146 protein-coding genes and 8 pseudogenes (1 of these 154 cut by a window edge) are annotated in these 162,360 nt (G+C 60.9%); 53 read left to right on the top strand and 101 right to left on the bottom strand.

Features of this window, described 5'->3' with window-relative positions:
• Positions 1-75 precede the first annotated feature (75 nt).
• Together M0D64_RS13005 and M0D64_RS13000 are read right to left on the bottom strand one after the other, a co-directional pair.
• Positions 76-435, bottom strand: coding sequence for a DUF4148 domain-containing protein (locus tag M0D64_RS13005; RefSeq protein WP_266257976.1), 360 nt, complete (start codon positions 433-435; stop codon positions 76-78).
• A 420-nt stretch (positions 436-855) separates the two neighbouring features.
• Complete coding sequence (locus tag M0D64_RS13000; RefSeq protein WP_266257975.1) at positions 856-1,395, bottom strand: hypothetical protein; 540 nt, start codon at positions 1,393-1,395, stop codon at positions 856-858.
• An 857-nt stretch (positions 1,396-2,252) separates the two neighbouring features.
• Here M0D64_RS13000 and M0D64_RS12995 point away from each other — a divergent pair.
• The 5 genes from M0D64_RS12995 to M0D64_RS12975 all read left to right on the top strand — a co-directional run bounded on the left by M0D64_RS12995 (position 2,253) and on the right by M0D64_RS12975 (position 6,749).
• On the top strand, positions 2,253-2,741 hold the full coding sequence (locus M0D64_RS12995) for a DUF305 domain-containing protein (protein WP_266257974.1): 489 nt from the start codon (positions 2,253-2,255) through the stop codon (positions 2,739-2,741).
• Positions 2,741-4,219 (top strand): YncE family protein, encoded by a 1,479-nt coding sequence (locus tag M0D64_RS12990; RefSeq protein WP_266257984.1) that lies wholly within the window; start codon positions 2,741-2,743, stop codon positions 4,217-4,219. The genes M0D64_RS12995 and M0D64_RS12990 overlap by 1 nt, the downstream gene beginning before the upstream one ends.
• A gap of 316 nt (positions 4,220-4,535) precedes the next feature.
• Positions 4,536-5,627 (top strand): hypothetical protein, encoded by a 1,092-nt coding sequence (locus M0D64_RS12985; protein WP_266257973.1) that lies wholly within the window; start codon positions 4,536-4,538, stop codon positions 5,625-5,627.
• On the top strand, positions 5,518-5,838 hold the full coding sequence (locus M0D64_RS12980; protein WP_266257972.1) for a copper resistance protein CopC: 321 nt from the start codon (positions 5,518-5,520) through the stop codon (positions 5,836-5,838). Before M0D64_RS12985 ends, M0D64_RS12980 begins: the two co-directional genes overlap by 110 nt.
• 2 nt (positions 5,839-5,840) lie before the next feature.
• Positions 5,841-6,749 (top strand): CopD family protein, encoded by a 909-nt coding sequence (locus tag M0D64_RS12975; protein ID WP_266257971.1) that lies wholly within the window; start codon positions 5,841-5,843, stop codon positions 6,747-6,749.
• Positions 6,750-7,377: 628 nt separating this feature from the next.
• On the opposite strand, the gene M0D64_RS12970 is transcribed toward M0D64_RS12975, so the two are convergent.
• The 5 genes from M0D64_RS12970 to M0D64_RS12950 all read right to left on the bottom strand — a co-directional run bounded on the left by M0D64_RS12970 (position 7,378) and on the right by M0D64_RS12950 (position 11,823).
• A complete protein-coding gene (locus tag M0D64_RS12970) occupies positions 7,378-8,391 on the bottom strand; it encodes a substrate-binding domain-containing protein (protein ID WP_266257970.1) in 1,014 nt (337 codons plus the stop codon).
• A gap of 629 nt (positions 8,392-9,020) precedes the next feature.
• Positions 9,021-9,287: a DUF4148 domain-containing protein gene (locus M0D64_RS12965; protein ID WP_266257983.1), complete on the bottom strand. Its 267-nt coding sequence runs from the start codon at positions 9,285-9,287 to the stop codon at positions 9,021-9,023.
• 321 nt (positions 9,288-9,608) lie between these two features.
• Positions 9,609-10,436 (bottom strand): anti-sigma factor, encoded by an 828-nt coding sequence (locus M0D64_RS12960; RefSeq protein ID WP_266257969.1) that lies wholly within the window; start codon positions 10,434-10,436, stop codon positions 9,609-9,611.
• Complete coding sequence (locus M0D64_RS12955; protein WP_266257968.1) at positions 10,433-10,951, bottom strand: sigma-70 family RNA polymerase sigma factor; 519 nt, start codon at positions 10,949-10,951, stop codon at positions 10,433-10,435. Before M0D64_RS12955 ends, M0D64_RS12960 begins: the two co-directional genes overlap by 4 nt.
• A 140-nt stretch (positions 10,952-11,091) precedes the next feature.
• Positions 11,092-11,823, bottom strand: coding sequence for an anti-sigma factor (locus tag M0D64_RS12950; RefSeq protein ID WP_266257967.1), 732 nt, complete (start codon positions 11,821-11,823; stop codon positions 11,092-11,094).
• A 258-nt stretch (positions 11,824-12,081) separates the two neighbouring features.
• Between M0D64_RS12950 and M0D64_RS12945 the strand changes: the two genes are divergently transcribed.
• On the top strand, positions 12,082-12,351 hold the full coding sequence (locus M0D64_RS12945) for a DUF4148 domain-containing protein (RefSeq protein ID WP_266257966.1): 270 nt from the start codon (positions 12,082-12,084) through the stop codon (positions 12,349-12,351).
• Between the two features lie 232 nt (positions 12,352-12,583).
• Here M0D64_RS12945 and M0D64_RS12940 read toward each other — a convergent pair.
• From M0D64_RS12940 to M0D64_RS12920, 5 genes and pseudogenes are all read right to left on the bottom strand, one after another.
• Positions 12,584-12,829, bottom strand: a pseudogene (locus M0D64_RS12940) (transposase); the annotation flags it as partial.
• 125 nt (positions 12,830-12,954) lie between these two features.
• On the bottom strand, positions 12,955-13,419 hold the full coding sequence (locus M0D64_RS12935; RefSeq protein WP_266257965.1) for a RidA family protein: 465 nt from the start codon (positions 13,417-13,419) through the stop codon (positions 12,955-12,957).
• A gap of 44 nt (positions 13,420-13,463) precedes the next feature.
• Positions 13,464-15,017, bottom strand: a complete 1,554-nt coding sequence (locus M0D64_RS12930) for a M81 family metallopeptidase (RefSeq protein WP_266257964.1) — start codon at positions 15,015-15,017, stop codon at positions 13,464-13,466.
• Between the two features lie 193 nt (positions 15,018-15,210).
• Positions 15,211-15,960, bottom strand: coding sequence for a creatininase family protein (locus M0D64_RS12925; protein ID WP_266257963.1), 750 nt, complete (start codon positions 15,958-15,960; stop codon positions 15,211-15,213).
• A gap of 127 nt (positions 15,961-16,087) precedes the next feature.
• The gene (locus M0D64_RS12920; RefSeq protein WP_266257962.1) at positions 16,088-17,374 is read right to left on the bottom strand and encodes an MFS transporter; all 1,287 of its coding nucleotides are present in this window, start codon (positions 17,372-17,374) and stop codon (positions 16,088-16,090) included.
• 137 nt (positions 17,375-17,511) lie between these two features.
• Here M0D64_RS12920 and M0D64_RS12915 point away from each other — a divergent pair, with 137 nt between their 5' ends.
• Positions 17,512-18,462, top strand: coding sequence for a LysR family transcriptional regulator (locus M0D64_RS12915; RefSeq protein WP_266257982.1), 951 nt, complete (start codon positions 17,512-17,514; stop codon positions 18,460-18,462).
• 77 nt (positions 18,463-18,539) lie between these two features.
• Here the strand turns inward: M0D64_RS12915 and M0D64_RS12910 are convergent, their stop codons facing one another.
• Together M0D64_RS12910 and M0D64_RS12905 are read right to left on the bottom strand one after the other, a co-directional pair.
• Positions 18,540-19,526, bottom strand: coding sequence for a LysR family transcriptional regulator (locus M0D64_RS12910; protein WP_266257961.1), 987 nt, complete (start codon positions 19,524-19,526; stop codon positions 18,540-18,542).
• Between the two features lie 154 nt (positions 19,527-19,680).
• A pseudogene (locus tag M0D64_RS12905) lies at positions 19,681-19,860 on the bottom strand (peptide-methionine (S)-S-oxide reductase); the annotation flags it as partial.
• A 71-nt stretch (positions 19,861-19,931) separates the two neighbouring features.
• Here M0D64_RS12905 and M0D64_RS12900 point away from each other — a divergent pair.
• Together M0D64_RS12900 and M0D64_RS12895 are read left to right on the top strand one after the other, a co-directional pair.
• Positions 19,932-20,076: pseudogene (locus tag M0D64_RS12900) on the top strand (IS5/IS1182 family transposase); the annotation flags it as partial.
• A pseudogene (locus M0D64_RS12895) lies at positions 20,077-20,229 on the top strand (IS5/IS1182 family transposase); the annotation flags it as partial.
• Between the two features lie 126 nt (positions 20,230-20,355).
• Here the strand turns inward: M0D64_RS12895 and M0D64_RS12890 are convergent.
• The 6 genes and pseudogenes from M0D64_RS12890 to M0D64_RS12865 form a co-directional block, all read right to left on the bottom strand.
• A complete protein-coding gene (locus M0D64_RS12890) occupies positions 20,356-20,715 on the bottom strand; it encodes a hypothetical protein (RefSeq protein WP_266257960.1) in 360 nt (119 codons plus the stop codon).
• Positions 20,716-20,858: 143 nt separating this feature from the next.
• Positions 20,859-21,347 (bottom strand): hypothetical protein, encoded by a 489-nt coding sequence (locus tag M0D64_RS12885; protein WP_266257959.1) that lies wholly within the window; start codon positions 21,345-21,347, stop codon positions 20,859-20,861.
• Between the two features lie 242 nt (positions 21,348-21,589).
• A pseudogene (locus tag M0D64_RS12880) lies at positions 21,590-21,868 on the bottom strand (transposase); the annotation flags it as partial.
• Positions 21,869-21,871: 3 nt separating this feature from the next.
• Complete coding sequence (locus tag M0D64_RS12875) at positions 21,872-23,335, bottom strand: amidase (RefSeq protein WP_266257958.1); 1,464 nt, start codon at positions 23,333-23,335, stop codon at positions 21,872-21,874.
• Between the two features lie 88 nt (positions 23,336-23,423).
• On the bottom strand, positions 23,424-24,749 hold the full coding sequence (locus M0D64_RS12870) for an MFS transporter (RefSeq protein ID WP_266257957.1): 1,326 nt from the start codon (positions 24,747-24,749) through the stop codon (positions 23,424-23,426).
• Positions 24,750-24,960: 211 nt separating this feature from the next.
• Positions 24,961-26,226 carry a M20 family metallo-hydrolase gene (locus M0D64_RS12865; protein WP_266257956.1) on the bottom strand — a complete coding sequence of 422 codons (1,266 nt, stop codon included), beginning with the start codon at positions 26,224-26,226 and terminating at the stop codon, positions 24,961-24,963.
• Between the two features lie 643 nt (positions 26,227-26,869).
• On the opposite strand from M0D64_RS12865, the gene M0D64_RS12860 reads away from it, so the two are divergent.
• Positions 26,870-27,442: a cupin domain-containing protein gene (locus tag M0D64_RS12860; RefSeq protein ID WP_266257955.1), complete on the top strand. Its 573-nt coding sequence runs from the start codon at positions 26,870-26,872 to the stop codon at positions 27,440-27,442.
• Positions 27,443-28,091: 649 nt separating this feature from the next.
• Here the strand turns inward: M0D64_RS12860 and M0D64_RS12855 are convergent.
• Entirely contained in the window at positions 28,092-28,301 is a 210-nt protein-coding gene (locus tag M0D64_RS12855; RefSeq protein ID WP_172164202.1) for a hypothetical protein, read from the bottom strand.
• A gap of 70 nt (positions 28,302-28,371) precedes the next feature.
• Between M0D64_RS12855 and M0D64_RS12850 the strand changes: the two genes are divergently transcribed.
• The 3 genes from M0D64_RS12850 to M0D64_RS12840 all read left to right on the top strand — a co-directional run bounded on the left by M0D64_RS12850 (position 28,372) and on the right by M0D64_RS12840 (position 29,462).
• Positions 28,372-28,716: a DUF4148 domain-containing protein gene (locus tag M0D64_RS12850; RefSeq protein ID WP_266257954.1), complete on the top strand. Its 345-nt coding sequence runs from the start codon at positions 28,372-28,374 to the stop codon at positions 28,714-28,716.
• Positions 28,717-28,779: 63 nt separating this feature from the next.
• On the top strand, positions 28,780-29,100 hold the full coding sequence (locus tag M0D64_RS12845; protein WP_266257981.1) for a DUF4148 domain-containing protein: 321 nt from the start codon (positions 28,780-28,782) through the stop codon (positions 29,098-29,100).
• A 164-nt stretch (positions 29,101-29,264) separates the two neighbouring features.
• Positions 29,265-29,462 (top strand): hypothetical protein, encoded by a 198-nt coding sequence (locus M0D64_RS12840; protein WP_172164246.1) that lies wholly within the window; start codon positions 29,265-29,267, stop codon positions 29,460-29,462.
• 148 nt (positions 29,463-29,610) lie between these two features.
• On the opposite strand, the gene M0D64_RS12835 is transcribed toward M0D64_RS12840, so the two are convergent.
• Complete coding sequence (locus M0D64_RS12835; RefSeq protein ID WP_216674815.1) at positions 29,611-29,772, bottom strand: hypothetical protein; 162 nt, start codon at positions 29,770-29,772, stop codon at positions 29,611-29,613.
• A 402-nt stretch (positions 29,773-30,174) separates the two neighbouring features.
• Between M0D64_RS12835 and tatA the strand changes: the two genes are divergently transcribed.
• The 3 genes from tatA to tatC all read left to right on the top strand — a co-directional run bounded on the left by tatA (position 30,175) and on the right by tatC (position 31,868).
• Positions 30,175-30,402, top strand: a complete 228-nt coding sequence (gene tatA, locus M0D64_RS12830) for a Sec-independent protein translocase subunit TatA (RefSeq protein WP_266257953.1) — start codon at positions 30,175-30,177, stop codon at positions 30,400-30,402.
• Between the two features lie 82 nt (positions 30,403-30,484).
• Complete coding sequence (tatB, locus tag M0D64_RS12825; RefSeq protein WP_266257952.1) at positions 30,485-31,021, top strand: Sec-independent protein translocase protein TatB; 537 nt, start codon at positions 30,485-30,487, stop codon at positions 31,019-31,021.
• Between the two features lie 70 nt (positions 31,022-31,091).
• Positions 31,092-31,868: a twin-arginine translocase subunit TatC gene (gene tatC, locus M0D64_RS12820; RefSeq protein ID WP_266257951.1), complete on the top strand. Its 777-nt coding sequence runs from the start codon at positions 31,092-31,094 to the stop codon at positions 31,866-31,868.
• A gap of 598 nt (positions 31,869-32,466) precedes the next feature.
• Here tatC and M0D64_RS12815 read toward each other — a convergent pair.
• The gene (locus M0D64_RS12815) at positions 32,467-32,619 is read right to left on the bottom strand and encodes a hypothetical protein (RefSeq protein WP_266257950.1); all 153 of its coding nucleotides are present in this window, start codon (positions 32,617-32,619) and stop codon (positions 32,467-32,469) included.
• A gap of 154 nt (positions 32,620-32,773) precedes the next feature.
• On the opposite strand from M0D64_RS12815, the gene M0D64_RS12810 reads away from it, so the two are divergent.
• Positions 32,774-33,874: an NADH:flavin oxidoreductase/NADH oxidase gene (locus tag M0D64_RS12810; RefSeq protein ID WP_266257949.1), complete on the top strand. Its 1,101-nt coding sequence runs from the start codon at positions 32,774-32,776 to the stop codon at positions 33,872-33,874.
• Positions 33,875-33,924: 50 nt separating this feature from the next.
• Here the strand turns inward: M0D64_RS12810 and maiA are convergent, their stop codons facing one another.
• The 7 genes from maiA to M0D64_RS12775 all read right to left on the bottom strand — a co-directional run bounded on the left by maiA (position 33,925) and on the right by M0D64_RS12775 (position 39,682).
• Positions 33,925-34,566: a maleylacetoacetate isomerase gene (maiA, locus tag M0D64_RS12805; RefSeq protein WP_266257980.1), complete on the bottom strand. Its 642-nt coding sequence runs from the start codon at positions 34,564-34,566 to the stop codon at positions 33,925-33,927.
• A gap of 33 nt (positions 34,567-34,599) precedes the next feature.
• Positions 34,600-35,298 carry a fumarylacetoacetate hydrolase family protein gene (locus M0D64_RS12800; RefSeq protein WP_154566260.1) on the bottom strand — a complete coding sequence of 233 codons (699 nt, stop codon included), beginning with the start codon at positions 35,296-35,298 and terminating at the stop codon, positions 34,600-34,602.
• 75 nt (positions 35,299-35,373) lie between these two features.
• Positions 35,374-36,420 carry a gentisate 1,2-dioxygenase gene (gene gtdA, locus M0D64_RS12795; RefSeq protein ID WP_266257948.1) on the bottom strand — a complete coding sequence of 349 codons (1,047 nt, stop codon included), beginning with the start codon at positions 36,418-36,420 and terminating at the stop codon, positions 35,374-35,376.
• Between the two features lie 34 nt (positions 36,421-36,454).
• Positions 36,455-37,297 carry a pirin family protein gene (locus M0D64_RS12790; protein WP_154566258.1) on the bottom strand — a complete coding sequence of 281 codons (843 nt, stop codon included), beginning with the start codon at positions 37,295-37,297 and terminating at the stop codon, positions 36,455-36,457.
• A gap of 99 nt (positions 37,298-37,396) precedes the next feature.
• Complete coding sequence (locus tag M0D64_RS12785) at positions 37,397-38,278, bottom strand: alpha/beta fold hydrolase (protein WP_266257947.1); 882 nt, start codon at positions 38,276-38,278, stop codon at positions 37,397-37,399.
• The gene (locus M0D64_RS12780) at positions 38,275-38,613 is read right to left on the bottom strand and encodes a metal-sulfur cluster assembly factor (RefSeq protein ID WP_266257946.1); all 339 of its coding nucleotides are present in this window, start codon (positions 38,611-38,613) and stop codon (positions 38,275-38,277) included. The genes M0D64_RS12785 and M0D64_RS12780 overlap by 4 nt, the downstream gene beginning before the upstream one ends.
• Complete coding sequence (locus tag M0D64_RS12775) at positions 38,606-39,682, bottom strand: amidohydrolase family protein (RefSeq protein WP_266257945.1); 1,077 nt, start codon at positions 39,680-39,682, stop codon at positions 38,606-38,608. Before M0D64_RS12775 ends, M0D64_RS12780 begins: the two co-directional genes overlap by 8 nt.
• 425 nt (positions 39,683-40,107) lie before the next feature.
• Here M0D64_RS12775 and M0D64_RS12770 point away from each other — a divergent pair, with 425 nt between their 5' ends.
• Entirely contained in the window at positions 40,108-41,493 is a 1,386-nt protein-coding gene (locus tag M0D64_RS12770; protein WP_266257944.1) for an LLM class flavin-dependent oxidoreductase, read from the top strand.
• A 127-nt stretch (positions 41,494-41,620) separates the two neighbouring features.
• Here M0D64_RS12770 and M0D64_RS12765 read toward each other — a convergent pair whose 3' ends face one another.
• From M0D64_RS12765 to M0D64_RS12730, 8 genes are all read right to left on the bottom strand, one after another.
• On the bottom strand, positions 41,621-42,265 hold the full coding sequence (locus M0D64_RS12765) for an NADPH-dependent F420 reductase (protein WP_266257943.1): 645 nt from the start codon (positions 42,263-42,265) through the stop codon (positions 41,621-41,623).
• Between the two features lie 167 nt (positions 42,266-42,432).
• The gene (locus M0D64_RS12760; protein ID WP_154566253.1) at positions 42,433-42,876 is read right to left on the bottom strand and encodes an Rrf2 family transcriptional regulator; all 444 of its coding nucleotides are present in this window, start codon (positions 42,874-42,876) and stop codon (positions 42,433-42,435) included.
• A 21-nt stretch (positions 42,877-42,897) separates the two neighbouring features.
• Positions 42,898-43,332, bottom strand: coding sequence for a DoxX family protein (locus tag M0D64_RS12755; RefSeq protein WP_154566252.1), 435 nt, complete (start codon positions 43,330-43,332; stop codon positions 42,898-42,900).
• A gap of 231 nt (positions 43,333-43,563) precedes the next feature.
• A complete protein-coding gene (locus M0D64_RS12750) occupies positions 43,564-44,325 on the bottom strand; it encodes an SDR family NAD(P)-dependent oxidoreductase (RefSeq protein ID WP_266257942.1) in 762 nt (253 codons plus the stop codon).
• 41 nt (positions 44,326-44,366) lie between these two features.
• Positions 44,367-45,101 (bottom strand): SDR family NAD(P)-dependent oxidoreductase, encoded by a 735-nt coding sequence (locus tag M0D64_RS12745; RefSeq protein ID WP_266257941.1) that lies wholly within the window; start codon positions 45,099-45,101, stop codon positions 44,367-44,369.
• An 84-nt stretch (positions 45,102-45,185) separates the two neighbouring features.
• Positions 45,186-45,503 (bottom strand): SMR family transporter, encoded by a 318-nt coding sequence (locus M0D64_RS12740; protein ID WP_154566249.1) that lies wholly within the window; start codon positions 45,501-45,503, stop codon positions 45,186-45,188.
• A 312-nt stretch (positions 45,504-45,815) separates the two neighbouring features.
• Positions 45,816-47,378, bottom strand: coding sequence for a carboxylesterase/lipase family protein (locus M0D64_RS12735; protein WP_266257940.1), 1,563 nt, complete (start codon positions 47,376-47,378; stop codon positions 45,816-45,818).
• 28 nt (positions 47,379-47,406) lie between these two features.
• Positions 47,407-48,519, bottom strand: a complete 1,113-nt coding sequence (locus M0D64_RS12730) for an LLM class flavin-dependent oxidoreductase (RefSeq protein WP_266257939.1) — start codon at positions 48,517-48,519, stop codon at positions 47,407-47,409.
• Positions 48,520-48,895: 376 nt separating this feature from the next.
• On the opposite strand from M0D64_RS12730, the gene M0D64_RS12725 reads away from it, so the two are divergent.
• The 4 genes from M0D64_RS12725 (at position 48,896) to M0D64_RS12710 (ending at position 52,235) form a co-directional block, all read left to right on the top strand.
• Positions 48,896-49,402 (top strand): hypothetical protein, encoded by a 507-nt coding sequence (locus M0D64_RS12725; RefSeq protein ID WP_154566246.1) that lies wholly within the window; start codon positions 48,896-48,898, stop codon positions 49,400-49,402.
• Between the two features lie 81 nt (positions 49,403-49,483).
• Complete coding sequence (locus M0D64_RS12720; protein ID WP_154566272.1) at positions 49,484-50,476, top strand: amidohydrolase family protein; 993 nt, start codon at positions 49,484-49,486, stop codon at positions 50,474-50,476.
• A 261-nt stretch (positions 50,477-50,737) separates the two neighbouring features.
• On the top strand, positions 50,738-51,802 hold the full coding sequence (locus M0D64_RS12715; RefSeq protein ID WP_266257938.1) for a porin: 1,065 nt from the start codon (positions 50,738-50,740) through the stop codon (positions 51,800-51,802).
• Positions 51,803-51,896: 94 nt separating this feature from the next.
• On the top strand, positions 51,897-52,235 hold the full coding sequence (locus M0D64_RS12710) for a BON domain-containing protein (protein WP_266257937.1): 339 nt from the start codon (positions 51,897-51,899) through the stop codon (positions 52,233-52,235).
• 156 nt (positions 52,236-52,391) lie between these two features.
• Here the strand turns inward: M0D64_RS12710 and M0D64_RS12705 are convergent, their stop codons facing one another.
• The 5 genes from M0D64_RS12705 to M0D64_RS12685 form a co-directional block, all read right to left on the bottom strand.
• Positions 52,392-53,339 carry a LysR substrate-binding domain-containing protein gene (locus M0D64_RS12705; protein WP_266257936.1) on the bottom strand — a complete coding sequence of 316 codons (948 nt, stop codon included), beginning with the start codon at positions 53,337-53,339 and terminating at the stop codon, positions 52,392-52,394.
• Between the two features lie 245 nt (positions 53,340-53,584).
• A complete protein-coding gene (locus tag M0D64_RS12700; protein WP_266257935.1) occupies positions 53,585-54,784 on the bottom strand; it encodes a bifunctional 3,4-dihydroxy-2-butanone-4-phosphate synthase/GTP cyclohydrolase II in 1,200 nt (399 codons plus the stop codon).
• 192 nt (positions 54,785-54,976) lie between these two features.
• Positions 54,977-55,207, bottom strand: a complete 231-nt coding sequence (locus tag M0D64_RS12695) for a hypothetical protein (RefSeq protein ID WP_266257934.1) — start codon at positions 55,205-55,207, stop codon at positions 54,977-54,979.
• A 652-nt stretch (positions 55,208-55,859) separates the two neighbouring features.
• Positions 55,860-56,495: an NADPH-dependent FMN reductase gene (locus tag M0D64_RS12690; protein WP_154559326.1), complete on the bottom strand. Its 636-nt coding sequence runs from the start codon at positions 56,493-56,495 to the stop codon at positions 55,860-55,862.
• A 344-nt stretch (positions 56,496-56,839) separates the two neighbouring features.
• Positions 56,840-57,487, bottom strand: a complete 648-nt coding sequence (locus tag M0D64_RS12685; protein ID WP_266257933.1) for a TetR/AcrR family transcriptional regulator — start codon at positions 57,485-57,487, stop codon at positions 56,840-56,842.
• A gap of 260 nt (positions 57,488-57,747) precedes the next feature.
• On the opposite strand from M0D64_RS12685, the pseudogene M0D64_RS12680 reads away from it, so the two are divergent.
• The 3 genes and pseudogenes from M0D64_RS12680 to M0D64_RS12670 all read left to right on the top strand — a co-directional run.
• Positions 57,748-58,245 (top strand): annotated as a pseudogene (locus M0D64_RS12680) (transposase); the annotation flags it as partial.
• 403 nt (positions 58,246-58,648) lie between these two features.
• Complete coding sequence (locus M0D64_RS12675; RefSeq protein ID WP_266257932.1) at positions 58,649-59,917, top strand: threonine/serine exporter ThrE family protein; 1,269 nt, start codon at positions 58,649-58,651, stop codon at positions 59,915-59,917.
• Between the two features lie 228 nt (positions 59,918-60,145).
• Positions 60,146-61,081 (top strand): hypothetical protein, encoded by a 936-nt coding sequence (locus M0D64_RS12670; protein ID WP_266257931.1) that lies wholly within the window; start codon positions 60,146-60,148, stop codon positions 61,079-61,081.
• Between the two features lie 25 nt (positions 61,082-61,106).
• Here M0D64_RS12670 and M0D64_RS12665 read toward each other — a convergent pair.
• Positions 61,107-61,211: pseudogene (locus M0D64_RS12665) on the bottom strand (oxidoreductase); the annotation flags it as partial.
• A gap of 131 nt (positions 61,212-61,342) precedes the next feature.
• On the opposite strand from M0D64_RS12665, the gene M0D64_RS12660 reads away from it, so the two are divergent.
• Together M0D64_RS12660 and M0D64_RS12655 are read left to right on the top strand one after the other, a co-directional pair.
• Positions 61,343-61,780: a carboxymuconolactone decarboxylase family protein gene (locus tag M0D64_RS12660; protein ID WP_154559323.1), complete on the top strand. Its 438-nt coding sequence runs from the start codon at positions 61,343-61,345 to the stop codon at positions 61,778-61,780.
• A 58-nt stretch (positions 61,781-61,838) separates the two neighbouring features.
• Positions 61,839-62,531 (top strand): FMN-dependent NADH-azoreductase, encoded by a 693-nt coding sequence (locus tag M0D64_RS12655; RefSeq protein ID WP_266257930.1) that lies wholly within the window; start codon positions 61,839-61,841, stop codon positions 62,529-62,531.
• Positions 62,532-62,582: 51 nt separating this feature from the next.
• Here M0D64_RS12655 and M0D64_RS12650 read toward each other — a convergent pair whose 3' ends face one another.
• On the bottom strand, positions 62,583-62,954 hold the full coding sequence (locus M0D64_RS12650) for a hypothetical protein (RefSeq protein WP_266257929.1): 372 nt from the start codon (positions 62,952-62,954) through the stop codon (positions 62,583-62,585).
• Positions 62,955-63,353: 399 nt separating this feature from the next.
• On the opposite strand from M0D64_RS12650, the gene M0D64_RS12645 reads away from it, so the two are divergent.
• Positions 63,354-64,472 carry a porin gene (locus M0D64_RS12645; RefSeq protein ID WP_266257928.1) on the top strand — a complete coding sequence of 373 codons (1,119 nt, stop codon included), beginning with the start codon at positions 63,354-63,356 and terminating at the stop codon, positions 64,470-64,472.
• A gap of 40 nt (positions 64,473-64,512) precedes the next feature.
• Here M0D64_RS12645 and M0D64_RS12640 read toward each other — a convergent pair whose 3' ends face one another.
• Positions 64,513-67,047, bottom strand: a complete 2,535-nt coding sequence (locus tag M0D64_RS12640; RefSeq protein ID WP_266257927.1) for a penicillin-binding protein 1A — start codon at positions 67,045-67,047, stop codon at positions 64,513-64,515.
• A gap of 150 nt (positions 67,048-67,197) precedes the next feature.
• On the opposite strand from M0D64_RS12640, the gene fabV reads away from it, so the two are divergent.
• A complete protein-coding gene (gene fabV, locus M0D64_RS12635) occupies positions 67,198-68,394 on the top strand; it encodes an enoyl-ACP reductase FabV (protein ID WP_266257926.1) in 1,197 nt (398 codons plus the stop codon).
• Positions 68,395-68,494: 100 nt separating this feature from the next.
• On the opposite strand, the gene M0D64_RS12630 is transcribed toward fabV, so the two are convergent.
• From M0D64_RS12630 to M0D64_RS12610, 5 genes are all read right to left on the bottom strand, one after another.
• Entirely contained in the window at positions 68,495-69,034 is a 540-nt protein-coding gene (locus M0D64_RS12630) for a hypothetical protein (protein WP_266257925.1), read from the bottom strand.
• 4 nt (positions 69,035-69,038) lie between these two features.
• Positions 69,039-69,662, bottom strand: a complete 624-nt coding sequence (locus M0D64_RS12625) for a glutathione S-transferase family protein (protein ID WP_266257924.1) — start codon at positions 69,660-69,662, stop codon at positions 69,039-69,041.
• 145 nt (positions 69,663-69,807) lie between these two features.
• On the bottom strand, positions 69,808-70,839 hold the full coding sequence (locus M0D64_RS12620) for a histone deacetylase family protein (protein ID WP_266257923.1): 1,032 nt from the start codon (positions 70,837-70,839) through the stop codon (positions 69,808-69,810).
• Positions 70,840-70,918: 79 nt separating this feature from the next.
• A complete protein-coding gene (gene aguB, locus M0D64_RS12615; RefSeq protein WP_266257922.1) occupies positions 70,919-71,812 on the bottom strand; it encodes an N-carbamoylputrescine amidase in 894 nt (297 codons plus the stop codon).
• 197 nt (positions 71,813-72,009) lie between these two features.
• Positions 72,010-73,047, bottom strand: a complete 1,038-nt coding sequence (locus M0D64_RS12610; RefSeq protein ID WP_266257921.1) for an AraC family transcriptional regulator — start codon at positions 73,045-73,047, stop codon at positions 72,010-72,012.
• A 184-nt stretch (positions 73,048-73,231) separates the two neighbouring features.
• On the opposite strand from M0D64_RS12610, the gene M0D64_RS12605 reads away from it, so the two are divergent.
• The 3 genes from M0D64_RS12605 to M0D64_RS12595 all read left to right on the top strand — a co-directional run bounded on the left by M0D64_RS12605 (position 73,232) and on the right by M0D64_RS12595 (position 76,735).
• The gene (locus M0D64_RS12605; RefSeq protein WP_266257920.1) at positions 73,232-74,581 is read left to right on the top strand and encodes a glutamine synthetase family protein; all 1,350 of its coding nucleotides are present in this window, start codon (positions 73,232-73,234) and stop codon (positions 74,579-74,581) included.
• 40 nt (positions 74,582-74,621) lie between these two features.
• A complete protein-coding gene (locus tag M0D64_RS12600; protein ID WP_266257919.1) occupies positions 74,622-75,980 on the top strand; it encodes an aspartate aminotransferase family protein in 1,359 nt (452 codons plus the stop codon).
• Positions 75,981-76,087: 107 nt separating this feature from the next.
• Positions 76,088-76,735, top strand: coding sequence for a GntR family transcriptional regulator (locus M0D64_RS12595; protein WP_154559311.1), 648 nt, complete (start codon positions 76,088-76,090; stop codon positions 76,733-76,735).
• A gap of 94 nt (positions 76,736-76,829) precedes the next feature.
• On the opposite strand, the gene M0D64_RS12590 is transcribed toward M0D64_RS12595, so the two are convergent.
• On the bottom strand, positions 76,830-77,726 hold the full coding sequence (locus tag M0D64_RS12590) for a LysR family transcriptional regulator (protein ID WP_266257918.1): 897 nt from the start codon (positions 77,724-77,726) through the stop codon (positions 76,830-76,832).
• A gap of 167 nt (positions 77,727-77,893) precedes the next feature.
• Between M0D64_RS12590 and tam the strand changes: the two genes are divergently transcribed.
• Both tam and M0D64_RS12580 read left to right on the top strand, forming a co-directional pair.
• Positions 77,894-78,670, top strand: coding sequence for a trans-aconitate 2-methyltransferase (gene tam, locus M0D64_RS12585; protein WP_266257917.1), 777 nt, complete (start codon positions 77,894-77,896; stop codon positions 78,668-78,670).
• 163 nt (positions 78,671-78,833) lie between these two features.
• Positions 78,834-79,199 (top strand): hypothetical protein, encoded by a 366-nt coding sequence (locus M0D64_RS12580; protein WP_054037539.1) that lies wholly within the window; start codon positions 78,834-78,836, stop codon positions 79,197-79,199.
• An 82-nt stretch (positions 79,200-79,281) separates the two neighbouring features.
• Here the strand turns inward: M0D64_RS12580 and M0D64_RS12575 are convergent, their stop codons facing one another.
• The 3 genes from M0D64_RS12575 to M0D64_RS12565 form a co-directional block, all read right to left on the bottom strand.
• Entirely contained in the window at positions 79,282-80,496 is a 1,215-nt protein-coding gene (locus M0D64_RS12575; protein WP_266257916.1) for a porin, read from the bottom strand.
• Between the two features lie 179 nt (positions 80,497-80,675).
• Entirely contained in the window at positions 80,676-82,127 is a 1,452-nt protein-coding gene (locus tag M0D64_RS12570) for an APC family permease (RefSeq protein WP_171925673.1), read from the bottom strand.
• Between the two features lie 289 nt (positions 82,128-82,416).
• A complete protein-coding gene (locus tag M0D64_RS12565; RefSeq protein WP_154559307.1) occupies positions 82,417-83,415 on the bottom strand; it encodes an AraC family transcriptional regulator in 999 nt (332 codons plus the stop codon).
• Positions 83,416-83,611: 196 nt separating this feature from the next.
• Between M0D64_RS12565 and M0D64_RS12560 the strand changes: the two genes are divergently transcribed.
• The 4 genes from M0D64_RS12560 (at position 83,612) to M0D64_RS12545 (ending at position 89,687) form a co-directional block, all read left to right on the top strand.
• On the top strand, positions 83,612-85,597 hold the full coding sequence (locus M0D64_RS12560) for a primary-amine oxidase (RefSeq protein ID WP_266257915.1): 1,986 nt from the start codon (positions 83,612-83,614) through the stop codon (positions 85,595-85,597).
• A 268-nt stretch (positions 85,598-85,865) separates the two neighbouring features.
• Positions 85,866-86,951, top strand: coding sequence for a hypothetical protein (locus tag M0D64_RS12555; RefSeq protein WP_266257914.1), 1,086 nt, complete (start codon positions 85,866-85,868; stop codon positions 86,949-86,951).
• Positions 86,952-87,164: 213 nt separating this feature from the next.
• Positions 87,165-88,604, top strand: a complete 1,440-nt coding sequence (styD, locus tag M0D64_RS12550; RefSeq protein WP_266257979.1) for a phenylacetaldehyde dehydrogenase StyD — start codon at positions 87,165-87,167, stop codon at positions 88,602-88,604.
• 147 nt (positions 88,605-88,751) lie between these two features.
• Entirely contained in the window at positions 88,752-89,687 is a 936-nt protein-coding gene (locus M0D64_RS12545; RefSeq protein ID WP_154559302.1) for a LysR substrate-binding domain-containing protein, read from the top strand.
• 11 nt (positions 89,688-89,698) lie between these two features.
• On the opposite strand, the gene M0D64_RS12540 is transcribed toward M0D64_RS12545, so the two are convergent.
• The 4 genes from M0D64_RS12540 to aldA form a co-directional block, all read right to left on the bottom strand.
• A complete protein-coding gene (locus tag M0D64_RS12540) occupies positions 89,699-91,360 on the bottom strand; it encodes a GMC family oxidoreductase (protein ID WP_266257913.1) in 1,662 nt (553 codons plus the stop codon).
• A 103-nt stretch (positions 91,361-91,463) separates the two neighbouring features.
• Entirely contained in the window at positions 91,464-92,681 is a 1,218-nt protein-coding gene (locus tag M0D64_RS12535; protein WP_266257912.1) for a mandelate racemase/muconate lactonizing enzyme family protein, read from the bottom strand.
• Positions 92,682-94,004: a nitrate/nitrite transporter gene (locus M0D64_RS12530; protein ID WP_266257911.1), complete on the bottom strand. Its 1,323-nt coding sequence runs from the start codon at positions 94,002-94,004 to the stop codon at positions 92,682-92,684.
• 159 nt (positions 94,005-94,163) lie between these two features.
• Entirely contained in the window at positions 94,164-95,588 is a 1,425-nt protein-coding gene (aldA, locus tag M0D64_RS12525; protein ID WP_266257910.1) for an aldehyde dehydrogenase, read from the bottom strand.
• A 283-nt stretch (positions 95,589-95,871) separates the two neighbouring features.
• Here aldA and M0D64_RS12520 point away from each other — a divergent pair, with 283 nt between their 5' ends.
• Entirely contained in the window at positions 95,872-97,029 is a 1,158-nt protein-coding gene (locus tag M0D64_RS12520; protein ID WP_266257909.1) for a porin, read from the top strand.
• A gap of 126 nt (positions 97,030-97,155) precedes the next feature.
• On the opposite strand, the gene M0D64_RS12515 is transcribed toward M0D64_RS12520, so the two are convergent.
• From M0D64_RS12515 to M0D64_RS12480, 8 genes are all read right to left on the bottom strand, one after another.
• On the bottom strand, positions 97,156-97,473 hold the full coding sequence (locus tag M0D64_RS12515; protein WP_266257908.1) for a helix-turn-helix transcriptional regulator: 318 nt from the start codon (positions 97,471-97,473) through the stop codon (positions 97,156-97,158).
• A gap of 34 nt (positions 97,474-97,507) precedes the next feature.
• Entirely contained in the window at positions 97,508-97,993 is a 486-nt protein-coding gene (locus tag M0D64_RS12510; protein WP_266257907.1) for an SRPBCC family protein, read from the bottom strand.
• 125 nt (positions 97,994-98,118) lie between these two features.
• Entirely contained in the window at positions 98,119-98,793 is a 675-nt protein-coding gene (locus M0D64_RS12505) for a type IV pili methyl-accepting chemotaxis transducer N-terminal domain-containing protein (RefSeq protein ID WP_266257906.1), read from the bottom strand.
• A 100-nt stretch (positions 98,794-98,893) separates the two neighbouring features.
• Complete coding sequence (locus M0D64_RS12500) at positions 98,894-100,261, bottom strand: MFS transporter (RefSeq protein ID WP_266257905.1); 1,368 nt, start codon at positions 100,259-100,261, stop codon at positions 98,894-98,896.
• 204 nt (positions 100,262-100,465) lie between these two features.
• On the bottom strand, positions 100,466-104,668 hold the full coding sequence (locus M0D64_RS12495) for a bifunctional nitrate reductase/sulfite reductase flavoprotein subunit alpha (RefSeq protein ID WP_266257904.1): 4,203 nt from the start codon (positions 104,666-104,668) through the stop codon (positions 100,466-100,468).
• Between the two features lie 43 nt (positions 104,669-104,711).
• On the bottom strand, positions 104,712-105,065 hold the full coding sequence (nirD, locus tag M0D64_RS12490) for a nitrite reductase small subunit NirD (RefSeq protein WP_266257903.1): 354 nt from the start codon (positions 105,063-105,065) through the stop codon (positions 104,712-104,714).
• A gap of 36 nt (positions 105,066-105,101) precedes the next feature.
• Positions 105,102-107,642 carry a nitrite reductase large subunit NirB gene (nirB, locus tag M0D64_RS12485; RefSeq protein ID WP_266257902.1) on the bottom strand — a complete coding sequence of 847 codons (2,541 nt, stop codon included), beginning with the start codon at positions 107,640-107,642 and terminating at the stop codon, positions 105,102-105,104.
• A 786-nt stretch (positions 107,643-108,428) separates the two neighbouring features.
• Positions 108,429-109,304: an MOSC domain-containing protein gene (locus tag M0D64_RS12480; protein WP_266257901.1), complete on the bottom strand. Its 876-nt coding sequence runs from the start codon at positions 109,302-109,304 to the stop codon at positions 108,429-108,431.
• A gap of 63 nt (positions 109,305-109,367) precedes the next feature.
• Between M0D64_RS12480 and M0D64_RS12475 the strand changes: the two genes are divergently transcribed.
• From M0D64_RS12475 to M0D64_RS12465, 3 genes are all read left to right on the top strand, one after another.
• Positions 109,368-109,643, top strand: coding sequence for a hypothetical protein (locus tag M0D64_RS12475; RefSeq protein ID WP_266257900.1), 276 nt, complete (start codon positions 109,368-109,370; stop codon positions 109,641-109,643).
• 36 nt (positions 109,644-109,679) lie between these two features.
• Entirely contained in the window at positions 109,680-110,084 is a 405-nt protein-coding gene (locus tag M0D64_RS12470) for a heme-binding protein (RefSeq protein ID WP_054037573.1), read from the top strand.
• A gap of 102 nt (positions 110,085-110,186) precedes the next feature.
• Positions 110,187-112,361: a malate synthase G gene (locus M0D64_RS12465; protein WP_266257899.1), complete on the top strand. Its 2,175-nt coding sequence runs from the start codon at positions 110,187-110,189 to the stop codon at positions 112,359-112,361.
• 186 nt (positions 112,362-112,547) lie between these two features.
• Here M0D64_RS12465 and galU read toward each other — a convergent pair whose 3' ends face one another.
• Entirely contained in the window at positions 112,548-113,465 is a 918-nt protein-coding gene (gene galU, locus M0D64_RS12460) for a UTP--glucose-1-phosphate uridylyltransferase GalU (protein ID WP_154559287.1), read from the bottom strand.
• 306 nt (positions 113,466-113,771) lie between these two features.
• Positions 113,772-113,915, bottom strand: a complete 144-nt coding sequence (locus M0D64_RS12455; protein WP_165923841.1) for a hypothetical protein — start codon at positions 113,913-113,915, stop codon at positions 113,772-113,774.
• 243 nt (positions 113,916-114,158) lie between these two features.
• Here M0D64_RS12455 and M0D64_RS12450 point away from each other — a divergent pair, with 243 nt between their 5' ends.
• Complete coding sequence (locus tag M0D64_RS12450; protein ID WP_266257898.1) at positions 114,159-115,361, top strand: acyltransferase; 1,203 nt, start codon at positions 114,159-114,161, stop codon at positions 115,359-115,361.
• Between the two features lie 264 nt (positions 115,362-115,625).
• On the opposite strand, the gene M0D64_RS12445 is transcribed toward M0D64_RS12450, so the two are convergent.
• The 3 genes from M0D64_RS12445 to M0D64_RS12435 form a co-directional block, all read right to left on the bottom strand.
• A complete protein-coding gene (locus tag M0D64_RS12445; RefSeq protein ID WP_266257897.1) occupies positions 115,626-118,073 on the bottom strand; it encodes a glycosyltransferase family 4 protein in 2,448 nt (815 codons plus the stop codon).
• Complete coding sequence (locus M0D64_RS12440; RefSeq protein WP_154559284.1) at positions 118,070-119,536, bottom strand: flippase; 1,467 nt, start codon at positions 119,534-119,536, stop codon at positions 118,070-118,072. Before M0D64_RS12440 ends, M0D64_RS12445 begins: the two co-directional genes overlap by 4 nt.
• Positions 119,537-119,602: 66 nt before the next feature.
• Entirely contained in the window at positions 119,603-121,804 is a 2,202-nt protein-coding gene (locus tag M0D64_RS12435) for a hypothetical protein (protein ID WP_266257896.1), read from the bottom strand.
• 687 nt (positions 121,805-122,491) lie between these two features.
• On the opposite strand from M0D64_RS12435, the gene M0D64_RS12430 reads away from it, so the two are divergent.
• From M0D64_RS12430 to gmd, 3 genes are read left to right on the top strand one after another with little or no spacing between them, the layout of a single operon-like run.
• Positions 122,492-123,580 (top strand): acyltransferase, encoded by a 1,089-nt coding sequence (locus tag M0D64_RS12430; RefSeq protein WP_266257895.1) that lies wholly within the window; start codon positions 122,492-122,494, stop codon positions 123,578-123,580.
• The gene (locus M0D64_RS12425) at positions 123,577-124,308 is read left to right on the top strand and encodes an SGNH/GDSL hydrolase family protein (protein WP_266257894.1); all 732 of its coding nucleotides are present in this window, start codon (positions 123,577-123,579) and stop codon (positions 124,306-124,308) included. Before M0D64_RS12430 ends, M0D64_RS12425 begins: the two co-directional genes overlap by 4 nt.
• 55 nt (positions 124,309-124,363) lie before the next feature.
• Entirely contained in the window at positions 124,364-125,407 is a 1,044-nt protein-coding gene (gene gmd, locus M0D64_RS12420; RefSeq protein ID WP_154559280.1) for a GDP-mannose 4,6-dehydratase, read from the top strand.
• A gap of 92 nt (positions 125,408-125,499) precedes the next feature.
• Here gmd and M0D64_RS12415 read toward each other — a convergent pair whose 3' ends face one another.
• The 10 genes from M0D64_RS12415 to M0D64_RS12370 form a co-directional block, all read right to left on the bottom strand.
• Positions 125,500-126,666 (bottom strand): glycosyltransferase family 4 protein, encoded by a 1,167-nt coding sequence (locus M0D64_RS12415; protein ID WP_266257893.1) that lies wholly within the window; start codon positions 126,664-126,666, stop codon positions 125,500-125,502.
• Positions 126,663-127,922 carry a glycosyltransferase family 4 protein gene (locus M0D64_RS12410; RefSeq protein ID WP_266257892.1) on the bottom strand — a complete coding sequence of 420 codons (1,260 nt, stop codon included), beginning with the start codon at positions 127,920-127,922 and terminating at the stop codon, positions 126,663-126,665. The genes M0D64_RS12415 and M0D64_RS12410 overlap by 4 nt, the downstream gene beginning before the upstream one ends.
• Positions 127,919-129,379 (bottom strand): glucose-6-phosphate isomerase, encoded by a 1,461-nt coding sequence (locus M0D64_RS12405; protein ID WP_154559277.1) that lies wholly within the window; start codon positions 129,377-129,379, stop codon positions 127,919-127,921. Before M0D64_RS12405 ends, M0D64_RS12410 begins: the two co-directional genes overlap by 4 nt.
• Positions 129,380-129,382: 3 nt before the next feature.
• On the bottom strand, positions 129,383-130,633 hold the full coding sequence (locus tag M0D64_RS12400; RefSeq protein ID WP_266257891.1) for a glycosyltransferase: 1,251 nt from the start codon (positions 130,631-130,633) through the stop codon (positions 129,383-129,385).
• 109 nt (positions 130,634-130,742) lie between these two features.
• Positions 130,743-131,675: a glycosyltransferase family 2 protein gene (locus M0D64_RS12395; protein ID WP_154559276.1), complete on the bottom strand. Its 933-nt coding sequence runs from the start codon at positions 131,673-131,675 to the stop codon at positions 130,743-130,745.
• Between the two features lie 61 nt (positions 131,676-131,736).
• Complete coding sequence (locus M0D64_RS12390) at positions 131,737-133,935, bottom strand: polysaccharide biosynthesis tyrosine autokinase (protein ID WP_266257978.1); 2,199 nt, start codon at positions 133,933-133,935, stop codon at positions 131,737-131,739.
• Between the two features lie 158 nt (positions 133,936-134,093).
• Complete coding sequence (locus M0D64_RS12385) at positions 134,094-135,314, bottom strand: polysaccharide biosynthesis/export family protein (protein ID WP_154559275.1); 1,221 nt, start codon at positions 135,312-135,314, stop codon at positions 134,094-134,096.
• Entirely contained in the window at positions 135,308-135,763 is a 456-nt protein-coding gene (locus M0D64_RS12380) for a low molecular weight phosphotyrosine protein phosphatase (protein WP_154559274.1), read from the bottom strand. The genes M0D64_RS12385 and M0D64_RS12380 overlap by 7 nt, the downstream gene beginning before the upstream one ends.
• A gap of 49 nt (positions 135,764-135,812) precedes the next feature.
• On the bottom strand, positions 135,813-137,258 hold the full coding sequence (locus tag M0D64_RS12375) for a UDP-glucose/GDP-mannose dehydrogenase family protein (protein WP_266257890.1): 1,446 nt from the start codon (positions 137,256-137,258) through the stop codon (positions 135,813-135,815).
• 62 nt (positions 137,259-137,320) lie between these two features.
• Positions 137,321-138,718: an undecaprenyl-phosphate glucose phosphotransferase gene (locus tag M0D64_RS12370; RefSeq protein WP_154559272.1), complete on the bottom strand. Its 1,398-nt coding sequence runs from the start codon at positions 138,716-138,718 to the stop codon at positions 137,321-137,323.
• Between the two features lie 212 nt (positions 138,719-138,930).
• On the opposite strand from M0D64_RS12370, the gene M0D64_RS12365 reads away from it, so the two are divergent.
• The gene (locus tag M0D64_RS12365; protein WP_266257889.1) at positions 138,931-139,227 is read left to right on the top strand and encodes a hypothetical protein; all 297 of its coding nucleotides are present in this window, start codon (positions 138,931-138,933) and stop codon (positions 139,225-139,227) included.
• Between the two features lie 138 nt (positions 139,228-139,365).
• Positions 139,366-140,919: a mannose-1-phosphate guanylyltransferase/mannose-6-phosphate isomerase gene (locus M0D64_RS12360; protein WP_154559270.1), complete on the top strand. Its 1,554-nt coding sequence runs from the start codon at positions 139,366-139,368 to the stop codon at positions 140,917-140,919.
• 79 nt (positions 140,920-140,998) lie between these two features.
• Here M0D64_RS12360 and M0D64_RS12355 read toward each other — a convergent pair whose 3' ends face one another.
• Positions 140,999-142,183, bottom strand: a complete 1,185-nt coding sequence (locus M0D64_RS12355) for a transposase (protein WP_266257888.1) — start codon at positions 142,181-142,183, stop codon at positions 140,999-141,001.
• A gap of 583 nt (positions 142,184-142,766) precedes the next feature.
• The gene (locus M0D64_RS12350) at positions 142,767-143,063 is read right to left on the bottom strand and encodes a YciI-like protein (protein ID WP_266257887.1); all 297 of its coding nucleotides are present in this window, start codon (positions 143,061-143,063) and stop codon (positions 142,767-142,769) included.
• Between the two features lie 448 nt (positions 143,064-143,511).
• Here M0D64_RS12350 and M0D64_RS12345 point away from each other — a divergent pair, with 448 nt between their 5' ends.
• The 3 genes from M0D64_RS12345 (at position 143,512) to M0D64_RS12335 (ending at position 145,496) form a co-directional block, all read left to right on the top strand.
• On the top strand, positions 143,512-143,808 hold the full coding sequence (locus tag M0D64_RS12345; protein WP_115783158.1) for a PsiF family protein: 297 nt from the start codon (positions 143,512-143,514) through the stop codon (positions 143,806-143,808).
• A gap of 292 nt (positions 143,809-144,100) precedes the next feature.
• Positions 144,101-144,547, top strand: a complete 447-nt coding sequence (locus tag M0D64_RS12340; protein WP_154559267.1) for a hypothetical protein — start codon at positions 144,101-144,103, stop codon at positions 144,545-144,547.
• A 361-nt stretch (positions 144,548-144,908) separates the two neighbouring features.
• Positions 144,909-145,496: a YSC84-related protein gene (locus M0D64_RS12335; protein WP_266257886.1), complete on the top strand. Its 588-nt coding sequence runs from the start codon at positions 144,909-144,911 to the stop codon at positions 145,494-145,496.
• A gap of 129 nt (positions 145,497-145,625) precedes the next feature.
• Here the strand turns inward: M0D64_RS12335 and M0D64_RS12330 are convergent, their stop codons facing one another.
• The 11 genes and pseudogenes from M0D64_RS12330 to mltG all read right to left on the bottom strand — a co-directional run bounded on the left by M0D64_RS12330 (position 145,626) and on the right by mltG (position 155,997).
• Positions 145,626-146,693, bottom strand: coding sequence for a glycosyltransferase family 4 protein (locus M0D64_RS12330; RefSeq protein ID WP_154559265.1), 1,068 nt, complete (start codon positions 146,691-146,693; stop codon positions 145,626-145,628).
• 301 nt (positions 146,694-146,994) lie between these two features.
• Positions 146,995-148,161, bottom strand: coding sequence for an AAA family ATPase (locus M0D64_RS12325; RefSeq protein ID WP_266257885.1), 1,167 nt, complete (start codon positions 148,159-148,161; stop codon positions 146,995-146,997).
• 67 nt (positions 148,162-148,228) lie between these two features.
• Positions 148,229-149,641 (bottom strand): alpha,alpha-trehalose-phosphate synthase (UDP-forming), encoded by a 1,413-nt coding sequence (gene otsA, locus M0D64_RS12320; protein WP_171925702.1) that lies wholly within the window; start codon positions 149,639-149,641, stop codon positions 148,229-148,231.
• A 193-nt stretch (positions 149,642-149,834) separates the two neighbouring features.
• Positions 149,835-150,026 (bottom strand): annotated as a pseudogene (locus M0D64_RS12315) (mechanosensitive ion channel family protein); the annotation flags it as partial.
• A gap of 369 nt (positions 150,027-150,395) precedes the next feature.
• The gene (locus M0D64_RS12310; protein WP_054042704.1) at positions 150,396-150,752 is read right to left on the bottom strand and encodes a Rap1a/Tai family immunity protein; all 357 of its coding nucleotides are present in this window, start codon (positions 150,750-150,752) and stop codon (positions 150,396-150,398) included.
• Positions 150,753-150,966: 214 nt separating this feature from the next.
• On the bottom strand, positions 150,967-151,707 hold the full coding sequence (locus M0D64_RS12305; protein WP_266257883.1) for an ankyrin repeat domain-containing protein: 741 nt from the start codon (positions 151,705-151,707) through the stop codon (positions 150,967-150,969).
• A 52-nt stretch (positions 151,708-151,759) separates the two neighbouring features.
• Positions 151,760-152,551, bottom strand: a complete 792-nt coding sequence (locus M0D64_RS12300) for a TatD family hydrolase (RefSeq protein ID WP_266238948.1) — start codon at positions 152,549-152,551, stop codon at positions 151,760-151,762.
• A 59-nt stretch (positions 152,552-152,610) separates the two neighbouring features.
• Positions 152,611-153,129: a GNAT family N-acetyltransferase gene (locus tag M0D64_RS12295; RefSeq protein ID WP_266257882.1), complete on the bottom strand. Its 519-nt coding sequence runs from the start codon at positions 153,127-153,129 to the stop codon at positions 152,611-152,613.
• A 108-nt stretch (positions 153,130-153,237) separates the two neighbouring features.
• A complete protein-coding gene (locus M0D64_RS12290; RefSeq protein ID WP_266257881.1) occupies positions 153,238-154,272 on the bottom strand; it encodes a DNA polymerase III subunit delta' in 1,035 nt (344 codons plus the stop codon).
• 94 nt (positions 154,273-154,366) lie between these two features.
• Positions 154,367-154,987 carry a dTMP kinase gene (tmk, locus tag M0D64_RS12285; protein WP_154559259.1) on the bottom strand — a complete coding sequence of 207 codons (621 nt, stop codon included), beginning with the start codon at positions 154,985-154,987 and terminating at the stop codon, positions 154,367-154,369.
• The gene (gene mltG, locus M0D64_RS12280; RefSeq protein WP_266257880.1) at positions 154,987-155,997 is read right to left on the bottom strand and encodes an endolytic transglycosylase MltG; all 1,011 of its coding nucleotides are present in this window, start codon (positions 155,995-155,997) and stop codon (positions 154,987-154,989) included. Before mltG ends, tmk begins: the two co-directional genes overlap by 1 nt.
• A 78-nt stretch (positions 155,998-156,075) precedes the next feature.
• Between mltG and M0D64_RS12275 the strand changes: the two genes are divergently transcribed.
• Together M0D64_RS12275 and M0D64_RS12270 are read left to right on the top strand one after the other, a co-directional pair.
• Positions 156,076-157,173, top strand: a complete 1,098-nt coding sequence (locus M0D64_RS12275) for a folate-binding protein YgfZ (RefSeq protein ID WP_266257879.1) — start codon at positions 156,076-156,078, stop codon at positions 157,171-157,173.
• 84 nt (positions 157,174-157,257) lie between these two features.
• Positions 157,258-158,103, top strand: coding sequence for an NRDE family protein (locus M0D64_RS12270; protein WP_266257878.1), 846 nt, complete (start codon positions 157,258-157,260; stop codon positions 158,101-158,103).
• 43 nt (positions 158,104-158,146) lie between these two features.
• Here the strand turns inward: M0D64_RS12270 and M0D64_RS12265 are convergent, their stop codons facing one another.
• From M0D64_RS12265 to M0D64_RS12240, 6 genes are all read right to left on the bottom strand, one after another.
• A complete protein-coding gene (locus M0D64_RS12265) occupies positions 158,147-159,106 on the bottom strand; it encodes an alpha/beta hydrolase (protein ID WP_171925710.1) in 960 nt (319 codons plus the stop codon).
• Positions 159,107-159,166: 60 nt separating this feature from the next.
• Positions 159,167-160,054 (bottom strand): SDR family oxidoreductase, encoded by an 888-nt coding sequence (locus M0D64_RS12260; protein WP_266257877.1) that lies wholly within the window; start codon positions 160,052-160,054, stop codon positions 159,167-159,169.
• A gap of 118 nt (positions 160,055-160,172) precedes the next feature.
• Positions 160,173-161,171 carry an NADP-dependent oxidoreductase gene (locus M0D64_RS12255; RefSeq protein ID WP_266257876.1) on the bottom strand — a complete coding sequence of 333 codons (999 nt, stop codon included), beginning with the start codon at positions 161,169-161,171 and terminating at the stop codon, positions 160,173-160,175.
• 114 nt (positions 161,172-161,285) lie between these two features.
• The gene (locus M0D64_RS12250) at positions 161,286-161,771 is read right to left on the bottom strand and encodes a PaaI family thioesterase (protein ID WP_266257875.1); all 486 of its coding nucleotides are present in this window, start codon (positions 161,769-161,771) and stop codon (positions 161,286-161,288) included.
• 8 nt (positions 161,772-161,779) lie between these two features.
• Positions 161,780-162,082 carry a Dabb family protein gene (locus tag M0D64_RS12245; RefSeq protein WP_266257874.1) on the bottom strand — a complete coding sequence of 101 codons (303 nt, stop codon included), beginning with the start codon at positions 162,080-162,082 and terminating at the stop codon, positions 161,780-161,782.
• Between the two features lie 63 nt (positions 162,083-162,145).
• Positions 162,146-162,360: the end of a PLP-dependent aminotransferase family protein gene (locus M0D64_RS12240; RefSeq protein ID WP_266257873.1), read on the bottom strand. 1,285 nt of this gene lie beyond the right edge of the window; 215 of the gene's 1,500 nt are visible here — the last part of the coding sequence; the start codon falls outside the window, past its right edge; it ends in the stop codon at positions 162,146-162,148.

The raw sequence follows: 162,360 nt of genomic DNA, 5'->3' as shown, positions 1-162,360 counted from the left end.
TACTTTGGTGTCTATCTCAGTCACCGCCTATAACGGCCGGCGCGAGCCGCTTACACACCATCGACATGGCCGTGCTTAGCTGCCAAAGTAAGACATGCAGAAACCGACCGGTCCGACACACGCCTCGGAATCCGAGCCGATCTTTGCCATGTCAGTGGTGGTTTGGGCTGCGCGCTGGGCCGGAGCGTTCGAAACAGCGTCACCTGCATTCGCGACGGTCGACGTTTTTTGCTTCATACGAGCGACCTGTTGCGCAAAAATCGGGTTGACTTCTGGGTATGACGTATCCGTAATAAAACGAAGCCCGTCGTTTTCGGCTTGAATGAGCTCCTGGCGGACTTCCTCGCGGGTCTTCTCCTGGGCAGATGCGTTCGTGCTTGCGGCAACTGTTGCGAGGAGCAACATCGAGGGGTTGACTGCGATCGATTTGTACATCTTCATACTCCTAAGTAGTATTAGATAAATAATTTTCGTATGCCACACTGATGTGAACAGGAAGTGGACGACTTTATTCCTGCATGTTTGTATTTCTAGAAACGTGACATCGGCCACGCCAGAAAGCGTCTTACATCGGCAGAATGTTTCGCAAGTTGGTCACATGCCGAGTCACAACGACAGGCATCACAATCATTCGGACGCTACAAGGCAATTCGCCCTTTCGACAACGCCAGGGTTCATCACATCTGCATGCGGAAAGTGAATTCTTTCTGGCACGCCCGGCGGACACGGTTTGCGGTCGGTGCAAATTTCGCCTAGGTCAGGCGTCGCTCTTTAGGAACTCGTCCCAGATTGACCTCACTTCGCACCTCGCAGAGCTTCGTCAGCGATGCCATCCAGTAGTCGGCGTATCCACGTTCATTCGAACCGGAGAGCGACGCACAACACTTCGTCTACCCATGCCAGAGAGAGAAAAAACAAAGTATGGGCCGCCCCAAACCAAGCTATGCCGAAGCAAGATAGGTCCCGGCTTCCGGCGAACCCTTCGCCAACTAACGGCAAAACAATCACTGCATTGATCAGCCAAACCGTGATTGCATAGATCGCGCCTTTCGCGGTGGCGGGGCCGGGCAAGCGTGCCTTCACACCCAGCACGTACAGCTGCGCCATTGCCATACCAATGACGGCATGAAATGACCACTGAAACAGCTGCGTATCTGGCGCCGGAAGTCCGAGCCTGCGCCATGTATCGGCTACGCCAGCGAGCGCTATAGGGATACCTCCAAGCTGCACAAGGAGGCGCAACAAGCCCCCATGAGCCGTGGACAATGGTACCCAGTCAGCTGCCTTTAGCGCGATGGAGTTCAGTGCAATCGCGACAACCCCAGCGATGCCACCGCGCAACAAACGTAAGTTAACGGAACCAGCTCGTGTCACTTCCGACATCATCTTCACCATTTACCTAACCCGCCACCTGAGTGCACGGCGTCTTGCGTAGCATTGCAGATGCGGAACGTGCCTCTTCAAGTCACCGATGGCCATCGGTATAGCCAGTCAGCTGTATTGCGTCGTACGTCGGATTGAGTGTGCGACGGCTTCCTGTAGCAAACACTGACGATGTCTCTTTATTCCGGTGTCTTTTGCGTGGTAAGTGCACTCATAGGGGGAGGCCAGTCAGTGCTATGACATCGCGACGATACCCCCGCATCGAGCTGTGTGTCCGCACACTGCCGGCCAGCAAGTCGCCGTGGCGCAGCCTGGCTCCGGTCGCTCGGACCCGCTACTGCGCTTCAGTGTTATGGACGGGCGCGCCACATCTGACCGCTCAGCCAACGGCGGAATACCGGCCGCCAGTCCTCTCTGGATCTATCGGCCGTACCGCTGTTCGCGTCGACATCTCGATTGGGCGTGACTCGGTCGCCCAGCAGCCTTGAGATGATCTGAGTGGAGCAAGCACTGCCGATGCTTTTCTGCACGCGCTGAACGCTCGATTCCTCGGTCAACAGGGGATCTGAACAGTCGTTTGAAGTCCGACTGGATGGTGCCTTCAGCGGTCGAATTGTCTACATCCAGCAGGCCGGCGGCTTGCCACGTGTAATACCGCCAGCCTATCCTTCACTCAGCGAGAGTCATCCGCAACCGTAGCCCGTACGATGCGTTTGCGGAACATTGACACGAAGTTTCGGAGCGTCGTAGTTCAAGGGACTAACAGGTTCATCAACAATGAAGAAATCGCAAGAGGTCCGGAATAAACGCTCGCCTGACCGCGTTTGCCTCGGTAATTCCATCCTGGTCAAGCAAAGGGGTTGCTCCTTATGTTCTCCGCTTTTTATACGATCAGACGCTGGTCGCTGACAACTTCGATCGTGATGACGATATTCGGCGCATTTAGCAATGCCTTTGCTGCCGGTCCTCCAGGCACGATTCCGGAAGAAACGTCTTTCCTGTCAGAGAACGACAAGGCCATGACAACCATGATGGATGACATGTCCATCAAGCCGACTGGTAACGTCGATCAGGACTTTGTCGCGATGATGGTGCCGCACCATCAGGGTGCGATCGACATGGCACAGGCCGAACTGCGGCATGGCCACAACGAGCAGTTACGGCGCATAGCGCAGGAGATCGTCGTCGAGCAGCAGCAGGAAATCGTTGCTATGCGCCTTGCACTTGGTCAGCCGCTACCGTCTTCGGCGCCTGCGGCTGATCAGCAAACAACGGGTTCAACCGCTAGTCCGACAAAATCGATGCCCCCTAACGGCATGGATATGACTATGCCTATGAGTATGCCTAAGGAACAATGATGAAACGTACCTCAATTCTTGCCACCGTACTGACCGTCACCGCTATGGCCGCCGCCCAATTGGCCGTGGCCGGCCAGGCTCCTGGTTCGCTTTCCGATCCCGACGTGCCTGTCAGTCATCACGACCGCGTCTACGCCGCCGAACAGTTTTCCAACACGGTATCAGTGATCGATCCCGCCGAAAACAAGCTCGTCGGTCTAATTCGCCTGGGCGACCCGTCGCCAGGGAATTTCAGCCCCCTGTATCATGGACAGGTACTCGTGCACGGAATGGGCTACTCACCGGACCATCGCACGATCGCGGTGGTATCAATCGGCTCCAACTCGGTGTCATTCATTGATACGCAAACCAATGCGGTCAAGCACGTCACCTACGTTGGCCGCTCGCCGCACGAAGCCTTCTTCACCCCAGATGGCAAGGAGGTATGGGTGACCGTGCGGGGCGAGAATTATATTTCGGTGCTTGACGGCACCACCTTCGAAGAGAAGACCCGGATTACCGTTCCTAACGGTCCTGGAATGCAGATTTTTTCGCCGGACGGCAAATACGGCTACGTGTGCTCGTCGTTTAATCCGGAGACCCAAGTCATTTCTGTTGCCGATCACAAGATCGTGGGCACAGTCAAGCAAGCTAGTCCGTTCTGTCCCGACCTGGCAGCTACCCCGGATGGAAAACAGGTTTGGTTTACGTTGAAGGATGTCGGCAAGACTCAGGTGTTTGACGCGCGTCCGCCGTTCGCTTTGCTCAAGACTATCGATACCGGCCCGATCACGAATCACGTGAACATCGTGCACAACGCCAATGGCATGTTTGCTTACGTTACCGTTGGCGGTCTGAATCAGGTGAAGGTGTTCCGCACCGACGACTTCTCGCAGGTTGCAACCATCCCCGTCGGGAATCTGCCGCATGGTATCTGGCCGTCGGGTGACGGCACACGCGTCTACGTTGGCCTCGAAAACGCCGACGCGATGGCCGCGATCGATACGCTGACCAACAAGGTCATCGCCAACGTACCCATCGGGCAGGCGCCACAGGCTGTGACTTACGTGCCGAACGCGGTCCCGGAGGGCGATGGCACGCAGAACACCGTGCCGCTCGGCATGGCAGGACAGACGACCCACCTTTCGCTTGTCGCAGCGGGCACGCCGAAATCGGCAGATGCTTCCGGAGCACCCACTAGCGTGTCACTTTTCAACCAGGGACTGGTGCAAGTACTTCAGGCTGCGGTGACTGGACTTCAGGCGAAGCAGCCCTACGTGCTTGGCCTGTCGAACAATCCCGATGGCAGCGGCGACGTGGACGTGCTAGCGAACTTTATGACTAACCCGGCCGGCGCCGCAATCGTCAATACGATTGGTCAGATCCGGCAGGTAGTGGCGGCAGGCGACACCAAAGCGCAGGATAAACGCCGTTACCTCGTAATCGCACCGCAGGTCGCAGGAAAGACGGGCGCGCCGGTGCAGGTGCAAGCGCTGTAACACCGTCTCAGGCATCACATCCGCCAGCCGATTCGCATTACCGGCGGCGGATGTATGTCTCGGCAACACTGAAAGATATTGCAGCCTGTTAATCGGCTAATGTTGCCAAAGGCCCAATGGCGACGATGAATGCAAGAGCGTCCCACGCAGCGACTTCTCCCTCTTTCACCGAGACGCCGGTGTCAATTGTCCCCGTCGACACGCGACAAGGAACTGGGCGGATACGACCCGAGGTACCGAAGTGCCGCTCAAAGGAGTTCAAATATTTTTTGCCCGTCTAGCGGCAGGAGCCTCCTCCAATCAAGGAACGACGAAAATGCATTCGCTTTTCAGGCGCCATGCGAAGCCTGCAAGCGCCGCCCTGATGACGGCGGCCCGCGCCGCCTGCTTCACCGGTTCGCCGACTGCTTCCCCCCACGCGGTCGTCGGCGACCGTGTATTTCCCGCCACCTTGAGAGTGGACGACCCCGGCGTCGGCGACGAAATAGACACCCAGTTCGGCCATATCAAGACCCCGAACGACAGCGGCGACAACATGAACGTCAATACGGTGTCGTACGAGTGGGACAAGCTGACCACCAGGAATCTCGTCTTCAGCGTGGCGAGCAACTACGTGCGCCAAAACGCGCCGAACGGTGGCTCAGCAAAGGGCTGGGACAACGTCACCGTGGGCGCCAAATACCTGATCTACGCGAATGCACGGCACGAATTCATGACGTCGATCGGGCTCAAGGCAGAAATCGGCGGCACGGGTGCAAAATCGGTCGGGAACTCCTTTTCGACGTTTACGCCGGACTTTTATTTCGGCAAGGGTTTTGGCGACCTGCCGGCCTCGCTCAGCTGCCTGCGGCCATTCGCGATTACCGGTGAACTCGGCCCCACCCTGACCATGGCATCCTCGGATAACGGCCCAGATTCTTTCGGCTGGGGTCTCACGCTGCAGTACAGCATTCCTTACCCGCAATCGCAGGTGAAGAACTTCGGGATCCCGCAACCATTCAACAACGTGGTGCTGGTCGTCGAAGATCCGATGAGCACCTGCACGGCGGGCGCGTGTGCCGGCCATACGACCGGGACCATCAACCCGGGCTTGCTCTGGCTTAACCGCTACGGCCAGTTCTGCATCGAAGCAGATCCCCGTCAATCGCGCGAGCGGCAACCACGTGGGTGTGCTGCTCGACGCACACCTGTACTTCGACGACATTTCCCCCCGCTCTCTCGGAAAGCCCCTTTGCAACTAAATGAAATCCCCTCTCCTGAACTCGACCACCGCGCGTGGCCTCGTCGCCCCGCTGACGTTGACCGTCGCGCAATTCGCGCATGCTCATGCGTATCCGACCCACCAGGCACCGGCCGCCGGCGCCGAAGTGAGTGCTTCGCAAAAGGACGTGGCGATCGATTTCGATGACGGTCTCGAACCAGCCTTCAGCTTAATCACGGTAACCGATGCGCGGGGCAAGCCAGTGACGAACGGCAAGGCTGTCGTCGATCCGTCGAACAAGAAGCACATGTCGGTGGCTCTCAATCCGCTGACGCCGGGCGACTACTCGGTCGCATGGGTGGCCGTCGCAGAGGACGGGCATCGCACGCAGGCCCACTACAGCTTCACGGTGAAGTAACGGTGGATCCGCTCGTCGTCGTAGAGATCGTCGTCGCGGCCGCGCAAGACATGCTGTTCGCTGTCGCTGTTGGGGCATTGGCTTGCGGTACGATGTTAAGGCTGCAAGAGGGGCCAACCCCGACATCGCTTGTGCGCTGGCAGTTAGGTGCGCTGAGCGGCCTGACGTTCACATGTGGCCTTTACTTGTGGTTGCAGGCAGCGGTAGTAAGTGGCTCGCCGCTCAGCGAAGCGGGCCCGCTGGTGACGGTTTTGCTGACGCAATCACATTTCGGAGTTGCCTCGGCGGTCAGTTGCGCCGGGGCAATACTTGGAATCATGGGCAGCATACGCGGCACCCGTTGCGCGGCGCTGGTTACGGCCACGGGGTTGATCGTCTACGCGGCTGGCAGAGTAGGATCCAGCCACGCCGCTGACGGTGGAGACTTCACGCTAGCGGAGGTAATCCACTTCGTGCATCTTTGCGGCATGGCATTGTGGTCCGGCAGCGTGATCGTTGCCGCTTTCGTGCTAAGCCGATGGGACGTCGCGTCGTCCAGGACGATAGAACAGCGCGCGGACTTCTGCGTACAGTTATCGCATCTCGCCACGGTCTCCCTCGGCGTGGTAGTCGTTTCCGGCATCTACAACGCGACTCAGGATACGGCACATCTAGCCGCACCGCTGCTCAGCGTGCAGTATGGTCGGGTGCTGACACTCAAGCTCGTTCTTGTCACGCTCGTCGTACTGCTGGGGGGCACAAACCGGATGCTCATTCTGCCACAGTTGCAGGCCGCGTCGACGAGCAGCGATCCCCTGTTTCACATTGCGCAGCGCCGCTTTGGTCGGCTACTCATACTCGAAGCTGTGGCAATGCTCGCCGTGTTGGCGACAGCAGCAATGTTGGGTCACACATCCCCTTCGGCAGGCTGACATAGCCGGCCGTTTGAGCCCCTCCCCGAGTGCATGATGTCGGGCATCGGAAGTAACGGCGCGAGGAGTAGGCCCCCTTGAGACTAATGTCGTCGAGTCGGCGACGGGGCGCTCAAGAACCCGAACGACCCGCGAGTAACCGTCCGGGGCTCGGGCGAACGAGCAGTGGCTATCACAGCTTCGAATTTATCCACTTGCTCGGACGCAAAGTGATTCTGAAACTGTCGCTGCTCTGCGTCGGGATACCATGATGAATCACGGCATAGAAGCGCATTTAAGTCCGGGTGAGTGATTGAGCCGACCAGTTCAACCGGGTCCCGTTGCGGTGCGCAAAGAGGACAAACTGGCGTGGACAATTCGGACTACCTCTACCACGTATTTTTTCCTCGGACGGCCAAGTCAAAATTGCGACCGATGTGCAAACGGCCTCGGCCCGAACTTGTTGTAGGCATAGTCGTTGTCGAATGAAAACTTTGGCGTCTTCGAGAGCACCTGCGCGCTCAATCGCGCGAGTGAATTCCGAATAGCAATTGATGCAAGTTCGCGGAACGGCCCCCGTGTGAAAGGTGGACAGATGGCGCCTTGCAGAGCGATGCCGACACAGGATCTAGTGTGGTTGTCCGCAAGTTCAGCCAGCAGGTGCCATGTAGGGCTTGAACCCATAGCGTTCGAAGATTGCGAGCCCGTGGGGTGAGTGGATGAAGTCCAGCCATCGACGTGCGGCCTGGGTATGGGATGCATGCTGTGCAACGGCGCCCGCATAGATTGCCGTGCTGTTGTCAGCCGGCGCGATATCCACATGACTGATGGGGTGACCAGCCTGTTCCTCGAACAACGCTTCAGATTGCCATGTAACGCCTGCTTGCACCCTAAACTGCATGATCCACAGTGGCGTCTGACGGTGATGGATGTGCGTCAGCACGGTCGTCCCGTCGGCAACTTTGACGCTATACACTTGGTCGACCAGCGTATTACCTCCCGCATGTTCGAGCGACGCCTTGATCTGCCGCGCGATACCTTCGAATTCGGGATTCGGCATTGCCAGTCGGACCCTGGGGCGGCCAAGATCGGCGAGTCCGGTTATGTGGGCGGGATTGCCCGCCGGCACCATGATTGTCAGCGTGTTCGTCACATACGGCACAGCCGGCGCCCGTAGAAGCCCCGCGTCGATCTGTTTCTGGACCGCCTCCAAATCCGCGAGATAAATGTCAGCCGGGACGGTCCAGGTCATGTTGCCGACCGTGACGGTGCCGCCGTTTTCCATCTGCTTCACCAGCAGGCCCGGTGGTATCGTCTCCCAGTATACGTGGCCCTTGTACTCCGGATAGCGGGTTTCGAACGCCTGCACGAGCGGCGCCATGGCAAAGAAGTAGTTTCCGCCAACATAGAGCACCAGCGATGGATGAATCGGGTTCCCGTGGAAATCGGCAAGATTGTCCGCATCCGGCTCGGTGAACGACAGGCCGCGTGTCGTACTGTCGTTGTTCGCACCGTGTTGCCACGGCGGGTAGGGATACTGGTTATGCTTGATCTCGGCGACGCCTGCGCTCGGCGCAGCCTCGGCATGGGCGAACCCGATGATGAGGGCGCCTAGGGCACTCACTACGCAGGCAGCGAGGGGATTTCGGCGAATGTTGAACATGCTTCAAACTCCGGATAATCGAAGGAGGTGCGCGCGCCGCGTGGCCATGTGCGCTACCGGCCGCGCAATGCGTCGGCGATTATGTTGGCGTTAGTGCGTAACGCCGATGCTCAAGCGTCGTGACCTTGTTCACGCTGGACAGCACGAGCTGTCACATCGCAATCGATCCAGTCACACTCGAATCGGTGCTCAGCCACCGCTTGCCCAAAAACCGCGCTAGTCACGCCGGTCTTCTTAAGTTCGGCGATCAGAGAAGAGATTGGGGCTAGGCTCGCCGTACGCGGCCAGGTAGTGTGCATCCGTCGACTGCGAGAGGCGTTGCGTTGCCGCCCAGTCGGCGACCGCAAAGAATACGTAGGCGTTCTTTCGATCTTGGCGTCGTGCGGGTTATTTCGGACGCCGTAGCAGCGGTGTTATGCAGACTTGCTTCGGGTCGGAACGACTCGCCCAGCGAATCATTTGCGTAGACGTTTCGGGGTTCAATCTTATTCATGGGTATCTCTTGTAGAGCAACATGCCGTCGCTCAGACGCGACAAGGAAAGGCGCGTACAGTTAGCCGGGTTCACGACCCGTTGAATTTCACCTGTGCCAAGCGGCAAGCCGCAAAACGCACCGACTATCGCTACGATTAGTTGGCGCTAGTGTTAGATCCAGCCACGCTTGCGAACTTTCCATTGGCCACGGAAACGGCCGCCGCCTGCTGTTTCATCCGGGCCACCTGCTGTGAAAATATTGGGTTCACTTCCGGATATGAGGTATCCGTTACGTAGTCGAGACCATTTTGCTGATCTTCAATCAGCTCCTGGTAAACCTGTGCCCGTGTCTTGCCCTCTGCGAAGGCACTAGACGATGCAACGATCGCTAAGGACAACACAACAAATGCGATTTTCTTCAGTGAGTTGGTGCGAGTTGTATGAGGGCGAACGCCGTTTCACCGACGTCTATTCCCGGTCGAAGAAAAAACCTATCCGACGCCCGAAGTCCATCCGCTGTAAGGTTCCCGCAGCATAGTCCGTGGGGAAAGGGGTACATTGCGCACACCGTCGCCTCCATGCACCAACGCCTTGCTCAGCCCCCATATGGCGCACCGGATGAACCGGTTGCTTGGGGTTACACCGCGTGAGCTGACCAGATCGCGCACCAATCCAGTCGATGCAGTGCGCGCGGCGTAGCTCGATCGCGGCCGCGGCGCCGGAAGCTGACACGCGGGAGCGTATCAACCCGGCGCCGCCCCCGTCAATTGCGAATACACGTCGTGCGACAGTTGCAACAGCACCTTGCGATCGATTCCGCCTGACACCGCGTAACCGAAATCGCCGTCGACCCAGTAGAACACGTTCACCGGTCCGTCCTGATACAGCTTGAATGCGGTGGTGTTCGCGTTCACCTGACGGTGGGAGATACATAACGTCACGCGCTCGCCGTTCGGCCCACGATACATGAACTGCGCGGTCGGTCCGTCGGCGCCGGGCAACAGACGCCCACCCGACAGACTAAAACCGCTCTTCGAAAGAATCGGCGGATGCACGTTGGTGCCGAGCCGGTTGGACAGCCACTGCACGAAATCCTGTTCGTGACCGGCATTCATGTCTGCTGGGCGGTCGATGGCGGGCATATAGACCACATGCGCCACGGCGGCTTGCCGTGCGAAACCCTCAGCGCTATCCGCGCTAACAGGGCGCGTATCCGAGTGACCGGCGAGCGGTGCCACGACGTCCTGCCCCATATGCGTGCCCACGCCGATGCCCACGCCCATCACCAGCGCCGCGGCCATCCCGGCGAACTGCGGCCAGTTGGCGGCAATGCGCCAACGGCGCCCACTGGCCGGAGGAGTCTGCAGGCGTTTGGGCACGGGCTCGCTCAGCACCCGGTCATAGCGTTCATGGAACATGTTGTTCAGCGAGAAATAATCGCTGACGCGCGTGGTCAACTCGGGGTTCTGTTCAAGCGCGCGCTCCACCTCGACGCGTCGTTCGTCGGACAGCGTTCCGTCCACGTACGCGTGGAGGTCTTCTTCGCCGATTGGCATATGTTGGTCGCTCATCGCACTACCTGTAATTTCGCGCCGGGCTGCGTGCCCGCCATCAATGCTCGTAGCCGCTCGCGTCCGCGTGAAAGCCGCGACATCACCGTGCCGATCGGAATGTCCAGCGCGAGCGCCACGTCGGCATAGCTCATTTCCTCGAGGCCGACCAGCAGCACGACTTCGCGCTGCTCCACCGGCAGACGCTGCAACGCATAGTCGAGGTCACGCATTTCGAGCGAACGGGTCTGGTCGGACGGCACGGCAAATTCGCTTTCGTGGACGCTGTCGTCGTCGACCGCCACGTGGACGGCGCGCGCTGAGGCTTTGCGCGCCTGATTGGCGAAGACGTTATGCATGATGGTAAACAGCCACGCGCGCAGATCGGTGCCCGGCTGGAACAACCCGGTACGGCCGAGCGCGCGTTCGAGCGTGTCCTGGACCAGATCGTCGGCGAGATCGCGGTTGTTGATCAATGCTCGTGCGTAGCGCCGCAAGCGCGGCACATGCTCAATCAGCTCGTCACGGACATCCATTTTTCATCCCAATCGATGGGCTTCGGGTGGAACGCCGGATCGGCGGCTGCCAGTCGGAGCACCACGCACATGTGAGATGCAAACACGCGTGGACGAATTTTACTCCCTTCCCTGCGTGGCCGTTGATGTGGCTCCAGCCATCAGTGCAGGGTCATGACGTCGGCTGCGCGCATCAGGCCGTGCGTGCGGGCGTCGCCGGCCACCACGAAGCGCTGGCGCTGTGCCGTCCAGGTCAGCAGACGGATCTCGCCGATGCGGCGCGCGGCCCATTGCGGCTGCGCCGGCGCCAAAAGCGCCGGTGCGGAAATCACTACGACGGGGCGGTTGTCGCCGTTCAGATAGAGAAACACATGGGTGCGCTGGAAAGGGCCGAGCGATTGGACCCTTTGATCCACCAAACGCAACCCGATCGCGGCGAGATCAGGGACCGACGGATCGATACGCGTCGGCGATGCAGCGGAAAACGGTGCGGCGACGGTTTCCGCCAGCGCCATCACGGCAGCGTTGTTGAGCGCCTGCGCGGACACCTGAGTGGCGGCGAACCAGTCGCCGACGGCCACTAGGATCAGAACGAGTATCGCCAGCGTCGTCGCAGGCCTGCCACGCGGCCTGGCTGATTTCAGCCGGAGCCGATCAAGCGTGCGACGCCAGCCCGCTGCGCGGACCTTCACCGGTTCGTCGATGGTCTGGAACGCCTGCTGGATCTGCACGTTCAGCCTGCCGTAGAAAGCTACGCGGCGCGCCTCCGTCGGATCGTTGCCCAGATAGTCTCTGAGGAAGACGGCGCGTTCGGGCGTCAATGTGCCGTCGGCGTAGGCCTGGATGTCCGCTTCGGAAAGCGGTGAATCGGCAGGGGTGTCATTTGGGGGCAAGGTGTGTGTATTCGTCGAAGGTCGGCTATCAAGTGGCAAACACCGCTACGCGACCGTTTATTCCGCGCGCGTGAGACGCAGCTTTCGACACCATCGCGACATCGCCGCCATCTTGCAGAGCGGTGAGCAAACCCATTCACGCCCCGCTTTATTCCGCATTCCAACCATATCTTTTAAAAGCAAAAAACGCAGGAATAAAAGCCGCGAAAGCAGGGTTCTCCTTCATGCGAACCTGCACAAAACTCACTGGAGTTCATCATGAAGAAGATCGCTTTTGCCGCATTGTCCATCGCCGTTCTCGCTGCTTCGTCGAGTGCTTTTGCGCAAGGCAAGACACGTGCTGAGGTCTATCAGGAACTGATCGAAGCACAACAGAACGGACTCAACTATGTCACCGATGCATCGTACCCCGATGTAAGTCCGGTGTTCGCACAGCAGGTCGAGCACCACAAGCTGGCGCTCGCCGCTGAAGCGGTTGCCGCCAGTCACGTCGCGAACAGCGACGCGCCGGCAGGTAGTGTTAATTGAAAAGATCTCAGATGGCCGGCGCGTGGCGTTGGTGCATGGAGGCGACGGTGTGCGCAATGTACCCCTTTCCCCACGGACTATGCTGCGGGAGCCTTACAGCGGACGGACTTCGGGCGTGCGGCGGCCAGCGGCGGTTGAGCACCGCCACGCCGATCGCTGCTTCGGTTTGCTGAGCATCGGGATGGCGATCGCGCTGCGTGGGCGGCCCCGTCTCGCAGCTGCGCACGCCGGTCAGCCCCATCAACTGGACCACCGAACCCAGCAGGCCTTCGGCCTGCAACAAACGCATCCGCAACGCACTGCCCAGCATCAGGGTGGTCTCGATCGCCAGGTCTGAATAGCGGGCCTGGCCGCCTGGCGCGGTGCGCCGCAGTGCTGGCCACGGCCCCAGCGCCTCGGGCGTGATCCACAACGTCAGGCTCCCCCGGCTGCGCTGGCCCGCCTCGTACTCCGGCCAGTTCGTCACACGGTGCGCCATCTATGCGATGTGATGCCGGCGATCGGCGTTGTCCTTGTGCGGCATGCGTCAGCTTCTGAATAGTGGGGCCGTCACTCTATTACCCCAACCTTTCAGCGACCTGGCCGCGCACTAATGCCACGTCGTTATTTTACTTCGACGTTCATCTCAAGTTCCAGACACGCGCCCAACGGAATCTGAGCCACGCCGACGGCCGAGCGCGCATGCTTGCCGCGCTCGCCAAATACTTCCGAGAGCAATTCCGACGCGCCGTTCGTCACCAGATGTTGCTCGACAAAATCCGGCGTCGAATTGACAAGGCTCATCAGCTTGACGATCCGCGTCACGCGGTTAAGGTCACCCACGTGTGCGTGCAGCGTAGCGAGCAGATCGATAACGACCGACCGTGCGGCGGCGCGTCCTTCTTCCGTTGTCAGGCTGCTGCCGAGCTTGCCGGCCCATACCTTGCCGTCCTTCTTCGCGATATGCCCGGCCAGGAAGATCATATTGCCGCTTTGCGCACTCATCACGTAAGCGGCCGCGGGCGCGCCGGCGATCGGCAAGTCGATCCCGAGTTCCTTGAGTTTGACGTAGACGTCCTGTTGGACCATGAAATGCTCCGTAAATGGTGGGTTGATCAATACGAACTGCTAGTTCATGCTATGAAACCGCTTTGATGCGACGACCAGACCGCGGTCAGGTCGAAGTCGATCGCGCGAAGCTCGCCGAGCGACTTCCCGGTTGGACGCACTCGAATCCGCGGATCGAGGTGCCGCCACGGCAGATCGGACGGATCGGCGGCCATAGGACCGGGTGCTTTGGCGACCAGGATGGTGTCGGCAATCGACTGAAAGTCTGCGCGGAAGTGCACGGAACTTTTGTTGACGAGAATCTTCATCTGTTCCGGTTCAATGCCCGCCACGCGGTACAGGTTACGCTCGAACATCTGCATCTTGATCGAGCTCACGGCGATCCTCACCCCATCTATGCGAAGACAGGCCACAGGACCGAGATCACCCGACATTCCGTTCATCATCGGTCCGTCAAAACGAAAATGTCCGTCCGAAACATGTTCAACGTGGAAGGGTCCTACCAGCGGTTCATCTCCGGGCACGCCCGAGCGGCCGCCCAGTGCGAGTTCGAGCGTCGCGCCCACCCCTGCCCGATGGGCCGCGGCCGCTGCCTGTGCATCCCAGATCATGCCGACCGCAGCGCCGACGGCGCCGTTACGCAACAGTGCGCGCACCATGAACATCGTGTTCGAATCGCCCCCAGCGCCAGGGTTATCCTGCGTATCGGCAATGATCACAGGCTGCTGTGCGCTTCGGCTGCGCAGCATTGCGTCGATCACGACCTCGTCGGGCGTCAGGAAGCGAACCGCCCACTGCGCCTCGAGCACGGTGATTTTGTCGAACAAGGTGTCGACAGCCGCCGTCAGCGCATCTTCGTCATGCCCATATCCCCAGATCGCCGGGCCGCATTCTGCAAAGTCGGCAGCTGGAAACCCCGGCGCGAAGGAAAGTGAAGTGACCGTGTCCCGTTCAAGCGATGCCATAAGTTCGTACACGCCGCGAGCGGGTTCAACGAGCGTGCACATGGCGTTGATGGGAATCAGGAAAGGGATGCGCCGCGCCACCCGCTTGAGCGACTGCCTAACGGCCATCAGATCGTCGAGGATGCGCGCGGCCCGTTCCCCCGTCTGTGCCATGTCGACGTGCGGGTACGTCCGATAGGCGACAAGGGCATCAGCGTATTTCAGCATCCGTTGCGTCACGTTTGCGTGCAGATCCAGCGTGGCAACGACCGGAATGGCGGCGCCGACGGCTAGCCGAATGCGCTCCAGCAGTTCGCCTTCGCCGTCATCGGTGTGCTCGGCGACCATGGCGCCATGCAGATCGAGATAAATGGCGTTAAACGTCTCCGTCTTGACGGCCTGAAGAATGCTGCCTGCGATGCGCTCGTAGGCGTCTTGCGTCACATGGGCCGACGGACTCGCGCCCGCCCAGATCACTGGAATCAGTTCGTGCCCGGCGGCTTCGGCGTGTCGGATGAAGCCGGCGACCGGGACGTTGATGTCGCGCAGATTCAGGACGTCGGCACCGCGCGCGAGCGAAGGAAAGCCCTCGCCTTGCAGAAAATTTTCCCAGCCGGCTCGGGTGGGCGCAAAGGTATTGGTCTCGTGCTGAAAGCCAGCAATCAGGATCCTCATGAGCGCACACCTCGGCCGACCGGCGCGTCGCAGCGCATCGTTTCAGCATGCATACCAGTCATGCGCACCCGGATAGGGTCGCTCGCAAGCGGGATTTGAATTGTTGACACTGCGTCTCCAGCATTGAAAGTCTCGTGCGGGTGCCCGCATCAGGCCGTCGTTGCGACGGCCCTGCAGCGGCCTACGCGAGCTGTTAGCCCGGCACGCTCTCGCTGCTGAACGCATCCATCTCGCGAATCAAACTCTGTGCAGCCAGCTTCACCAGCGCCCCACCCTTTTCCTGAGAAGCCTGGGCTGGATCCGAGCCCATCCGTCCATCGGGATAGCGTGCTCGAAACTCGAGCGCCTCGCGAATCGGCCCCGACGGCGCGATCTGCGGAGCGTAGCTGGCCGTCTTGATCGTCTCAGGTAGCGCCCATTGAGTGATGGCGATCTCGGAGGGCGTCGCATGCGCGCCGTGACCGGTAGGAAACTGCTCGCGCGCCAGCTCGCCGACACCCTCGAGATCCCACCAGTTGCACAGCTTCAGTGCGAACCCCGAGCGGCGTTTCGCGAAACTGGCCTCAGCATAAATCTCGGAGAAAGCGGCTTCGATCGACGCGACGTTGCCGCCGTGGCCGTTCAGAAACAGGATTTTCTCGAAGCCGTGACCCGCCAGCGAGCACGTCCAGTCGCCAATGGCGGCCATGAAGGTCGACGGCCGCAGCGAGATGGTTCCTGGGAAACCCAGGTGATGCTGTGCCATGCCGATATTAAAGGTCGGCCCGATCAGGATGTCCGCGCTCTTCTGGGCTTCGTACGCGATGATTTCCGGGCACAACCAGTCCGTGCCCAACAGGCCGGTGGGGCCGTGCTGCTCGTTCGAGCCGATAGGAACGACGATCGAACGGCTTCGTTCCAGGTATTGCCCAACTTCGGCCCATGTTGACAGGTGCAAAAGCATTTGAGGTCCTCTCTTTCGCCGCTTCCCGCTGGAACGCGGCAAATTGGGTTGACTTCGACCCCTCGACCGGCGCCAGCGGGCGACCGTCGAAGCGCTTACTGATCCAGATCTGCGCCTGCGCAGATCGCTATTCCTTCGGCAACCGGTTCGTGACCAGCAGCACTGCGCCGCATAACGCCAGACCGGCGACGATCAGCAGTCCGAGATGAAGGTTGCCGGTTGCCGTCTTGGCCCAGCCAATGATGGCGGGCCCCCAGAATCCGCCGGACAAGCCGATCGTGTTGATCAGGGCAATACCACCCGCTGCCGCATCGCCCTTTATGTATTCAGGGGGGATGGCCCAAAACACTGTGTATGCCATCCACAGCATCGTCGTGGCGAGCGTCAACAGGACGAGCGAGACGACGAGGTTGCCGTCGGTCAAAACCGACAGGGAGAGCAATACCGCGGCGAGAAGCGCCGGCACCGAGCTGTGATAACGCCTTTCGCGACGCGCATCCGACCTGCGGCCGATGAAGTACATGCCGAAGGCGGCCCCAACGTAGGGAATCGCCGCATACCAGCCAAGCCGGATCGTATCGTTGACGCCTTGCGACTTCACGATGGTCGGCAGCCAGAAGCTCATGGCGTAGATCGACGCGATGATGCAAAAGTACGCGCAAGCCAGCAGATAGACCTTGGGGTTACGCAAGACAGCCTTGAACGAGTGATCTCCAGCCGGGACCGCCGCGAGCTCGGACTCGAGTAGACGCTTCTCGTCATCGTTCAGCCAGCTGGCCTGCGCGGGCCGATCCGACAGGACGAACAGCGTGAGCACGCCCAGCACGATGCACGGCAAACCTTCCGCGAGGAACATCCACTGCCAGCCGGCGAGACCAGCCTTGCCGGCGAGGCTGGTCATCAGCCACGCAGAGAGCGGACCGCCGACAATGCCGCCGATTGGCCCGGCGAGAAACACGATCGCGATGGCCCGGGCCATACGTGAGGGACCGTACCAGCGCGAAAGATAAAAAATCATGCCGGGCGCAAAACCCGCTTCGAAGATGCCAAGCAGAAAGCGCATTCCGTAGAACATCTGCACGTTGCGCACAAACAGCATGCATGCCGAGGTAATGCCCCACAGCACCAGGATGCGGAAAAAGGTTTTCCGTGCGCCGATTCTCGGCAACATGAGGTTGCTCGGCAACTCGAACAGCACGTACCCCAGAAAGAAGATACCGGCTCCAACACCGTAGGCGGCATCGGAAAAGCCCAGGTCGCTTTGCATCTGCAGCTTGGCAAAGCCGACATTCACACGATCCAGATAAGCGAACAGATAACAGATCAGAAGAAACGGGAGTAGCCTCCAGTTGAGCCTGTCATAGAGAGCAGGAACGTCGTTCCCGCGAATTGCTGCGGTTTGAATTGTTGCCATACCAGTCTCCATGTCGAACGTTTTGTTCAGCCCATCCTGTATCGGAATGGTGGCAACTCCCAGCAGAACTAGCAACAGCAACTAAGTTCACGTATCGTTGCCTACAAGGCAACGACAGCGACGATGGGACGGCCGACATGCGAGAAATCAATCAGCAGCGCCTGCGCTATTTTTATGAAGTATTGACTCACGGTACGATTCGCGGGGCCGCGGATAGCCTCAATACGTCGCCTTCCGTCATTACAAGGCAGATCAAGCTACTGGAAGACGAACTCGGCGCGACGCTGTTTGAGCGTCAGGCCCGTGGCGTGAGGCCCACCGAGGCGGCGGCGCATCTTCTCGAGTTCTGGAGAGGGTATCGGTCGCAGCAGGAGAAGCTGGAAGACCAGCTTCACGCCATGAAGGGTCTCCAGCAAGGCCATGTTCAACTGGCCATCAGCGAAGGCTATGTCGACGCGCTGATCGACGAAGTGCTCATCCCCTTCTGTGCCCAATACCCCAAGCTGGATATTGGCGTGGAGATCCTGCCGGTTGACAATGTGCTGAATGAAGTGGCCGAAAGCCGCGCGCATATCGGTCTTGCTTACAATCCGCCGCCGCATGCGCGCATCGAATATCGCGCAAGTTCATCGCAACCCGTCGTTCTGCTGGTTCGACCGGAGCATCCGCTGGCGGTGCGAGGGGGGCCGGCAAGCGTCGAAGACATGCTCGCCTATCCACTGGCGTTGATGCCCGGTACCTTCGGAATCGGTCACGCAGCAAAGATGCTGGAGTTCGCCGAGAACATCGAGATTCGTCCGATCCTCACTACGAATTCGCTGACCGCGCTCAAGCGCTTCGTCGCTTCCGAAAACTTCGTAACGCTTATTGGAGAGTTTGCCGCGTATCGGGAGATCGCTGCAGGCGAACTGACCGTCGTGCCGATCGACCACCCCTTGTTTCGCGGTATCAAGGCGCGGCTGCTTGTCAAATCCGGCCGCCCGCTCGTGGCCGCCGCGCACGAGTTGCTCAACTGGATCCTGCACCGTATGACGATGTTCGCAGAGTCGGATGACGCCGATCGCGTCCAGACATTCACAGGCCGGTGACGCACGACGTGGCACGGCGCGCCAGCACGCACACGAATCGACGACACTCCCGGAGCCAGGAAAGAACATCTGCGCGGCTATGCCGCGAGTTCAATCCTGGCGCGAGGATTTGCGTTGTCGATAGAGCTGAAATGGGCAACGCATGCGTCGATGAAATTCCTCGTCCGGCGTGGTACCGTCCTGTTCCGGATGAATCCCACGCCCAGTTCCGTCGGCTCCCTGTCAACCTCGTAACCGGGTACTACCAACTGCAGCCGCCCTTCTTCGAGATACCTTGACACCAGAACCTCAGGGACAAGCGCCATGCCAAAGCCAGATAATGCGAGGCGAATCACGGAGGCCGCATCCACGACCATGGTCACTGCCGCACCTGCCATCCTGGCGACGCCTGCGTCCCGCTCAAAGCGAAGATCTGCTGTTGCAGCGGTATCGGTCCCGCACAACACGAGGACATGCTTTGTGAAATCCAACGGGGAGCGATGAGATCGATGTCGGTCGAGATAGGTTCTGCTAGCCACAAGTAAAACCGGCGAACGAAGTAAAGGACGGTAAACCGCACGTCCGTCCAAAATATGACCCGGCGGGCATACGGCGACATCGCAGGATCCGTGCTCCAGTTTTAGCGGCTCACTCGATGTACTTACGATCACACTGACGTCCGGCGCATCGTGTTGGTACTCGCTAATCACCTGTGTCAGGCCTGCTTCGATCGCGATTGGGTGAGCCACGACGCGCAGAACACCCTTAGGCTCGTTACGCTCGCTCAGGAGGCGCTGCTCACCATCACGCAGCCGCTCCAGAGTCTCGACACAAAGCGCGAGGTATTCGCGCGCGTCCTCCGCCAGCGCAACATGTCGCGTCGAGCGATGGAAGAGCGTGACCTGAGTATGCGCTTCAAGATTGCTGATTGCGCGTGACAAGGCTCCGGGCGAGATATTCAGATGGCTGGCTGCCTTTGTGAAGCTCTCGAAACGAGCCACGGCTACGAACGCTTCTATTAATGCTAAGTGATCCATAGATTTTCCATTTTGCTGATTTGCGTTTTTGCCGGTCGCATCAACCATGACATTTTCCAGATGTTTGATGCTTACCGGATGCACCGCTGTCGATCGGCTAGTCTTCATATAGATTAAACACAACATGCCCGACATTATTCCAACCGGAGTGAAGCATTTCCCCCGATCGGAGCGAACGATCTGCCTACGACGGCGTGGCTTTTTAGCAGACCGGGGCGCTGAGGTACGGATCAGGAAACGTCTTTTTCAGGTTGCCCAATTCGGGTAACTCGTTGAAGACAATTTACGGGTCGTCAGAATGGAGCGCGAGAAAATTCTGGTGGTAGGCTTCGGCCAGATAGAAACCCTTGAAGTTCTCCACGCGAGTGACGATCTGCGCGGCATTGGTGCGCGGCCATGTCGATGAAAGGTTGGGGTAATAGAGTAACGGCGGCACTATTCAGAAGCTGACGCATGCTGCACAAGCACAACGCCGATCGCCGGCATCACATCGCGAAGATGGCGCATCGTGTGACGAACTGGCCGGAGTACGAAGCGGGCCTGCGCAGCCGGGGGGAGCCTGACGTTGTGGATCACGCCCGAGGCGCTGGCGCAGTGGATGGGCCGCTACAAGGCGCTGATTGGCCCGCGTCTGCGGGCTCGCCATCCCGATGCTCAGCAAACCGAAGCAGCGATCGGCGTGGCGGTGCGCAACCGCATGCTGGCCGCCGCACGCCCGAAGTCCGTTCGCGGCCAAGTTCCCGCAGCATAGTCCGTGGGGAAAGAGGTACATTGCGCACACCGTCGCGTCCATGCAGCAACGCCACGCTCTCCCCATCGAACCGCTCGTCGCGGCACTCGTCGCGCAGGACCGGTCAAGTGCCGTCGCGTAGCACCTTCAGGGCTTCGCCATATGCCAAATGCCCTTGAAGCCATCGCCGTTCATCTGTCCCGGCTGAGTGTCCTTCGAGAAGCGATAGAGCGGGTGTCCCTTATAGGCCCACTGGTTCCCGCCGTCGGCCGTGGGCACGAAACTCCAGTCGCCGCTGGCCTTGTCGTCCGCACCGGCGTGCGTGGCCGGCCATAGCTTCGTGCAGTCTCCCGTGCAGGCGCTCTTCCCGGGGGTGGTGTCCTTGTCGAACGTGTAGAGCGTCATGCCGTTTTCGTCGACGAGCATGCCGTTAGAAACCTTGGGCGCCTCGGCGAACGAGGCAACGGGAACCGCGCAGGCAATGACGCAAAGCAAGGTCTTGATCATGATTTCAGTCCTTCTATAGACACATAAACAATGTCGCCCGATCGGCGGCATCGTCGGTCGGCCCGTTGGAAACATCTGTTCTAACGGATGAACGGCGACGCGACCGTAGCGACTCTATCTACGTTAACACTTCACGGTCAAAATTATTCAAATCTGTCGGCGAAAACATCGATATCCCGGAGAGGAAGCAAGCTTACCCCCACCCCATTTATTGACACCCCTGCCGAACAAAGCCTTGGTAAGAGGGCAATCGCTCGCCAATGAAGTGCGTCCCTTGAGGACTCGTTGCCTCTTGGTACGTGGGCAGCGTTGTTTTTTATCATCGCTCTGGCCCGTTCGGTCAATTGCCACCTCTCGCGCCCATCGCTCGATTTGATCTGTTTCAGGTAAGTTCGGATGTTGTTGTGCGGAACCGCAAGCTCAAAGGCGATACGACACAGGGAGAGCAACGCCGTCCTTGACTGGCCAAGCAGCACCTCCGTCTCGCGCAGCAATTCAGGCGTGATAGTCGCCTTCTGGCCGGCCAGCGCATCATAAGCGGCCTTGGTCCACTCGTATTCGCCCAACCGTTCCACAACGTAGCGACGGAGCACGGCGACGGGCAGTCGGCCATCGTCGCCGCCTGCAACCACCTCTCACGGTTCTGTCGCAACTCGTAGCATGCCCGGTCAAGTTGCTTTTTCAGCACCGGATCACCGGCCGAGTCGTCGGCAAGGGCTTTGTCCGCATGGAGGGCTTGCAAAGTGGCCGCGGGTTGTGTAAAAGCGCCACGTCATAAAGCCAGTGCAGATAACGCCATACAAAGCGAGACTCAAACAGGGGGCGTTGGTGCACGGAGGCGACGGTGTGCGCAATGTGCCCCTTTCCCCACGTACTATGCTGCGGGAACGTTACAGCGGACGGACTTCGGGCATGCGGCGGCCAGCATGCGCTTGAGCACCGTCACGCCGATCGCTGCTTCGGTTTGCTGAGCATCGGGATGGCGATCGCGCTGCGAGGGCCGCGCCGTCTCGCAGCTGCGCACGCCGGTCAGCCCCATCAACTGGACCACCGAACCCAGCAGGCCTTCGGCCTGCCGCAAACGCATCCGCAACGCACTGCCCAGCATCAGGGTGGTCTCGATCGCCAGATCTGAATAGCGGGCCTGGCCGCCTGGTTAGTCCGGGGAATTCGTCCCTGCCCATACTGGCGGGCGGCGTTCGGACCAAGGCATGGTGACCTCTAACTGGGCTGCTAGACGGAAGAGAATATCCTCTCGTCCAAAGCTCGCGCAAAAATGCGACCCAATTGGCAGTCCCGTCTCGTCGTCGAACGACAGCGGAACCGACATGGCCGGCAGTCCCGCAACGTTCGCCAATGCAGTGAACGGCGTCTGCCCAAGCACATGAGCAATCCAGCCAAGACCGTCGACAGAAGTCTCGACGCGGTTGTATTCACCAATGCGCGGCGCCAGATCGGGTAGCGTCGGCGTCAAGACGACGTCGTAGTGTTGGAAAAAGCGCCCTGCCGCACGCGCCACGGAATTTCGTGTCTGCAGCGCAGCCAGCAAATCCGTGCCGCTGACGCGACTGCCATACTCATAGACTGCATACGTTGCCGGTTCGAGGAACTCCGTCGTGACCAGCCTTCCGGTTGCCGCAGAGAGCATATCGAGCCTCAGGGCAGCGTTCGCAGTCCAGAATTGTGCATTCGCATGAACGAAAGCATCCCAGCTGACGCCGAGGTCCGGCGTGACTTCTTCGACTTCGTGGCCGAGCGATGCCAGACAGCGCGCGACAGCCAGCGTGGCGTTCGCCACCACGGCCGCGGTTCGGGCGCCGTTCGCGGGATTCAACATGAAGCCGATCTTGAGCTTGCCCGGGCTTCGCCGGAGCTCAGACAGATAGCTGTTGGTGGGCGGCGCAATATAGTACGGCTCGCCGATGCCTCCGCCGTTGACAGCGTCAAGGAGAGCGGCGCTATCACGCACCGAGCGACTCACCCCCATGTGCACCCCGAGTCCGTTCCATACCTCGTCCACAGCCGGGCCGTTCGAAACGCGCCCTCTTGTCGGCTTCATCCCAAACAAGCCATTGAAGGCCGCAGGTACGCGGATGGAACCGCCGCCGTCGGTAGCATGTGCGAGCGGGACGATACCGGCAGCGACAGCTGCACCGGCGCCACCGCTCGAGCCGCCTGCGCCGCGTTCGAGGTTCCACGGATTTCTGGTGGGACCGCACATGCGGCCCTCGGTGGTCGTGCTCACCGCCAGTTCGGGTATCGTCGTGCGACCGATCGTGACGAGGCCGGCTTTGCGGAAGCTGACCATCAGATTCGAGTCCTCCGCGGCGACAAGCCCTTCGGCGATCCGGCTCCCCATTTCGCAGCAACGCCCCTTGATCGTCACGCCCAGGTCCTTGACCAGGAACGGCACACCCGACACAGGGTGAGTTCCGGCGTCTTCCGATACAACCTGGGCCTCTTCCGCAGCCCAGGACTCGACCACGGCGTTGATCTTCGGGTTGATTTCATGGAGTGCGCGCAGCGCGGCCGATGCGACTTCCGATGCGCTGACTTCTCCGCGCGAAATCAGATGACTCAGACCCACGCCATCAAAGGAGGTGTATTCGGCTAGATTCATGACAACCATCCAAATGGATAGAACAAGAACAGTGCGCGATCAGGGAACGCTCGCGCAATTCGACGAAACGCGAGGCGGATCTACGCCTTCATGCCAAAGTCTCGGACACCGAAGTTACCGTCGCAGGATGCTTCGGCGACAGTCGCAGCAAGAAGATCAGAATCGCCGATACGAGCAGCATGGCCGCCATGACGAGAAAGCCAAGGTGCATATTGCCTGTGGCGGTCTTCGCCCATCCGATGATGGCCGGCCCCCAGAACCCGCCGGAAAGGCCAATTGTGTTGATGAATGCAATTGCTCCCGCGCTCGCATCGCCTTTAATGTACTCGGACGGAACGGCCCAGAACACGACATTCGCCATCCACGTCATTGCCGTTGCAAGCGTAAACAGGACGATCGCAGCAAGCAAACTGCCGTCGAAAAATACCCATGCGCAAATCGAGAGGAACGCGATGAATACCGGCACGGCAATGTGATAGCGCCGCTCACCATGCCGGTCGGAACTGCGACCACCGTAAAAAATGGCCAATGCAGCGGCCGCGTATGGAATAGCCGCGTACCAGCCCACCTCCACCGTACTTCCGGCGCCCGCCAATTTAAAAATCGTCGGAAGCCAGAAGCTCGTTGCATAGATCGGCGCGATGATACAGAGGTAGGCTATCGCAAGAACATAGACTTTCGGATCCTTCACAACGGCGCCGAACGAACCGTGTCGCCCTTTGGCGGTGCCCAATTCGGCGGCAAGCAGGCGCTTTTCCTCAGCATTGAGCCATGCGGCAGTATCCGGCCTATCGGGCAGCAGGAAAAAGGCGACGATGCCTAGCACTACGCAAGGCGCGCCTTCTAGCAGAAACATCCATTGCCAGCCAGACAGATTCCCGACGCCGACAAAGTCCGTCATCAACCAACCGGCAACAGGACCACCGAAGATGCCGCTGATCGGGCCGGCGAGCCAGACGATAGAGATCGCACCCGCCGCGCGCGAGGGTCCGTACCAGCGTGACAGATAGAACAATACGCCTGGCGCAAAACCCGCCTCGAAGACGCCCAACAGGAAGCGCACCGCATAAAACGCAGGTACGCTGTGCACAAACATCATGCATGCCGAGGTGATCCCCCACAGCACCATGATCCGGCTGAATGTCGCACGAGCGCCGATCTTCGGGAGCAACAGGTTGCTTGGCAGTTCAAAGAGCACATAGCCAACGAAGAAGATACCGGCACCCACGCCATACACTGCGTCGGAGAACTGCAGATCGCTCTGCATCTGCAGTTTGGCGAAACCGACGTTGACCCGGTCGAGGTACGCAAACACGAAACCGATCAGTAGAATCGGCAGCAAACGCCAATTGAGCTTACGATAGAGCGCTGACGCGCCGCTGTCGTCTCCGGAGATTTGATTTTTTTCCAGCAAGTTAGCCTCGATTCAGTCAGTATCCGTCGGGTCGTGCAATCACGATCTCGCTAAGCCCCGGGCAGACAGCGCCATTCCACGCAGCGCTTCGGTCCGGACAATTCGCATTGGCAGCCCGCTTTCCGCAGGCTGCGGCGAAAAGCGCCATGGAGAATCGATCTGCCTGCGTCAGAGCGTTGGCAACACCACCCTCGCCGTCGACGCTGCCCAATTACAGTTCCATGGTTACAGCGACCAGCAATGCATCGCACAAGATCTGAGTGCCTGCACACAGATCCTCGTCTTCGGTATGTTCCAACTCGTTGTGACTGATACCCTTCTCGCTTGGCACGAAGATCATTGCGGTCGGAGTGCGGTCGGCCATGTACTTGGCATCATGGGTTGCACCGGAGACCATGCTCATGTGCGCGAATCCCCGACTTTCCGCCGCGTTTCGAACCACCGACACGAGGCGCTCGTCGAACTGCACGGGACTCGATCGAAGCAACGCTTTTGCGGAGACGGAGCAATGCTCGATCTCGCCCGAACAGATCTCGAGAATCCGGTCGCCCGTACGCAATAGATGCTCGGGGTCCGGATGCCTGAGATCGATGCTAAATGTGACCTTGCCGGGTACGACGTGCGGCGATGTGGGCGTCACTTCGAACCGTCCGACCGTGAAGCGCAGGACGTCGAGAGGGTCGTCCACCTCGGAGCGGATCCGGGCGATCAGTGCATTCGCCGCGACCAATGCGTCCTTGCGATGTTTTGAAGGCGTCGTGCCGGCGTGCGCTTCGAACCCTCGAACCTCGACCTGATATAGATGAAGGCCTTGAATGGCGCCGACGACACCAATGTCGCAACGCGCCCCCTCGAGCACGGGTCCCTGTTCAATATGCGCCTCTATATAGGCGAACCCCAGCGCGCCAAGCGGCCTGCTTTCCAGGGGCGGCAATTGCGAAATTTGCTGCGCCAATGCCTCACTTACAGCCATGCCCTTGGCGTCGTGCATCGCCAGTGCGCGTTCGAGCGGAACTGAGCCTGCCGCAACTGCCGAGCCCATCGTGACCGGCGCGAATCGCGAGCCCTCCTCATTCATCCAGACCACAAGTTCAACTGGACGCGCCGTTGCCACATTGTGATCGTCTAGCGTTTCGAGCACCTCGAGCCCGGCCAATACCCCAAACACTCCATCGAACTTGCCGCCGGTGGGTTGCGAATCGAGGTGCGACCCGGTCATGACGGGACTGAGATCGGAGCGGACACCCGGCCTGCGGATAAACAAATTGCCGATGGGATCGATGCTTGCCGTATAGCCCCGTGCCGTCGCCCACTGCAGTAGGAGCCGCCGCCCCTCAGTGTCTTCGGGAGTCAGTGCTTGACGGTTCACACCACCGTTGGCGGTCGCGCCGATCTGGGCCATCGCACGATGGCGATCCAGGAGCCGGTGGCCATTGATGAGAGGTGGGCCTTCAGGTTGGGAGTTGTCAATTGCCATTGTGACTGGGACACCGTAGTTTTCATGGCGTTGAATCTACCTATCAGAGGACTTCTTGTCAAGTTACTTGACTACGAAGACTCACACTTGCCTTGCTTGCATCGACGGTGCAACCTTGCGTAACCAGTTGGAGGCCCAATCGCTGGTGCTCGCGAGATCCTCCGAGCCGGGGCACGGGCAAGATTCGACCGTCGAGCAGGAAACTTCCTGCGTGCTGGCAAAGGTGGCATAGTGGCCGCCGGACCAGAAACTGATCTTGTTCCAAAGGACAAATTCGCGTGCCGAGCGTTTACACTCGAGCAAGGAGGAGCGGACCGATGAGCAACGCGAAGCGGGCGCGCTGAATGCTCGCGTTTAAATTGGAAGCGGTCCGACTGGTTTCATCCGGGTGCGGCCTCGCGGCGACAGAAGCGACGCTGAGCCCACCGGCGCAGTCGATAGCGAACTTGCCAACAGGGTGACCAGGAGGGCAAGCTCAACCCCATCACGCTCGCGAAAAAAGTCGAGCTCCCCTCAGGCAGGAGAATGATGGATAACTCCGTCGGCTATGGGATCCGTGAAACAGGGAGCAAGATCAGTTCTGGCTGAGTCCTTTATCGGGTAGTAAGCGCTTGTAGCCCAGCTAATTTTTGAAAAGATGGAAATGGATAACGAAATCGCCGTTGGCGCACGACTTAAACACGCGAGACTAAATCTCAAATTAAATTTGCGCCAGTTAGCCGACAAAGTCGGATGCACCGAAAGCTATCTATCCAAGGTTGAGAACAACAAGGTCCGACCTTCGCTACCCATGCTTCACAAGATCGCTGTAACGTTAGGAATCAGTGTCGCCAAGCTCTTTATCGATGGCGACAACGCGGAAGGGCACGTGACGGTCATGCGAGATGGACAACGACAAGTATTGCGAACGGAGCATCATCGAGCGGGAGACGCTGTGTCTTTGGAGACATTGCTTCCCAGTCATCTATGCACTCTTTTAGAAGCCAATATTCATCATGTTCCCGCAGGCGCGTCGTCTCAGGGTTTTCTTGAGCACCAAGGCGAAGAAATGGGTTTCGTGCTCCAAGGCGAACTGGAGCTTACTGTTAGCGACCAAACTGTCCGGGTAAGCGCAGGCGACTCTTTCTTTTTCCTTTCGCATTTACCGCACGGCTATCGAAATATCGGAAGCGTTGACGCTAGAGTTCTATGGGTCAATACTCCACAGAGCTTCTAACCAACATTCATGGAGCAAACACGGCCGTAAGACCGATTAATCTACCCGCTGCAACTTTTTCCTGAAGCGAAGACGCGAATGCCAACTTTTGTGTTGCGCAAGCGAGCCGTTCGCAAGTCATCACGGATGTCGATTCTTCACACCAAACGGGTGGTTCATACCGCGCACACAGATCTACGGACGGCGCTAAACGCCCCAGGAAACCGACACTGATTCAGTCTAGTCCCTGCCTATGGATTCTGCCTGTGATCCGGATCTGAGCGGTCAACGGCAGAACGACTACAACGCGCGAGACGTGCCCGGCGCCCATCCCCGTTCAGCGCTGAAGGCCAACGCGCCAGACTGAATGGCGAATAAAAGGCACGCGTCATCGTTCTGTATCAGACAGCTGACGGGCCTGCACGGAGCAAACACAGACGCCGCGCTGATTCATCCGCGTGTTTCAACTCTTAAGTGTGCATCGGCGGCACGGTCATCCCGCGCAGACGTCCGACTGAAACGGCGGGGTCCGACAGATTCTGTTGAAGCTTGCCGCCCGCGGAATATCCACTCTCCGACCCGTGTTTGCGTAGGCATGAGCGGCCTCCAGCCTCCTGATCGTGCCGCGCCGCTCGCCTCGCAACGCACTACCAGGAGGAAATCGCCATGTTCAACCGACCGTGCGCCGGTATGCGTGCCTGGTCAGCCACGGCACGAATGTGTACTCGTCGTATGCGTTGCCGCGGATCAGGATCCGGTTGGAAAGAACGATCTGAGCCGAGTTTGCGTTCAATAGCCCAGCAGCGATGAGCGATGCCGACTGCGCAATGAACTGCTCCCCGGTCACGACAGCGTAATCGCGGCAGACAGAGTCAATCACGGAATAAGTTCAGGCTGCATGTGTTCACCCAGATATAACAACAACCCCCCCTTCTATTCAGGAGTTCGAAATGAAAACCACTGCTCTTATCGCACTTTCCGTCGCCCTCTTCGCCACCGCCGGCATCGCCACAAGCGCGTCGGCGCAGGAAAAGACCCGCGCCGAAGTCCGTCAGGAACTGATCCAGGCCGAAACCCATGGCCTGCGCTTCGTCACCGACACGTCGTACCCCGAGGTCAACCCGATCTTCGAACAGCAGGTCGCCCGCCTACAGCTGCAAGGCGGCGGTACCGGCGCCCCCATGGGAGGCTCGAGCGCTGCCGGCAAGCAGGCCATCACTGCTGTCGCCCGCACCGCCGCGCCGTCGTCCTGCGTCGGCCCATCCGGCTTCTGCACACTGTATTTCGGCAGTTGACCCACGACGTCACCGTGTACGCCGTATGACCGGCCATTGCCCCCTCGTCCGAAGGAGAAACGGATCATGAAAACGCTTGTTTGCCTTACTCTGGCTGCCTGTACCCTCGCTGGCCCGCTCACGGGTTTCGCACAGTCCTCACCCGCCCCGCTGACCCGCGCCCAGGTTCGAGCTGAACTGCTGCGGCTCGAGCAGGCCGGCTACAACCCCTCCGCGGGCGACGAGGGCGACTACCCTGCCGATATCCTCGCGGCCGAAGCGAAAGTCGCCGCAGAGGACGCGCAGCGACTGGCCGCCGGGTCTGTGGGCAGTACCGGGCAGATCCGGTCCTCGCAGGCCGGCGCATCGACCAGTCCGCTGGCAGGCAACTCGCCGGCACGATGAACGCGCATGGCCGTCCATGCTGGCGGCGGCCAGCCGCACTCGCCGGACGGATCCGGGGCACCGAAACACAGGATGCCTTCGTTCGTCGGCGCGCTGGCCGCATTCGCAGCGGAAGAAATCGGTCGTGGAGGAAGTCCGCGGCTGCACGATAGGGCGAGGGACACATGAAAGACCTGATCGACAGGATGATCTATCATCCGCTCGTCGCACTGCCGACGATGCACCTGACTGATCTCATATGTGGCGTCAATGGCGGCCTGGCAGCGACTGCATTCGCGCTGGCATGTACGTTGTCGCTCAAGCTGATCGGAGTACTGCGCGGGGGGAAGCCATCGAACGGGTTCGGCGCATGCCGATCTTGACCGAACGCGTCAAATCAATGCGACGCGTCCGGCCAAACCGGCGCACGTCCGAAAAGCCACCGTCGTGGTATGCGCGAGCGACTCTGCTCTGCTGGTGTCGAACAGTCACAATCAGTCGCATCCCAGCCGCGAAGCGATTAATGAAGTTTCAGATGATCGCCTGCTGCAATGCCGACGTGCCGCGCAGTCTCTCGGCGTCCTTGCCCGACGATGCGCCGAACATGCGGCGATATTCGCGGCTGAACTGTGAGGCGCTGTCATAGCCCACGCTCAAGCCGACGCTGACCACACTGCCGTCTCTGTATCTCAATGTATATGAACCGTCGGCGATTACATAACGTTTCACAGACGCCTTTGGCAGACACAAACCAGATATGTCCAAGTGCTCTAATGCTTCCCATGATGGAGGTGGAGATCACCAGACCGGCGAGGCAAAAAGTGTCTGAAATCCGCTCCTTCTTGGGGCGCGCCATGGCGAACTTCGCAGTAGCAACGTCTGAAACCTGTGGGCAGAGCAGCCCCTCCATGCAGAGACAACCCGCTCTTTCACGTGGGATTGGTTAATTTCCGGACGGTGCAACCGGCGACTTCCTTGATGGGGTGCAAACCGTCGGTTAAACAGCGGAGCGTCGATGCTCCGAATCGGGCCGCAAGGTCCACATTCTTCGTCGCGCGCGATGCGCGTGACGGGACCAGCGAGGGATTTTCAATTATGGGTTCATTGAGCATTTGGCATTGGATGATCGTTTTGCTGATAGTCGCACTCGTTTTCGGTACGAAGAAGCTGCGCAACATCGGCGGCGATCTGGGCAGCGCAGTGAAGGGATTTAAAGAAGGCATGGCGGAAAGTGAAATGCCCGAAGGGCAGCGTGAATTGCCGCGCACCGGTGCCATGGACGTGGAAGCAAAGGACGTGGCTCGTTCGAGCGACTACCGCTAGTTACCGGATCAGCTTCGTGGTCCATTTCCAATAAGCGCGGCCTCGACCGTACCCACTCCCAACCCTCAGGATATTTGATTCCATGCTCGACCTTGGGTTGACCAAAATGGCGTTGATCGGCGTCGTCGCGCTCGTAGTGCTCGGGCCGAAACGCTTGCCCGGTGTGGCACGGACGGCGGGGGCGCTGTTTGGCCGCGCGCAACGGTATATCGACGATGTGAGAGCGGAAGTGGCTCGCGAGATTGACCTGGACGGTTTGAAGAGGACGCGCTCCGGGTTTGAAACAGAGGCGTCGAACCTCGGCATCAAGATTCACGACACTGTGCGCCAACAGGAAAGCGAACTCAACGATGCCTGGAATCTGGACACCTCGAAGTCGGACCGCGCGACGGGCGTCGGCGATCCAGATCTGACGCAGGTCTCCGGTGGTGCCTCGGGTGTCCTGACGGCCATCAGCAACGCGTCACAGACGAAGCGCGGGAACTGGCGCATCAAGCAGAGTGCCATCCCGAACTGGTACAAGCACACGACTGTGCGCAGGACGCGACTGCAATCGTGCGCATCGCGGGCGGTGTGGCGTATGCCTGAGACGCTGCGTCGCCCTATGAAGTTCTTTTGACGTCTTTCCCTGTTTTCATTTTGCGCTTACCTCTTTTCCTTCCATCGATGATTCCTGGCAGAGGCCCGGCATGAGCGACCTGCAACAGATTAACGACGAGCCCGTCGAAGAGACGTTCATTTCACACCTGGTCGAACTACGTGACCGAATTATCCGCGCAGGCGCCGCAGTAGTCCTTGTGTTCATTGGATTGGTTTATTGGGCGCCCGAAATCTTCCGACTGCTTGCCCATCCGCTGATCCAGAACTCGCCAAAAGACGGCAAGTTGATTGTCACCGACGTTACCGGCTCGTTCTTCGTGCCGATGAAGGTCACCATGATGGTCGCGCTCGTCATCGCGCTGCCCGTCGTGCTTTATCAGATCTGGGCGTTTGTCGCGCCGGGACTCTACCAGCACGAGAGGAAACTCGTCGTGCCGCTGGTCGGCAGCAGTTACACGCTGTTTCTGTGCGGCATGGCATTCGCCTATTTCTTCGTGTTTCCCACCATTTTCCATGTGATGGCGCATTACAACGCGCCACTCGGGGTGGAAATGACGACGGATATTGATAAGTATGTGGGGTTTATCCTCACCATGTTTCTTGCGTTTGGTGCGACGTTTGAGGTGCCGATCATCGTGGTGATCCTCGTGCAAATGGGATTCGTGACGGTGAAGAAGTTGCACCAACTCCGGCCATATGTGATTGTCGGCGCGTTTGCGATTTCCGCCGTTGTGACGCCACCGGACGTGTTCTCCCAACTGATTCTCGCCGTTCCGTTGGGCATTCTTTACGAGGTTGGAATCATTGCAGCAGGGATAATCGTAGGCAAGGACACGATCAAGGCGCAGGAAGCGCAAGAACGTTGATTTTCATGTGACGGCCCCCGAGCGCGCGTTCTCACGTTCACGTCCCTGCACAACTGCCGTCAATTTCGCGGCCTCCTCGGCGGCACATATCATTCAGTTGACACCGGTCAGATGGGCTGCTGACAAAGGATCTGCTCGCAGTATCGAGAGACTCGATCATCGCGCGCTGCCGACGCGCTTCTGCGACAACGCGCACGATGCGCGTCCGGTAGCGCAACAGACGGGAAGGAAAAGTTTCATCGCGAGGGCAAGCCGACCTGCCACTTTCGGGAGCAGGCGGTTACGCTCTGATTTGCCCTTTGACAGATGCGCTCACGAAAACAGCGACGGAGATTCAACCACTATCTGGCGCCCAGGCCGCAGCAACACCGATCGACTGGTCCGTGCGGCCGCTACCTCGCTGGCCGAGCCGAGCCACCGGTTCAGATCAGACAGTGCTCTGCATAGAGACGTGCGAGGGGGCATCCCCGTCAATACCAGTTCAAGTCGGTCCAGCAATTCCGGCAGACTCACTTCACCCGCCCTCTTCCGTGCCAATTTCCGTTTCTCCATAAGATAGCCCCCTTGATTCTGCCGACGACGCGCGCTGGCGTCGACGTCACCACAAATCTTCGAGATCCAGCGACATCTGTTCCTTCGTGTGCGCGCAATGAACTGCGTCGGATGCCTGTTCCGTTGGCCGCGATGGCTTCAGCACATCGAGATGGAAAACCATCCCCCTCGCCTGTCCAGCAGCAATGTCGATCTGCATGATGTTCTCAAAGTGAGATCGGCTCATCTGCATTTGCTGTTGGACATGACATTGCAACGGGACAATTCTATGCGACATAAAGACGTGTCGACTAAGTCGAGCGTCACCTGCATCGATATCAACTGAAATCGCGATTTTTCAAGGAGCACGCCGGATGTCCGCCTTGTTCACTCCTTTCAACCTTAAGGACGTATCTCTGCGCAATCGCATTGCAATTCCGCCGATGTGCCAGTACAACGCGGTCGACGGACTGATCAACGATTGGCATCGCGTGCATCTTGCCGGACTCGCACGCGGCGGCGCAGGCCTCGTCATCGTCGAGGCGACTGCGGTGTCGCCGGAGGGTCGAATTACGCCGGGCTGCACCGGCCTCTGGAGCGACCAGCAGGCACAGGCTTTTGCGCCCATCGTCGCTTCAATCCGTGCGGCCGGGGCCGTGCCCGGTATCCAGCTCGCCCATGCAGGCCGCAAAGCCAGCGCGAACCGGCCATGGGAAGGTGGCAACCACATCGCTGCCGACGATCCTCGCGGCTGGCAGACCATCGCGCCGTCGGCCATCGCATTCGGCGATCATCTGCCGAGAGTACCCAAGGCAATGACGCTTCAGGACATCGCCCGGGTGCGCAAGGATTTCGTAGCGGCCGCGAAACGCGCGCGGGACGCCGGCTTCGAATGGCTCGAACTGCACTTTGCACACGGCTATCTCGGCCAGAGTTTTTTCTCGATGCACTCGAATCAACGGAACGACGTCTATGGCGGCAGCCTCGATAACCGCAGCCGTTTCCTGCTGGAGACTCTGGCGGCGGTGCGCGATGTATGGCCCGAACATCTGCCGCTGACCGCCCGTTTCGGCGTCATCGAATACGACGGGCGCGACGAGGAGACCCTCGCCGAATCCATCGAACTGGCAAGGAACTTCAAGCGTGCGGGTCTGGACATGCTGAGCGTTAGCGTAGGCTTCTCCACACCGACAGCTCAAATTCCGTGGGCACCTGCATTCCTCGTGCCCATTGCCGAACGCATACGCCGCGAAGCGCAACTACCTGTTGCATCGGCGTGGGGCATCGATACGCCAGAACTCGCAAATCGTTGTGTTGAAAATGGACAACTCGACCTCGTGATGGTTGGGCGCGCGCATCTTGCCGATCCTCATTGGCCGTATTCCGCAGCGCGCAAGCTCGGGATCGACCGTGCGTCATGGACACTTCCCGCACCCTATGCTCATTGGCTCGAGAGCTATGCCGTTGCTGACTGAGCAGTAGCGTCTCCGATGCAGTAGGAATCCTCTTCATTCAGGCCAGGAGATCAGGCGCTGTAATCGGGCTGATACAGCGGCTGGGCGGCCTCGAACGCTGCATGTTTCGACGCGTGTGCATAGACGGCAAGAGAGCGCGGATACGCCCGCAGATCGCACTCCATGCGCAGTGCGTTGGCGATCTGCGGCACAAGGCACACATCGGCGAGCGTAGGCTGCGCGCCGAAGCACCACGGACCTGCATCGCTGCGTTCGAGCAGTCGCTCGACGCCGCCCATCCCCTCTGCAATCCAGTGCTTGTACCACGTGGTCTTCTGTTGCGGCGTGACCTTCAGTTCCGTTTCCAGATAGCGCAGGATGCGCAGATTGTTGACGGGATGGATTTCACAGGCAATCAGCAACGAGAATTCGAGCACGCGGGCGCGCAGGTTCGGTTCGAGCGGGATCAAGCGCTGTTCAGGATACTGCCGGTCGAGGTAATCGATGATCGCCAGAGACTGACCGAGCCTGAAATCCCGGTCCATCAGCGTGGGCACCAAAGCGGACGGATTCACGCTCGCAACGTAATCGGCGGCACGATGCTCGCCTGTGCGAATGTTGACGGGCAGCGTTTCATAGGCAATCCCCTTGAGAGCGAGCGCGATGCGCACGCGATACGATGTCGAACTGTTGAAGAAGCTATGGAGTTGCACAGCGAGTTCTTCCATCAATTGCAACGCCTGACGTCAAACGACGCTCACGGCGATTTCACCCAGACGATCGACGCCGACCTTCATCGTGTCGCCCTTCTGCACGGCACCGACGCCTTCAGGCGTGCCCGTGAAGATCAGATCACCCGGTTCGAGGCGGAAGAACTTCGACAGATACGCCACTGTCTCCGCGACCGACCAGATGAGATATGACACGTCGCTCTGCTGTTTGGTCTCGCCGTTGACCGTCAGCCACAGGCCGGCGTTTTCGAAGTGGCCGACCTCGCTGGTCGGATGAATCGGTCCAATCGGCGCCGAGCGGTCAAACGCCTTGCCAACCTCCCATGGACGCCCCATTTCACGCATCTTCATTTGCAGATCGCGCCGCGTCATATCGAGGCCTACCGCGTAACCCCATACGTGCTCGAGCGCCTGCTCGACATCGATATCCGAGCCGCTCTTGCCGATCACCGCTACGAGTTCAGCTTCGTAGTGGTAGTTCCGCGTCTGCGACGGATAAGCCAGTTCGAGTGTTTCGCCATAAGCGACGGGCACGATGGCATCGGCAGGCTTGCAGAAGAAGAACGGCGGTGCGCGATCTGGATCGAAGCCCATTTCGCGCGCATGCGCCGCATAGTTCCGGCCTACACAATAGACGCGGCGCACCGCGAATTGAGCGTCGCCGCCGGCGACGGGAACAGCGATGGGCGCTTCGGGCGGGAAAACAAAAGCCATAATGTTTTAACTCGACAGGGTTAAGAAAGCAGCAGCGTGCCGCGAGCAGGGCGTGCAGAAGCGAAACGGCTGCGTCTAGCTGCGTTCTTCGCGCAGCAAATTCAGTGCGGCAAGCACAGGGCGATCCGAGTAGCTGAACAACACGCTTTCCACCGATGCCGAGAGCCGCACGGGTGCCCACGACGGTGCGATGAACACGTCATGCGGTTCGAACAGGAACTCATCGTCGCCGATCCTGACCGTGCCCTTGCCTTCTACGACGCAGTAAATCGTTGCGTCTGTGCTGCGATAGGCGCGCCCCTTGAAGCCTGCGGGCAGGTACTGCATGAACGTCGCGATGCCCGGCATGGGCCAGCCGCCAGTGGCCGGATTCACGTAGCGCAGCTTCACGCCGTCCCACTCGTCGAGTTCACCATTGCGGTACAACGCGTCGAGCGCTTCGCGGCTGCGCGCGTAGGGGTAGCTGAATATCGGCGAAGTGGGATCGGATACCCGGTGCCTCACAGGTCCCATGTTGTGGCCAAAGCGCGCAAAACTGTCGCCCTCGGGCCGCGAGATCGGCTGCGTAGCCTCGGAGTAGTTTTCGGCAAAACCAGCGTCCATGTGCGCGACAAGCGGGATATCCAGGCCATCGAGCCACACAACGGGTTCGCCCCCCTCTTTCAGGGAAGGATTACCGTGGTCATGCCATGTCCATGACGGCGTAATGATGAAATCACCCGGGTGCATCGTTGTGCGTTCGCCGTTGACGGCCGTCCAGGCGCCCTTGCCTTCTACAATGAAGCGCAGCGCCGACTGCGTATGCCGGTGGCTGGGGGCAATCTCGCCGGGCAGGATCAGCTGCAGTCCGGCGTACAGGTTCGGCGTCATACTCGACTTGCCTGGGAGACCCGGGTTTTCGAGCACCAACACGCGACGCACGGCTTCTTCGGCGCTGATCAGGGAACCGGCCCGCATCACGAGATCCCGCACCTGCGCATATTTCCAGATCGCAGGCAGCGTTTTCGGCCGAGGCGCTTTCGGAACGAGGCTATGTAGCGATTCCCAAAGCGGCGTCATACGCTGGCGGGCAATCTGCTCGTAGTAAGCGGTGCGCGATGCGTCCGGATTATCGTTAGTCATTGCGTCTCCTTTCGGTGCTGCGGGCAATGCGCGTTCAAAGGCGCCCTTGCTCAACGAGGCCACGACGGATGTGCTGGATCTGCGCCTCGCCAATCTGCAGAGCCTGCGCTGAAGTGTGGACAGAGTAATAGCCAAGCACCAGGTCATGGGGATGCGGGACGGCTGAGCCAATCACGTACTCGGCATCATCCAAGGCGAGGAAATCCACAGGTGTCTCCCCTGGTTCGAAGACAATGATCTCGCCATGCTCCAATACCTCCGGGATGGAGACTCGTCCTTTACCCATGGCCAGCCAGAGGACAGAGTGCCCCTGGGGCGGCTGATAACGCCAGCGCTCGCCCGCTTTGAGAGTAACTGCGAGATAGTTGATCGACATGGCTATTGCAGTCGAGCTTTTGGCACCCTCATGCTCCCCAAGCAGCACCCGGGCGGGCCCTATTTGCGGAATATCGGCTGCGGGCTGATAGACGCTTTCCGACGGACCGAGCTCCAAATCCGGCGGCAACGCGACCCAGAGCTGGAAACCACGTGTCAACCCCGGCTCGCCTGCTCCCCCCGCATGCCACACCCCCTTGCCGGCGCGCATCCATTCCACTCCTCCCGCACGCAGAATGCCGGTCGCGTTGTTCGTGTCTTCGTAGCTGACACTACCTTCGGCCACGTAGGTCAGCGTCGCGAGCCCCGAATGGGGATGCAGGCCGAAGGTCGGAAAGACGTCGCCACGATTGTCAAAGAGATCGAGGAAGACGAACGGCTTCAGGACCCGCCCCAGATCACCAGGACTCATCAGGCGCGTGATGTAGCCGTGGCTCTGGCCACGGGAACGATAAACGATCGCACGAGCCTGATCGGACTCGATAGCTGCGGTATTGGACATGGGACCTCTTGTAAGGCCGGAGCGAAACGGAAACGAAGATGCGTGTGATATCAATTTGCCAGGTCAGATCGGCGCCTTACGGCGCGTCAAACAGAAAGTTCAGGTGCCTTCCGTCAGAAACTCGATGATTAGCTTTCCTACCTCATCTGCCCTTTCGATGTTCGGGCAGTGGCCAGCGTTCGCGAGAACCGCCGCACGGGCGTCAGGAATGCGCGCAGCGAGTTCGTCAGCGAACCCCGAAAGCCGCAGCCTGTCCCGATCCCCTGCAACGATCAGCGTTCTGGCTGTTATGTTCCCGTACGGCGTGCGATCGGCGCCGCCGAACTCAGTACGAACGGGCGCCTGCGGCGAGCGAAAGCGTGCCGCTGCGATCGCCTCCCACGCCCCAGGTGCGACGCTAAGTGCATGACGGCGGCGGACGTACTCGCGATCCTGATACCAGACGGGATCTTCGAATATGGCAGCGAGTAGACCAGCCATAGCTTCCTCGCTGCCGTCATAGTCGAGCAGGCGGCGGCGTTCTTCGTTGTCGGGAATGAAACCGCCGCCGCTAATCGCGACCAGGCGATCTATCGGCAACCGGCACGGCCTTTCGGCAGCCATCTGGAGCAGAAAGGTTGCCCCCATCGAATTTCCGACGAAATGCGCTTTGTCCAGCGCCATCAGTTGAATGAAACGCACCATGTGCGACAGCATGCGATCTCGCTTGCTGTCGAAATCATGAATCTTTGCAGTCCTGCCGAATCCAAGCCAGTCTGGGGCAATCACCCGGAAATGGCGGGCGAGCGCGGGTATAAGATATTCCCAGCTCGTCTCGGCACCACCGCCAAACTCGCCGCTGTGAAACAGCACGACTGCAGGCCCTTCGCCAGCCTCGAGGTAATGGGTGCGCATCCCATCCACTTCCACATACCGGCTGCGATGCACCATCTCAACCGGCGGCACGCACCATGTCTGCTCGCCTGTGACTACCGTGTTCACGACAATGCTCCCATTGGCCGCAGGCGGCGCAGTTCGGCGCGGGGGCCCGCCGCCATCATGTCCGGAGTCCATTCCGACGCAGGATCGACTGTGCAGATAACCTTGCTGACGCCAGGCACGCGCGCCACCACCTGCTCCACCTGAGCAATGATATTGGCCGCTTGCCAGCAAACCGGACTGGTCAGGCGCAACCCAATGTGCGCCACACCGTCTTCGTTCAGCGTTACCTTCGTCACCATTCCCATGTCGATCAGGCTGATTGGAAGGCCTGTCGCAATCGAGCAGGGATCGACCACCTGATCGAGCATGGTTTGAATTCCGGTGGTGTCACGCATTGGAAACCTCCTGCACGGTTGAGAACGGTGCGAGCGGCCCGTCTGGCCGCCGGCGTGCGAATTCGTCGTCGCGCGTAGCTGAGAGGCGGCCTTCGAGATCGAGTCCCGTCATGCGGCCATAATTGTCAAACAGGATCGCGCGCTTGGCGGCAAGATCGAGTTGCGGAAGACCAGCGCCTTCGATCAGCGCCTCCGGAAAAGCGAATTCCCGTACGAACGTCTCCAGCAGCGGTTGTGGATGAAAGGCCATCGCTCCCGTGCCCCACAGGATCCGCTCCATAGCATGCTGCCCTCCTAGGCCGATCAGCGCAGCCATCGCATGAAGAAATGCCGCCGGGCGGCTTGCCGCCAGAGCGCTGGTGATCTCCAGATTGACATATACATTGTCGAACCGCGCGAGCTGCCACGCCGTCTCCTCGAGGAACGCCATGCCTCCGTGGACAACCTCGAAATTCAGCCCGGGGAAAGCCATGCATGCCCGGTCGATATCGTCGACCTTGTAATGCTCCATGGGCACAGGCCCAAGCGGAAGTGCCTTATGTACGGCAACGACCTTGATCCCCAGCTTCTCGGCCCGTTCGAACAATGGAAACGCGATCTCCGGATCGTCCATCTTCCATCCACGTATCTCGCTGCCAACCCAGCTGTTCGGATAGAGCTTGAGTCCGACCGGACGCAACAGTTCCACCTGCCGTTCCAGTTCATCCAGCGCGGCCTTACCGGTCATCGGATCAACGCCGCAGTAAGTGATAAACCGATTCGGCCATCGCGCCTGAGCCTCAATTGCCTTTTCCAGGCTGCACAACCCATCCTTGAACGAGAATATGGGTAGAACGTGATAGACGGCGAGATCGGTATCGCTTTCGAGGAACACCTGCTCAGCCGCCTCCTGGATAGACCAGTCCCGATAGAATTGCGCCCGCGTCGGTGCGTAGCCATGCCGCGCTGTCGCCACGACCGATCCATAAACAAGATCGCATAACGGGGCGGCAAAGCGATTGGCGAAGTTCGCCGCATCCATGTTGTAGGCGTGCACGACAGCATCTAAAACAGGCAGACCATCAATCATCGTTCGCCTCCTCAGTGATTTTTAGAAAGTATCTCCATCGACTTCACTAACGTCCAGAACAGAAAACTCACAGCGTGATCTGGTTTCAAGATCAGGTGACATGCTTTGATTAGAGGACTACTCAATCGGCGACTAACAAAGTCAATTAAAAACATCGCCGCTCTGCACCCTGTTCTCGAAGTGAGATTGCCCTATCAGGTTTTGCTGCTGGACATGCCGCGACAGCCAGATAATCTATGCAACATAAGGAAGACACGCTGACCGGATGAAGATCGGCATCTTTGCCATGGTGACCGGGAGTGGCGGACGGGATCTGGCGCATCACGCGGGACGTGCTTCCGCTTATGGCGCAGGCCGGCCTGCGTGTGCCATTCGCCAACTCTTTTCAATAACTTAATTAGCATAACTTTAAATTGGAGAGTCTCATGACATCCCAGCGCCACATCGCTATCAACGCTTTCTATATGCCTTCGCCTACGCAATCATGGGCAGGAATGTGGCCGCACCCGCAGTCAACCGGAGCTGACTACAACAAGCTCAAATTCTGGATCGATCTCGCCAAACAGGCGGAATCGGGATTGATCGACTGCGTGTTCCTTGCCGATGCACTTGGCGTGCCGGACACATATGGCGGCGCGCCCGATGCCGCAATCCGAAGCGGCGCGCACTTTCCCGCCAACGATCCAATGTTGCTAATTTCGGCCATGGCCTCCGTTACCCGACATATCACCTTCGGTGTGACCGGCAACACCACTTACGAACCGCCCTATCTCCTTGCCCGCCGTCTGTCGACGCTTGATCAACTCACGGAAGGCCGACTGGCATGGAACATCGTTACCGGCGTGATGCCATCAACCGCGAAAGCGATGGGGCAGAGCGAGATGGTTTCACATGATGCCCGCTACGATGTTGCAGATGAGTACATGGATCTTGTTTACAAGCTTTGGGAAGCCAGTTGGGAGGACGGCGCTGCGATTCGCGACCGTGCGCGCGGCATCTTTACCGATCCCTCCAAGGTGCATACGATTCATCATCGTTCCGAGCATTTCTCTTGCGACGGCATTCATTTGTGTGAACCGTCGCCCCAGCGGACACCATTGCTCTTTTCAGCTGGCGCCTCATCCCGAGGGATTGCCTTCGCGGGTCGACATGCGGAGTGCAGCTTCATGTCCACCAACAGCATCGACTTTGCCAGCAAAACAACTCAGCGATATCGCCAGGCCGCAGTAGCCGCCGGACGTACGCCAGATTCCATAAAAGTGTTCAATGCAACTACCGTCATCGTCGGTGCGACTGAAGACGAGGCGCGCGATCGGGTCCGGGAATATCAGCGCTATACAAGTGAGGAAGGCAATCTCGCGATCTTTTCCACCTGGCTCGGCGTGGATCTTTCGCGTTACGATCCTGATGGACCGATTGACGTGGTGGAAAGCAATGCTGTGCAGTCCATCGCCGATTCCATGCGCGCTAGCGGCGACATGGGCAAGGTGACGTTGCGCGAGCTCGCGCGCTTCGCCAATGTCGGTGGAAGAGAGGCGTTCATTGTGGGCTCGCCCGATCAGGTCTGCGATACGCTGTTGAAATGGCGTGACGAAGCCGATGTGGATGGATTCAATCTCGTGCGTACCGTCGAACCTGACAATCTCCAGAATTTCATCGATCTGGTCATCCCACGTCTTCAGGAAAGGGGGGCCTTCAAGACTGGCTATAAGGAAGGCACCATGCGCGAACAACTGTTTCCGGAAACCGGACCCAGGCTGCGAGCAGATCACTATGGAGCGCGCTTCCGCCCCTCGGTGAATCGCCCATAAGGACCTCCCCATTTCTGCGAGTATGAGCCGGCATCTGAGGCACCCACCGGCAAGGACAACGTTGCCCGCCGCTCACTCGGTGAGCCGCGGGCAGCGCTTGTCCAGAACACCGGAACCTCCCCTCGCCTCACACTTTGACGAAGCTGACTCCAGCCAGCGGGCCGAACGGCAACGACGCTAGCGGCCCGCCGACATCGAGCGCTCCAAGATCGACTGCGAAAAAGCCGGCCTTCGCGATAAGCGAGCGGACGGTCGCTTTGGCATCCAGGTCGTCACCGGAGTAAAACAGCACGCGATTTCCACCAGACACTTCCGGCTCGTGCAGAACGTTCACATCGAGGTGGTTGAATGCCTTGACGAGACGCGCGCCAGGAACGAGATCGCTAACCACGCTGCTCGAGTGCCGGCCGCCAAGATCGACTGGCTTGATACCGTAGGCAGCCAGCGGGTTGCCCGGGTCATTGGCGTCCGGTGAGTCCGGGTCGATCCATTCGACAGGATTGGTGCCGTCGACGACAATGCGCCCGTTCCATGCGGGCAGCCCCCCAAGCACTCGTTTCAGATCCACCCAGCGAATGGCGACGAAGACGATGTCCGCCTTGCCTGCTTCCTCCGTGGTACCGGCCTTGATCGCCGGACCGAGTTCCTGGACCAATCCCGCGAGGGATTCAGGGCCCCGACTGTTCGAAATGATGGCCGAAATGCCCACCTTGGCGAACGCCCGGGCCAGGTTCGATCCCAACGCGCCTGCGCCGATAATGCCAATGCTCATGCCTTAATCCTCCAACAGTTAATTCGGCTCAGGCCGCCGTGGCCACCACGGCCCAAAGACCGGGGCAAAAAATACCTGCGAAATACGCACCGGCCCCGCACGCCATGCACATGCGTTCGACCAGGTATATATGTCGACGACACACCGACACATAGACGAAAGAAAACTCAGGAATGCAGAATTCGAGACTTCCCGAGCCGCGCCACCTCGGCAACAATATCGGCGATCGTGTACCTGGAAAGTTCGGCTTCGAGTGCGTTTCTGGCTCGTTGCAGCGCCGGGTGCATGGCTTCCTGGATATTAGCGCCGACCGGACAGGCAATGCATGGCGGTGTCCGAGGCAGGCTGAAGAGCTCCGCATCCTCGACCGCGTTATAAACGTCCAGCAGACGGATCCTTTTAACCGGCTTTGCTAGCAATGCGCCCCCGCCGGCGCCCAATTGCGACTTCGTTAGACCTGCGTCGCTCAGCCGCGAAAGCAAGCCACGAATGACCACCGCACCGGTGTTCACCGAATTGGCCAGATCCTCCGAACGCAGCGGCTTGCCGCCGTTGACGGCAAGCGCAGCGAGTGTGTGGACAGCGACGGCAAAGCGAGTGCTGGTGGGCATAGACTGGATCGAGCAATACGACTAAAGCGCAGACGGAGCCACAATCGAAGCACGACGATTGATCCGACGGTCGATACTGAATGCACCCGCACCATGGGCTGAGAAGGCCAGAAGGCCGCCCGCCATGGCGACGTTCTTGAGGAAGTTGAACATTTGACTCTGGTCGCCAAATGCATGATGGAAGATGATCGCAGTCACAACGCAGTAAATCGCCAGTACCCACGCTACGACGCGAGTGCGGTACCCAAGAATCAGCGACGTCGCGCATACCAGTTCAAGTACCATTGAACCGATATACCCCAGCAGCGGTGCAGGCAACCCTAAGGATGCGATGTAGCCGATAGTAGGGCCCGGCGAAATGAGTTTTTCCACGCCACTGATAACAAAAATTATCGCCATGAGAAGACGCCCTGCCAAAAGGCCCACGTCGTTGTTCGAGTAACCCGAAGTGTTCATTTCAATTCTCCACGAGGGATTTCCAGCTTGATGATGGGGGTGACATAAATCTTCGTACGAGTTGGCTCCATTGCCCTATTCCATCCCCTAGTTATAGATAGACGTCAACTGACTGGCTCGTCACGAGCCTTCGCGTATATGCGTGCTGTCCATATCGCATAAGCTAGTGGCGTCGTGACATCGTGTCCAACGGCGAATTCAGATGGCATGATCGAAAGTGGTGATAGTGGATCACCAGGCAAGCATTCCACCATCCACGATCAAATCTGTGCCGGTGATATAAGAGCTCTCGTCCGAAGCCAGGAAGAGTGCCGCCTGCGCCACCTCTTCTGGTTTTGCGGCGCGGCCGAGCATAATCCGACCGAGCACGTGATCGGCCCATTCCTTATTATTAAGCTGCTCGCGGGTCTGGTTGGTCTCAGTCACTCCCGGGGAAATGGAATTGGCACGGATGCCAAATTCACGCCCCTCCATCGCCATCTGGCGCGTCATCGCGATGACACCGGCCTTCGATGTGCAATGCGCCAAAGATCCGAGCGTGCGTACTGTCGTGTACGCGTTCGCGGAGGCCGTATTGACAATCGTGCCACCGCTTTTCTTAAGGTAGGGCCAGGCAGTGCGAGTGAGGAAGAAAACGAGACTGACCTCCTCGTTCAGGCTGCGCGTCCATTCCTGATCCGAAATATCTTCAATCCAGTTGAAATAGGCCATCGCTGCATTGTTGTAGAGCACGTCGATCCGGCCAAAGCGCTCAATCGCGAGATCGACCAAGGCGCGGCACTCATCCGAATGAGCGAGATTGCAGGGATGCCGGGAGACCATTTCGCCGCCTGCAGCGAGCACCGCCTCTACCGTAGCCGCGGCAGCTGCTTCGTTTAAATCGCACCCTACGATACGCGCGCCTTCTCGTGCGAATAGCAGCGCTGCGGCGCGCCCCATGCTCCCACCCGTACCTGTGATAACGCAAACCTTATCCTGAAGCCTGCCTGTCATGGTTGTCCTCTCATATTGTTGATGAGGTTGGTCGGCTAACACTAGCTGACCTTATAGAGCCCACCGTCAACGACCAACGCCTGCCCTGTGATAAACCCGGCCTCCTCACTCGCAAGGAAGGCGACCGGACCGACAAGGTCCCGCGGCTCCGCTATTCGCTTGATTGCCTGTTGCTGCCAGACGGCTCGTTTCGCGTCCTCGGGCATGCCAGCCGTGGCAGGGGTATCGGTCAGGGACGGGAGTATCGCGTTACAGGTGATCCCGTCGGCGGCGACGTCATTGGCGAGACCTCGCATAAACCCGATCGCACCCATTTTCGTCGCTATGTAGGCACTGAGCGCCTGCTCCGCGATGCCGATCGAATTGGACGATATGGCAATGAATCGACCATAGCCATTCTTGCGCATGCGTGGCACGAAATGCTTCGCGCTATAGAATTGTGCGTCGAGATTGACTGCGAACCCCCTACGCCATGTGTCGAAGTCCAGTTCATCAATCAGGCCACGCGGAAAGGCCGCGGCATTGTTCACGACGATATCCAGACGGTTGAACCTTTCGTCTATGGCATGTCCGAGTTTTTCCCATGTCGCCTCGATTGACACATCCCCAGCGAAAGCCATTGCCGAATCTCCGGCTAATTGCGCCGATTCGGCCGGCGCTTCCAGATCGACCAAAACAACTTCTGCACCGCATTGCGCAAGCTTGACCGCAATAGCGCGGCCAATGCCTCGGCCCGCGCCGGTGACGATGGCCACCTTGCCTTTCAACGATGTCATGTGTCCCCTCCAGCAGAATTCAGTGCCTGGCACAAGCGTCCATCTCACTTGCCACCGAGCGGATAAAAAGCACGACTCGATCTCCTAAGCCAGGTTTCCAATGACAACGCCCGCGATGGCGATCACCCCACCAATTCCCTGAAAAACCGAGATCCGTTCGCCGAACGAGAGACCTATGAGGAACGAGCCGATCATTACGCCAACGGTCAACGCTGTCACTGCGGCACTAACCGGCGCTCCGGCAACCATCGCTCGCCCCAGGAACCAAAGCGTCAACATATTGGCGAGAATCATTCCAAGGGTGGGCCATGGCAGTGTCATGCCGGCGCAGAGCTTCATGAAATAGACGGCAATGAGATTGGCGGCGATGGCAATCGCGACCATGACGTAGCTAACAGACATTTTGTCTCCTCCAACGATAAGTATCAGCGGTGCCCTCCGCCGTAGGTCTCCGAGCACATTGTTTTGATCAGCAATTTCGTCAACCTACCTGGTTCAACGCGTCGAATTCATACCGCCAGGCACAGCGGCAGACGCAAAATCGAGAATCTATCCTCCTTATATCATTTGCATTCCTTATCATCATGTTTATAAAAAGATTGTTAAATGATCGCCTCAACCTGCGGCGAACTCCCGAAGCGCTTTTATCGAGCAAGAGAAACTCGCCGCTCCTAAAAGACTCTCACTGCCTGGACCAACCAAGTGCGTCTCCACCTAACCGGTGACATAGCTCGCAGCACGTCGTGCACCATAGTGCGCATCCCAATAGCGGAGATGCTCAAGCCAGGGCACATGGGTCAAGCCGATGTCATCGTTGAACGCCATGACACGCGGTGCGGCTGGATCGAAAACCGGCCAATCTGGAAGACCCTTCGCCGCCGGACGGCCGGTACGGGCGAATTCCACCCAGGCAGCGCGGATTGTCTTGCCCAAAGCATAGTCCCCGGGTTGCCATGGCCAATCTCGCAGACTAAAGCGATCGAAACTAAAGAAGATAGAGCTGCAGTGAAAAGCGCCCAGCGGCCTTGGGAAGGCCTGTTCGTCGTAACTATCAGCCGGCACCGGGGGAGCTTTCTGAAACTGGTAGTAGTAGACGTCGTGGCCACCTGCGGCATGAAGATGGGCCCATGTCCAATTCTGCCAGGTGAATACGCGGTGACTATTGGCCTTCAGGCTAGCGGCAAGCGCTTGCGCGTCTGTCGCGGCTGGGTAAAGCGCAAGGAAGCGCTCCGCGCTATCGCCATATTCAATTTGAACGTAGTCGCGATACGCTGCGAGACTGGGGGAGAAGCCGATCACGAGATCCTCATTCGCCACCGACCCAACGAGTAGCGGGACAGCAGCTTGCTGCCGGCTCTCAAAGATCTGATAGCTTCCCGCCGGCAGTACCGCCCCATCCACAATTGGCTGAGCCGCGTCAAAAATCCCCTGCATATTGGTGCCGTCGACACCGCTCGCTGCGCGGATCGTATCGACATCGAGCGTCCGGATGTCCAGGTTGGCACCGTCTGTGATACCGTCGGTCCAAGCTTTACCCGACCGTGTTGCTGCCGCAAGAGATTGCCAGCGATCAGCAACACCGCTATCTTCAGCCACGGTACCGAAACTTCCACCGCTCTCAGCGATCGCTCGATGGAACAGGCCGCGTGCGCGGGGCGATGCCATGAGCAGGCTGACGCTGGAGGCGCCCGCAGAAATGCCGAAGATAGTCACGCATCCGGGGTCGCCGCCGAACTCAGCAATGTTGTCCCGCACCCACTGGAGCGCCGCGATCTGGTCAAGCAGCCCGTAATTGCCGGAAATGCCCTCGTCATTTTCCAGAGAAAGCTGGGGGTGGGCGAGAAAACCAAGTTTCGCCAAACGGTAGTTAATGGTAACGAACACCACCCCGTCACGCGCCCATGCATCACCATCAAAGAAGGGCGCCGATCCTGATCCAAACTGGAAGCCACCGGGATGGATCCACAGTATCACCGGACGCTTCTCTGCGGCGCCCTTGGCCGCCGTCCATACGTTGAGATACAGACAATCCTCTGACTGGCTTTCAGCGCCGAAGGGGAGAAGCGAATTACCTAACATCGATTGCTGAATCGCAATAGACTTCGCGCGCGTGGCGTCTCTCACCCCGCTCCAGGCAGCCGGAGGCTGCGGAGCACGCCAGCGCAGATCGCCAACAGGCGGCGACGCGAACGGAATGCCGCGAAACGCAGTCACCTCGCCGTCCACGGACGGCTCTCCCCTCAACTGCCCCTGGCTTATCGTTACGATCTCGTTCATATTTAGCTCCTCACATGCCGACAAGCGATCAGGTCCGACTCATCTCGCTCTGACTCCGTGCGGTGAAAGGCGCACGCAGGCCAGTCTGCTCCATAAGCGGAAGCACGTCTCGGGTGAAGCGCCCGATCCCGTCCAGCGGATCAACCCAGGTCAGCAGAATGCCGTCGAGCCCGCAGTCCGCCAGCATCTCCAGGCGCTCCGCGATACGCGCTGTGGAGCCTATCAGCGGAAAACCGCCGCCGCTGCCGGCCATGCGCTGACGGAACGCCTTCAATGCCTCAGGCGACATGAGCTTTGCGTGCTCCTGCTGCATCTGCATCCACGCATCGACGCACGCCTTGTCTTCATACTCGACAATGCAGCGGTGGTAATACGCATCTGCCTCCGCCTGCGTATCACGCTGCATCACCATCGAATTGGTCCATACCTGGATCTCGCGGCCGAACTCCTCTCTCGCCAGGCGCTTATACTCGTCCACCTGGCGCCGGATTGCCGCAGGCGACTCAGACTGGATGATGAGGAAGCACATATCGGCGTTCTCGCACGCAAATTGCCGGCCCCGGTCCGATCCACCTGCATTCATGATCGGCGGATTCGACTTCTGCACTGGCTTGGGCATCGACGATCCACGCACGACATCGAAGAAGTCCCCCTGAAAGTCGAATTCCTCATGAGATTGCCAGAGCTGCCGGATAACGGCGAGCCATTCCGACAGATGGTCGTAGCGTCGATCATGTTCCTTGAAGGGCGCACCGAACATCTCGAGTTCGGGCTTGTTCCAGCCACCTACGACATTCAGCCCGAAGCGGCCGCCGGAAATGATATCGATCGTCGAGCTCTGCTTGGCCGCGAGGATAGGATGGATCGTGGGGGCATGCGAGGTTGCAAAGACGGCGGAATAGCGCGTCGCCTGCGCAATGCCCGCTGCCCACGTGAAAGGATCCATCGTGAGGCCGGTGGAATCGTCATTGCCACCTGTTACCCAGCCTTTCCAGCGGGCGTAGGAGACAATCGCCTCGAAACCGGCTGCGTCTGCCATCTGTGAAGTCTTCACCGACAGATCCCAGGTTGGCTCATAGGCTTCCGGTACCGTCGTCATGATCCCACCTCTGCCATTTATGGCAAAGATGCCGATCTTCATCCGGTTGGCGTTGAAGATCGGATTGGTCGAGCCAGGCATCAATGTCCCTCCTGCAGGTCTCTGCTTATGTAAACGTATGCGACGCTCGACACGGTCGGCGCGTCTTCCTTATGTCGCATAGATTATCCGGCTGCCACAGCATGTCCAACAGCAAATGCTGATTGGGCAATCTCACTTTGAGATCTCATTCGGCAGTCGCAGTGAACCAGTCTGAAGGCCCGAAGGACGTTCACAAGATTCGATCATGCCATCAGGATTTGCCGTTGGACACGCTATGAAGGCGGCATTAGCTTATGGGGTATGGGCTGGCACGCATAGACGCGAAGGCCGTGACGAGCCAGTCAGTTGAGCTCTATCTACAAGGAGAAGACAGAATATGGCAACCCCGCAGACCCGCACCAAAGCTCTGATGTGGCAAGGCAAACCCTTTTCAATCGAAAGCTACACAAACGGCCCCGTCTTTGTGGCGGACACTGACCTGAGCCGGGCAAACAAGGAAGTGTTTGAACGCCATCTCGTCGCGGAATGGTCGAGCGACATCGAAGAAACGATGGCGACGGTTCATCCGGTTGGCTCCTACCAAAGAATTCCGGCACTTGGCGTTGACGTAGACAGCTTTAACGGCATCCGCGAGTTCTATCTCGACCGTTTCGAAAAGTGGCCTGGTCCGGCGCTCAAGTCTTTTACGCGCGTGACCGTCGTGGACACTTACATCTACGTCGAGGGAGAGTTCGACGTGGAAGCCGCCGGGGACGACCTGCAAAGTCTCAACGTTTCCGGGAAGTCGGTCAAATCACCGTGCATGATCGTACTCGAGTGCCGGGACGGTCTGCTCGTTGGCGAGATCGTCTACATGGACAGCGGCGCGCTCAAGGTTTCCTGACATCTGAAAGCGCAATAATCCGGCCTCCGCGGTGAAAAATTGGATCGTCGCGACGAGCGGGTTATCTCAACAGGAGAGAAGATGAGGATCGTAGCTCTTGAGGAGCATTTCCTTGTTCCCCCGCTGGTCCACGCCCATTTTGATGCCAGCAGCAATCCCGGCTATTCCCCGGAGAGCGACATCGTACTAGGGGATCTCGATGTTGGCCGCCTTGCTGCCATGGACGAGCACGGTATCACTCAGCAAGTGATTTCCGCGAGTATGCCCGGGGCCGATCTTCTGGACGGTGGTGCCGGAATCCGCTTCGCCGAAGAGACGAACAATCGCCTGGGCGTTGCCGTGCGCCGGCATCCAAACCGGTTCGGCGGATTTGCTCATCTGCCGATGCGAGAACCTGACGCAGCCGCAGACGAGCTGGAACGCGCCGTCTCCGATCTCGGTTTTCGCGGTGCAATGGTGAACGGACTCACCGATGGCCGCTTCCTCGATGACGAACGTTTCACACCGGTGCTGGCTCGGGCTGTCGCGCTCGATGTGCCGATCTATATTCATCCCAATCTGCCACCGAAGGCGGTATATGACTGTTACTACGACGGGCTGCCAGGTCGAGCCGGGCCGTTGCTTGCGTCCGGAATATTCGGCTGGCATTCGGAGACCGCGATTCATGTCCTCAGGTTGGCACTAGCCGGAACATTCGAGAAATTTCCCGGCTTGACGGTGATTGTCGGGCATATGGGAGAAATGCTGCCTTTCATGCTCGGACGCGCCGATGACGTGCTTTTGAGCCGTGGCGCGAACCCGATCAGCCACACGATCGTGGATAACGTGTACATAACAACATCGGGTGTATTTCACCTGTCACCTTTCCTGAACGCACTGACTGCATTCGGTGCGGACAGGATCATGTTTAGCGTGGATTATCCGTACAGTGCCAACGCACCGGCGCGAAAATTCCTTGATGCTCTGCCGCTGTCCCCCGCGGATCGGATCAAGATCGCGCATGGCAACGCCGATCGGATTCTCAAATTGGACGCCTCCACCAAGTTTGACGCCCATGCTCAAACAGCAATGTAATTTATCTCGCACCACATCACATTAGGGGTCGCTGCATAGGTCAGTTCGGCTCCGCTCGTTCGGAGGCTCACGCGCAATATTTGTGGTTCGATCCGGCGCATCAATTTGGACTCCGATATAGATTATAGATGAATACACCTTGACGTTTCTTATTATAAAAGCGATTTTCTTACGCGCCGATGATGTGTTTTTTCTTTATCTGAAGGACTGACGTGCAGAATTGAATTAGACATATTAAATGACTACATTAGGAGACGAAATATGAAAAAAAATCTTGTTTGCGTGATGTTAACCTCGCTCGGTGTTTGTGCGGCGCACGCCCAAAGCTCTCTGACGCTTTACGGACGTGTGGCTGCTGATATTGATTTCGTGAACCACGTTGCGACTCCGAACGGCAGCAAAAACCTCTTTCGGTTTGGCAGCAATCAGTACGGGGCAAGCTTTCTTGGTCTTCTCGGCAAAGAGGATCTTGGCGGGGGGACGAAAGTAGTCTTCAACCTGGAAAATATGTTCCTTGCGGGAACCGGCCAGACAATCGGGGATGCTTACTGGAATCGTTATGCGTACGTCGGCCTGTCAAACGACACCTACGGCAGTTTGTGGGCTGGCCGTGCAATGGTGTTGTCGGACGCGACTGAGTGGTACCTCGATCCGTTTGTCGCACAGCAGACCAGCGTCCTCAACTTTTCCAGGTACCGCGGGACTGGACAGGCGGTGAACGCTTTGACCTACAATTCGCCGGAGATGCACGGTCTTTCGTTTCGCGTGCAAAACGGCTTCGGGAATACCGCTGGTAACTTCAAGGCATCGCGAACATTCAGTGCGAGCGTGCAATATTCTTTGGGCGGATTCACTGGCTACGGACTCTACGACGAGCGTCGGGACGCGAACGGAAACTTCTCGGGCCTGTACAGCAACTCGAGAGAGTATATGGCTGGTGCCACGTACCAGTTGCAGGCGTGGAAGTTCTACACGGGCTACCAGCAACTGGTTTCCTCGGGATCGGATACTGTCGTCGATTCGACCAACACCGTTGGTGCAACACGAGCGAGTCAGGAGTGGGTTGGCGTGTCTTATCAGTTCAATCCGGCACTTCAGCTACAGGCTGCGTGGTACCACACAAATGTCAACCACGGCGGCGGAACTGCCAACCTCGCTGCCCTGGGCGCGACGTACAACCTCTCGAAGCGCACATTTATCTACGTGGTGGTTGCCTCAATGTTCAACGGCGCAAATGCAGCGTTTCCTGTAGAGACGCAAGATTCGCCACCTGAGCAAGGACATAATCAGCAAGGTGGTTACATCGGCATCATGCACATGTTCTGATGTGCTTAGGAATGGCGCTAACACGCGATAACGTTATGAGGAAGTTGCGAAGCGGTGAAGTTTTGGCCTCTAATATCTATTAGGAGATATCTCGATGAAATGTAAGTTTGCGTTTTTGGTGTTTTGCCTTCTCACGTCAGCGTCAATCGGTGCTTATGCCCAGACAAGTGAGGCTTCTGCCCCAACGCCTCAATCAGCCAAGTCGACTAGAGCTGCCGATCGTGCGCTTTCGAAACAAGTTCGAGTGGCCCTGATCAAGGCGAAGATTGTCGACACACCGACCATCTTCGTGCGTGCGAAGAATGGATCGGTCACGCTCGCAGGCTCGGTCAGCGACCAGTCTCAAATCGAGCGTGCCGGCGAAGTCGCCCGAGGTGTAAGTGGAGTAAGCTCGGTCAACAACGCACTGACGATCCGTCAGCCCGGTCAATAGAATCAGACTGCTCTGGGTGTCATTCAATGGTCCGTGCCACCCAGACGGTCGTTTGCCCCCTAAACAATACAATTCATTGTAGGGATTGACGACCGCATCCAAAACACGCAGACCATCAGCCATCGTCTCTCTTTCCAGTGATTTTGATGAAGTATCTCAATCGACTTCACTAACTTCCAGAGCAGAAATCTGCTGGAACGGTCTGGCTTCAAGATCAGGTGACATACTCTGAACGACTCGTCTAAATTGATTGATCGCGACATTGGTGCTGGTCGCCGCCTTTCGCCACGCGATCCGCAGCTCATAATCGGGTAACGGATCGGTCAGGTATGCATAAGATGCGCCTGTAGAAAAGTTTTCAGCAACCCATTTCGGTGCGAGTGTCACACCGATCCCGGCGTTGACCAACGACATCAGGGTATGAAGCTGCTCAGCCTCCTGTGTCACCCTGGGCATGTATCCCGCCCCGGAACAGGCCGCGACAATCATCTCCAGCATCCGGGTCCGCTTACGCGTGGGGAACAGGACGAAAGGCTCAGTCGCCAGTTCTCGCAATGAGATGTCACGGCGACCGGCGAGGCGGTGTTGCTTAGGCAGTACAGCCACGAAGGGAGCAGCAGCGAAAGGTTCAGTACAGATATCCGCATCCAGTGGCGCAGGTGACGGAAAGATGGCGATATCGATCGCCGAGGTATTCAGCGCTTCGATCTGCGCGATGCGGTCAAGCTGCCGCAATTGCAGATCAATCGACGGAGCTTGACTGCGAAACTCACTCAAGATTGCCGGCAAAGTCGCCCAGAGCGCGACGTCAACGAAGCCGATCGTCAAGCGGCCGACCGTGCCGCGAGCGCAAGCGCGCACCCGTTCCAGCCCTTCGTCCGCCCGTTGAAGGATTGCATAGGCTTCTGGCAGAAAAATTTCGCCTGGCATGGTGAGACCTACCTTCTGGCCAATGCGTGTGAACAACGTGAAATCAAGCTCCTCCTCCAGGAGCTTGATTTGCCGGCTAACCGCCGACTGCACGACATTTACCTTTTCGGCCGCACGACCGAAGTGCAGCTCTTCGGCAACAGCCACAAAATATCGAATCCTGCGCAGATCCATGGGGATCACCTCAAGAGTCAAGTGCAACGTTTAGCAAGTCCAGCGTTTGGCAACTCACTGACCACGACGAACTCGGGCGCATCTCAACCAGCTAATAGACGATGCGCCGTGGCGTGCCAGTTCACGCAAAACTGTCGAGGCGCTTCGCCCAAACAGTCGTGCAATGGCCTATGTGGCGCCTCTCTAACGATGTTCGATCATGGTGACCGCGCGCTCTTCCGTGTTGAGCGTCTGTTTTGCAAACGTCAGTCCAGCATGTGTCCGAGCACGGCTTGTTTTGTTTTCAGATAGAAAGCGTTTTCGCTGTTTGGTGCCGTGACGAGGGGCACGCGTTCCTCGATGCTCAATCCGAACCCGGAGATGCCTTGATACTTGCGCGGGTTGTTTGTCATCAGCCTCATCTTTGTTACGCCCTGGTCATGGAGAATCTGGGCGCCAACCGCGTAATCTCGCGCATCCACCTGGAGACCCAACTGCAGATTTGCCTCAACGGTATCGAGGCCCTCATCCTGCAACGCATAGGCCCGAAGTTTCTCGGTCAGTCCGATGCCTCGCCCTTCGTGTCCCTTGAGATAAACAATAACGCCGCGGCCTTCTGCTGCAATCTGGCTCATCGCCAGATCAAGTTGTGCGCGGCAATCGCATCTGATCGACCCGAACACTTCTCCAGTGAGGCATTCCGAATGAACACGCACGAGAGGCGAGTCGTTTCCCGGCAATTCGCCCATTACCAACGCGGCGTGTTCCTGCCCAGTAATCGTTTCCTTATACCCATACACCGTAAACACACCATATCGGGTGGGCAGACGCGCGACCGACATGCGTTCTACGATGCATTCATGCTTGCGGCGATACGCAATCAAATCCTTGATCGTGATAATGGGCAGCGAATGTGTTCGCGCGAACGCCATCAATTGCGGCAACCTCGCCATCGTTCCATCGTCGTTGACGATCTCGGCCAGCAAGCCACCAGGCGCCATCCCTGCGAGTCGCGCGAGGTCAACCCCTGCTTCGGTGTGTCCGGGACGACGCAATACGCCGCCGCGCACCGCACGCAATGGGAAGACGTGTCCCGGCCGGTTAAACTCCGCAGCGTCGGCATTCTCGTCGACGAGTGCCCTGACAGTGATGGCACGATCGGCCGCCGAAATTCCCGTCGTCGTACCGATGCGATAGTCCGTACTCACGGTGAATGCAGTACCCATCGAATCGCTATTGTTCGCCACCATCAGCGGAAGCGATAGCGCGTCCAAACGCTCCCCCGGCAGCGATACGCAAAGCACTCCGCTCGTGTAGCGCACCATAAAGGCAATGTCGGCCTCAGTTGCGGCGTGCGCAGCCATAATCAGATCGCCTTCGTTCTCGCGGTTTTCGTCGTCCACTACGACGACCATCCGCCCGGCCGCAATCGCGCCAATTGCGGTATCGATCGAATCTGTCTTCACGTTCTGTCTCCTTCATTCCCAGATCAATATGGCACTGCGCCTGCGATCAGGCTGAAGCACCGTTCGTGAAACTACGAGATCTGCGGGCGGGAAAATCGCCGACAAAGTCCTGCCCGCCTGCGTCCGATAAAAAAACCCGCTCGCACCGCACATTGCCCCAGCCTGCGGCACGGGCCACAATTGCGTCAGGTTCTAGCAATCATTGCCGGCCTCGCGGCCTTGAGTGTTCGCCGGGTCGGCTCGGGCATCCGCTTCGGTCAGCACCTGATGCCTGGCAACCAATGGGACCGTGACCACCACTGCCTCAGCAAAGCGTCGCAATGCCTGCACCGAGCCATGCACGCTGCTGTATTCCTGCGTGCCGATGCGACCATCCAGCGTGATGTGCATCCCTGAAGCGATGGCCAGTTCGATAATGTCCATCAGTCGTCTCCTCCTACACATGGGTTCCCCGCTAATCCCGGCAAGCAATCGACCCATACGATGTGGTTCCAGGGTGCCAGTTTTGCCCCACACAACAGGTACATCTGCGTCGCGACGCAATTAATTCAGAGCGAACGTTGGCTTCTTCGAGGCAGGAGGAAAAACACTCCATGACCCATCGTCGTGACGGAAAAAGAATATTTTGATTGCAACACCGGCGCCAGTCGATTCGAAGCACACGCAGCGACCTACAGGCGAATGCACAGGCGATGATCGCGTAAGTCGATAGGTGCCGTCAGACGGGAAACCAAACCATTTCTCAATGAGCCACCGCAACGAATTTCCATCCGCATGCATTTTGGCCTCCTAATTTCCTTTACTGAATCACTCACCCCGCTTTGCCTTCTCGTCACTGACGACCGGATCCACTCGCGAGTCATCGGCGCGCGTACTGCCGCTCGCTTCGCACGTGGTGCGCTTCCTGAAGTGCCATGCTGGACGGCGTCGATGAGAATCATCGGCCTCGCCGCAATACTATCGGAGCGCCTGCGATATCCGTCTACGAGAACACAGCCGATTTTAAAATCATCAAATATCTATATTAATAATATTCAACAGCGTTTATTAATTGCGAATCAAGACGTCTCTTTCACTAACCAACACGATATTCGACGGGATCTGTATTCCATCTGTCCGAACTCTTCAGTGTGGCCAACTTCTTCATCCGAGCGAACTCCACGACTTGCCTGCCGACCGTTTCCAGAGAATCGGCTACTTTGGAATCGATACATTCATCGTTCACAAAGATTCCACCCGAGCTATTGATCGCGGCTCCAAACGGCGTAGGCCAGCCACGCAGGGCATGGGTAATTGTCCGCAATGTGACCAAGGTACTGCCAGTCGCCTGCCAGCCATAAGCCGTTGCTATCAGACCAACTGGAACACCCTCCAGATACGGGCGACTATCCTTGGCCGTCTCCTCAAGATAGTCAATGGCATTTTTCAGGAGTCCGGAAATCGTTCCATGGTACCCAGGGCTGGCAATGACCACTCCGTCGGCAGCCCTGATTGCTCTCAAAAGCAGGACCGCGCATGGGTTGTCGGCGGCATTCGACACAAGATAGTGGGGCAACGATGCAAGTACTTCGCCCCCAAACATCTGTACATCAGCCCCCGCACTCTCGGCCGCGGACATCGCAATCCTGAGCGATTTTTCAGTGGATGAACCCGGCGTAGACGTACCACCGAGGCCAACTATGAAGGGACGAAAGTTATCTTCGGACGACATCGTAAATCTCCAGAAATTGCTGAGGAAGCACGGACAGATAGCCCCTCGGATTCGCCATACTCGCCTTGATTACCGGGCATCATCCAGAAATGGGAGCGGCAAGTTCTTCAGGCCACATCACACTTCCATCGCGCCACGGATAGAACATAAGGAATCCATATCATTACATCATCACCGAACCAATCATTGTTCCCCGTGCGAGATCCCACGCGATCAACATACGGGGACTACATCAAAAATGCTTCCTCACATTGTCAGTTCAAACGGATCCGACCGTCATCCGAGTCACTGCGCAAAGTACTCGCCAACGATCAGTTCCAGCTGCTATTCAATGTCGACCGCGTTCAGTGACCCGCATCTTCTCGCCATCGAATTGCCCCAACTACCATTTTCGTTAGCGTTTCAACCAGCTCAGAGTCATCAATGTTTCGATTCAACAACTCCAGGTCACCATTTGCGACAACCCAGTTGTAGCAACTGAATTCAACCATCGAGCAAAGCACCGAGCTTGCAACTTCCGGATCAACGCCCTGGCAATAACCGCGACGCTGCGCGAGGCGAATTCGAAGGCTGGCGATGCGGATGCCCTGTGCACGAATCTGCCGCCACATGTCCGCGAACGACTCGTTCACCATCGCGGCCTGAAAGACCGCTACGGCAACCGCCCCGTGTTCGCGGTAAGCCCGCCAGAACGCACGCACCACCGCACGCAAATTGTCAAAGGGGTCCAGTTCGATCCCGCTGGGGGCGCCAATATTGTCTTGCACTGCGATCCGGAATTCCTCAGCAAGTGCCAGAAGCAGTTCCTCTTTGTTTCGGAAGTACTGGTAAAAGGAGCCGATTGCTTTACCCGCCTCTTCCGCGATATCACTAATCTTCGCGTTGTGATAGCCGTCTCGCGCCAACACGCGGCGGGCCGCAGCCTTGATTGCCGCTTCCGTCTTACTACGCTTCGTGTTTTCGCGAAAACGCCCCGCCTGTTCGATTGCCATGTCTGCGCTACCCACCTATCCGACTTCCATGCAGACAACTATAGCAGCCCGATATCTAAAATGAAAGTGAATTCACATTCATTTTTATATTGGGGCACGACCCTGACGCACCCCACCCTGATGCGCTTCAGTTCGAGCGGCTGGGCGTCCTGGTCAAAATCCGGAAAGACTGCACTTGTCGTGAGAACGCGGCCGGCTTACGGTCGCGGGTATATGTGTCCGACAAAGAATGGAGCTTCGCGGCACGCTATCTGACGCTGATGAACGTCACCGCGCCGCAGCGCAAATATGAGCTGCGCGAAATGTTTAATGCGTTACGCTGGATCGCGCGGGCCGGTGCGCCCTAGCGGATGCTACCCAATGACTTCCCGCCTTGGGAGTTGGTGTATCAGCAGACCCAACGCTGGGCTGTTTTGAGAACATGGTCTGCGATCTGCGCTCGATAATACGCGTGGCACAGGGACGGCGGAGGGCAACCCAGCGCCGTCATTCTGGATAGGCGCACGATGCAGTCAACCTGCGAGAGCGGCGCATGTGCGGGCTATGACGGTTATAAGCGCAAACGCGGCAGCAAGGTCCACATTGCGGTGGACACCTTGGGGCAATTGCTGGCCGTGCACGTAACCCCGGCCAATGAACAGGAGCGCGCACAGGTGGCAGAGCTTGCGCGTCAGGTCCAGCAGGTAACGGGACAAACCGTCAAGGTTGCATTTGCGGATCAGGGATACACGGGCGAAGAATCTGCACAGGCTGCACGCGATGAAGGATGAGGGACTGACGAGGCGCAGCGAAACGCGCAGCGCCGCGTAGACAATGGGCGTTGTCAGGTTGACGGAAAGCACGGGCTGCATTGCTTCGCGTTTCCGACGGCAGTGCTGTGCATGCTTCTCCGCAGCAGCGCACACTTCGGCGTCGCTCGCATCGAGCGCAAGCGGCGCCTGGTCCAGCTTCGTAATAGTCTGGAGAAGCCCCTGGTGCGCGCAGACGTGCTTCGCCCTCGCTTTACGACACCAGCGTTCCAGCTTTATGTAATAGCCACCCTGCGCCGCACTCACTATTATCAACGGATATTGAACAACGCTGACGCTAATGGTGACGCCGCGACGCGCATCCAATACCGCGATCCCGAACATCCGGACCGACATAATCCTTTGAGCCGGCATGAACAAAGACGCCATTCCTCGCCAAGGCCCCATAGACGAAGTGGACACCGTCTCATTGGCAGCCTCGCTCCTGTTCACGCACGGGCAGACCACGGAAAGGACGGTCGTCGCGGCGCAGCAACTCGGGCGCACCCTTGGCGTACCGGTCAGGGTGTTGCCGCACTGGGACGAACTCGTGGTCGAGCTTGACCACACCGCCTTCTCGGAAATTGTCCCGGCCGCGCCGCTAGGCGTAGACATGGGCAAGGTACTCGCCGTCCAGACAATCGTGCATCAAGTCTGCGACGGCGCCATATCGACCGCAGACGCGCGCCCGGCGCTCGTAGCGGCAGAGCGCATGCCACCCGTCGCGATATTCCGCTTCGCTCTGTTCGCGGCCATCGGCGCGGCGTCTCTCGGTGTGATCTACGGCGTGTACGATGCGGCGAGCCTGGCGCTGATCGCCCTGAGCGCCGGCGCGGGCGCCCTTATGCGTCGCTGGCAGGCGAAGCTTGGCAGCGACCCTTTTCTCGAACCGCTGACCGCGGCCACGCTCGCCGGCGTAATCGGTGCCGTCGCAGGTCGCCTCCACCTGTCAGACGCGCAATCGCTCGTCGCATTTTGCCCCTGCATGGTGCTGGTTCCCGGCCCGCATATCCTCAACGGTGCGATCGATCTTGCGCGCACCCGGATCACACTGGGCGTCGCACGACTGACCTATGCCGGTCTCATCGTGCTGATGATCTGTACGGGCCTGCTGATCGGGACGGCCGCTAGCGGCGGCGCCCTTCAGGCCGGTATGTCCGCGGCCGCGCCCGCGCCCTTCGCAGCCGATGTCCTCGCCGCAGGATGCGCCGTCGCGAGCTTCGGGACTTTCTTTTCGATGCCGTGGCGCCTGCTGCCCCTGCCAATCGTCATCGGTATGCTGGCGCACGCCGCGCGCTGGGCGCTCGTCTCGATCCTGAGCGCCAACGCTGCGATGGCGGCGTTCTTCGCCTGTCTTCTAGTGGGCCTCATCGTTGCGCCGCTCGTCGATCGCCTACGCCTGCCCTTCGCCGCCGTCGGCTTCTCTGCGGTCGTCTCGATGATGCCGGGCTTCTACCTGTTCCGCGCCGCAAGCACGCTGCTTGAGTTGGTCGCCGTCGGACCGCGCGCGTCAGCCGACCTTGTCCCGGCCCTCGTCGCGAATGGCGCCACGGCGTTCCTGATCATCCTGGCCATGACCGTGGGACTGGTTTTGCCTCGCATGCTGTTTGCGCGGTTCGCGACGGCGCGCCCGGCCTTCTGAATGACCTTCAAGCCCAAACCGCGGCGGATGGTTGTTGCCTGACCCGAAAAGCGGCCAGCTTCCGGGCGACAACCATGTGATTGTCCCTTTCGTTCGAAGCAACAAACGGTCACGAAGTTCTCGCACAACCTACGGTAGTCTGTCGGGATTGGTTCAGCAGCGGCGGGTCTGCGAATCGACTCCGCCAGTACGACAACGGTTATCGACACCTGATGGAGGGTACTTACTGTGGCTACGAACAATGGCGGTACGCTGTATGTCCTGCAGGCACGTCCACCGGCGATCATCGCTCTGTCGCCGGACGGTTCACACGAGGTCGTTCTCGGGAACCTCACGCGCACGCCCGACGGCATCAAGGTCGATTCTGAAAACCAGATGGTCTACTGGACCAACATGGGAACCGGCATCCATCTGGTCGACGGCGATCCGGCTTCCGGCGCCGTTCCCCCGAACGACGGCACGATCGAAAGCGCGAAGCTCGACGGCAGCGAGCATCGGGTGCTGGTGCCTTCCGGTATGGCCGGAACGCCCAAGGAAATCGTGCTGGATAAGGAAGGTGGTCACCTGTACTGGTGCGATCGCGAAGGCATGCGAGTCATGCGTGCGCGGCTGGACGGCACGGAGGTGACGGAACTCGTTCGCACCGGGAATTTCCCGGAGGATACGGCCGACGCGAAGCGCCATTGCGTAGGCATCGTCCTGGATAAGGCAAACGGGCATGTCTACTGGACGCAAAAGGGAGCGCCGGATGCCGGCGAGGGGCGCATCTTCAGGGCGGGCATCGAGCTGCCGCCTGGTGCGACACCCGATCGGCGCCCGGATATCGAATGTTTGCTGGCCGATCTGCCCGAGCCGATCGATCTCGATATCGATCACCGCGACACCATGCTTTACTGGACGGATCGCGGCGACGATACGCATGACGGAAACACACTGAATCGCGCAAGAATCACGGCGTCCGGACTGGTTGATCGCCAGGTGCTCGCCCGCGATCTGAAGGAAGGGATTGGCGTGTCTCTCGACTCACGGGGGCGCCGCGCATTTGTGACCGATCTGGGCGGCAACGTGCGCGAGTTGGACATCGATCTGAAGCAAGAAGCGCATTTCACCACCGTTGCTCATCTGGGTGTGCTGACCGGTATCGACTACGCGGAAGACATCTGAGTCGGATCCCTCAGAACCGCCCGGCTCAAGGCTCCTGACTAGTCGGCCTGAACAGGATTTCGTTCAGGCCGACGTCGCCCGGCGGGCTCATCGCGAAGGCCACCACGCAAGCGAACGATTCCGCGGGAATCATCACCCACGATACGTGGATAAAGTGGCTACCTAAAAATAGACAAAATCGGTCATTTAATAACACCAGTCGAACGCCTAATCTTCACTCACCGACGCCACGGCGTGGGTCCAACCCCCAAGGAGTGAATCATGGAACAACGTCTCGACTTCTACAAAGCCAACCCCGCTGCCATCAAGGCGATGCTCGGCGTCGAAGAACGCATCGGCAAATCGGCCCTCGAAAAATCGCTGACCGAACTGGTCCGTCTGCGCGCCTCGCAGATCAACGGCTGCGCGTTCTGCGTCGACATGCACGTCACCGACGCCCGCAAAGGCGGCGAATCCGAGCGACGTCTGGCCACCGTCGTAGTGTGGCGTGAAACGCCCTTCTTCACCGACCGTGAACGCGCGGCGCTCGAATGGACCGAAGCGCTCACGCTGGTGTCGCAAGAACACGTACCCGACGCCGTGTGGCAAGCCGTACGCCCGCATTTCAGCGACGAAGAACTGGTCGACCTGACGCTGCTGATCTCCGCCATCAACGCGTGGAATCGCTTTGCGATCGCGTTTCGCAAGATGCCGGCTTGAGCGCGCCGCCGCCACGCCCCTGCGAACCCTTTCTGCATAACCCTGAAGGAACGAAGTCATGAAAATCATGCACGTCGACGCGAGCGCCAAACGCGAGCGATCCAACTCGCGCGCGTTGAGCCAGCATTTTCTGGAGCGCCTGCGTGAAGAAGGTCTGGATATCGAGGTCGACTACCTCGACGTCACGGTCGATACGCCGCCGCATGTGAGCGAAGCATTCGCCATCGCGACCTACACGCCGTCGCATGAGCGCACGCCCGCCATGAAAGCGACGCTGGCGGCATCGGATGCGCTGTGCAAGCGCCTGCTCGACGCCGACGCGTTGGTCTTTGCCATGCCCATGTACAACTGGTCGATGCCCTCCGTGTTCAAGGCGTTTATCGACAGCATCACGCGCACCGGGCTGACCTACGTATTCACAGACGACGGGCGCATAGAAGGCCAGCTTGCGCGGCAAAAGGTGCTTTTCATCACAAGTCGGGGTGCTGACTTACGCGCCGAGCCCTACTCGTCGATGGATGCGCTGACGCCGGCGCTTAAGGCCGCATTCGGATTTCTGGGCGTCGCGGACCCGACCTTTGTCGACGCGCAGCCGTTACAGTTTTCGGATCAGGCCGCGCGGATCGAAGCACTCGAACGCGCGCGCACCGAACTCGCCGCGGTGGCGGCGCACTGGGCCAACCCGGCAAAGCCGGAGCCGGCCTCAGCATTGGCACTGAACAACGATGTCATGGCACTCAGCCAGGAGTAATCGCATGAAAATTCGTACGCTGACGGCGACGGTAGCGCTCGCCGGTCTCCCCTAGAACTTCGGATGACACTCGAAATTCACTGACGACGCATGCTCGGTCATCATCTGCACGCCGCTCACCGTTTCAGTCGTGACACTGCTCTGCATGCCGCGACGCTCGCAGTAGTCGCGCGCCTCGCTTATTGCGTGTTCATGCGCGCGCGCCCAGGCCATCTTCCCGCCGGTGGCGCTCGCCGCTACCGTGTATGTGCCGGGTTTGTCGGTCGCGACAACATCGGTCGTCGATGCGCATCCCACCAGGCTGGCGCACGCGACTACTGCCGCGATGAGCGCCCGCCCCCGCCTGGACAACGCGCTTCTGCGCTGCGGCACGACGGATGCCCGCTCCTGATCGAGCACGGAATCTGACACAGGGTTGAACATATTCGTCTACATTTTTTAACCGTTTACCAATCTCGAAATTATGCGCAATCAGGCGCGCGAGATCAGCTTCGTCACCTGAAAACACTGTTGCACACGCCTGAACAATCGCTGGCAGTCCACGCCAGGAAGGGGCTCCGCAAGTCCGCGGCACAACAGACGAACACCGCGTCCCCGCGGGCCTGAGCCCTGTTTCCGCGCCCCTTCTGTTTCATGCAATTTCTGCACTCTCCTCATACGAACAATGCACTGGCTTTATTCCTCTAGTTGACCGAAATTAGCACGGTCATTCCATTTTGCGGCGCGCAGGAGTCGGGTCGGAGAACCCCACCCGCGTTAACTCCGCAGCAAAGACTGTGCAATCGAGTCCGCAACCGGCGGATATAAAAAGAGGAGACATGCATGCGTTTTATCAACCATGGCGTTTGCGGAGCCACGCTGATTCTGGCCGCCGGTGGCGCCGCGGCCGCCGAGTCGAGCGTGACCTTGTACGGCGTCGTCGATGCGAACATCCAGTATCTGGACAACGGCGGCGTCCATTCGTATGCCGAAAAGAGCGGAGGCTCGACGGGCTCCCTGTTCGGCCTGAAGGGCACTGAAGACCTGGGCGGCGGCCTGAAGGCGCAGTTCACCGTCGAAACGGGCTTTAACGTGAACAACGGCGGCTTGTTCGCCGACACCTCGGCGCTCTTCTATCGTCAGGCATGGGTCGGCCTGAGCCACGACCAATACGGTTCGTTGACCATGGGACGCCAGTACGAGCCGAGTTTCCGGGTCATCTATCCGTCCGATCCGTTTCGCGCGAACGAAGTGTTGTCGCCGTTTTCGGCCAACGTCCTCGCAGTGGATCGGAACACGCTGTCGACGCAATACGATTCCGGCCGCGCCAGCAATTCGATCATGTATCAATTGCCGGATATGAAGGGCCTGAAGTTGTACGGCATGTATGCGTTCTCTGCCAGGGTGAGCCAGCCTGTGCCGGCCACGACCGGCAACATGCTGAACGTCGCGGCCACTTACTCGGGCTACGGTTTCTACGCGGGTCTTGCCTACGTGAACCAGCATCCGGGACAGGTGACCATCGCCGGCCTGCCCACGTCGCTGAGCCTGCTGGGCACTGAGCACTTCATCGGCGCGCTCGCTTACCGGATCGGTATCGTGAACTTCCAGTTCAACTATTCTTACAACCGCCCGCAAGACCCGGCGCATGGGTCGCTGGCCGCGCACCTTGGCACCGCCCATTCGCTAAGCATTGCGGAGTTGGGCGCGACGATTCAGGCAACCCCGGCCGATACGATCACGATTGCGGGCGTTCAGCGCAGCGTGCGCGGTGCGCATGACAATACGCCGAGCATCGAACTGGGCGTCGATCATTCGATCTCTCAACGTACGAGTTTGTACATGCGAGCGGGCTACATGAAGAACAACGGTACCGCCACGGTGAGCTGGCCGGGCGTGACCGTGACCGCACCCGGAACCAAGCAGATTCTTGCAACGGTGGGTATGACGCATCGGTTCTAAGGCAAATCGCCGCCGCTGGGTGGGGCGGCATGGTCGAACCTCAGGGCGATGCGCTCCCCGGCGCGCTGGCCGGCACGCTCGGGAGTAAGTTTGCCGCGCCGCCGCCTGCATCCGGCGGCAACACGTCGTCCGGAGTGGGAGTCGGCGCCAGGGCCGGCTCGCCGCTGCCATGCACCTCACCGTCGACGGCCCTGTTTGCAGGCGCAGCGGCTGATGCCGGTGCTTGAAGGAGCGGCGGCAGCGCGCGCGGTTCAACATCGGCGGCGGTTGCAGACACCGCGGTCGCCGATGCAGCGGATGCCGGTGCAGCGGCAGCCGTAGCTGTGGCAACAGCAGGCGCATGGCGCGTCGTATTGCGCGTGCCAACCGGCGCCTCCGTCTTCGCGGGCGACGCTGCAAACAGATGCTGGAACCACTCGTGCAGCCTGCCCGAGCGTTCCGCAAACCAGCCCGGCTCCTGATCGGTCGCGAATCTCACGCGACTGTCCACCAGCTTCGAGCGTTGCGCGCGCTGGAAAAAGTCTCCGACGATCGGCAACGCGCTGTGCGCCCCCTGGCCCCAATAGTCGCTGCGCAAGGTGACCCGGCTGTCGTTGAAGCCGACCCACGCCCCGGCCACGAGTTGCGGCTGGATCAGGATGAACCAGCCGTCCGCGTTGCCCTGCGTCGTACCCGTCTTGCCCGCGACATCGCCACGCACGCCGAAGCGGCTGCGAATGCTCGAACCGGTGCCCCTGCTCACCACGTCGCGCATCACATCGACGAGGGTACGGGCGGCGTCGGCCGGCAACTCCTGTTTGGGCGATGCCGGCTCGAACTCGGCCAGCACTTCGCCGTTGCGGTCTTCGATGCGGGTGACCATCACCGGCTCGACGTAACCGCCAAGGTTGGCGATCGTGCCGTAGGCCGAGACCATCTCTTTCAGCGTCACCGGGCTCGTGCCGAGCGCGAGCGACGGCACCGGATCGAGTTCGCTGTCGCGCACGCCCATGGCGCGTGCCAGTCTCGCGACCTTGTTGGGACCGACCGTTTCCATCAACTGGGCGGTGATCCGGTTGCGGGAATAAGCGAGGCCGTCGCGCAGACTGATAGCCCGCTCGCTCGGCTCATCCTCGTCGCTCGGACGCCAGACTTCGCCACCGGCCAGCGGAATTTCGACGGGCTTGTCGATAAACGTATCGCCGGGTTTGGCGCCATCTTCGAAGGCTGCGGCGTAGACGAACGGCTTAAAGGTCGAACCCGGCTGACGCCGCGCCTGCTGGACGTGATCGAACGGGTCCTGGCTGAAGTCGCGGCTGCCGACCCATGCCTTGATCTGGCCGTTGCGCGGGTCCATGGCGAGGAAATCCGCCTGCACCCGGGTCTTGGACTCGCACACGCTCTTCACCAGGTCGCGGTCGGACGAGACCCGCTTCATCGCGTCGTCATCCGTCAGGCCGGCGTCTTTTGCGGCGCGATAGTCGGGCGTTTCGCGCAGGAAAGTCTGCAGCAGGTCGCGGCCATTCGCACAACTCGCGCGCGTGCCCCACGCCGAATTCGCGATGCCCTGCAACTGGTTGCCCTGCAAGGTCACGGCCTGAGTGGCCATGGTCTGCAAACGTGAATCGATGGTGGTCCGCACCACCAGGCCATCGGAATAGATGTTGTAGTCGTTGCGATCGGCCCATGCCGCGAGCCACTTGCGCAGTTGCTGCGCGAAGTGCGGCGCGGGTCCGGGCGGCTCGGTTTGCCGCTCGAAATCGATGCGCAAGGAACGGCGCGAAAGCGTTGCGTAGGCCGCGGGCGTGAGCTTGCCGTACTTGACCATTTGCGCCAGCACCGTGTTGCGCCGTTGCAAGGCGCGTTCCGGGTTGAGCACCGGGTTGTAGTAGCTATTGCCCTTGAGCATGCCGGTGAGCGTCGCGCTTTCCAGCACATTCAGGTCACCGGCCGATTTGTCGAAATAGGTTCGCGCCGCCATCTCGATGCCATAGGCGTTGTAGAGGAACGGCACCGTGTTGAGGTAGGTCTCGAGGATCTCGTCCTTGGTGTAGAGCGCCTCGATCTTGAAGGCCGTAATCGCCTCCTTGATCTTGCGGGTCAGCGTGGGGGCGCGGCCGATCTCGTCGGGATAAAGATTGCGGGCGAGTTGCTGGGTGATGGTCGAACCACCCTGGCGATCGCCGGAAAACGTGTGCAGCGCGGCGGACGCCGTGCGGCGCCAATCCAGCCCGAAATGCTGATAGAAGCGGTGGTCTTCCGTGGCGATCAGCGCATTCACCACGTTCGGCGAGATGTCCTTGAGTTTCACCCACTCGCGGTTCGAGGGCTTGAATTCGGCCAGCAGTTTGCCGTCCGCCGAGAGAATCTGCGCCGGCTGCTCGATTTTCGCCTTGCGGATGTCGCCGATGCTGGGCGTGAACGGGATCAGGATCAGCACATACAGAAGCAGCAGCACCGGGATCGCGGCGCAGGCCCGTGCCACGCCGCGCAGCGTGGGATGGCGCAGGTGCCAGAAGCCCCGGACGATGGGCTGGTTCGCCAGGGTTAGCCCTTTTTCAAGGGTCTGTAGGAATGAGGTGATCAGGCGCTTCACACTTGCTACCGTCTGCTGGGAAAGGCTGAATCCTACCAAGATGCTGAGCGAAGGCCGATTTTTGCGCCGCAGATGGACAAACCCAGGCGCCGCGCACAGGCAGAAACCCAAGCCCACTATAATGTCGGCAATTCTGACAAGAGGTGCTTCATGATCATCAAACCGCGCGTGCGTGGCTTCATCTGTGTATCGACCCATCCGGTTGGCTGCGAAGCCAACGTCAAAGAACAGATCGAATACGTCAAGGCACGCGGCCCCATCGCCATTGGCCCGAAAAAAGTGCTCGTGATCGGCGCCTCCACGGGCTACGGCCTCGCCGCCCGCATCAGCGCCGCCTTCGGCTCGGACGCCGCCACGCTCGGCGTGTTCTTCGAGCGAGCCGGCAGCGAAACCAAAGCCGGCACCGCTGGCTGGTACAACACCGCCGCCTTCGAGAAATTCGCCACGGAAAAAGGCCTGTACGCGACCAGCATCAACGGCGACGCGTTCTCGGATGAAGTCAAGCAACGCACCATCGAAGTCATCAAGCGCGATCTCGGTCAGGTCGACCTGGTCGTCTACAGTCTCGCCGCGCCCAAGCGCACGCATCCGAAAACCGGTGAAGTGTTCACCTCGACCCTGAAGCCGGTCGGCAAGGCCGTCAACCTGCGCGGCATCGACACCGACAAGGAAGTCATCAAGGAAACGGTCCTCGAACCCGCCACGCAAGCCGAAATCGACAACACCGTCGCGGTGATGGGCGGCGAAGACTGGCAGATGTGGATCGACGCCCTCCTCGAGGCCAACGTGCTCGCCGATGGCGCGAAGACGACCGCGTTCACCTACCTCGGCGAAAAGATCACGCACGACATCTACTGGAACGGCTCAATCGGTGCGGCCAAGAAAGATCTCGACGAGAAGGTGCTTGGCATCCGCGAGAAACTCGCGGCCAAGGGCGGCGATGCACGCGTTTCGGTTCTCAAGGCGGTCGTGACGCAGGCGAGCTCCGCGATCCCGATGATGCCCCTGTACCTGTCGCTGCTCTTCAAGGTGATGAAGGCAAAAGGCACGCACGAAGGGTGCATCGAGCAGGTCTACGGACTCTACAAAGACAGCATGTACGGCACGACGCCGCACATCGACGAAGAAGGCCGTCTGCGCGCGGACTACAAGGAACTCGATCCCGAAGTGCAAGCGCGCGTTCAGGAACTCTGGACCCAGGTGACCAACGACAATATTTACGAGCTCACCGACTTCAGCGGCTACAAGACCGACTTCCTGCGTCTCTTCGGATTCGAGATCGCCGGCGTGGACTATGAAGCCGACGTCAATCCGGACGTGCAGATTCCCGGGCTCGTGCAGATGTGATGTTTGCTTGCGGGGTCTTTACGACCCCGCAAGCCGTGCGTTTTCAGTACGGGCAGCGGACGCGTTCCGAATGGCGTCGTAGCCCAATTCATCCTGCGTATCAGCAGGGAAACGCCGCCTGAAGCGTGCGCAGAATGGCAAGCCCGATCGGAAAGTCGTCCGAGATGCTCGGATGGTTGGTGAAAAACTGATCGAGCAACGGATAGACGTTCTGATTGCCGATAGCAAGGTTCTGCGGCGGGCAGAACAGCGGCGGACGCTTCTTCGACACCAGATCCCCGTTCGCCCACCCCAGCGCATTGATCGTGCCGGTGATATAAGCCGCGTACACCGAGTTGTTGTCGGTATGAGCCCAGAGCTTGTATTGCGCGGCCGTCATCTCGGCGCTTGCGTTGAGAGTAAAACAGGCCGTCAGCAAAGCCAGTGCAAATTTCGATACCCGCATCTTTAAACCTTCAATCTGTGTCGCAAAAACGGCCATTGTAGGCGACTCGGATCGTGGCGCGCAGAACCACTCGACACTTAGGTTTTTGTAAGCACTACGCAGGCATTTTTGTAAGCGTCCCGTGCGAATTGACCCCGTGATGCAAAAGCCGCCGCCATTACCTGATAGCGTCAAGGCAGATGCAGCACGAATCAACTGCTCATGGCGTGCCGTTGCGGCAGTACGCCAGGTAGCCCGGGCGCGTGGCAAGGCGTTCCATGTAAGCTGTCAGCGCGGGAAAATCGGCGTGCTGCAGTGGCGTTTCGAGCCAACGGTTGACCGAGAGCGCGATCGGAATATCCGCGAGCGAGAACGCCTGCCCGGCGATGAAAGCACCGGTTGTCTCCAGTTGCCTGTCGACGATCGCAATATGCCTCGCCCAGTTCGCGCACGAAAGGTCGATCTGCTGACGGTCCTGGTGAGTCGGTGAGTGCCGGACCAGCGCAAGAAACGCGTAGCTCCACGCCCGGTTCAGCTCGCTCGCCTGCCAGTCGATCCATTGATCGCACTTCGCGCGTTCGCAAGGATCGCCTGGGTAGAGCCAATCGCCGTCATAGCGGCCGGCCAGGTAACGGATGATCGAATTGGATTCCCACAGGACGAACTCCCCGTCCCGGATCACTGGAACCATGGCGTTAGGATTCAACGCGACGAATTCGGGCACGTCGGTCGCCCTGAATCCGGAACCCCAGTCCTCCCGTTCGAACGGCAGGCCGAGTTCGGCGCACGTCCACAATACTTTGCGGACGTTGATGGATGAAGCTTTGCCTAGTATCTGAAGCATAGGATCGGGGCCGCTCGTTCAGTCGCTATGGATAAATTCACCGGGAATCCGGCTCGAATCGTAGCGTATCGATAGCGCGATAAAGCGGACATGGACACTTTGCACGTTGCGCGCTGGGCCAGCCGTCGTCACGACGGACGGTCGGTTAAACCGACTCAAAACCCGTCAACACATTCACCGCGTTGACCCCGATCGCCGCGACCGCGTAACCGCCTTCCATCACGAACAGCGTCGGTTTCCCCAATCGTCCGATCGCCTCGCCGATGCGCAGATAGTCGGCGCTGCGCAGCTTGAACTGCGAAATCGGGTCTTCCTCGAAAGTATCGACACCGAGCGACACCACCAGCGCATCCGGCGCGTATTCAGCGACGCGCGCGCAAGCCGCGTCGAGCGCCACCGCATAGTCCGCCCATGCCGTACCTGGTTGCAGCGGGAAGTTCGCGTTGTAGCCGAGACCCGCACCCGCGCCGGTTTCGTCGGCATGCCCGAGAAAGAACGGATACTCGGTGCGCGGATCGCCATGCAGCGACGCGAACAAGACGTCCGAACGGTGATAGAAGATGCTCTGCGTGCCGTTGCCGTGGTGATAGTCGACGTCGAGAATCGCCACGCGTTTCGCGCCCGCGTCGAGAAATGACTGCGCCGCTACTGCCGCGTTGTTGATATAGCAGTAGCCACCCATATAGTCCGCCGCGGCGTGATGTCCGGGTGGCCGGCACAACGAGAACGCGCCGCGTGCGCCCTCCCTCACGTGGCGCGCGCCGGTCAGCGCGACATCCACCGCGTCGCTCACGGCAGCCCACGTGCCCGCGGTGATCGGCACACCCGCATCCATCGAGTAGTAGCCGAGCTTGCCGTCGATATCTTCCGGCACGCGGTCCTGGCGCATGCCGCGCACCGGCCAGATGAGCGGCAGCGCGTCGTGCTTACGGCCGAGCGCGCTCCATTCGTCCCATGCGCTGCCAAGAAACGCAATGAAGCCCTTGTCGTGAATACGGTGGACGGGATCGAGCCCGAACGATGCGGGCGCAATCACGTCGCCGAGCCTCGTTTCGCGCACCCGTTCCAGTATGAAATCAGCACGGCTCGGCATCTCGAAGCAAGGCTTCATTTCGCCGTCGATCAATTCAGCATGGCCATGGTGCAGCCGGTGTCGATCGCTATATACCGTCAACATGCAATGTCTCCTCTTGATGCTTGCTGCTCGAATCCGTGGCTTAACGCGTCGAGGTTGGTCACGCTCGTGAATACGACACTCAAGATACCTGCTCCTGAGTACGGTGTTCGCCATCGCTCGTCGCGAGGATGCCGTAGCAGGCTGGACGCCGGTCGCGGAACACGCCCCACGCATGACGCGTAGCTGCAACCACATCCAGATCGAAACGATGCAGCAGGATCGCGGGCTCGTCGCGCCCGGCTTTCTGCACCTGCTCGCCGTACTGATCGGCGATGAACGACGAGCCGTAATAACGCTGCGGAAAATCGCGGCCCTGCTCCCGGCCGGTGCGGTTCGCGGCGATCAGCGGCACGAGGTTCGCGCCTGCGTGGCCCTGCATCACGCGTTGCCAGTGCGCGCTGCTGTCGAGCGAGGCGTCTTGCGGTTCGCTGCCGATCGCAGTCGGATAGAACAGCAGTTCAGCGCCGAGGAGCGCCAACGCGCGCGCCGTTTCCGGAAACCACTGGTCCCAGCAGATGCCGACACCAAGCGTACCGTAACGCGTCGGCCAGACGCGAAAGCCCGTGTCGCCGGGTGTGAAGTAGTACTTCTCGCTGTAGCCTGGGCCGTCAGGGATATGGGTTTTGCGGTAGCGGCCGAGCACGCTGCCATCTGCATCGATCATTGCCACCGTGTTGTAGAAGACGTTGCCGGCCCGCTCGAAGAAGCTGATCGGCAGGACCACGTTCAACTCGGCCGCGACGCGGCTAAAGCGCGTGATGGCGGGATGACCATCGAACGGCAGCGCATGGCGGAAGTGCTTTGAATCCTGTTCGGTGCAGAAGTACGGCAGTTCGAAAAGCTCGGGCAGCAGGATCACCTGCGCGCCCTGCGTCGCCGCTTCGCGCACCAGGCGCTCGGCTTGTGCGAGATTCGCCTCGCGATCCCACCCCGGCACGGCCAACTGGATTGCCGCCACGTTGACTGCTCGCATCTCGTGTCTCCTCTGTGTTCGTCTGAGAAAATTCTGCCCGAGGAACGCGGCCGGGCGATAACGGGGAAACGGTCATCGAGGGGATAAATGTGGCCAATCTGGCTGCGGCGGCAAGACGTTGGGGCGTGACTCGACGACAGCACGTAGTCGCGCCGCTGACAGAGTGCGCACAAAAGGACTCAGGACAGAACTGCTGGCTACGCGCAGCGGTAGTCGCTCGGACAACGACCGGTCCAGCGGCGAAACGCGTGCCGGAAGCCGGCCGTTTCGCTATAGCCGAGCCGTTCGGCGATATCCGACATCGACAGGCGCGTACGCACAAGGTAGTCGAGCGCGAGATCGTGGCGCACGCGGTCGAGCAGCGCCTGGAAGGCGGAGCCGCTGCCCGCGAGACGCCGTCTGAGCGTGCGCTCCGACACGCACAGCGCATCGGCGAGCGAGCGCAGCGAGCCGTAGCGGCGTGGGTCGGAATACAGCAGGCGCAGGCTGCGCGCCGTGACGTCGTTGCCCGCCGCGGTGGCCCATTCGCGTTCGAGTTGCGCGCATTGCTGGCGCGACATCAGATAGCTCACCGGCTCAGCGAGAGGCAACGGTTCGTCGAGCCAACTGGCCGGAAAAATCAGCGCGTTTTCAGCAGCGTCGAAGGTAGCGTGGCGGCCTATCCGCTCTTCGTAGGCATCCGCATGGGCGGGTGCGCCGAACGCCACCTCAAGCGCGGATGGCGCGCGCCGCGCCGACAGCACGTCGCAGACCACCGCCCACATCGACGCGAGACACATGTCCGTATTGATCACGGCGAGATCCGGCCGGTAGCGATAATCGGCCGCGACGATCGCCGCGACGTCTGCGTTGCGGCGCAGCGAAACCTTGAAGTAGCTTCCGAGCAGTAAGGGAAAGTCCTGGGCACATTGCAGCGCGTCGCCAAGCGTGGGGCTCACCAGCATCGCGTATCCGAGGATGCCGTAGCTCGAGATATGCATCGCGCGGCCGATGTCGAGGCCGATGCGCGTATCGCCGCAAGCCTGCAACGCGTTGGAGAACACGATCAATTCCTGCGCGTGCGTGACGAGCCCGGACGGCTGACGCAAATCGCCCTCGCTGACGCCGCTTCCCGCCAGCAACACATCAGCGCCAATCCCCTGCCGCTCCAGCAAGGAGACGGCGGCGGCAATCGTATGCAAGGTCGCAACGCATTGGGCCGGCGACGGGCGTGGCGAACACGGTGCATCGGTCATGGGTGATTCTCAGGTTCCCTCGATCAACCGATGATATTTGATCAAATTTCCCAAAAGGGAAAATCCATGCGATGATTTGATCAAATCCCATGATGCAAAACGCCCAGCTTTTCCGAACAGGCTCGTCCGCGCAAAGTTTGCAGCCGCGCTTCGCGCCGTCTTCATCAACCGACTGGAGTCAACCTTGCAAAGCGACCTACGCGACGACCTGCGTGAATTCCTGGAACATCACCGCATCCATGAAGTGGAATGCGTGATACCGGACATGACGGGCGTCGCGCGCGGCAAGATCGTGCCGAAGAACCTGTTTCTCTCGGAAGGCAAGATGCATATGTCGAACGCGCTCCTGATGATTACCGTCAATGGCGAGTTCGCGGATTTCGAGCGCTTTGTCGGGCCGAGCGATCCCGACATGGTCTGCATTCCCGATCCGAACACGGTACGGCTCGTCCCATGGGCGATCGAACAGGTCGCGGTAGTGATCCACGATTGTGTCGGGCTCGACGGCAAGCCGATCGGCATTTCGCCGCGCGCGGTGTTGCGGCGTGTGCTGAAGCTCTATGAGGAAAAAGGCTGGCGCCCTGTGGTCGCGCCGGAGATGGAGTTCTACCTGATCGCGCAGAACAAGAATCCGCATGAACCGCTGCGCCCGCCGCTCGGCCGCGCGGGGCGCAGCGAAGCCGGCCGCCAGTCGTTCTCGATCGACGCCGTCAACGAATTCGATCCGTTCTTCCAGGACCTGTCGCGTTTCTGCGAGATGACGCATCTCGGCGTGGAAACGCTTGTGCATGAAGTCGGCGCGGGGCAGATGGAAATCAATTTTTCGCACGGCGACGCGCTCGATCTCGCCGACCGCGTGTTTCTGTTCAAGCGCGCGGTGCGCGAAACCGCCTACCGTCATGGCATTTTCGCGACGTTCATGGCCAAGCCGATGGAGCATGAGCCCGGCAGCGCGATGCATATTCATCAGAGCATCGTCGACGGTAAAACTGGCGAGAACATCTTTTCACTTCCCGATGGAACGGCGAGCCCGCTGTTTTTCAACTATATCGGCGGCTTGCAGAAGTACATGCCGCAAGCCATGCCGATGTTCGCGCCCTACGTAAACTCCTACCGGCGTCTGTCGCGCTTCACCGCCGCGCCGATCAACGTGCGCTGGGGTTACGACAACCGCACCTGCGGCATCCGCGTGCCGAACTCGGGACCGGACGGCCGGCGGCTCGAAAACCGCGTGCCGGGCGTCGACGTCAATCCGTATCTCGCGATGGCGGCCACCCTCGCCTGCGGCTATCTCGGCATGGTGGAGCAGCAGGAAGCGTCCGCGCCGATGATCGAAAGCGCCTACGACCTCGAATACGAGTTGCCGCGCGGTCTCGAAGATGCGCTCAAGGCGCTCCTGAAGTGCACCGAACTCGCGGACGTGCTCGGCGACAAGTTCGTGCAGGCCTATTGCGCGGTGAAGGAAAAGGAGTTCGAGACATTCTCGCAAGGCATTACCGCGTGGGAACGCGAGCATCTGCAACTGCTCGTCTGAACGCGGGCGGCTTATGGAAACGTCATCGGAGAAGCTGGATTTGAATACTCGCCAAGGCATCAACTGGGAGCGCGCGCAAGCGCTCGTCGAACGCGAACGCCGGGCGTTTGCCGAAGCCATGCCGAAATCTCGCGCGCTGTCCGAACGCGCTGCGCGCCACCTGTTGTTCGGCGTGCCACTGCACTGGATGAACGACTGGTCGACGCCCTTCTCGCTCTATGTCGAAGAAGCACGCGGCGCCGCGTTTACCGACGTGGACGGTCATCATTACGCGGACTTCTGCCTCGGCGACACGGGCGCGATGTTCGGCCACTCACCCGCTCCCGTGGCTCGCGCGCTGGCGGCACAGGCTGAGCGTGGTCTGACGACCATGTTGCCGGGCGAGGATGCCGCGTGGGTCGGCGAAGAACTCGCGCGCCGTTTCGGCCTGCCCTACTGGCAGTTCGCGATGACCGCGAGCGATGCCAACCGCTTTGCGTTGCGCTGGGCACGCGCGGCGACCGGTCGCAAACAGATCGTGATCTTCAACGGCTGCTATCACGGCACCGTGGACGACGTGTTCGTCGATCTCGTCGACGGCAAGCCGCAACAGCGCGACAGCCTGATCGGCCAGGTCCACGACCTGCTCGGCACCACGCGCGTGATCGAATTCAATGATCTGGCCGCGCTGGAAAACGCGCTGAAAGATCGCGAAGTGGCCTGCGTGCTGGCCGAACCCGCGATGACCAACATCGGCATGGTGCTGCCCGAGCCGGACTACTGGCGGCAAGCGCAAGCGCTCATGCACCGCTACGGCACGCTGCTCGCGATCGACGAAACCCACACCATCAGTTGCGGACCGGGCGGTTACACGAGAGCGTACGGCCTCGAACCCGATCTGTTCATCCTCGGCAAACCGGTGGGCGGCGGTTTTCCGTGCGCGGTGTACGGTTTCAGCGCGGAGCTGGCGGCCCGCGCGCAGCACGCCAAGCGCAGCGCACCGCCCGGCCACTCCGGCATCGGCACGACCCTCACGGCGAACATGCTGGCGATGAGCGCGATCCGCGCGACGCTCGCCGAGGTAATGACCGACGCCGCCTACGACCACATGTTCGCGCTTGCCGAGCGGATCGAGACCGGCCTGAAAAGTGCGATCGCGCGTCACGGCCTCGCGTGGTGCGTGACGCGCGTCGGCGCCCGCACCGAATTCCAGTTCACGCCGACGCCGCCGCGCAACGGTGACGAAGCCGGCCGCCAGCTCGACCCGGAACTGGAGCACATCGTGCACCTGTACCTGCTCAATCGCGGCGTGCTGATCACGCCGTTTCACAACATGATTCTGGTATGCCCCGACACGTCGGCGGCCGACGTCGACAGACTGGTTTCTACATTCGACGCCTGCCTTGCGGAACTGACCTGATCTGAGCGTTTTCAGATCGAGGTTGACCGAGCGCGGGCCGGCGCTAAACTCTCGGCCCGTTTTTCCGGCCTTTTTGCAGTCTTTTTTCGGCTCCCGAACCGAGCTTCATGAAAACTTCGCGCCATCACACGTTGCAGGACCAGACCTACGAAACGCTGCGGCAGTGGCTGACGATCGGGCGCTTCGTGCCGGGCGAGCGCATCAAGATCCGTCACGTCGCCGCCGAACTCGGCGTGGGCGAGATGCCCGTGCGCTCCGCCTTGCAGCGCCTTGCGGCCGAATCGGCGCTGGTGAACGTGCCCAATTGCGGCGTGACGGTGCCGCGCCTGTCGAAAGAGCAATTCGACGACGTGCTGCGCGTGCGTCTGATTCTCGAGGGCCAGGCCGCCGAACTGGGTGTGCCGCATCTGAGCGAGCACGATCTGGAAACGCTGGAAAAACTGAATGCGCAGATGGTGCAGGCCTTGCGGACCGCCGACGCCAAGGGCTATCTCGACGCCAACGAGGCGTTTCACCTGATTCTGTATCGCGCGGCCGGCTCGCCGCTTTTGCTCGAATTGATCGAAACGGTGTGGCTGCAGGTTGGGCCGATTTCGAATCTGTTGTTCGGCGACGCGCAGTTCGCCGCTACGCTCAACGACGCCCACGACGATTTGCTGAACGCCGCGAAGGCGCGTGATGCGGCTGGTGTGCGACGCGCGATTGAGCACGATCTGAGTCATGCGGCGAGTTGTTTGCGGGCGCAGTGTTTGTAGAAGCTGGACTTGCCCTGGGCGTTCGTACTCGGGATTCGCGTCACGTTTCAGGCTTCAGGTTTCGAGCCCGATACCCTGCGCCCGGCCGCCCTCGTCACGCTTTCAACGTCGCCTGCTCAAGAATCATGTCGTAGAGCGCCTGAGCCGCCGGCGACAACTTAGCGGTCTTACGCGCCACAAGGACGAGCGTGCGCGAAACCACCGGATGCGTGAGCTCGACGGTGCGAACTGTCGGATACGCGCCCTTCTGAATGGCGAGCGCCGGCACAACCGCCGCGCCCACACCCTGAGCGACCAACCCCACAGCAGTTGAACTACGCTGCACTTCATAAAACGAGCGCAGCGCCAGTTCGCTCTTTTCCAGCGCGACATCGAGCAATGCACGATTGCCGCTGACCTCGCCGGCAAAAATCAGCGGATACGATTGCAATTGCCGCCAGGCAATGCGCCGCCGTTTCGCCAACGGATGATCTTCATGGCAAATCAGCACGTAGCGGTCTTCCGTCAACGGCACGCTGGCAAGATCCGGATGATGCTCGCCGGCGATATTGATGCCGAATTCCACTTCCCGGCGCAGCACCGCCTCCTCCACCGCAGACGACGCGTGATCGAGAATCTTGATGCGGTTATGCGGATAGCGCGCGGCATACGCCTGCAGAATGCGCGGCAGATACTGCACGCCCACAGTCGGCACGCAGGCGATCGACACATCGCCGCGACGGGCCACGCCCGTCTCGCGAATTTCCACGAGCGCATCGGCAAGCTCGCCCAACAAACGGCGCGCCTGCGGCAGAAAACTGCGCCCTATTTCCGTCAGCGCCATGGAACGCGTGGTCCGCTCGATCAGCGTGACGCCGAGGTACGTTTCGAGCTTGCGCAGACGTTGCGTAATGGCCGTTTGCGTGACGTGCAGCGAATCGGCGGCACCTTGAAAGCTGCCGCGATCCGCAATTGCGACGAACGCCTGTACGCCGAGCGTGTCGATTTTCATTAGAAAAATGAAGGAATCGGAATGATAAATTCATTTTACTCCGTGTTCGCCGCCGCACAGAATGAGCGGATTGGATCGATTTGACACCACACACTGCGAGTGGATGTCAGCGAAAACGGTCCGGCAAACGGGTGCAATCGGGTGCAATCGGGACAAAGGAGCGCGAGATGACTTCATCGACGAATTGGCAGGCAAAACAGTACGTGTTGTTCGAAAACGAGCGCACGCGTCCGGTCAGGGATCTGCTGGCGGCGGTCCCGGCAACGGACGTGCGAGTGGCGGTAGACATCGGCTGCGGCCCCGGCAATTCCACCGAAGCGCTGGCGGCCCGCCTGCCCGGCGCGGCGGTCAGCGGTATGGACAGTTCCGCCGACATGATCGCGGCGGCCGCGAGGCGCCTACCGCAATTCCAGTTCGAGGTGAGCGACATTGAAACGTGGGATGCTCCCGGCCCTTACGACCTGATCCTCGCCAATGCCGTGCTGCAGTGGGTACCGAATCACGAGCAACTGTTTCCGTCGCTGGTGAAAAAACTTGCGCCGGGCGGCAACCTGGCCGTGCAGATGCCGGACAACCTCGACGAACCCGCGCACCGTCTGCTGCGCGAAATCGCGGCGGACGGCCCCTGGGCGAACAAGCTGAGGGGTGTGGAACGCACCATGCGCTACGGCGCCGACTGGTACTACGCGCTGCTCAAGCCACTGTGCGCACGGGTCGACGTGTGGCGCACCGTCTACCATCACCCCCTCGCGGGCGGCGCGGACGCGGTGGTCGAATGGTTCAAGGGCAGCGCGCTGAGGCCGTTCCTCGCCGAGCTCGACAACAGCGAGGAAGGCGTCTTCCTCTCGCGCTACCGGGATGCGATCGCGCGAGCCTATCCGGCCCAGGCTGACGGCACCGTGCTGCTGCCCTTCCCGCGGCTGTTTATCGTCGCTACGCGCTAGCGGAGTCAGCCGCCAGCCGGTTGCCGCGCGGCGTTTGTGGTGCCGGAGTCGCCAGGGTCAGTCAGGCATTGCCGCTCGTGAATTCTGCGTGATATTGTGTAACGTATGCGGGGGGCGGCTTGCCGTCCTCACCGGAACGCAAATTACAGCAGCGAGCGTCGCCATGAGTGATGTACGCCATCATCTGAGTCCGCGGGACCGTTTGGAGCTGTTGTGTTGGCTCACATGCGGCTGCCTGGGCGCCTATTACCTGAATGAGGACTGGCCTGACGCGGCGTTTCACGTGCAGGCCGCTCATAAGTGGCTCGACTATCGGTCCCGGGAAGCAGACTGGTTGAGCATCGCCAGATTGTCGGCAACCGCACTGGAGATTGCCCAGCGGCACGCGAAATTTGTCGAGGCCGATTGGGCGCGGGATGCGGTCGAGGAAATTCTCGATACAGACGAGCTCGACCCTCAGGCGAGGCTGGTGAAACAGGTGCTGGCGGATTGCCAGAACGCGCTTTCGGACAAGCGCCTCGCAGATTAATTTTTTCCCCGCGCGGCACTTTGAGTGAGTCGGGACGCGGCGTTGGCTCCGTTGATCTGTTTGCCAGCGCCGCGCAGGCAGACTAAAAATTGTGCCGCAAACCTACGATCACGGAGAGTTGTTTATCCGTGTCCGAATTGACGATATTCGGAATCTGCGCCAGATTCTCCGTCTGCCCCGTCGCCGGGTTGATCCCCAGCCCGGCGCCGGAAGACTTCTGCCCGATCGCCACCGCATAGACCGCCGTCCGCTTCGACAGGCTATACACCGCGCCGAGATTGATCTGATGCACGCGTGTCGAAGCGCTGCTGCTCGGTTTGGCATCGTTGAAGATATACGCCAGACCAAGCTGCAAATCCGGCGCGACCATATAGGTCGTATTCAACTCGGCAATGTCGAAAGAGATATTTTCCCCCGCCGGCCTCGCCGTAGTTGCGAAATACTGGCTCTGCGATAGGCGCGTATGCGTATAGGTGAGCGCCACGCCCGCCTTGCCGAACGCATACGAACCCCCTGCTCCGAAAATCCTCACCTTGCTTGCCTGCTGCAGCAGACAATACGACGCGTCGGCGTTCGCGCAACTGAAATCGCCGATATACCCAGCAGTGCCGCCCAAGGCCGCCTGCAACGGCTGGTTCAACTCGAGATACCCCGCGCTCAACGACAACGGCCCCTGCGCGTAATTCGCCGCCAATGCCCAGCCCTTGTTCTGCGAAAAATTCCCCGCCACGCCACCCAGGCTGAACAACCCGCCCACCGTCAAGCCACCGAAGCTCGGGCTGATGTATTTGATCGAGTTGTTGAAGTTGAACGCTTCGTTGAGGTTGTCGACGTCGCCGAAATGCGAGCCGTACAGCGTCGCCCAGTTATTGCTCGATGCGTACGCACCCATGTAGTCGGAGAACGGATCGTATTGACGGCCGAACGTCAGCGCGCCGTACGTGCCGTTGTTCAAACCGACCCATGCGTTGCGGTTGAACAGCGTATTCGATTGCAACATCGCGCCGTTGCCGATCAGAAAGCTGTTCTCCAACGTGAAGTTCACCGTGGTGCCGCCACCGATATCTTCAGCGCCCGTCAAGCCCCAACGCGACGGCACCAGATTGCCGCCCGCCAGTTGATAATTCGCGTGGCCGTTGGTGCTGCCGTCGGCGAGCGTCGTCTGCTGGTTGGTCGTGTACACGACGCCGGCGTCGACCGTGCCATAGAGCGTCACCGAAGATTGCGCATGTGCGCCCATCGCGAGGCCGCACGCGGCCAGCGCAAGCGCTGAGCGCTTGACGAATGTGTCTGCCATATTTTTTAGCCGGAAGTTGAGTGGTGAAATCAACAAGAACAAACAGGACACCCCGAGGACGCCTCGAGGACGCCCCGAACGAACGACACCATTCCGCCGCCGCTCAAAAATGAACGGCAACAGTCGATCGTTAGAACGTGGCGAGCTGGCGCGCGCTGAGTGTCTTGCGCGCTGTTCGATTACTGCCCGAAGCGCGCGTAGATATCCGGTCGCTTCTTACGCAAGATGAGACCGATCACGACGCCGAAGAGCGCCAACGCGAATACGATCCAGGGGAAAGACTTGACGATCGGGCTATCGGAGCCGCTGAGCGCATCGAGATTGCGCACCAGAATCACACCGATATACAGCAGGCCGATGCCACCGATGAGAGGCGCGACGAACGAGTGCCATACGCGCGTATCCTTGCGCGTCTTGCGGAAGAACGCGATGACGGAAAAACTCGTCACGGCCTGAAGCATCACGATCCCGATCGTGCCGAGCGCCGAACTCCAGCTGAATACGATGTTGAACGCATCGCTGCCCGCCGCGATGAAGAGCCCGAGCAGAACGCACACAGAGAGCGTTTGCAGATAGCTCGCCACATACGGTGAACGGTATTTTTCGTGCACGCGATTGAGCGCTTGCGGCAGGATGCCCTCCAGGCTGAGCGCGTGGATATAACGCACCAGCGTGTTATGAAACGACAGCAGGCTCGCGAAGATACTGCTGAGCAACAGGAAGCTCATCACCGTCGTCACTGCACCGCCCAGGTACTTGCCGGATTGAATGAACCAGAAGTCACCCGGCTGCTTCGTCGCGACTGTGACCACGTCGTTCAGTCCGTACGCGCAAACAATCGTCCACGTGACGAAAGCGAAGAACACGAGAATCAGCATCACCGATACATACGTCGCGCGTGGCACGGTCACCTTCGGATCGCGGCATTCCTTGCCGTAAATCGCCGTCGCTTCGAAACCGATAAACGACGCGAAGGCGAACATCACCGCAATGCCGAGGTGGCCGCTGAACACATGCTCCGGCGTGAACGGTGCAAGCGTGAGGCCGTTCGGGCCACCGCCATGCACGACGATCGCAATCGCAAGCAGCAACAGGATGCCCAGTTCGAGACACATCAGCACGCCGAGCAACCGGCTATTCAGATCGATACCGCGGATGCCCGTGAATTGCACCACGGCCACGCAGATCAGCGAATAGCCGTACCAGGGCATCGCCGTGTGCAGGAGTGGAGAAAGAATCACCGTACAGAAAAATCCAAACAGCCCATACAGCGCGATCTGGATGAAGGTGTACGACATCAACGCGACGAGTGCGCCGGCCATGCCCAACGGCCGCCCAAGTCCGGCGGTGATGTACGCGTAAAACGCACCGGCGCGCACCACGTGGCGGCTCATCGACGCGAAGCCCACGCTAAAGATCAGCAGCACGACGCCGGCAATCACGAACGCGCCCGGAATGCCGGCGCCATTGCCCAGGCTGATCGCGGGCGGCACCGCACCGAGCATGCCGGTCAGCGGCGCGGCCGCGGAAATCACGAGAAACACGATCTGCCACAGGCCCAACGTATTGCCCTTCAGTTCCACGGGATTCTCCGCGTCGACCAGACGGGTCGGAGAGTAGGGTTCATTCATCGCTGCCTCTATTTTGTTGGCTAGTCTGGAACTCGCCTAAACCCTGGAAATACTGGTCCAGACGCTCGCTTGACCGACGTTCGACGTTTCGGTGTGAGCGCATGGTAGGTAGCTAAAAAATAAAGCGACTTCGCGAACTGCGCCAAATTTTCGATAAATTGCGCCAATGCTCGCGAGCGTCTCAGGCAGTGCGGTTCGCAGCGAATAGTTAGGAAACGGAAGTTTTTTCGTGTGAGGAATGTGCCTTGACGTGCTTTCAGAATGAAAGCAACTGCAGCGCCATCACCATTTATTGTTTTTTCCAGTTGCGCGTGGCGCGCCACAACACAGTTGCGTCGGCATACCCCACAGCGCGGGCAATCGCCGCGTTGGTGAGCCCTTCACGCTCAAGCAGTCCTTCCACACTGCGCTGCCGTTCTTCGCGCACGATTTGCCGCACGGAAGTCCCCGCCTCGGCCAGGTGCCGCTGCAACGAGCGATGCGAGAGACCGAGATCTTTCGCAATGTCGGCAACGATCAGCTTTTCGTGCGCGAGCCGCCGCGTCACCAGATCGCGCACCTGGTCGGCGATGCTGTGAGGCACCGCATCGCGCGCAATCAGATCGGTGGCATGGCGCTCCATCATGCGCGCCATTTGCGTGTCGGCGCTTTTGAGCGGCGCATCGAGATCCGACGGACGCAGGATCACGCCATTGAAAGGCTGCTGAAAGCGCACTGGCACGCGGAAAATGCGTGCATACGGTTTGAGGTCAGCGGGCGCGGCATGCTCGAAATGCACTTCGGCCGGATTCCACGCCGCGCCGCGCACGGCCCGGATCATATGGCACATCGTCGAGAGGCTGTATTCCGCGTCCTGCCGGCGCGGCCAGATCTGCGGATTGGCGATCTGATAGGTCCATACCGGCCATTCGCCATCGCGCAGCAACTCGCAGGTCGTGGTGTTCTGCCACGACGCGAGCGCGAGCGAGAACTTGCGCACTGCCGCGTTCAAGGTCGGCGACGACAGAAACACGAGACCCGCCGGCCCGAGCTCCGTCACTTGCAATTCGCTGCCCAGACGCAAGCCGAGCAACGGTTCGCCGAGTACCTCGGCCGCGCGCTCGAATGCCGCCACGTAGCGCGTCAGCGGCAGGATTTCGTAGGGATTCGACAGGAGCTTGCGGCTCATGCCGAACGCTTCGAGCAACGCGTCGCAATTGGCGCCTGATGCATCGAGTGCGCGCACAACCGGCCCCATGACCGCGGCGCGGATCATCGGGAAGCTACCGTTGAGCGTGACTTTTTTCATGCTGAGCGTCTCCTCTCAAGTCTTCGCTGATGTGCTGCAGTGTTCTTCCTCGTGGCGCACTTTATCGTTCATTTGGCGCGATAAGCAAGCGCGAAAATATTATTGGGTTCCTACGATTTGCCATCGACTCAGCGTTCGACGCGTTTCACGCAGCCTCGCGCGCAGTCCGGTCCAGCAAACTCCTTCCGGGAATCTTATGAACACGAATGCCACGAAAACCGCACACGCCCCCGTTCATCCGCTCGATCCGCTGAGTCCGGACGAAATGCAGCTTGCCTGCGATCTCGTGAAGGCCGCCGAAAACCTCGACGGGCACGTGCGCTTTCCGATGGTCGAATTGCGCGAGCCGCCGAAGGCCGAAGTGATCGCATTCAAGGCCGGCGAATATTTTTCGCGCACGGCGTTCGTCCTGGCAATTGATCGTACGAATGGAACGACCACCGAATTCCATGTAGACCTGAGAGAGAAAAGAGTCGCCTCGCACAACGTGCTGCCGTTCGATCAGGCGCCATATGGCCAGCCGCCCATCATGATCGAAGACTTCATGAACGCCGAGCAAATCGTCAAGAGCGACGACGCATGGCGCGTTGCGGTGATGAAGCGCGGCCTCACCGAGAAGGATCTGGAGCGCGTCCAGGTCGATCCGTTTTCCGCCGGCTGCTTCGACCGCGAGAACGAGAATGGCCGCCGCCTCGTGCGTTGCGTGAGCTACTACCGCGAGACCGTGACAGATAACGGCTACGCGCATCCGATCGAGGGCGTGGTGGCGGTGGTCGATCTGCTCGAGAAGAAGGTGATCGAGCTGGTAGACGACGGCCGCATCATTCCGATTCCGCGCGCGAAGCACAACTACGACACGCCGAGCCTCGGCGAGCCGCGCAACACGCTCAAACCCCTGTCGATCAGCCAGCCCCAGGGCCCGAGCTTCAAGATCGACGGCTGGCATGTGAGCTGGCAGAACTGGAACTTCCGGGTCGGCTTTACGCCGCGCGAAGGGCTGGTGCTGCATCAACTCTCATGGGACGACGGCAAGAACGCGCGGCCGATCATCTACCGTGCGAGCGTGACGGAAATGTGCGTGCCCTACTCCGATCCGAGCACGAATCACTACTGGAAGAGCGCATTCGATGCCGGCGAATACGGCCTCGGCAAACTGGCGAATCAGCTTGAACTCGGTTGCGATTGCCTCGGCACGATCCGCTATTTCGACATTCCTTCCGCCGACGATTTCGGCAATGCGTTCCTGATGAAGAACGCCGTGTGCATGCACGAAGAGGACTACGGCACCCTGTGGAAGCACTACGAGTTTCGCACCGGCGTCTTCGAAATGCGCCGCTCGCGACGCCTCGTGATCTCCTTCTTCGCAACGGTCGGCAACTACGACTACGGCTTCTACTGGTACCTGTACCAGGACGGCACGATCCAGCTCGAATGCAAGCTCACCGGCATCGTACAAACCTCGGCGGTGGCTGGTGGCGACACGTACCCGTGGGGCGGCATGATCACCGAGAACCTCGGCGGCCCGACCCATCAGCATTTCTTCAATGCACGGATCCACATGATGGTGGACGGCGAACGCAACACCGTGACCGAACACGAATTCGTGCCACGTCCGATGGGCGAAACGAATCCGTACGGCAACGTCTTCGACACCACCAAACATGTGTTCAAGACCGAGAGCGAAGCCGCACGCCTCGCGAACGGCCGCACCGGACGTTACTGGAAAGTGACCAACCCGAACGTGAAGAACGCCGTCGGCGCGAATCCTGGCTACAAGCTGATCGTGAACGACTCCCCGCTGATGCTCGCCGACGAGCGCTCGAAGGTCCGCCAACGCGGCGGCTTTGCGACACGTCATGTGTGGGTTACACCATTCGATCCGGCTGAGCGCTACGCGAGCGGCGACTATCCGAACCAGCACGCGGGCGGTGATGGTTTGCCGCGCTACATCGAGGCGAACCGCAACATCGAGAACGAGGACATTGTCTTGTGGCACAGCTTCGGCCACACGCACGTGTGCAAACCCGAGGACTTCCCCGTGATGCCCGTGGAATACGCCGGCTTCATGCTCAAGCCGAACAACTTCTTCTCCGCCAACCCGACGATGGACTTACCGTCCGAGCGGGATCAGAACAGCGTTGAAGACGGCAAGTCCGCGGATCATGGCTGCTGCAAGCGCTGATTCGATCGCGAGCCGCGCGCGGCTCGCTGCTGCACGCGTGGCCGACGCGGCATGCGTGCGTCCCGCGACTGCGTGCAGCGTAGTACGCCGGCTGACTTCAAACGAAGGCGGCGTGGCACGTATGCTGATTGCGGGCGCGGGCGCTGCGGTACACGGGCGGATTGCGTGCGCGAGGGGCACGGTACGCGGGTTAATTGCGAGCGTGGGTTGGGTAGCACGTATGTTGATGGCGAGCATCCGTGGCGCAGCACGCGGGCTGACGGCGAGCATGAGTGGTGCGGCCTGTGTGCTGCTCGTGAGCGGTGCCGCGACGCTGGTGACGCAAGCCGGCCTCGGCCAACGAGCCAACGCGTTGTGGATGAGCGCGTTGGCGTTAGCAACGATGACGATCGTGCCGCTGTTGATGTCGCGCGTATCCAGGACACACACCACGCTTGCGACGGCGGTGACGTTGATTGCCACGATGAGTGCGATGGGCGTCGTGCCGGCGTATGTGAGTGGACTGGAGCATTCCACCACGATAGCTGGGTTGTTTGTGGCGGTAGGTGGCGTGTTGCTGTTGTACGGGCAGCATCTTGTTGGCTCGTCAGCCTTGCCTCATGAGGATTTCGATCGAAATCAGTACGCGGATCAAAACACGGATCAGTCGCCCAGAGCCATCCACGCAACCGGCACGACGGCGCTGCTCGCATTGCTTGCGGGCATATCGAGCGGCAGTCTTGCGCGTTTCCAGTTGTATGCGATTTGCGGCATGAGTGGCGCCCAACCGATATGGCAGATCTTGCTCTCGGCGGGTGCCGTTTGCGCGCTGGCGTTCATCGCCGACCGTTCCGGCAACAGCAACCGAATGTTGATTGTGCTGTACGTGCTACGAGCGGCGTTAATTGGGGCCCTCGCAGCCGTGGACAGTCCAACACTGGCACTACTCGCGGCAAAGATCTTTCTGGTTCTCGACTGCCAGACGATTCCGGCGCTGATGAAACTGCGGAAAAAATCGCGCAGCGCATTGAGCGCGGGTTGTCCCGGCGGGGCGCACCACATCGGGATGGTGTTGGGCGCAACGTTATCGACGACGCCCTACTTTTTCGGCGACGGATTCATCGTGCTGTATGCGCTAAGCGCGATCACGAACCTGATATGTGCCGGCACATTAGCAACCAACTGGTTCGAAAGAAAGGCGCACCGCGAGCACCTAAACCATCACTCCCGCCAGGCAGACTCTTCCGACGAGCACGAAGTGCAAGTCGGGAAGTATGACTCCTTTGTCACGAACGCCGAATGCACGAGAACACAGATTCCAGATGCACCACTACCATCTGCGAGCTGCGGGCCCCACTTAGCAGGAGTGGTTTGAGCCGCTTTCTTTTGCCTACTTTTCGTTGCGGCATGCAAAGAAAAGTAGGTGCCGCCCCGCACAGGGGCAACGCTAATAGACCACTAGCAATTCAAGGAAAGGCCAAAGCCCCAGGCAAGCAAACAAAGCGCCAACCAAATAGCACCACCACCATCACCCCGACGGAGACAAACCATGCCCGAACAGAAAACCCCAGCGCAGCTACCAACCACAATGTTCATCAACGGCGAAAAAACCCTAAGCGCCGCAGGCAAAACCTTCCCCATCTACAACCCATCGACAGGCGAAGAACTAGCCCACCTCCCAGACGCATCAGAATCCGACATCGACCACGCGGTCAAAACCTCAAAAGCAGCCTTCGAGTCAGACACCTGGCGCAGAATGCCGCCAGCCGCTCGTGAACGTCTGATGCTAAAACTAGCCGACCTGGTAGAACAACACACTGACGAACTAGCCACATTAGAAACCCTAAACCAGGGAAAACTAATAGCCTTCTCCAAGATGCTGGAAGTCTCAGGCAGCGTCCAATGGCTCCGCTACATGGCCGGCTGGGCGACCAAAATCGAGGGCACCACCTTCGACGTGTCGATCCCCTTCCCACCCGGCACCCGCTACAACGCCTCAACAAAACGCGTCCCAGCAGGCGTAGTCGCCGCAATCGTGCCGTGGAATTTCCCGCTTCTGATGGCGGTCTGGAAGATCGCCCCAGCCCTCGCATGCGGCTGCACCGTCGTGCTGAAACCGGCTGAAGAAACGCCTCTAACAGCAATCCGCCTGGCCGAACTGGCCCACGAAGCCGGCTTCCCTCCAGGCGTATTCAACGTCGTCACAGGCCGCGGCGAAACCGCCGGCGCAGCGCTAGTCAAGCATCCCCTCGTGAACAAAGTCACCTTCACGGGATCAACAGAAGTGGGCCGCATCATCGGCCGCCAATGCGCAGGCGATCTGAAACGCGCATCGCTGGAACTGGGCGGCAAGAGCCCCGTGATCGTACTGGACGACTGCGACCCGAAGAAAGCGATCGAAGGCGCCGCCGGCGCGATTTTCTTCAACCACGGGCAGGTCTGCACCGCGGGTTCCCGCCTGTACGTTGCGCGCTCGATTTACGACGAAGTGGTGGAAGGTATCGCCGCCGTGGCCGATGGAATCGCATTAGGTTCCGGTTTCAATGCGGCTACGCAGATGGGCCCGATGGTTTCCGCGCGGCACCGCGACAAGGTCATGGGAATGATCGCGCAAGGCCGCGAGGAAGGCGGCGAGATCCTGTCACGTGACGCGGCCGTTGATGCGGATGGCTTCTTTGTCCGCCCGACGGTCATTGCCAATCGCACATGCAAGCCGCTTTCCGTAGTCAGGGAGGAGGTATTCGGACCGGTGCTGGTGGCAATGCCTTATGACGATATCGATGAGGTCCTGATTCAGGCCAACGCATCGGAATATGGTCTTGGCGCGAGTGTGTGGACGAATCAGCTCGACAAGGCGCTGCGGCTGGTTGAAGGCATCGAAGCGGGGACCGTTTGGGTCAACACGCACAACATGGTCGATCCCGCCATGCCGTTCGGCGGGTTCAAGGCGTCGGGGATCGGACGTGAGCACGGCAAGGCCATTGTGGAAGCTTATACGGAAAGCAAGTCGGTCTGCATCGCGTATTGACCGGTCGCTGCACGTCTTGCGGCACGAACACATCGTCGCCGCAAGACGTGCAGACCTGTAACACCTCGAGGGCAACACAGTAAAATACCAGGCACGCGCGCCGCTGCGCGTCAGCCTACCCTTGGGTGCCCAATCTTGAAACGCAAAATGCCCGCGCTGAACGCGCTGAAAGCCTTCGAAGTCGCCGGCCGCACAGGCAGCTTCACGCGCGCAGCGGAACTGCTGAACGTGACGCAAAGCGCGGTCAGCCGGCAAGTCCGGCAACTGGAAGCCCAACTCGGCGAGACCTTGCTCCAGCGTCACCATCACCACCTCGAACTCTCGGCCGCCGGCCGCATTCTCCTGCAAGCACTGCAACAATCATTCGACCGGATCGAGCTCACAGTCCGCAGCCTGCAGGAGAAAACCCACCGCAACCGTCTGCGTATCAACGCGCCACCCACCTTCACGAGCCGCTGGCTGATGCCGCGTCTCGGACGTCTGCGCGACGCGCATCCGCATCTCGAACTCAGCCTGTCGACCCGCATCGACGACAATCTCGCCGAATCAGGCGTGCTCGACTGCGCCATCCGCTTCGGCAACGGCGAGTGGGAAGGCGTGGACAACCGCTTGCTGATGAACGAACGGCACATCGCCGTCTGCGCCCCCGCGTTGCTCGCGCGCGAGGCAGGCCGCGCGGCCATCGATCTGAATCAGTTCACGCTGCTGCACGTGCTCGCGAGCGCCGATCAGCGCTATCTGACCTGGCAGCATTGGTTGAAGGCCGCCGGCATCGAGAACGTCGACACCCGCGGTGGCTACGAATTCGATCTGCTCGATCACGCGATCCAGGCCGCTATCGACGGGCTCGGCGTGACCATCGCCGATCGTCACATGATCGGGCGCGAACTCGCGGAAGGCCAACTCGTACAGGTGCTGAACGTGCACGTCGACGGACATCAATCGTATTGGCTCGTCACGCGTGCGGAACAGGACGAGCTGCCGCACGTCGCGCTGTTCCGCGACTGGCTGCAGCAGGAGATCTGGTTGACCGAGCGCGCGCTCGATTCGTCGGAGTCGGCGCAGTTGGGCGAAGCGGATTGAGCCGGGCGAAGTCAGGCGGCCGCAGCGAGCTCCGCCGCTTCGGGTTTAAAGGCAGCTTCGACGGCAGCGTCCATGAGGATCATCTCGGCGCCCTTCTCCGCGACCATCATCGTCGGTGCATTGATGTTGCCCGACGTGATGTTCGGGAAGATCGACGCATCGACCACGCGCAAGCCGGTAATGCCGTGCACCCGCAACCGCGCATCGACCACTGAGGTGCGTGGGTCGTCGCCCATCGCGCACGAGCCGCACAGGTGATAGATCGAACCCGATTGCTCACGGAAATACTGGAGGAATCCTTCGCGCGTATTTACCTGCGGTCCCGGCGAGATTTCCTCGACCGTGATCTCTTTCAACGCGGGCGATGCCATCACCTTGCGCACCAGTTCGCAACCCTGAATCACTTCGTCGATGTCTTTCTCCGTGGTCAACGCGTTGATACGGATTTTCGCGGCGTCTTCGGCACGGTTCGACGCGATCTCGATCGAACCACGGCTCGTCGGCCGGCACGGGTTGAATGCCAGCAGGAAGCCCGAATACGGCTCGGGTTCGAGATTCGCCTTGTTGCTCTTCGGAATCCGGTACGACAGCGGATTGAAGTACAACTGCAGATTCGGCTGCACTTCCTGATCGTTGCCCTTAAAGAACCCGCCCGACTGGTTCACGCTCATCGCGAGCGGCCCCTTGCGCGTCAGCAGATACTGCAGGCCGAGCTTGAGCTTACCGAGCAACGGGCGCATTTCGTCGTTCAACGTCTTCACGTTCGCGCGATAGTAGAAGCTCACGCACAGATGGTCCTGGAGATTCTGCCCCACAGCGGGCAGTTCCTTGACCATCGCGATGCGATGCTTTGCCAGCAATGCGCTATCGCCTACGCCTGAGAGTTGCAGCAGCTTGGGCGAATCGACCGCGCCCGCCGACAGGATCACCTCGCGGTTCGCCATGAACTGCCGCGTCGCGCCGTTCTGCGTCACGCTCACGCCAATGGCCCGCTGGTTGCCGTCGAATAGCACGCGGCTGGCGAGCACGTCACGCTCGACCGTCAGGTTCTTGCGCGTCAGCACCGGATGCAGATATTCGAAGCTGCTCGACGAACGCTGCCCGTTGCGCGTGTTCACGTCGTAGATGCCCGCGCCTTCGAATCGTTCGCCGTTGAAGTCGTCGCTGCGCTTGTAGCCGGCCTGGTCGCAGCCTTTCAGGAACACGTGGCAGATCGGATGGACTGCATCCTTCATCGGCGAGATACGGATCGGGCCGTCCGCGCCGTGATACTCCGTGTTGCCGAGCGGATGCGATTCGAGCTTGCGGAAATACGGCAGCACGTCACGAAACGCCCAGCCCTGATTGCCCGCCGCGGCCCAGTCGTCGAAATCGTGCGGCTGGCCGCGCACGTAGATCATCGCGTTGATCGAGCCGGAACCGCCCTGCACCTTGCCGCGCGGGCAATAGATCGGCCGGTCGTCGAGTTCCTTTTCGGGCTCGCTGTAGTACATCCAGTTATAGGTTTCGTTGTAGTACGTCTTGGTGAAACCCACCGGGATCTTGAACCAGAACGAACTGTCCTTGCCACCCGCTTCGAGCAGCAGCACCGAATATTGGCCCGACGCCGAGAGGCGATTAGCGAGAATGCAGCCCGCCGAACCCGCGCCGACGATGATGTAATCGTAGTTCATGCTCTATGTCGCCAAGCGGCGCCCAATCCATTGAATGCGTAAAACAGCCAGAAACTCGCAGCTTGAAACCCGCAGGTCGAAACCCGGCAGGTTCAAGCCGGGCTCAACCCTTGGCCGGCGCGAGATCCTTCACGTCGGCGGGTTGTGCGGCCATCTGCAGATGCAGACGTTCGCCGGTGTACGGCGTGTGCTGCCGAACGACGTCCATGTTCAACTCCACGCCCAAACCCGGTTCCTGCGACGGAATGATGTAGCCGTCTTCCCATTGAATCGGCTTCTTCAACACGGCCGCATGGAAACCGTCCCACGTGCCGATGCTTTCCTGAATCAGGAAGTTCGGCGTGCAGGCGGCGAGCTGAATGCTGGCGGCCGCACCGATTGGACCGTTGTACAGATGCGGCGCGATCTGCGCGTAATACACCTCGGCGATCGCCGCGACTTTCTTCGCTTCGAGCAGGCCGCCCACACGCGCCACGTTCAGTTGCAGGATCGACGCCGCGCCCGCTTCGAGCAGCTTGAAGAATTCATACTTGGTGGTCAGGCGCTCGCCCGCGGCAATCGGAATGCTCGTGTGCTGCGCGACTTGCGCCATCGCGCCTTCCTGCCCCGGCGGCACCGGTTCTTCAAACCACAACGGATCGTATTTCTCGAGCCGTTTGGCGAGCCGGATTGCCGAGGACGGCACCATCTGCCCGTGCGTGCCGAATAACAGATCGGCCTTGCTGCCGACAGCCTCGCGCACACGGCGGCAGAAGGTCTCGCAACGGTCGAGCACTTCCATCGACAGTTGATGGCCCGAGTAAGCCGTATACGGCCCCGCCGGATCGAACTTCACCGCGGTGAAGCCACGCTTGACGTTTTCAACCGCGCATTCGGCGGCGAGATCGGGATCGTCGTAATCGTATTCGCCACGGCTGTTCTTCGGATACAGGTAGGTGTAAGAACGCAGACGCTGGTTCACCATGCCGCCCAGCAGCTCGTACACCGGCTTGTTCGCCGCCTTGCCGATAATGTCCCAGCACGCCATTTCCAGCCCGCTCACCACGCCCATCATCGTGAGATCGGGGCGTTGCGTGAAGCCGCTCGAATACGCTTCGCGCCAGAGCCGTTCGATATGGTGCGGATCCTGATCGAGCAGATAGCGGCCGAATACATCGTCGATGATGTGGGTCATCGCTTTCGGATGGAACGTCGCCGAATAGATTTCGCCGACGCCTTCAATACCGCAATCGGTCTTGAGCTTGACGAAGATCCAGTACATGCCGCCCACGTGCGGCGGCGGTACGGCGACGATATGCGTTTCGAGCGAGACGACTTTCATTTACGCAACCCCTTTTTTGTTAAGCATGTTTCTCAGCGCCAGGCCGGCGAAGCCGCCGAGCGCCGCCATTCCTGCCACATAGCCGAAGTAAAGCTGGTAACCGAAGACGCCCGGGAAGTTCTGCGTCAGATAGCCGTTGATCAACGGCAGGAACACGTCGGGCGAATAACCGAGTACGGAGATCAGGCCGATGGCGAGGCCTATCGTTTCGACCGGGATATTGCAGCGATCCAGCAGCGACCAGTACAGCCCGCGAATCGCGTAAGTCAGAATGCCGATGAACAGCACGAGGAACACCAGCAGCACATGGCTCGAGATACGCGGCGCCGCCATCAGACCCAGCAGTGACAATGCAGCGAGGAAGAGCGCGATCACCAGCACCGAGACCTTCGAATAACGGTCGCCGAGAAAGCCGCCGCCGATGCCGCCGATCGGACGCATCCACAGCTTGAGCGTCGTGATCGTGCCGGCCATCACCACCGTCAAGCCGATCTCGCCTTCGTGCAGATACGCGGAGAAGCTGTAAGTAGCCCAGAACACCTGGTAACCGCAGAACACGATAGCCGCGACCAGCCACAATTCAGGAATCGACGCGAGCGTCTTCAGATCGACCAGCACGTTGCTGCGTTTTTTCGTGGCACGGTTGGCGGCAGCGTCTTTAGCGCCTTGCTTATCTTTGACAAGCGCGAGCACCACGCCAAGTGCGATGCACAGAAACGCGTACATGTAGACGACCAGCTTGAAGCCGGCCGCAACCGGCTCACCCTTGGTCTGCGTGAACCACGCGAACAGCGTGATCGCGATGGTCGCGAGCATCGCTTCGATCAGGCCGCGTCCGCCGTCGAGCAAACCGAAGAAGCGGCCTTGCTCGTGCGTGCCGGCGATCATCGTCACGCGCTTGATGACGGCGGCCCAGAAGGTCAATCCAGTCGTCAGACCCCAACCGCCGAAGATCAGCATCAACATCTGGAACGAAGGCGCGGTCGAATACCACAGGCCGAGCACACCGGTTGCGATCAGCGAAAAGCAGATCAGGAGGCGCGGCGCGATCCGGTCGGCGAGCCAGCCGCTCGGCAAGTAACTCAGCAGAAAGATCGTGCCGAGCGACGAATACAGATAGCCGAGTTGACTATCGGTGATGTGGAACACTTCGAGCATCGTCGGCTGATAGACCTGCCGCAGATACAGAATCGGGTAAATCGCGCCGGCCGCCACGACCAGCAACATGAGCTGGATGTAGCGTTGAGCCTTGTTGGCTTGCAATGCGGTTTCCGCGACGCTTGGGGCGAGCGAAGCGGTGGTTTGAACGGGCTGAGATGACACGTGAGCGCTCCTGGAAGACACAGCGCCGGTTCACCGGGCCGCCGGGTCTTCAAATATTTTTATAAGTGCAGCGGACTTGCTGCGTTTCTGCGGGTTTCAAGGCGACGCGTGCCGTCTACTCCGAATCGCACGGCACGCGCCGGTTTCAGCTTTTCAGCTTTAGTACTTCATGACTACGAGACGGGTCTGCGTGAATTCGAGCATGCCGTGCTTGCCGTCGTCGCCGCCGAGACCCGAGCGTTTCCAGCCCGCATGGAAACCTTGATACGGATCGGCCGGCGTACGGTTCACATACAACTCGCCTGCCTCGATGCCGTTGGCGACCTTCATCGCACTGCGGTAGTTCTCGGTATAGAGCACCGACGACAAACCAAACTGATGGTCGTTGGCCATTTCCAGCGCTTCGTCGAGCGTGCGGTATTTGACGACCGGCATGATCGGACCGAAGGTTTCTTCCTGGATGATTTCCATGTTCTGACGGCAGTTCGACAGCAACGTGGCCGGATAGAAGAAGCCCTTGCCTTGCGGCAGCCTGCCGCCGGTTTCGAGCGTGGCGCCCGCGGCGAGCGCGCGTTCGACCATGCCGTGAATCGACTGGCGCGACACGTCGTTGACAAGCGGCCCCATCAGCGACGGCTGTTCGCTGCGATCGCCGCTTTCCACCGCGCTCATGTGCTTCTTCAGCAGCGCGACGAAACGGTCATGCACGGTTTCCTGCACGTAGACGCGTTCGATCGCCGTGCAAAGCTGCCCGCAGTGAGTGGTTTTGGATGCGACCAGATCGCGCGCGGCCTTCTCCAGATCGGCATCTGCCTCGATGATCGCGGGCGTCTTGCCGCCCAGTTCGAGCGACGGCTTGGCGATGTTCGTCTTGCAGTATTCGAGCACCTTGCGGCCCGCGCCGACACTGCCGGTCAGCGTGATCATGCCGACCTTCGGATGCGTGCAAAGCGCTTCGGCGGTTGCGTGATTCATCGCGAGAATGTTCACGACGCCGGCCGGCAACCCTGCCTTCTCAACCGCTCTTGCGATCTCGAACGCCGATGTCGGCGTGTTGTTGCTCGGGCGCACCACCACGGTATTGCCGGCGATCAGCGCGGGCGCCACCTTGCGCATGAACGTATAGACCGGGTAATTGAATGGGATCAGACACGCGACCACGCCGATCGGCTCGCGATGCAGCACGAGGTTTTCGTCGGGCGTGTCGCTCGGAATCACCTCGCCTTCGATGCGGCGCGCCCATTCGGCGTGGTAGCGGGTGATCTGGCCGGCGTAGATCGCTTCGTTGGTGGCGTCGGCGACGCTCTTGCCCGACTCCAGCGCGAGCGCCGCGCCGATGGCAGGCGCGCATTCGGTGAGCGCGTCGGCGAGCTTGTGCAGATAGACCGCGCGCTCGGCCGAAGGCAGCTTGCGCCAGCCCTTCTGGGCGGCGGCTGCGGCGTCGACTGCGGCGATAGCCTCGGCTTCGGTGGCGCCCGTGACGTGGGCAATCACGGCTTCGGTGGCGGGGTTGGTGACGGCGATGAGCTCGTCGCTTGCCGCGTCGATAAAGCAGCCGTTAGCAAAATTCCGATCGAGTCGCATGTCGTCTCCTGAAAACCTGGTGCGGTGGTGCATTGCCTTCGGCTATCGCCTTCATGCCAAAGGTGCATGAACGGAATTTTTCTCTCCGGCACGGCGCGCCACAAGCGAATAATTCGCGGGACAAACATTCGAAAAAATCACGTTTATCCAGGGATGTGCCTCATACGCGAATCCCATCCCGAATAGCAGAATCCGGGCTTTGCCAAAAGCAGCGGCCTTTGCAAGCGGTCGAACCCCGTTTCGAACCACTGGGGTCACTCATTACCAACGTCTGGAGTTCACAATGAAAAAGAATGTCATCGCCACCGCCGCCTTCACGGCACTCACCTCGCTGGCGGCCCCGTCCGCCTTCGCGCAAAGCAGCGTGACCCTGTACGGCGTGCTCGATGAAGGCATTGATTACACCAACAACGCCGGGCGCGGCGCGGTCTGGGAAATGGCGAGCGGCTATGCGCAAGGCAGCCGCTGGGGCATGAAGGGTTCGGAAGATCTGGGCGGCGGCATGAAGGCCGTGTTTCAACTGGAAAACGGCTTCGACGTAAGCTCGGGGCGGCTTAACCAGGGCGGCCGCATGTTCGGCCGCCAGGCCTATGTGGGCTTGAGCGACAACCGGTTCGGCACGGTCACGCTCGGGCGCCAGTACGACTCGGTGGTCGACTACCTCGCGCAAACCACCGCCAACGGAAACTGGGCCGGCTACCTGTTTGCGCATCCGTACGACAACGACAATACGGACAACTCGTTCCGTCTCGGCAACAGCGTGAAGTACGCGAGCCCGGAAATCGCGGGCTTCCAGTTCGGCGGCGTGTACAGCTTCAGCAACGACACGAACTTCGCGAACAACCGCGCCTATAGCTTCGGTGGCCAGTACGCGAACGGCGGCCTGCTGATTGCAGCCGCGTACCTGCAGGCGAACAATCCGGGCGCAGGCTCGACCGGCGCGATCACCGCGAACGACGCGAGCTTCATCGCCGGACGCATGCGCGTGTTCGGCGCCGGCATCAACTACACGTTCGGTTCGGCGACCGCCGGTTTTGCTTACACCAACTCCAACTATAAGGATCCGACCGGCAACGGCTATATCGGCATCCCGCTGGCGGCATCGGGTGTCAGCCTGAATACGCTGAAGTACCAGAACTTCGAAGTGAACGGCAAATACCAGTTCACGCCGGCCTTCTTTATCGGCGCGCAATATGTGTACACGATGGAAAACTACGACGCGTCGACGGGCAGCGTGAAGCCGAAGATTCACTCGGTCGGTTTGATGGCGGATTACAACCTGTCCAAACGCACGGACGTGTATGTGCAGGGTGAGTATCAGAAGGTCGCTGGCGACTCGACCCACTCGATTCTCGACAACGCGTTCATTCCGGGCGTGCAGGCGCCGTCGTCGACGGGGAATCAGGTCGCCGTGCGGCTCGCGCTGCGGCACAAGTTCTGAGGGTTAGGGGATTGCTGCGCTGGAGCCGCGTCGTGAGCGGCTCCAGGCCACAGGTGTTCAATTTTTCGCGATGTTCACGTTCCGTATACAGTCCGATTTTCTGAACGCGGACGACCGCCAACGGCATCAATCCCCCTCCACCGCCGCCTTCAATCTCAGCAACGCGTGATCCCACTGCCGCGAGATCGCTTCGAGCGCTCGCCGCGCTTCTTCGAGGTGCGCCGGTTCGAACGCCCATAAGCGCTCTCGGCCCACCTTGACGTCGCGCACGAGGCCCGCATTGGCAAGCACCTGCAAATGTTGCGTGATCGACTGCCGCGTAATCTCCGTGCCGGCGGTCAACTGCGCAATCGACATCGCACTGCCCGCGCACAACACGGCGATCAGACGCAGTCGCGTTTCGTCGCCGAGCGCCGCAAAAATCTGCGCGGAACTTCGCAGCATGGCCGCCTTCACTCGCGCATTGCCCACAGCCGGCTTATCCCCTGGCGACATGCTTTTCGATGTTGATCAACTGCTCTTCCCACCCGCCGCTATTCATGCGGAACGCTTCCTCGCGACGTGCGGCGGGAATTTGATCGAAGCCCGATTCGACCACCCGAAGCAACGTGCCCGAATCGACCTCGCTCAGCTCGAATACGACCAGCGTGGTGGGCTCGGGCGAGTAGTCGACCGACACATCGACCGCGGCCGGATGCCAGCGAAAAGACAGAAGATGTTCCGGCTCGACGCGCTCGACCAGCACGTCCATGACGAGATGCTCGTATCCCGGATAGGTGATGTTGCCTTGCACGGATTGACCGGCGGCAAACTGTTTGCCGCTGAAATCCACGCAAAACCATTTGCCGAATTCCTCGGCGTTGGACAACGCGCGCCACACTCGCGAGCGCGGTGCCTTCAGCAGGATCTGTTTTTCGATGCGGTCAGTCGACGCGTTATTGGGTGTGTCAGATGAGATCGTCATATGCAGCCTCCTGACTGCATATTGGGCTCGCAACCGACGACATGCAAGTATTTGCCTGCATATTCTCAGGTGGCACCCTGCTTTTCCACTGAGGGACAGCCAAACAGATCGCCACAGGCGCTTGCTTATCCCGCCGACGTCTTCTGCACAAACGCGCTCACCACAGCCTCAAGTTCCTTGGTGATGGAAGTCATCACGCCCGCTATCACGGCGAACTCCCGGCCGGTCACATTCGAGCGGCTCGCCACGATCTGGCCGTTGAACGAGACAATATGTGCTTCCTTTGCGATCGCTTTGATCCGCTCGATGAGATCCTGCTGGCCCTTCTTCTGCGCCCGCGCAATGCGCCGGCTTTCCTGCTCGTAGACAGCGGTCACGGTGTGCAGATGCGTCAGCAACGGATCGACGGAACCGATCAACGCGTTCAGTGCTTCATTGGCGCGCGGCGAGCCGCGTTCGATCGCTTCCAACGCCACCGAGGCCAGCGCGATAAAGTCCGTGATCTTCTTCGCAACGTTCCCGCTGCCGTGAAAAGCTTCGCGCAACGCCGGCGAGAACAGTCCGGGCAAGCCGTCGCCGCCTCGCACCAGCGCCGTGTGGCTGTCTGAAAACGTACACAAGGTCTCCCGCGCGATCGCCATCGCACCGTCGAACTGTTGAAACGCCAACATCGACTGCAACACAATGCGCTGCGACAGCATCCGTTGTCGCCCCGCCATGTTGATCAACGAGCTCAATACCTCGCTGGATACGTCCACTTCGGACGGTGGTGCTTGAACCCGATCTTTCGTGATGCTCATGTCATCTGCTTATGATTCGATTGACCTCTTCGCTCTGATCGGCATCCGTGCCGCATGACCGCCATCGGCAGACACGCCTCGGCGCGGATGCCGAATTGCATTACTCCGTTGCGTGCGCGTGCATCACGTTGCTGTGCATCGACCACGCCATCCACGGACGGCGCAGCGCGACGATCGCGAGGAACGCGCAAGCCGCCAGCGTACCGAAGGTCGCGAAGCCCATCTGATAGCTGCCCGTGCTTTCCTTCGCGATGCCCATCACGACCGGCAGATAGAATCCACCGATGCCGCCCGCGGCGCCGACGATGCCCGACATCAAACCGGTGCGGCCGGCCCAGCGATGCGGCACCAGTTGGAAGGTCGCGCCATTACCCAGGCCGAAGGCCACGTACAGGCACAGCAGCAGCACAATCCCGCCCACCATCGACGGCATCGCGGCGGCAAAAACGAAGTCGCACAGCGAAATGACCGCGAGCAGGAAGGTCAGCGCGCGCACGCCCGACACCTTGTCGGCGATCAAACCGCCGAGCGGCCGCACGATCGCGCCGGTCGCGGCAAGCAGCGCCATGAACAGGCCCGCGTCGATCTTCGACAGCTGATACAGGTTGGTCAGCAGCAGCGAAACATACGACGACATGCCGACAAAACCCCCGAACGTGATGCTGTAAACCAGCATGATCGCCCACGTGTCACGCTCAGACAGCACCGAGCGATAGCGCTTGGGCAGCACCGCGATCGCCAGCAGCGCGCCGATCACCGGCAGCAGCAGGACACCGGTCTTGCCGGAACCGAACATACCCGCTTCGACCAGCAACACGAGCACGATCAAACCGACGAGCGTCACCGCGAAGCTGCCGAACGCGCGCAGCACACTGCCGGATTTGATACCGGAATCGTTGGCCCAGAAGTACAGCGTAATCGCGGCAATCGCGAGCAACGGCAGTGCGCCGGCGGTCGCCATTTGCCAGCCGTAGTGCGTTGCCAGTTGCGGGAACAGGAAGCCATCGAGCACCGCGCCGATGTTGCCGGCTGCGGCCAGACCCAGCACCAGGCCCTGCACCTTCGGCGGATAGTTGCTGCCGGCCATCGGCAGCGCCACCGCGAAGCTCGCGCCACCCACGCCGAGGAACACGCCGAGCACCAGCAGCAAGGTGTACGACGGCACGAACGGCAACAAGGGCAGCACGATCGTCGGCACCGCCGACAGCAATACGCCCATCAGCGCGATGCGCTTGCCATGCGCGGATTGATAGAGATTACCGAGCGTCACGCGCAGGATCGCTGCCGACAGCACCGGCACGGCGACCAGCAAACCTTGCTGCGCAGGCGTCATTGCAACGCTCTTGCTGATGAACGGCGCGAGCGGTCCGTACAACACCCAAACGGTGAAGCCGGTGTCGAAATAGAGAAAACACGCCACTAGTGCGCGCCAGTCCCCACTCTTTAGGGAGCTCATCACGTTTTTCATTCGGCATCCTCAAATATACTGATTGTTTGCTAACCTGGTGCGCGGCGCTGGTACTTTGCGCTGAATCACTGCGCACCGGAATGGTCACGATGTTGAATACCGGTCTGAACATGCAACCTTCATGCCATCCGGACTCTGCTTCTGAAGCTTGCCTGCGTACTCTTTGAAACTGTGATGCAGCGACCGTGCCGGCCGCTTCAAAAATCAATAAACGTCGCGTGCATAGCGCTTTTCTTGCGCTAAACGGCCCACATACTCAGCGGCTTTTTCTTCGCTCATCCCCCCGTGCTGAGCAACCACATGCCTGAGCGTCGCGTCGACGTCTCTTGCCATCCGGTTTGCGTCGCCGCAAACGTAGAAATGCGCACCTTCTTCGAGCCATGCCCACACTTGCGCACCCTGCTCGCGCATGCGGTCCTGCACATAGATCTTTTCCGTTTGATCGCGCGAGAAAGCGACGTCGAGCCGGGTCAGCACACCGCTGTCACGCATCGCTTCCAGTTCGTCGCGATAGTAGAAATCGGTGGCCGCATGTTGCTCGCCGAAGAACAGCCAGTTGCGCCCCTTGTCGCCGCGTGCACGCCGCTCGTGCAGAAAGCCGCGAAACGGTGCAACGCCGGTTCCCGGACCGACCATGATGATCGGCGTGTCAGAACTATGAGGAGGCCGAAAGTGTGCGGATTTCTGCACGAATACCGGCACATTCACGTCCCCGGCGCGATCGGCGAGGAACGTCGACGATACGCCCTTGCGATGGCGGCGGCCATTGCTGTAGCGAACCGCGGCAACCGTCAGATGAACTTCGCCAGGATGTGCTTTCGGACTCGACGCAATCGAATACAAACGCGGCTGCAGGCGCTTGAGCATGCCGGTCAATTCGGTGGCCGTCAGGTCCACGGGAAATTCGTGGAGTACGTCGGCGAGTTGTTGGCCCCACAACCATTGTTTGAGATCGGATTTGCGTGCCGGCGTCAACAGATCGCGCAATGCGCCGTTGCTGCTTCGGGCAGCGATGAATGCCAGTGAGTCAGGGTTGGGGCGAGCGATTTCGTAGTGCTTGCCGAGCGCGTCGGCGAGGCGCATGTCGCCCACACCGGACACATTGACCGCGGCGTCGGCGCTCAGGCCGCTCAGGCTGATCAATTCGTCTACCAGTTCAGGACAATTGCTCGGCCATACGCCCAGCGCATCGCCGGCTTCGTATTCGAGGCCCGAGTCGACCGTGCTCAAGGAGAAGTAGCGCGTATCCTTGGCTGCGCCCTGCTTGTTCAGTTGCAGGTTCCTGACGAGCCGCGAGGCGGCCGGACGCGTTTTGGTCGGCACGGCGCCGGGCACCACGGCATTGATCATGCCGCCCGGCGGCACTGCGTGCAGCGCGGCATCTTCTTCCTTGATGCGCAGGATGATGCTTTCGAGCCACGCGTCGGCATTCTCCTGATACTCGCTGTCGCAGTCGACGCGATCCATCAGACGCACCGCGCCTTGCGCAGCGAGACGTTCATCCAGACGGCGGCCGTGACCGCAGAATTGATCGTAGTTGCGATCGCCCAGCGCGAGCACCGCGTAGCGCAGACCTTCGAGACGAGGCGCTGCGTCGCTGGCGAGTTGGGACCAGAAACCTTGCGCGTTATCAGGCGGATCGCCGTCGCCGAAGGTGCTCGACATCAGCAGCACGTATTGCGCTTTCGCGAGCGCCGACACCTGATAGTCCGCCATACACGACGTGCGGATTTCGAAGCCCGACTCCATCAGACGCGTGGCATAACGCTCGGTCAGCGATTCCGTGTTGCCGGTTTGCGAGGCCCACAGCAAGGTCACTTTGGGCCGCACGCGCAAGATGCGCACACTGGACGCATGCGCCGCTTCAGAATGCGGTGCGGCAAGCGCACCTGCCGGCGCGGCCGCATGGGTTCCGCTGCGGCTATAGAGTCCGGCCAGCAAACCGTCCACATACAAGCGGTTCACCGGATCGAACGGCGCGCCTGCCGGAAGGACCGGCACGCTGTCGATGCCCTGTCCTTCAGCCGAACGCAGGCCACTGACGAAACCGGCCAGATACGCCCGCTCGGTTTCCGTGAACGAAGGCGCGAGTGTCTGCGGAAGCTGCAACAGGCTAGTCAATGCATTGATGCGGGGCATTTCCAGTTCCTCGGTGTTCGCCGATATAGCACTTGCTGTCGCCGGGTCGACTGCAGCGGCAGGCGCATCGATGAGCGTCTCGTCATCCGCATTCGAAACCGGCTCGATGACGTCGAGCGCAACCGGGCTCAGCGCGACCGCACAGAACTTGAGTTCGGGTTGCTGCGAGATCGGATCGATTGCATCGCTGGTGACGGCGTTGATGCACAGGTCGTCGCCGAAGACGTCGTTCCAGTGCATCGGCGCGAAGCAGTTGCCTGCTTGCACGCGCTCCGTGACGACCGCCGGCAATACAACACGCCCACGGCGCGAACGGATCTCAACCGGATCTTTTGCCTTGATGCCAAGCGTGGCAGCGTCTTCGGGATGAATCTCGACGAACGGGCCCGGGTTCAGCTTGTTGAGCATCGCGACCTTGCCGGTCTTGGTCATGGTGTGCCATTGATGCTGCAAGCGGCCCGTGTTTAACACGATCGGAAATTCCCGATCGGGCAATTCGGCCGGGGCTGCAAAGGCGCGGGCAAAGAACACCGCTTTGCCGCTTGCGGTCGGGAACACGAGCCGCGGAAGGCTGCCGTCGGGCCGTTCCTTCAGCGTCTGGCTGACGCCGTCGTTGATGTAGCGAATGGGATTGCGGTCTGCTGCGCCGTCGGAAGCAAGCGGCCATTGCAGCGGTGTTTCCATCAGACGGCGATAGCTCGCGCCGCGCAGGTCGTAACCCGTTTTCGGATTCGATGCACGGGTGATCTCTGCGAACACTTCCTCGGCGCTCGCATAGGCAAACGCATCGGCGAAACCCATTTCACACGCGACACGCGCGATGATCTGCCAATCCGCCAACGCAGCGCCCGGCGGTTCGATGCCCTTTCGCATCAGCGTCAGGTTGCGCTCGGAGTTGATCATCACACCTTCAGCTTCGGCCCACAGCGCGCCGGGCAACAGCACATCGGCGTAACGGTTGGTCTCGGTGTCGAGGAAGGCATCCTGTGAAATCACGAGCTCGGCCGCGCGCAAACCAGCGATCGCGTTCTGACGGTTCGCAACGCTCGCCACCGGATTCGTGCAGATGATCCAGCACGCCTTGATTTCGCCCGCAGCCATGCGAGTGAACATATCGATCGTGCCATTGCCCACTTCAGTCTTCAGCGTACCCTTCGGAATGCCCCACAGATCTTCGATAAACACGCGGTCTTCTTCGACCAGCACGGAACGTTGCCCCGGCAAACCGGGCCCCATGTACCCCATTTCTCGGCCGCCCATCGCATTGGGCTGCCCGGTCAGCGAGAACGGTCCACTGCCACGGCGGCAGATCTTGCCCGTCGCCAGATGCAGATTGCAGATTGCATTCGTGTGCCATGTGCCATGCGTGCTTTGATTCAGGCCCATGGTCCAACAACTGATCCACTCCGGCGCGGCGCCGACCATTTGCGCGGCCTGGCGGATGTTTTCTACAGAAAGGCCCGTAATCGCCGACACATTTTCCGGCGTGTAGTCCGCGAGGAAAGCGGGCATTCCGTCCCAGCCTTCGGTGAGGTCCGCAATAAAATCCGCATCCGTGTGGCCGTTTTCGTGCAGCAAATGCAGCAAGCCGTTCAGCAACGCTAGATCGGTACCCGGCTTGATCTGCAGAAAGAGATCGGCCTTGTCAGCCGTCGTATTGCGGCGCGGATCGATCACAACCAGTTTCGCACCCGCCTTCACGCGATCCATCATCCGCAGGAACAGAATCGGGTGACAGTCGGCCATATTCGCGCCGATCACGAAGAACAGGTCGGCATGATCGATGTCTTCGTACGATCCCGGCGGGCCGTCCGCGCCGAGCGAAAGCTTGTAGCCGCTGCCCGCGCTCGCCATGCACAGACGCGAATTCGATTCGATGTTGTTGGTGCCAACAAAGCCCTTGGCAAGCTTGTTGACGAGGTACTGCGCCTCGATCGACATCTGTCCCGATACGTAGAACGACAGCGCGTCCGGTCCGTGTTCGTCGAGCAGGCCGCGCAAACGCGCCGCCGTGGTGCTGATCGCCTGCGCCATCGGCAGCGGCGTCGGATCCTGGTCGCGTGCATGACGCACGAACGCGCCTTCCAGACGACCCGACTTGCGCAACGCGACGTGCGCCGACTGGCCCTTCGTGCAGAGCCGCCCGAAGTTGGCCGGATGCTCTTTATCGCCGGAGATCTTGACGACCTGCCCGTCCTCGACGTGCAGCACCATTCCGCAGCCAACGCCGCAGTAGGGGCACACCGTTTTGACGCTATTGGAGGACATGGCAGGCGACGTCGTTCGAGAAGGTTGACAAAAAATCAGTGACTCACACCGCGACCCACACCTGCCCGCTTTCCACCCGCGCGGCGTACGCGCTGACGGAATACGCCGGTGTTTCGAGGCACTCGCCGGTGCGCAGATCGAAGTGATGCTTGTAGATCGGCGAAGCGACGACGAGACGCTCGCCGAGATTGCCGATCAGCCCACGCGAGAGCACAGCCGCCTGCGAGCCCGGATCGTAGTTTTCGATCGCATACACGACGGTGTCCGCGTCGCCGATGCTCACATGAAACACCGCCACCTGTTCGCCGTTGACGAGCGCGCACACGCCCGTGTTGGGGACGATCTCGTCGAGCGGGCAAATCGGCGTCCAGGCAAGCGGAAGGCGGTCAAGGTTCATGGCGGAAGTCCTCGGTGAATAACGCAAAAAAAAGAATCAAACGGTTTCGGCAACCACAGGAATCGAAGCGAGCTTCGATCGGCGCTCGACCACCGTCGCGGGCCGGATCTGGCCACGTTCCTCGACGAAGGTGACATTGCTGTCCGGTTCGCCGCTGTTGACGAAGTGACGGAAGCGCTTGCGCGTTTCAGGATCGGTGACGGCCCGCTTCCATTCGCATTCGTAGGTGTCGACCACGTGCTGCATTTCCACTTCGAGTTCCGCAGCCACGCCCAGGCGATCGTTCACGACCACATCGATCAGATAGTCGAGCCCGCCTTCGAGGTTGTCGCGCCATACGCTGGTGCGTTGCAGACGGTCCGCCGTGCGCACGTAGAACATCAGGAAGCGGTCGATGTAGCGCACCAGGGTTTCCTTATCGAGGTCCGAGGCAAGCAGTTCGGCATGGCGCGGTTTCATCCCGCCGTTGCCGCACACGTAGAGATTCCAGCCCTTCTCGGTGGCGATGATGCCGACGTCCTTGCCCTGTGCCTCCGCGCATTCGCGAGTGCAGCCGGATACGCCGAACTTGATCTTGTGCGGTGTGCGCAGGCCTTTGTAGCGATTCTCGAGTTCAACCGCGAGGCCCACCGAATCGCCGACACCGTAACGGCACCACGTCGAGCCGACGCACGACTTAACGGTGCGCAGCGATTTGCCGTACGCGTGGCCCGATTCGAAACCGGCCGCAATCAATTCTTCCCAGATGAACGGCAGTTGTTCGACGCGAGCACCGAACAGATCGACTCGCTGACCACCGGTGATCTTCGTGTAGAGGCCGTATTTCTTCGCCACCTGGCCGACGGCGATCAGACCGTCCGGCGTCACTTCGCCGCCCGCCATGCGCGGCACGACCGAATAGGTGCCGTCGCGCTGGATGTTGGCGAGGTAGTAATCGTTGGTGTCCTGCAGCGCCGCGTGCTCCTTCTTCAGCACGAATTCGTTCCAGCACGACGCAAGAATGCTTGCCACCGCCGGTTTGCAGATATCGCAGCCGAGGCCGTGGCCATGCTTCGACAGCAACTCGCCGAAGCTGCGCACGCCCTCCACGCGCACGAGGTGATACAACTCCTGGCGCGAATACGGGAAGTGCTCGCACACGTGGTTGTTGACCGCGAGGCCCTGCTTTTTCATCTCGGCCTTCATCACCTGCGTGACGAGCGGCACGCAGCCGCCGCACGACGTGCCGGCCTGGGTCGCGCACTTCAAGGCGCCGATGTCGGTCGCGCCCGCGCACACGGCGGCACAGAGGTCACCCTTCGAGACGTTGTTGCACGAACAGATTTGCGCGCCGGCGGGCAATGCCTCGACGCCGAGCGCCGGTTTCGCCTGACCGTCGGACGACGGCAGGATCAGGAATTCGGGCGACGCCGGCAACTCGATCCGGTTCAGCATCATCTGCAGCAGCGTGCCGTATTCGCTCGCATCGCCGACCATCACGCCGCCGAGCAGATACTTGCCGCATTCGGACACGACCAGCTTCTTGTAGACCTGCTTGCGTTCGTCGCTGAACTGATAGGCGCGGCTGCCTGGCGTGCTGCCATGCGCGTCGCCGATGCTCGCGACGTCCACGCCCATCAGCTTCAACTTGGTGCTCATGTCGGCGCCGGCGAATTCCGCCGAGTCGCCGTGCAGTTGCTTCGCCACCGCGCGTGCCATCTCATAGCCGGGCGCGACGAGGCCGAACAGCTTGCCCTCCCACAGCGCGCACTCGCCGATCGCGTAGATGTGCGGATCGCTGGTGCGGCACGCGTTGTCGATCACGATGCCACCGCGTTCGCCGAGTGCGAGGCCGGTTTCGCGCGCGAGATCGTCACGCGGACGGATGCCCGCGGAGAACACGATCATGTCGGTGTCGAGGTGACTGCCGTCGGCGAATTGCATGCGATGCGTGCCCGTCTCGCCATCGACAATCGCCGAGGTGTTCTTCTGCGTGTGCACCGTCACGCCGAGTTCTTCGATCTTGGCGCGCAGCACGCGGCCTCCGCCTTCGTCGACCTGCACCGCCATCAGGCGCGGGGCGAACTCGACCACGTGCGTTTCCAGCCCCATGTCGCGCAACGCCTTCGCGCATTCGAGGCCAAGCAGGCCGCCGCCGACCACCGTACCGGTCTTCGAACGGGCGCCGCATTCCTGCATCGCTTCGAGGTCGTCAATGGTGCGGTAGACAAAGCAGTCCGCGCGTTCGCGGCCTTGCACGGGCGGCACAAATGGATAGGAACCCGTAGCGAACACCAGCTTGTCGTACGGCAAGGTCTCACCGGTCGATACCGTTACGGTGCGCGCGTCGCGATCGATCGCCACGGCTTTTGCATTGAGCTTCAGCAAGACGTTCTGGCGCTCGAAGAAACCCGGCTCGACGAGCGACAGATCGTCCGCCGTCTTACCCGCGAAGAATTCGGACAGGTGCACGCGGTCGTACGCCGGGCGTGATTCCTCGCACAGCACGGTGATGTCGAGCCCATGCGCCGCGTCTTGCGCCAGGCATTCGACCAGTTTGTGGCCGACCATCCCGTGACCGATAACGATGATTTTCATGACCGCGGCTTCCTCAATGTGCTGGGCTCGAATCGCTGCCGGCTGGCTGCTGCGCGAAAGCGATTCCGGAAATAAAAACGGCGTCCCGCGAACCCAGTCGATGACTGAGTTCGGGGGACGCCGTTGTCCTGACCTGTGCTGCGGCGAGTACTTTGTTGTTGCACTCGCGACGGATCCACGTTGATCCGATGGCAAGGCTTAACGCAAAGGTTGTGCCAATCGAGTGAGATTCCCGCTGCAGCCCCGTGGGGCGGGCTTTGCGGCATATGACACGGGTCTGCTGTCAGCAGGATGTGGGGCACGTCTTGATGCAGCGAGGCACAGGGATGGTGCGACGCAGCACCGTGCGCGTGCGGGCAGTGTTTCGCGGCACTTAGCGACACTCACCGCGCACGATCTGACCGATCGGTATGGAAATATACCTACACAGGTTGTAGATCCGCTCTGTGTGCCGGCCGTTATGGACCGATGGTGGCGAAGCCCAACCCGATGTTCTTGCAGATCAGACGCAGGATCGAGGACACGGCGTAGATGCGGCTGCCCGCTTCGCTATCCCGTGCGATTCGCGCTACCTCGTCCTCCCGAGCGGCAATTTGTTCGTAAGAAAGCCGTGCCAGATACCTTGCCGGAATGACCGAAGAAAACAGAATAGTGAGCTTCGATTCTGTCGGGACTTCAAATTGCTCAATACAGGCGCGAGTCGTTACGCTCCGGATTCAATCATCATTTCGTCAAGCCCGTGCCGATGCCGGTGATCCTCGCGGCGCTGACCGGGCGTGACCGGCGTTAATCGCCAAAGCCCAATTCAGCGTCGACCGTTTGCCCGACACGCAGCCACGCCCCGGCCCCGCGCGCGACGAGCGCGTTGTTGCCGAATGTCACCGCACCATCCCGCTGCGGATTCGCCCGGTAGACGCTCATCGTGTCGGTCGGCTCGTTCGGCCAATCGGGATCGGGCGCGCCCTTCGCCTGATCGATAGTCGGCATCGGACAGCGCGAGCATGGCTTGACCAGTTGCAGTTGCACGGCCTCCTCCTCTGCGCCGTCGACACTCAGACTCTCGACATAATCCTCTTCGTACGCATCGAGTCCCGTCAGCACGACGTTGGGGCGAAACCGGTCCATCGGAATCGACGGCGCGCCTTTACTGTTCAGGCGCACGTTCAGATCGTCGAGTGAGGCCTGGCCGATCACCAGCAGCGGAAAACCATCGGCGAAATACGTGGTGGCCCCGGGGACGCTAGCGGTGTAGTCCTGATCGACCTGCCGTTCGCGTTCGGGATCGAAGCGCAGAAGCCGCGACGGCACGCCGAGAAACGCTGAAAACCACGCTGCGCTCTCTTCTCCGGTGTCGAGTCCATAGGCCGCGTCGCGCCAGACCACGGTTTGCACCTTGTGCGGAGCGCTCAGCCTGGCGGCGTCGAGCGGCGTGCGCAACTCGCTCATGCCCGGCGCGCGGATCACGAGTTCATGTTCGCCGAGCTCGACCCTGATCAGCGCCATGCGCGGATACGCTCGCTGTGTGAGCATTGCGCCGCTCGGGTCAGTGACCATCCAGCATCGATCGTATTCGAGGCCGGTGGCGAGCAGGCGTGCTTCGTTCAACGCAATGCCGGCGCAGGATTTGATCGGATAGACGAAAAGCTCGCTGATGGTAGGCATAGTGTGAGTGGTGTGGGAAACACGCGCTTTTTGTGTTGAACTCCGATTGTAAAGCGCCGGCGCGTGCTGCCGGGCATCGGTTGCGCCGAATTTGAGCGGCCTATTGAGCTGCGTATTGAGCAGCACATTAAGCGGCCCGCCCCGGAACGCCTGCTGCGCAAGAGTTTGCGCCGCGCGAGCGCGAATCCGGCGGGATTCGACGCGCTGCCTGAAACCGGCCGGGCGATGCGGCCGTTTCTTCCGGTCGCGCTTGGACGTAAAATCCCCAATCGAACCGCTCGGGCAAAGACAGGGCCGACGCCGGGCACACTCCGGCGCGTCACTGGATTCAACGTGTAGAAGCATCCCTACCATAAACGAAACAGGAAATTCATTATGCTGAGCAAACCCGTGTTGACCGTTGCCGAAACGACCCGAATCCTCGAAGCCGCCCGCGCGGAGGCCGAGAAGAACCAGTGGGCCGTTGCCATCGTGGTGGTCGACGACGGCGGCCATCAACTCGGCATGCTGCGTCTGGACGGCAGCGCGCCGGCCAGCGCGTACATCGCGACGGAAAAAGCCCGCACTTCGGCGATCGGCCGCCGCGAAACCAAGGTATACGAAGACATGATCAACAACGGCCGCACGGCATTCCTGAGCGCACCGCTGCAAGGCACGCTGGAAGGCGGCGTGCCGGTGATCGTCGACGGCCAGGTGGTCGGCGCGGTCGGCGTGTCGGGCGTCAAGTCGGATCAGGACGCACAAATCGCCAAGGCGGGTATTCAGGCAATCGCCGCTTAATTCCGGAGCCATTCGGAATCCGTTCAAAGCGGCGGCAATAAAAACGAAGCACAACACGGACCGATGCCCCCTCATCGGTCCCATTCAAGGATGGAGCAGTCGATGACTCAGATGAACATGCGCGGTGGACTGCAAGTCGCCGCCAACCTCGACCAGTTCGTCGAAACCGAAGCCCTGCCCGGCACCGGAATCGACAGCGCCGCATTCTGGTCAGGTTTCGACGCCCTCGTGCATGAGCTGGCGCCGAAAAACCGTGCGCTGCTGGCCGAGCGCGACCGCCTGCAAACCGAACTCGATACATGGAATCGCGCCAATCCGGGTCCGGTGCGCGATCTGCGCGCGTACCGTGCCTTCCTCGAAGGCATCGGCTACATCGTGCCGTCGCCGGCAAGCGTCAAAGCCACGACCGACCACGTGGACACCGAAATCGCCGAACAGGCCGGCCCGCAGCTCGTCGTGCCGCTGTCGAATCAGCGCTATGCGCTGAACGCGGCCAACGCACGCTGGGGCAGCCTGTACGACGCGCTGTACGGCACCGATGCGATCCCCGAGACCAACGGCGCAGAAAAGCAGAAGGCCTTCAACCCGGTGCGTGGCGCCGCGGTGATCGCTTATGCCCGCAAGTTTCTCGACCAGGCCGCCCCGCTCGCGAACGGCTCGCACGTCGACGCCACGCTGTATAGCGTCGAAGGCGGCAAGCTCGTCGTCACGCTGAAGAGCGGCAAGACCGAACTGAAAACGCCGGCGCAGTTCATCGGCTATCAGGGCGACGCGAGCTCACCGTCCGCCGTGCTGTTGAAGCACAACGGCCTGCACTTCGAAATCCAGATCGACGCGAACGATTCGATCGGCAAGACCGATTCGGCGCACGTGAAGGATGTGCTGGTCGAAGCCGCGGTGAGCACGATCATCGACTGCGAAGACTCCGTTGCAGCAGTGGATGCGGACGACAAGGTCCAGCTCTATCGCAACTGGCTCGGCCTGATGAACGGCACCCTGACGGAAGAAGTCACGAAGGGTGGCAAGACCTTCACGCGCAGTCTGAACACCGATCGCGTGTACACCGCCGCGAACGGCACGGCGCCGATCGTGCTGCATGGCCGCTCGCTGCTGTTTATCCGCAACGTCGGTCATTTGATGACGAATCCGGCCGTGCTGACGAAAGACGGCAAGGAGATTCCGGAAGGCATTCTCGATGGTGTCATCACCACGCTGTGCGCGCTGCACGACCGCAAGCACAAGCTGAATTCGCGCACCGGTTCGATCTATATCGTGAAGCCGAAAATGCACGGCCCGGCCGAAGTCGCGTTCGCGAGCGAACTGTTCGCGCGCGTCGAAGACCTGTTCAAGCTGCCGCGCAACACGATCAAGATGGGCATCATGGACGAGGAGCGCCGCACCAGCGTCAACCTGCTCGCCTGTATCGGCGAAGCGTCCGAGCGCGTCGCGTTCATCAACACGGGCTTCCTCGACCGCACCGGCGATGAAATGCACACGGCGATGGAAGCCGGCCCGATGATGCGCAAGGGCGACATGAAGTCGAGCGCATGGATTGCCGCGTACGAGCGCAGCAACGTGCTGGTCGGTTTGAGCGCGGGCCTGCGTGGCCGCTCGCAGATCGGCAAGGGCATGTGGGCGATGCCGGACCTGATGCACGCCATGCTCGAACAGAAGATCGCGCATCCGAAGGCCGGTGCGAACACCGCATGGGTGCCCTCGCCGACCGCCGCGACGCTGCACGCGCTGCACTATCACCAGGTCGACGTGCAGGCGGTTCAGCAGGAGCTCGAACGCACGGACTACTCGAAGGTGCGCGACGAACTGCTCGACGGCCTGTTGACGATTCCGGTTGTTGCCGAAGCGAAGTGGAACGCGGATGAGATCCGCAGCGAAGTCGAGAACAACGTGCAAGGCATTCTCGGCTACGTGGTGCGTTGGGTCGATCAGGGCGTGGGTTGCTCGAAGGTGCCGGACATTCACAACGTCGGTCTGATGGAAGACCGTGCAACGCTGCGTATCTCCAGCCAGCACATTGCGAACTGGCTGCATCACGGCGTGGTGACGCGCGAGCTGGTCGAAGAAACCTTCAAGCGCATGGCGAAGGTGGTCGACGAGCAGAACGCGGGCGATCCGCACTACCAGCCCATGGCGCCGGGCTTCGACACGCTGGCGTTCAAGGCGGCGCAGGCGCTGGTGTTCGAAGGACGTGAACAGCCGAGCGGCTATACGGAACCGTTGCTGCATAAGTTCCGGCTGGAAGTGAAGAAGGCGCAGTAAAGGCCTTTTGCGCGTGGCTTGGGTATAAGGCTCGATCTTCCGGGCCCGCCTGAGTCTTGAATCTCAGCCGCAAACCAGGCCAGATAAGCAGGCCAGATAGAAAGACGGGCGCCGCATCATGCGGCGCCCGTTTTAATTTGCGCGGTAGTGCTGCGCGTTGCTTCTGCGTGAAAGGTCTCCTACACGTTAAGCTGCTTCAGCCGTGTACTGCGCCGGCACGCTGGCCTGCATATTCGCCTGCATATAGGTTTGCAAATACGCTTCGAATTCCGCCTTCACTTCCGGATGACGCAGCGCGAATTCCACCGTCGCCTTCAGATAGCCCAACTTGCTGCCGCAATCGAAGCGTGTGCCGAAGTAGCGGTACGCGAGCACCTGTTCTTCGGTCAGCAGCGATTGCACCGCGTCGGTCAATTGCAGCTCACCGCCCGCGCCCGGCTTGAGCGCGCGGATATGCTTGAAGATGGTCGGCATCAACACGTAGCGGCCCACCACGCCGAGGTTCGACGGGGCCTTGTCCGGCGCCGGCTTTTCGACGATGCCTGACAGCTTGATCACATTGTCTTCCCACTCGCGGCCATCCACCACGCCGTACGAACGGCTGTCTTCGCGCGCAATGGTTTCGACGCCGATCACCGAGCTGTGATAGTGGTTGAAGGTGTCGACGAGCTGGCTCATCACCGGCTTCGAGCTGTGCAGCAAGTCGTCCGCCAGAATCACGGCGAACGGGCTGTCGCCCACCAGTTTCTCGGCGCACAGCACCGCGTGCCCCAGACCGAGGGCTTCGGCCTGACGCACATAGAAGCAGTCGACGTTAGCCGGCTTGATGCTGCGCACGAGGTCGAGCAGCTTCTGCTTGTTGCGTGCCTCGAGTTCCGCCTCGATCTCGTAGGACTTGTCGAAATGATCTTCGATGGCGCGCTTGCTGCGGCCCGTCACGAAGATCATCTCGGTGATGCCGGCGGCAATCGCTTCTTCAACCGCGTATTGAATCAGCGGCTTGTCGACGATCGGCAGCATTTCCTTGGGGCTTGCTTTGGTAGCCGGCAAAAAGCGTGTCCCGAGGCCCGCTACGGGAAACACGGCTTTGGTGACTTTCAGCATGGTTGGCATTCCCACATCGGTTAGAAATTAGTGTGTTCGCGGGCCTCGCGGCCACTCGATGTCGCCGAAAAGACTAACAAAAAAATTAATCCATTTCGTGCGTTAATTTTTCTCGATTCGAATAAATAATTCGATTGGCTTTCAATATTCCGGATCGTGACATGCATCAGGAAACAATTACGTGCCGGCAGCGAATTATTTTCTGAAATCCCGAAAATTTTACGTATCCGGCGAAGCGGATCGCAGGTCACCTCAAGCGTGTCCGGGGGCGCATGGTCGATGCACGACGGCGCTCCCGGACACCGCTCATTCGTTCTCGTCGAGCTGGGGCAGCTTGCCCGGGTTCATCCGAAAACGGCGGATCGGTTCGTTGCGCAGCGCCTCCCGGTAGGCGGAGGCGGCGACAAGGATCAGCAGCACGGCAATGCCGGCGAGTAAATGCAGGTTCATGACTTCACCTCTGGTCAAGAGAATCCGTGCCTTAAATTAGCACAACAAAACCGGCAAATAATTCGATGTAGCAAGTACTTATACGGAATTACACTTCGTCACAAAATCGCCATTTAATTCGATTTCCCACGCAATTTTTTATCGATTTTTTACCTCCGTGGTGCACTAGCATGTGATGCACCGCGGGCGCGCACGGCGTGCCCGGGGGATAAGCTTTTTCTTCCTTCAGATTAAGGACCGCGCATGAGCGACTCAGCACTGGATGCCGCCGGCTCATCCCTGCCCCTTTCCCCGTCACGAAAGGCCGCCGCGCCGCGCGCGCAGAGCGAAGCGCGCGCCGAGAGCGCCGGCAAGGAACATGTAATCGACGCCATGCGGGGCTTCGCCGCGCTTCTGGTCGCCTATTTTCATTGCCGCCAGGTCGAATGGGTGGGCATGCAGACCTTTCACCAGAGCGTCGGCCATTCTTTCAGTCTGAGTACGATCGCCGCCTACCTGACCTTCCCGATTGCGTGGGGTTCGGCCGGCGTGCCGATTTTCTTCGTGATCAGCGGCTACTGCATTCATCGCGGCGGCGCGCTACGTCTGGCAAAAAATCCCGACTACCGGCTCGACACCGGCAATTTCTGGATCCGCCGGTTCGCGCGCATTTATCCGGTATTGCTGGCGGCCCTCGTGCTGACTTTCGCGCTCGACTGGGCCAGCTTGCAGTTGCCGCCGGTCAACCACAAGATCCGCGAGATCGGCCTGCAGGCATTCCTCGTCAACCTGTTTTCGCTGCAAGGCGTGGCCGGCAAGACGTTTGGGTCGAACGGCGCGCTCTGGACGCTATCGCTCGAAGTGCAGTTCTACGCGATCTATCCGCTGCTGTTCGCGCTGCGCCGGCGTCTGGGCATGACTTCCGTGCTGGCGATCGTCGCGGTCATTAATGTGGTGTCCGCCTATGTGCTCGAACGCCACGACATGCAGTTCTTCACGTCCTATTGGTTTTCGTGGACGCTCGGCGCGTGGATCGCCGACGCGAAGGCCCGTAGCGCGCCGGATGCGCGTTCGTCGGTCTGGCTCTACGCACTCGCCGCGGCGTTCATTGCGCTCGGCTGCGCGGCGTTTCATTTCGGCCAGTACGGCGCATTCCAGTTCTGGGCCGTCGGTTTCGCGTTCTATCTGTACAAGGCACTGGAACGCCGCAATGCCGATACCCCGGGCGTGCGCCTCCTGTCACGGTTCGGCGATTTCAGCTTCTCGCTGTATCTGATCCATCTGCCCATCTTCGTGCTGCTGTCGTCGATCCTGTTCCGCTCGTCGCTGCAGATGTCGATCTGGCCGTCGTTCGGCTACATGCTGGTGGCCGTGCCGGTGGCCTACGTGTTCTACCGGCTGGTCGAACTGCCGGCGATGAAGTGGTCCGCGAGTTTCAAACCGAAGAATGTAGTGAAGCCAGCCTGAGAGCGATGCAGTAGAAAGATCGGAGAAACACACTGTTCAGTTCAGAAACAGAGGTTTCTCCTTCGACAATGTGAGCAAGCCGTGCCGCCGGGATCACGTTGTACAACCCAGTTGCATAGGTGGTGTGTAGCGCGAAAAAAACGGAGCGGAAGTCCTCAGGACTTTCGCTCCGCTGCGCTAACGACAGGGACTGGCCGAGCCCCTGCCTACCCCCGCGTTAAATCACTTTGCACGTTCATCCGCTTAAGCGCCCGCGCAAGCCCCTCAACGCCCCGCCACGCGCTTCAGAATTCGTTCGACACCTTCCACATACGTTGCCGTCCCGAACCGGCTCAACGCCGTCTGATAGCCATTTCTGACCAGCCTGTTACGCAGGTCGTCGTTCGAGCGCAACTCGGCGAGCGTATCGGCGAGACCATGCGCGTCGCCGGGGGTGCATAGCACGCCGTTCTCGTAATCGTCGATGATCTCCAGCACGCCGCCCGCGCGTGCCGCCACCACCGGCCGCTGCGCCAGCATCCCCTCGACGATCACGCGACCGAACGGCTCCGGCGTGATCGACGTATGGACGACCGCATCGACCGCGCACATGCAAGCCGGTATGTCGTGCTGGAAGCCGAGGAAATGCACCCGGCCACCCAGGTTGTGCGCGGCGACGAACGCATGCAACTCGATCTCGTACGCGTCCTCGCCGAACAGCGGCGCACCCACCAGCACGGCATGCATCTGCGGATTGAGGACCATCGCTTCGAGCAACACGTGTTGGCCCTTCCAGCGCGCGAGGCGGCTGAACGAGCCGACCAGAAACGCATCCTGCGGCAGGTTCAGGCGCTGGCGCAACGTCGCTTGCGGGACCGTACGCAACGCGTCGAACGGCGCCGCGGAAATACCGTTGAACACCACGTCGATACGCTTTTTGTCGAAGTGCGTGAGTTCCGCGAAGGCGCGAGCGGAAGCCGCCGAATTGGCGATCACGTGCGTGAGGCCGAGACGCGCGCACCACTTGATAATCGCCAGTTGCTTGCCGCCAAAATGCTCGGGACTCACGATATCCCGCAGATGCCAGACCACCGGCCGCCTGGCAAGCTTGCCGGCAATCGCGCCGATTACCATCGCGCGCTGCGTGTTCGCGTAGATCACCTCGGCGTCGCGCGCGCGTTTCGCGGTGGCACGCACGAGCGACATCAGACCCTTGAGCGCCTGGCCCTTCGGCAACGAACCGCCCTGCTTGCGGACGTTGCGCAATGCACCGGCGTCCAGCACGTTGACGGTCACGCCGGCTTTGGCCAAAGCAGTGCGGAACGGGCCGTCGTCGAACAGTACGACTTCGATGCGCGAGCGCAAAGCTTTGACGATTTCCAGCAGCGATAACTCGGCGCCGCCGAGCACCCCACTCTGGTCGACCGCGAGGATGCGCGGTGCGTTGGCACCTGGCTCTGCTTTATACGGAACGTACGGCGGCAGCGTCGCCGAGCGCAATGCCGGCACCGAAGCCCGCACGTGGGCGAAGAAACGTTCGCGGAAATTCGCGGCCGAGAACTGCTCGGCGTTCGCGCGGCAATCCACCGGCGAAAAACGCTTCACGTGCCCGTCGAATCGCTCGACCGCCGCAATGATCGACTCGACGTTCTGTTCGTCGAAGAACATGCCCGTGGGCCGCGACTCGGACAGATCGCGCACGGTTTCAAGCGCCCCGCCCTTGCCGTAGGCGATCACCGGCGTGCCGCAGGCCTGCGCTTCGACCACTGAAATGCCGAAGTCTTCTTCCGCGGCGAACACGAAAGCTTTCGCGCGGCTCATCTTTTCCTTGAGCACCTTGAACGGCTGATAGCCCATGATCTCGACATTCGGGCCGGCCTTTGCGCGGATCTTCTGCATGTCGGGGCCATCGCCAATCACCACCAGCTTGCGCTCCGGCATCTGCGCGAACGCTTCGACGATCAGATCGATCTTCTTGTACGGCACCATCCGCGAGGCGGTCAGATAGAAATCATCCTTGTCGGTGCATAGCGCAAACGCTTCGACATCGACAGGCGGAAAGATCACCTGCGCTTCGCGCTGATAAACCTTCCTGATCCGCCGCGCGATGAAATCGGAGTTTGCAACAAAGCCGTCCACCGAGTTCGACGTGCGGATATCCCAGTTGCGGATGTAGTGCAGAATCAGCCGCGCCATCGCGGACTTCGGCCCGGCGGTCAGCTTCGACTGCTGCAGGTACTGATGCTGCAGATCCCATGCGTAGCGAATCGGCGAATGCACGTAGCTGATATGCACCTGATCGGGGCCGGTCAGAACGCCCTTCGCGACCGCGTGACTGCTGGAAATCACCACGTCGTAGGCCGACACGTCGAGCTGCTCGATCGCGAGCGGCATCAAGGGCAGATACGTGCGGTATTTGGTCCGTGCAAGCGGCAGTTTCTGGATGAACGAGGTGGTGACCGGCTTGCCACGCAGAAAGCTGCGGTCGTCGAGAAAATCGACGAGGCTGAACAGGTCCGCGTCCGGAAAGCACGCGACAATCTGTTCGAGCACCTTCTCGGCGCCCGCATAGGTGACGAGCCAGTCGTGCACGATCGCGACACGCACCGTCTTGTCGGTACGCAACGCCGAGCGGCGCGACGGCGCCTGAACACCGGGAACGGTGGTGAGTTCAGCCAGTGCGCTGCGCGTCGCAGGTTGCAGCACGGCTTCTTCAAGGACTTCGTGGTTCATGCGCTTTTCCTCGGATTCAGTCGCAACAGCAGTGAACGCGCAAGATCGCGCAAAGCGGGTGTCATCGTGATCGACCAGGCGACGTTCGCGCCAACCATCAACAGGCCGGCGACGATCGCCAAGGCGAGACTCGGCAGGAAGCTGGCAAGCCACAGGCTGGCCAGCAGAAAAGCGAGGTGGGCGAGCATGTCGAGCGCGATCTGGCGGGCGCGAATCGCCGACAGGCGCAGCAGCACGGCGTAATCGAACAGCGCCCGGCCGGCCACGGCCATCGCCGCGCCGGTCAAACCGAAATGGGTAATGCCGAGCCACAACGCCCCTGCAAACAGAGGCAATTCAAACAGGCCGACGCGCGCGGCGGTGGCGGGGTTGACTTGCGACTGAATCAGAATCCGCGTGACGTTCGCCTGGCCGACGAGCCACACGGCGACGATCATGATCCGGCCCACCGGCGCGGCCACGGTGGCGATCTCATTGCCGACCCACAGATGCAGGAACGGTTCGAGCACCAGCATCGCGACCAACGCGACCGGCGTGAACACGCCGTTAAGGAATTCGAGCGATTGCTGCGTGATGGTGTCCGCATCCGCGCGGCCCACGGCTGAGAGCCGTGGAAACAACGTGCGCACCAGCGCGGTCGGCACGATATTCAGACGCGTCACGAGGTTCTGCGGCACCGTGTAGTAGGTGACGAAACGCGCGCCGAGACTCGTGCCGAGCATCACGCGGTCGAGCGATTCGGCGATCATGTTAGTGACGCTCGCAATCAGCATCCAGCCGCCGAAGTTGAAGAGTCCCTTCGCCACGCCGAGTTGCGGCGGCAGAACACTGCGGATGTCCAACACCTTCAGCGCGGAGCGGCCCAGCAGAATCGCTGCGAGAATCCGTGCGAACACCGCCGCGGCGAGTACGTTCTGCAAGGTCGCCCCCAGCCACAAAGCAGCGCCGAGCGGCAGCAACTGGAACAGAAAGGTACCGATCGTCTGATTGGTGTTGTAGACACCAAAGCGTTCCGCGCCGTTGATCGCACCGGCGAACACCCACGACACGTTGGCAATCGGAATCGCCACCGCGAGCCACGGCAGCGCCATATAGACCTCATGCTGCAACTCGGGCGACACCTTGGTGAAGTACGCGGTGTACAGAAACGCGCCGAAATAGATGATCAGCCCGCCGATCACACCGGTCGCGAGGTTGAGCCACGTCGCGCTCCAGAACACGCGCGCGCTCTCGCCCTTGTCGCCCGAGGCGCGTGCCTTCGAGATGTGATTCTGCGCGGCCATGCTCATGCCGAGATCGAGAATCCCGAAGTAGCCGATCAGGGTCCAAACGAGACTGATCACGCCGTAGCGCTCGACGCCGAGCAGCTTGATATACGACGGCACGGTCACGAGCGAGACGAAAGTCGGCAGCACCAACCCGAAGAAGTTGATCGCTACGTTCTTGAGAATGCCTTTGTCCATCGGATGCCTTGGGTTTGACTACATTTGCCTGGTATTGCGAAGAAAGCGGTCATGCCATGCGTTGTGTCATGGTTTCCAGCGATACATCATCACTTTCCCGCGCGCGTCTTCTTCGACGAACACGAGGTACTCGCCATTGCTGCGCTTCGCGGCGCTGATGCCGTTGGGCACATCGACCCAACCCGACGCGCTGCCCACTTCCGGGCCTGGACGGATCACGCCGAGTTCCTTGCCAGTGTCCTTGTCCCACACGTGCACTGCGCCGACCGGCTCGACGCCGAAGAGGTATTGCCCTTCAACGGTGAGGCCGATGATCGTGGCGATAGGCTTGGTTTGCGTCGTCCACGGCAGCGTGATCGAATAGCGCTGCACCGGATTGCCGCTCGACCATTTGTCGTAGCGCACCAGCACGCGGCCTACCTCTTTCCAGAAGCCGCGATCCACCGGCGTATCGGGCGTATAGCCGGTCACATACATCGTGTCGGTGTCGGGCTCGTAGATCGCGCGATGCAGTTCGGTGAACGGTTGCGGCACCGGGTACTGCGTCAGGTTCGAATACGAGTAGATGGGGTTGCCCTTCGCATCGAGTCCGCCGAAACGGAAGCGATAAATGCCCTTGTTATCTCGGGTGCGCCAGATATCGCCGGCGCTATCGACCCACCAGCCCCAGCCGCCCGCGAGCTTCGTGCCGCTCGTGTTGAGCGTGAATTCGTCCGTGTTGAACTTGCCGTCGCCGTTCACGTCGCGCCAGATCCAGTCGCCCCCCGGCGGCGCGTTCGGCACCTTGGAGACCGCGCGCTCACGCCCGGCGATGAAGCCCGAAGGAATCGCAGTCTCGCCGTCGTGCTGCGGATCGAAGCGATAGATCTTCAGGTGGTCCGCGTACATGTCGGTCAAGTACAGAAACGTGCGGCCCTTGAGCTTGCGAGCGATCGGCAAGCCGGGATATTGATCGGTGTGAAAGACCGGGTCGTCGGGATACTTGAAGCGGTTCGACAGAAAGCCCGCGTATTTCCAGTCCTGCCCCGCAGGCTTCGAGAGATCGAGTTCGAAGCGCTTGTTGCCGGTATAGACGCTGTCCGGACGCGACGGATCGATCCACGCGCCGTCGACGAACAACAAGCCTTGCACCTGCCAGTTCTGTTTGCCATCCGGCGCGTAACTCTCGAGCGTGGCACCGAGGCCCGCGCCGATCGGTTCGTAGCGTGGTCCGATGCCGTTGGTCGACACATAGACGTTGCCGCGTGCATCCACGCCAACGCCGGTCAAACCGTTGAAGCGCTGCGGGCCTGGCTTGCCGGGCGTACCGCTGAAAATGCCACCGCGTTCACCGAGCGAGCCCGACTCCGCATAACGGCCGTTGCCCTTGCTGAAAAACAGCACCTGTTGACGCGGGCCGTTGTCCGCGATCAGAACGCGGCCCTGTGCATCCAAAGCGATATCGACCGCGACCGTATCGGCGGGCAACGTGAATGTTTCGTCGATGCGCTTGCCCGCGGCGGTGTAGTGCTCCACTTGCGGCGCCTTATCGTTGCGCGTGCCGCTCAACACCCAGAGCGTGCCGTCGGGGGCTAGCGCGATACGGCCCGGCTCGTGCACAGTCCAGGTTGTTTTCTGCTGCATCGATTCCGCGTCATACACTTCGATGCGATCGCGCGCCGTGTTCGCCGCGTAAAGCGTGCTGTCATTCGCCGCCATGCCGCCGATTTCGGCACTCGTGCCGGTCGGCACTTCGTTCATCATCAGAAAGCCCGCTGCGAGTTGCGCATGCGGGTCAGCGCTTTTCGCGGCCGGCTGGAACGGCGCGGCGCGCTTCGGATCGGCGATCTGCCGACGCGAAATGCCGAACCACTGTTTGCCCTTTTCCGGCCACACGCCCTGCTCGACCAGACGTCCTTTCTCGTTGCCGACTTCGATCGCCACGAAGGCGTACTTGCGATTCACCGCGATCGCGCTGCCGCCGCCGTTGCCCCAACCATGCGTGCCGCCCGCGAAGCCGAGCATCTTGCCGTTCTGGTAGACGCTCGCTTCGGCGCCGCTTTCGTCCCACGGCGCGTTCGTATAGACCTTGCCGTCAGGCGCGACCGCAATCGCGGTGATGTTGATCTGCGTCCACGTGCCATCGCCGAAACCGAAGGTGTTACCGATCCAGGAATTTTTCGCGTTCAACACGGTTTCCGCGGATGCCGTGAAGCTGACCGACGCCGCCGTCATTCCGGCCGCATAGGCAAACACAGCAATCCAGGTTTTGAACGTGAAACGGGCCAAAGTTATTCCTCCAATCAGGGCCGTGCCGCGATCAGGCAACGGGCCCGCGCGGATGCAAAATCCAATGAGATGACGGCTGAGGCCGCTAGCAGCGACGCAAGAACACGAGACTGATTCCCGCAAGACACGACGTATAAGAAGGGGCTTAGTAATCAGGCTCATCACAGCGCCCACGGTCCAACGCGAACCCGATCGAATACGAGCAGTCGGCGCGTGACGCACGCGCCATCCCCGGCCACCCGTCCACACGGCTCACATTACGCGGAAAGAATGCCGCGACGAAAATCGAAAATAATTCAAAAATATTCGGCGCTTTAAGCATCGTGAAAGAAAATGATTTAAAAATCGATTAAATGAAAATGGACGTGAACGCCTGCGTCCCGCAGTGCCCTTGCGCCCCATCCTTACCGATGTAGCCTGATTCCGGCTGCACTTCTTACGGATTGCGACAGCCACAAGGCACAAGCATAAAAATCTATTGCGAATGGATAACGAAACACCCTGTTGCAATCTGATTCATTTATCTATTTCATTCCCGTTTTTTCATCAATTTATTTTCCCTAGAATCGAATGCACTTCCGTTGCGACGCGAAGCGAGCGCGCCCTTGCCCTCAAGCCCTGTTCCTGACTTGAGAAGACTTGCGCGATCCTTCGCCCGGCCCATCCGCTTCACACCATGGACGGTTCATGACTGCTAGCGCACTGCCCTTAGCGCCTTCTCACTCTCGCCGCATCGTGCAGCTCGACGGTTTGCGCGCCATCGCTGTGCTCGCGGTATTCGCCCAGCACGCCTTGAAAGCGCCGCTGTGGATGGGCGTCGATCTGTTTTTTGTTTTGAGCGGTTTCCTGATTACCGGCATCCTGCTCGAACGAAAGGCGCGTCAGCAGTCGTATTTCGGCTATTTCTATGCACGCCGGGCGCGGCGCATCCTGCCGCCTTATCTGCTGCTGATGGCGGTGTCGTCGATTCTGTTCGGCTTCGGCTGGGCGCAGCACTGGCAGTGGTATGCGTTCTTCGCGACCAATATCGGCGACGCGCTCAATCAAAGCGGTCACGACAGCCTGAATGTGCTGTGGTCACTGGCGGTCGAAGAGCAGTTCTATATCTTCTGGCCGTTCGTGATCCTGCTGCTGCCCGAGCGCGTGCTCGGCTACGCGGCGGCCGCGTTGATCGTGCTGGTGCCGGTGCTGCGCGCGGTCGCCACGCCCTGGTTCGATTCGTTCTGGCCGATCTATTACCTGACGCCGTTCCGCATGGACCTGTTGGCGGCCGGCGCGTTGCTCGCCGTCGCCGTACGGCGCGATCGCAATGCACTCGAACCGTTCAAGGGTCTCGCCGTGCTCGGCTTTTTTGCCGCGCTCGCGGTGCTGGCGTGGCTGCATCTGCACTATCCGCGGTTCCGGGCGGCCAATACGCCGCTGTCGAACGCCGCGCTCTACAGCGTTTCGTTGGTGCTTTGTACTTCGGTCGTGGTCATCGCCCTGCAAAGCAAGGGCATCGTCAAGCGACTGCTGTGCAACCCCGTGCTGGTCTATATCGGCACGATCAGCTACACGATCTATCTGATTCACCTGAGCGTGCTGTACACGCTGTGGCCGCTGCATCTGAACCGCTATCTGACCGCGGCGCTCGCACTCGCGATCACCCTCGCCTACGCCAGCATCACGTGGTTCGCGTTCGAAAAACGCTTGATCTTCGGCTCGGCGGGCAAAGCCCATGCGTCCGCCGGCAGCGTGCCGGGGGGCGCATCGCAAGCGCCGCAAAGCCGCGCATGAGGCGCCGCGCGTGGTTCGCTGCGGGCGTGTCGGCCGCTGCGTCAGTGCTGGTTTCGCTGACACTGGATGCGCACGCCAGCGGACCGGCATCGCAGGTGCTGGTGGACGCCTACGGCGATTCGACCACGCTCGGCATTACGTGCAGCGACGGCCACTGCGGACCGCAGGCGCAAAACGCCGTGTCGTATCTGCAGGACGAATTGCAGGCCAGGTACGGTCAACGGGTGCGCGTCACGAACTACGGCGTGGGCGGCACGATGGCCAGCCAACTGCGCGACGGCACCGGCAACCGCCGCGCCGGCCCGACCGCCGGCCTGCCGTGGCAGGAACGGCTCGCCGCTTCGCCCGCGCAGATCGTGTTGATCAACTACGGCATTAACGAAGTGATGCGGAACCAGACGCCCGAGCAGTTTTACGCGGCCGAAACGACGCTCGTGAAAACGGCCCGCGCGCTCGGCAAAGAGCCGGTTCTACAGACCTCGAACCCGATGCCCGACAACCGCCTGAACGCGCGGCTCGCCGAGATGGTCGCGATGACGCGACGGGTGGCCGCCGAACAGCAGGTGCCGCTCGTCGATCAGTTCGCGTACGTCAGCAATCTGCCGGACTGGAAGACGCTGATGTCCGACGGCGCGCATCCCAAGCCGGGTTTGTACCGGCTCAAGGCGGAACAGGATTTTCAGGTCGTCGATCCGCTGGTGCGGCGACTGCTGGACGGCACGCTTTGAAGCTCCTTTTTCAAGTGCACTTCTCTTTCTCTTTTACCAATATCGAAGGCAAGCTATGAGCCAACCACGCAAAGCGATCATCACCGGCGTATCCGGACAGGACGGCGCCTATCTGACCAAACTGCTGCTCGACAAGGGCTACCACGTGACCGGCACGTACCGGCGCACGAGTTCGGTCAATTTCTGGCGCATCCGTGAGCTCGGCGTGCTCGATCATCCGAATCTGCGTCTGGTCGAACACGACCTGACCGATCTGGGCTCGACGCTGCGCCTGCTCGAAGGCGCGCAGGCCGACGAGCTGTACAACCTCGCCGCGCAGAGCTTCGTGGGTGTCTCGTTCGACCAGCCCGTGACGACCGCCGAAGTGACCGGCATCGGCGCGTTGAATCTGCTCGAAGGCATCCGCATTCTGAATCCGAAGACCCGTTTTTATCAGGCGTCGACTTCGGAAATGTTCGGTCTCGTGCAGGCCGTGCCGCAACGCGAGGACACGCCTTTCTATCCGCGCAGCCCGTATGGTGTGGCCAAGCTGTTCGCGCACTGGTCGACCATCAACTATCGCGAGTCGTACAACCTGTTTGCGAGCAGCGGGATTCTGTTCAATCACGAATCGCCGCTACGTGGCCGTGAATTCGTCACCCGCAAGATCACGGACACCGTCGCGAAGATCAAGCTCGGCAAACAGGATGCGCTGGAGCTCGGCAACCTGAGCGCCAAGCGCGACTGGGGCTTCGCGCTCGAATACGTGGAAGGCATGTGGCGCATGCTGCAAGCCGACGAACCCGATACCTTCGTGCTCGCCACCGGCCGCACCGAGACGGTTCGCGACTTCGTGCGCATGGCGTTCGCCGCCGCGGGTTACCAGATCGAATGGTCGGGCAAGGAAGAGCGTGAGACCGGTATCGACGTGGCAACCGGCAAGACGCTGGTGCGCGTGAATCCGAAGTTCTATCGCCCGGCGGAAGTGGATCTGCTGATCGGTTGCGCGGACAAGGCGCACGAGAAGCTCGGCTGGAAGCCGGAAACCACGCTTGAACAGTTGTGCCACATGATGGTTCATGCGGACCTTGGTCGGAACGAGCATCACGAGACGTTCTGATTCTGAGAGGCGGCTGCGTGGGCAGCCGTCACCCTGTGAAAAAAGGCCTGATCGCAACGATTCAGGCCTTTTTCTATTGCGTCATGAAGCCTTCAATGCACCCCGCCCGCCGCGATCGCCTCGCTATACACCGACGCCACACGCTTCGCGATCACCGAATTATCGAAGTTCTCGCGCGCATAACGGCGGCATGCATCGGCATCCGGCAACTTCAGTGAGCCGTTCAACGCGCCTGCCAGGCCTTCCGCAATCGCCTTCGCGCCGGTCTCCGGCAACACCAGATTCGGCGACAAACCCGCCACCGCCTCCGGCAAACCGCCCACCGGCGTCACCAGCACGGGCGTGCCCGAAGCCAGCGATTCAACGGTAATCAGCCCAAAGCCTTCCAATGCTACTGTCGGCACCACGCTGATATTCGCCGCACGGTACAGCGCGGCCAGATGCTGATCGGGCACGAAGCCCAGCAGTTTCACATTGTCCTCGAGGCCTGCCTCGGTGATACGCGCCTGCAATTCGCCTTCGAGCCGCCCCTTGCCCGCGATCAGCAACAGCACGTCGGGCTCAGTGCGCTTGAGCAGCTTCACCGCGTCGATCAGATCTTCGAGGCCCATGCGGCGCACCAGACGCCGCACGGCCAGCACGATCGGCCGGTCCTGCGGCAGTTGCAGTTTCAGACGCGCCTCGGCCGGCGTGATCGGCAGATTGAACTGCTCGACGTCCACGCAACCCGGCACGACGCGCACGCGGTCCGGCGCGATGCGATAGCGCGAAGTCAAAATCTTGCCAAAGGCTTCCGACAAGACGATCAGCCGGGATGAGCGCGCATACACCGATTGCTCCAGATAGCGCTTCGCGCGCTGACCGAGCGAATCGGCGCCTTCGACGTGACTCTCGTCGGCCCACGGTCCCTGAAAATGCGAGACCTGCGGAATGCCGCGCGTCACGTCGAGACCCGGAAACGTGTACAGCGCGAAGTGCGACGAAATCACGTCGGGACGCGAGGTGCTGATCTCATGGCGCAGCGCGCGGCGTGCTGCCATCAACCGCAGCGGCAGCGATTGCGCGGCGGAGCCGAAACCGTTGATCGCGCCGCCGGTGTCCGCGGCCACTTTGGGTGAGCCGGCCACCACGCCGCGCACCGCGACGCCCGCGCCCGGCAATGCGCCGACTAGCGAGTAGTACATGCGGTCGAGGCCGCCCGCGCGTTCCGGAAACCAGTGCATCCCGATCTGCAGCGATTTGATTGATCTTGTGGTCATAGTTGTTGTCCCTGAGCGTTCTGAGCGTTGTGGTGGATTGTCTGCCCGGCCAGCGTGTTCAGCGTCAGCGCGTCGGTCTTGGCGACCACCGTGGCTTCCGCTTCGCTGCGTCGGCGGTCCTTCTGCTGCCCCGCCAGTTGCCGGTACAGCGCGATGTATTGCGCGGCCATCCGCGCCCAGCCGAAGCCGGTCGCAAGTTCGTTGGCGGCGACGCCCATCGCGCGGCGTGCGTCGTCGTTGTCAGCAAGACGTGCGATAGCGCCCGCCAATGCCTTGGGATCGTCCGGATCGTCGAGCACGATGCCGCATTCCGGCGTGATGATTTCCGCACCGCCCGCCGTGCGCGCCGTGACCACCGGCAGACCCGCGGCCATCGCTTCGAGCAGCGACAGGCTCATCGCTTCATAGCGTGACGGGAACACGAACGCGTCGACCGAATGCATCAGCACCGGCATTTCCTTGACCAGCCCGAGAAAATGCACGCGATGCGCAATGCCGAGCGCCTTCGCTTCTTCCGGATACGGGCTGCCCGGCAGAAAACCGGCCACTGCGATCTGCACGTGTTCGGGCAGATGCTTGAGCGCTTGCAACACCGTGCCGAGGTTCTTGCGCGGCGTGCGCAAGTCGCCGACGAACAGCAGCAGGAACGCGTCCACCGGCAAGCCGAACTTCGCGCGGTCGCCCGTGGCAGCCGCGAAACCTTGCGTATCGACACCGTTGTAGATCACGTCGACCCGGTTATGAGGCGTCAACCCGATCGCGCGAATTTCATCGGCGACCTTTTGCGACACCGCCGTAATCACCTTCGAGCGCCGGTAAGCCCAGCGTTCGAGCAACGCGTTGCAGCGCGTATAGACCGACTGATACGCGGACCACACGCCCTTTGTGAGCCCGAACGGGTAATACTTGCTGCCGAACCAGCCGCTATGCACGAAGTGCGAGGTGTTGACGTCGGCGGGCACCCACGTGATGAAGCCATTCACGTGCAGCACGTCGAATTCGCGGCGATGCGCGCGCAGCCACATCGCGCTTTTGAACGCGAACACCTGCTGGCGCAGCAGATTGGTGGGCCACCAGCGGCCGATCTTCATCGGCACCCAGCGGACGTTCGGATGCGCGAGCAAATCCGGCGCAACGTGCGACGCAACCAGCGTCACAGCGATGTTTTCCTCGAGGGCGGCGCGCGCAATCTCGTGGTTGACGCGCCCCTGGCCGTCGTTATGGCGCACGACGTGCGTGACAATGGCGACTCTCAATCAGTGCCTCCGTGGAAAAGTAGCGTGCGTCTGCGGTTCATCTTTTCGTAGTGCACCGCGGATAGGATCGAAAAAACACTCATGAAAAGTAGCAGCCCGCCGGTGCCGACCAGCGAATTGGTGAACACCAGCATCGCGAAGGTCGCAAGACTGAGGCTCAGGCAGGCCGAAACGAATTTGTCGTTGCGCAGCTTGAACGACGCGAGCGCCGCGCGCACCACCAGCCACACGATGCCGGACATGTAGAGCAAGGTGCCGGGCCAGCCGAGAACGAATGGGATGTTCATCACGCCGCTGTCGAAGTTGCCGTACTGGCCGAGCTGACCGCCGTCGTTCGAGAGCTTGGTCGAGGTGCCGGTCGCGCCCATGCCTTCGCCGGAGACGTCGGTAAAGGCCGTCTTCGCGAAGGTCGCGTAGAACTCGTTACGCGCGGCGTAGCTCTGGTCGTCGCTCAGGTTGACGAGCGTGTTCAGGCGCGCCTGCATCCGTTCGGCCACCGGGCCGACCGTGAGCAGCGGCACGCAAAGACCGGCAAGCAGCACCGCACTCGCAACGATCCGCACGCGCACCTTGTTGTTCGCCTTGACCAACTGGATCAGGAGCGCGATCACCCAGCCGCCCCACGTCGAGCGCACGAGGCTCAGCGCGAAAGCAAAGAAGCCCAGCGCCGCAGCAACCCAGCGCACGCGGTGCGTCGCCGCCATCACGTAGACCATCGCGCCCATCATCGCGAACGCGAACGGTCCCGACGAGTTCATCGTGCTGAACACGCGCACGCCCATCGGCACAGGATCGCCCTGCGAATTCATCTGCGAGCCGAGCATCCACAGCGCGTCCCACGGCGGCATGATGAAGAACTGGATCAGGCCGTAGCCGCCCATCACCAGCATGCCCCAGATGAAGGTACTCACGATCGTGTCGCGATACTTCGGGTACTGACGCGTGTGCGCCATGATGTGAAAACCGATCAGAATCGGATAGAGCCAGTTCGCGAGGTCATACGTCGCGGCGAGCGGCCCGCTCGACATCACGCCGATCATGAACGCGTAGGCGAGCCCCATCAGAACCAGCAGCACCGGCAGGCCGCGCCGCTGCGAAAGCAGCTTGTAGTAGCGGAGCAAGGACAAGGCACTGATCATCGTCACCGCGAGCGGCGCGACCTGGATCAGGCTGGTGGGCGTGAACGAGCCTTTGGACCAGTCGGCGAGACGCCGCACCTCCGGACTCAGGAACCACAGCCACCACATGAAGCCGATGTAGCGCGCCGGGCTCTTGAAGTAGAGCCACAGGCCCGTCAGGATCGCGAGCACCGGGAATCCAAGCGTGAGCACCGTGCCCTGATGCGCGATGATCAACATCACTGTGATCAGCCACAGTAAGGCTTCCGGCAGCCACTCCTTGCGAGCGCCGGACAGTGCCCGCTCCGCGTTATCGCCGCCTCGCGCAATCGTCGACATCGTTTAGAGGCCTCCGCGTGATTCGCGCGGGCCAGGACGTTGGCCTTGCCCCTGGCTGCCCGCGCGAACTCGCGCCGGCTGGTTCACCGCGGCCGCGGTCGCCGGGGTACGCGGCGCCTTTGCCACGGCATCGGCGTCGGCCGCACCGGCCACAACACGTCCGCGCGACGCTGCGCGCGCCCGCAGCATCTCCTGCGTAATTCTCACGTGCTGCATCGCATAGTTCTGCGTGGTCAGATCGCGCGACAGCAAACCGGCGGCGGCCGCCTGCGCCTGGCGCAATGCATCCGCGGGAGAGGCGGCGAGCTGGTCCACCGCCTCACGCAACGCCTGCGGGTTGAACGGCGGAATGTAAGCCGCCTCGCCCGCCGGAAAATAATCCTGCAACGCGCCAACGTTTGTAACCACCATCGGCTTGCCGACCGCCGCCGCTTCCAGCATCACGGTGATGCCTGAGGCATGCGAGTTCGGCCGCAGCGGCACGACGATCACGTCGGCCCAGTCGTAGAGTTCGTGCTGCTTCTTGATACCGGAGAACAACGCGATCTCGACGTTTGGCGCGCGCAGCGAGGCGGGAATTCGCCGGCGTGTCGCGAGCTTCACCGTGTAGCGCGCATCGTTGCCGAAGGCCTTGATGAGCGTTTCCCAATCGCGGTCGCGATCGTTGCCAATGGCAGCGATGCGGATCGGCGTATGCGGCGTCCATTCGGTCGGCGCTTTCACGGGAAAGTCCTGCGTGTTCAGACCGTACAGGAGCGGCTTCGCGTCGCGCTTGAAATAGCGCTGGCACAGTTCGGCGTTTTCAGTGGCGAGGGTGGTCAACTGGTCGGCGCGCGTCATCAGCTTGCGATACAGCCAGCGGCGCAGAATCCCATAGGAAGGCCATTTATCGAGCAGCCACACGCTTTGCGCCAACAGCAAGGGGCTGGCATCAGCGCCCGCCTTGCGGCCGCTCAGAAGCAGCATCAGGGCGGCGGACAGCCATTCCTGCTCGGTATGCGTCCAGATCACGTCCGAGCGCAGCATCTCGTCGCGGTTGCGCCACGTATGGATGAAGTCGAACCCGAGCGCCGCCTTCAGCGCGCGGCGCAGCAAACGCACGGGTTTGCTTTCGCGCGCGTCCTGCGAATAGGTCAGCCTGAACGCATCGGATTCGGCATGGTGATAACCGTACAGGCAGCCGATGTTATCGCCCGGCCGGTAAAAACGCGGGTCGGCGCCGTAAAACAGATGAACGTGAACTTTCGTACTCATGCAGACACTCCGCTCTGCCGGTGGAAAGGGGCATCGGCCTGCGCGAGCAGGCGCCAGTGCCGATGCACGAACGTGCAGGACGTTTGGGACACATGAGCGCTCGCGGGCTTCACGCGGTCCGGGACAACGCGCGGCGCGCCTCATGTGCGCCGGTGCGCACCGCACGCCAGCGCGACAGCCTTAGGCTCGCCTGTTTCGAAACCAGAGCAAGCGCGGCGTGCGTGAGGCCCGGATAGACGCGCGTGCCCACCAGCGTCCACCACCACCACGCGGTTTCGCGGCGCAGCGGCGGCAACTGATCGCGCAGGATCAGGTGGAAGTTGAAGGCGGCATTACGCAACGCCGCCATGGTTTGCGCGTCGCGCCGGTCGTCGTCGAAACGTTCGGCCGGGAAATGGTCGACAGCCACGCGCGGGTCGTACATCAGCTTCCAGCCGGCGTTCTTGACGGCGAGGCTGAAGGCCATATCGTTGTGAACCTGAGCGCCCGCGCCACGCAGGCGCTGATCGAAACGGATCGTGCGAATCGCGTCGCGCCGATAGCTCATGTTGGCGCCCTTCAGGATGTCGACTTCGCGCGCACCACCCACACCCAGGTGGTGATTGCCGATGATCTTGCCGTGCGCCGTGACCTTGCCGACCAGCGGCCGCTCGCCGTCGAGCACGCGGCCTTTTTCATGCACCCAGTCGCGACCACCCAGCGCACCAAGGCGCGCATCGCTTTCGAACGCGGCAGCAATACGCTGGACCCAGTCGACGTGCGGCGCGGCGTCGTCGTCGGTAATCGCGATCACGTCGCCCTTGGCCGCATCCAGTCCGCGATTCAGGGCCGCGACCTGGCCGGGCACCTCCACCAACGCGACGGATAGCGGCAACGTGCCCGGCACGGCGGGATCACGCAGGCAAGCATGGGTCGCTTCGTCGTCGGCGCGTGCGACCACCACCACTTCGTCCGGCGCGCGCGACTGCCGCTGCAGCGCGGCGAGGCAGCGCGCGAGATCGGCCGGGCGGCGGTAAGTCGGAACCAGTACCGTCACTTTCATCGTGATGTCCTTTTCTATCGTGTTTGCGCTGGCATCAGCCCACTGGGCTCAGCCTCGTGGCTCAGGTGCTCAGATATTCCTCGACCGCTGCATAGCCACGGGCATAACCGCCTCGCGAACGCGCCGGCATCCCGTTGAAGATGCCGCCCTGCACGTGCACGCCTGCTGCGCGCAGGCGCTTCAATGCCTCCGAGATCTCGCCTTCGTTGTGCACGCCCGAGCGAATCACGAAGAAAGTCGAACCGGCATACGCGCCGATGATCGACGCATCGGTCACGGCCAGCACCGGCGGCGTGTCGATCAGGATCACGTCATAACGCTTGGCGAGCCCGTCCAGGTATTGCGGCAGACGCGGCGACATCAGCAGTTCCGACGGATTCGGCGGACGACGGCCGCACGAGATGAAGCTCAAGCCTTCGACGTTCGAGGCGCGGATCGCTTCTTCGAGCGAGATCTGCCCGCTCAGCAATTCCGACAGACCGTTTTCCTGCGCACCGCCCACGTAACGCTCGAGCACACCGCGACGCATATCGCCGTCGATCATCAAGACGCGTTTGCCCGAGTTCGCGAGCAGCACCGCCAGATTGACCGTCAGGAAGCTCTTGCCGACGCCGGACATGGGCCCCGTCAGCATGACGATGCGGTTCTTCGCGTCCATCATCGTGAACTGCATGGACGTGCGCAGGCTGCGCAGGCTTTCGATCGTGACGTCCTTCGGCCGCGCGTTCGCCAGTACCGAGCGCAGGCGTTCGCCGCCGCGCTGGAAGCCGCTTTCGAGCACAGCCTGTTCGGCGCTCAAGGGCACGAGGCCGTACACCGGCAGATGGAACGCGCGCTCGATATGGTCGGGGTCGTCGATGCCCTTGAACATATTGCGGCGCAGGAACACGAAACCGGTGCCGCAGATCAGGCCCAGAATCACTGCCGCCGAGAGAATCAGCACCTTCTTCGGCTTGACCGGCGCGCCCGGGCGCATCGCCTGGTCGACGATATGCACGTTGCCGCCGGTACCGGCTTTCTGCACCGACAACTCCTGCACGCGGTTGAGCAGCAGCACGTAGATGTCTTCCGCCACCTTGGCGTCACGTTGCAACTGCACGGCCTTCACTTCGGTTGCCGGCAGATCGCGGAAGCGATCAGCGTATTTGGCGCGTTGCGCCTCCAGTTCGGCCATCTGCTGACGCGCGGCAACAAGCATCGGATGGTCGTCGCCGTAACGCTCGGTCAACTGCGCCATCTGCAGACGCAAACCGGCAATCTGCTGCTCGTACTGCACGCTGCCTTCGAGGTAGACCTTCGCTTCGTCGCTCGCATTGATCGAACCGGATTGACGCTGGTAAGCGGTCAACGCGGCTTCGGCGCGTTCGAGATCGGACTTCAGGCGCGGCTCTTCGCTCTTCAGGAAGTCGAGCATCTTGCTGGCGTCGACCTGCTTGTTCGACACGTGCTGACGGACATACGACTGCGCGAGCGCATTGGCCACCAGCGCGGCGTGCTCAGGGCTCTTGTCATCCAGCGAGATCTGGATCACGCCGGTCTGCTTGCCCTGCTCCTGCACGGTGATCGCCGACTGGAACGCGCTGATCGCGTCGAGGTCGTTAAAACGCGTCACGGTGAACTCTTCGCCCGGCCGGGCCACCAGCTTGTTGACAAGGATCGTCACGCCGCCGCCCTGCTCCTGCCGGCCAACCTGGCCGCGCAGCAGCAGCGTGCCGTTCTTTGCGTAGAGTTCGTAGTGCTGTTCGTCGAACACCTTCATCGTCAGCTTCTCGCCTTCGAGCGCCGACACCACGTCGAGCGAATCGATCTCGGCCTCTTCACCGCCCCAGGCGTATGAAGCCAGACCCAGCCACGGCGGCGCCGGCTGGCCCGGCGTCGCCATGTGCGCGGCAATGCTGCCAAGCAGCGGAATCGTCTTCGGCACGACGCTGAAGTTCAGCTTCAGTTGCTGGACCACCGGGCCGACTACGCCGCGGCTCTTGATGATTTCGATTTCGGCGTCGGTCGGCAGCGAAGTCGAGCCGGTCGTGATGGCCGCGCCCGTTTGCGTCTGCGTGAGCGCCTGCGAGGTGTTGTCGGACTGCTCGACCCGCACGTGCGCATCGGCCGAATAGATCGGCTTGGCGAGGAAACAGTACGCCGCGGCCAGCGCGACGATCACGCCGGCGATCGCGATCAGCCACCAGATGTCGTCGAGGATCACCTGCACCAGTTGCCCGAGGACGACGTCCTCTTCTTCGGTCTTGATCGGACCGGCCATGTGTGGAGAGATTTGGTTGCTCACAATTCGATCCCGTTTCGGTTGCTTCGGCGTGGGCTTCAGCGTGTGCTCTGGCATGTGCTTGCGCGTTTGCCTCGGCGTTTGCTTCGGTCCCGCGCCCTTTGAGAGCGGCGCGGGCCTGTCGACGGCTCAGACAGTTATCTCGTCAACTGCTTCAGGTAGAACAACGTCTGTACGCTCGGCAGGACTTGCTGCAACACACGGTTGAACGTGGTCGAAGCGGCGGTGCCCACATACACGACATCCATCGGCTGCAACTGGAACTGGGACGACAACATGATCGCGTCGGGCTGCGTCATGTCGAGGCGGTACACGTCCGGCGTGGTCGGATGCTCGCGCATGCCGCGCATCACGAAGATCTGGCGCGGATTGGCGTCCGTGTCGAGAATGCCGCCCGACTGGGTGAGCGCGTCGGCGATCGTCAGGCGGCCCTTCACCATCGGCAGCTGGATCGGCGTCTTCACTTCGCCCATCACGAAGATGCGGCTGTCGTTGTGATCCGGCACGTTGATCACGTCGCCGTTTTGCAGCATGACGTTCTGCGTGGTGTCGCCCTGGTCGAGCATGCGGTTGGCGTCAAGCACGTACAGCTTGTTGTTGCGCGTGAGACGCACGCGCTGGATGTCGGCGTCGCTGTTGGTGCCGCCCGAGCGCGTGATCGCGTCGACCAGCGTGAGCGGCACGTCGCTGATGGCGAGCGGGCCCGGCGTCTTCACGTCACCGGTCACCTGCACTTTCTGGCCGCGGTACGACAGCACGCGCACGTCGACCTGCGGATTGCGGATGTAGCGCACGAGGCCGGTGCTCAACTGATCGCGCACTTCACTCACGGTCTTGCCCGCGGCCTTGATGCGGCCGACGAACGGGAAAAAGATCGTGCCGTCGGGGGCAATCGTCTGGCCGTACGGATCGGCCTGGCCCGGCAGCGCGGCGGTATACGGCTGCTGCAAGGCGCCGCCGATCGACTGCGTGGTGTTGCCGCCCGCGGACAGCGTGCTGCCCTGCGGGGTGGTCAATTCCGGGTGGTCCCACACGGTGATGCCGAGAATGTCCTGCGGCGAGAGCCGGTACACGTACTGCGACGGATCGCTATAGTGCGAAGTCGGCAGCGCCTGTTGCGCGGCAGTGGCTTGCGCCTGTGCTTGCGCCGCAACCAGCGGGCCGTCGATCAGATGCACCGGATAGGTTTCGTTAGCTTGCTGACCCTGATGCTGGCCGTCGTCTTTCAGACGGGACGTGTCGAGGTAATTGCCAGGTGCGGTAGCGCAGGCCGACAGAAAGGACGTCAGCAAAAGCGTGGCGGCGAGTTTCGAATTGACGTTCGCGAATGTGTGTGCAGTGCGTTTTTTCATCAGCATATTTTCTTCAGCCATCCCATGACCAGGTGTTCGATGAGCACGAGACTCTCCCTATAGTCGGCTTCCTTGCCGCCGTGCGGATCGGCGACGTCGGAGTCGTCTTCCCACTTGCCGAGCGGATAGACCTTGCCGCGCGAAGCCGGATCGAGCGCTTCAACCGCGCTCACCTGCGCGCGCTCGCTGACGAGCACGAGATCGGCTGCGCGCACGAGCTCGCGGTCGAGGCGCCGCGAATAGTGGATGCCGGAGGCGACGCCCTGCTCGGCGAGCAGGCGCCGCATCACCGGGTCCATGGCGTGGCCGTTGGTGGCGCGGAGACCCGCCGAATGAAACGCGATCGGCGCTGAGGACGGCCGCGACGGCGCGCGCTGCCGGGCCTTGAACAGCATCTCGGCTGCGGGCGAACGGCACACGTTGGCGTGGCAGACGATCAGAACGTTGGCGAACATGGCGGGCTCCTTAGTGAGGCTTTGGCGGCGCGGCGGCTTATCGGCCAACTTACTGGCCGGCCTCGACCGTATCGGCCGCGTCTACCGTGACCGGCAGGCCGTTCGCGCCAACCTTCGCCGGCGCATTGCGCAGCGCGTGCTGACGGCCGATCGCGTGATACTCGATACCGAGTTCGAGCAGCGCGTCCGGCTCGTACAGATTGCGGCCGTCGAAAATCAGCGGCGTGGTGAGGCTCTCCTTGAGCGAACCGAAGTCCGGACTCTTGAAGACCTTCCATTCGGTCAGGATCACCAGTGCGTCGGCGCCCTCGGCCGCTTCCATCTCTTCGTTCACGAACGACAGGCGCGCATGCTGTTGCGGCACGTCCTTCAGATCGAGTGCGAACACACGCTTCGATTCGTCGATCGCGACTGGGTCGTAGGCCTTCACCCGCGCGCCACGGCGCAGCAGTTCGGCGATCAGCGGACGGCTCGGCGCCTCGCGCATGTCGTCGGTGTTCGGCTTGAACGCGAGACCCCACACGCCGAAGGTGCGATCCGACAGGTCTTCGCCCAGACGGTCGACGATCTTCTGCGCAAGGATCTTTTTCTGCGTGTCGTTGACGGCTTCCACCGCTTCGAGGATGCGCAGATTGGCTTTGTGGTCGGCTGCGGTGCGAATCAGCGCCTGCACGTCTTTCGGGAAGCACGAACCGCCGTAGCCGCAACCGGCATACAGGAAGTCGTAGCCGATGCGCGGATCGGAGCCGATGCCGCGGCGCACCGCTTCGATATCCGCGCCGACGCGGTCGGCCAGATTCGCGAGCTCGTTCATGTACGAGATACGCGTGGCGAGCATCGCGTTGGCCGCGTACTTGGTGAACTCGGCCGAACGCACGTCCATGTACAGCGTGCGTTCGCGATTGCGGTTGAACGGCGCATAGAGACGCTTCATCAACTCGCGCGCTTTTTCGCCGGGCACGTCTTCATCGCAGCCGAGCACGATGCGATCGGGGCGCGTGAAGTCTTCCACGGCGGCGCCTTCTTTCAGGAACTCCGGATTCGACACCACGGAGAACATGTGGCTCGCGTTGCGCGTGGCCAGTTCCTCGGCGATCACGTCGCGCACGCGCGAAGCCGTGCCGACCGGCACCGTCGATTTGTCGACGATCACCTTGAAGCCCGTCATATGACGGCCGATATTGCGCGCGGCGGCGAGCACGTATTGCAGATCTGCGGAACCGTCTTCGTCGGAGGGCGTGCCCACCGCGATGAACTGGATGTCGCCGTGCGCGACCGCGGCCTCGATGTCGGTCGAGAACTTCAGGCGGCCTGCCTTGCGATTGCGCGCAATGATTTCCTGCAGACCCGGTTCATGGATCGGCACGCCGCCGTTGTTGAGCACGTCGATCTTGCGCTGATCGACGTCGAGACAGAACACGTCGTGGCCGATGTCGGCGAGACATGCGCCCGTCACGAGGCCTACGTAGCCACTACCGATGATCGTCAGGTTCATGTATTACACCTCGGAAAATGGAGTTGATTCAGGAGAGCGGCCGCGCGTTGCGCGGCTGCGCCTCAATATGCGTTGCTGCCCACAAAGCCCTTCCACAGCGTCAGCACGACGATCTTGATGTCGAGCCAGAAGGTCCAGTGCTGCATGTAGTACAGATCGAGCTTGACGCGGCCCATCATCTTTTCGATGCGGTCGGTCTCGCCGCGATAGCCGTTGATCTGCGCCCACCCGGTGATGCCCGGCTTGATCCGGTAGCGGTGCATGTAGCCCTTCACCAGATCCTTGTAGATATCGTCGTGTTCGAGCGCGTGCGGACGCGGACCCACAACCGACATCTCGCCGCGCAACACGTTGATGAACTGCGGCAATTCATCGAGGCTGGTGCGCCGCAGGAACGCGCCGACCGCGGTGATACGCGGATCGCGCCGTGTCGCCTGAGTGATCTTGCCGGCCTCTTCCTTGTGCATCTTCATCGAGCGAAACTTGTAGATCTCAAACTGGTTGCCGTCGATGCCCTTGCGCTTCTGGCGGAAGAACACCGGGCCCGGCGAGCTCACCTTCACCATCACCGCGATCACCAGCATCACCGGCGACAGCGCGGTCAACGCCGCCAGCGCGAACAGCCGGTCGAAGATGCGCTTGGGCAGCACGCGCAGATCGGTGATCGGCGAGGCGGCCAGGTTGATCGCCGGCACGCCGAGCAGATCCACCATCGGCTGATTGAAGAGCGTGAGGCTGCGAACGTCCGGAATGAAGCGGATGTTCACGAAGTCGTTCTTCAGGTCCATCACGAAGCGATGGATCGCCTTCTCCTTCGAGATCGGCAGCGCGAGCCACAGTTCACGAATCGCGCGCTGACGCACCAGTTGAAGCATCCGCGAGTAATCGCGCTCGACCGGCACGCCTTCGATCGCGTCGCTCGCATCCGGATCTTCATAAGGGTTGATCGTGCCCTCCTCGTCGAACACCACGACGGGGCTAAAGCCCGCTTCCGGGCGGCTGCGCATCTGTTCGATCAGGAAGCGCCCATACGGCGCGCCGCCGACGATCGCCACCGCGCGCTGATTGAAGCCTTCGCGGCGCAGTCCGCGCAGGATCGAGTAGACGATCACCTTGGTGACGATCAGCAGCACGATCGTGGCGATAGCCCAGTAAAGGAGCCACAGACGCGACAGGCTGTCCGAACGGTGCAGGCTGAAGCTGATCAGGATGCCGGTGATCTCCACCATCACCCAGCCGCCCGCAACGCGGCACAGCAGGTCGTACAGCGGCTTGCCGCGCCACGACTGATAGATCCCCAGCGCAGGAAAGAACACCACCACGAGCAGGCAGTCGAACGCGAGCGACACACTTTGGACGTCGTCCAGCCACGCCAATTTCCCGCTGTGCACGGCCGTCGCGATAGCCGCGCCGAGCGCGACCATGGCGATGTCGATGATTCTCGATAGAACGCTCAGCATGCGCTGCCCCTCAGTTCGTCAGTCAAGTGCCATCCGTTGGTTGGTTGAATTCCCGTCACACTCATTGCGTCCGGCCACCGGGAGCGCAACGCCGGTATTCGCGCCTGCAGATCGATGCGCGGCGCGAAACTGATTGAACCGGTGTTAATTGCCCTGCCGCTTTCCGGATTAAAAAAATTCCTGAACGGACGATCCGGAAAACAGGTGTCGAAATGAGTGAATACCCTTGTACAGGTATAGATAAAGCGGTATTAAAATTCGGACTGCAAGACAGCAAAATATCTCAAAATGTATCGGTCAAATTTTCAGCATTTTTTCCGAATTTTGTGCGGCAATTGTTACCGAATTGGCGTTTGAGAGACCCGTTTATCGCCGTTCTGGAGGCGGATCTGAGCCAAGCCGTCCGTTTTCCTACGAAGCTTACGCCTCGCCTTTCGTCCCCATTCTGCGTCATTCCGCCGGATAAAAAAATGGTCCGTGATTTTTTTCGGGTAATTTTTCTTTTTTAAAAATTATTCGGACATTTTTTCTTCACGAAACGGCCAACTTTATTCGACGTTTTATATAGTTTCTATTTAACGCGCTTTTATTGATTCTTTACTTCGTGATAAAACTCGACGCATTCACCCAGCCTCGAGGAGTCCATCATGACAGCTCCGGTTACGGCCACACCCGCCGACACCCGGTCCACGCAAGCTATGCACCTGAACGTCAAGCTCAAAGTTCATCCCGTGATTCTGGCGGGCGGCTCCGGTACACGGTTGTGGCCGATGTCACGCGAGCAGCATCCGAAACAACTGATTGGCCTGCTCGGCGACGACTCGCTGCTGCAGTCGACCACGCGCCGGCTCGACGGGCTCGAAACGGGCCATCCGCTCGCCGAGCAACTCGTCGTGGTGGCCAACGAAGAACAGCGCTTCACCACGGCCGAGCAATTGCGTACGAGCGGCAAGCCGACCCGGCTGATTCTCGAACCCGCCGGTCGCGATACGGCGCCGGCGCTGACGGTGGCTGCCCTTTCGATCGCCGCGCAGGACGAGGACGGCATCATGGTCGTGATGCCCGCCGATCACGCGGTGACCGACAGCGCCGGTTTTCATGCAGCGGTGGCGGCCGGCGTGCAGCATGCGGCAGCCGGCCATATCGTGACGATGGGCATCGTACCGACGCGTGCGGAAACGGGTTATGGCTACATTCGCATTGGCGCGGCGCTTGGCACGCCTAATGACGCTCGCGCAACGGACACCGATGCGGCCGGCAAGGTCGGCGCGCACAAGCTCGATCGCTTCGTCGAAAAACCGCATCTGGAACTGGCGCAGCGGTATATCGAATCGCAGGAATACTGGTGGAACAGCGGCATTTTCATCATGCGCGCCTCGACCTGGCTGAAGGCGATCCGCCACTTCCAGCCGGCGATTTACGAAGCCTGCGACGCGGCCTTCGCAGGCGGCAAAGCGGACGGCGATTTCTTCCGTCTGCAACGCGACGCGTTCAGCGCCTCGCCGTCGAATTCGATCGACTACGCGGTGATGGAGCAACTGGGCAACGATCAGACCGCTGCATCCGGCGTGGTTGTGCCGCTGCAAGCGGGCTGGTCGGACGTGGGTTCGTGGGACGCGATCTGGGACATTTCGGAGAAAGACGCCGATCGAAACGTGGGGCGCGGCCACGTGATGTTCGAAGGGGCAAGCTCGACCTTCGCGCATTCGGAAGGACGCCTGATCGCCTGCGTCGGCACGCAGGATCTCGTGGTGGTCGAAACGGCGGATGCGATTCTGGTCGCGGACAAATCACGCGTGCAGGACGTCAAGAAGATCGTCGGACGGATTCGCAACGATGGCGGACTGGAAGCGACCAACCATCGCAAGGTGCATCGCCCGTGGGGCAACTACGATTCCGTCGACACCGGCGAGCGCTTCCAGGTCAAACGCATCGTCGTGAAACCCGGTGCGCGACTCTCGCTGCAAATGCATCATCACCGCGCGGAACACTGGATCGTCGTGCGCGGCACCGCACTCGTCACGCGGGGTGAAGAGCGCTTTATCGTCTCCGAAAACGAATCGGCTTATATTCCGCTGGGCGTCACCCACCGTCTCGAGAACCCGGGCAAGATGCCGCTCGAAATGATCGAGGTGCAGTCGGGCTCGTATCTCGGCGAAGACGATATCGTGCGTTTCGACGACACGTATGGACGTCAATGATTCACAACGAATGAAGCGGGAACCTGCGGCTGTTGCTCCTGACGGCCGCGGGGTATTGCTGTACTGCTAACCGCCGCGCTCACCCCGCATGGGAGATGAGTTCTGGATACGACGGATAACGATCTGACGCACTGCTTTCGGTTGCGGGTGCGGCCGGTTCGCTGGGATAACGGCGCAGCGGTCCGCGGAATGCATTGAGCGGACCGTGCAAAGGCCCACCGTGATTCACAGCGACCGGCTCCGGCACATGACGCATGGCCGGCAACGGACGCGCCACTGCCGCAGCCGCCGCAGTGGCATTAACTGCAGGTGCGGCCTCGGCTGCAGCCTGCGTACGGCATTCACGGTCGATCCACTGCCGCGCCCATTCGAGCGCGTATTGCTCCGCCGCGTCGGCCTCGGCAAAGCGCGGACCGACGAGGCCGGAACGCTCGACGCGTTTGCCGTCCTTCATGATCTCCGCCCACGCGCGATACATGGCGTTGGGCACCTGCTCCGCCGCCACGTAGATCACATAGCCGCGCCGGTCGGCGACTTGCGTGCCGCGTGGCGCGAGGCTCATCGACAGCGAGCTGCGCTGCTGATCTTCAAGCTGTTGCGTGCGGCGTGCCGACGCGATAGCCGAATCCAGACCGTGCATTGCCGTGTCCACCGCCCGCGCTTCCTCCATGCCTTGCAGACCAGCGCGCATGGCAGGCCGTGCCGCGGGTGATGCAGGTGCAGGTGCCGAGGGGGCCGAACGCGTACGCGACACCGGCGGCGCGTTTGTCATACCCGTCGTCATTCCGGACAACTGGCGCGTGATATCGGCGAACGGATCCGCCGAACGCCAGTTGCCCAGGCTGCTCGATACGCCGGGGGCCTGCCACGATTCGGGGCTCTTCCACGACACACCGCGCAGACCTTCGTCGCGCACGCTGGGGGTTTCGGCTATCGGTAATGCCGGTTTGGCCGCGACGGGCGGCGCCGGTTGCGGGACGTACGCGAAGGTACGCCCGGTTTGCGACAACAACCGAACCATCTCGAGGAGGGTGCCGTTCAACTGCCATTCTTCAAAACGGCGCCGGCAGGTAGGACCCGACGGATAGCGGCCCGGCAGTTTCGACCAGGGTTCGCCAGTTGTCAGAATCCACAGGACGGCATTCGCCACGATGCGCGGTTCGGCGCGGGGCCGACCGCGTCGGTTCAGACGGACGGCCGGCTCATCAGAGACAAGCGCTGCCAGCAGCGCCCATTCGTCATTGCTTAGCTCATCGAAAAACATTGGGTTTTCTCCACGCAGCCTGGCCGGGCCGCGGCTTTGGGCGGCCACGGATTCAACTTTCACGATCCGTGTGCAGCCCGCGGTTGCACAAATATGTTTTGTACGTTCTGTTTGCGGGTCAATAGCGCACTGGGTTAGTGCGGTTTGTCCCTATTGCGAAGCACAAAACGTGGTCTCACTCGTGCATGGGAGAATTTGTGCACGAAGCATACCATCACCAGGGTTTGCGTGAATATGGTTGAGACAAGTGTTACGGATGGAAACAATCTTGTCCTTTTTGCTGCGTCATTTTTCGTATTGCCGTAACAGAACCACCGTCGGTTCCCGCGCCGAAAGGCGTTATTGCACAGCACAACGGCGCGGCAACGGCGACGAATTGCATTTACGAAATCGGCATTTGAGTCACAACGCATTTCGATGCATTTTGAAGGTATTTCCACCCGCTGCGGAATGTCTCGGCGCAGCGTTTTGACAGCACCTGAGTGACATCGGGACGCGATTGTCGTCGAAGCGAACACAGCGCTTCTTCATGCTGTTCGCATTCCTCTCGACGCCGCGCGAGCGCGGCTGTTCGCGCTTGCTTCTAACGCACGGGGTTCGCCGCGCCCTCACCCACCACGGTCATCCATGGGCGTACGAGCCAGCGCGTTACGAGCCCTGCGAGCACGTACGGATCGGCTCTGGCAAAGGCTTCGGCGGCTTCGGGAGAGTCGCCTTTGAAGAGCAGCACGGCAGTGTCCACAGGCTCGGTCAAGGCTCCGGCCAGTTGCAATTCACCGCGCTCCGCTGCCGCCCAGGCGAGAGCCAGATGGGCGTCGCGATACGCGCCACGCCTCTCGAGGTAGTCCGGCACGAGGTCATACATCAACAGGTAGTGCATGGCGAGCCTCCTTTGGCTTGCGTGACTGAGACGACGGGCGGCGCATCGGCGCAGGAATTCCAGTCAAGATTACCCCTATGATATTCAACGGGATTTTCTGCCGATTTCCTATTCATTTGCACCTGCAGCAATGCAAATTGGATGTTTGGAATTTGATCGTCCATATGGAATGACGCCGGCCTAATTCATTTGCATACGCCTCGCCAATTAATCCGGATTGCATAACATATTTTTGCACTGCTGCGATTCAGTCGTTTTACCCCCCCGGGGGGCCGCCAACCCCGCTGCGTAGGGGAAAACCAGCGTGCTCGCCTGTCAACCGGAATGGCATTCCGTCCGTTCTGGCAGACAGCATTTGCCATAATCGACGTGCCGAGGGGTCCTGGACACCGTTGACGCCCACGCGCATGAACGACCAAAAACGTTTTCACCACCGATGGAGTGTCACATGAAAATCCAATCCGCTATCGCTGCGCTGGTGCTGGGTACTGTCCTCGTTTCGCCGGTGTTCGCGCAGAACAGCCAGCAAACGAAAATGGCCGACTGCAACAAGCAGGCTGGCGACAAGAAAGGCGACGATCGCAAGGCCTTCATGAAGACCTGCCTGTCCGCCAAGCCGGCCGCCGCCGCGCCGATGAGCCAGCAGGACAAGATGAAGGCGTGTAACACGCAAGCCGCCGGCAAGAAAGGCGACGACCGTAAGGCCTTCATGAAGACCTGCCTGTCGTCCGCGCCGGCGAACTAAACACGAGGCAATCGGCGCGGCCCACGCGCCGCGTGTCTGGCCGCGTATTGCTCGAACAGGGCCGCGCCATTTTCCGGCGCGGCCGCTGTCTTCCTTCTGTCCTGACTCCCACTCTCCGTCGCCGCTTATCTCCCGGCAGCCGCCCTCGCGCGACCTATCCCTTCGCAGTCCATCCGCGCGAACGCGCCGTTTTTCTTCTATGATGGCTGCGGAGACGGCCCACCCCCATACACAACATTAGACGGGCCGCCATCTTGTCGTTGGTGCTGCAGAGCATCGATCGGAGGCAAGGATGGTATCGAAGCATAAAAACCGCTGGTTAAGGCGGTGGCTGGTCGTCATCATATTCTGGGCCGTGCCCGTGGCGATCGTTGCAGTCAGCGAGATCCGGGAGGAAATGGCGTATAACGCCGTCGACCTCGACCGTGCGCTGACCACCTGGAATTTCACCGACGCACAACGCGCCGCCGGCGCGCCCGCGCGCTGCCGCGGCAAGCCCGACGAGGCGCAAGCCGCCGGCTGCCCGGCCGATGTGCTGGCGGCCAATGCGCCGCGCCAGCAGGACGCCCGCAACGAATACAGCGTGCGCCGCTCCACGCTCATGGGTTACCTCTGGCATGCGTTCGTCGGCTACTGGATCGTGCCGGCGGTCACGCTGTTCCTGATTGGCGTATTGATCGGCATGATTCGTCGCGTGCTGCGGCGCCCGCCGGTCAAAAGTCCGGCAAACCATGGCTGAGGACGCGGGTGCAGCGTCGAGGCAACACTTTCAATTCGATTTCAATGCGAATCGCGAACGCGAAAAATCGGTAAAAACCGGTCCTCCATACGGTTTCAACTCGGGCGCCGATAAGCCGGTCCCTGCGCCGTTCGATTCTTCAGAAGCCCATTCGAAGGCGCTGTCCGAGCGTCGTCCAACGCCCTCCCGCCACCGGTCAAAATTACATCGGCGCACCTTGCGATGGCTCGCAAACCCCCGCCCCACAAGGCTTTTCGCCGAACGACGAAGTACGCCGTCTACGCTTGCGTGTGATATAACTTAAAGACAACCCGGCAACACCATATGAGGTTGTGCCCAGGAACCATGATGGAGAAAAACGATGCAAAGACGAAACTTCATGCTGAAGACTACCGCTGCGCTCGCTTTCGGAGGCCTTGCAGTCGCTGGTTGCACGACTAACAGCGGCAACCCCAGCACACCCTCCACTGATGCCTCCAAACGCCAGTCGATCGACGCCAGCGTCGACGGCACCATGTCGCGCCTGTTCACAACCGTGAAGGGTTCGCGCGAACTCGTATCCAAGGCGCGCGGCGTACTGGTGTTCCCGTCGGTACTGCAAGCAGGCTTCATCGTTGGCGGCCAGTATGGCGAAGGTGCGCTGCGCGTAGGCGGCGGCACGGTCGGCTACTACAGCACGGTTTCCGGCTCGCTCGGTCTGCAGGCGGGCGCGCAATCGAAGGCCATCATCTTCCTGTTCATGACGCAGGATTCGCTCGACACATTCCGCAATGCCGATGGCTGGTCGGCGGGCGGCGACGCCTCCGTCGCATTGGTGAAGATGGGCGCCAACGGCGCGATCGACACGACCACGGCGACTGCCCCGGTCGAAGTATTCATTTTGACCAATGCCGGCCTGATGGCCGATGTCTCGCTGCAGGGCACCAAGGTAACGCGCCTGAAGATCTAGGCGCGCGATCCCGTGTGATCCCGCGTGATCCGGTTACCGGCCCCACGCACAGCGGCAATAAAAAACGGCGATGCGTAGTGCACATCGCCGTTCTTTTTCATGCCACCGTGTGGGCCGGTTTTACGCCGCTCAACTCCCCGACGTATCGATCACCTTGAAGCGCGAACGCTTCTGCGCGCGAATTACGGACTGGTACGCATCCACATACTGCTGCGCCATCCGGTGCGACGTGAAGCGCTCTTCGAAGCGTTGCCGCACGCCCGCCCGCGGCATCTTATGCAGGCGATTGACCGCCGCCACCGCGCCGATCTCGTCTTCGACGATAAAGCCTGTCACGCCGTCGTCGAGCACTTCCGGCACCGAGCCGCGGTTAAACGCAATCACCGGCGTGCCGCACGCCATCGCTTCGATCATCACGAGGCCGAACGGCTCCGGCCAGTCGATCGGGAAGAGCAACGCATGCGCGCCGGATAGAAACTCCGCCTTCTGGTTATCCGCGATCTCGCCGATGAACTCGACATACGGCAAGTCCAGCAACGGCCGGATTTCGCGCTCGAAGTATTCGCGGTCGGCAGCGTCCACCTTCGCGGCAATGCGAATCTGCATGCCGCAGCGTCCGGCAATCCGGATCGCGGTATCCACGCGCTTTTCCGGCGAGATACGGCCAAGAAACGCGAGGTACTTCTGCTCGACGGGTTGCGGCGTATAGAGCTGCTCCGGCAGACCGTGATAGACGGTGGTGAGCCACTTGGCCTGCGGCAGCGGATGACGCTGCGAATTCGAAATCGAGATCACGGGCGCGGTGTTGAAGGTGTCGAACACCGGCTGTTGTTCGGGCAAATCGAGGCGGCCGTGCATCGTCGTGACGAAGGGTGTCTCCTGGCGCTTGAAGACCGAAAACGAGTAATAGTCGAGGTGAAAATGCAGCACGTCGAAGTTTTCGGCCTGGCGGCGCACCAGTTCCATCAACAGCATATGGGGCGCAATGCGGTCGCGGATACCCGGGTCCAAACGCAGCGCACGCGGCCAGACGGGTTCGAGCTTTGCACTCGTGACGGAGTCGCCGCTCGCGAACAGCGTCACGTCATGGCCGAGATCGACCAGCGCCTCGGTGATGTAGGACACGACGCGCTCCGTGCCGCCGTATAGCTTCGGCGGCACCGATTCGGTCAAAGGGGCGATCTGCGCAATCTTCATATTTTGTCTCCGTGAACTGACGGCTCGCGCCGATGGCGGTGCACGTCAGCGGCGCTGTTTATGACAGCGCCGGTCCTTCTCCATCAATGCAGTGAACGCCAGGCGTCCGCCTGCACCATCCGCATCACACCATTATTCACTAGGGCGGAACAAAAAAACCCTTGGCCTTGCAATTCCTGTGCGCTGTTACATTCGACTTACATCCGATGGCGCGCCTATTATCCGCTCAGGTATGTAGCTTAGGTACGTAGCCTGGGTACCTCGCCTGCCGATTGCCCTCAACCAGATCACGTGGCCACGGTTATCGCGCCGGCCATTTCCACGGCGGCAGGTCGCGATCGTCCGCATCGGTGATGCGCGTGGCGCCAAAGTGCTTCTCGAGCACGATCGACTGGCTGCCGTCCTCTCGTTCGAGCGCCGCGATCAACCGCGCCGCGTGCGACACCACCAGCACCTGGGAATGCGCGGAAGCCCGCGCGATCAGGCGCGCCAGCGCCGGCAGCAGGTCCGGGTGCAAGCTCGTCTCCGGTTCGTTCAGCACCAGCAACGCCGGCGGACGCGGCGTGAGCAACGCGGCCACCAGCAACAGATATCGCAAGGTGCCGTCCGACAGCTCCGCGCCCTTCAGCGGCCGCAGCAGGCCGTGTTGCTGCATCGATACTTCGAAGCGGCCGTCCTGCGAGACGACGTCGAGGCGCGAACCGGGAAAGGCGTCGTCGATGGCGGTATCGAGCGCAACCGGGTCGCCGATCTCGCGAATGGTTTGCAAGGCCGCGGCGAGGTCCGCACCGTCGTTCGAGAGCACCAAGGTGTGCGTGCCGATCTGCGGCAGACGCACGGCCGCTTCGGCATCGGTGCGGAAGTGATCGTAAAAGCGCCACGAACGAATCTGCTCGCGCACCGTGATCATCTCGGGAGCGGTCCGGGGGTCGGAGAACTCCGTCATCATGCTGTCGAAGCTCGCGACGGGTTGAGGGATGGTTTGCCACTCGCCCTGCTCGTCACGCGTACGCAGCGCTGCGCCGTGCCGGTCGACCAGCAAGGCCGACGGCCGCAGCACCGGGCCGCTCCAGATGCACTCGCGTTTGATGGTGGGGTCGAGCGGGAAGCGGGTGGCCCTGTCGAGCGGCGGCAACCCGAGATCGATCGCATAGCCGAACTCATCGCCGGAAAATCCAAGCCGCAGACTCACCGGCTCTTTCCGGCGCGTGCCCTCGACTGGCAATTCTCCGGCCAGTACCGCGCGCGAGAAACGTTCAGGCCCAGCCCACAACGTGGATTGCAAACCACCCTCACGCGCAAGCGACGTAATCACCCCGCCGCGCGCAGTCTCGGCCAGCAAACGCAACGAGCGATACACGCTCGATTTGCCGCTGCCATTCGCGCCCGTGATGACATTCAACTGCCCGAGCGGCACGATCAACTCGCGCAGCGACCGATACCCCGCGATGGCCAACGTCCTCAGCATGCGGACACCTTTCGATCAAACGCGCACTGCCGGGCGCTCAGTAAAACCATTCTGTTCAAACGCACCATCATTTATGTCCACCGCCCTTGCCCGGCGTCTGCACGGGCACACTGCGCAAATCGTTCAGGAAGCTATCGCGCCACACGCCGAGATCGTTCTTGCGCAGCGCCGCCATATTGATCTCGTGACGCCGCTGGCGTGCATCGAGCGGCATTTGCAACGCGCGCTGCAAGGCCTCGCACATGCCGATCGCATCGTGCGGATTGACCAGCAGCGCGCCAGTCAACTCCGCCGCCGCACCGGCGAAAATCGACAGCACCAGCACGCCCGGATCGTCCGGATTCTGCGCGGCGACGTATTCCTTCGCGACCAGATTCATGCCGTCGTGCAACGGTGTGACAAAGCCGATCTGCGACTCACGAAACAGCGACATCAGTTTCCAGCGGTCGTACTGCTGATTCAGGTAGCGGATCGGCGTGTAATCGAGGCCCGAATAACGGCCGTTGATGCGCCCTGCTTCGTATTCGAGATCCTGGCGGATCTTCTGATAGGTGGCGACGTCCGAGCGGGTCGGCGGCGCGATCTGCACGAGCGTCACGTTGCCGCGCCATTCGGGCGAGCGTTCCAGCAGTTGCTCGAAGGCGCGAAAACGTTCAACGAGTCCCTTCGAATAATCGAGCCGGTCGACGCTCATGATCAGCTTGCGGCCTTCCAGACTCTGCTTCAGGTCGAGCACGTGCTGGCGGCTTTCGTAGCGCTCGGCCTGTTCGGCGATTTCATCGGGGAACACGCCGATCCGATAGACGCCCGTGCGCAGCTTGCGGCCGAAGGCTTCCACATGGTTGCCTCCGCTCACGGTGCCGCGCGCGTGGCGCGTCACGTAGTCGTGGAAAGCGAGTTCATCGGTTGCGGTCTGGAAGCCCAGCAGGTCGTAGCACGACAGCGATTTCACCAACTCTTCGTGCGGCGGAATGTTGAGCAGAATCTGCGGCGCGGGAAACGGAATATGCAGGAAGAAGCCGATGCGGTTCGTGATGCCCTCGGAGCGCAGCGCTTCGGCGAACGGGATCAGATGGTAGTCGTGAATCCAGATCACATCGTCGGGTTCGAGCAGCTTGATCAGCTTGTGCGCAAGCCATGCGTTGACGCGGCGGTAGCCGGCATACTCGTCGCGCTCGTAGCGTGCAAGGTCGTTACGGTAGTGGAACACGGGCCAGAGCGTCGCGTTCGAGAAACCGCGGTAATACTGATCGTAATCCTTGCGCGTGAGACCGACGGTCGCGAAGGTCACCGCGCCGTCCTGCTCCAGCGTCGGACCGGCGTTGGCGACGGTCTCGCTCACCACGTCGCCGCTCCAGCCGAACCATACGCCGCCCGCGTCCTTCAGCGCGCCGAACACGCCGACCGCGAGGCCGCCTGCCGACCCTTTGGTTTCCGTCGGCGTTGCGACGCGATTCGACACGACGATCAGTCGGCCCATGTTGGTAGTCCTCCTTGGTTCGCACGGCGCGGCGTTCGCGCTTCAAGGGCTTGTGGCGCCTCGAGCGCTGCAACACTTCGATGACGTCAAGCGGCTGCAAAACGCGCGACGCCGCGCCAGGTTCGTGAGTCAGATGGACGATTCGACCGCCTGGGTGTCCGATCAGTTGCACTCATCGGCGCTGCATGCGGCGCTACACCTTTTCCTTCACCTGCTGCAACAGATCGCCCGCCTGATGAAGACCGGCGCGGCTTGCCACGGGATCGGCCTCGGTGTGCGCGGCGGTGCTGCCGGCGGGTGTCTGCGTGCTGCGCGGCACCCAGTCGGGCGGTTCGCCCTTGCCGGTTTCGAGTTCGGCCGACACGTCGGTGCGCGACCGTGGCATTGCGTGGAGCGGGCACTACGCGGGCGAGGCCATTGGCCGAACAGGCGGCAAAATGCCGAGGGAGCGGGCATGAGCGCGAAGGCCACGCCCCGCTGATGACACTGACGCTGACGAGCGCTGAAACAGCGGCGTGCGCCGTCCAGGTTTGAGGCTTCCGGCGCGGCATGCCTGTAGACATCTTAGGCGTTCGTCCGCCAGGACCGGGGATAGGTGCTTAAGCCGGCGGCCTGTGAAAGCGGGCGGCCGGGTTTAAGCCGGCCAGAAACACGCCTCAAGGCTCAAGCAGGCTGAAACGCCCGACGTGCCCGATTCGGGCACGCGGCGCAAACGTCAGCCGCGACTCACATCAAATTCAAATCAACTACGCGATCAGCTACCGCTCTTGCAAGGAAATGCCTTGCCGAGCCCGAGCGAGATCGCCGTGCTGGCGTTATAGCCCGCGACGATCGGATTCTCGGCGATGTACTTGCGTACCGCGTCGGTGAGTTGCGCCGAGCGCGCGTCTGGCGGCAGGCAGTAGTACTGGCCGACGCGCGGCCCGGTGGTGCCGCCGATCGCGTCGATCGTGTTGAAGATGCCGTCGGCAGCGCCTTCGATATACGCGGCACACGCACTACGCGATGCTACATCGGTCTTCGTGCACAGCTTGTTGAGGTCGCCTCCCGTAAACGCGGCTGCCGATAACGGTACGGCAAGCGCGCTGGCGAAAATCAAAGCCCGCAGCATGGTGTTCCTTTCCAGGGTCGTTTATCAGGCGGTCTAGCGCCGCATCGAACCGGCGCGCCTCGCAACGCGCCAAGTCGTCATTCTGCACTGTTTTGCGAAGCGGCAGGCATGCCAACGGGTGCTATCTTCAGGCAAATTTGTGGCCCAGGGAACCGACAGCCGGTGTCCGTGAAGCTGGCGCCCCGGTGGCCGGTTCTCCGGCTTTTCGCGCACTTCACTTCTGTTGCATCTGCTGCAGGCGCGCAGTGAGGCCTTCGACCACGTCCGGTTCCTTGTAGGTCTTCGCGAAATCCAGCGCAGTCAGGCCGATCTGGTTCTTCACCGTGAGGTCCGCGCCGTTATCGAGCAGGAGCTTCACCGTCGACACGTGACCGCCGCGCGCGGCCATCATCAGCGGCGTGGTGCCGTTCGGCGAGCCGGCGTCGACGTAGGCCGAATGGTCGAGCAGCACCTTGACGATATCGTCGTGGCCGTTCGCAGCCGCATAGTGCAGCGGCGCCCAGCCCTTCTTGTTGACTTCGGCGTCCTTCGCGATCAGCAGGTTGACGAAGTCGAGGTCGCCGCCCAGCGCGGCCATCATCATCGCGTTCTCGCCGGCTTTATCCTGGATCTCGATGTCGGTTTTCGGATTGGCAATCAGCGCCGCCCCCACCTTGTCCGACTTCTCGCGCGCGGCGAGCACCAGCAGCGGGATGCCCTGGTTGTCGACGCTGTTCGGGTCCATGCCCTTGGCGAGCAGCTTGTTGACGCCGTCGACGTCGTCGAATTTCACCGACTTGACGAGCGAGTCGATCGGCGCGGCCTGAACCGGCGAAGCGACCAGCGAAGTCAGCGCGGCGCAGGCAAACGTGGCGGCCAGCGCGAGGCGCGACACGCTGCGGCGTGCCGAACCGAGGGCGGTTTGCGCCGCTGAAGTCTCTTGAATCGCCGCCGTCGAAGTCGAATAATTTGTCATGTTTTACTTTAGGAAACTTCCCTATCCATTTGATATTTATTGGCTTTACCGATCACACACCAGCCGGCGCGGGAATCTTGAAGAGCCGGAAGAAGTTTTGTGTCGTCGCGGCGGCCAGTGCCGTATCCGGCATCTCGCGCTGTTGCGCGATGAAGCGTCCGACATAACTTACGTACGCAGGTTCATTAGGCTTGCCGCGATACGGCACGGGCGCGAGGTACGGCGAGTCGGTTTCGATCAGCAAACGCTCGAGCGGCACGCGGCGCGCAACGTCCTGCACGTCGGTCGCGCTCTTGAACGTGACGATGCCCGACAGCGAAATGTAAAAATTCTGCGCCAGCGCCTGCTCGGCAACCGCCCACGGCTCGGTGAAGCAATGCATCACGCCGCCAGGCTCGCTCGCGCGCTCCTCGGCCATGATGCGCAGCGTGTCTTCCGCCGACGACCGGGTGTGGATGATCAGCGGCTTCTTCGTGGCGTGCGCCGCGCGGATATGGGTGCGAAAGCGCTCGCGCTGCCATTCCATATCGGCGATCGTGCGGCCTTCCAGACGGTAGTAGTCGAGACCGGTCTCACCGATCGCGACCACCTTCGGATGTTCGGCCAACTCAATCAGTTCGGCGAGACTCGGCTCGCGCATGTCCTCGTGATCCGGATGCACTCCAACCGACGCATACACGTTCTCGTACTGGTTGGCGATCGCCAGCACGGACGGCAACGTCTCCAGATCGACCGATACGCACAGCGCATGCGTGACCGAATGGCTGCGCATGTTCTCGAGCACCTGCGGCAGGCGGTCGGCGAGTCCTTCGAAGTTGATATGACAGTGCGAATCGACAAACATGATGATGTCCTGCTGATAAGTAGCTGGGTGTGAATCTGGCTGTAAATCGTGGCTGTAAATCAGGCCGCGGCCGGCTCGAGCCGTTTGCCGAGAATCACCAGATCGCGCTCCACGCCGTCCAGCACCGCGACGCGCCGCAGCGACCCCCACGTGTCGAAACCGAAGCCGCGGAACAGACGCAGGCTCGCGTCATTGTGGCCAAAGATAAAGCCCAGCACCGTGTCGATGCCGAGCGTCGGCGCCACTTCCAGCGAGGCCGCCAGCAGTTGCTTGCCGAGACCCTTGCCGCGCGCGCTTTCGTCCAGATAGATGCTGACTTCGGCGGTACGCAGATAGGCCGGGCGGCCGTAGAAATCCGAGAAGCTCAACCACGCGATCACGCGGCCGGACTGCTGCGGATCTTCCACCACCCACAGCGGACGCTTGTGTGGCCCGTGCGCATGAAACCACGCCAGACGGCTTTCGACGCTCACCGGTTCGAGATCGGCGGTGACTTGCCGCGACGGCACGGTCGAGTTGTAAATGGCGACGATCGCGGGCAGATCGTCGAAGGTGGCATCGCGGTAGGAAAGGCTCATGGTGCTTTGACGTGAGATGGAAGGCGAATCGGCGGACGGATGCATGGATCATGCGTGGCGGGTTAAGGCACGCCAGCCTTGCACACACCGGCGGCCATCAAAGTTGATTTACGCAAACAGCTCGCGATAGCCGATAAACAGTTCTTCGAACACCAGCCGCGCGTTCAGCGGATGGTTCTCGACAGCGCGCTGGCGCGTCACGGTGCGCATGAAGCGCGCGAACGCGCTGGCGTCGGCTTGCGACGCACAGCGCGACAACGCCGTCGACGCCTGCGGGAAATAACGCGGCGCGCCGGCCGTGCGCTGCGCCAGCAAATCGTACATCCAGCGTTGCAGCCAGCCGAGCACGAGCGGTACCGGCAGCTTCTGCAGCGCCTCGCCGCAGGCGAAGGCGTCGCAATCAGCGCCGGCGGCCAGTTGCTTCAGGGTCCAGTCGCGCAGCGTGCGGTTCTCGTCACTCGCGAGAGCGAGGGCCGTGAGCGGCGCGCCGCCGGCTTCGGCGAGCAGCGCGGGCGCTTCGGCGACGCCTTGCGCGGCGAGCCACTTCGTGGCGACTTCCGGCGCGGGCATCGTCATCGGCCATTGGCGGCAACGGCTGATGATGGTGGGCAGCAGGCGATCGACGCGCGCCGACACCATCAAAAACACCACGCCCGCCGGCGGTTCTTCGAGCGTTTTCAGGAGCGCGTTGGCCGCGGCGATGTTCAGCCCCTCGGCCGGATACAGCACGACCACGCGCGCACCGCCACGATGCGACCCGACGCCGACGAAATCGAGCAAGCCGCGAATCTGCTCGATCTTGATCTCCTTGCTGGGCGCGCGCGTCTTCTTGCCTTCGTCACCGTCGGACTTCTCGGCTTTTTCGTCCGCAGCGCTGGCGAGTCCGGCTTCGGCGGCCAGCGCTTCGGGCACGATGATCCGATAGTCAGGATGATTGCCCTGCGTGAACCAGTTGCAGGCGACGCAGGCGCCGCACGGCTCGCCGTTGGCCTGCTGGGCCTCGCACAAAAGCCCCTGCGCGAGGTGCTGCGCGAAGCGCAGCTTGCCGATCCCCGCCTGGCCATGCAGCAGCAAGGCATGCGGCCAGTGTCCACGCAACTGCTGCAGGCGGTTCCAGTCATCGGCTTGCCACGGATAAATCATCGTTTCTCTTTTAAATCAATAGACTGACGAAGTTTCATGAGACGTTACACAAGCCTCATCAGTCGTCATAACTCAAGATTATATTCTTTAAAAATCAAAGAACTGCGATCAACTCTTCAAGTTGCTTCTGAATTCGCACGATGGTCTGCGAAGAGTCAATGATAGCGAACCGGTACGGCGCTTCTTCCGCGCGGCGCAGATATTCGGCACGGGTGCGATTGAAAAATGCCTCCGACTCGCTTTCGAACCGATCCGGATCGCGCGCGGCGCTGCGCCGTTCGCTGGCGACCTCCGGCGTCAGGTCGAACAGCACCGTCAGGTCCGGCTGAAAACCGCCCTGCACCCAGCGCTCCAGCGTTTCCAGCTTGTCGCGCGGCAGGCCGCGGCCGCCGCCCTGGTAGGCGAAGGTCGCATCCGTGAAGCGGTCGGACAGCACCCAGTCGCCGCGCGCGAGCGCCGGCTCGATCACCTCGGCCAGATGCTGGCGGCGCAGCGCGAACATCAGCAATGCCTCGGTTTCGAGATCCATCTTCTGATGCAGGACGATTTCGCGGATCTGTTCGCCAAGCGGCGTGCCGCCCGGCTCGCGCGTCATCACGACCGAGCGGCCGGTGCTCGCGACTTTCTCTTCGAGGCGTTCGCGAAACCAGCCCAGGTGGGTGGTCTTGCCGGCACCGTCGATGCCCTCAAACGTTATGAATTTGCCCCGCGCCATCATTGCCCTCGAATGTATTTGTCCACGGCCTTGTTGTGATCGCCGAGGGTGTCAGAAAAGATACTGCTGCCGTCACCGCGCGAAACGAAATACAGCGCGGTGGATTGCGCCGGGTTCATCGCCGCCTGCAGCGATGCGACACCGGGCAGCGAGATGGGTGTTGGCGGAAGCCCCATCCGGGTGTAGGTATTGTAAGGAGTGTCGGTCTGCAGGTCTTTCTTCCTGATGCGGCCGGTGTAGCTGTCGCCCATGCCGTAGATCACGGTGGGGTCGGTTTGCAGTGGCATGCCCACGCGCAGACGGTTCGCGAACACGGCCGCCACCATCGGCCGGTCCGATTTCTTGCCGGTTTCCTTTTCGATGATCGACGCCATCGTCAACGCATCGTACGGCGTCTTGTACGGCAGGTTCGGCGAACGCGAGGTCCACGCTTCGTCCAGACGCAACCGCATCAGCCGGTACGCGCGACGGTACACGTCCAGATCGCTGGTGTTCTTGTCGAACAGATAGGTGTCCGGGAAAAACAGCCCCTCGCCGTTGCCGAGCGACGCTTCCGGCGCGTTGATCGCGTTCATCAGATCGGTGTCGCTCATGCCAATCGTGTCGTGCTTGAGCGCCGGATTGGCGTCCAGCTCGGCGCGCATACGCTTGAAGGTCCACCCTTCGATGATGGTCGCCACATATTCGTTGACGTCGCCGCGGGCGATTTTTTGCAGCACTTCGTACGGCGTGATGCCCGTCTTGAACTCGTAGTTGCCGGATTTCAGATCGCTTTGCAAGCCGAGCAGCCGCGTCATGATCACGAACAGTTCAGGCTCGACCGGCACGCCGCCGCGGTTGAGCTGCAGCGTAACGCTGCGCAGGCTGCTGTGCGGCTTGACGGTGACATCGAGTTGCGCGGGGGTCAAATCGAGTGGGCTGGTGGCCCAGTGATATCCGCCTGCGATTGCTGCTGCGGCCAGCACAACGACGATTGAGCCGGCGACGAAACATTTCTTCAGAAGGGTCATGCGAAACTGGGCTGGGTTGGACCTCATATAATACTTGTTTGCCTTAGCTAAAGTCAGAATTGACTGTTCCCGGAATCCATGAACACACCGCTCGCTACCGCTTCAGGCACGCCTTCAGTTGCGCCCGCAGTTGCTCACACGGGCACCGCTGCGACGGCACAGGCTTCCGCGCCCGTCGGACTTCCTGCTTTGCCGCGGCCCGCCGCTGAGGAATTCGACGCTGTCATCGGGCAAGGCGCCTACATGCCGCTGACGCAGTTCGGCGTGATCGACGCGACCGGCGACGACGCGGCGAGCTTCCTGCACGGCCAGTTGACCAACGACACGCAGCACCTCGACGCAGCCAATGCGCGCCTTGCGGGCTATTGTTCGGCCAAGGGTCGGCTGCTGGCGTCGTTCCTGACGTGGCGCACCGGCGAGACGATCCGCTTGCTGGTGTCGAAGGACGTGCAGGCCGCCGTGCAGAAACGGCTGTCCATGTTCGTTCTGCGCGCCAAGGCCAAGCTGGTTGATGCGAGCGGCGAACTGACAGTGGTGGGTCTCGCGGGCGACGTGCGCAAAGCGCTTTCCGGCGTGTTCGATGCGCTGCCCGACGGCGTGCACGTCCAGGTGGACGGCACGGCGGGGTCGCTGATTCGCGTTCCGGACGCGCTGGGCCGGCTGCGCTATCTGTGGGTCGGCCCGAAGGCCGCGGTCGAGGCGCGCCTGCCCTTGCTCGACGAAAAGCTCAAGCGCGTATCGCCGGCGGTATGGGATTGGCTCGACATTCGCGCAGGCGAACCGCGCATCACGCAGCCGGTGGTCGAGCAGTTCGTGCCGCAAATGGTCAACTTCGACGTGCTCGGCGCGGTCAATTTCCGCAAAGGCTGCTATCCGGGTCAGGAAGTGGTGGCGCGCAGCCAGTATCGCGGCACGATCAAGCGGCGCACCTCGCTCGCGAACGTGACGGGTGAACTGGCGACGGTCAGGGCCGGAGCCGAACTTTTCCATTCGAACGATCCGGGCCAGCCGTGCGGGATGGTGGTGAATGCGGCGTCGGCGCCGGAAGGTGGTGTCGACGTGCTGGTGGAGATCAAGCTGGCGGCGCTCGAAGGCGGCACGGTGCATCTGGGCGCGGCGGAGGGGCCGGCGCTGAAGTTCCTGGCGTTGCCGTATGGGTTGCCGACTGAGGTTTAAACGCCGAAACCCGAGCGGCGCAATCGAGCGCCGCTTTTTCATGGCATCTGTTCCTCCACCGCCCCCACCGGGAGACACCACCCGATGTGCCTGATCGTCTTCGACTGGCGACCCGATGCGGTCGACGGACCGCTCTTCACGCTCACCGCGAATCGCGACGAATTTTTTCGCCGTACCGCGGAGCCGATCAACTGGTGGCATGACGCGCCGACCGTATTGGCCGGCCGCGATCTGGTGGGCGGCGGCACGTGGCTGGGCATGTCGCGCGATGGCCGCTTCGCCGCGCTGACCAATTACCGCGCGCCGCATGAAATGCGCGCCGATGCGCCGACCCGCGGCACGCTTGTGAGCGACTGGCTCAGTGACCCGGCAAAAGGCTCGGACAACGGGCCGCACGAAACGCCGCTCGACTATCTGCAACACGTCGCGCAAACGGGCGACATCTACAACGGATTCAATCTGCTCGTCGGCGACTGGACGCGCCGCGAGCTCGGCTGGTACTGCAACCGGTCGAACACTGCACCCACACTGCTCGAGTCCGGCACGCACGGCATCTCGAACGCGGTGCTCGATACCGCCTGGCCGAAGCTGGTTAAAAAGCGCGCGGAACTGGGCGCCATGCTTACGCGTGATGCAATGCCGCCGCTTGAGCGCCTGATCGATCTGATGCGCGATCCGCGCCTCGCGCGCGATGACGAATTGCCGTCCACCGGTATTCCGCTCGAACGGGAGCGCGCGTTGTCGGCGGCGTTTATCGAAACGCCGGAATATGGCACGCGTGGCACGACCGCGGTGCGCGTGGTGGCGCATGGCGAGGTGATCAGCGTGGCGGCCGCCGAACGCAGCGACGATAACGGCTCGCACCGGATCGTACGGCCCGGCGACTTCGAGCGCAGCTTCGCGTTCAATGTCGAGCGCGAGATCGCCTGACGCGAGTTTGACGGCCGCCCGGCCGTTTTACACGGAACGACGATTACTCCACACCGAACGCCACCCGCAAAGCCGCGGCGGCATCCGCATGTGCCTCTGCGACATCAGGCACGTAGCCACCCATCTTGAAGAACTCGTGAATCATGCCCGGGTAGCGTTTTAGCGCAACCCGGTTGCCCGCTGCGCGTAGTTTCTCCGCATACGCGTCGCCTTCGTCGCTTAAAGGATCGTATTCGGCGGTCGCGATCCATGCCGGTGCAAGGCCGCTGAAATCAGGCGCGCCGCGCGTCCCGTCGAGCGGCGCGAAACGCCAGTCGTCGCGGTCGCTTTTATCTCGCACGTATTGGTCGAAGAACCATTGAATCGTGTCGCCCGACAGCAGGAAGCCATCGGCGAGGCGCGAGTGCGAATCGGTTTGCTGATAGCCCGTGGCGCCCGGATAAATCAACAATTGCAGCACGAGTTTGATGCCCGCATCGCGTGCCAACACCGCGCACACCGTTGCCAGCGTGCCGCCCGCGCTATCGCCGCCCACCGCCAGCCGCTCCGCATCGATACCGTACTCCGCGGCATGCGCGTGCAGCCAGGTCAACGCATCGAATGCGTCTTCAACGGCGGTGGGAAATTTGTACTCGGGTGCGAGCCGGTAATCGACCGACAGCACCGTGCAACGTCCGTCGCGCGCGAACATCCGGCACAACGCATCGTGCGTAGCGACGCTGCCGACCGTAAAGCCCCCGCCGTGGTAATACACCAACGCCGGCGCAGGCTCGGCCCAGCTCGGCTCGACAGGTTGATAAAGCCGCGCACGAATCGTCGCGCCGTCGCGTGTCGGCACGCGCAGGTCTTCTATCGCGAACATTGGCGCGCTCGCGATCTCCAGGATCGGCGCGCTTTTTTCGTAGGACGCGCGCGCCTGTTGCGGAGTCAACTCGTGAAGTTGCGGGCGTTTCGCGCGCGCGATCATGTCGAGCACCTGCTCGATTTTCGGGTTCAGCGGCATTGGGCGTCGAGTGGCGCGTGGGCGGCGAAGGTTAGTGGATCAAAAGTGGGGAAACAGCACCTAGCTCGGGTTCTTCACTTCGGGCTTCAGCGACATCGGATCGGTCGGATTGCGCAACTGCTCGATGTCCTCGTGACGCAGCTTCACCGTCGCCATGATGCCCGGATGCGTGACGATGTAGAAACGCCGCGCAGCGATCGCTTCGAACGTGATGTCGGCGACGTCGGCTGCGGTCAGCTTGCCCGATTGCACCGCGCGTTGCAGTTGCTTGCCGGCGGCGATCTGCGAGCGGGTCGGCCTGCTATCGTTGCGCAAATCCGCGGGCCGCGCGCGTTCCGCGTCGGCGATGCCGGTCGGCACGAAGGCCGGACACAACAATGAACAGCCGACTGCACCGCCCTCCGTATGCCCGGCTTGCGCCAACTGCAGGTCGTGATAAAGCGTCTCCGTCAACGACACGACGGCGTGCTTCGAGGCGTTGTAGATGCCCATCGCGGGCGGCGACAACAAGCCCGCCACCGACGCCGTGTTGACGATATGCGCGGGCTCGTTCTGCCGCAGCATGATCGGCGTGAAGGCGCGCACGCCGTGCGCGACGCCCATCACGTTGACGTTGAACACCCACGCCCAGTCGTTCGCCGTGCTTTCCCAGAGGAAGCCGCCCGAGCCCACGCCCGCGTTGTTAAAGAGCAGATGGACTTTACCGAAGGCGTCGAGCGCCGCTTGCGCGAGCGCTTCGACCTGGGCGGCATCGGACACGTCGGTCGGCACGCCAATCGCCTCCGCACCGCCGGCGCGCAATGCGTCGACGGTTTGCGCGAGCGCCTCGGGATTCACGTCGGCGAGCACGAGCTTCATGCCGAGCGACGCGCCCTTCTCCGCGAACGCCCGGCCGAAACCGCTTGCCGCACCGGTGATCACCGCCACCTTGCCTTCGAATTCGAACATCCTTCCTCTCCTGGATTTAGCGGTCGGGGATTATCCGCTGGGAACCGTCTCAGCCGATATGTTTATCGCCCGAGTCTCACCGACATCTACCGCATGCGCGGCTCGACAGCTGCCGCGCTCAGATTAGCTTGACGAGTTGCTTGCCGAAGTTCTTGCCCTTCAGGAGACCGATAAACGCTTCAGGCGCGGCATCGAGCCCTTGCGCGATGGTCTCGCGATATTGCAGCTTCTTCTGCGCGACCAGCGTGCCGAGCTGCTTGAGCGCTTCAGGCCACACGTCCATATGCTCGCTGACGATGAAGCCCTGCACCAGCAACCGCTGCGTGAGCATCAGCGACGGATGCTTGAGCGGCATCGGCTGGCCGTCGTAGCCCGCGATAAACCCGCACAACGCGATGCGGCCGAACGCGTTCATGCGCGCGAGCGTCGCGTCGAGCACTTCGCCGCCGACGTTCTCGAAGTAACCGTCGACACCATTCGGCGTCACAGCTTTGAGCTCCTGATACAGATTGCCGGCCTTGTAGTCGACACAGGCGTCGAAGCCGAGGGTCTCGACCACATAGCGGCACTTGTCCGCGCCGCCCGCGATGCCGACTGCGCGCGCACCGGCCAGCTTGGCCAGTTGCCCGACCACGCTGCCCACGGCTCCGCTCGCCGCGCTAACCACCACCGTCTCGCCTGCTTTCGGCACGATAATTTTGTTCAGGCCGTACCAGGCCGTCACGCCGGGCATACCGACCGGGCCAAGATACGCCGACAGCGGCACATGCGTATCGTCGACTTTCTGCACACCCGCACCGTTCGAGGTGCCGTACTCCTGCCAGCCAAACATCGCGACGACCTTATCGCCAACCGCGAACTTCGGATTCTTCGACTCCATCACTTCGCCCACCGTGCCGCCAATCATCACTTCGTTCAGCGGCTGCGGCGCTGCGTACGACTTGCTGTCGCTCATCCGGCCGCGCATATACGGGTCGAGCGACAGGAAGTGATTGCGCACGCGGAATTCGCCATCGGCAAGCGGCGCCAGCGGCGTTTCGACAAGCTTGAAGTTATCGGGCGTAACCGCGCCTTGCGGACGCGAAGCCAGCACGAGTTGACGGTTGATCTGGGGCATGACGATCGTCTCCATGAGTTACCGATGTGATCGGCTAATAGTTCGAACCAACAGCGTCTGCAAAAGAGGAGTCAGCGGGCACGGCTCTCGACACGCACGCTATTCATCCGGTGATTAACCGTCGCTTGGGCCGGGTTTCGCCGAAGGATCGCTGCGCAGACGCTGTCGCGTCACGTCGCGGCCCACGGCGAGGCGGCGCATATATTTGAAAGTGCCGAGTGCTTTGGCGACGAAGTGGCCTTCGCTGTCGCGAATCTCGCCTTCGCAATAGGCCATGGTGGTCGTGCGGTGCAGCACGCGGCCGGTGGCGCGCAATTCGCCGCGACCCGGTTGCATGAAGTTGACCTTCATCTCGACGGTGACCACACCGACGCCGTCGCCGGCCAGACTGCGCGCGGCCATCGCAAGCGCGACGTCGGCGAGCGTCATGGTCACGCCGCCATGCGCGACATCCCACGTATTCATGTGATCGGGTTGCAGCGGCAACACGACCTCGCTGGCGCCGTCCGCCGCCGAGACGAGTTGCGCGCCGAGCCGGTCGACGAACGGGCTTTCGGGCAGCGTCGCGCTGCTCGCTTTAGATGAGGATGAGTCGGTCATTGCGGATTTCAGATTTCGTAGTCGACACATTCACGCGATTCGCGCACCGCACCGACGAAGCCCTTCAGCGCCGTGTGCGTCGGATGGGCCTGGTAGGCGTCGAGCGCGGCTTTGTCGGTGAAGTCCGACACCAGCACGATGTCGTAGGTCGATTCGAGGCCCGGTGCCGCGATGCCGACTTCGAGCTTGAGCATGCCCGGAACAATGTCGCGGCAGCCTTCGAGTTTTTCCTTCAGCTTCAGGACGTTTTCGGCACGCGAGGCACCTTCTGCAGTTTCCTTGAGCTTCCACATCACAATATGACGGATCACGGGATCACCTTCTTCGATTCAGTTCGTTGGGCCGGGACTTAGCACAGCAGGAAATCATAACCGCTACGGCGTTCGCGCATGCGCTACCCTCCGCACCGCCAGACGCCCTAACCTGCGCACCGCGTCATCGGCCTGATCGAGATCCGTACTCGGGCAACTCAGGCGAATGAAATGATCGAAGCGCCCTGCGTTCGAAAACACCGTGCCCGGCATCACGCGAATACCTTCGTCCAAGGCCGCATCGAAAAAAGCAGCCGATGACACGTCACGCGGCAGCT

It is taken from the genome of Paraburkholderia sp. WS6 (assembly GCF_030464835.1).
Taxonomy (GTDB): Bacteria; Pseudomonadota; Gammaproteobacteria; order Burkholderiales; family Burkholderiaceae; genus Paraburkholderia; species Paraburkholderia madseniana.
The sequence above is the reverse complement of the archived record's forward strand: the minus strand, read 5'-3'. Positions and strand labels throughout refer to the sequence as shown.

Coding starts and splice junctions, on each gene's coding strand:
- M0D64_RS13005 (WP_266257976.1), bottom strand. CDS start 435: ATGTACAAATCGATCGCAGTCAACCCCTCGATGTTGCTCCTCGCAACA.
- M0D64_RS13000 (WP_266257975.1), bottom strand. CDS start 1,395: ATGGTGAAGATGATGTCGGAAGTGACACGAGCTGGTTCCGTTAACTTA.
- M0D64_RS12995 (WP_266257974.1), top strand. CDS start 2,253: ATGTTCTCCGCTTTTTATACGATCAGACGCTGGTCGCTGACAACTTCG.
- M0D64_RS12990 (WP_266257984.1), top strand. CDS start 2,741: ATGAAACGTACCTCAATTCTTGCCACCGTACTGACCGTCACCGCTATG.
- M0D64_RS12985 (WP_266257973.1), top strand. CDS start 4,536: ATGCATTCGCTTTTCAGGCGCCATGCGAAGCCTGCAAGCGCCGCCCTG.
- M0D64_RS12970 (WP_266257970.1), bottom strand. CDS start 8,391: ATGTTCAACATTCGCCGAAATCCCCTCGCTGCCTGCGTAGTGAGTGCC.
- M0D64_RS12960 (WP_266257969.1), bottom strand. CDS start 10,436: ATGAGCGACCAACATATGCCAATCGGCGAAGAAGACCTCCACGCGTAC.
- M0D64_RS12955 (WP_266257968.1), bottom strand. CDS start 10,951: ATGGATGTCCGTGACGAGCTGATTGAGCATGTGCCGCGCTTGCGGCGC.
- M0D64_RS12945 (WP_266257966.1), top strand. CDS start 12,082: ATGAAGAAGATCGCTTTTGCCGCATTGTCCATCGCCGTTCTCGCTGCT.
- M0D64_RS12935 (WP_266257965.1), bottom strand. CDS start 13,419: ATGGTCCAACAGGACGTCTACGTCAAACTCAAGGAACTCGGGATCGAC.
- M0D64_RS12930 (WP_266257964.1), bottom strand. CDS start 15,017: ATGAGGATCCTGATTGCTGGCTTTCAGCACGAGACCAATACCTTTGCG.
- M0D64_RS12925 (WP_266257963.1), bottom strand. CDS start 15,960: ATGCTTTTGCACCTGTCAACATGGGCCGAAGTTGGGCAATACCTGGAA.
- M0D64_RS12920 (WP_266257962.1), bottom strand. CDS start 17,374: ATGGCAACAATTCAAACCGCAGCAATTCGCGGGAACGACGTTCCTGCT.
- M0D64_RS12915 (WP_266257982.1), top strand. CDS start 17,512: ATGCGAGAAATCAATCAGCAGCGCCTGCGCTATTTTTATGAAGTATTG.
- M0D64_RS12910 (WP_266257961.1), bottom strand. CDS start 19,526: ATGGTTGATGCGACCGGCAAAAACGCAAATCAGCAAAATGGAAAATCT.
- M0D64_RS12890 (WP_266257960.1), bottom strand. CDS start 20,715: ATGATCAAGACCTTGCTTTGCGTCATTGCCTGCGCGGTTCCCGTTGCC.
- M0D64_RS12875 (WP_266257958.1), bottom strand. CDS start 23,335: ATGAATCTAGCCGAATACACCTCCTTTGATGGCGTGGGTCTGAGTCAT.
- M0D64_RS12865 (WP_266257956.1), bottom strand. CDS start 26,226: ATGGCAATTGACAACTCCCAACCTGAAGGCCCACCTCTCATCAATGGC.
- M0D64_RS12860 (WP_266257955.1), top strand. CDS start 26,870: ATGGATAACGAAATCGCCGTTGGCGCACGACTTAAACACGCGAGACTA.
- M0D64_RS12850 (WP_266257954.1), top strand. CDS start 28,372: ATGAAAACCACTGCTCTTATCGCACTTTCCGTCGCCCTCTTCGCCACC.
- M0D64_RS12840 (WP_172164246.1), top strand. CDS start 29,265: ATGAAAGACCTGATCGACAGGATGATCTATCATCCGCTCGTCGCACTG.
- tatA (WP_266257953.1), top strand. CDS start 30,175: ATGGGTTCATTGAGCATTTGGCATTGGATGATCGTTTTGCTGATAGTC.
- tatB (WP_266257952.1), top strand. CDS start 30,485: ATGCTCGACCTTGGGTTGACCAAAATGGCGTTGATCGGCGTCGTCGCG.
- tatC (WP_266257951.1), top strand. CDS start 31,092: ATGAGCGACCTGCAACAGATTAACGACGAGCCCGTCGAAGAGACGTTC.
- M0D64_RS12815 (WP_266257950.1), bottom strand. CDS start 32,619: ATGCAGATCGACATTGCTGCTGGACAGGCGAGGGGGATGGTTTTCCAT.
- M0D64_RS12810 (WP_266257949.1), top strand. CDS start 32,774: ATGTCCGCCTTGTTCACTCCTTTCAACCTTAAGGACGTATCTCTGCGC.
- M0D64_RS12800 (WP_154566260.1), bottom strand. CDS start 35,298: ATGGCTTTTGTTTTCCCGCCCGAAGCGCCCATCGCTGTTCCCGTCGCC.
- gtdA (WP_266257948.1), bottom strand. CDS start 36,420: ATGACTAACGATAATCCGGACGCATCGCGCACCGCTTACTACGAGCAG.
- M0D64_RS12790 (WP_154566258.1), bottom strand. CDS start 37,297: ATGTCCAATACCGCAGCTATCGAGTCCGATCAGGCTCGTGCGATCGTT.
- M0D64_RS12780 (WP_266257946.1), bottom strand. CDS start 38,613: ATGCGTGACACCACCGGAATTCAAACCATGCTCGATCAGGTGGTCGAT.
- M0D64_RS12775 (WP_266257945.1), bottom strand. CDS start 39,682: ATGATTGATGGTCTGCCTGTTTTAGATGCTGTCGTGCACGCCTACAAC.
- M0D64_RS12770 (WP_266257944.1), top strand. CDS start 40,108: ATGACATCCCAGCGCCACATCGCTATCAACGCTTTCTATATGCCTTCG.
- M0D64_RS12765 (WP_266257943.1), bottom strand. CDS start 42,265: ATGAGCATTGGCATTATCGGCGCAGGCGCGTTGGGATCGAACCTGGCC.
- M0D64_RS12760 (WP_154566253.1), bottom strand. CDS start 42,876: ATGCCCACCAGCACTCGCTTTGCCGTCGCTGTCCACACACTCGCTGCG.
- M0D64_RS12755 (WP_154566252.1), bottom strand. CDS start 43,332: ATGAACACTTCGGGTTACTCGAACAACGACGTGGGCCTTTTGGCAGGG.
- M0D64_RS12750 (WP_266257942.1), bottom strand. CDS start 44,325: ATGACAGGCAGGCTTCAGGATAAGGTTTGCGTTATCACAGGTACGGGT.
- M0D64_RS12745 (WP_266257941.1), bottom strand. CDS start 45,101: ATGACATCGTTGAAAGGCAAGGTGGCCATCGTCACCGGCGCGGGCCGA.
- M0D64_RS12740 (WP_154566249.1), bottom strand. CDS start 45,503: ATGTCTGTTAGCTACGTCATGGTCGCGATTGCCATCGCCGCCAATCTC.
- M0D64_RS12735 (WP_266257940.1), bottom strand. CDS start 47,378: ATGAACGAGATCGTAACGATAAGCCAGGGGCAGTTGAGGGGAGAGCCG.
- M0D64_RS12730 (WP_266257939.1), bottom strand. CDS start 48,519: ATGAAGATCGGCATCTTTGCCATAAATGGCAGAGGTGGGATCATGACG.
- M0D64_RS12725 (WP_154566246.1), top strand. CDS start 48,896: ATGGCAACCCCGCAGACCCGCACCAAAGCTCTGATGTGGCAAGGCAAA.
- M0D64_RS12720 (WP_154566272.1), top strand. CDS start 49,484: ATGAGGATCGTAGCTCTTGAGGAGCATTTCCTTGTTCCCCCGCTGGTC.
- M0D64_RS12715 (WP_266257938.1), top strand. CDS start 50,738: ATGAAAAAAAATCTTGTTTGCGTGATGTTAACCTCGCTCGGTGTTTGT.
- M0D64_RS12710 (WP_266257937.1), top strand. CDS start 51,897: ATGAAATGTAAGTTTGCGTTTTTGGTGTTTTGCCTTCTCACGTCAGCG.
- M0D64_RS12705 (WP_266257936.1), bottom strand. CDS start 53,339: ATGGATCTGCGCAGGATTCGATATTTTGTGGCTGTTGCCGAAGAGCTG.
- M0D64_RS12695 (WP_266257934.1), bottom strand. CDS start 55,207: ATGGACATTATCGAACTGGCCATCGCTTCAGGGATGCACATCACGCTG.
- M0D64_RS12690 (WP_154559326.1), bottom strand. CDS start 56,495: ATGTCGTCCGAAGATAACTTTCGTCCCTTCATAGTTGGCCTCGGTGGT.
- M0D64_RS12685 (WP_266257933.1), bottom strand. CDS start 57,487: ATGGCAATCGAACAGGCGGGGCGTTTTCGCGAAAACACGAAGCGTAGT.
- M0D64_RS12675 (WP_266257932.1), top strand. CDS start 58,649: ATGAACAAAGACGCCATTCCTCGCCAAGGCCCCATAGACGAAGTGGAC.
- M0D64_RS12660 (WP_154559323.1), top strand. CDS start 61,343: ATGGAACAACGTCTCGACTTCTACAAAGCCAACCCCGCTGCCATCAAG.
- M0D64_RS12655 (WP_266257930.1), top strand. CDS start 61,839: ATGAAAATCATGCACGTCGACGCGAGCGCCAAACGCGAGCGATCCAAC.
- M0D64_RS12650 (WP_266257929.1), bottom strand. CDS start 62,954: ATGTTCAACCCTGTGTCAGATTCCGTGCTCGATCAGGAGCGGGCATCC.
- M0D64_RS12645 (WP_266257928.1), top strand. CDS start 63,354: ATGCGTTTTATCAACCATGGCGTTTGCGGAGCCACGCTGATTCTGGCC.
- fabV (WP_266257926.1), top strand. CDS start 67,198: ATGATCATCAAACCGCGCGTGCGTGGCTTCATCTGTGTATCGACCCAT.
- M0D64_RS12625 (WP_266257924.1), bottom strand. CDS start 69,662: ATGCTTCAGATACTAGGCAAAGCTTCATCCATCAACGTCCGCAAAGTA.
- M0D64_RS12620 (WP_266257923.1), bottom strand. CDS start 70,839: ATGTTGACGGTATATAGCGATCGACACCGGCTGCACCATGGCCATGCT.
- aguB (WP_266257922.1), bottom strand. CDS start 71,812: ATGCGAGCAGTCAACGTGGCGGCAATCCAGTTGGCCGTGCCGGGGTGG.
- M0D64_RS12610 (WP_266257921.1), bottom strand. CDS start 73,047: ATGACCGATGCACCGTGTTCGCCACGCCCGTCGCCGGCCCAATGCGTT.
- M0D64_RS12595 (WP_154559311.1), top strand. CDS start 76,088: ATGAAAACTTCGCGCCATCACACGTTGCAGGACCAGACCTACGAAACG.
- M0D64_RS12590 (WP_266257918.1), bottom strand. CDS start 77,726: ATGAAAATCGACACGCTCGGCGTACAGGCGTTCGTCGCAATTGCGGAT.
- tam (WP_266257917.1), top strand. CDS start 77,894: ATGACTTCATCGACGAATTGGCAGGCAAAACAGTACGTGTTGTTCGAA.
- M0D64_RS12580 (WP_054037539.1), top strand. CDS start 78,834: ATGAGTGATGTACGCCATCATCTGAGTCCGCGGGACCGTTTGGAGCTG.
- M0D64_RS12575 (WP_266257916.1), bottom strand. CDS start 80,496: ATGGCAGACACATTCGTCAAGCGCTCAGCGCTTGCGCTGGCCGCGTGC.
- M0D64_RS12570 (WP_171925673.1), bottom strand. CDS start 82,127: ATGAATGAACCCTACTCTCCGACCCGTCTGGTCGACGCGGAGAATCCC.
- M0D64_RS12565 (WP_154559307.1), bottom strand. CDS start 83,415: ATGAAAAAAGTCACGCTCAACGGTAGCTTCCCGATGATCCGCGCCGCG.
- M0D64_RS12560 (WP_266257915.1), top strand. CDS start 83,612: ATGAACACGAATGCCACGAAAACCGCACACGCCCCCGTTCATCCGCTC.
- M0D64_RS12555 (WP_266257914.1), top strand. CDS start 85,866: ATGAGTGGTGCGGCCTGTGTGCTGCTCGTGAGCGGTGCCGCGACGCTG.
- styD (WP_266257979.1), top strand. CDS start 87,165: ATGTTCATCAACGGCGAAAAAACCCTAAGCGCCGCAGGCAAAACCTTC.
- M0D64_RS12545 (WP_154559302.1), top strand. CDS start 88,752: ATGCCCGCGCTGAACGCGCTGAAAGCCTTCGAAGTCGCCGGCCGCACA.
- M0D64_RS12540 (WP_266257913.1), bottom strand. CDS start 91,360: ATGAACTACGATTACATCATCGTCGGCGCGGGTTCGGCGGGCTGCATT.
- M0D64_RS12535 (WP_266257912.1), bottom strand. CDS start 92,681: ATGAAAGTCGTCTCGCTCGAAACGCATATCGTCGCCGTACCGCCGCCG.
- aldA (WP_266257910.1), bottom strand. CDS start 95,588: ATGCGACTCGATCGGAATTTTGCTAACGGCTGCTTTATCGACGCGGCA.
- M0D64_RS12520 (WP_266257909.1), top strand. CDS start 95,872: ATGAAAAAGAATGTCATCGCCACCGCCGCCTTCACGGCACTCACCTCG.
- M0D64_RS12515 (WP_266257908.1), bottom strand. CDS start 97,473: ATGCTGCGAAGTTCCGCGCAGATTTTTGCGGCGCTCGGCGACGAAACG.
- M0D64_RS12510 (WP_266257907.1), bottom strand. CDS start 97,993: ATGACGATCTCATCTGACACACCCAATAACGCGTCGACTGACCGCATC.
- M0D64_RS12505 (WP_266257906.1), bottom strand. CDS start 98,793: ATGAGCATCACGAAAGATCGGGTTCAAGCACCACCGTCCGAAGTGGAC.
- M0D64_RS12500 (WP_266257905.1), bottom strand. CDS start 100,261: ATGAAAAACGTGATGAGCTCCCTAAAGAGTGGGGACTGGCGCGCACTA.
- M0D64_RS12495 (WP_266257904.1), bottom strand. CDS start 104,668: ATGTCCTCCAATAGCGTCAAAACGGTGTGCCCCTACTGCGGCGTTGGC.
- nirD (WP_266257903.1), bottom strand. CDS start 105,065: ATGAACCTTGACCGCCTTCCGCTTGCCTGGACGCCGATTTGCCCGCTC.
- nirB (WP_266257902.1), bottom strand. CDS start 107,642: ATGAAAATCATCGTTATCGGTCACGGGATGGTCGGCCACAAACTGGTC.
- M0D64_RS12480 (WP_266257901.1), bottom strand. CDS start 109,304: ATGCCTACCATCAGCGAGCTTTTCGTCTATCCGATCAAATCCTGCGCC.
- M0D64_RS12470 (WP_054037573.1), top strand. CDS start 109,680: ATGCTGAGCAAACCCGTGTTGACCGTTGCCGAAACGACCCGAATCCTC.
- M0D64_RS12465 (WP_266257899.1), top strand. CDS start 110,187: ATGACTCAGATGAACATGCGCGGTGGACTGCAAGTCGCCGCCAACCTC.
- galU (WP_154559287.1), bottom strand. CDS start 113,465: ATGCTGAAAGTCACCAAAGCCGTGTTTCCCGTAGCGGGCCTCGGGACA.
- M0D64_RS12455 (WP_165923841.1), bottom strand. CDS start 113,915: ATGAACCTGCATTTACTCGCCGGCATTGCCGTGCTGCTGATCCTTGTC.
- M0D64_RS12450 (WP_266257898.1), top strand. CDS start 114,159: ATGAGCGACTCAGCACTGGATGCCGCCGGCTCATCCCTGCCCCTTTCC.
- M0D64_RS12445 (WP_266257897.1), bottom strand. CDS start 118,073: ATGAACCACGAAGTCCTTGAAGAAGCCGTGCTGCAACCTGCGACGCGC.
- M0D64_RS12440 (WP_154559284.1), bottom strand. CDS start 119,536: ATGGACAAAGGCATTCTCAAGAACGTAGCGATCAACTTCTTCGGGTTG.
- M0D64_RS12430 (WP_266257895.1), top strand. CDS start 122,492: ATGACTGCTAGCGCACTGCCCTTAGCGCCTTCTCACTCTCGCCGCATC.
- M0D64_RS12425 (WP_266257894.1), top strand. CDS start 123,577: ATGAGGCGCCGCGCGTGGTTCGCTGCGGGCGTGTCGGCCGCTGCGTCA.
- gmd (WP_154559280.1), top strand. CDS start 124,364: ATGAGCCAACCACGCAAAGCGATCATCACCGGCGTATCCGGACAGGAC.
- M0D64_RS12415 (WP_266257893.1), bottom strand. CDS start 126,666: ATGACCACAAGATCAATCAAATCGCTGCAGATCGGGATGCACTGGTTT.
- M0D64_RS12405 (WP_154559277.1), bottom strand. CDS start 129,379: ATGTCGACGATTGCGCGAGGCGGCGATAACGCGGAGCGGGCACTGTCC.
- M0D64_RS12400 (WP_266257891.1), bottom strand. CDS start 130,633: ATGAGTACGAAAGTTCACGTTCATCTGTTTTACGGCGCCGACCCGCGT.
- M0D64_RS12395 (WP_154559276.1), bottom strand. CDS start 131,675: ATGAAAGTGACGGTACTGGTTCCGACTTACCGCCGCCCGGCCGATCTC.
- M0D64_RS12390 (WP_266257978.1), bottom strand. CDS start 133,935: ATGGCCGGTCCGATCAAGACCGAAGAAGAGGACGTCGTCCTCGGGCAA.
- M0D64_RS12385 (WP_154559275.1), bottom strand. CDS start 135,314: ATGCTGATGAAAAAACGCACTGCACACACATTCGCGAACGTCAATTCG.
- M0D64_RS12380 (WP_154559274.1), bottom strand. CDS start 135,763: ATGTTCGCCAACGTTCTGATCGTCTGCCACGCCAACGTGTGCCGTTCG.
- M0D64_RS12375 (WP_266257890.1), bottom strand. CDS start 137,258: ATGAACCTGACGATCATCGGTAGTGGCTACGTAGGCCTCGTGACGGGC.
- M0D64_RS12370 (WP_154559272.1), bottom strand. CDS start 138,718: ATGCTGAGCGTTCTATCGAGAATCATCGACATCGCCATGGTCGCGCTC.
- M0D64_RS12365 (WP_266257889.1), top strand. CDS start 138,931: ATGAGTGAATACCCTTGTACAGGTATAGATAAAGCGGTATTAAAATTC.
- M0D64_RS12360 (WP_154559270.1), top strand. CDS start 139,366: ATGACAGCTCCGGTTACGGCCACACCCGCCGACACCCGGTCCACGCAA.
- M0D64_RS12355 (WP_266257888.1), bottom strand. CDS start 142,183: ATGTTTTTCGATGAGCTAAGCAATGACGAATGGGCGCTGCTGGCAGCG.
- M0D64_RS12350 (WP_266257887.1), bottom strand. CDS start 143,063: ATGCACTACCTGTTGATGTATGACCTCGTGCCGGACTACCTCGAGAGG.
- M0D64_RS12345 (WP_115783158.1), top strand. CDS start 143,512: ATGAAAATCCAATCCGCTATCGCTGCGCTGGTGCTGGGTACTGTCCTC.
- M0D64_RS12340 (WP_154559267.1), top strand. CDS start 144,101: ATGGTATCGAAGCATAAAAACCGCTGGTTAAGGCGGTGGCTGGTCGTC.
- M0D64_RS12335 (WP_266257886.1), top strand. CDS start 144,909: ATGCAAAGACGAAACTTCATGCTGAAGACTACCGCTGCGCTCGCTTTC.
- M0D64_RS12330 (WP_154559265.1), bottom strand. CDS start 146,693: ATGAAGATTGCGCAGATCGCCCCTTTGACCGAATCGGTGCCGCCGAAG.
- M0D64_RS12325 (WP_266257885.1), bottom strand. CDS start 148,161: ATGCTGAGGACGTTGGCCATCGCGGGGTATCGGTCGCTGCGCGAGTTG.
- otsA (WP_171925702.1), bottom strand. CDS start 149,641: ATGGGCCGACTGATCGTCGTGTCGAATCGCGTCGCAACGCCGACGGAA.
- M0D64_RS12310 (WP_054042704.1), bottom strand. CDS start 150,752: ATGCTGCGGGCTTTGATTTTCGCCAGCGCGCTTGCCGTACCGTTATCG.
- M0D64_RS12305 (WP_266257883.1), bottom strand. CDS start 151,707: ATGACAAATTATTCGACTTCGACGGCGGCGATTCAAGAGACTTCAGCG.
- M0D64_RS12300 (WP_266238948.1), bottom strand. CDS start 152,551: ATGTTTGTCGATTCGCACTGTCATATCAACTTCGAAGGACTCGCCGAC.
- M0D64_RS12295 (WP_266257882.1), bottom strand. CDS start 153,129: ATGAGCCTTTCCTACCGCGATGCCACCTTCGACGATCTGCCCGCGATC.
- M0D64_RS12290 (WP_266257881.1), bottom strand. CDS start 154,272: ATGATTTATCCGTGGCAAGCCGATGACTGGAACCGCCTGCAGCAGTTG.
- tmk (WP_154559259.1), bottom strand. CDS start 154,987: ATGGCGCGGGGCAAATTCATAACGTTTGAGGGCATCGACGGTGCCGGC.
- mltG (WP_266257880.1), bottom strand. CDS start 155,997: ATGACCCTTCTGAAGAAATGTTTCGTCGCCGGCTCAATCGTCGTTGTG.
- M0D64_RS12275 (WP_266257879.1), top strand. CDS start 156,076: ATGAACACACCGCTCGCTACCGCTTCAGGCACGCCTTCAGTTGCGCCC.
- M0D64_RS12270 (WP_266257878.1), top strand. CDS start 157,258: ATGTGCCTGATCGTCTTCGACTGGCGACCCGATGCGGTCGACGGACCG.
- M0D64_RS12265 (WP_171925710.1), bottom strand. CDS start 159,106: ATGCCGCTGAACCCGAAAATCGAGCAGGTGCTCGACATGATCGCGCGC.
- M0D64_RS12260 (WP_266257877.1), bottom strand. CDS start 160,054: ATGTTCGAATTCGAAGGCAAGGTGGCGGTGATCACCGGTGCGGCAAGC.
- M0D64_RS12255 (WP_266257876.1), bottom strand. CDS start 161,171: ATGCCCCAGATCAACCGTCAACTCGTGCTGGCTTCGCGTCCGCAAGGC.
- M0D64_RS12250 (WP_266257875.1), bottom strand. CDS start 161,771: ATGACCGACTCATCCTCATCTAAAGCGAGCAGCGCGACGCTGCCCGAA.